The organism is Pseudomonas sp. GW821-FHT09C08 (assembly GCF_059418125.1).
In genome coordinates this window covers 1-183,047 of sequence record NZ_JBWKPG010000009.1, presented here as the reverse complement: position 1 = coordinate 183,047, position 183,047 = coordinate 1, and the positions used below count along the sequence as shown (strand labels likewise).

The 183,047-nt window shown below is 61.4% G+C and carries 162 protein-coding genes, 3 tRNA genes and 1 pseudogene; 82 read left to right on the top strand and 84 right to left on the bottom strand.

Features of this window, described 5'->3' with window-relative positions; genetic code table 11:
- Positions 1-525 precede the first annotated feature (525 nt).
- From rluB to AC07OJ_RS26560, 6 genes are all read right to left on the bottom strand, one after another.
- Complete coding sequence (gene rluB, locus AC07OJ_RS26585) at positions 526-1,749, bottom strand: 23S rRNA pseudouridine(2605) synthase RluB (protein WP_495095493.1); 1,224 nt, start codon at positions 1,747-1,749, stop codon at positions 526-528.
- Between the two features lie 144 nt (positions 1,750-1,893).
- Positions 1,894-2,085 (bottom strand): DUF1289 domain-containing protein, encoded by a 192-nt coding sequence (locus AC07OJ_RS26580; RefSeq protein ID WP_044267786.1) that lies wholly within the window; start codon positions 2,083-2,085, stop codon positions 1,894-1,896.
- 126 nt (positions 2,086-2,211) lie between these two features.
- The gene (gene scpB / locus AC07OJ_RS26575) at positions 2,212-3,186 is read right to left on the bottom strand and encodes an SMC-Scp complex subunit ScpB (protein ID WP_495095492.1); all 975 of its coding nucleotides are present in this window, start codon (positions 3,184-3,186) and stop codon (positions 2,212-2,214) included.
- Positions 3,187-3,198: 12 nt separating this feature from the next.
- A complete protein-coding gene (locus AC07OJ_RS26570) occupies positions 3,199-4,017 on the bottom strand; it encodes a segregation and condensation protein A (protein WP_057960502.1) in 819 nt (272 codons plus the stop codon).
- A complete protein-coding gene (locus AC07OJ_RS26565) occupies positions 4,018-4,647 on the bottom strand; it encodes an L-threonylcarbamoyladenylate synthase (protein ID WP_065908929.1) in 630 nt (209 codons plus the stop codon).
- A 13-nt stretch (positions 4,648-4,660) separates the two neighbouring features.
- Positions 4,661-5,524, bottom strand: a complete 864-nt coding sequence (locus AC07OJ_RS26560) for a PHP domain-containing protein (protein WP_106802762.1) — start codon at positions 5,522-5,524, stop codon at positions 4,661-4,663.
- Positions 5,525-5,611: 87 nt separating this feature from the next.
- On the opposite strand from AC07OJ_RS26560, the gene AC07OJ_RS26555 reads away from it, so the two are divergent.
- From AC07OJ_RS26555 to AC07OJ_RS26525, 7 genes are all read left to right on the top strand, one after another.
- Positions 5,612-6,208 (top strand): septation protein A, encoded by a 597-nt coding sequence (locus tag AC07OJ_RS26555; RefSeq protein WP_065908925.1) that lies wholly within the window; start codon positions 5,612-5,614, stop codon positions 6,206-6,208.
- Between the two features lies 1 nt (position 6,209).
- The gene (locus tag AC07OJ_RS26550) at positions 6,210-6,509 is read left to right on the top strand and encodes a YciI family protein (RefSeq protein ID WP_065908922.1); all 300 of its coding nucleotides are present in this window, start codon (positions 6,210-6,212) and stop codon (positions 6,507-6,509) included.
- A gap of 107 nt (positions 6,510-6,616) precedes the next feature.
- Positions 6,617-7,024, top strand: coding sequence for an SH3 domain-containing protein (locus AC07OJ_RS26545; RefSeq protein ID WP_065908920.1), 408 nt, complete (start codon positions 6,617-6,619; stop codon positions 7,022-7,024).
- A gap of 7 nt (positions 7,025-7,031) precedes the next feature.
- Positions 7,032-7,709, top strand: a complete 678-nt coding sequence (locus AC07OJ_RS26540; protein ID WP_495095491.1) for a response regulator transcription factor — start codon at positions 7,032-7,034, stop codon at positions 7,707-7,709.
- Positions 7,710-7,956: 247 nt separating this feature from the next.
- Positions 7,957-8,421, top strand: coding sequence for a Spy/CpxP family protein refolding chaperone (locus AC07OJ_RS26535; protein ID WP_065908918.1), 465 nt, complete (start codon positions 7,957-7,959; stop codon positions 8,419-8,421).
- A gap of 67 nt (positions 8,422-8,488) precedes the next feature.
- Positions 8,489-9,832, top strand: a complete 1,344-nt coding sequence (locus tag AC07OJ_RS26530; protein WP_495095490.1) for a sensor histidine kinase — start codon at positions 8,489-8,491, stop codon at positions 9,830-9,832.
- Positions 9,833-9,872: 40 nt separating this feature from the next.
- On the top strand, positions 9,873-11,222 hold the full coding sequence (locus AC07OJ_RS26525) for a CoA transferase (protein ID WP_201145785.1): 1,350 nt from the start codon (positions 9,873-9,875) through the stop codon (positions 11,220-11,222).
- A 103-nt stretch (positions 11,223-11,325) separates the two neighbouring features.
- Here AC07OJ_RS26525 and AC07OJ_RS26520 read toward each other — a convergent pair whose 3' ends face one another.
- The gene (locus AC07OJ_RS26520; protein WP_495095489.1) at positions 11,326-12,189 is read right to left on the bottom strand and encodes a DNA-3-methyladenine glycosylase family protein; all 864 of its coding nucleotides are present in this window, start codon (positions 12,187-12,189) and stop codon (positions 11,326-11,328) included.
- Positions 12,186-13,613, bottom strand: a complete 1,428-nt coding sequence (arcD, locus tag AC07OJ_RS26515) for an arginine-ornithine antiporter (protein ID WP_495095488.1) — start codon at positions 13,611-13,613, stop codon at positions 12,186-12,188. The genes AC07OJ_RS26520 and arcD (AC07OJ_RS26515) overlap by 4 nt, the downstream gene beginning before the upstream one ends.
- A gap of 446 nt (positions 13,614-14,059) precedes the next feature.
- On the opposite strand from arcD (AC07OJ_RS26515), the gene arcD (AC07OJ_RS26510) reads away from it, so the two are divergent.
- From arcD (AC07OJ_RS26510) to AC07OJ_RS26455, 12 genes are all read left to right on the top strand, one after another.
- A complete protein-coding gene (arcD, locus tag AC07OJ_RS26510; RefSeq protein WP_065908905.1) occupies positions 14,060-15,487 on the top strand; it encodes an arginine-ornithine antiporter in 1,428 nt (475 codons plus the stop codon).
- A 24-nt stretch (positions 15,488-15,511) separates the two neighbouring features.
- A complete protein-coding gene (gene arcA, locus AC07OJ_RS26505) occupies positions 15,512-16,768 on the top strand; it encodes an arginine deiminase (RefSeq protein WP_065908901.1) in 1,257 nt (418 codons plus the stop codon).
- 68 nt (positions 16,769-16,836) lie between these two features.
- Positions 16,837-17,847 (top strand): ornithine carbamoyltransferase, encoded by a 1,011-nt coding sequence (locus tag AC07OJ_RS26500; RefSeq protein WP_003220053.1) that lies wholly within the window; start codon positions 16,837-16,839, stop codon positions 17,845-17,847.
- 173 nt (positions 17,848-18,020) lie between these two features.
- Positions 18,021-18,950 carry a carbamate kinase gene (arcC, locus tag AC07OJ_RS26495; RefSeq protein ID WP_495095487.1) on the top strand — a complete coding sequence of 310 codons (930 nt, stop codon included), beginning with the start codon at positions 18,021-18,023 and terminating at the stop codon, positions 18,948-18,950.
- Positions 18,951-18,968: 18 nt separating this feature from the next.
- On the top strand, positions 18,969-19,331 hold the full coding sequence (locus tag AC07OJ_RS26490) for a DUF5064 family protein (protein ID WP_065908895.1): 363 nt from the start codon (positions 18,969-18,971) through the stop codon (positions 19,329-19,331).
- A gap of 184 nt (positions 19,332-19,515) precedes the next feature.
- Positions 19,516-21,024, top strand: coding sequence for a transcriptional regulator GcsR (gcsR, locus tag AC07OJ_RS26485; RefSeq protein WP_065908893.1), 1,509 nt, complete (start codon positions 19,516-19,518; stop codon positions 21,022-21,024).
- 387 nt (positions 21,025-21,411) lie between these two features.
- Complete coding sequence (gene gcvH, locus AC07OJ_RS26480; protein WP_065908891.1) at positions 21,412-21,795, top strand: glycine cleavage system protein GcvH; 384 nt, start codon at positions 21,412-21,414, stop codon at positions 21,793-21,795.
- Positions 21,796-21,805: 10 nt separating this feature from the next.
- The gene (gene gcvP / locus AC07OJ_RS26475) at positions 21,806-24,646 is read left to right on the top strand and encodes an aminomethyl-transferring glycine dehydrogenase (protein WP_495095486.1); all 2,841 of its coding nucleotides are present in this window, start codon (positions 21,806-21,808) and stop codon (positions 24,644-24,646) included.
- Positions 24,647-24,835: 189 nt separating this feature from the next.
- Positions 24,836-26,212 carry an L-serine ammonia-lyase gene (locus AC07OJ_RS26470; protein ID WP_065908886.1) on the top strand — a complete coding sequence of 459 codons (1,377 nt, stop codon included), beginning with the start codon at positions 24,836-24,838 and terminating at the stop codon, positions 26,210-26,212.
- A 39-nt stretch (positions 26,213-26,251) separates the two neighbouring features.
- A complete protein-coding gene (gcvT, locus tag AC07OJ_RS26465) occupies positions 26,252-27,376 on the top strand; it encodes a glycine cleavage system aminomethyltransferase GcvT (RefSeq protein WP_315414894.1) in 1,125 nt (374 codons plus the stop codon).
- 389 nt (positions 27,377-27,765) lie between these two features.
- Positions 27,766-27,978, top strand: a complete 213-nt coding sequence (locus tag AC07OJ_RS26460; protein WP_003365337.1) for a cold-shock protein — start codon at positions 27,766-27,768, stop codon at positions 27,976-27,978.
- Positions 27,979-28,072: 94 nt separating this feature from the next.
- Entirely contained in the window at positions 28,073-28,561 is a 489-nt protein-coding gene (locus AC07OJ_RS26455; RefSeq protein WP_065908882.1) for an RDD family protein, read from the top strand.
- A 131-nt stretch (positions 28,562-28,692) separates the two neighbouring features.
- Here AC07OJ_RS26455 and nadA read toward each other — a convergent pair whose 3' ends face one another.
- The 4 genes from nadA to AC07OJ_RS26435 form a co-directional block, all read right to left on the bottom strand.
- Complete coding sequence (nadA, locus tag AC07OJ_RS26450) at positions 28,693-29,751, bottom strand: quinolinate synthase NadA (protein ID WP_016973251.1); 1,059 nt, start codon at positions 29,749-29,751, stop codon at positions 28,693-28,695.
- Between the two features lie 221 nt (positions 29,752-29,972).
- The gene (locus AC07OJ_RS26445) at positions 29,973-31,544 is read right to left on the bottom strand and encodes a lactate dehydrogenase (RefSeq protein WP_495095485.1); all 1,572 of its coding nucleotides are present in this window, start codon (positions 31,542-31,544) and stop codon (positions 29,973-29,975) included.
- 128 nt (positions 31,545-31,672) lie between these two features.
- Positions 31,673-32,959 carry an OmpP1/FadL family transporter gene (locus AC07OJ_RS26440; protein WP_495095484.1) on the bottom strand — a complete coding sequence of 429 codons (1,287 nt, stop codon included), beginning with the start codon at positions 32,957-32,959 and terminating at the stop codon, positions 31,673-31,675.
- A gap of 211 nt (positions 32,960-33,170) precedes the next feature.
- Entirely contained in the window at positions 33,171-33,401 is a 231-nt protein-coding gene (locus tag AC07OJ_RS26435) for a hexameric tyrosine-coordinated heme protein (protein WP_065908878.1), read from the bottom strand.
- A gap of 75 nt (positions 33,402-33,476) precedes the next feature.
- On the opposite strand from AC07OJ_RS26435, the gene AC07OJ_RS26430 reads away from it, so the two are divergent.
- The 4 genes from AC07OJ_RS26430 (at position 33,477) to AC07OJ_RS26415 (ending at position 37,747) form a co-directional block, all read left to right on the top strand.
- Positions 33,477-33,656, top strand: coding sequence for a helix-turn-helix domain-containing protein (locus tag AC07OJ_RS26430; RefSeq protein ID WP_065908876.1), 180 nt, complete (start codon positions 33,477-33,479; stop codon positions 33,654-33,656).
- Positions 33,657-33,793: 137 nt separating this feature from the next.
- The gene (locus AC07OJ_RS26425; protein ID WP_495095483.1) at positions 33,794-34,318 is read left to right on the top strand and encodes a sigma-70 family RNA polymerase sigma factor; all 525 of its coding nucleotides are present in this window, start codon (positions 33,794-33,796) and stop codon (positions 34,316-34,318) included.
- Between the two features lie 3 nt (positions 34,319-34,321).
- Positions 34,322-35,290, top strand: coding sequence for a FecR domain-containing protein (locus tag AC07OJ_RS26420; protein ID WP_201145793.1), 969 nt, complete (start codon positions 34,322-34,324; stop codon positions 35,288-35,290).
- An 87-nt stretch (positions 35,291-35,377) separates the two neighbouring features.
- Positions 35,378-37,747, top strand: a complete 2,370-nt coding sequence (locus AC07OJ_RS26415; protein WP_495095482.1) for a TonB-dependent siderophore receptor — start codon at positions 35,378-35,380, stop codon at positions 37,745-37,747.
- Between the two features lie 137 nt (positions 37,748-37,884).
- Here AC07OJ_RS26415 and AC07OJ_RS26410 read toward each other — a convergent pair.
- The 18 genes from AC07OJ_RS26410 to AC07OJ_RS26325 form a co-directional block, all read right to left on the bottom strand.
- Positions 37,885-37,960 (bottom strand) — tRNA-Lys (locus AC07OJ_RS26410).
- A gap of 63 nt (positions 37,961-38,023) precedes the next feature.
- Entirely contained in the window at positions 38,024-38,698 is a 675-nt protein-coding gene (gene queC / locus AC07OJ_RS26405; protein ID WP_162946163.1) for a 7-cyano-7-deazaguanine synthase QueC, read from the bottom strand.
- Positions 38,699-38,714: 16 nt separating this feature from the next.
- On the bottom strand, positions 38,715-39,362 hold the full coding sequence (queE, locus tag AC07OJ_RS26400) for a 7-carboxy-7-deazaguanine synthase QueE (RefSeq protein ID WP_106802748.1): 648 nt from the start codon (positions 39,360-39,362) through the stop codon (positions 38,715-38,717).
- A 164-nt stretch (positions 39,363-39,526) separates the two neighbouring features.
- A complete protein-coding gene (ybgF, locus tag AC07OJ_RS26395; RefSeq protein ID WP_120449725.1) occupies positions 39,527-40,357 on the bottom strand; it encodes a tol-pal system protein YbgF in 831 nt (276 codons plus the stop codon).
- 6 nt (positions 40,358-40,363) lie between these two features.
- On the bottom strand, positions 40,364-40,864 hold the full coding sequence (gene pal, locus AC07OJ_RS26390) for a peptidoglycan-associated lipoprotein Pal (RefSeq protein ID WP_003209827.1): 501 nt from the start codon (positions 40,862-40,864) through the stop codon (positions 40,364-40,366).
- A gap of 55 nt (positions 40,865-40,919) precedes the next feature.
- A complete protein-coding gene (gene tolB, locus AC07OJ_RS26385) occupies positions 40,920-42,200 on the bottom strand; it encodes a Tol-Pal system beta propeller repeat protein TolB (RefSeq protein WP_065908853.1) in 1,281 nt (426 codons plus the stop codon).
- 17 nt (positions 42,201-42,217) lie between these two features.
- Positions 42,218-43,291: a cell envelope integrity protein TolA gene (gene tolA, locus AC07OJ_RS26380; protein WP_065908851.1), complete on the bottom strand. Its 1,074-nt coding sequence runs from the start codon at positions 43,289-43,291 to the stop codon at positions 42,218-42,220.
- Positions 43,291-43,743 (bottom strand): protein TolR, encoded by a 453-nt coding sequence (gene tolR / locus AC07OJ_RS26375; protein ID WP_161793227.1) that lies wholly within the window; start codon positions 43,741-43,743, stop codon positions 43,291-43,293. The genes tolA and tolR overlap by 1 nt, the downstream gene beginning before the upstream one ends.
- A 23-nt stretch (positions 43,744-43,766) precedes the next feature.
- Complete coding sequence (gene tolQ, locus AC07OJ_RS26370) at positions 43,767-44,462, bottom strand: protein TolQ (RefSeq protein WP_053135845.1); 696 nt, start codon at positions 44,460-44,462, stop codon at positions 43,767-43,769.
- 1 nt (position 44,463) lies between these two features.
- The gene (gene ybgC, locus AC07OJ_RS26365) at positions 44,464-44,919 is read right to left on the bottom strand and encodes a tol-pal system-associated acyl-CoA thioesterase (protein ID WP_065908849.1); all 456 of its coding nucleotides are present in this window, start codon (positions 44,917-44,919) and stop codon (positions 44,464-44,466) included.
- Positions 44,920-45,058: 139 nt separating this feature from the next.
- Positions 45,059-46,117 carry a Holliday junction branch migration DNA helicase RuvB gene (ruvB, locus tag AC07OJ_RS26360; RefSeq protein ID WP_065908846.1) on the bottom strand — a complete coding sequence of 353 codons (1,059 nt, stop codon included), beginning with the start codon at positions 46,115-46,117 and terminating at the stop codon, positions 45,059-45,061.
- Positions 46,118-46,729, bottom strand: coding sequence for a Holliday junction branch migration protein RuvA (ruvA, locus tag AC07OJ_RS26355; protein ID WP_495095481.1), 612 nt, complete (start codon positions 46,727-46,729; stop codon positions 46,118-46,120).
- 67 nt (positions 46,730-46,796) lie between these two features.
- Positions 46,797-47,321, bottom strand: a complete 525-nt coding sequence (ruvC, locus tag AC07OJ_RS26350; protein ID WP_065908840.1) for a crossover junction endodeoxyribonuclease RuvC — start codon at positions 47,319-47,321, stop codon at positions 46,797-46,799.
- Between the two features lie 170 nt (positions 47,322-47,491).
- Positions 47,492-48,238, bottom strand: coding sequence for a YebC/PmpR family DNA-binding transcriptional regulator (locus AC07OJ_RS26345; protein WP_065908837.1), 747 nt, complete (start codon positions 48,236-48,238; stop codon positions 47,492-47,494).
- A 135-nt stretch (positions 48,239-48,373) separates the two neighbouring features.
- A complete protein-coding gene (gene aspS / locus AC07OJ_RS26340) occupies positions 48,374-50,149 on the bottom strand; it encodes an aspartate--tRNA ligase (protein WP_056858570.1) in 1,776 nt (591 codons plus the stop codon).
- Positions 50,150-50,256: 107 nt separating this feature from the next.
- On the bottom strand, positions 50,257-50,478 hold the full coding sequence (locus AC07OJ_RS26335; RefSeq protein ID WP_048727052.1) for an FmdB family zinc ribbon protein: 222 nt from the start codon (positions 50,476-50,478) through the stop codon (positions 50,257-50,259).
- Between the two features lie 170 nt (positions 50,479-50,648).
- Positions 50,649-50,990: a ribbon-helix-helix domain-containing protein gene (locus tag AC07OJ_RS26330; protein WP_065908831.1), complete on the bottom strand. Its 342-nt coding sequence runs from the start codon at positions 50,988-50,990 to the stop codon at positions 50,649-50,651.
- Positions 50,991-51,170: 180 nt separating this feature from the next.
- Entirely contained in the window at positions 51,171-51,644 is a 474-nt protein-coding gene (locus AC07OJ_RS26325) for a Dps family protein (RefSeq protein WP_003193874.1), read from the bottom strand.
- 430 nt (positions 51,645-52,074) lie between these two features.
- On the opposite strand from AC07OJ_RS26325, the gene AC07OJ_RS26320 reads away from it, so the two are divergent.
- Complete coding sequence (locus tag AC07OJ_RS26320) at positions 52,075-52,677, top strand: cold-shock protein (RefSeq protein WP_065908829.1); 603 nt, start codon at positions 52,075-52,077, stop codon at positions 52,675-52,677.
- Positions 52,678-52,747: 70 nt separating this feature from the next.
- On the opposite strand, the gene AC07OJ_RS26315 is transcribed toward AC07OJ_RS26320, so the two are convergent.
- Both AC07OJ_RS26315 and AC07OJ_RS26310 read right to left on the bottom strand, forming a co-directional pair.
- On the bottom strand, positions 52,748-52,954 hold the full coding sequence (locus tag AC07OJ_RS26315; protein WP_015885618.1) for a SlyX family protein: 207 nt from the start codon (positions 52,952-52,954) through the stop codon (positions 52,748-52,750).
- 3 nt (positions 52,955-52,957) lie between these two features.
- Positions 52,958-53,383, bottom strand: coding sequence for an HIT domain-containing protein (locus AC07OJ_RS26310; protein ID WP_065908824.1), 426 nt, complete (start codon positions 53,381-53,383; stop codon positions 52,958-52,960).
- A 741-nt stretch (positions 53,384-54,124) separates the two neighbouring features.
- Here AC07OJ_RS26310 and AC07OJ_RS26305 point away from each other — a divergent pair.
- A complete protein-coding gene (locus AC07OJ_RS26305) occupies positions 54,125-55,423 on the top strand; it encodes an OprD family porin (protein WP_262135549.1) in 1,299 nt (432 codons plus the stop codon).
- Positions 55,424-55,610: 187 nt separating this feature from the next.
- On the opposite strand, the gene AC07OJ_RS26300 is transcribed toward AC07OJ_RS26305, so the two are convergent.
- Positions 55,611-56,453: a mechanosensitive ion channel family protein gene (locus AC07OJ_RS26300; protein WP_065908820.1), complete on the bottom strand. Its 843-nt coding sequence runs from the start codon at positions 56,451-56,453 to the stop codon at positions 55,611-55,613.
- Positions 56,454-56,587: 134 nt separating this feature from the next.
- Positions 56,588-57,073 (bottom strand): YajQ family cyclic di-GMP-binding protein, encoded by a 486-nt coding sequence (locus tag AC07OJ_RS26295; protein ID WP_003193880.1) that lies wholly within the window; start codon positions 57,071-57,073, stop codon positions 56,588-56,590.
- Positions 57,074-57,196: 123 nt separating this feature from the next.
- Here AC07OJ_RS26295 and AC07OJ_RS26290 point away from each other — a divergent pair, with 123 nt between their 5' ends.
- From AC07OJ_RS26290 to AC07OJ_RS26280, 3 genes are read left to right on the top strand one after another with little or no spacing between them, the layout of a single operon-like run.
- The gene (locus AC07OJ_RS26290; protein WP_120449727.1) at positions 57,197-58,114 is read left to right on the top strand and encodes a putative 2-dehydropantoate 2-reductase; all 918 of its coding nucleotides are present in this window, start codon (positions 57,197-57,199) and stop codon (positions 58,112-58,114) included.
- Between the two features lie 46 nt (positions 58,115-58,160).
- Complete coding sequence (locus tag AC07OJ_RS26285; RefSeq protein ID WP_495095480.1) at positions 58,161-60,197, top strand: sensor histidine kinase; 2,037 nt, start codon at positions 58,161-58,163, stop codon at positions 60,195-60,197.
- A gap of 2 nt (positions 60,198-60,199) precedes the next feature.
- Positions 60,200-60,778, top strand: coding sequence for a cob(I)yrinic acid a,c-diamide adenosyltransferase (locus tag AC07OJ_RS26280; protein WP_495095479.1), 579 nt, complete (start codon positions 60,200-60,202; stop codon positions 60,776-60,778).
- A gap of 127 nt (positions 60,779-60,905) precedes the next feature.
- Here AC07OJ_RS26280 and AC07OJ_RS26275 read toward each other — a convergent pair whose 3' ends face one another.
- From AC07OJ_RS26275 to secA, 3 genes are all read right to left on the bottom strand, one after another.
- Positions 60,906-61,850, bottom strand: a complete 945-nt coding sequence (locus tag AC07OJ_RS26275; protein ID WP_495095478.1) for a Nudix family hydrolase — start codon at positions 61,848-61,850, stop codon at positions 60,906-60,908.
- Positions 61,851-61,869: 19 nt separating this feature from the next.
- Positions 61,870-63,087 (bottom strand): bifunctional glutamate N-acetyltransferase/amino-acid acetyltransferase ArgJ, encoded by a 1,218-nt coding sequence (gene argJ / locus AC07OJ_RS26270; RefSeq protein ID WP_106802738.1) that lies wholly within the window; start codon positions 63,085-63,087, stop codon positions 61,870-61,872.
- A gap of 123 nt (positions 63,088-63,210) precedes the next feature.
- A complete protein-coding gene (gene secA / locus AC07OJ_RS26265) occupies positions 63,211-65,946 on the bottom strand; it encodes a preprotein translocase subunit SecA (protein WP_065908805.1) in 2,736 nt (911 codons plus the stop codon).
- Positions 65,947-66,251: 305 nt separating this feature from the next.
- On the opposite strand from secA, the gene AC07OJ_RS26260 reads away from it, so the two are divergent.
- Positions 66,252-66,707, top strand: a complete 456-nt coding sequence (locus tag AC07OJ_RS26260) for a DUF721 domain-containing protein (RefSeq protein WP_065908804.1) — start codon at positions 66,252-66,254, stop codon at positions 66,705-66,707.
- 4 nt (positions 66,708-66,711) lie between these two features.
- Here AC07OJ_RS26260 and AC07OJ_RS26255 read toward each other — a convergent pair whose 3' ends face one another.
- Positions 66,712-68,190 carry a helicase HerA-like domain-containing protein gene (locus AC07OJ_RS26255; protein WP_065909853.1) on the bottom strand — a complete coding sequence of 493 codons (1,479 nt, stop codon included), beginning with the start codon at positions 68,188-68,190 and terminating at the stop codon, positions 66,712-66,714.
- A 204-nt stretch (positions 68,191-68,394) separates the two neighbouring features.
- On the opposite strand from AC07OJ_RS26255, the pseudogene AC07OJ_RS26250 reads away from it, so the two are divergent.
- From AC07OJ_RS26250 to gpgF, 5 genes and pseudogenes are all read left to right on the top strand, one after another.
- Positions 68,395-69,426, top strand: a pseudogene (locus AC07OJ_RS26250) (HAMP domain-containing protein); the annotation flags it as partial.
- Between the two features lie 93 nt (positions 69,427-69,519).
- Positions 69,520-70,284 carry a methyl-accepting chemotaxis protein gene (locus AC07OJ_RS26245; protein ID WP_495095495.1) on the top strand — a complete coding sequence of 255 codons (765 nt, stop codon included), beginning with the start codon at positions 69,520-69,522 and terminating at the stop codon, positions 70,282-70,284.
- A 134-nt stretch (positions 70,285-70,418) separates the two neighbouring features.
- Entirely contained in the window at positions 70,419-71,540 is a 1,122-nt protein-coding gene (gpgS, locus tag AC07OJ_RS26240) for an N-acetylglucosaminyl phosphatidylglycerol synthase (protein WP_495095477.1), read from the top strand.
- Positions 71,533-72,276, top strand: coding sequence for an N-acetylglucosaminyl phosphatidylglycerol deacetylase (gpgD, locus tag AC07OJ_RS26235; RefSeq protein ID WP_495095476.1), 744 nt, complete (start codon positions 71,533-71,535; stop codon positions 72,274-72,276). Before gpgS ends, gpgD begins: the two co-directional genes overlap by 8 nt.
- The gene (gene gpgF / locus AC07OJ_RS26230) at positions 72,273-73,382 is read left to right on the top strand and encodes a glucosaminyl phosphatidylglycerol flippase (protein WP_495095475.1); all 1,110 of its coding nucleotides are present in this window, start codon (positions 72,273-72,275) and stop codon (positions 73,380-73,382) included. Before gpgD ends, gpgF begins: the two co-directional genes overlap by 4 nt.
- A 127-nt stretch (positions 73,383-73,509) precedes the next feature.
- Here the strand turns inward: gpgF and purU are convergent, their stop codons facing one another.
- Positions 73,510-74,358 (bottom strand): formyltetrahydrofolate deformylase, encoded by an 849-nt coding sequence (gene purU, locus AC07OJ_RS26225; RefSeq protein WP_106802733.1) that lies wholly within the window; start codon positions 74,356-74,358, stop codon positions 73,510-73,512.
- Between the two features lie 348 nt (positions 74,359-74,706).
- On the opposite strand from purU, the gene mvaT reads away from it, so the two are divergent.
- The gene (mvaT, locus tag AC07OJ_RS26220) at positions 74,707-75,081 is read left to right on the top strand and encodes a histone-like nucleoid-structuring protein MvaT (protein ID WP_005790963.1); all 375 of its coding nucleotides are present in this window, start codon (positions 74,707-74,709) and stop codon (positions 75,079-75,081) included.
- Between the two features lie 90 nt (positions 75,082-75,171).
- Here mvaT and sbcB read toward each other — a convergent pair whose 3' ends face one another.
- Positions 75,172-76,599 carry an exodeoxyribonuclease I gene (gene sbcB / locus AC07OJ_RS26215; protein ID WP_106802731.1) on the bottom strand — a complete coding sequence of 476 codons (1,428 nt, stop codon included), beginning with the start codon at positions 76,597-76,599 and terminating at the stop codon, positions 75,172-75,174.
- 167 nt (positions 76,600-76,766) lie between these two features.
- Between sbcB and AC07OJ_RS26210 the strand changes: the two genes are divergently transcribed.
- From AC07OJ_RS26210 to AC07OJ_RS26185, 6 genes are read left to right on the top strand one after another with little or no spacing between them, the layout of a single operon-like run.
- Positions 76,767-77,459: an RDD family protein gene (locus AC07OJ_RS26210; RefSeq protein WP_495095474.1), complete on the top strand. Its 693-nt coding sequence runs from the start codon at positions 76,767-76,769 to the stop codon at positions 77,457-77,459.
- Positions 77,456-78,436, top strand: coding sequence for a stage II sporulation protein M (locus AC07OJ_RS26205; protein WP_495095473.1), 981 nt, complete (start codon positions 77,456-77,458; stop codon positions 78,434-78,436). Before AC07OJ_RS26210 ends, AC07OJ_RS26205 begins: the two co-directional genes overlap by 4 nt.
- Positions 78,423-79,952: a DUF4129 domain-containing protein gene (locus tag AC07OJ_RS26200; RefSeq protein ID WP_495095472.1), complete on the top strand. Its 1,530-nt coding sequence runs from the start codon at positions 78,423-78,425 to the stop codon at positions 79,950-79,952. The genes AC07OJ_RS26205 and AC07OJ_RS26200 overlap by 14 nt, the downstream gene beginning before the upstream one ends.
- The gene (locus AC07OJ_RS26195) at positions 79,949-81,106 is read left to right on the top strand and encodes a DUF4350 domain-containing protein (RefSeq protein ID WP_495095471.1); all 1,158 of its coding nucleotides are present in this window, start codon (positions 79,949-79,951) and stop codon (positions 81,104-81,106) included. The genes AC07OJ_RS26200 and AC07OJ_RS26195 overlap by 4 nt, the downstream gene beginning before the upstream one ends.
- A complete protein-coding gene (locus tag AC07OJ_RS26190; protein WP_495095470.1) occupies positions 81,103-82,098 on the top strand; it encodes an AAA family ATPase in 996 nt (331 codons plus the stop codon). The genes AC07OJ_RS26195 and AC07OJ_RS26190 overlap by 4 nt, the downstream gene beginning before the upstream one ends.
- Before the next feature lie 7 nt (positions 82,099-82,105).
- Positions 82,106-83,437 (top strand): DUF58 domain-containing protein, encoded by a 1,332-nt coding sequence (locus tag AC07OJ_RS26185; RefSeq protein ID WP_495095469.1) that lies wholly within the window; start codon positions 82,106-82,108, stop codon positions 83,435-83,437.
- A gap of 69 nt (positions 83,438-83,506) precedes the next feature.
- Here the strand turns inward: AC07OJ_RS26185 and AC07OJ_RS26180 are convergent, their stop codons facing one another.
- Entirely contained in the window at positions 83,507-83,866 is a 360-nt protein-coding gene (locus AC07OJ_RS26180) for a PilZ domain-containing protein (RefSeq protein WP_213553325.1), read from the bottom strand.
- Positions 83,867-84,092: 226 nt separating this feature from the next.
- A complete protein-coding gene (locus tag AC07OJ_RS26175) occupies positions 84,093-84,467 on the bottom strand; it encodes a tetratricopeptide repeat protein (protein WP_065908783.1) in 375 nt (124 codons plus the stop codon).
- Between the two features lie 175 nt (positions 84,468-84,642).
- On the opposite strand from AC07OJ_RS26175, the gene pyk reads away from it, so the two are divergent.
- Positions 84,643-86,094: a pyruvate kinase gene (pyk, locus tag AC07OJ_RS26170; protein ID WP_025854788.1), complete on the top strand. Its 1,452-nt coding sequence runs from the start codon at positions 84,643-84,645 to the stop codon at positions 86,092-86,094.
- A gap of 175 nt (positions 86,095-86,269) precedes the next feature.
- Here the strand turns inward: pyk and AC07OJ_RS26165 are convergent, their stop codons facing one another.
- Together AC07OJ_RS26165 and AC07OJ_RS26160 are read right to left on the bottom strand one after the other, a co-directional pair.
- Positions 86,270-87,019: an enoyl-CoA hydratase-related protein gene (locus AC07OJ_RS26165; RefSeq protein ID WP_065908781.1), complete on the bottom strand. Its 750-nt coding sequence runs from the start codon at positions 87,017-87,019 to the stop codon at positions 86,270-86,272.
- A 30-nt stretch (positions 87,020-87,049) separates the two neighbouring features.
- On the bottom strand, positions 87,050-87,982 hold the full coding sequence (locus tag AC07OJ_RS26160; RefSeq protein ID WP_495095468.1) for an iron-sulfur-binding ferredoxin reductase: 933 nt from the start codon (positions 87,980-87,982) through the stop codon (positions 87,050-87,052).
- Positions 87,983-88,198: 216 nt separating this feature from the next.
- On the opposite strand from AC07OJ_RS26160, the gene AC07OJ_RS26155 reads away from it, so the two are divergent.
- The 5 genes from AC07OJ_RS26155 (at position 88,199) to AC07OJ_RS26135 (ending at position 95,624) form a co-directional block, all read left to right on the top strand.
- A complete protein-coding gene (locus AC07OJ_RS26155; protein ID WP_010208051.1) occupies positions 88,199-89,722 on the top strand; it encodes a fumarate hydratase in 1,524 nt (507 codons plus the stop codon).
- A 413-nt stretch (positions 89,723-90,135) separates the two neighbouring features.
- Complete coding sequence (locus AC07OJ_RS26150) at positions 90,136-91,902, top strand: sensor histidine kinase (RefSeq protein WP_065908775.1); 1,767 nt, start codon at positions 90,136-90,138, stop codon at positions 91,900-91,902.
- Positions 91,896-93,230: a sigma-54-dependent transcriptional regulator gene (locus AC07OJ_RS26145; RefSeq protein ID WP_495095467.1), complete on the top strand. Its 1,335-nt coding sequence runs from the start codon at positions 91,896-91,898 to the stop codon at positions 93,228-93,230. Before AC07OJ_RS26150 ends, AC07OJ_RS26145 begins: the two co-directional genes overlap by 7 nt.
- Before the next feature lie 259 nt (positions 93,231-93,489).
- Positions 93,490-94,809, top strand: a complete 1,320-nt coding sequence (locus AC07OJ_RS26140; protein ID WP_120449748.1) for an MFS transporter — start codon at positions 93,490-93,492, stop codon at positions 94,807-94,809.
- Between the two features lie 182 nt (positions 94,810-94,991).
- Positions 94,992-95,624 carry a flavin reductase family protein gene (locus tag AC07OJ_RS26135; RefSeq protein WP_065908770.1) on the top strand — a complete coding sequence of 211 codons (633 nt, stop codon included), beginning with the start codon at positions 94,992-94,994 and terminating at the stop codon, positions 95,622-95,624.
- A gap of 161 nt (positions 95,625-95,785) precedes the next feature.
- On the opposite strand, the gene AC07OJ_RS26130 is transcribed toward AC07OJ_RS26135, so the two are convergent.
- Entirely contained in the window at positions 95,786-96,064 is a 279-nt protein-coding gene (locus AC07OJ_RS26130; protein WP_083221491.1) for a hypothetical protein, read from the bottom strand.
- A 71-nt stretch (positions 96,065-96,135) separates the two neighbouring features.
- Positions 96,136-96,477: an antibiotic biosynthesis monooxygenase family protein gene (locus tag AC07OJ_RS26125; RefSeq protein WP_106802723.1), complete on the bottom strand. Its 342-nt coding sequence runs from the start codon at positions 96,475-96,477 to the stop codon at positions 96,136-96,138.
- Positions 96,478-96,804: 327 nt separating this feature from the next.
- Here AC07OJ_RS26125 and AC07OJ_RS26120 point away from each other — a divergent pair, with 327 nt between their 5' ends.
- Positions 96,805-97,734, top strand: coding sequence for an AraC family transcriptional regulator (locus AC07OJ_RS26120; protein WP_065908765.1), 930 nt, complete (start codon positions 96,805-96,807; stop codon positions 97,732-97,734).
- Between the two features lie 87 nt (positions 97,735-97,821).
- On the opposite strand, the gene AC07OJ_RS26115 is transcribed toward AC07OJ_RS26120, so the two are convergent.
- The 4 genes from AC07OJ_RS26115 to edd all read right to left on the bottom strand — a co-directional run bounded on the left by AC07OJ_RS26115 (position 97,822) and on the right by edd (position 102,947).
- Complete coding sequence (locus AC07OJ_RS26115; RefSeq protein ID WP_205571682.1) at positions 97,822-99,249, bottom strand: ATP-binding protein; 1,428 nt, start codon at positions 99,247-99,249, stop codon at positions 97,822-97,824.
- A gap of 31 nt (positions 99,250-99,280) precedes the next feature.
- Positions 99,281-100,015 (bottom strand): response regulator, encoded by a 735-nt coding sequence (locus AC07OJ_RS26110; RefSeq protein WP_024077192.1) that lies wholly within the window; start codon positions 100,013-100,015, stop codon positions 99,281-99,283.
- Positions 100,016-100,167: 152 nt separating this feature from the next.
- The gene (locus AC07OJ_RS26105; RefSeq protein WP_495095466.1) at positions 100,168-101,124 is read right to left on the bottom strand and encodes a glucokinase; all 957 of its coding nucleotides are present in this window, start codon (positions 101,122-101,124) and stop codon (positions 100,168-100,170) included.
- Positions 101,121-102,947, bottom strand: a complete 1,827-nt coding sequence (gene edd / locus AC07OJ_RS26100) for a phosphogluconate dehydratase (protein ID WP_065908759.1) — start codon at positions 102,945-102,947, stop codon at positions 101,121-101,123. Before edd ends, AC07OJ_RS26105 begins: the two co-directional genes overlap by 4 nt.
- A 221-nt stretch (positions 102,948-103,168) precedes the next feature.
- Between edd and gap the strand changes: the two genes are divergently transcribed.
- From gap to AC07OJ_RS26065, 7 genes are all read left to right on the top strand, one after another.
- Positions 103,169-104,170 carry a type I glyceraldehyde-3-phosphate dehydrogenase gene (gap, locus tag AC07OJ_RS26095; protein WP_106802722.1) on the top strand — a complete coding sequence of 334 codons (1,002 nt, stop codon included), beginning with the start codon at positions 103,169-103,171 and terminating at the stop codon, positions 104,168-104,170.
- Positions 104,171-104,401: 231 nt separating this feature from the next.
- On the top strand, positions 104,402-104,920 hold the full coding sequence (locus tag AC07OJ_RS26090; RefSeq protein WP_065908756.1) for an RNA polymerase sigma factor: 519 nt from the start codon (positions 104,402-104,404) through the stop codon (positions 104,918-104,920).
- A gap of 74 nt (positions 104,921-104,994) precedes the next feature.
- Entirely contained in the window at positions 104,995-105,963 is a 969-nt protein-coding gene (locus tag AC07OJ_RS26085; protein ID WP_495095465.1) for a FecR family protein, read from the top strand.
- A 117-nt stretch (positions 105,964-106,080) separates the two neighbouring features.
- Positions 106,081-108,645, top strand: a complete 2,565-nt coding sequence (locus AC07OJ_RS26080) for a TonB-dependent receptor (protein WP_065908752.1) — start codon at positions 106,081-106,083, stop codon at positions 108,643-108,645.
- 135 nt (positions 108,646-108,780) lie between these two features.
- On the top strand, positions 108,781-109,389 hold the full coding sequence (locus AC07OJ_RS26075) for a biliverdin-producing heme oxygenase (RefSeq protein WP_065908750.1): 609 nt from the start codon (positions 108,781-108,783) through the stop codon (positions 109,387-109,389).
- 115 nt (positions 109,390-109,504) lie between these two features.
- Complete coding sequence (locus AC07OJ_RS26070; RefSeq protein WP_065908749.1) at positions 109,505-109,906, top strand: YbaN family protein; 402 nt, start codon at positions 109,505-109,507, stop codon at positions 109,904-109,906.
- A 139-nt stretch (positions 109,907-110,045) separates the two neighbouring features.
- The gene (locus AC07OJ_RS26065; protein WP_065908747.1) at positions 110,046-112,184 is read left to right on the top strand and encodes a methyl-accepting chemotaxis protein; all 2,139 of its coding nucleotides are present in this window, start codon (positions 110,046-110,048) and stop codon (positions 112,182-112,184) included.
- A gap of 124 nt (positions 112,185-112,308) precedes the next feature.
- Here the strand turns inward: AC07OJ_RS26065 and AC07OJ_RS26060 are convergent, their stop codons facing one another.
- The gene (locus AC07OJ_RS26060) at positions 112,309-112,872 is read right to left on the bottom strand and encodes an NAD(P)H nitroreductase (protein WP_262135526.1); all 564 of its coding nucleotides are present in this window, start codon (positions 112,870-112,872) and stop codon (positions 112,309-112,311) included.
- 139 nt (positions 112,873-113,011) lie between these two features.
- On the opposite strand from AC07OJ_RS26060, the gene AC07OJ_RS26055 reads away from it, so the two are divergent.
- Genes AC07OJ_RS26055 through AC07OJ_RS26045 form a run of 3 tightly spaced genes read left to right on the top strand, consistent with a single transcriptional unit; the run spans position 113,012 to position 116,647 of the window.
- The gene (locus AC07OJ_RS26055; protein WP_495095464.1) at positions 113,012-114,451 is read left to right on the top strand and encodes a di-heme oxidoreductase family protein; all 1,440 of its coding nucleotides are present in this window, start codon (positions 113,012-113,014) and stop codon (positions 114,449-114,451) included.
- Positions 114,452-114,482: 31 nt separating this feature from the next.
- Positions 114,483-115,547, top strand: coding sequence for an imelysin family protein (locus AC07OJ_RS26050; RefSeq protein WP_065908742.1), 1,065 nt, complete (start codon positions 114,483-114,485; stop codon positions 115,545-115,547).
- 2 nt (positions 115,548-115,549) lie between these two features.
- Entirely contained in the window at positions 115,550-116,647 is a 1,098-nt protein-coding gene (locus AC07OJ_RS26045) for a DUF1513 domain-containing protein (protein ID WP_495095494.1), read from the top strand.
- A gap of 55 nt (positions 116,648-116,702) precedes the next feature.
- On the opposite strand, the gene AC07OJ_RS26040 is transcribed toward AC07OJ_RS26045, so the two are convergent.
- From AC07OJ_RS26040 to colR, 5 genes are all read right to left on the bottom strand, one after another.
- Positions 116,703-116,930, bottom strand: coding sequence for a hypothetical protein (locus tag AC07OJ_RS26040; protein ID WP_065908738.1), 228 nt, complete (start codon positions 116,928-116,930; stop codon positions 116,703-116,705).
- The gene (locus tag AC07OJ_RS26035) at positions 116,927-117,646 is read right to left on the bottom strand and encodes a lipopolysaccharide kinase InaA family protein (RefSeq protein WP_262135524.1); all 720 of its coding nucleotides are present in this window, start codon (positions 117,644-117,646) and stop codon (positions 116,927-116,929) included. The genes AC07OJ_RS26040 and AC07OJ_RS26035 overlap by 4 nt, the downstream gene beginning before the upstream one ends.
- A 4-nt stretch (positions 117,647-117,650) precedes the next feature.
- The gene (locus AC07OJ_RS26030; protein WP_065908735.1) at positions 117,651-118,331 is read right to left on the bottom strand and encodes a class I SAM-dependent methyltransferase; all 681 of its coding nucleotides are present in this window, start codon (positions 118,329-118,331) and stop codon (positions 117,651-117,653) included.
- A 188-nt stretch (positions 118,332-118,519) separates the two neighbouring features.
- Positions 118,520-119,800 carry a sensor histidine kinase gene (locus AC07OJ_RS26025; RefSeq protein WP_065908733.1) on the bottom strand — a complete coding sequence of 427 codons (1,281 nt, stop codon included), beginning with the start codon at positions 119,798-119,800 and terminating at the stop codon, positions 118,520-118,522.
- Positions 119,790-120,473 (bottom strand): two-component system response regulator ColR, encoded by a 684-nt coding sequence (gene colR, locus AC07OJ_RS26020; RefSeq protein WP_003175870.1) that lies wholly within the window; start codon positions 120,471-120,473, stop codon positions 119,790-119,792. The genes AC07OJ_RS26025 and colR overlap by 11 nt, the downstream gene beginning before the upstream one ends.
- Before the next feature lie 201 nt (positions 120,474-120,674).
- Here colR and AC07OJ_RS26015 point away from each other — a divergent pair, with 201 nt between their 5' ends.
- Positions 120,675-122,624: an LTA synthase family protein gene (locus AC07OJ_RS26015; RefSeq protein WP_495095463.1), complete on the top strand. Its 1,950-nt coding sequence runs from the start codon at positions 120,675-120,677 to the stop codon at positions 122,622-122,624.
- A gap of 168 nt (positions 122,625-122,792) precedes the next feature.
- Here AC07OJ_RS26015 and groL read toward each other — a convergent pair whose 3' ends face one another.
- The 5 genes from groL to AC07OJ_RS25990 all read right to left on the bottom strand — a co-directional run bounded on the left by groL (position 122,793) and on the right by AC07OJ_RS25990 (position 127,423).
- Positions 122,793-124,439 carry a chaperonin GroEL gene (gene groL / locus AC07OJ_RS26010; RefSeq protein ID WP_034109202.1) on the bottom strand — a complete coding sequence of 549 codons (1,647 nt, stop codon included), beginning with the start codon at positions 124,437-124,439 and terminating at the stop codon, positions 122,793-122,795.
- A gap of 50 nt (positions 124,440-124,489) precedes the next feature.
- Positions 124,490-124,786: a co-chaperone GroES gene (locus AC07OJ_RS26005; protein WP_003175874.1), complete on the bottom strand. Its 297-nt coding sequence runs from the start codon at positions 124,784-124,786 to the stop codon at positions 124,490-124,492.
- Positions 124,787-125,034: 248 nt separating this feature from the next.
- A complete protein-coding gene (locus tag AC07OJ_RS26000; RefSeq protein WP_016971150.1) occupies positions 125,035-125,511 on the bottom strand; it encodes an FxsA family protein in 477 nt (158 codons plus the stop codon).
- Between the two features lie 66 nt (positions 125,512-125,577).
- Complete coding sequence (locus AC07OJ_RS25995; protein ID WP_065908730.1) at positions 125,578-126,309, bottom strand: HugZ family pyridoxamine 5'-phosphate oxidase; 732 nt, start codon at positions 126,307-126,309, stop codon at positions 125,578-125,580.
- 106 nt (positions 126,310-126,415) lie between these two features.
- Positions 126,416-127,423, bottom strand: a complete 1,008-nt coding sequence (locus AC07OJ_RS25990) for a DUF481 domain-containing protein (RefSeq protein ID WP_065908728.1) — start codon at positions 127,421-127,423, stop codon at positions 126,416-126,418.
- A 192-nt stretch (positions 127,424-127,615) separates the two neighbouring features.
- Between AC07OJ_RS25990 and AC07OJ_RS25985 the strand changes: the two genes are divergently transcribed.
- The 4 genes from AC07OJ_RS25985 to AC07OJ_RS25970 all read left to right on the top strand — a co-directional run bounded on the left by AC07OJ_RS25985 (position 127,616) and on the right by AC07OJ_RS25970 (position 132,403).
- Positions 127,616-127,930, top strand: a complete 315-nt coding sequence (locus tag AC07OJ_RS25985; RefSeq protein ID WP_207200899.1) for an MGMT family protein — start codon at positions 127,616-127,618, stop codon at positions 127,928-127,930.
- A gap of 43 nt (positions 127,931-127,973) precedes the next feature.
- The gene (locus tag AC07OJ_RS25980; protein WP_065908726.1) at positions 127,974-129,506 is read left to right on the top strand and encodes an AmpG family muropeptide MFS transporter; all 1,533 of its coding nucleotides are present in this window, start codon (positions 127,974-127,976) and stop codon (positions 129,504-129,506) included.
- A 207-nt stretch (positions 129,507-129,713) separates the two neighbouring features.
- Positions 129,714-131,429, top strand: coding sequence for a proline--tRNA ligase (locus tag AC07OJ_RS25975; RefSeq protein ID WP_213553343.1), 1,716 nt, complete (start codon positions 129,714-129,716; stop codon positions 131,427-131,429).
- Positions 131,430-131,449: 20 nt separating this feature from the next.
- Positions 131,450-132,403, top strand: coding sequence for a hypothetical protein (locus AC07OJ_RS25970; RefSeq protein ID WP_065908724.1), 954 nt, complete (start codon positions 131,450-131,452; stop codon positions 132,401-132,403).
- Positions 132,404-132,445: 42 nt separating this feature from the next.
- Here the strand turns inward: AC07OJ_RS25970 and dinB are convergent, their stop codons facing one another.
- On the bottom strand, positions 132,446-133,507 hold the full coding sequence (gene dinB, locus AC07OJ_RS25965) for a DNA polymerase IV (protein WP_065908723.1): 1,062 nt from the start codon (positions 133,505-133,507) through the stop codon (positions 132,446-132,448).
- Between the two features lie 279 nt (positions 133,508-133,786).
- Between dinB and AC07OJ_RS25960 the strand changes: the two genes are divergently transcribed.
- The 4 genes from AC07OJ_RS25960 (at position 133,787) to AC07OJ_RS25945 (ending at position 138,390) form a co-directional block, all read left to right on the top strand.
- Positions 133,787-133,863, top strand: a tRNA-Met gene (locus AC07OJ_RS25960).
- A gap of 243 nt (positions 133,864-134,106) precedes the next feature.
- A tRNA-Met gene (locus tag AC07OJ_RS25955) sits at positions 134,107-134,183 on the top strand.
- Positions 134,184-134,461: 278 nt separating this feature from the next.
- A complete protein-coding gene (mprF, locus tag AC07OJ_RS25950; protein WP_065908721.1) occupies positions 134,462-137,104 on the top strand; it encodes a bifunctional lysylphosphatidylglycerol flippase/synthetase MprF in 2,643 nt (880 codons plus the stop codon).
- Complete coding sequence (locus AC07OJ_RS25945) at positions 137,104-138,390, top strand: virulence factor family protein (RefSeq protein WP_065908719.1); 1,287 nt, start codon at positions 137,104-137,106, stop codon at positions 138,388-138,390. The genes mprF and AC07OJ_RS25945 overlap by 1 nt, the downstream gene beginning before the upstream one ends.
- 150 nt (positions 138,391-138,540) lie before the next feature.
- Here the strand turns inward: AC07OJ_RS25945 and recJ are convergent, their stop codons facing one another.
- Positions 138,541-140,250 (bottom strand): single-stranded-DNA-specific exonuclease RecJ, encoded by a 1,710-nt coding sequence (gene recJ / locus AC07OJ_RS25940; RefSeq protein WP_065908717.1) that lies wholly within the window; start codon positions 140,248-140,250, stop codon positions 138,541-138,543.
- A 205-nt stretch (positions 140,251-140,455) separates the two neighbouring features.
- A complete protein-coding gene (locus tag AC07OJ_RS25935; RefSeq protein ID WP_065908711.1) occupies positions 140,456-140,998 on the bottom strand; it encodes a YaeQ family protein in 543 nt (180 codons plus the stop codon).
- A 148-nt stretch (positions 140,999-141,146) separates the two neighbouring features.
- Between AC07OJ_RS25935 and AC07OJ_RS25930 the strand changes: the two genes are divergently transcribed.
- Positions 141,147-142,346: a CaiB/BaiF CoA transferase family protein gene (locus tag AC07OJ_RS25930; RefSeq protein ID WP_065908710.1), complete on the top strand. Its 1,200-nt coding sequence runs from the start codon at positions 141,147-141,149 to the stop codon at positions 142,344-142,346.
- Positions 142,346-143,230 carry a TIGR02285 family protein gene (locus AC07OJ_RS25925; protein WP_495095462.1) on the top strand — a complete coding sequence of 295 codons (885 nt, stop codon included), beginning with the start codon at positions 142,346-142,348 and terminating at the stop codon, positions 143,228-143,230. Before AC07OJ_RS25930 ends, AC07OJ_RS25925 begins: the two co-directional genes overlap by 1 nt.
- A gap of 171 nt (positions 143,231-143,401) precedes the next feature.
- Here the strand turns inward: AC07OJ_RS25925 and AC07OJ_RS25920 are convergent, their stop codons facing one another.
- Complete coding sequence (locus AC07OJ_RS25920) at positions 143,402-143,686, bottom strand: DUF3509 domain-containing protein (RefSeq protein WP_065908708.1); 285 nt, start codon at positions 143,684-143,686, stop codon at positions 143,402-143,404.
- Between the two features lie 312 nt (positions 143,687-143,998).
- On the opposite strand from AC07OJ_RS25920, the gene AC07OJ_RS25915 reads away from it, so the two are divergent.
- A complete protein-coding gene (locus AC07OJ_RS25915) occupies positions 143,999-144,220 on the top strand; it encodes a hypothetical protein (RefSeq protein WP_106802707.1) in 222 nt (73 codons plus the stop codon).
- Between the two features lie 81 nt (positions 144,221-144,301).
- Here the strand turns inward: AC07OJ_RS25915 and thrC are convergent, their stop codons facing one another.
- The 10 genes from thrC to ffh form a co-directional block, all read right to left on the bottom strand.
- Positions 144,302-145,711, bottom strand: coding sequence for a threonine synthase (gene thrC, locus AC07OJ_RS25910; RefSeq protein WP_495095461.1), 1,410 nt, complete (start codon positions 145,709-145,711; stop codon positions 144,302-144,304).
- A gap of 61 nt (positions 145,712-145,772) precedes the next feature.
- A complete protein-coding gene (locus tag AC07OJ_RS25905; RefSeq protein ID WP_106802705.1) occupies positions 145,773-147,077 on the bottom strand; it encodes a homoserine dehydrogenase in 1,305 nt (434 codons plus the stop codon).
- A gap of 129 nt (positions 147,078-147,206) precedes the next feature.
- Positions 147,207-147,938: a thioredoxin fold domain-containing protein gene (locus AC07OJ_RS25900; RefSeq protein ID WP_064053737.1), complete on the bottom strand. Its 732-nt coding sequence runs from the start codon at positions 147,936-147,938 to the stop codon at positions 147,207-147,209.
- A gap of 141 nt (positions 147,939-148,079) precedes the next feature.
- Complete coding sequence (xerD, locus tag AC07OJ_RS25895; RefSeq protein ID WP_065908700.1) at positions 148,080-148,976, bottom strand: site-specific tyrosine recombinase XerD; 897 nt, start codon at positions 148,974-148,976, stop codon at positions 148,080-148,082.
- 144 nt (positions 148,977-149,120) lie between these two features.
- Entirely contained in the window at positions 149,121-149,534 is a 414-nt protein-coding gene (locus tag AC07OJ_RS25890; RefSeq protein WP_003193963.1) for an acyl-CoA thioesterase, read from the bottom strand.
- 82 nt (positions 149,535-149,616) lie between these two features.
- Complete coding sequence (gene rplS / locus AC07OJ_RS25885) at positions 149,617-149,967, bottom strand: 50S ribosomal protein L19 (RefSeq protein ID WP_003175895.1); 351 nt, start codon at positions 149,965-149,967, stop codon at positions 149,617-149,619.
- 45 nt (positions 149,968-150,012) lie between these two features.
- On the bottom strand, positions 150,013-150,786 hold the full coding sequence (trmD, locus tag AC07OJ_RS25880; protein ID WP_177343966.1) for a tRNA (guanosine(37)-N1)-methyltransferase TrmD: 774 nt from the start codon (positions 150,784-150,786) through the stop codon (positions 150,013-150,015).
- Positions 150,768-151,304 (bottom strand): ribosome maturation factor RimM, encoded by a 537-nt coding sequence (rimM, locus tag AC07OJ_RS25875; protein ID WP_003175898.1) that lies wholly within the window; start codon positions 151,302-151,304, stop codon positions 150,768-150,770. Before rimM ends, trmD begins: the two co-directional genes overlap by 19 nt.
- A gap of 5 nt (positions 151,305-151,309) precedes the next feature.
- Positions 151,310-151,561, bottom strand: a complete 252-nt coding sequence (gene rpsP, locus AC07OJ_RS25870; RefSeq protein WP_016971935.1) for a 30S ribosomal protein S16 — start codon at positions 151,559-151,561, stop codon at positions 151,310-151,312.
- Between the two features lie 251 nt (positions 151,562-151,812).
- Entirely contained in the window at positions 151,813-153,189 is a 1,377-nt protein-coding gene (gene ffh / locus AC07OJ_RS25865; protein ID WP_003193965.1) for a signal recognition particle protein, read from the bottom strand.
- Positions 153,190-153,423: 234 nt separating this feature from the next.
- Between ffh and AC07OJ_RS25860 the strand changes: the two genes are divergently transcribed.
- From AC07OJ_RS25860 to AC07OJ_RS25850, 3 genes are all read left to right on the top strand, one after another.
- The gene (locus tag AC07OJ_RS25860) at positions 153,424-154,236 is read left to right on the top strand and encodes a cytochrome C assembly family protein (protein WP_065908699.1); all 813 of its coding nucleotides are present in this window, start codon (positions 153,424-153,426) and stop codon (positions 154,234-154,236) included.
- A 12-nt stretch (positions 154,237-154,248) separates the two neighbouring features.
- Positions 154,249-155,487 (top strand): transporter associated domain-containing protein, encoded by a 1,239-nt coding sequence (locus AC07OJ_RS25855; protein ID WP_106802704.1) that lies wholly within the window; start codon positions 154,249-154,251, stop codon positions 155,485-155,487.
- A 367-nt stretch (positions 155,488-155,854) separates the two neighbouring features.
- Positions 155,855-157,165 carry an MFS transporter gene (locus AC07OJ_RS25850; protein WP_065908695.1) on the top strand — a complete coding sequence of 437 codons (1,311 nt, stop codon included), beginning with the start codon at positions 155,855-155,857 and terminating at the stop codon, positions 157,163-157,165.
- A gap of 127 nt (positions 157,166-157,292) precedes the next feature.
- Here AC07OJ_RS25850 and purT read toward each other — a convergent pair whose 3' ends face one another.
- From purT to AC07OJ_RS25825, 5 genes are all read right to left on the bottom strand, one after another.
- Positions 157,293-158,474: a formate-dependent phosphoribosylglycinamide formyltransferase gene (gene purT / locus AC07OJ_RS25845; RefSeq protein ID WP_078050076.1), complete on the bottom strand. Its 1,182-nt coding sequence runs from the start codon at positions 158,472-158,474 to the stop codon at positions 157,293-157,295.
- 69 nt (positions 158,475-158,543) lie between these two features.
- Entirely contained in the window at positions 158,544-159,011 is a 468-nt protein-coding gene (locus AC07OJ_RS25840) for a preQ0 transporter (protein ID WP_065908691.1), read from the bottom strand.
- A 252-nt stretch (positions 159,012-159,263) separates the two neighbouring features.
- Positions 159,264-159,479 (bottom strand): DUF1289 domain-containing protein, encoded by a 216-nt coding sequence (locus AC07OJ_RS25835; RefSeq protein WP_495095460.1) that lies wholly within the window; start codon positions 159,477-159,479, stop codon positions 159,264-159,266.
- Positions 159,476-160,000: a gamma carbonic anhydrase family protein gene (locus tag AC07OJ_RS25830; RefSeq protein ID WP_065908687.1), complete on the bottom strand. Its 525-nt coding sequence runs from the start codon at positions 159,998-160,000 to the stop codon at positions 159,476-159,478. The genes AC07OJ_RS25835 and AC07OJ_RS25830 overlap by 4 nt, the downstream gene beginning before the upstream one ends.
- A 35-nt stretch (positions 160,001-160,035) precedes the next feature.
- A complete protein-coding gene (locus AC07OJ_RS25825) occupies positions 160,036-160,638 on the bottom strand; it encodes a CoA pyrophosphatase (RefSeq protein WP_016971944.1) in 603 nt (200 codons plus the stop codon).
- A 146-nt stretch (positions 160,639-160,784) separates the two neighbouring features.
- Here AC07OJ_RS25825 and AC07OJ_RS25820 point away from each other — a divergent pair, with 146 nt between their 5' ends.
- From AC07OJ_RS25820 to nagE, 7 genes are all read left to right on the top strand, one after another.
- On the top strand, positions 160,785-161,333 hold the full coding sequence (locus AC07OJ_RS25820) for an NUDIX hydrolase (protein ID WP_065908685.1): 549 nt from the start codon (positions 160,785-160,787) through the stop codon (positions 161,331-161,333).
- Positions 161,334-161,370: 37 nt separating this feature from the next.
- Positions 161,371-161,874, top strand: coding sequence for a L,D-transpeptidase family protein (locus tag AC07OJ_RS25815; RefSeq protein ID WP_201145824.1), 504 nt, complete (start codon positions 161,371-161,373; stop codon positions 161,872-161,874).
- Positions 161,875-162,136: 262 nt separating this feature from the next.
- Positions 162,137-162,895 carry a GntR family transcriptional regulator gene (locus tag AC07OJ_RS25810; RefSeq protein ID WP_065908681.1) on the top strand — a complete coding sequence of 253 codons (759 nt, stop codon included), beginning with the start codon at positions 162,137-162,139 and terminating at the stop codon, positions 162,893-162,895.
- Between the two features lie 10 nt (positions 162,896-162,905).
- Positions 162,906-164,012 (top strand): N-acetylglucosamine-6-phosphate deacetylase, encoded by a 1,107-nt coding sequence (gene nagA, locus AC07OJ_RS25805; RefSeq protein WP_065908679.1) that lies wholly within the window; start codon positions 162,906-162,908, stop codon positions 164,010-164,012.
- The gene (locus AC07OJ_RS25800; RefSeq protein WP_495095459.1) at positions 163,993-165,015 is read left to right on the top strand and encodes an SIS domain-containing protein; all 1,023 of its coding nucleotides are present in this window, start codon (positions 163,993-163,995) and stop codon (positions 165,013-165,015) included. Before nagA ends, AC07OJ_RS25800 begins: the two co-directional genes overlap by 20 nt.
- Before the next feature lie 29 nt (positions 165,016-165,044).
- A complete protein-coding gene (gene ptsP, locus AC07OJ_RS25795) occupies positions 165,045-167,555 on the top strand; it encodes a phosphoenolpyruvate--protein phosphotransferase (protein WP_495095458.1) in 2,511 nt (836 codons plus the stop codon).
- 26 nt (positions 167,556-167,581) lie between these two features.
- Positions 167,582-169,288 carry an N-acetylglucosamine-specific PTS transporter subunit IIBC gene (gene nagE / locus AC07OJ_RS25790; protein ID WP_201145826.1) on the top strand — a complete coding sequence of 569 codons (1,707 nt, stop codon included), beginning with the start codon at positions 167,582-167,584 and terminating at the stop codon, positions 169,286-169,288.
- A 244-nt stretch (positions 169,289-169,532) separates the two neighbouring features.
- Here nagE and AC07OJ_RS25785 read toward each other — a convergent pair whose 3' ends face one another.
- Positions 169,533-169,985 (bottom strand): hypothetical protein, encoded by a 453-nt coding sequence (locus AC07OJ_RS25785; RefSeq protein WP_065908670.1) that lies wholly within the window; start codon positions 169,983-169,985, stop codon positions 169,533-169,535.
- Positions 169,969-170,607, bottom strand: a complete 639-nt coding sequence (locus AC07OJ_RS25780; protein ID WP_495095457.1) for a DUF6036 family nucleotidyltransferase — start codon at positions 170,605-170,607, stop codon at positions 169,969-169,971. Before AC07OJ_RS25780 ends, AC07OJ_RS25785 begins: the two co-directional genes overlap by 17 nt.
- A 290-nt stretch (positions 170,608-170,897) precedes the next feature.
- Between AC07OJ_RS25780 and AC07OJ_RS25775 the strand changes: the two genes are divergently transcribed.
- Positions 170,898-176,630 (top strand): membrane-targeted effector domain-containing toxin, encoded by a 5,733-nt coding sequence (locus AC07OJ_RS25775; RefSeq protein ID WP_495095456.1) that lies wholly within the window; start codon positions 170,898-170,900, stop codon positions 176,628-176,630.
- Positions 176,631-176,714: 84 nt separating this feature from the next.
- On the opposite strand, the gene AC07OJ_RS25770 is transcribed toward AC07OJ_RS25775, so the two are convergent.
- Both AC07OJ_RS25770 and purL read right to left on the bottom strand, forming a co-directional pair.
- On the bottom strand, positions 176,715-177,026 hold the full coding sequence (locus AC07OJ_RS25770) for a YqfO family protein (protein WP_003193986.1): 312 nt from the start codon (positions 177,024-177,026) through the stop codon (positions 176,715-176,717).
- Positions 177,027-177,030: 4 nt separating this feature from the next.
- Positions 177,031-180,927: a phosphoribosylformylglycinamidine synthase gene (purL, locus tag AC07OJ_RS25765; protein WP_106802697.1), complete on the bottom strand. Its 3,897-nt coding sequence runs from the start codon at positions 180,925-180,927 to the stop codon at positions 177,031-177,033.
- A 287-nt stretch (positions 180,928-181,214) separates the two neighbouring features.
- Here purL and mltF point away from each other — a divergent pair, with 287 nt between their 5' ends.
- Complete coding sequence (gene mltF / locus AC07OJ_RS25760) at positions 181,215-182,675, top strand: membrane-bound lytic murein transglycosylase MltF (RefSeq protein WP_065908659.1); 1,461 nt, start codon at positions 181,215-181,217, stop codon at positions 182,673-182,675.
- The last annotated feature ends 372 nt before the right edge of the window (positions 182,676-183,047 follow it).

The window sequence follows — 183,047 nt, the reverse complement described above, 5'->3', positions numbered from 1 at the left end:
CGGTCACCAGTCGCCAGGGAGAAGCTGGTGGCGTGAAACCTTAATCGGTGTCCAAGATTACTTGACCAGTTCAAGCCCGCTCCCACAGTGGAACTGCGCCAGACACAGGAATCAGGCCAGCCCCTCCAAAACTGTGGGAGTTGAGCCAGGCACAGCATTCAGTCCAGACACTAATCAGTGTGGGAGCTGGCTTGCCTGCGAAGGCGGTGGATCAGCTACATCATGGTTGACTGACCCACCGCCTTCTCGGGCAAGCCCGCTCCCACAGTTTTGAATGCTGTTGGGCTTGGGATTCGGGGTGCTGCATCGGCATTTGAGCGGACGGTACAACTCGGTTCCAACCTTGAAATACACCCCAAATGTGGGAGCGGGCTTGCTCGCGAATGCGGCAGACCAGCCAACTTCTCCAGCGACTGACACAGCGTTTTCGCGAGCAAGCCCACACACATTGGAACGGGTCAGCAAATCCAGACCAAAAAAAAACGCCAACCCTAGGGTTGGCGTTTGTGTGCAGCGCTTAGCGTATCACTGCGGCTTCTTGCGACCAAAACCTGGACGCTGACCCGAACCGGCCGGGGCGCCACGGCGCTTGCCGGACGGCTCGTCCGCGACCAGTTTCGGCCCGGGGCGCTTGTTTGCCACCGGCTTGGCTGGACGCTTGGTGCTGGCGTTATCCGCTGGGCGATCGGCTTCACCACGGTTGCTGCGACCGCCGCTCGGCGCTTCACCACGGGCCGGACGCGGCGCACGTGGAGCACGCTCGCCTTCCTGACGCGACGGCGCCGTCGGGCGACGCTCGCCTTCGATGTGCGGCTCACGCGAGATGCGACCGCCGGTGGCAGGCGCGTTCAGCGCAGGGCGCAAGGTGCGCGCCACGCGCTCGGTACGCGCAACAGGACGCGAGGATTTACGCTGCATACGCTCAAGCTTGTCTTTGCTCTTGGCGTTCATCTGCGGCATCGCGACCGGTGTCAGGCCGACCTCGGCGCTGAGGATGTCGACTTCGTACTGGCTCATTTCGCGCCAGCGGCCCATCGGCAGGTCGGAGTTGAGGAACACCGGACCGAAACGCACGCGCTTCAGGCGGCTGACCACCAGGCCCTGGGATTCCCACAGGCGACGCACTTCACGGTTACGGCCTTCCATCACCACGCAGTGGTACCAGTGGTTGAAACCTTCGCCGCCCGGTGCCTGCTTGATGTCGGTGAACTTGGCCGGGCCGTCTTCCAGCACCACGCCGGCCTTCAGGCGTTCGATCATCTCGTCGTCGACTTCACCGCGTACACGCACGGCGTATTCACGGTCCATCTCGTAGGACGGGTGCATCAGGCGGTTGGCCAGTTCACCGTCGGTGGTGAACATCAGCAAGCCGGTGGTGTTGATGTCCAGGCGACCGATGTTGATCCAGCGGCCTTCCTTGGGCTTGGGCATCTTGTCGAACACGGTCGGACGGCCTTCCGGGTCGTCACGGGTGCAGATCTCGCCATCGGGCTTGTTGTACATGATCACGCGGCGCACCGATTCGGCGGCCTCTTCACGCTTGATGACCTTGCCATCAATGGTGATTGCATCGTGCAGGTCGACGCGCTGGCCGAGGGTGGCCTCGACGCCGTTGACCTTGATGCGCTTCTGGGTGATCCAGGCTTCGACGTCGCGGCGCGAGCCCACGCCGATACGCGCCAGCACCTTTTGCAGTTTTTCGCCTGCTGGGCCGATTTCCTGGCTGTCGTTCTGGTCTTGGTCGTTCATCTTAAGCACCTCCCGGTGGGTCGATTCAGGCGTGGCCTGAAGAGTGTTGAAAGCGGGGCTTTGGGGCAATAGCGCGCCAAAGGGTCGCGAATCATACGCGCATGGCGCGCGTTGCGCATCAGAGACTAGTCGATTGGGCCGCCATCATTTGCTTTTCCGCCGACCGGTGGCCCCCAGCGCCAGCAGGCGCAGCTCGGCTTCGGCAAGCACCGTGCGCTTGTCGGCTTTGTCGAGTTTCTTCCAGGCACGGATCTCGCGCTTGCTGCGACCACAGCCGACACAGATGTCGTCGTTGAATTTGCAGATGCTGATGCACGGGTCTTTGGTGGAACTCATTGAAATCCTCCCAGGCACTGGTTTTCTGTGGGAGCTGGCTTGCCGGCGATGGCATCACCTCGCTATAGCAGAAAGACCGAGTCGCCTGCATCGCAGGCAAGCCAGCTCCCACATTTTGAAGCGGCGTCAGTCTTCGAACTGGCGCCGCTCGGCCTCGATGGCTTCGGCCAGCGCCTGGGCTTCGGCTTCTTCGTCGCTCAGCGACGGTTGTTCGAGGGCGGCGACGGCGGCCAGGAGCTTCTCGCGAGCTTCAGCGACACCGAGGATGTCTTCTTCGGGTTCAGGTTCGGGCTCAGCTTCTGCTTCGACTTCAGCCTCAACTTCAACGTTCACTTGGGCTTCAGCTTCAACATCAACGTCCACTTGGGCTTGCGGCTCGGCAGCCCCATCACGCAGCAAGTCGTCGAAGTCGGTCTTGATGCCCTGCTCCATGTCGTCCAGTTCCAGCAACAGGGTGTGGAAACTGGTTTCGTCCTTGGGTTCTTCCGGCTCCGCGCTGGCGTCGGCCAGTTCCTGCAGGCTCGCCGGGACCGGCGCGTCGTCGAAGTCGAGCACCGGCTCGGCTTCCATTTCGCGCAGCTCGGCCAGGGGCGGCAGGTCGTCGAGGTTCTTCAGGTTGAAGTGGTCGAGAAACACCTTGGTGGTGGCGAACATCGCCGGTTTGCCGGGCACATCGCGATAGCCGACGATGCGGATCCACTCGCGCTCCAGCAAGGTCTTGACGATATGGCTGTTGACCGCCACGCCACGCACATCCTCGATTTCGCCGCGGGTGATCGGCTGGCGATAGGCGATCAGCGCCATCGTCTCGAGCATCGCCCGTGAATAACGCTGCGGGCGCTCTTCCCACAGCCGGCCCACCCACGGGGAAAATTTCTCACGAATCTGCAGGCGATAACCCGACGCCACTTCGCGCAGCTCGAAGGCGCGGCCATCGCAGGACTTGCGCAAGATCTCCAGGGCTTTCTTGAAGACTGGCGGCTCCGGGCGCTCGGCTTCTTCGAACAGTTCGAACAGGCGCTCCAGGGATTGCGGTTTACCCGAGGCCAGGAGAAAGGCTTCCAGCAGCGGCGCCAGTTCGCGGGGTTCAGTCAGATTCATCGATTCAGCTCTTTATTCGGCTCGCGCCCGCACGTGGATAGCCGCAAAAGGCTCATTCTGGACCAGCTCGACCAAGGATTCCTTGACCAGTTCGAGGATCGCCATAAAGGTCACCACGACGCCCAGGCGCCCTTCTTCGGCAGTGAACAGCTCGACAAACGGCACAAACCCGCCGCCCTTGAGGCGTTCGAGTACATCGCTCATGCGTTCACGGGTCGACAAGGCCTCGCGGCTGACCTGGTGGCTTTCAAACATATCGCCACGGCGCAGCACCTCGGCCATGGACATCAGCAATTCTTCCAGGCTCACGTCCGGCAACAATTTGCGCGCCCGGGCCTCGGGGGCATCGAGCTTGGGCACCACCACATCGCGGCCCACGCGGCTCAAGCCGTCGATGCCTTCGGCGGCGGCCTTGAAGCGCTCGTATTCCTGCAGGCGGCGGATCAGTTCGGCGCGCGGGTCGTCCTCTTCGGCCTCGATCGTCTCCGAGCGCGGCAGCAGCATGCGCGACTTGATCTCGGCCAGCATGGCGGCCATCACCAGGTACTCGGCGGCCAACTCCAGGCGCACCGACTGCATCAACTCGACATAACCCATGTACTGACGGGTGATTTCCGCCACCGGGATGTCGAGGATGTTGATGTTCTGCTTGCGGATCAGGTACAGCAGCAAGTCCAGCGGGCCTTCGAAGGCTTCAAGGAAGACTTCCAGCGCGTCCGGCGGGATGTACAGGTCCAGCGGCATTTCCATGACCGCCTGGCCATACACCATGGCAAACGGCAGTTCCTGCTGGGCGCCCGCCTGGCTGTCGACGGTTTCCACGGCCGACATTCAGGCCTCGGCCATAAAGGGGGCCGGGTCGCCGCAACCCACGCGGATCACTTCGGGTTCGCCGTCCGCCAGGTTGATCACGGTGGAGGCCTTGCCGCCGCCGAAGCCGCCGTCGATGATCAGGTCCACCTGTTTTTCCAGGAGTTGGCGCATTTCGTACGGGTCTTCCAGGGGCTCGGCGTCGCCGGGCATGATCAGCGACACGCTCATCAGCGGCTCACCCAGCTCGGCCAACAGCGCGAGGGCGATGGGATGCTCGGGCACGCGCAGGCCGATGGTGCGTTTCTTCGGGTGCAGCAACAGGCGCGGCACTTCGCGGGTGGCGTTGAGAATAAAGGTGTAGGGCCCCGGCGTGTGGGCCTTGAGCAGGCGGAAGGTGCCGGTGTCGACCTTGGCGAACAGGCCCAACTGGGACAGGTCGCTGCAGATCAGCGCGAAATTGTGCTTGTCATCCAGCTGGCGCAGGCGTCTTACACGCTCGACCGCGCCCTTGTCGCCGATCTGGCAACCGATGGCGTAGGACGAATCGGTGGGATAGATCACCACGCCACCGGCGCGAATGATCTCCACGGCCTGTTTGATCAGGCGCGCCTGGGGGTTTTCCGGATGAATCTGGAAGAATTGACTCACGTGTTCTACCTGTTCAGACGGTGGCAATAATGGGGTCATGCTTGAATCGCCCCCACAAGAGCGGCAAGTCTTCCGGGACGGGGCGATACTCGCCGATCTCGGACCAGCCGCCTGGGCCATGAAAATCACTGCCGGCACTGACCAGCAGACCAAATTCGCGGGCAAGAATCGCCAAGCTGCCCACCTGTTCGGCGGGTTGATAGCCGTTGACCACCTCAATCGCGTGGCCGCCCGCTCCAATATAGTCGCCAATCAGCTTGCGGCGCTTGCTGCGGGTGAAATCGTAATGCCAGGGATGCGCCAGGCTGACCCAGGCCCCGGATGCCCGCAGGGTCTCGACGGTGTCCTCCAGGGTCGGCCAGTGTTGCTTGACGTCGCCCAACTTGCCGGCGCCCAGCCATTTGCGAAAGGCTTCGGCGCGGTCCTTGACGAAACCTTCGCGCACCATCCAGTCGGCAAAGTGCGGACGGGCCGGTGCATTGCCGCTGTCGCCCAGTTCCTGCTGGATGGCTCGGGCGCCGTCGAGCGCGTTGGGCATGCCCTTGAGGGCGAGTTTCCGGCTTATTTCTTCGGACCGCAGCCAGCGGCCATCGTGCAATTGGGCGATGGCCTCGACCAGGGGCGGGGCGTTTTGATCGAATCCATAGCCCAGCACATGAATGGTGGCGCCACCCCAGGTACAGGACAATTCCACCCCGTTGACCAGCTGCATGCCCAGGGCATGCGCGGTTGCGCGGGCTTCATCGAGACCTTCGAGGGTGTCGTGGTCGGTCAACGCCAGGACTCGCACGCCTTTTTCAAACGCACGCGCAACCAGTACCGCGGGCGCCAGGGCGCCGTCGGAGGCCGTGCTGTGGCAGTGCAAATCAACATTCACGGGAGTGTGTAACCTCAAGTCAGCTGGCGCTTTCGCTACCAAGGATGTTTGTTATTATGCCGCCACATCCAGCTTCTGGCTCTTACTGTGAAACAATTCATCGACTTCATCCCGCTGTTGCTGTTTTTCATCGTTTACAAACTCGACCCCAGGGTCATCGATATTGCCGGCCATGAACTGACCGTCGGGGGCATCTACAGCGCCACCGCCGTGCTGATCATCAGCTCCATCGTAGTCTACGGCGCCCTCTTCATCTCCCAGCGCAAACTGGAAAAAAGCCAATGGCTGACCCTGGTCGCCTGCCTGGTATTCGGCAGCCTGACCCTGGCCTTCCACAGCGAGACCTTCCTCAAATGGAAAGCCCCGGTGGTGAACTGGCTGTTTGCCCTGGCCTTCATCGGCAGCCACTTCATCGGTGACCGCCTGCTGATCAAGCGGATCATGGGCCATGCACTGACCCTGCCGGAGCCAGTCTGGACACGTTTGAACGTGGCCTGGATCGTGTTCTTCCTGTTCTGCGGCGCTGCCAACCTGTTCGTGGCCTTTACCTTCCAGGACTACTGGGTCGACTTCAAAGTCTTCGGCAGCCTGGGCATGACCGTGCTGTTCCTGATCGGCCAGGGTATCTACCTGTCGCGCCACCTGCATGACACCGACCCTACTACGCCAAAAACCGAGGACTGACATGCTCTACGCCATCATTGCCACCGATGTTGCCAACTCGCTGGAAAAACGCCTGTCCGTGCGCCCGGCACACCTGGAGCGCCTGAACGAGCTGCAAGCCGCAGGTCGCCTGGTACTCGCCGGCCCGCACCCGGCCGTCGACAGCAACGACCCGGGCGCCGCCGGTTTCACCGGTAGCCTGGTGGTTGCCGAGTTCGCCTCCCTGGCCGATGCACAGGCCTGGGCCAAGGCTGACCCGTATGTTGCGGCAGGCGTCTACGCCGATGTCGTGATCAAGCCATTCAAGCAAGTCCTGCCTTGACCCAGGCGTGTGTCGAACCTAATACGTGCGGCACACTCCTAATTGCTCATTATTCTCGGTAACCTGCCGACAACGTTCTGAATATTCGTGTGGAATCAGGAGTTCCGATGCGCTTACGTCAGTTGTGTCTGTTGGCAGTGGTAATGATCGGGGCTACGGCCCACGCTGAAGAAACCTCGAACACCGGCAGTTCCACGCCCCTGTCCTTGAGTGCCGGCGCCCAGATCACCGAGTTGCAGCAACGCTTGAAAGAAAGCGAACGGCTGCGTGAAGAACTGAGCAAGCAACTGCAGGGTGCGGATGCGACGCGCGAAAGCGCCCAATTGAGTCGTCTTCGCCAAGAGAACCAACGCCTGGCCCAGCAACTCAAAGAGACACAAGGCGGTGCCTTGACCCGATGGCTGACCGAGCAACAGCAATGGTTTGTCACCGGCGGGGCGGTCGCCCTGATCGCCTTGCTGTGCGGGATCTTCGCCAGTGGTGGGCACCGTCGCCGTCGACAATGGCTAAATTGAGTGAGTCATGAGCGAGCTGTTACTGATAGATGATGACCAGGAGCTCTGCGAGCTGCTGACCAGTTGGTTGAGCCAGGAAGGTTTCCAGGTGCGCGCCTGCCACGATGGCTTGAGCGCCCGCAAAGCCTTGGCCGACAGCGCCCCGGCAGCGGTGGTGCTGGACGTGATGCTGCCCGACGGCAGTGGCCTGGAGCTGCTCAAGCAACTGCGCAACGACCACCCGGAGCTGCCGGTGCTGATGCTCTCGGCCCGCGGCGAACCGCTGGATCGCATCCTCGGCCTGGAACTCGGTGCCGACGACTACCTTGCCAAGCCCTGCGACCCGCGCGAGTTGACCGCGCGCCTGCGCGCCGTGCTGCGCCGCAGCCATCCGACCGCCGTGTCCACCCAGCTGGAACTCGGCGACCTGTGCTTCAGCCCGGTGCGCGGCGTGGTCAGTATCGACGAACAGGAATTCGCCCTCACCGTTTCCGAAAGCCGCCTGCTCGAAGCCTTGCTGCGCCAGCCCGGCGAACCACTGGACAAACAGGAACTGGCGCAGATCGCGCTGGGCCGCAAGCTGACCCTTTACGATCGCAGCCTGGACATGCACGTCAGCAACCTGCGCAAAAAGATCGGCCCGCACCCGGACGGCCGGCCACGGATCGTCGCGTTGCGCAGCCGCGGCTATTACTACAGCCTCTGAATATCACGCAATCTCCTGTGGGAGCGGGCTGGCTCGCGAATGCGGTGGGTCAGCACATGCATAGGCTGGCGCATCGCATTCGCGAGCCAGCCCGCTCCCACATTTGAATACCCAAATCCCCACAGTTTTGTCAGTTCGCAACAAAACCCTCTTTACCCAAGCTTTACCCACACCTGACCGCCGCTGACCTTGATCTCCGTAATCTACTCACATCCGGACTCACCGGAATAGAGACAGGAGAATCACCATGCGCAAGACCCTTATCGCTTTGATGTTCGCCGCTGCCCTGCCGACCGTTGCCATGGCCGCCATGCCAGACGGCCCAGGCCCGATGGGTGAACCTTCCGGCCACATGATGGGTGGCCCAGGCCACGGAGGTGAACACGGTCCGCGTGGCAAAGGTGGCCCTTTCAGCCAACTGGACCTGAGCAAGGAACAGCGCCAGCAGATCGGCAAGCTGATGGGCGACCAATGGCACGCTCGCAAAGACCTGGTCAAAAAGTACCTGGACAAACTCCCGGCCGCCGACCAGAAAGCCATGCAGGATGAAATCGCCGCCGGCAAGCAGAAAACCCAGGCGGATATCCGTGCAGTCCTCAAGCCTGACCAGCAGAAGAAGTTCGACGAGATCGTCAAGAAGCAAGCCGAGCGCCGCGCCGAGTGGAAGGAATTCCAGGCCTGGAAAGCGCAACAGCCGCAAAAAGCGCAATAATGTTCTAGCTTCACTCCCCCAGCCCAGTGGCTCGCGCCGCTGGGCTTTTCCTGTTTGAGGGTTTCCTGTGCGTTCATTGTTCTGGCGCATCCTGGCCAGTTTCTGGCTGGCCATCGCCCTGGTTGCCGGGTTGTCGATCCTGCTTGGGCACATGCTCAATCAAGATGCCTGGATTCTCAGCCGCCACCCGGGCCTCAATAACCTCGCCGAAGAGTGGACTCAACTCTACGAGACCCAAGGCGAGGACGCCGCCCAGGACTTGCTGCAACAGCGCAAGCGCCAGTACCACATCGACGTGCAAGTGCTCAACGAAAGCGGCGAGCCGGTCGTGCGGGGCACCTTTCCGCGCCGCGCCGCCGCGTTCGAAGCCCGCCAGAATGACAGCCAGGACGGCCACCTGCCCTGGCGACGCCTGACCGCCGAGTACACCAGCGAAAAGACCGGCGACACCTACCTGCTGATCTATCGCATCCCCCATCCCGAGCTGGACGCCTGGCACCGCAGCAGCCTGCTGTGGCCGTTGAGCGCGTTGGCCATCGCCCTGGTGGTGCTGACCCTGTTCAGCCTGCTGGTGACGCTGTCCATCACCCGCCCCCTCAGCCGTCTGCGTGGCGCAGTGCATGACCTCGGCCAGGCCACTTACCAGCAGAACAGCCTGGCGCGCCTGGCCAACCGCCGCGATGAGTTCGGCGTGCTGGCCACTGACTTCAACCGCATGGGCGCCCGCCTGCAAAGCCTGATCGGCAGCCAGCGCCAGTTGCTGCGCGACGTCTCCCACGAGCTGCGCTCGCCGCTGGCCCGCCTGCGCATCGCCCTGGCCCTGGCCGAACGCGCCAGCCCCGAAGAACGCGAAAAACTCTGGCCGCGCCTGACCCGCGAATGCGATCGCCTGGAAGCGTTGATCAGTGAAATCCTGGTGCTGGCGCGCGTCGATGCCGATAACGCCAGCGCCGAAGACGTCGACCTCAACAGCCTGCTCAAAACCCTGCAAAAAGACGCCCAACTCAGCGCGCCGGAGCAGGTGGTGCAACTCACCACCCAACCCGACCTGCGCCTCAAAGGCTGGCCGACCATGATCGAACGCGCGGTGGACAACCTGCTGCGCAACGCGCAGCGCTTCAACCCGAAGGGCCAGCCGATCGAATTGCACGCCCATCTCCACGGCGAGCACATCCTTATCAGCGTGCGCGACCACGGCCCCGGCGTGGATGCCGAACACCTCAGCCAATTAGGCGAGCCGTTCTACCGCGCCCCTGGCCAGACCGCCCAGGGTCACGGCCTGGGCCTGGCGATTGCGCGGCGTGCGGCGGAACGCCATGGCGGCAGCCTGATCCTGGCCAATCATCCTGAGGGCGGGTTTATCGCCAGCATCGACCTGCCATTGAAGCCCGGGGTTGCCACATCGGCCTGATGATCTTCTATAGTGGCCCTTCTCTTAAGGAGGGCCTTTGATGACTGACCTGCTGACCCCCATCCAAGCCGCACTCGATCTACCGCCTACTCCATTGACCGTGACCGAGGCCGGCGCCCTGCCCTCGACCTTCGCCGTCACCGACCTGGCCAGTGCCAGTATCGGTGCCGCCGGCCAGGCCGTGGCCCAACTGGTGCTGGCAATGACCGGCCGCTTGCCCGCCGTAAGTGTGGACCGACGCCTCGCCTCCTTCTGGTTCTCGTCGTCCCTGCGTCCGGTGGGTTGGCAAACGCCACCGCTGTGGGACCCGGTGGCCGGCGACTACGCCAGCGCCGACGGATGGATTCGCCTGCACACCAATGCGCCCCACCACCGGGCCGCCGCCGAACAAGTGCTGGGCAAAGTCGCCGACCGCGCCGAAATGGCCAGCAAGGTCGCCGCATGGAACGCCGCCGAGCTGGAACAAGCGATTGTCGACGCCGGCGGCTGTGCGGCACAGATGCGTTCGTGGCAAGCCTGGCAGCAACATCCGCAAGGGCTGGCGGTGAATGCCGAGCCGCTGGTGCAGCGCCAGACCTTCGCCACCACCACCGCAAAAACCTGGACAGGCTCGGTAGCGCGCCCGCTGGCGGGTATCAAGGTGCTGGACCTGACCCGCGTATTGGCCGGTCCCGTCGCCAGTCGTTTTCTCGCTGGGCTGGGCGCCGATGTACTGCGCATCGACTCACCGACCTGGAACGAGCCGGGCGTGGTGCCGGAAATGACCCTCGGCAAACGCTGCGCGCGCCTTGACTTGAAAACGTCCGAAGGCCGGCAGGTATTCGAAGCGTTGCTCAAGGACGCCGACATCCTGTTCCACGGTTACCGTGCCGATGCCCTGGAACAGCTGGGCTATAGCGCCGCCGAGCTGCAAAGCATCGCTCCCGGCCTGATCGACGTGAGCCTCAACGCCTATGGCTGGAGCGGCCCGTGGCGCAATCGACGCGGCTTCGACAGCCTGGTGCAGATGAGCAGCGGGATTGCCGACGCGGGCATGGCCTGGAAACACGCGGATAAACCGGTGCCACTGCCGTTGCAGGCGCTCGACCATGCGACCGGCTATCTGATGGCGGCCAGCGCGATTCAAGCCTTGAGTGAGCGGTTGAAATCCGGGCGTGGCGGATCGGCGCAGTTGTCGTTGGCGCGTACGGCCAAGTTGCTGGTGGAGGCGGGTCAAGTGCCGGAACAGGTGGCGTTGCGGGCCGAGGAACCCGGCGATCAAGGGCTGGTGGTGGAACAGACCGCCTGGGGTCAGGCCCATCGGCTGCTGGCGCCGGTGACCATCAGCGGTACGCCGTTGCAGTGGGATTTGCCGGCCGGGGAATTGGGCTCGCATCGGCCGCAGTGGTAGCCTTTCGAGCGTTATCGCAGGCAGGCCAGCTTGCACAATTTGAGTGGTAGACACCCTCAAACGTGGGCGCTGGCTTGCCTGCGAAGAGGCCCTGCCCGCCCCCTCAATCCGCCCGCTGCAGCGACGTCCACAAATGCTGCGCCGCATACGCCCTCAACGGCCGCCACGCCTCGGCCCGCGCCAACAGCTGCCGCGCCGAAACCGGCCCGCCTTCCAGCGCCGCCAGCGCATTGATCAAGCCGATGTCCCCCGACGCAAACGCATCCGCCTCGCGCAGTTGGCGCATGGCGATGTACTGCGCAGTCCAGTCACCAATCCCCGGCAGCGCGACCAGCCGCGCCACCCCGTCCTTGAGGCTGGCCTTGGGCTCGAACACCAGCGGATCATCCATAAATGCCTGGGCCATGCCGGACAAGGTACGACCGCGTGCCTTGGGCATGCCCAGCGCAGCCAGGTCCGCCGCCGCCAACACCTGCGGCGTCGGGAACGCGTGGGTAATGCCGACATGCGGCGTATCCAGGGGCTGGCCATATTGTGCAACCAACTTGCCCGCAAGGCGGATCGCCGCGACTACTGTGATCTGCTGACCGAGCACCGCACGGATCGCCAATTCCAGGCCATCCCATGTGCCCGGCACCCGCAGCCCGGGCCGCGCGGCAACCAACTCCGCCATCAACGGGTCCTTCGCCAATTGCCGGTTGATCAAGGCCGGTTGGGCGTCAAGGTCAAACATCCGGCGCAAGCGCCGCTCGATCTCGGGAAACGCCGCCGGCTCGGGAAAATCGACGCTCACCTCCAGCCAATCGCCGTCACCCGGCGCGACACTGATCCAGCCGTGTCGCCCATCCACGCTGATACTGCGCCGGTACACGCCGGCCACCACCGTCTCGAGCCCGGTGATCGCCCGGGCCGACAAAAAACCCAGCATTGCCGCCCAGTCATAGGGCGGCTGATACGCCACTTTCACAACGACAACACCCCGCTGTACAGCCCGTACGCCGCCAGGCTGGCGCCGGCGATCACGCAGCTGAAGATGCCTTTTTCCACGTGGGTGAACAAGGGTTGGGCCTGCTCGCGCTTGGCCAGCGCAAACAGCACCACACCGGGCGCGTACAGCAGCGCCGACAGCAGCAGGTATTTCAAGCCACCGGCGTACAGCAGCCACACCGCGTAGCCGAGGGCGACCAGGCCTACCAGCAAATCCTTGAAACGCTGGCGCTGGGCGCCCTCATAGGTTTCGCCGCGCCCGCTCAACAACACCGCATAGGCCGCCGACCACAGGTACGGCACCAGGATCATCGAGGAAGCCAAGTAGATCAGGGTGGTGTAGGTGCTGTGGGAAAACAGCGTGATGACCAGGAAAACCTGGATCATCACATTGGTCAGCCACAGCGCATTGACCGGCACCTGGTTGGCGTTTTCCTTTTTCAGGAAGGCCGGCATGGTCTTGTCATGGGCGGTGGCGTAGAGGATTTCCGCGCACAGCAGCGCCCACGACAGCAAGGCGCCGAGCAACGACACGGCCAGGCCGATGCTGATGGCCATCGCGCCCCAGGGCCCGACGATGTGCTCCAGCACCCCGGCCAGGGACGGATTTTGCAATTGCGCCAACTGCGGCTGGCTCATGATCCCCAGGGACAACACATTCACCAGCACCAGCAGTGCCAGCACGCCGAGAAAGCCGATCACCGTGGCGCGGCCCACGTCCGCGCGTTTCTCGGCCCGCGCCGAATACACGCTGGCGCCCTCGATGCCGATAAACACGAACACGGTGACCAGCATCATGTTGCGCACCTGGTCGACCACGCTGCCGAACTGCGGGTTGCCCAGGCCCCAGATATCACGGGTGAAGATATCGGCCTTGAACGCCACGCCGGCGATCACGATAAACATCAGTAACGGCACGATCTTCGCCACCGTGGTGATCTGGTTGATGAACGCCGCCTCCTTGATCCCGCGCATCACCAGAAAATGCACGGCCCACAGCAGCACGGACGCGCAGCCGATGGCCACCGGCGTGTTGCCATGGCCAAACACCGGGAAGAAGTAGCCGAGCGTGCTGAAGAGCAACACGAAGTAACCCACGTTGCCCATCCACGCACTGATCCAGTAACCCCAGGCCGACGAGAACCCCATGTAGTCGCCGAACCCGGCCTTGGCGTAGGCATACACCCCGGAATCCAGCTCCGGCTTGCGGTTGGCGAGGGTCTGGAACACGAAGGCGAGGGTCAGCATGCCGACGGCGGTGATCGCCCAGCCGATCAATATCGCGCCGACCTCGGCGCGCGCGGCCATGTTCTGCGGCAAGGAGAAAATCCCGCCGCCGATCATCGAGCCCACCACCAGAGCAATCAGGGCGCCAAGCCGAAGTTTCTGGGCCGGTTGAGACATGAATACTCCTGGATAATTATTAAATTGAGCTGACAACCGTGCACTCAACTAATTATCTCAGCGAGTGTAGCGTTTATTAAAGACCGCGATAAAACCGCCACGCTCATAACGCAATCGCATGACAATTTATAACGTTCAGGCTTATTTAGAATTTAAATACCGCTGGCACTTAACGTTTGCCGTGCTACTTCGCCCCGCGTCGGGAAAAGTTTGCACATTCAGGAATACGGACTAGCTTCAAACGTCCATACCCCTGACTAAATGATTAACCACAACGCAGAGACCGCTCTGGAAAGCGCCTTTGCGAGGAAAAGTATTGCCCGGGCGTTTTACCCCTAAGTCATTAATTCACAATGGAATGTGCCAATGAAGTGATCTGAGTCAGCTGTTTGATTAGCGCACGGAATTATTCTGTGGTCTCTCTTCTCCTGCATTGGAGTCATGCAATGTCTGAATCTCCCGGAAAACTTCGATTGGGCGCACTGGTTGCACTCGTCGTCGGCTCAATGATTGGCGGCGGGATCTTCTCACTGCCGCAAAACATGGCCGCCAGCGCCGACGTCGGTGCGGTGTTGATCGGTTGGGTGATTACCGCCATCGGCATGCTGACCCTCGCCTTCGTGTTCCAGACCCTCGCCAACCGCAAACCTGACCTCGACGGCGGCGTGTACGCCTATGCCAAGGCCGGGTTTGGCGACTACATGGGTTTCTCGTCGGCCTGGGGTTACTGGATCAGTGCCTGGCTGGGCAACGTCGGTTACTTCGTGTTGCTGTTCAGCACCCTGGGTTACTTCTTCCCGATCTTCGGCGAAGGCAACACCCCGGCAGCGGTGATCGGTGCCTCGGTGCTGTTGTGGGCCGTGCATTTCCTGGTGCTGCGCGGGATCAAGGAAGCTGCGTTCATCAACCTGGTGACCACCGTTGCCAAGGTGGTGCCGCTGCTGCTGTTTGTGCTGATCGCGCTGTTCGCGTTCAAGCTGGAGATTTTCACCGCTGACATCTGGGGCGTGAAAAACCCTGACCTCGGCAGTGTGATGAACCAGGTGCGCAACATGATGCTGGTCACCGTGTGGGTGTTCATCGGCATCGAGGGCGCGAGCATCTTCTCGTCCCGTGCGGAAAAACGCTCCGACGTCGGCAAGGCCACGGTGATTGGTTTCATCACCGTGCTGCTGTTCCTGATGCTGGTGAACGTGCTGTCCCTGGGGATCATGACCCAACCGGAACTGGCCAAGCTGCAAAACCCGTCGATGGCCGCCGTGCTGGAACACGTGGTGGGCCACTGGGGCGCCGTGCTGATCAGCGTCGGCTTGATCATTTCCCTGCTGGGTGCGCTGCTGTCGTGGGTGCTGTTGTGTGCGGAGATCATGTTCGCCGCCGCCAAGGACCACACGATGCCGGAGTTCCTGCGTAAGGAAAACGCCAACCATGTGCCGGCCAACGCCCTGTGGCTGACCAACGCCATGGTCCAGATCTTCCTGGTGATCACGCTGTTTTCCGCCAGCACTTACCTGTCGCTGATCTACCTCGCCACCTCGATGATCCTGGTGCCATACCTATGGTCGGCCGCCTATGCGCTGTTGTTGGCGGTGCGCGGCGAGACCTACGAAAACGCCCTGCGCGAGCGCAAGAAAGACCTGTTCATCGGTGCCGTCGCGCTGATCTACGCGGTCTGGCTGCTCTACGCCGGCGGCGTCAAATACCTGCTGCTGTCCGCCCTGCTGTATGCCCCCGGCGTGATTCTGTTCGCCAAGGCCAAGCATGAGTTGGGCAAACCGATTTTCACCAATGTCGAGAAGCTGATTTTCGCCGCGGTAGTCGTTGGCGCCCTGGTGGCTGCCTATGGCCTCTACGACGGCTTCCTGACTCTGTAACTGTTGTTCACTGGAGGATCTGTAATGACCACGGAAAAAGTGAAGTACGGCGTACATTCCGAAGCCGGCAAACTGCGCAAAGTCATGGTGTGCTCCCCAGGCTTGGCCCACCAGCGGCTGACCCCCAATAACTGCGATGAACTGCTGTTCGATGACGTGCTGTGGGTTGCCCAGGCCAAGCGCGACCATTTCGACTTCGTCACCAAGATGCGCGAGCGCGACATTGATGTGCTGGAAATGCACAACCTGCTGACCGACATCGTCGCCATCCCCGAAGCGCTGGACTGGATCCTGGAGCGCAAGATCACTGCCAATACGGTGGGCCTGGGCCTGGTCGATGAAGTCAGCTCGTGGCTGCGCAGCCTGGAGCCGCGCAAAATCAGTGAGTTCCTGATCGGTGGCGTGTCGGCCGAGGACCTGCCGAGCAGCTTCGGCGGCAAGACCATCGAAATGTTCCGCGACTTCCTCGGCCACTCGAGCTTCATCCTGCCGCCGCTTCCCAACACCCAATTCACCCGTGACACCACCTGCTGGATCTACGGCGGCGTGACGCTGAACCCGATGTACTGGCCGGCGCGACGCCAGGAAACCCTGCTGGCCAGCGCTATCTACAAATTCCACCCGGAGTTCACCAACGCCGACTTCCAGATTTGGTACGGTGACCCCGACCAGGAACACGGTGCCTCCACCCTGGAAGGCGGCGACGTCATGCCGATTGGCAACGGCGTCGTGTTGATCGGCATGGGCGAGCGCTCGTCCCACCAGGCCATCGGCCAACTGGCGCGCAACCTGTTCAAAAACAAAGCCGTGGAACGCGTGATCGTTGCCGGCCTGCCGAAATCCCGTGCGGCGATGCACCTGGACACGGTGTTCAGTTTCTGCGACCGCGACCTGGTCACCATCTTCCCTGAAGTGGTCAACCAGATCGTACCGTTCACTCTGCGTCCCGATGAAAGCAAGCCGCACGGTATCGATATCCAACGCGAGAAAACCAACTTCCTCGAAACCGTCGCCGCGGCCCTCAATCTCAAGGCGCTGCGCGTGGTCGAGACCGGTGGCAACAGCTTCGCCGCCGAGCGTGAGCAATGGGACGACGGCAACAACGTGGTGGCCGTGGAGCCGGGCGTGGTGATCGGCTACGACCGCAACACCTACACCAACACCCTGCTGCGCAAGGCCGGTGTGGAAGTCATCACCATCAGCGCCGGTGAACTCGGCCGTGGCCGTGGCGGCGGCCACTGCATGACCTGCCCGATCATCCGCGACCCTATCGACTATTAATTTTTGGCCTTGGCCACTGCTTATCCGGCAGTGGCCAGGGGGATAACCGAAACCCAAGGAGATCCATCATGGCTTTTAATATGCGCAACCGCAGCCTGCTCTCGCTGATGCACCACACGACCCGCGAGCTGCACTACCTGCTGGACCTGTCCCGCGACCTCAAGCGCGCCAAATATACCGGCACCGAGCGTCCGCACCTGAAAGGCAAGAACATCGCGCTGATCTTCGAGAAAACCTCGACGCGCACCCGTTGCGCCTTCGAAGTCGCAGCCCATGACCAGGGTGCGCACGTCACCTACATCGACCCGGTGTCGTCGCAGATCGGCCACAAGGAAAGCATGAAGGACACCGCCCGCGTACTCGGGCGGATGTTCGATGCCATCGAGTACCGTGGCTTCGAACAGGAAATCGTCGAAGAGCTGGCCAAGTTCGCCGGTGTGCCGGTGTTCAACGGCCTGACCGCCGAATTCCACCCGACCCAAATGATCGCCGACACCCTGACCATGCGCGAGCACAGCGACAAGCCGCTGCATGACATCAGCTACGCCTACCTGGGCGACGCGCGCTACAACATGGGCAACTCGCTGCTGATGATCGGCGCCAAGCTGGGCATGGACGTGCGCATTGGCGCGCCGAAAGCCCTGTGGCCGCATGCTGATTTCATCAAGCAGTGCCAGGCATTCGCCGAGGAAAGCGGCGCGCGCATCACCATCACCGAAGACCCGAAAGAAGCGGTCAAGGGCGTCGACTTCATCCACACCGATATCTGGGTGTCGATGGGTGAGCCGGTGGAGGCGTGGGACGAGCGCATCGAGCAACTGCTGCCGTACCAGGTCAATGCCAAGATGATGAAAGCCTCGGGCAACCCGCGCGTGAAGTTCATGCACTGCCTGCCGGCGTTCCACAACAGTGAAACCAAGGTCGGCAAGGACATCGCCGCGCGCTATCCGAACCTGGCCAATGGCGTGGAGGTGACCGAGGAAGTGTTCGAGTCGCCGGCCAACATCGCGTTTGAGCAGGCGGAGAACCGCATGCACACCATCAAGGCGATCCTGGTGTCGGCGTTGGCGGATATCTAACCCTCAACACCGTTCCCACTATTGAAACGCGATCAAAACTGTGGGAGCGGGCTTGCTCGCGAATGCGGTGTGTCAGTCCGCACATGTATCCACTGATCCACCGCTTTCGCGAGCAAGCCCGCTCCCACTTTGGTCCTGTGTTCGCAACATAGCACTCTAGAAGGACATTGTTTATGCGCATCGTCGTAGCCCTGGGCGGCAACGCCCTGCTCCGCCGTGGTGAACCCATGACGGCGGACAACCAACGCGCCAACATCCGCATCGCCACCGAACAGATCGCCAAGATCCACCCCGGCAACGAACTGGTGATCGCCCACGGCAATGGCCCGCAGGTCGGCCTGCTGTCGTTGCAGGCGGCCGCCTACACCAGCGTTTCGCCGTACCCTCTGGACGTGCTGGGCGCCGAGACAGAAGGCATGATCGGCTACATCATCGAACAGGAACTGGGCAACCTGCTGGACTTCGAAGTGCCGTTCGCCACCCTGCTCACCCAGGTCGAAGTGGACGCCAAGGACCCGGCCTTCCAGAACCCCACCAAGCCCATCGGCCCGGTATACGCCAAGGCCGAAGCGGAAAAACTGGCCGCCGAAAAAGGCTGGGCCATCGCCCCGGACGGCGATAAATACCGCCGCGTGGTCGCCAGCCCACGCCCCAAACGCATCTTTGAAATCCGCCCGATCAAGTGGCTGCTGGAAAAAAGCGCCATCGTGATCTGCGCCGGCGGTGGCGGTATCCCGACGATGTATGGCGAAGACGGCAAGCTGCGCGGCATTGAAGCGGTGATCGACAAAGACCTGTGTTCCTCACTGCTGGCCTCGCAGCTGGATGCCGATCTGCTGGTGATCGCCACCGACGTCAACGCCGCCTTCATCGACTTCGGCAAGCCCACCCAGAAGGCCATCGGCCAGGCCCATCCTGACGCCATGGAAAAGCTCGGCTTCGCCGCCGGCTCCATGGGGCCCAAGGTGCAAGCCGCCTGCGAGTTCGCCCGCCAGACTGGCAAAACCGCAGTGATCGGTTCACTCTCGGACATCGAAGCCATCGTCCAGGGCAGCGCCGGTACGCGCATCAGCACGGCAAAACCTGGCATCACCTACCTGTGAAGTAGAGGAGAAACGCCTATGGCCACCTTTGAACCCGGTCACTTGCATGTCGAACGTCACGCGCTCAACAAGGACGACTACAGCTACAACCTGTGCATCGACTACGAGGTCAGCCAGGACCCAAAGGAAGGCAAGGGAATGCTCTTCAAGCTGCACGGTTCGGTGCAGGGCAAGGACCTCAAGGAAGAGTTCTTCCTGCCCAAGGATCAAGCGTTTGATTTTGCCCGGCATGCGATGAACATCGCGCAGAAATACGGGATGCCGAAGATCGCGGTGTTGAACGGCTCGATGCACAAGCAGTACGACTTGATGTTCGAGGATGTGCGGCATCAGCTGGATGTGAAGCCCGGGGACCCGATCAAACCTGAACACCTCGAATAGCCCGACGCCCCCGACACCCACACTCAAATGTGGGAGCGGGCTTGCTCGCGAATGCAGTGTGTCAGTCAGCAATTTTTTCACTGACGCACCGTATTCGCGAGCAAGCCCGCTCCCACATTTTTGATCTCCATCACCTGTCAGGCATACTGGCCACCCTCAGTACGCCAGAACCAACATTCGCCCCATGCGTATCCACGTCAGCTTCATCGACCGCGTCGGTATCACCCAGGAAGTCCTGGCCTTGCTCGGTGGGCGCAACCTCAACCTGGATGCCGTGGAGATGGTCCCGCCCAACGTGTACATCGATGCGCCGACCCTCAGCGCCGAGGTGCTCGAAGAGCTGCGTGACGCGCTATTCAGCGTGCATGGCGTGCAGGCAGTGACCGTGGTGGACATCCTTCCCGGCCAACGCCGCCACTTGCAACTCGACGCCCTGCTGGCGGCCATGACCGACCCGGTACTGGCGCTGGACAGCGCGGGCAAGATCCTGCTGGCCAACCCGGCGTTGATCGCGCTGTACGGTCGCGAACCGGCCGGGGAAAGCATCGCCGAGCTGTTCAATGACCCGCCGCTGCTCGACACCTTGCTGGAACACGGCTTCCGCCTGCCGCTGCGCGAGATCAGCGTCAACGGCCAGACCTTGCTGCTCGACGCCACGCCGATCACCGACGCCGGCGCCCTGCTCACCCTCTATCAGCCCAACCGCATCGGTGAACAACTGTCGGCGCTGCACCATGACCACGCCGAGGGCTTTGACGCGCTGCTGGGCGAGTCCCCGGTGATCCGTACGCTCAAGGCACGCGCACAACGGGTGGCGGCGCTGGATGCACCGCTGCTGATCCAGGGCGAAACCGGCACCGGCAAGGAGCTGGTGGCGCGGGCCTGCCACGCCATCAGCGCGCGGCACAGTGCACCGTTTTTGGCGCTGAACTGCGCGGCGCTGCCGGAGAACCTCGCCGAGAGTGAACTGTTCGGCTACGCCCCCGGCGCGTTCACCGGTGCGCAGCGCGGCGGCAAGCCGGGGCTGATGGAGCTGGCCAACCAGGGCACGGTGTTCCTGGATGAAATCGGCGAAATGTCGCCGTACCTGCAGGCCAAGCTGCTGCGTTTTCTCAATGACGGCAGCTTCCGTCGGGTCGGCGGCGACCGCGAAGTGAAGGTCAATGTGCGCATTCTCAGCGCGACCCACCGCGACCTGGAAAAGATGGTCAGCGAAGGTACCTTCCGCGAAGACCTGTTCTACCGCCTCAACGTGCTCAATGTCGAAGTGCCGCCGCTGCGCGAACGCGGCCAGGACATCCTGCTGCTGGCGCGCTACTTCATGCAGCAGGCCTGCGCGCAGATCCAGCGCCCGGTGTGTCGCCTGGCACCCGGCACTTATCCCGCGCTGCTGGGCAACCGCTGGCCGGGGAATGTGCGCCAGTTGCAGAACGTGATCTTCCGCGCCGCGGCCATCTGCGAAAGCAGCCTGGTGGATATCGGCGACCTGGACATCGCCGGCACCTCGGTCGCGCGCCAGAACGATGGTGAAGTCGACAGCCTCGAGCAGGCGGTGGAAGATTTCGAGCGCGGGTTGCTGGAGAAGCTGTATGCCAGCTATCCGTCCACGCGCCAGCTGGCCAGCCGCCTGCAAACCTCGCACACCGCCATCGCCCATCGCCTGCGCAAGTACGGCATTCCCAACAAGCCCTGACTGAACGTAGTGAACATGTGGGAGCTGGCTTGCCTGCGATAGCGGTGAGTCGGTCAACACCGCTATCGCAGGCAAGCCAGCTCCCACAGTGATTGCATTCCAACGCTAATATCAAAAGCGACTCCCACCTGTACTGAAAGCGCTACAGCGTAACGATATCGCTACAACCCTGTTTTTTGCGCGCCATGCAAGGCTTTGATCCACATAGGCTTTTTTTCTGGCGTCGCACTGTAGCGAAATCGCTACAGCCGACATTTATATCGTCATTGCCAATTTTATTAACTCATTGATTTATAAAGACTTAATGACGTTGGCCGCGATATTGCTAAGCAACTCCTCATTATTCCAATCCCGTCCACCAGACGAATCTGGCCCCGAGGAGTTTCCATGAGCGAGTTGCGTTTCACTGAAGATCACGAATGGCTGCGCGCCGAAGCCGATGGCAGCGTCACCGTGGGTATCACCGCTTTTGCGCAGAACGCGCTGGGTGATGTGGTTTTCGTGCAACTGCCGGAGCTGCAGTCCTACGACAAGGGCGCCGAAGCGTCCACCGTTGAGTCGGTCAAGGCCGCCAGCGGCGTGTACATGCCGTTGGACGGTGAAGTCCTCGAAGTGAACGACAAGCTCGACGCCAGCCCGGAATTGGTCAACGAAGACCCGATGGGCGAAGGCTGGTTCTTCCGCTTTAAACCGGCCGATGCCGAGGCGGTCGCTAAACTGTTGGATCAGGACGCGTACGACCGTCTGATCAAAGCCAACGCCCAAGCCTGAGGAGCGCGCCATGACTGTTAATTTGAGCACCGCCAACGAATTCATCGCCCGCCACATCGGCCCGCGCCAGGAAGACGAGCAGCTCATGCTGGCGAGCCTGGGCTTTGACTCCCTGGAAGCCCTGAGCGCCAGCGTGATCCCGGAAAGCATCAAGGGCACCAGCGTGCTCGGCCTGGAAGACGGCCTCAGCGAAGCCGAGGCCCTGGCCAAGATCAAGACCATCGCCGGCCAGAACCAACTGTTCAAGACCTACATCGGCCAGGGCTACTACAACTGCCACACGCCGTCGCCGATCCTGCGCAACCTGCTGGAAAACCCGGCCTGGTACACCGCCTACACCCCGTACCAGCCAGAGATTTCCCAGGGCCGCCTGGAAGCGCTGCTGAACTTCCAGACCCTGATCAGCGACCTCACCGGCCTGCCGATCGCCAACGCGTCGTTGCTCGACGAAGCCACCGCCGCCGCCGAAGCCATGACCTTCTGCAAGCGCCTGAGCAAGAACAAGGGCAGCAATGCCTTCTTCGCCTCGATCCACAGCCACCCGCAGACCCTCGACGTACTGCGCACCCGTGCCGAGCCCCTGGGCATCGACGTAGTGGTCGGCGATGAGCGCGAACTGAGCGACGTCAGCGCATTCTTTGGCGCCCTGCTGCAATACCCGGCCAGCAACGGTGATGTGTTCGACTACCGCGAGCTGACCGAACGCTTCCACGCCGCCAACGCCCTGGTGGCGGTGGCCGCCGACCTGCTGGCCCTGACCCTGCTGACCCCGCCGGGTGAGTTCGGTGCCGACGTGGCCATCGGCAGCGCACAACGCTTCGGCGTGCCGCTGGGCTTCGGCGGCCCGCACGCGGCGTACTTCTCCACCAAGGATGCGTTCAAGCGCGACATGCCGGGCCGGCTGGTCGGTGTCTCCGTCGACCGTTTCGGCAAGCCGGCACTGCGCCTGGCCATGCAGACCCGCGAGCAACATATCCGCCGCGAGAAGGCCACGAGTAACATCTGTACTGCCCAGGTGCTGCTGGCCAACATCGCCAGCATGTATGCCGTGTACCACGGCCCCAAAGGCCTGACGCAGATTGCCCAGCGCGTGCACCAGCTCACCGCGATCCTGGCCAGCGGCCTGACCGCCCTGGGCCTGAAAGTCGAGCAGGAACACTTCTTCGACACCCTGACCCTCAACACCGGCGCCCAAACCGCGGCCCTGCACGACAAGGCGCGCGCCCAGCGCATCAACCTGCGTGTGGTGGATGCCGGGCGTGTCGGCCTGTCGGTCGACGAAACCACCACCCAGGCCGATATCGAGACCCTGTGGTCGATCTTCGCCGATGGCAAGGCCCTGCCGGACTTCGCCGCCAAGGTGGAAAGCCGCCTGCCTGCCGCGCAACTGCGCCAGTCACCAATCCTCAGCCACCCGGTGTTCAACCGTTATCACTCGGAAACCGAGCTGATGCGCTACCTGCGCAAGCTGGCCGACAAGGACCTGGCCCTGGACCGCACCATGATCCCGCTGGGCTCGTGCACCATGAAGCTCAACGCCGCCAGCGAAATGATCCCGGTGACCTGGGCCGAGTTCGGTGCCCTGCACCCCTTCGCCCCAGCCTCGCAAAGCGCCGGCTACCTGCAGCTGACGTCCGAGCTGGAAGCCATGCTCTGCGCGGCCACCGGTTATGACGCAATCTCGCTGCAACCGAACGCCGGTTCCCAGGGCGAGTACGCCGGCCTGCTGGCGATTCGTGCGTATCACCAGAGCCGTGGCGAAGCACGTCGCGACATCTGCCTGATCCCGTCGTCGGCCCACGGCACCAACCCGGCTACCGCCAACATGGCCGGTATGCGCGTCGTGGTCACCGCGTGCGATGCACGTGGCAACGTCGACATCGAAGACCTGCGCGCCAAGGCCATCGAGCACCGCGAGCACCTCGCCGCGCTGATGATCACCTACCCGTCGACCCACGGCGTGTTCGAAGAAGGCATCCGCGAAATCTGCGCGATCATTCACGACAACGGCGGCCAGGTGTACATCGACGGCGCCAACATGAACGCGATGGTCGGCCTGTGCGCACCGGGCAAGTTCGGTGGCGACGTGTCCCACCTGAACCTGCACAAGACCTTCTGCATTCCACACGGCGGTGGCGGCCCGGGCGTCGGCCCGATTGGCGTCAAGTCGCACCTCACGCCATTCCTGCCGGGCCATGCGGCCATGGAACGCAAGGAGGGCGCGGTGTGCGCGGCGCCGTTCGGCAGCGCGAGCATTTTGCCGATCACCTGGATGTACATCAGCATGATGGGCGGCGCGGGCCTCAAGCGCGCTTCGCAGCTGGCGATCCTGAATGCCAACTACATTTCCCGTCGCCTGGAAGAGCACTACCCAGTGCTCTACACCGGCAGCAATGGCCTGGTGGCCCACGAGTGCATCCTCGACCTGCGCCCACTGAAGGACAGCAGCGGCATCAGCGTGGATGACGTGGCCAAGCGCCTGATCGACTTCGGCTTCCACGCGCCGACCATGTCGTTCCCGGTGGCCGGCACGCTGATGATCGAGCCGACCGAGAGCGAATCCAAGGAAGAACTGGATCGCTTCTGCAACGCGATGATCGCCATCCGCGAAGAAATCCGCGCGGTGGAAAACGGCACCCTGGACAAGGACGACAACCCGCTGAAAAACGCCCCGCACACCGCAGCGGAACTGGTCGGCGAATGGAGCCACCCATACAGCCGTGAACAAGCGGTGTACCCGGTTGCTTCGCTGATCGAAAGCAAGTACTGGCCGCCGGTTGGCCGCGTCGACAACGTGTTTGGCGATCGCAACCTGGTCTGCGCTTGCCCGTCGATCGAGAGCTACGCGTAACCCGACGGCTACAACGCGGTCTTTGTGGGAGCTGGCTTTTGTGGGAGCTGGCTTGCCTGCGATGCAAGCACCTCGGTCTACCCAGTAGGCCAAGGTGATGCTATCGCAGGCAAGCCAGCTCCCACAAAAGCCTGGCTCCCACATTGGGCCGCGTACATCCGATCAATAATAAGAAACCGGAGAACAACCATGTCCCTTAGCGTGTTCGACCTGTTCAAGATTGGCATCGGCCCCTCCAGTTCCCACACCGTCGGCCCGATGCGCGCCGCCGCCCGTTTCGTCGAAGGGCTGCGCCGTGACGACCTGCTGGGCGCCACCACCGGCATCAAGGTGGAACTCTATGGCTCTCTCGGCGCCACCGGCAAAGGCCACGGCAGCGACAAGGCCGTGTTGCTGGGCCTGGAAGGCGAACACCCGGACACCGTGAATACCGAAACCGTGGCCGCGCGCCTGGCGCAGATGCGCAGCGACGGTCGCTTGAACCTGCTCGGTGAACACAGCATCGCGTTCAACGAGAAAGAACACCTGGCGATGATTCGCAAACCCCTGGCCTACCACCCCAACGGCATGATCTTTCGTGCCTTTGATGCGGCCGGTATCCAGATTCGCAGCCGCGAGTACTATTCGGTCGGCGGCGGTTTTGTCGTGGATGAAGACGCCGCCGGCGCCGACCGGATCGTCGAAGACGCCACGCCCCTGACCTTCCCGTTCAAGCACGCCAAGGATTTGCTCGGCCATTGCACCACCTACGGGTTGTCCATCAGCCAGGTGATGCTGACCAATGAAAGCGCCTGGCGCCCGGAAGCGGAAACCCGCGCCGGCTTGCTGAAGATCTGGCAAGTGATGCAGGACTGCGTGGCCGCCGGTTGTCGCAACGAGGGGATTCTGCCCGGCGGCTTGAAGGTCAAGCGCCGCGCTGCGGCCCTGCATCGGCAACTGTGCAAGCATCCTGAATCGGCGCTGCGCGACCCGTTGTCGGTGCTGGACTGGGTCAACCTGTACGCCCTGGCAGTCAACGAAGAAAACGCCAACGGCGGGCGTGTGGTCACCGCGCCCACCAACGGTGCGGCCGGGATCGTGCCGGCGGTGCTGCATTACTACATGCGCTTTATCCCCGGCGCGAACGAGGATGGTGTGGTGCGCTTTCTGCTCACCGCCGCCGCCATCGGCATTTTGTACAAGGAAAACGCCTCGATCTCCGGCGCCGAAGTCGGCTGCCAGGGTGAAGTCGGCGTGGCCTGCTCGATGGCCGCCGGCGCGCTGTGCGAAGTGCTGGGCGGCAGCGTCTCGCAAGTCGAAAACGCCGCCGAGATCGGCATGGAACACAACCTCGGCCTGACCTGTGACCCTATCGGCGGGCTGGTGCAGGTGCCCTGCATCGAACGCAACGCCATGGGCTCGGTCAAGGCCATCAATGCGGTGCGCATGGCCTTGCGCGGTGACGGGCAACACTTCGTCTCCCTCGACAAAGTCATCCGCACCATGCGCCAGACCGGCGCCGACATGAAAAGCAAATACAAGGAAACCGCCCGTGGCGGTTTGGCGGTCAACATTATCGAGTGCTGACGCCGACAAGCGCGCCAGCACGTTTTTCAGGAGCTGAATATGTCCACCGAAACCCTGTTGAAAACCCCGTTGCATGCCCTGCACCTCGAACTGGGCGCCCGCATGGTGCCGTTCGCCGGCTACGACATGCCGGTGCAATACCCGCTCGGCGTGATGAAGGAACACCTGCACACCCGTGACCAGGCCGGGCTGTTCGACGTGTCGCACATGGGCCAGATTCGCCTCACTGGCGCCAATGCCGCCAAGGCCCTGGAGACCCTGGTCCCAGTCGACATCATCGACCTGCCGGTGGGCATGCAGCGCTACGCGATGTTCACCAACGAGCAGGGCGGCATCCTCGACGACCTGATGGTGGCCAACCTGGGTAACGACGAGCTGTTCCTAGTGGTCAACGCCGCCTGCAAGGACCAGGACCTGGCCCACCTGCGCCAGCATATCGGCGACCAGTGCAGCATCGAGCCACTGTTCGAGGCGCGCGCCCTGCTCGCCCTGCAAGGCCCGGCGGCGGTCAAGGTGCTCGCGCGCCTGGCACCGGAAGTCACCGGGATGACCTTCATGCAGTTCGCCTCCCTGCGTTTGTTGGGCGTGGACTGCTACGTCAGCCGCTCCGGCTACACCGGTGAAGACGGCTTCGAGATTTCCGTGCCCGCCGCCAGCGCCGAAAGCCTGGCCCGCAGCCTGCTGGCCGAGACCGAAGTGCAGCCGATCGGCCTGGGCGCCCGTGACTCACTGCGCCTGGAAGCCGGCCTGTGCCTCTACGGCCACGACATGAACACCGAGACCACGCCGATCGAAGCCAGCCTGCTGTGGGCGATCTCCAAGGCCCGCCGTGCCGACGGCCCGCGTGCCGGTGGTTTCCCCGGCGCCGACCGCATCTTCAGCCAGCAGCAGGCCGGAGTGAAGCGCAAACGCGTTGGCCTGCTGCCACAAGAGCGCACACCGGTGCGTGAAGGCGCCGAGATCGTCGACGAACACGGCACCGTGGTTGGCAGTGTGTGCAGCGGTGGCTTTGGCCCGACACTGGGCGGCCCGCTGGCCATGGGTTATCTGGACAGTGCATTCGTCGCGCTCGACACCCAAGTATTCGCGCTGGTGCGTGGGAAAAAAGTGCCACTTCGTGTAAGCAAAATGCCATTTGTGCCACAGCGTTACTATCGTGGCTGATTGACTGTTCCTATAAGTAACGCGGTTGCGTTAACGTGCACTAAACTGTAACGCAACCGCCATAAAACAGTGCATTGACGATAGTCATTGTTATCAGCACCGGGCTATAACAAGTGAACAACTCTATCGAATAAGTCAGATCCCAAATGTTGACCGAAGTGTCATACAGCCAAGCAAAACCAAGGGCTTGCCCGGGGCTTGTTTTTTCTCCAGTAGTTGGCGTAGAGTTTGTTCACTGTGTTTGCATGGGTCGCTTGGAACCTGGACCTGGGCAGTAGCCAAAGTTTGCTACAACCCGTTCGACGTCTCTTACTTTCCTGCAACCCAGCCCAGTACTCTTTCATGTGAAAGGGGCTGTCATTAATTTTTAGCGTCAAGGAAATAAGAAAATGGCTGAACGTCAGAGCGGTACCGTCAAGTGGTTTAACGACGAGAAAGGGTTTGGTTTTATCACTCCAGAAAGCGGTCCGGATCTGTTCGTGCATTTCCGCGCTATTCAGGGCAACGGCTTCAAGAGCCTGAAAGAAGGCCAGAAAGTGACCTTCGTTGCCGTGCAAGGCCAGAAAGGCATGCAGGCTGACGAAGTACAAGCAGAAGGCTGATCCCTGCTGCGACAAAAAGCCCCTGATGGTGACATCAGGGGCTTTTTTATGTGCGTTTGCTCGTAAAATGGCTTTTTTCCCAAGAGAGCCTGCCATGTCCAAACCCTTGCTGAGCCCCCAAGGCGAATTCCCCGCCGTTGGCCTGGGCCGTCGTCTGGCAGCGATGTTCTATGACTTTCTGTTGTGCACGGCGCTGCTGATCGTCACGGCGTTCATCTACAAGCTGGTGTGGATGGCGTTTATCGGCGAAGCCAAGATGCGCACTCTCACCGAGTCCGGCGCGCTGGATGGGGATCCGTTGCTGTCGACGATTCTGTTTTTTGTGCTGTTCGGGTTTTTTGCCAAGTTCTGGACCCATTCGGGGCAGACGCTGGGCATGCAGGTGTGGGGTGTGCGCGTGCAGAACGCCGACGGCTCACGCATCAGCCTGTGGCAGGCGCTGCTGCGCTTTGTGGTGTCGATTGCGTCGTGGTTGTGCGTGGGGCTGGGGTTTATCTGGTCGCTGTTCGACAAGCGCAAGCGCAGCTGGCATGACATCTATTCCGACACCCAACTGGTGCAGATTCCGAAGAAAAAGAAGTAATCCGCAACGACGAAAATCAAATGTGGGCGCTGGCTTGCCTGCGATGCAAGCGCCTCGGTTTATCCAGCAGACCGAGGTGATGCCATCGCAGGCAAGCCAGCTCCCACATTTTTAACCGCGCCAGCTCAAGATCAGGCGTTGCCGGCCAGTTTCAGGCGCGCGGCCTGGGTGAAGTCCAACATGCGCTTGAGCGGGCGCACGGCGTGGGGGATCACCGAAGGCTCGACGAAGATCTCGTTACTGCCCTCACGCAGGCATTGCAGGGTGCGCTCCAGCGTGTTCATCGCCATCCATGGGCAGTGCGCGCAGCTGCGGCACGCCGCGCCATTACCGGCGGTTGGCGCTTCGACAAAGACCTTGTCCGGGCACAGCTGCTGCATCTTGTAGAAGATGCCGCGATCGGTCGCCACGATAAATGTCTTGTTCGGCAAACGCTGGGCCGCCGCGATCAACTGGCTGGTGGACCCCACGGCATCAGCCAGTTCAATCACCGACGTCGGCGACTCCGGGTGCACCAGGATCGCTGCGTCCGGGTACAGCGCCTTCATGTCTTCCAATTGCTTGGACTTGAACTCTTCGTGGACGATGCAGGCACCGTCCCACAGCAACATGTCGGCTCCGGTCTGGCGCTGGATATAGGTGCCCAGGTGTTTGTCCGGGCCCCAGATAATGGTTTCGCCGTTGTCCATCAGGCTTTCGACGATTTCCAGCGCGCAGCTGGACGTCACCACCCAATCAGCACGCGCCTTGACCGCCGCCGAGGTGTTGGCATACACCACCACGGTCCGCTCAGGGTGCTGGTCGCAGAACGCCGAAAACTCATCCACCGGGCAACCGAGGTCCAGGGAGCACGTGGCTTCCAGGGTCGGCATCAGGATGCGTTTTTCCGGTGTGAGGATTTTCGCGGTCTCGCCCATGAAACGCACGCCGGCGACCAATACGGTCTTGGCCGGGTGAGCGGCGCCGAAGCGCGCCATTTCCAGGGAATCTGAGACACAGCCACCGGTTTCTTCGGCCAGGGCCTGAATCACCGGGTCGCAGTAGAAGTGGGCAACCAGCACCGCGTCCTGAGCCTTGAGCTCGGCGGCGATGGCGGCACGCAGGCTCGCCTCCTCATCGGCGCTGAGGGCTTTAGGCTGCTTGGCGTCGAGGTGGGCTTGAACCAGTAGGCGTTCGGAAATTTGCGTCATGTTCGCAAGACCTGCAGGCGCAGTTGCGCGAAAGTCGAGTGTACCACCGGCTCTGGAACCCTACGGGCGCCGCCGGACGAAGTGATTGTGTTCATCAAGCACGGGTGAAGCTGCGCAAGGCTACAGAATATCGAATGGATTCAAAAGCCTAATCTGGGGCGGGAATGACGACGCGATTCACCTCCAGCACACGAGCCGGCAAGCCGGCTCGTGCACAAGGATCAGCGAACGAGGGCGGAAGGATCGTTCTGCAGCAGAACCGAGGCCTGCATGTTGGCCAGGGCGTCCTTTAACGTGGACTCTTCCAGGGCGTCCTTGGACTTTTTGCTTTCCTTGGCCGCGTACTCCAGCAGCACCAGGTAGTCACGCTGGACAGTGGCTTCCTTCGGCACGTTGGTCTCATCCACGAGCTTGCCCATCACGTATTGCTGCGTGCGGGTGTTCTGGCTGGCCGTTTGCGCGACCGAGGCGTTGGTCAGCAGGCCATCCTTGTAGGCGATGTTGGCAGAGCTGCTGGCCTTATCCTCCACCTGTATATAGAGATAATTCTGCGAGTTTGGATCGCCGCTCAGCTCAGGCGCCTTCCCCCCCTTGAGCCCCTTGTGGAAGCTGGCGGAAAGACTCGATTGCTGATCCTGGCTCACGCTGCGGTCCAGCGCGCTTTTGCCGCCGACGCGGGTCTTCTGCGACACGTCATAGGCGAAGCTGTCGACTTCAGAGGGGCGCATCGGGTTAGACGAATCGACCGCCTGTTTGATCGACGCCTTGAAGTCGGCCAGGCCCGTCAACAAGCCCTGGTCCGTCGGGTTGCGGGTCAGCGCCTCGGGGAGGCTCGCGCCCTGTGGATAGTTGCTGTTCAGGGCGCTGAAGGCGTCCTTGAACTGGGTCATCAGCTCGGCCTTGGCGCTGCCACGTTCCTGGGCACGGTCAAACTGGGCCAGGTAGCTTTTCAGCGCCTTGGCCTGTTGCTGCGCATTGCCAAGGATCGAGGCGTTTTTCAGGTCGACGCTCAGGTTGAGCTCGCCGCTCAGGCTGCTCATGCGCGTAGTACGGCTCTGGCTGTCGGCGTGAAAGGCCAGTTTCAGGTCAGGCCCGTTCAGCGTCTTGAGCGTGGTGTTGAGGTCCACCGACGCCAATACTTTGCTGTCAAATTGGGTCAGGTTGCCCAGGTCGAGTTTCGGCGGAACAGCGGTGAGCCCATCCGCCGCAGCCTGGAAGGCACTGCCCAGTTGGCCGACCGCCTTGAGTTCGTCGGCGCTCAGAGCACCGCCTTCGACGTTGGCCTGCACACCCAGGCCATCTTTCTGGCTGGACAGGCTGAAGGTCACGGTCTTGCCGCTGGCCGTCTTGATGCTGAGGCTGACCAGGTTGTCGGCTTTGCTGTGCAGCAAAGTTTGATCCGTCTTGATCTCGCCGGCGCTGTCCGCTCGATCGGCGCTCGCGTAAAGCACGGACTGAGAAATGCCCGCGCCATTCTTGGCGAACTGCTCAACCAGGCTGGCGCCCAGGCCATTGAAGCGGTTGGCAGTGGACGGCGAATTGAAGTTGGTATTGATCGCGCGGCTGAGTGTGTCCTGGCTGTCACTTTCCCAGGCACGCACAATGTCCTGGCCCGGCAATTGCCCGCGGCGGGAATAGGTATCGGCAAGGGTGTCGGACACGACGTTGCCCAAGTTGACCACCGACGAAGGCCGTGTGCTGACAACGCTGCTCTGCGGCGGCGTGACGGGTGACGGTTCCACTGGCCGAATCGGCAGCGAATTGGCGGAACTGATAGGTAACAGCGTACTCATGACGATCCCTGTCTTCGAATGTTTACCCTCTGATTTAAGCAAAGACGCAGGATGATTGACAGGGACAGCGGGGAAATTAGTAGCAAAGAGCCACGACGTTAATCTGACTCTTTGCTGTCTGGCGCGGATTAAAAGCGGTAAGTCACTGAACCGCCGAACCCATTGGCGCTATTTTCATACTTGGCGTCGTAGGTCAGGCCCAGTGCAGGTTGGGTCTGACGAACCTTGATCGGCTCTTCCTTCAAGTAGGAATACGCCACATCGAAAGTCAGGTTGTCGACTGGCGTCCAACCGGCCCCCAGGCTGAAAACCGTGCGGTCCCCTGTAGGAATGCGCACGGAGCGGTCGGTGTTGTTAGTCGGGGTCTGGTCAACCGAGAACCCGGTGCGCAATACCAGTTGCTTGTTGACGCGATACGCCGCGCCGATCGCATGGGACCAGGTGTCGTGCCAATGCTGCTGTTCGGTGATGGAGTCCAGGCCGGCGAGCTCACTGGTGATGTCCGATACACCGGTATTGTCGACGGTGATTTTCTTCAACTGGCTCCAGCGGGTGTAGGTGCTGCCCACGTACAGGGTCCAGTCATCCGTCAGTTGGTGAGTGACCGAGAAATCCACGGACGACGGTGTGGTGACGTTGAGCTTGGCGTCATAACGCTGCGAACCGCCGTCCAACAGATCAGAGAGCACCCCCGAGGCATTGGTATGGCCACTCAGGTGGTAGACGACTTGCGAGTGGTAGGTCACGCCGACGCGGGTAGAGTCCAATGCCTGCACCAGGATACCGGCGTTGAAACCTGTCGCAGTGTCGTCACCCTTGATCTTGACCGCCTCGGTGCCCAGGCCAAACGCTGGCACTTTGGAGTCGAGTTCGCCGTTGATTTTGTTGAACGTCGGCCCGAAACCCACCGAGACCTTGTCATTGAATGCGTAGCTGACCGTCGGCTGTACGGTGATGACCTGGACCTTGCTCTTGTTGCCGAAGGCGTTGCCCTGGAAGCTGTGTTCGTAATCGGTTACCAGGCCAAACGGCGCGTAGATCCCGAGGCCGAATGCCCAGTGTTCATCGATCGGCGTGACCAGATAGCCCATCGGCACGGCAATCCCAGGGACCATATCGCCTTTGTTGGTACCCGGGTTGTCGGCACCGCCTTGGGTCGAGCTGGCATCCTTGATGTTCGTCTTGGCATCGAGGTAGGTCGCCCCGATGCTCACTTCATTCTGCTTGAGGCGGGACATGCCGGCCGGGTTGCCGAACACCGTACTGGCATCGTCGGCAGAGGAGGAACGACCGGCGTAGCCCGTGCCCATTGAACTGATGCTTTGTTCGTTGAGCGCGAAACCACCGGCGAACAGCGGGGTGGAGGCAAGTGAAACGGCGAGCGCCAAGGCGCCTTTAAGAGTTTTGTTATTCATTATTAGGACTCGAATTATGGGGCAGCGACGAGGAAGCTACCAACGTTCGAGCGAGCGGTTTATGAAGAGTTTTTCATCTGCTGGATTGTCAGACAATCCTAGGTATTTCAAAGACTTTGGTCGATTTTTCGCGTCTATTTCTGACCTCCTGACCCGAATCTGACCCGCCGGTTCCAGGCAGCCAACGCGGGCCATTGGCTGCCCGGCAATCTTATGGATTCCAGTATCTGTTCGCCGCCGCAATCGTCGCAAATTCGGTGGCTACCACCTGGCCAATGCTGATCAGCATGGCGGCGTCATTGGCGTACACATCGCGCAAGCGGCCACGTACCGCCTCGTCGGGCTGCGTGGCCTTGATGACCAGCCGGGACATCTTGATGGCGAGTTCGCGCCCTTCTTCAGGCGTCGCGGTGATCAGGGAATTGTTCGGTATCAAACTCATCAGGGTGTGCCTTTTTATAGGTTGCATGGACCGTGGATTGGCTTTCGCCACGCCACGGCCGAGGACGGTGGGTTCATGGTGCGCAACTTCACCTGCCCGGTGGGCAGCGTGGTGCGCGAGGAGCAGTGCGTGTGCCGGGCGATGGCGGGCTTCTTTTCCGAGGCGACAGGCTGCCCGGCTACAGAACAGTGCTTGCGCGAAGATCGGCTGATCTGCGAGTACTTTATCGAGCAGATACCCACAGCGTGCCCCTGAAGTCGCGGAGGGTGCAGCGCGAGCCTGCGCGCCTTTGTACCTGGCGGTTGTGAAGGCGCGCCGCCAAGGTTAATATTGAGAATAATTCCCATTAGTCCGCTCGGGTACTGAACCCGACGACGGAGTGCGCTTGCGTCATGCCCATCTCTCCAGATCTGTCCAATGTCGGCTGGCTCTACCAAGAGCATCATGGTTGGGTGCGCGCCTGGCTGAACAAGAAGCTGGGTAATTCGAGTGATGCCGCCGAGTTGGCGCATGACGTATTCGTGCGATTGCTGAGCAAGCCCAAGGCGTTTGACAGTGAAGGCCATGCACGTGCTTACCTCAGCGCCATGTCGCGGCATGTCTGCGTGGACTTCTGGCGGCGCCAACGGGTTGAACGCGCGTGGCTGGAGGTGCTGTCCAGTCGCCCAGAGCATTGCATGCCATCGGAAGAGCACCGTGCGATGGTGCTTGAGGCCCTGCAACAGGTCCAGACCATGTTGGAACGCTTGCCGTCGAAAGTAGCCGAGGCATTCCTGCTCGCGCAACTGCAGGGGTTGAGTTACCAGGCCATCGGTGAGCGACTGGGTGTCAGCGCGCGGACCGTCACCCATTACATGGCCAAGGCCATGTTTCAGTGCCTGCTGCTCGAAGCAGAACTGGACGAGGCCCTGAGCTGAATCATGCCCGTGTCCAAGCCCGATCATCACACGCTGCAGGAAGCCGCCGACTGGTTCGCCCGCCTGAGTAGCGCGCCCAACGATGCTGCGCAGCTGGAAGCCTGGCAACGTTGGTTGGCGCGCAGTGACAGTCATCAGCAGGCCTGGCGCTACGTGGAGCGGGTCAGCCAGCGCTTCGCGCCGCTGCAGGGTGATGCCGATACCGCCAGCCGCACCTTGCAATCACTGCAACATTCGCCCCGGTCCCGCCGCCAGGTGCTGCGCAGCTTGTCGATCATCAGCGGCGGGCTGCTGCTGGGAGGACTGGCCTGGCGCCATGGCGCATTGACCCAGCAACTGCTGGCCTGGCAGGCCGGCTATCGCACCGTCACCGGGCAAATCCTCGAACGCCGCCTGGCCGATGGCTCGCGTATCTGGCTCAACAGCGCCACCGCGCTGGACGTTGATATGAATAAAGGGCAACGCAGCATCCGCTTGTATCAGGGTGAGGTAATGATCGCGACCGCGGCCGACCCTCGCCCGTTTGTAGTGACGACCGCCCAGGGCAGCCTTACCCCACTGGGCACTCGATTCAGCGTGCGTGAGCAGGCATCACGCACTCAACTCAATGTGTATGAAGGGGCGGTGCAGGCGCGGTGCATCGACACGCCCCAGGTACGTGTGGCCGCGGCTGGCGAACGCCTGTGGTTCGATACGCAGCGCATCAGCGAAACAACACCGGCGCAGCTTGAACGCCAAGCCTGGACGCGCGGGGTGTTGCCGGCAGAAGACATGCCGTTGGAGGAGTTTATTCACGAATTGGCCAACTATCGCCGTGGGCACCTGGGCGTCGACCCGCGTGTCGCCCAGTTACGCGTGATGGGCACATTTCCCCTGCACGACACCGACCAGGCCCTGGCGATGCTCGAAGGCGTGTTGCCGGTTCGTATCGAACAGACCTTTGCGGGCTGGACGACGGTGAAGCCTCGCTAATTTTTTCCGACGCCACTTCCTGATTTTAATTCTCATTCGATTTAGCTAGTGACATGGCCGCGAGCCACCTCTACAAGGACCCTCAAGATGTCACTCAGCCCTCATCTTCCGCTGCATCTTTTCGCCTGCTCGGCCGCCCTCGCCCTGGCCAGCGTCAGCCCCATCGCCTGGGCCGAGGAGCAACATTACGAAATCGCCGCCGGGCCATTGGCGACCCAATTGAACCTGCTCTCAGCCCAGGCCGGTATTTACCTGGCTGCCGATGCCGCACTGACGGCCGGAAAAACCAGCCATGCCCTCAGCGGCAACTACTCCATCGAGCAGGCCTTGCAGATATTGCTGCTGAACACGGGCCTCACTGCGGTGCAGTTGGGCGGCCAACGCTACCAATTGCAGGCAGCGCCCAGCGAGGCCTCACGACTGGAGTTGAGCAGCACGACCATCTCCGGCAAGGCCCCCGGCTCGACCACTGAAGGCACCGGTTCCTACACCGCCTACTCCTCCAGCAGCTCGACCCGGCTTAACCTGACCCAGAAGCAAACCCCGCAATCGGTCACAGTGATGACCCGCCAGCGCCTGGATGACCAGAAACTCAACAACCTGACGGACGTGCTTGAAGCCAGCCCCGGCATCGCGGTGACTCGCGCGGGCCTGGGCACCGAGAATGACAGCTACTGGTCCCGGGGTTTCCAGATCCAGAACTTCGAGATTGACGGCGTGCCCACCTCCACGCGCATGGACAATTACACCCAAAGCACCGCAATGTACGACCGGGTAGAGATCGTACGCGGCGCTACCGGCCTGATCAGTGGGATGGGCAACCCCTCGGCGACTATCAACCTGATCCGTAAACGCCCGACAGCGCAAGCCCAGGTCAGCCTCACTGCAGAAGCCGGCAGTTGGGACCGCTATGGCACGGGCGTCGATGTCTCCGGCCCACTGACTGAAACCGGCACTGTTCGCGGCCGGCTGGTGGTGGACTACAAGACCGAGCAGGCCTGGATCGACCGCTTCAAGCAAGACTCGCAATTAATCTACGGCATCAGCGAGTTCGACCTCAGCGATTCAACCCTGTTGACCGCAGGCTTCAGCTACCAGAAGACCCAAGTTGATTCGCCCCTGCGCGGCGGCTACCAGACGCTGTTCAGCAACGGCGAGAAAACCCATGCCCAACGCTCGCTCAATACCGCACCGAAATGGTCCTACAACGATCACGACCAGACCAACTACTTCACCGGCATCGAGCATCAATTCGATAACGGCTGGAGCGGCAAGATCGAGTACGGCCACACTGAGAACAAGTTCGACGAGTTTTTCTCCTTTACCATCGGCAGCCTCGACCAGGCCACTGGTTCGGGTGGCACCCTGCTGCCTGTACGTTGGTCGGGCACACCACGCCAGGACAACCTGGACGCCTACCTCACCGGCCCGTTCTCGGCATTCGGCCGTGAACACGAGCTGATCACCGGCATTACCGCGACCGACTACGAAGAACACACCCCCAACTACGGGGATTGGCTACGCGACTATGGCTTCCAGGTGCCTGACTACCGCACCTGGAACGGCGACTCGCCAAAGCCGGCGACGCCGGTACTCGGCAAGGGCAGCATCCGCGAGAAGCAATATGCCGCCTACCTGACTTCACGCCTGCACATCACTGACGACTTGAGCCTGATCCTCGGCGGGCGCTTGACCGACTGGAAGCGTGACACCGACACCAACGTGTATGGTGAAGGCACCTCCTCGGTCAAGGAACGCGAAACAGGCGTCTTTATTCCCTATGCCGGCGTGGTCTACGACCTGGATGAAAATTGGGCGTTGTATGCCAGCTACACCAAGATCTTCAATCCGCAGGCGTCCTACGTGCGCGACATCAACCGCAAGGCCTTGCCGCCCCTGGAGGGCAAAGGCTATGAAGTGGGGATCAAGGGCAGCTTCTACGACGAACAGTTGAACGCCAGCCTGGCACTGTTCCAACTCGAACAGGACAACCTCGCTGTCTGGCAATCGGATACCCAGGCCTACCGCATCGAGCAAAGCGCCAAGACCCAAGGGGTCGAGCTGGAAATCAATGGTGAATTGGCCGAAGGCTGGCAGGCATCTGCCGGCTATGCCTACAGCGTCACCACCGATGCGGACGACAAACGCATCGTCACTACCCTGCCTCGGCATATGTTCAAGACGTTCACCTCATATCGCTTGCCAGGCGTGCTGGACAAAGTGACGGTGGGTGGCGGGGTCAATTGGCAGACCAAGACCGGCGAAGATTTGCACTATTACCAGCAGGGCAGCTACGCCGTGGCCAACCTGATGGCGCGTTACGACTTCTCGAAAAACCTCAGTGCCACCGTCAACCTGAACAACGTGTTCGACCGCGAGTACTACGCACGCGTTTATTCAGAAGGGATGTATGGCGCGCCGCGTAATGTCATGACCAGCCTGAAGTACAACTTCTGAGGCGTTGGCCCTCGCCTGATAGCCAGGCGAGGGCTGCTCATAAAGTGGGCTGCGAGAGAATGGATTTCTTGCGGGCAAAAAAAAACCCGGAAATCCTCACTTGCGTGGGCCTTCCGGATTTTCTAAACCGCCAAAAATGGTGGGTCGTGTGGGATTCGAACCTACGACCAATTGGTTAAAAGCCAACTGCTCTACCAACTGAGCTAACGACCCGCTGTGTGGTGGCGCGTATAATACTGATTTCTAAGGATTATTCAACACCTTATTTGAAATAAATCAGAAATAACGCGTTGGGTCCGCAATTCCGGCCGCTTGGAAGCCCTCTGCGCGCAGTCGGCAGCTGTCACACTTCCCACAAGCACGGCCGTCATCGTCTGCCTGATAGCAGGAAACAGTCAGCGAATAATCGACGCCAAGTCCTACACCAGCCTTCACAATATCGGCCTTGCTGAGGTTTTGCAGCGGCGCGAGGATACGGAACCCCTGCCCTTCTACCCCGGCTTTGGTCGCCAGGTTGGCCATGCGCTCGAACGACTCGACGAACTCTGGGCGACAGTCCGGGTAACCGGAATAATCCACCGCGTTGACGCCGATAAAGATGTCGCGGGCGTTCAGCACTTCAGCCCAACCCAGGGCCAGGGACAGGAACACGGTATTGCGTGCCGGTACATAAGTCACCGGGATGCCTTCGCTCGGTGCTTCTGGCACATCGATGCTGCTGTCGGTCAAGGCCGAGCCACCGATGCCATTGAGGTTCAGGCCGATCACCTTGTGCTCGGCAACCCCCATGTCCCGCGCGACACGCGCAGCGGCGTTCAACTCGGCGCGATGGCGCTGGCCGTAGTCAAAGCTCATGGTGTAGCAGGTGTAACCTTCAGCCTGCGCCATCGCCACCACCGTGGCGGAGTCGAGGCCGCCGGAAAGCAGGATTACCGCGCGTTTTTGATCCATGGTGTGTTCAGTCATATCAGCGTCCTGGCTCGTCGTTCCAAAGGTATTTATGCAACTGCAATTGCAGGCGCACCGGTAGATTGTCCGCAACCACCCAATCGGCGAGGTCACGCGCATTCAAGTCATGGTGGCTGGGGGAGAACAGCACCTCGCCCGCGCGACGGTCCAGGCCATACTGGATCAACTTGGAGTTCGCCCAGTCGTAATCTTCACGGGAGCAAATGACGAACTTGACCTGGTCGTTGGCCGTCAGCAGGTCGATGTTCTCATAGCGGTTGCGGTGCGCTTCCTTGGAGCCTGGGGTCTTCAGGTCGACTACGCGGCTCACGCGCGGGTCCACCGCTGAGATATCCAAGGCGCCACTGGTTTCCAGGGACACCTCGTAACCGGCATCACACAGCTGTTTGAGCAACGGGATGGCATTGGGTTGCGCCAGCGGCTCGCCGCCCGTCACGCAGACGTAGCGCGGCCGGTAACCGGCAACCTGCTCAAGGATGTCTTCGAGGGTGCGCACCGTACCGCCACTGAAGGCGTAGGCGCTGTCACAGTATTGGCAACGCAACGGGCAACCGGTCAGCCGCACAAAGACTGTGGGCAGGCCAGCGGTGCGCGTTTCACCCTGCAACGAGTAAAAAACTTCGGTGATACGTAATGTGTCTTGCATAGTCGCCACGGGCGTAACAGCTAAACAGGCTGTCCGCCTCCGTCAGGCACTTCAAGGGACCCCGCCAACGCGTAGACCCCAAAAAGCGTGTTTCATAAAAGGGCGTGGATTCTAACGAAAAAACCCGCGACAGGCGCGGGTTTCTTCTAAACGGACAGCATCGCTTACAAGCGTTGCAGATCCCGTTGCGCCAACTGGGCAGCGGAAGTCCCCGGATACTGGGCGACAACCTGCTGCAGAATGCCTTTGACCTTGTCGGTATGACCCAGGCGGCGTTCTACGTCGGCGAGTTTGTACAGCGAATCAGGCACCTTGGCGTGCTTGGGGTACAGTTGGCTGACCTTGGCAAATGCCTGGCCGGCGCCCTGCAGATCACCCTTGGCCAGGTTGACCTCACCCAACCAGTATTGGGCATTGCCCGCGTACTGGCTGTTCGGGTACTTGCGCAGGAATGCGGTAAAGGCCTGGCTGGCCTTATCGAAATCCTTGGCTTTGATCAGGTCGAAAGCGGCATCGTAATACAGCTTTTCCTTGGCCGGATCACCCGGTTCGCTGCTGGCGGCAGGGGCGGCAGCCGCGGCCCCTGCTGCTGCACCACCGGCAGCAGCGCTTGGCGCGCCACCGGTAGAAGAATTATCAGGAGTAGCGGCAGGTGTAACGCCGGCTCCTATACGTCGGTCAAGATCCTGGTAACGCTCCAGGCCTTCTTGCTTCAGCTGGTTCACCTGATTTTGCAGTACTTCAATCGTGCCTTGCTGCTGCGACAATTGATCCTGCATGCGTTGCAGCTGGTTGAACAGTTCGCCCTGTGCCGAGGGAGCGGACGTAGCCGCTCCCCCCGCATAGGCGCCGTTCGTGCCATAACCTGCTGGCGGATAGCTGCTCCCGCTATTGTTATAGCCAGAGTTGCTATCTTCCACAGGAACCGCAGCCCACACCGCAAGCGGGGCGAGGCTGAGAGCCAATACAGTTAGAGCACGACGGCACGTTCGCATGACGAATTACTTACGCAGTTCGACGCGACGGTTTTGAGCCCAGGACTGCTCGTCGTGGCCAGTAGCAACTGGACGCTCTTTACCGTAGGAAACCAGTTCCAGTTGGCCTGGAGCAACACCTTGCAGTACCAGGTAGCGCTGAACGGCTTTCGCACGACGCTCGCCCAGTGCCATGTTGTACTCACGAGTACCACGTTCGTCGGTGTTACCTTCCAGAACAACGCGAGCGCCGTTAGCTTTCAGGTCCTTCGCGTGAACGTCCAGAGCGCGCATGGCTTCTGGCTTCAGGTCCGAACTGTCGTATTCGAAGTAGAAAGTGGTGATAGCGCGCAGAGCAGCTTCTTCGCTCAGGGAGCCGTCAACTGCACCAGTGTTAGCGCCGTAACCAGCGTTTGGATCAACAGCTGCGCCTTCACCGGCATTGTCGCCGCCTTTAGACGAGCAACCAACGGCTACGGACAGAGCCAGAGCCAGAGCAGCAAACTTACCAAACTTCAGCATTTCCATCGTGAAACTCCTAATGAACCCCAGTGTGTTAAGTACTTCTTTTTGTAGCGCCGCGTCAGTTCAGGTAAGGGGACCAGGACGGTTCTCTGACTTCGCCTTGAGCGGTAGGAAGCGGGAGCCTTACGCGTCCATTAATGGACACGAGCATCAAGACTCCCCGGCCCTGCTGGCGGGTGGCGTAGATTACCATGGTGCCGTTGGGCGCAACAGTAGCTGACTCATCAAGGTTGGTATCCGTGAGGATTTTTACCGTTCCACGCTGCAAATCCTGGGCCGCAACCCGGAAATTAGTGAAACCATCCTGACGGTGAATCATCACCAACGTCTTTTCATCAGCCGAAAGCTTCGGATTGGCATTGTAGTTACCGATAAAAGTAACACGCTCTGCACCACCACCATTCACGTTCGCCTTATAGACCTGTGGCTTGCCGCCGCGGTCAGAGGTGAAGTAGATGGTTGAACCATCTTTGCCCCAGAACGGTTCGGTATTGATACCCGGGCCGCTGGTTGCGCGAGTGATCTGGCGCGAAGCCATGTTCATCACGTAGATATCCGGGTTGCCGTCCTTGGACAGCACGAACGCCAGGCGCGAACCATCCGGCGACCAGGCCGGTGCACCGTTGAGGCCTTCGAAGTTGGTGATCTGCTCACGACGGCCAGTATCAATGTGCTGGACGAAGATACGCGGACGCTTCTGCTCGAAAGACACGTAGGCGATACGCTTGCCATCCGGCGCGAAACGCGGCGACAGGATAGGCTCACGCGATTGCAGCAGGGTCACGGCGCGTGCACCGTCATAGTCCGAGCGCTGCAAAGTGTAACGAGTGTTGTCTACGGAGAAACGCTCAGCCGTGACATACAACAGGCGCGTCGAGAACGCCCCCTTGATGCCGGTGAGTTTTTCAAACGACTGGTCCGAGATGTAGTGGGCCATGTCGCGCAGCTGTTCGGCAGTCCCCGAAACGCTGCCGGTCAAGACCTGCTGCTCAGTGGCCACGTTGAACAACGTGTACTGGATCTGCAGGCGACCACCCGCCGGAACGATGTTGCCGACCATCAGGTACTGGGCGCCGACGGCTTTCCAGTCACGGAAGATGACTTCGCTGGCCTGGGTAGGCTGGCTGATCATGTTGCCTTTCGGAATCGGCGCGTAGTAACCGGAATTGCGCAGGTCATCGCTGACGATCTGGGCCATGTCGTCCGGCAGCACGCTGCCGCCCTGCCAACCGAACGGTACGACTGCGATCGGGGTGGCCCGATCGCTACCGCTGGTGACCAGGATGTTCTTTTCATCCGCCGCCGCTATCCCTGCCATACAGCAAATAACGACAAGCATTCCTCGAAGAAGGTTTCTCACAAGGCTAGATCCTCAGGTGTGAATGTCATCTTGAATGAACGATAGGGAGCGAAGTCGCTTGGTTTCATTCCCTGCATCTCGGTCAACCGGCCAATGTTCTTGACCGCGGCAACCGCCGAACTGTCGAACGAACCGTCACCACTGGACTTGGCCACGCTGACCGAAGTCACCGTACCGTCCGGCAACATGCCGATCTGCAGCACTACTGTCATGCCTTTGCGTGCCGAAGGTGGACGGGTCCAGCCTTCTGCTGCGCGTGCCCGAATCAGGTCGTCGAAACTGCCCGCGACTTCATCGCCACGCTCATCGGCCAAGGCTTGCTGACGCTGCGGCGTGTCGGAGAGCAAATCTGCCAAGGCCTGGGCCTTTTTCTCTTCGGCGGATTTACGCGCTGCTTCCTGGGCCTTTTTCTTGGTGGCATCGGCGGCAGCTTTCTTCTTCGCGTCGTCGGCGATTTTCTTCTTCGCCTCGTCTGCTTCAGCTTTTTTCTTGGCGTCTTCGGCGGCTTTCTTCTTCGCGTCTTCGACTATCTTTTTCTTGGCGTCTTCAGCGGCCTTTTTCTTGGCCTCTTCTTCGGCAGCTTTCTTCGCTTCGTCTTCGGCTTTCTTCTTGGCTATATCAGCCAATTGTTTCTCTTCGGCCTTTTTCGCGTCGGCAGCTTTCTCGGCTTTCTTGGCTTCATCAGCCTTTTTCGCCTCGTCGGCCTTCTTCGCTTCGTCAGCCTTTTTCGATTCCTCGGCCTTTTGAGCCGCCTCTTCTTTCTTTTGTTCCGCAGCAGCCTTCACCGCTTCCTGCTCGACCTTCTTCTGTTCCATCTGTTCGACTTCAGTCTGGCGCGCAGCCGACTTCTGGGCCTCACCCGCAATCTTCTGATTGGTCTGGGTGGTGGCCTGGCTTTTCGATTTCAGCTGATACAGGGTCGCCTGCACGATCGGCTTGGCTGGCGGCAGATCCGGGGTCATGGCAAAACTGACGAACAGCATGCCAAACACCAGGACGTGCAGGGCAATTGCCCAGACGCTAGGCCAGAAGAAGCTTTCCGAGGCGGACGGCTCTCGCTGTTGCTGCATCAGGGCGCCTCGGTAATCAAGCCAACGTTACCGACGCCGGCCTTCTGCAGCCCGCCCATGGCGCCCATCACAGAGCCGTAGTCGACCGACTTGTCACCCCGGATGAACACCTGGGTGTGCTTGCCGCCTTCGTTGCCAGAGCGAATGATCTTGGTCACCGCATCGGTCATCGCCGGCAGGGTCAAGGCCTTGTCTTGCTGTTTCTGAGTGTCGACTTCGCTGCCAAGGTTCCAGTAATAGGTCTTGTCAGCCTTGATCGAAATGGTCAGGACCTGTGTGTTGTTGTCTTGCGGCAAGGCTTCACTGGAAACCTTGGGCAGATCAACCTTCACGCCCTGGTTGAGCATCGGCGCGGTCACCATGAAGATGACCAGCAGCACCAGCATCACGTCGATGTAGGGCACTACGTTCATCTCGGCGACCGGCTTGCGCTTTTTGCGAGCTCGAGCGATTAAAGCCATTGGGAATTACCTGCTTATTCTTCGCTGGTGTGCACTTTACGGTGCAGGATCGCCTGGAATTCATCGGCGAAGGTGTAGTAACGGCTGATCAACGTTTCGCTGGTGGCAGCAAAGCGGTTGTAGGCGATTACTGCGGGGATAGCGGCGAACAGGCCGATCGCGGTGGCGATCAGGGCTTCGGCAATACCTGGGGCCACGGTGGCCAGGGTCGCTTGCTGGGCCTGGGCCAGGCCACGGAAGGAGTTCATGATCCCCCACACGGTACCGAACAGGCCAATGTACGGGCTGACCGAACCAACGGTGGCGAGGAACGGCAGGCTCTGCTCCAGCTTCTCTTCTTCACGGGAGATGGCCACGCGCATGGCACGGGCCACGCCTTCCATTACGGCTTCCGGATCAACACCCGGCTGCTGGCGCAGGCGCGAGAACTCCTTGAAACCGGCACGGAAGATCTGCTCCACACCCGAATCCGGGTCCGGGTTGCTGCCGGCCTGGCGGTACAGCTTGGACAGGTCGATACCCGACCAGAAGCGCTCTTCGAAGCTCTCCAGGGCACGTCGACCGGCGCGCAGCAGGTTGCTGCGCTGAAAAATCATGACCCAAGAGGTAACCGATGCGGCTACCAGGGTCAGCATGACCAGTTGAACCACAACACTGGCATTGCTGACCAGGCTCCACATGGAGGAATGGTCGACGACGGTAGGTTCCACGCTAAATCTCCTGCTTTGATTGTTTACCCGCGCCGCTCACGGCGGCAAAGGCCGCACGTAGAGTTTCGGGAATGGCCCGAGGTTTCAAACTGTTGGTGCGCACACACGCCACCAGGAACTGCCCCTCACAGAGCAGCGTTGCATCCGTTGCCCGCCTGACCTGTTGCTTGAAACGCAGGCTGGCACGGTTCAATTCGATTACTTCAGCGCTGACCAGCAGTTCATCGTCCAACCGCGCCGGCGCGTGATACCGCGCCTCGCTGGAATGCACGACGAACAACAGGTCCTCCCCTGCCAGCTCGGATTGGGCAAAGCCCAGCTCCCGTAGCCGCTCGGTTCGAGCCCGCTCCATGAACTTGAGGTAATTGACGTAATACACGATGCCGCCAGCATCGGTGTCCTCGTAATAAACGCGACAGCGATGTGCGAACGACTGATCCCCGTTTTGCGCGCGCATACTCTAGTGCTTACTCCTCAGGTTGCCAATCCGGCTGGGCAACTGTTTTTTCATCCACCGAAACATTTCCAGTGACTGAATGACGACGCCAGCCACTAGGACAGCACAAACATCGAATAAATCGACTTGCGTGAAGCTTTTAATCGTCCACTGCATCGAGGAATTCGTCTACCACAGGCATCTCACCCAATCGTGACGGAATGTTTAACCCGAAGTGCAGATACGCATGCCGCGTCACCACCCGGCCCCTTGGCGTACGCATGATGTAGCCCTGCTGGATCAGGTACGGCTCCAGCACATCCTCGATGGTGTGGCGCTCTTCACTGATGGCCGCCGCCAGGCTGTCGACCCCCACCGGGCCACCGTCGAACTTCTCGATCATGGTCAAGAGTAGACGCCGGTCCTGGTGATCGAAGCCATGCTCGTCGACATCCAGCAGGTTCAAGGCCAGGTCGGCCACGGCCTTGGTGATATGCCCCTTGGCCCGCACTTCGGCAAAGTCACGCACGCGGCGCAGCAGGCGGTTGGCGATCCGTGGCGTGCCGCGGGCCCTGCGGGCGATTTCAAACGCGCCTTCCGGGTCCAGCGGCAGGCCGAGAATGCTCGCCGAACGGCTGACAATGGTCGCCAGGTCTGCGGTGCTATAGAACTCCAGACGTTGAACAATGCCGAAACGGTCTCGCAGCGGGTTGGTCAGCATCCCGGCACGGGTGGTCGCGCCGACCAGTGTGAACGGCGGCAGGTCGAGCTTGATCGAGCGAGCTGCCGGGCCTTCGCCGATCATGATGTCAAGCTGGAAGTCCTCCATCGCGGGGTACAGCACTTCCTCGACGATCGGCGACAGCCGGTGAATCTCGTCGATGAACAGCACATCGTGGGGCTCGAGATTGGTCAGCAATGCCGCCAGATCGCCTGGGCGCTCCAGCACCGGGCCGGAGGTGGACTTGATCGACACGCCCATTTCCTGGGCGATGATGTTGGCCAGGGTGGTCTTGCCGAGCCCCGGCGGGCCGAAGATCAAGGTGTGGTCCAGGGACTCGCTGCGCCCGCGCGCAGCCTGGATGAACAGCTCCATCTGCTCGCGCACGGTGGGCTGGCCGATATAGTCGGCCAGGCTCAGGGGGCGGATGGCGCGGTCCTGGATTTCTTCACGGTCACGGGGGCCAGTGGCCGCGATCAGACGATCAGCTTCAATCACTTAAATCATTCCCTTCAGGGCGCGGCGGATCATGTCTTCACTGCTCAGGTTCTTGTCCTTGATGGCCGATACGGCCTTGCTGGCTTCCTGCGGCTTGTAGCCCAGGGAAATCAGCGCGCTGACCGCATCACTTTCGGCGCTGGCGACCTGGCCCGCCGGCATATCCGGTTGGTTCGGCACCAGGGCAAACATGCTCGGCACCACTTCCCAGGCTTTAAAGCGGTCCTTGAGCTCTACCAGCAGGCGCTCGGCCGTCTTCTTGCCGACCCCCGGGACCTTGGTCAGCGCCGAGGTGTCCTGGGCTGAAACGGCACGCATCAGCTCATCCACTTCCAGGCTCGACATCAATGCCAGGGCCAGTTTCGGCCCCACGCCATTGAGGCGAATCAGCTCGCGGAAGAAATCGCGGTCGCGCTTGCCGATGAAACCATAGAGTAGTTGCGCGTCTTCGCGTACCACCAGATGGGTGTGCAGCGTCAGCGGCTCACCGACCGACGGTAGGCGATACAGGGTGGTCATGGGCACTTCCAGCTCATACCCCAGCCCGTTTACATCCAGAATCAGGTGCGGCGGCTGTTTTTCAGCCAGGGTGCCGCGCAAGCGTCCAATCACGGTTCAGATCCTTAAAGCTTGGGGTCAGAGCATGGCCTGACCGGAAACAACGATTGCGCTGATGCTATCAGAGACGCAGGCGCCCGCCACGACTGCGTGCCGTACCGAGGCCGTGGGGCAGCAGGCTGGAACGGGTATGCGCGTGGCAAATCGCAATAGCCAGGGCGTCCGAGGCGTCGATCTGCGGCTTGGCGGTGAGCTTGAGCATGTGCATGACCATCATCTGCACCTGCTCTTTATTGGCCGCACCGGTACCCACCACGGCCTGCTTGACCTGGGTCGCGGTGTATTCGGCGATTTCCATGCCCTCCTCCGCACCGGCCACGATGGCGGCGCCCCGGGCCTGGCCGAGCTTGAGGGCCGAGTCGGCATTCTTGGCCATGAAGACCTTTTCGATGCCCATGGTCACCGGCCCATAGGTCTGGATCACTTCACGCACGCCGCGATAGACGATCTGCAAGCGCTCGGCCAGCTCGCCCGCACCGGTACGAATGCACCCCGATGCAACGTAGATGCAGCCACGTGGCGTCTGCTGCACCACGCCAAAACCGGTGATGCGCGAGCCGGGGTCGATACCTAGGATTAAAGTCATAACGCCTGCGGGTTGGATTTACAGCGGTATGTGCCAGGCACACATCGTGTGTAACAGCATAGAACCCTGTGGGCGCTGGCTTGCCTGCGATGCGCGCGCCTCGGTGTGTCAGTGGCACCGCGGTGATGCTTTCGCAGGCAACCAGCGCCTACACTGGATTGTCTTGGATCTTAAGAGAGCTGTTCGGCTACAGATTCAGGGATGTCGGCGTTGGAGTACACGTTCTGCACGTCATCCAGGTCTTCGAGCATATCCAGCAGCTTTAACACTTTCTGCGCGCCGTCCAGGTCCAGCTCGGCGCTGGTGGTCGGCAACATCACGATTTCCGCGTCGGTGCCCTTGAAGCCAGCAGCTTCCAGCGCGTTACGCACGGCATAGAAGCCAGCAAAGGAGGTGAACACGTCGATGGAGCCGTCTTCGTTGCTCACCACGTCGTCGGCATCCGCCTCCATGGCAGCCTCGATCAACGCATCTTCGTCCACACCCGGCGCGAAGGAGATCTGCCCCTTGCGCTCGAACAGGTAGGCCACCGAGCCGTCAGTGCCCAGGTTGCCGCCGCACTTGCTGAACGCATGGCGCACGGCAGCAGCAGTCCGGTTGCGGTTGTCGGTCATGCACTCGACCATGACGGCCACGCCGCCCGGGCCGTAGCCTTCGTAGGTCAGCTCGACCATGTCGTCGGTATCGGCTGCACCGGCGCCACGAGCCACCGCACGATCAATGATGTCGCGGCTCATATTGGCGCCCAGCGCCTTGTCCAGCGCCAGGCGCAGGCGCGGGTTGGAACCTGGGTCACCGCCGCCCTGGCGGGCAGCAACGGTCAGCTCGCGGATCCACTTGGTGAAGATCTTGCCTTTCTTGGCATCCTGACGCTCTTTGCGGTGCTTGATGTTCGCCCACTTGGAATGGCCAGCCATAACACAACTCCGAAATTCTGTAGAAACCTTATCAACCCCACCCCAGGTGGGATACAACCCTTGTAACGCAAAGGCGCATCCGAAGATGCGCCTTTTTAGACTGCGTAAACCTCAGTGCGCTTTCACGCAGCGGCCTTACTCAGCCTTCGGCGTCTCGCGCAGACGGATGTGCAATTCGCGCAGAGCCTTGGCATCCACCACACCTGGAGCCTGGGTCATGACGTCCGCAGCACTCTGGGTTTTCGGGAAGGCAATCACTTCACGGATCGACTGGGCGCCGGTCATCAGCATCACCAGGCGGTCCAGGCCAAAGGCCAGGCCACCGTGCGGCGGCGCGCCGTATTTCAGGGCGTCGAGCAGGAAGCCGAATTTCTCTTCCTGTTCCGCTTCGTTGATGCCCAACAGGCGGAACACCGCTTGCTGCATCTCTTTGCGGTGGATACGGATCGAACCGCCACCCAGCTCGGTGCCGTTCAACACCATGTCGTAAGCGCGCGACAACGCGCCTGCCGGGTTGGCTTCCAACTCTTCAGGCGAGCACTTCGGTGCAGTGAACGGGTGGTGCAAGGCGCTGAAGCTGCCGTCGTCGTTCTCTTCGAACATCGGGAAGTCGACAACCCACATCGGTGCCCACTTGCAGGTCAGCAGGTCCAGGTCATGGCCCAGCTTGATCCGCAGCGCGCCCAGGGCTTCGCTGACGATCTTGGCTTTGTCGGCACCGAAGAACACGATGTCACCGTCGACCGCGCCGACGCGATCGAGGATCGCGTTGAGGTTGTCCAGCGGAATGTTTTTCACGATCGGCGATTGCAGGCCGTCAACGCCATTGGCGCGCTCGTTGACCTTGATGTACGCCAGGCCCTTGGCGCCGTAGATGCCGACGAACTTGGTGTAGTCGTCGATCTGCTTGCGCGGCATGCTCGCGCCGCCAGGCACGCGCAGGGCGGCGATACGGCATTTAGGGTCGTTGGCCGGGCCGCTGAACACCTTGAAGTCGACTTCCTTGAGCTGGTCGGCCACGTCCACCAGTTCCAGCGGGATACGCAGGTCGGGCTTGTCGGAACCGTAGCGGCGCATGGCTTCTTCGAAGGTCATGTGCGGGAACTCGCCGAACTCCAGGTCCAGCACTTCCTTGAACAGGTTGCGGATCATTTGCTCGGTCAGGCCCATGATCTCTTTTTCATCGAGGAAGCTGGTCTCGATGTCGATCTGGGTGAATTCCGGCTGGCGGTCGGCGCGCAGGTCTTCGTCACGGAAGCACTTGGCGATCTGGTAGTAGCGGTCGAAGCCGGCGACCATCAGCAGTTGCTTGAACAGCTGTGGCGATTGCGGCAGGGCGAAGAACGAACCCGCGTGGGTACGGCTCGGCACCAGGTAGTCACGCGCACCTTCCGGGGTAGCCCGGGTCAGGATTGGCGTTTCGACGTCAAGGAAGCCGTTTTCGTCGAGGAAGCGGCGGATGCTGGTGGTCATGCGCGAACGCAGGCGCAGCTTCTCGGCCATTTCCGGACGACGCAGGTCCAGGAAGCGGTAGCGCAGGCGGGTTTCTTCGCCAACGTCGGAGTATTCGTTGAGTGGGAACGGCGGGGTTTCCGACTCGTTCAGCACTTCCAGCTCGTAGCCCAGCACTTCGATTGCGCCGGAGGCCATGTTCGCGTTCACGGCACCGGCCGGACGCAGGCGAACCTTGCCAGTGATCTTGACGACGTACTCGCTGCGCACGCGGTCGGCGGCGGCGAAGCTCTCGGCGCGGTCCGGGTCGAACACCACCTGGGCCAGACCATCACGATCACGGATATCGAGGAAGATCACCCCGCCGTGGTCGCGGCGACGGTGAACCCATCCGCAAAGGGTGATTTCCTGACCATCCAGGGTCTCGTTCAGTTGGCCGCAATAGTGGCTGCGCATCATGGTAGTGGTTTCACTTCTCGTAATTCGAAATTCGGTGGAGGCCTGCCTCGTCACCGTACATTTAAGCAGGGGACGGATAATGCAGGAGCCTGCGCATGGAGTTCAACTCAGTCTGCTTTGTCGCCGCCGGCCAGATTCTTCTTCGAGCCGGTCTTGAAATCAGTCTCGTACCAGCCGCTGCCGCTCAGGCGGAAGCCCGGCATGGACAACATCTTCTTGAGCTCTGGCGCCTTGCAGGCCGGGCAATCGACCAGCGGCGCGGCGCTGATCTTCTGAATGGCTTCCAACTGATGACCACAGGAAGCACATTGATAGTCGTACATGGGCATGGAGATGTCTCGGCGATCAGAACGTTACTGCGCCACGCCTGCCCCAGGGATAAAGCCCCGGCATGCGCAGCAAAGCGCGGGATTATATCTGGTAAATCGAGGCAGCGCAGCCGGCTTTCTGACCAGGGCCCTGCCCACCTCGACGGCAGGCCAGCCCCGGCGCCGGCCGATTACTCAGGGTTCGGCGTACTCACCCGGTCTTTCAAGGCGTGAACGACACACACCACCCTGACCAACCCGCTGAAGTTCTTCACCCCGCCATGGCGCAAGTGCACTTCCCGATCGACATAAGACAGCAACGCACTGACCGAGCAGGCGTTGATCCTGGCTATTTCCGCCAGGATGTTCCAATACACCTGCTCAAGTCGCAGGCAAGTGGAAAACCCATTGAGGCGCACCGACCGGGACAATGGCTTGGCCAGCCCCATATCAAACCCCTTCGCAAAGGGGTCGACCGTTATCCTGTGAAAACCACCGGTTTCCATTACTCCGTTACCCACTCCACGTGACATACACCTGACACTCCATTGCCAAACAGCAGCCCACGGGTTCTCCCATTGGGCAGTGGCCCTATAAAACAGCAGGCAGAGACAGGCAGCCAGAAGACGCGGAGTTGATCGACGTAGGACAACGCCAGGAAATGCACGGAAACAAGCGAGCGGCGCCAGGACGGCGCCACTCAAGGCCGGCGTTTATTGGTTTTCGAGCAGGGAACGCAGCATCCACGCGGTTTTTTCGTGAACCTGCATACGCTGGGTCAACAGATCGGCAGTCGGTTCATCGCTGACTTTGTCCAGCAACGGGAAGATACCGCGCGCGGTGCGCGTGACCGCTTCCTGACCCGCCACCAGTTGCTTGATCATCTCTTCGGCACTGGGCACACCTTCTTCTTCCTTGATCGAAGACAGGCGCGCGTAGATCGAATAGGCGCCCGGCGCCGGGAAGCCCAGGGCACGGATACGCTCGGCAATGGAGTCCACCGCCAGCGCCAGCTCGTTGTACTGCTCTTCGAACATCAAGTGCAGCGTACGGAACATCGGCCCCGTGACGTTCCAATGGAAGTTGTGGGTCTTCAGGTACAGTACATAGGTATCGGAAAGCAGTCGCGAAAGCCCGTCGACGATGGATTTACGATCTTCTTCACTGATACCGATATCGATTGCCATGTTTATCCCCTTCAATTGACAAGCATTCATTGATCAGGTGCAGCTCCACTCTAGCAAGAGTACCGGTGGTGCGCAGCCCGACACGCCCAGGTGAGGTGCGGCAAATCGCCCCTGCGTAACCTGCCAGCCGGTGCTGCGCAAGCCTTCGCACGCATCGGGAAAACTTCCCCGCACGCCGCTTGAAAACCCTGCACCTGTCTAGGACAAGCGTTTGACGCAGAAATGCCGTACCCCTTGCAACACCCGGAAATGCTTGATTTGAGTAGGCACAGCCTTTGCTGTTAAATAGGCGGCGTGTCGCTGCCGTTAATTTCCGCGGCAGCCGGCATAGGCTGATACCCGCGCACGTGCCCAACGCCTCCCATTGTTCAGAAGCGAACCGTGCCAGTCAGCTCTTCCTTGTGATCCGTCTTAACGTGAGTTAATCAAAATGTTGAAAATCGTCCACCTGCTAACGGGCGTTGCAGCTTTGCTGCTGTCCTTTATACCGAGCTTGCAACAGGGAAGCCCTCCCTACCTGGAACAACACGACGCTCTGTACCTGGCCTTGTTCGGCCTTCTTAACCTGACGCTGGCACCGGTGATCCCTTACTGGAACAAAGGCACTCGTCATCAACTGCAAAACCTGGTCAGCGCGCTGCTGGTTCTGACCGTTGTCGTACAAACCCTCACCCTCCTGGCACCTATGCCTGAAGTGGGCGGCCACCCGGCCATCCTGCTCAGCCTGGTGATTGCTGTGGTCGCCATCGTTCTTCACCTGGCCATCAGCTTCTACCGTTCGTCCCCGGCGGCCGCGTCGCAAACTTATGACATGACCAATCGGGATACCGGTACCGTCAAGTGGTTCAACACGTCCAAAGGCTTCGGCTTTATTTCCCGCGATTCGGGCGACGATATCTTCGTCCACTTCCGGGCTATTCGCGGTGAAGGCCATCGCGTCCTGGTGGAAGGCCAGCGCGTGGAGTTCTCCGTGATGAATCGCGATAAAGGCCTGCAAGCCGAAGACGTGATCGCTGCCCTGCCGCGTCGCTGATTCCAGCCTTCGCAGCAAAAAAAACCGCGATCCAGCGTTGACTGGATCGCGGTTTTTTATTGCCGGCTATTTAGTAGTGAGGCGGCGGCGCTTCTTCTTCCGAGGTTTCGAACTGCCCGCCCATTTCTTCCTGGCGCTTGAGCAGCGCGGTCATCTGCAACTGCAGGCGTTCGACGGCCCGCTGCTGGGTGACGAGGATGTCATTGAGGGTCTCGATGGTGTCGTCCTGGAAGGCCAGGCGGCTTTCCAGGTCGGTGACGCGGTCTTGCAGGTCCATGGTTCAGCCCTGGGTAAAGATGAAGTCGGCGGGCAACAGCTCGCGCAGGCGGGTGCGGATAGCGGCGACCTGCTCTGCAGTATAAGGCTGCGCCGGATGCTTGCCCCATACCGGCGCAGGCCAGGCGGCATCATCGCGTTTGCGCACGATCACATGCACGTGCAACTGGCTGACCACATTGCCGAGGGCGCCGATGTTCATCTTGTCGGCGTTCAAGCCCTCATTGAGCAACTGCGCCAACGCCGTGGTTTCCTGCCATAGACGCTGCTGGTCGGCGACATCCAGTTGAAACACTTCGCTGATACCGTTGATGCGTGGCACCAGGATGAACCACGGGTAGTTGGAATCATTGGACAGCAGCAGGCGGCAGAGCGGGAAGTCCCCAATGGCCAGTGTGTCTTGTTGCAGGCGTTGATCTAAGGCGAACACGCGGGCACTCCGTTTTTGCAGGTCGATTTCAGACGCCCAGCATACCTTCGAATGCTCAAGGCTTCACGGCGAATGCGGCGAGCCGCGATGCAAGTGGAGAAAAATACGCACCCTTTCGAGGCAGCCAGATATTTGAGCTACGCTAATCCGGGCCTGAGCGGGATGCACCAAAATGACCCACTTGTGCATCAAAGGGATCCGCCGATTACCCACTCATGGGGGTGAACCGGTAACGTTTTGCCCGGACCGGGTGTTTTTGTGCCTTCTCACAGGTGTTACACCAAAGCGTCAAGGCCAAACAAAACGACGTAAAAAGCCCGTGCTTATGCGGTTTTTACACGGCCGTAACGTTTTTCACGAAAAAATGACATTCGGTTACCGCTTTGTGCACGCTTGTTGCATTCACACCCACATCGTCGGCAACGGCACCCGTTTGGAAGCAGGTGTTTCGCGATAAAAACACAAGCGTTTCAATACGCATCAAGGAAGACTTCAAACTTTGAAACGGGTTTGAAAACAGTATTGAAGTTGTCAGTCCGGTTACAGGTGGACTGTGAATTTGCGACACGGAGATAGCAATTTACGACAGCCTCGTAAAGAAGCTGAAAGGATAGATGGGCAAGTATCGTCAATAGAGTCTGCGTGATATAACTTTGCGCCGACACAAAAAAGAAAGAGCCGCCCAGATAAAAATACAGGTGGGACGGCAGTACTCTTCCTAAACCAAAGGAGCAAATCACGATGCGCGTGATGAAGTGGAGCATGATCGCCCTGGCTGTTTCAGCAGGCACCTCGCAGTTCGCAATGGCCTCTTCCCAGGACGACGCCAAGGGTTTTGTTGAAGACAGCACTTTCAGCATTAATACTCGCGCGCTGTATTTCAGCCGTGACTTCCGCAACAACCCGTCGGGCCCAGACTCCCAGAGCCGCGCTGAAGAATCCGGCCTGGGCTTCAATGCCCTGTACCAATCGGGCTTCACCCAAGGCACCATCGGTGTCGGTGTTGACGTGATTGGCCTGTTGGGCGTCAAGCTCGACAGCGGCAAAGGCCGCGCAGGCACTGGTCTGTTCCCAACCGGTTCCGATGGTCGCTCGCAAGACGACTACTCCAAAGGCGGCGGCGCGGTTAAATTCCGTATCTCCGATACTGTCCTGAAAATCGGTGACCAGTACACCACAGCCCCTGTATTCGCGTCTGACGACAGCCGCTTGCTGCCAGAGCTGCCACAAGGTATCTCGATCACCAGCAACGAAATCAAGGGCCTGAAGCTGGAAGGCGGTCACTTCACTTCCAGCATCGCTCAGAACCAGACCTACCATGACAGCCTGGGCCTGACCAAAACCGACTTCGTCGGCGGCGTGTACTCTTTCACTCCTGAGTTCACCGGTAGCCTGTACTACGCGAAAACCGAAGATTACTTCCGTAAGTACTACAGCAACCTGAACTGGACTCACGCCCTGAGCAACGACCAATCGTTCGCCTTGGACTTCAACATCTACGACACCAAGAGCGAGGGCGAAGGCCTGCAACGTGCTTCCAAGGACAGCGCCCTGCCGTTCGCAGAACGCACCAAGCTCGACAACCGCGCGTTCAGCCTGCAGGGTGCGTACACCATCGGTGCACACACCTTCACCCTGGCAGCCCAGAAAGTCACCGGCGACGGCGACTACGGCTACGGCGTAGATGGCGGCGGCACTGTGTTCCTGGCCAACTCCATCGCTCGTTCCGACTTCAACGCCGAAGGCGAGAAGTCCTACCAGGCGCGTTACGACATCAACATGGCAACCTTCGGCATTCCTGGCCTGAGCTTCATGACTCGTTACGTAACCGGTAGCGGCGCCAACACCGCCACCACCTCGAACGGCAAAGAGTGGGAACGCGACATCGAAGCCAAATACGTGATCCAGAATGGTCCAGCCAAAGACCTGAGCTTGCGTCTGCGTCAAGCCACTTATCGCTCCGGCGATGGTGTGTACTACGGCTCGCCTTCGATCGACGAACTGCGTCTGATCGCGCAATACCCGCTGAACATCTTGTAATTGTCGATTTAATTACAACGATGACTTAAGGCTTCGGCCTTAAATTAAAAAAGCCGCTCCCCTGCTTTGCAAGGGAGCGGCTTTTTTATTTCAGTTCAGTTACAGCGACCAAATAACTAGCAAGCTAACTAACGAGATTACGCTGACACGTTTAACCTGACCCTTCGGCCAAGTTAAACCCGCCCTCTTACTTCGTCGGCGTTTCCTGCATCACGCGAATAACTCGCTGTGGAAACGGAATATCAATATTCGCCGCCTTCAAACGGTCGCGTGCCATTTCATTAAGCATAAACACCACGTCCCAATAATCCGCGGTCTTGGTCCAGCAACGCAGGGACACGGTGATCGAGCTGTCACCCAGGGTCGACACCACGGCCGCCGCCGCCGGATCCGCCAGTACGCGTGGATCTTTTGCCAGCTCCAGCAACACTTCACGGGCTTTCTGCAGGTCGGCGTCATAGTCCACACCCACGTCGAACACCACCTTGCGGGTTGGCTGACGGTTGGTGTTGGTGATGATGCCGTTGGACAGGATGCCGTTCGGGACGATCACCGTCTTGTTGTCGCCGGTCCGCAGCACCGTGTGGAAGATCTGGATGCTGTCGACGGTACCCGAGGTCCCTTGGGCTTCGATCCAGTCACCAATGCGGAACGGGCGGAACAACAGGATCAGCACGCCGCCGGCAAAGTTCGCCAGGCTGCCTTGCAATGCCAGGCCGATGGCCAGGGTAGCGGCACCAATCGCGGCGACGAACGAGGTGGTCGCCACGCCGATCATCGAAGCCACGCTGACAATCAGCATCACCTTCAGCGCAATGTTCGCCAGGCTGGTGATGAAGTGCTGCAAGGCCAGGTCGGCGTTACGGATGGCCAGCAAGCGCCCCACTCGGTGGGTCAGGCGGTTGATCAGCCACCAGCCGATGGCCAGGGTGATCACGGCCAGCAACACGCGGCTGCCGTATTCCATAATCATCGGGATCCAAGACTGCGAGGTCTTGATCAAGTGATCCAGTTCAGCATTCAAATCCATCTACATTCTCCTGGTTACCGGATGTTCGGCGTAGTGAGTGCCCAAAATGCAATTGAGCCCCGGAGGGCTCAAGAGTAGGCGCAGGTTCTGGGGCGTGGGACGTCAAAAACCCCCGCAGGTTCCCCAAGGGGCCATCAGTCGCGGAAGTTATTGAACTGCAGCGGCATATCGAAGGTTTTCGCACGCAAGGCAGCAATCGCCTCTTGCAAGTCATCACGCTTCTTGCCGGTAACGCGTACCTGCTCGCCCTGGATGGCGGCCTGGACTTTGAGCTTGGCATCCTTGATATGCGCAACGATCTTCTTCGCCAGCTCCTTGTCGATGCCTTCCTTGAGCACGGCTTCCTGCTTCATCAGCTTGCCGGAGGCGTAGGCGTCCTTGACTTCAAGGCACTGCACGTCGATCTTGCGCTTGACCAGGGCCAGCTTGAGGATCTCGATCATCGCTTCCAGCTGGAAATCGGCTTCAGCGGTCAGGTTGACGGTCAGTTCCTTTTCCTTGAATTCGAAGCTGCCCTTGCCTTTCAAGTCATAGCGACGGTCCAGTTCCTTGACGGCGTTCTCGACGGCGTTGGTGACTTCGTGTTTGTCCAGTTCGGATACCACGTCGAACGAAGGCATGTCATATCTCCAATATAAGGGGCGGGCTCAGTAGAGATGGAGCGCGCCCGAGCTAAAATGCCGGGGCATTATAGCGGTTCTTTCGTCCCGTTCACTGTGAGCGATCCTACGGAGCAAAAACTGATGTCGACCACCTGGCATATTCTCGGCGCCGGCAGCCTGGGCACACTCTGGGCCACCCGACTGGCGCGCGCCGGCGTGCCCGTGCGGTTGATCCTGCGTGATGAAGCACGCCTGGCGAGCTATCAGTCGAGCAATGGGCTGACCCTGGTGGAACACGGCGTAGCACATACCTACCCGGTCAGCGCAGAAACGCCCCACAGTCCGGAGCCGATTCATCGTCTGCTGGTGGCGTGCAAGGCCTACGACGCCCAGAGCGCCGTCGCACAGCTGCAGCACCGACTGGCACCCGACGCGGAGCTGATCCTGCTGCAGAACGGCCTCGGCAGCCAGGACGCGGTGGCCGCACAACTGCCCCAGGCTCGCTGTATCTTTGCCTCCAGCACCGAGGGTGCGTTCCGCGATGGCGACTGGCGCGTGGTGTTCGCAGGCCATGGCTACACCTGGCTGGGCGACGTGAGCCAGCCAACCCCGCCGCTGTGGCTGGATGACCTGCACGCTGCCGGCATCCCCCACGAATGGAGCACCGACATTCTTACGCGCCTGTGGCGCAAACTGGCGCTCAATTGCGCGATCAACCCGCTGACCGTGCTCTACCAGTGCCGCAACGGCGAACTGCAGAGCCATCAATGTGAAGTCGCAACCTTGTGCGCCGAACTCGGCGAACTGCTCGAATGCTGCGGCCAACCGGCTGCCGCGCTCGACCTGCAGCACGAAGTCGAGCGCGTGATCCAGGCCACCGCCGCGAACTACTCCTCCATGTACCAGGACGTGGCCAACGGGCGCCGTACCGAAATCAGCTTTTTGTTGGGCTATGCTTGCCAGGCGGCAACACGTCACCAGTTGAACCTGCCCCATGTGCAACAACTGCAGGTACGCCTGGTCGACCAGTTGCTTGCACGCGGATTGCCCCGCGACTGAGCCACGCGCTACCCTGCCCGCCTGTCTATCACCTGGGAAAACCCTGATGCCGCTGCGCCAGCGTCTAGAAAACCTACCGGTCGGGCAGAAACTGCTCGCCGCCTTGCTGGTGTTGCTGACCACCGTATTGCTGGTGGCCAACCTGACCTTTATCAGCGCCGCCTATTGGATCTCGCAGGAAAGCATGGCGCCCCAGGCCCTGCAGGCAATCGGCCGGCTGGTGTCCAACCCGGCCCTCGCCGCCGAAGCCCTCGAATCCCCCGCTAAAGCCGACGCGCTGCTGAATGAGCTGACCAGCTATTCGCCGTTGCGCGCCGCAGCGCTGTACGACGGAGAGGGCAACTGCCTGGCGCAGATGCAACACGGCGACCGCCTGCACCTGCCGGACAACTACCGGCATATCGAGGCCTGGCGGGTCACTGAATTTCGCAGTAACCAGATCATCACCCTGCCCCGCGCGGGCCAGCCATCAGGGCATCTGCTGCTGGTGGCCAGCAGCGAACTGCCGGTGGCCTTCTACACCGGCACGCTGACGGCCAGCCTGGGCATCCTGATTTTCAGTGTGCTGCTGTGGCTGGTCATCGCCCGGCAAATCAAACGCCTGATCACCCGGCCGATCCATGAACTGGAAGAACTCTCACGCCAGGTCACCCGCGAAGAGAACTACGCCCTGCGCGCCGGGCGCGGCAACCACGATGAAATCGGCAGCCTTGCCGAAGCCTTCAACACCATGCTGTCGCGTATCGAAGCCCGCGAGCAACAGCTCAAGCGCGCGCGCGACGACTCCCAGGCCGCCTACGATCAGGCACAGGGCCTGGCCGAAGAGACGCGCCACACCAACCGCAAGCTCGAACTGGAAGTCCAGGTTCGCAGCAAGATCGAGAAAAAGCTCACCGGCTTTCAGAATTATCTGAACAGCATCATCGACTCGATGCCGTCGGCGCTGATCGCCCTGGACGAGCAGCTCTACGTCACGCAGTGGAACCAGGAAGCCAGCGCGCTCTCCGGCACGCGCCTGGATGAAGCCTTGAACCAGCCGATCTACCTGGCCTTCCAACCGCTCAAGCCGTACCTGCCGCAGATCAAGGCCACGGTCGAACAACACACGGTGGAGCGCATCGAACGCGTCACCTGGATCAAGGACGACGAGCCCAAGCATTACGCCCTGACCTTTTACCCGCTGACCGGCGGTGCCGGGCGCGGCGTGGTGATCCGTATCGACGACATCACCCAGCGCCTGTCCCTGGAAGAAATGATGGTGCAGTCGGAGAAGATGCTTTCCGTGGGTGGCCTGGCTGCCGGCATGGCCCACGAAATCAACAATCCGCTGGGGGCAATCCTGCACAACGTGCAGAACATTCGCCGCCGGCTGTCATCCGATCTCCCCAAGAACCTGGAGCATGCCGAACAGGTGGGCATCGAGCTGGAGAGGGTCAATCGCTACCTGCAAAGTCGCGAAGTGCCACAACTGCTCGACGGCATCCAGCAAGCCGGGGCGCGGGCGGCGAAGATCGTCACCCACATGCTCAGCTTCAGCCGCCGCAGCAACCGACAAATGGCGCCTTGCGATCTACCGGCGCTGATCGACCAGGCGGTGGAAATTGCCGGCAACGACTTCGACCTGACCATCGGTTTCGACTTCAAGGGCCAGGCCATCATCCGCCAGTTCGACCCGCAACTGGGTCCGGTACCCGGCACGGCCAACGAGCTGGAGCAAGTGCTGCTCAACCTGCTGAAGAACGCCGCCCAGGCCATTCACCTGCGCGAAGACGACAGCGAGCCGGGGCGCATCATCCTGCGCACGCGCCTCAACCCGCCGTGGGCGGAGATCCAGGTCGAAGACAACGGCATCGGCATGAGCGAAAACGTGCGCAAACGGACCTTCGAGCCGTTCTTCACCACCAAGGAAATCGGCCAGGGCACCGGCCTCGGGCTGTCAGTGTCATATTTCATCATCACCAACAACCACAAGGGCCAGATGGAAGTGCATTCCACCCTCGGCCAAGGCACCTGTTTCACCCTGCGCCTGCCCTTGGCCGGCAGCCAACTGCCACCTTACGAACTAACCGAACTGGAGCACTGACCATGGGCTTTCGCCTGTCGAAGATCTACACCCGCACTGGCGACAAGGGCGAGACCGGCCTCGGCGATGGCCGCCGCGTGCCCAAGGACCACCCGCGCGTGGAGGCGATTGGCGAAGTCGATACGCTCAACAGCCAGTTGGGTTTGCTCCTCGCCAGCCTGGAAGAGCAAAGCGGCCAGCACCCGGCGCTCAAGGAGGTGATCGAGGTGCTGAGCCCGTGCCAACATCGCCTGTTTGACCTGGGCGGTGAACTGGCCATGCCGGTGTACAAGGCGCTGAATGCAGCAGAGGTGGATCGGCTGGAAGCAGCGATCGATCGCTGGAACGAGGAAGTCGGGCCGCTGGAAAACTTTATCTTGCCCGGTGGCTCGGCGTTGATCGCTCAGGCCCACGTGTGCCGCAGCCTGGCGCGCAGCGCGGAGCGGCGGTGTCAGCATCTGAATGCGATTGAGCCGCTGGAGGGGGTGGGGTTGGCGTATGTCAATCGGCTGTCGGATTTGCTGTTTGTGGCAGCCAGGATAATCGCCAAGCGCCAGGGGGTAGCCGAGATTCTGTGGCAGGCAGCGGCGAAGCCACACTGATGATTATTTAGCGCCTGGTTGGCCCTGTCGCAGGCAAGCCCGCTCCCACATTTGAATGCATTCCAGCGTTGGAATCCGATCGAATGTGGGAGCGGGCTTGCTCGCGAAGAGGCCCGTCAGAACAGCTTCAAACCTGCGGCCAGAACGCCCGAATTCCAGCCACACCCTGAGCCCCGGCTTCCCAAGCCTGTTTCCGCTCCGCAGGCCCTACCCCGCCCAGCAGAAACACCGGCTTGCTGAACCCACGGATCAACTCTGCCGCCTGCTCCCAACCCAAAGGCTGGGCATCAGGATGCGTCTGAGTCGGCTGCACGGGCGACAGCGTGACAAAATCCACGTCCATCATTTCTGCCAGCGCCAACTCTTCGGCGTTGTGGCACGAGGCTGCCAACCAGCGATCCTTCGGCAGTGGCCGCCCCTTACTGGCGTACTTGCGCAGCTGCGCCGAAGTCATGTGCCAACCGGCTGCTGGGAAATCCCCCAGCCATTCAAATGGGCCCTTGAGCATCAGTTGCGCCTTGCCCGCACACAGGCCTACCGCATCCACCGCCAGATCACGGTATTTAGGGTCGTAGCCGTTGGGTGCACGCAATTGGATCAGCTTGATGCCGCCAGCGATGGCTTTCTGGATGCCGCGCAGCAACGTCGGGGTTTCCAGCTCGCCCGGGGTGATCAGGTACTCGGCCGGCAAGCGCGCAGCAGCCACGATGGGCGCGTTCGCTGCGGGAAACTCATAGCTGAGCAAATCCCGCGGGGCCACCCACTCCAGCGGCTGCCCTTCGGCACCATGAGGCTCGCCGGTAAACGCCGAGACATCCCAGACATCCAGCAACACCTGCTTGTCCGGGTAGTCGTGCTGCACCTTGATCAGCGGCCGCGCCGCGGTGACCTGGATACCCAGCTCTTCCTGCAATTCGCGCGACAGCGCGGTGGCGACCGACTCATCGGCCTCCACCTTGCCCCCGGGAAACTCCCAGAGACCGCCCTGATGCTGGGTATCGGCACGGCGCGCGAGCAGGATCCTGCCATCGACACCGCGGATCACCGCTGCTGCTACATGCACTCGTTTCACCGCGCTTTCCTCTTTGCTATCAGGTGCGGTATTCCGCATTGATCTTCACGTACTCGTGGGACAGGTCGGTGGTCCAGATGGTTTCGCTGCACGCGCCGCGCCCCAACTCGATACGGATAGTGATTTCTTCCTGCTGCATCACCGCCGAGCCCTGGGCTTCGGTGTAGGTTTCGGCGCGGGCGCCACGGCTGGCAATGCACACGTCGCCGAGGAACACGTCGATCTTGCTCACGTCCAGGTCCGGCACGCCGGCACGGCCGACGGCGGCGAGGATCCGGCCCCAGTTCGGGTCGGAAGCGAACAGCGCAGTCTTGATCAGCGGCGAGTGGGCCACGGTGTAGCCGACATCCAGGCATTCCTGGTGGTTGCCACCGCCGTTGACTTCAACTGTCACGAACTTGGTCGCACCCTCACCGTCGCGCACGATGGCCTGGGCCACGTCCATGCACACTTCGAACACGGCCTGCTTCAGGGCAGCGAACAGCGGGCCTTCGGTAGAGGTGATTTCCGGCAGGTTGGCCTGGCCGGTGGCAATCAGCATGCAGCAGTCGTTGGTCGAGGTATCGCCATCGATGGTGATGCGGTTGAACGACTTGTTGGCGCCGTCCAGCATCAGGCGCTGCAGCACGTCGCGGGAGACTTTGGCGTCGGTGGCGATGTAGCCGAGCATGGTGGCCATGTTCGGGCGAATCATGCCTGCACCCTTGCTGATGCCGGTCACGGTGACGGTCACGCCATCGTGCACGAACTGGCGACTGGCGCCTTTTGGCAGGGTGTCGGTGGTCATGATGCCGGTCGCCGCTGCGGCCCAGTTATCCACAGACAGGTCGTCCAGCGCGGCTTGCAGGGCGCCTTCGATTTTTTCCACCGGCAGCGGCTCGCCGATCACACCGGTAGAGTACGGCAGCACCTGGCTGGCATCCACGCCGGTCAACTGAGCCAGCTTGGCGCAGGTACGTGCAGCGGCCACCAGGCCCGGCTCGCCGGTGCCGGCGTTGGCATTCCCGGTGTTGGTCAGCAGGTAACGGATCGGGCCGGCAACGCGTTGCTTGGCCAGGATCACCGGTGCAGCGCAAAAGGCGTTGAGGGTGAATACACCCGCGACAGTCGAGCCTTCGGCACAGCGCATCACCACTACATCCTTGCGCCCTGGGCGCTTGATGCCGGCCGAAGCGATACCAAGCTCAAAACCGGCAACCGGGTGCAATGTGGGCAAAGGACCAAGACCAACAGCCATGAATGCGCTCCTTAAAAATAGGTGATGTCTGTGCCGTCGCGATCGACGGTGAAATTAATGGCAAAACGCCGCGACGGCAAAAGCCGGTCGCGGCGCGAGGTGTTGCAGCGTCAGGCAAAAATCTTAGTTGATTTCGCCGTGGCAGTGTTTGAACTTCTTGCCCGAACCGCACCAGCACAGCTCATTGCGGCCCAGCTTCTGCTCGTTGCGCACCGGGGTTTGAGCCAGGGCCACATCGACCTCTTCGCCCAATACCTCAGGGGCTTCCAGGCCCGGCGCTTCGTCGTGCTGGAACTGCATGCGCGCCGCCAGTGCCTCGGCTTCCTGACGCAGGCGAGCTTCTTCCTCGATCGGGTCTTCGCGACGCACCTGAACATGGGACAGCACGCGAATCGAATCGCGCTTGATCGAATCCAGCAGCTCGGAGAACAACGTGAACGACTCGCGCTTGTACTCCTGCTTCGGGTTCTTCTGGGCGTAGCCACGCAGGTGGATACCGTGACGCAGGTGATCCATGGTCGACAGGTGGTCTTTCCACAGGTCGTCCAGCACGCGCAGAACGATTTGCTTCTCGAAGGTGCGCAGTGCTTCGGCACTCGCCTGCTCTTCTTTCTCGTTGTACGCGGCCAGCAATTCGGCCATCAGTTTTTCGCGCAGGGTTTCTTCATACAGGTGATCGTCTTCGTCGAGCCACTGCTGGACCGGCAAGTCGACACCGAAGTCGCTCTTCAACGCCGCTTCCAGGCCGGCGACATCCCACTGCTCAGGCAGCGATTGTGGCGGGATGTGTGCGCTGACGGTGGCGTTGAGCACGTCCTGGCGGAAATCGGCAATGGTCTCGCCAATGTTGTCGGCGGCCAGCAACGTGTTACGCATGTGATAGATCACTTTACGCTGTTCGTTGTTGACGTCATCGAACTCCAGCAGCTGCTTGCGAATGTCGAAGTTGCGGCCTTCAACCTTGCGCTGGGCTTTCTCGATGGCGTTGGTCACCATGCGGTGCTCGATCGCTTCACCGGACTGCATGCCCAGGGCCTTCATGAAGTTCTTCACCCGGTCCGAGGCGAAGATACGCATCAGGCTGTCTTCCAGGGACAGGTAGAAGCGGCTGGAACCGGCGTCACCCTGACGGCCGGCACGACCACGCAGCTGGTTGTCGATACGACGCGATTCGTGACGTTCGGACGCGATCACCTGCAAGCCACCGGATTCCAGCACGGCCTGGTGACGTTTCTGCCAGTCGGCCTTGATCTGGGCGATTTGCTCAGGGGTCGGGTTGTCCAGCGAGGCCACTTCCACTTCCCAGTTGCCGCCCAACAGAATGTCGGTACCACGACCGGCCATGTTGGTGGCGATGGTCAGTGCGCCTGGGCGACCGGCCTGGGCGATGATCTCGGCTTCTTTTTCGTGGAACTTCGCGTTGAGGACCTTGTGCTCGATGCCTTCCTTGTTGAGCAGGTTGGACACGTGCTCGGAAGTCTCGATGGTGGCGGTACCCACCAGGATCGGACGGCCCTGGGCCATGCCGTCCTTGATGTCGTTGATGATTGCCGCGTACTTCTCTTCGGCAGTCAGGAACACCAGGTCGTTGAAGTCTTTACGCGCCAGAGGCTTGTTCGGCGGAATGACCATGACGGCCAGGTTGTAGATCTGGTGGAACTCGAACGCTTCGGTGTCAGCCGTACCGGTCATGCCGGACAGTTTGTTGTACAGACGGAAGTAGTTCTGGAAGGTGGTGGACGCCAACGTCTGGCTTTCGGCCTGGATGTTGAGGTTTTCCTTCGCTTCGATGGCCTGGTGCAGGCCCTCGGACAGGCGACGACCCGGCATGGTACGACCGGTGTGTTCGTCGACCAGCACAACCTGGCCGTCCTGGACGATGTACTCGACGTTGCGATGGAACAGCTTGTGGGCGCGCAGGCCGGCATACACGTGGGTCAACAGGCCCAGGTTGTGTGCCGAGTACAGGCTTTCACCCTCGGCCAGCTCACCGATCTGGGTCAGCATCTCTTCGACGAACTGGTGACCGGCTTCGTTGAGTTCGACCTGGCGGGTCTTCTCGTCGATGCTGAAGTGACCTTCTTTGGTCACCACGCCTTCCACTTCCTCGATGTGCTGCTCCAGGCGCGGGATCAACTTGTTGATCTCGGTGTACAGGCGCGAGCTGTCTTCGGCCTGGCCGGAGATGATCAGTGGGGTACGTGCTTCGTCGATGAGGATGGAGTCGACTTCGTCGATCACGGCAAAGTTGAGTTCGCGCTGGAATTTTTCTTCCATGCTGAACGCCATGTTGTCGCGCAGGTAGTCGAAACCGAATTCGTTGTTGGTACCGTAGGTGATGTCGGCAGCGTAGGCGGCGCGCTTCTCTTCCGGCGGCTGGAACGGCGTTACCACGCCGACGGTCAGGCCGAGGAATTCATACAGCGGGCGCATCCAGTTGGCGTCCCGGCGAGCCAGGTAGTCGTTCACCGTCACAACGTGCACGCCCTTGCCGGACAGTGCGTTGAGGTAAACGCCCAGGGTTGCCACCAGGGTCTTGCCTTCACCGGTACGCATTTCGGCAATCATGCCTTCATGCAAGGTCATGCCGCCGATCAACTGGACGTCGAAGTGGCGCATGCCCATGACACGCTTACCGGCTTCACGGGCAACCGCAAAGGCTTCGGGAAGCAGCTTGTCGAGGGTTTCACCTTTGGCTATGCGGGCCTTGAACTCTTCGGTCTTGGCGCGCAATTGCTCGTCCGAAAGGGCAACCATCTGCTCTTCGAAGGCATTGACCAGCTGCACCGTCTTGAGCATGCGTTTGACTTCGCGCTCATTCTTGCTTCCAAAAAGTTTCTTTAACAAAGGCGCAAACATATCGGCAGGTTCTTCCACACATAGGGATGGAGGGCGCACCGTCAGTGGCCCGAGCAGCCCTCACGGCCGCATGCGAACGCGCATTCTACCCGGATTCGTGGGTGAGGAAAGTGGCGTTGTTCCCCGATGCTGGCATGGGGCTGTGAGAGGGCTTGTTTAAAATAAGGGCTTTTGGCGGAACTTCAACCCATCGGATGCAGAAGTTACCTATTGATTTGCCGGGCACGGCCCCGGCGATGCATTGCCTGGGGGCGTGCAGACGCTTTCTGCTAAGATGGCGGCTCTGTTACTTAAGGTGTCTAATCATGGCATTTCGCCCTCTTACAGCCCGCGCTCCCGGCGTGTTGCTTCGCGAAGCCAAGCCGTTGAAAGCCATCTTTGGCCACGCGCAACGCTTGGGCCATTTGCAACGCCTGCTCGAAAGCCAACTGCAACCGGCCGCACGTGAACATTGTCATGTGGCGTCCTGGCGTGAAGGCAATTTGCTTTTAATCGTCACTGACGGCCATTGGGCGACCCGTTTGCGCTATCAGCAAAAACGCCTGCAGCGTCAATTGATGGCGTTTGATGAGTTCGCCAGCCTGATGCGCATCCAGTTCAAGGTGCAACCGCCCACCGTCCAGCAAGGCGCGGTGGGGCATACCATGGATTTGTCGGCCAATGCCGCCGAAACCATTCAGGCAACGGCCGACGGCATCAGCGACCCGGGCCTGCGCGCAGCGCTTGAGCGCCTGGCCGCCCACGCCAAGCCCAAGGCCTGAGCCGTTACTTGCGCTTGCTGCCGCCCAGCAGCGAGCCCAACAACCCACGCACCAACTGCCGCCCCATCTGATTGGCGGCTTGCTGCATGGCCGATTTCAGCGCCTTGCCTGCCGTGGTCCCCAGGAACGCGCCGGCCTTGTCGGTAAAGCTCGGCTCCTCGGCGGCGGGCTTGGCCTCTTCGGTCGGCCCCAGCTCCTTGCGCGCCATCAACACTTCGTAGGCAGACTCACGGTCGATCGGCTTGTCGTAGCGCCCCAGCAGCGGTGAACTGGCGACCAGCGCGGCGCGCTCGGCCTCGCTCAGTGGTCCGATCCGCGATTGCGGCGGCGCGACCAGCACACGCTGGACGACTTCCGGCGTGCCCTTTTCCTGCAAGGTGCCCACCAAGGCCTCACCCGTGCCCAACTCCGTCAACACCGCCAAGGCATCGAATGCCGGGTTTGGCCGGAAACCCTCCGCGACGGCGCGCAGGGATTTTTGCTCTTTGGTGGTGAACGCCCGCAAGCCATGCTGGATGCGCAGGCCGAGCTGGGCCAGCACGCTGTCCGGCAGGTCGCCCGGCGACTGGGTGACAAAATACACGCCAACGCCTTTGGAACGAATCAGTCGCACGACCTGCTCCAGGCGGTCCTGCAAGGCCTTGGGCGTATCGGCGAAGAGTAAATGCGCCTCATCGAAAAACAGCGCCAGCAGCGGTTTGTCCGCATCACCGCGTTCGGGCAGTTGCTCGAACAGTTCCGCCAGCAGCCACAACAGGAACGTCGCGTACACCTTCGGCGCCTCATGCACCAGGCGGCTGGCATCCAGCAGATGAATGCGCCCGCGCCCGTCGCCCGTGGGCTGCAGGATATCTTCAAGCTGCAGCGCCGGTTCGCCGAACAACGCCTCCGCGCCCTGCTGCTCCAGCACCGCCAGGCGCCGCAACAGGGCCTGGCTGGAACCGGTGGTCATCAATGCCGCGTCTTCGCCGAGCAGTTCCGGGTGATAACGCAGGTGGTTGAGCAGTGCCTTGAGGTCCTTGAGGTCCAGCAACAACAAGCCTTCGCGGTCGGCCACTTTAAAGGCCGCGTAAAGCGCCGACTGCTGGCTGTCGGTGAGCTCCAGCAAACTGCCGAGCAGCAACGGGCCCATTTCGCTGATGGTCGTACGCAACGGATGACCGGACTGCCCGTGGATATCCCACAACGTCACCGGATAGGCCTTGGCCGTGTAATGGAGGAACGGCATCCCGGCGATCCGCTCAGCCACCTTACCCTGGGGGTTCGCCGCCGCACCCAGGCCACACAGGTCGCCTTTGATATCCGCGGCAAACACCGCCACGCCCGCGTCACTGAAAGCCTCAGCCAGGCGTTGCAACGTGACGGTCTTGCCCGTGCCGGTAGCGCCGGCGATCAGCCCGTGGCGGTTGGCCAGGCGCATGGCCTGGGCAATCGGCTGGCCAGACAGGTCTGCGCCAATGAGGAGTTGCGAGGAGTCAGGCATTTCGTCACCCATGGTTAATCTTTAGTGTCGCCAGGTCGATACAGGCAAGTGTGAGACCCACAAAGTCCAAAAATAGGTCAGATAGTTCCGACAGGGACCCTTAGCGCTACCGCAAGAAGTATCACACCTTTTTTGACGCTGCCATTTTGCGCCTCCCATAAGGACGCGCTTCGGATATTAAGACCTTAGCGGACCCTACAAGCCATGAATAAAAATCTGCGTTTCAGCCACAAAATCCTGCTTGCAGCCTCCCTTATCGTCATCGCCGCGTTCGCGGTGTTTACCCTCTACAACGACTACCTGCAGCGCAACGCCATTCGCGACAATCTCAACAATTACCTGCATGAGATGGGAAATATCACTGCCAGCAACATCCAGACCTGGCTGAACGGGCGCATCGCCCTGGTGGAAAACGCCGCACAGAACATCGCCACCAACCCCGAACCATCTGTGGTCGCCAGCCTGCTGGAGCAGAAAGCACTGACGAGCGCCTTCATGGCAACGTACGTCGGCGACAGCAAGGGCGCGTTCACCATCCGCCCCGACACCAAGATGCCGGACGGCTTCGATCCGCGCGTGCGGCCTTGGTACAAAGGTGCGCAGAGCAGCAACGGCTCGACCTTGACCGAGCCCTACATCGATGCCGCCACCGGCAAGTTGATCATTTCCGTGGCCACCCCAAGCAACCGGGGCAGCCAGAGCATCGGCGTGGTCGGCGGCGACCTGAGCCTGCAGACCCTGGTGGATAACATTGGCGCGCTGAACTTCGGCGGTACAGGCTATGCGTTCCTGGTGAGTGCCGACGGCAAGGTGCTGGTGCACCCGAACAAAGACCTGGTGATGAAAACCCTGGCCGATGTGTATCCAAAAAACACGCCGAAAATCAGCAGCGATTTCAGCGAAGTCGAGGCCAACGGCAAAGACAACATCGCGACCTTCATCCCGATCAAGGGCCTGCCCTCGGTGAACTGGTACCTGGGTATTTCGGTGGATAAAGACAAATCCTTCGCCATGCTCAGCGAATTCCGCACTTCGGCGGTGATCGCGACGATCATTGCGGTGGTGATCATCATCGCCCTGCTGGGCATGCTGATCCGCGTACTCCTGCAACCGCTGCACGTGATGACCCGCGCCATGCAGGACATTGCCGACGGCGAAGGTGACTTGACCCGCCGCCTGGCGATCCATAACAACGACGAGTTCGGCACCCTGGGTAACGCGTTCAACCGCTTCGTGGAGCGGATTCACACATCGATCCGCGAAGTGTCCTCGGCCACCGAACAGGTCAATGAAGTGGCACTGCGGGTGGTCAGCGCGTCCAACTCCTCGATGGTCAACTCCGATGAACAGGCCAACCGCACCAACAGTGTCGCCGCCGCCATCAATGAACTCGGGGCCGCCGCCCATGAAATCGCGCGCAACGCCGCACAGGCCTCCAGCCAGGCCAGCGACGCCAGGCACCTGGCCGAGGACGGCCAACAGGTGGTGGAGCGCAATATCAAGGCGATGACAGAGCTGTCGGCGATGATCAGCGCCTCCAGCGGCAACATCGAAGCGCTCAACAGCAAGACCGTGAATATCGGCCAGATTCTCGAGGTCATCACCAGCATTTCCCAGCAAACCAACCTGCTGGCCCTCAACGCGGCCATCGAAGCCGCCCGCGCAGGCGAGGCTGGCCGTGGTTTTGCGGTGGTGGCCGATGAAGTGCGCAACCTGGCGCATCGCACCCAGGAATCGGCACAGCAAGTGCAAAAAATGATCGAGGAGCTTCAAGTCGGGGCCCGCGACTCGGTCAGCACCATGAGCCAAAGCCAGCGCCACAGTAATGACAGCGTGGAAATCGCAAACCTGGCCGGTGAGCGCTTGAACAGCGTGACGCAGCGCATCGGCGAGATTGATGGCATGAACCAGTCGGTGGCCACTGCGACCGAGGAACAGACCTCGGTGGTGGAGTCGATCAATATGGACATTACCGAGATCAACACGCTTAACCAGGAGGGTGTGGAAAACCTGCACTCGACCCTGCGCGCCTGTGCCGACCTCGAACAGCAGGCGGCCAGGCTGAAGCAACTGGTTGGCAGCTTCCGGATCTGACAGAAATCCTCCAACCCCTGCAGGAGCGGGCTTGCCCGCTCCTGCGTGGTCGTTGTCTGCGACGACACACTCATCCCGATCGAACATCTATCCTTACCTCAGGTCCACGTTAAGGAGAGCAATGGATCGGAGGGATGTTCATCGTGCATATCGCTGACATAACCATGTTCTACGCCCCAGCCAGCGGCGGCGTGCGGACTTATCTGGACGCCAAGCACCGACGCTTGACGCTCAAGCCCGGCATTCGGCACAGCCTGTTGATCCCCGGCGCCCACTTAAGCGAACAGGATGGGGTGTACCAGGTACCGGCCCCCGCCCTGCCCTTCGGCAAAGGCTATCGATTCCCGCTGCGCCTGGCGCCATGGCGAAACGTCCTGCACGATCTACAGCCCGATCTGATCGAAGTCGGCGATCCCTATCTCACCGCGTGGGCCGCACTGGATGCTCGGCGCCAGCTGGATGTACCGGTCATCGGCTTTTATCACTCCGATCTGCCGTTGCTGGTCAGCAACCGCATGGGGCCGTGGTTTACCCCGAACGTTGAAGCCTATGTCAGCAAACTCTATGGGAATTTTGACCGGGTACTGGCTCCCAGCCAGGTGATGGCCGACAAACTCACCGGGCTTGGCGTGAAGAACGTCTTCGTTCAGCCGTTGGGCGTGGACCTGCGAACCTTCACACCCGAGGTCCGCGATCCCGGCTTGCGCGCCGAACTGGGGATCAGTGAAGACACGCGCCTGCTGATCTTCGCCGGGCGCGGCTCCAAGGAGAAAAATCTGCCGGTGCTGCTCAACTGCATGAAGCGCCTGGGCGATGGCTACCACCTGCTATTGGTCGGGTCTGGCATGCCCGCGAGCGTGCCGGACAACGTTACGGTGATCGACGGCTTCCGCCCGGCCGCGCATGTCGCGCGCTTGATGGCCAGCGCCGATGCGCTGCTGCATGGCGGCGATCAGGAAACCTTTGGCCTGGTCATCCTCGAAGCGATGGCCTGCGGTATCCCGGTAATCGCCGTGGCCGCCGGGGCCTTCAATGAAATTGTCGACGAGCGCTGCGGCCTGCTGTGCACGCCGAACAATCCCAAGGCGATGGCCGACGCGGTGCGCGAACTGTTCAGCGTCGACAGCCAACGCCTGGGTGCGCAGGCCCGGCGGCATGTAGAACACCATTACGCGTGGGATAAGGTGGTCGACAGCCTGCTCGGCCATTACTGCGCGGTACTCGGTACCCACAAGCCGATGCTTTGCCATGGCTGAGCGTTCGGTCTTGCTGGTATTGCACGACGTGGCGCCGCACAACTGGGTCGACTACCGCCCCTTCGTCGAAGCGGTGGACGCGCTGGGCGCGGTGCCTATCACTTGGCTGGTGGTGCCGGACTTTCATCATCAGGATGCCTTGCCCGCCGCAGGCGAGTTTCGGCGACTGCTCGACAGCCGCGTCGCCAGGGGCGATGAACTGGCGCTGCATGGCTACTCCCATAGCGACGACCAACCGTCGCCGCGCACGCCAAAAGACTGGTTCATGCGACGCCTCTATACCCACGAAGGTGAGTTTTACCAGCTGTCAGAAGCCCAAGCCCTGGAACGTCTGCATAAAGGTATCGAGGTATTTCGCGAAAACCACTGGCCCCTCCACGGCTTCGTCGCACCGGCCTGGTTGATGAGCCCAGGCACCCGTGAAGCCTTGCGCCAATTACCCCTGAGCTACACCAGTGATCCGCAACACCTGTATCGGCTGCCGGATTTCACCCCGGTGGCGGCTCCCGGCCTGGTGTGGAGTGCGCGCAGCAGCTGGCGCCGGGGCGTGTCCAAAATCCTCAGCGACCGCCGCGAGCAACGCTGGCAAAACGCCCCGGTGATTCGCCTGGGCCTGCATCCGGTGGACATGCGCCACGACTTTTCCCGCCGCTATTGGCTCGAAACGCTGCAACGCCTGCTGGACGCGGGTCGCACGCCTATGACCAAAGTGGCCTGGCTGGCTTCCCAACCATGAGCCGCTTGCTCTGGCTGTTGCTGGCGCTGATCGTCGCGCTGATTATTCCGGCGTGGCTGGGCGGCGGTGAAACCGTGGCGCGCCTGGTGCAATTCCCCTGGCAACTGTTACTGGCCATGTTCGCCATGATCGTACTGTGCTGGGTGATCAACAGCCTGCGCCTGCGCCTGCTGCTGGGTGAGCACATCGGCCAACTGAGCCGTGTGAAAAGCCTCGGTGTCGTGATGTCGACCGAGTTCGCCATGTGCGCCACCCCCGGTGGCAGTGGCGGCCCACTGACCTTGATGGCGTTGCTCGCGCGCAACGGCATACGACCAGCCCATGGCAGCGCGGTGTTTGCCATGGACCAGTTGAGCGATTTGCTGTTCTTTTTATGCGCACTGACGGGCATTGCGCTGTATGCCCTTTTCCACACCCTGAACCCGCGACTGGAATGGCTGCTGGAGCTCAGCGCTGTGTCGATGGTGGGTGGGCTGTTCTGTGGCGTATTGCTGGTGAGCTTTCACCGCCAGGCCATCCGCGTGACGGGCGCGGTCCTCAAGCAACTACGGGTGCGCCCAAAGGTTCGTCGACGCTGGGCGCGCAGGCTGTTGCGCTTCCTGGCGGCATTCACCGACACGCTGAAATTGCCGTGGTCTACGTTGATAAGCGTATTTTTTCTCACGAGCGCGCACTGGACCCTGCGCTACAGCGTGCTCTATCTGGCGTTACGCGGATTGGGCGGGGATGTGCAATGGGCCTGGAGCTTTCTGATCCAGATGCTTTCATTGACGGCCGGGCAATTCAGCCTGCTGCCTGGCGGGGCGGGGGCTGCGGAATTGACCTCCGCGGCGTTACTGGCGCCCATGGTCGGCAAATCCACCGCAGCGGCGGCAATCCTGATCTGGCGGGCCGTAACGTATTACTTTTATCTGCTGGCCGGCGGGCCGGTATTTCTACTGATGGTTGGCAAGCCTTTGCTCAAGCGTCTTTTTCAGCGGGCCCAGACGGCACGTCCGGGGTCTGCAACTGCTCCCACAACTGGGCGGCCCCAGGAAAGTCAGTACCGTCCTCCGCATCCAGCGCGTCCGGGTCATAGCGACTCAGACAGCCTTCGCCCAAGGTAGCGGGCGCCTTGGAGGTGGCTTTATCGAGTGGATCGCTCATGGTCAAAATCCTCAACGGCAGGCAAAGAAAAAGGGCCTGGGACGATTTAACGCCCAGGCCCTTCATTCTTCAATCACAACGCGTCAATCAGAACACGACGGTCTTGTTGCCGTGCACCAGCACGCGGTCTTCCAGGTGGTAGCGCAGCCCTCGGGCCAGCACCATCTTCTCGACATCGCGGCCGAAGCGCACCATGTCTTCAATGCTGTCGCTGTGGCTGACACGCACCACGTCCTGCTCGATGATCGGGCCGGCGTCCAGCTCTTCGGTGACGTAGTGGCAGGTTGCGCCGATCAGCTTGACCCCACGCAGGGAAGCCTGATGGTACGGCTTGGCACCGACGAACGATGGCAGGAAACTGTGGTGAATGTTGATCACCTTGCCAGCGTATTCGCTGCACAGTTCCGGCGGCAGGATTTGCATGTAGCGCGCCAGGACCACGACATCGGCCTCGTGCTGTTTGACCAGGCGAGACACTTCGGCGAACGCCGGCTCCTTGTCCTGCGGGTTGACCGGCACGTGGTAGTACGGGATGCCATGCCATTCGACCATGCTGCGCAGGTCGTCATGGTTGGAAATAACGCAGGCAATATCACAGTCCAACTCGTCGCTGTGCCAGCGGTGCAGCAAGTCCGCCAGGCAATGGGACTCGCGACTGGCCATCAGCACCACGCGTTTTTTCTGCTCGGTGTCGGTGATGCGCCAGGTCATCGAAAACTCTTCGGCGATCGGCGCAAAGGCCTCGCGAAAAGCCTCGAGACCAAACGGCAGCGTGTCGGCACGGATTTCGTGACGCATGAAGAACCAACCGCTGAGATTATCCGAGTGATGGCTCGCCTCGGTAATCCAGCCATTGTGGGAAGCCAGAAAGTTACTGACTTTGGCAACGATGCCGACCCGGTCCGGGCAAGCAATCACCAGCCGAAAAGTGCGCATTAGGGGAAAACTCCAGAACTTCGCAAAGGCCGCCATTCTAGCGATTGCGCAGGAAAACTGCAGTATTCGTTAACGCTTATTCTGATCGCCGGCCTGGCCCTTGCCCCTTAATCGCCTAAGGTTTTACCACCTTAATATGAATCTACTGCGTACCTTGGATTCTTCCACGGTTTGTCAGGCGATTACCTTAAGGTCTACGACCTAATAATTAACTCGATTGCGTAGGTTTGTTAAAAACATTCAACGCAATTCACATAAATGCACGCTTAAATGTTTACTTGGGCAAACCGCCTGACTATTATTAGGTCACTGTCCCTGTCAATCAGCGCTCTACATAAGGTAGTCCACATGTCTCTGATCAACGAATACCGTGCCACCGAAGAAGCTATCAAAGAGCTGCAAGCCCGTTTGAAGAACCTGTCCCAAGACGACAAACTGCAAACCGAGCTGGAATTCGAAGGCAAATTGCGCACCCTGATGGGCGAATACTCCAAATCCTTGCGTGACATCATCGCACTGCTGGATCCAGAGTCGAAAGTTAAAGCACCGCGTGGCGCCGTGAAAACTACCGGTACCAAGCGTGCTCGCAAAGTCAAACAATACAAAAACCCGCACAACGGCGAAGTGATTGAAACCAAAGGTGGCAACCACAAAACCCTGAAAGAGTGGAAAGCCAAGTGGGGCGGTGACGTGGTTGAAGGCTGGGCTACCCTGCTGGGCTAAGCTTCGCCAGGCTTGCGCCTGATCCGCGACACATTAAAAACGCCAGCTTGCTGGCGTTTTTTATTGTCTGCAGGTTCTCCATGAAACGGACTACACATTTACCCGGGCGGCCAAATCATCGGCATATTGCTGCCACTGCTCCAGCACCTCACACTGAAACGGTGTAGCACTTACAGCCAACTCCTGCCGGGCCTGCTTAAATGCTTCGAGGGTATTCGGGGCCCCGCATTCAGGGTCGGACAAACGCTGCTGACAAAAAAGTTTCCAACGTTGTTGCTCCTCGCTATTCAAGGTCTCGGGGAAGTTACGTGCACGGTAGCGAAATAATAATTCAGGCAAACGCTGATCATCAAAGGGCCACTGCTGGCGTGCTAATTGCGCAGGCTCGGCTGCCCGGACTTGTTCACATAAACGTCGATCACGATCGCCGATAAAACCGTCATAAAGCTGCTGTTCAGGGTCGGCACTCGGGGCAAAATCTTCCTCGGCATAAATGAGCGCCAACTTATCGCGCCAAAGTTCCTGTGCGTCAGTTAGCCGCAGCGCCCGTTCCTGATAAACAGTCATATCCAAGTGCAGGCGTTCTCGATCTTCAGCCCTCAGCACATTCAGGGGGGCGACCACCGGGCAACGATTGATATGCACCAACTTGAGCGGCACCGGCAATTCGCCCTCGGCAAGCTCGTCACGCCGGGTGTAGAGGCGCTGGCGCAAGGCCTGGGCATCAAGGTCCAGCAGCCCTTGGGGGTCGAGCCCAAGGTCGCAGACGATCAACGCATTGCGATTGCGCGGGTGCCAGGCCAGCGGCAGTACAACGCCCAGGTAATGACGCTCGGCGGAAAAGCGCCCGGAGATATGGACCATGGGTTGTAACAGGCGCACCTGGTCCATCACCCGCTGTTTACTGCGCAACTGGAACAACCATTCGTAGAGCTTCGGTTGTTTTTCACGCACCAGCCGCGCCAGCGCAATCGTGGCGCGCACGTCGGACAATGCGTCGTGCGCCTGGCCATGATCGATGCCGTTGGCGGCCGTCAGGCGCTCCAACTTGAGCGTGACGCGCCCCTCCTGTTGTGGCCACTCGATACCTTCCGGGCGCAGGGCGTAAGCGGTGCGAACGACGTCGATCAAATCCCAGCGGCTGTTACCGCCCTGCCACTCGCGCGCATAAGGGTCGAAAAAATTGCGATACAGGCTGTAGCGCGTCATTTCATCGTCAAACCGCAAGGTGTTGTAACCGGCACCGCAGGTCCCTGGGGCGGCCAGTTCGGCGTGTACGCGAGTCATGAAGTCCGCCTCGGCCAGGCCTTTTTCCGCGAGAATTGCCGGGGTAATGCCAGTAATCGCGCACGCGGCGGGATGTGGCAGGATATCGTCGCTGGGTTGGCAATAAAGATTGACCGGCGCGCCGATTTCGTTGAGGTCCAGGTCCGTACGGATACCGGCTACCTGAAGGGGGCGGTCATTGCGCGGGTTGATGCCGGTGGTTTCATAGTCGTACCAGAAAATGGAGGTCACGGGCTATTCCTGTACTGAAGATCGGCAAAGTCTAGGCGCTGAACCGCCTTCGAGGCCAGCACGCATTGCACTGTACAAACATCCAGCAAAACCTTGAGTGGTTGCTTCCATCGTCGACGCTGCTAGCATCCCTGTCTCTGAGCCACTCTGCACTGCCAAGGATCGCGATGCCATCAACCCCACTGGACACCCGCTACCAGATCGAGACCCCGGAGGGCATCGACCTGCCCCTGCGCCCTGCCGGCCTGGTGCCGCGTGCGCTGGCATTTGCCTTCGACCTGGGCTTGCGAGGAGTGGTCATGGGCGTCCTGCTGGTGCCATTGGCCTTGCTGGGCAACATCGGCATTGGCCTGGGTTCACTGCTGCTGTTCCTGATCAGTTGGTGGTACATGGTGCTCTTCGAAGTGCTCAACCAGGGTTGCTCACCGGGCAAACAGGTGATGGGCCTGCGCGTCGTCCAGGACGACGGCACCCCGATCGGCTGGTCCTCATCACTGATCCGCAACCTGCTGCGGTTTGTCGACATGCTGCCGTTTGGCTATTTTCTCGGCGCAATCAGTTGCCTGCAGCACCCTCACTTCAAGCGCCTCGGCGACCTGGCCGCCGGCACGCTGGTGATCTACCGCGAACAGCCACTTGCCCGCCCCCGGGTGCCTCAAGCGCCGGCATTGCGCTTGCCCTTCGCCCTGGACCTGAGCGAGCAACGGGCCATCCTTGCCTTTGCCGAACGCCAGGGAGAACTCTCCGCCGAGCGCGTTCACGAATTGGCCGCGATCCTCGCCACGCCTTTGCAGGTATCCCCGGCCCGCGCCGTCGAACAACTCAATGGCGTGGCCCGTGGCCTGTTGGGGCCCACATGAAGCAGAGCCTGTTCGAAAGCCGTCACCAGCCCCAGTGGCAAGCCTTTGCCGAACAACTGAAACAGTTGGAACAAGGCCAGGCAAAATCCAGTGACGTGGCTGACTTCCCCCATCAATACCGGCGTCTGTGCCAGCACCTGGCATTGGCCCAGGAGCGTGGCTATAGCAGCTATCTGGTGGACCCACTGCAACAACTGGCACTGCGCGGACATCAACAGCTGTACCGGCATCGCAGCCAGTTGGCGGCCAATATCCTGAGCTTCGTACTCGCCGACTTTCCGCGGCTGGTGCGGGAGCAATGGCGTTTCGTACTGGCTGCCAGCCTGCTGTTCTTCGGCAGCCTGGCGGGCATTGCCCTGCTGGTCTTGCTGTTTCCCGACCTGATCTACAGCATCGTCAGCCCCCAGCAGGTGGCCGAGATGCAAAGCATGTACGACCCCGACGCCCGCCGACTGGGTCGCGCCGCCGAACGTGCGTCCAGTGAAGACTGGATGATGTTCGGCTACTACGTGATGCATAACATCGGCATCGCGTTCCAGACGTTCGCGGCTGGCTTGCTGTTCGGCCTGGGCAGCGTGTTCTTTCTGATTTTCAACGGCCTGGTCATCGGCGCAGTCTCCGGACACCTGACCGAAATCGGCTACGGGCAGACCTTCTGGTCCTTCGTCATCGGTCATGGGGCGTTCGAGCTGACCGCTATCGCCCTTGCCGGCGCTGCCGGGCTGCAACTGGGCTGGGCACTGATCGCCCCCGGGTACCTGACCCGCGGCGAATCCTTGCGGCTCGCCGCCCATAAAAGCGTGCAGATGATGTGCGGGGTCATGGTGTTCCTACTGATCGCAGCCTTTATCGAGGCCTACTGGTCGTCCACCACTGGGATAGCCCCTTGGGTCAAGTACCTGGTGGGCGCAGCCCTGTGGCTGCTGGTGATCGCTTACCTGAGCCTTGCAGGAAGGAGCCATCATGCGCCTGAGTGATGCCAGCGTGGTGATCCGCCCACGCACCGCCTGGGAAGCCATGGACCTGGGTGCATTGATGGCCCGCGAACATCGCCAGCTACTGATGAGCAGTTGGGCGCTGATAACCCTGCCTGTGTTCGCCCTGCTCACCGCGCTGCTGTGGAACTACCCGTCTACCGCCATATTCCTGTTCTGGTGGTTCAAGCCCGCATTCGATCGCCTGCCGCTGTATATCCTGTCCAAGGCCCTGTTTGGTGAAACGCCCAGCCTCAAGCAGGCCGTTCGCCAATGGCCGCGGCTGCTCAAGGGCCAACTGCTGGCCAGCCTGACCTGGCGGCGGCTCAGCCTCAGTCGCAGCTTCGTCATGCCGGTCAGTCAACTCGAAGGCCTGGATGGCCAGGCGCGCCAGAAACGCCTGGGTGTACTGCAGCAACGTAACGCCGGTGCCGCACGCTGGCTGACCATCGTCGGGGTGCATCTGGAAATCGGCCTGTGGTTCGGCTGCATGGCGTTGTTCTACCTGTTTATCCCCCAGGACGTCGAAATGCAGTGGGACTGGCAACGCCTGGCACTGGGCTCTAGTTCGGAAGGGCTGTGGCTGACACATCTGGGCAATGCCTTCTACGCCTTGATCCTGGTGTTTTGGGAGCCCATCTACGTGGCCTGCGGATTCAGCCTCTACCTCAACCGCCGCACAGTGCTGGAAGCCTGGGACCTGGAGCTGGTGTTCCGCCGTCTTCGGCAGCGCCTGAGCAGTGCGGCCATGCTGCTCGTGCTGGTCGCCGGGCTGATACTGCTGCCTGTCAGCCCGCCCGTCATGGCCGAGACATCCCCTGCGCCAAAACCATTGAGCACCCAAGGCGCGAGTCATTCCATCCAGTCGCTGCTCGACAAGCCGCCGTTCAAAAACCCGGAAACCGTCACCCGCTACCACTTTGGCGAAGACAAACCCGTGGTTAAAAACAAGGCCCACGGCGATGGCAAGCTTCCGGCCTGGCTGCAGGCATTCCTGGATAACCTCAACAGCGACACCTTCAAGCACATCGCCCAAGGCCTGGAAGTGCTTTTATGGGGACTTTTGATCGGTGGCCTGGCCCTGCTGGCATGGCGATATCGTGACTGGCTACGCACGTTTGCCAGCCGGCGCGGGCCAGGCAAAACCAACGTGGCCAAGCCCGTACCGATACAGTTGTTCGGCCTGGCACTGGGCGCTGAGACCTTGCCCGAGGATATTGCCAGCACCGCCGAGCAACTGTGGGCGACGCGACCGAGGGACGCTCTGGGCCTTCTGTATCGCGGCCTGCTCAGCCGGTTACTGCATGACTTCAACCTGCCGCTGAAAAGCGCAGACACCGAGGGCCAGGTGCTGGAGCGTGTTCATCAGTTGCAGCAACCGCAGCTACTGGCCTTCAGCGATGAATTGACCCGGCACTGGCAAAACCTCGCCTACGGTCATCTCCTTCCGCCCACTTCGGCCCAGCAAAAACTCTGCAGTGATTGGCGCACGCTATTCAGTCCGGAGGGCCGCCCATGAACCGGCCCTTAGTGTGGGTGGCGTTACTGCTGGCCTGCCTGCTGGGGGCTGGCGGTTTTTACGCGTGGAGCAAAGCGACGCCCTACGAGGTCGTGGTGGATCGCGGCCCTTCACCCGAGGCCACGGCCAACCCCTATCTGGCAGCCGAACACTTCCTGCGCCAGCAGGGCCTGGCCGTGGAACATGCCAATAGCCTGGAGCGGCTGGCTACCCTCCCCGCCAAGGGCAACAGCCTGTTGTTACTGGGCGAACGGAGCACGATGTCGCCACGCCAGGTAGAACAACTGCTGGCGTGGGCGAAGTCCGGCGGTCATCTGTTGCTGGTGGCACAGGCCCTCTGGGATGAAGAGGCCGGCAAAAGCGGCGACCTGTTGCTTGATCGCCTGTCCATCCACCAGGCCTTGAGTGACGACCCTGAAGAACCGGCCCCTGCCCGCAAAAAGAAAGTGCCGGACCTGACCAAGCTCTATGTCGACAATGAAACCGCCCCGGCCTATTTCAGTTTCGACACCCACTTCAACCTTATCGACCCCAGGCACCTGGCACAATTTTCAGCCAATAGCGCCGGCTCAAGCCACCTGATGCAACTTGACCTCGGGCAAGGCCGCGTCACGGTGATCACCGACAGCGACCTGTGGAAAACTCCAGCAATCGGCGAGCACGACAATGCCTGGCTGCTGTGGTACCTGAATCAGGGCACGGCCGTCACCCTGCTGTTCAACAGCGACTTCGACAACTTGTTCACCCTGCTGATACGGTATTTCCCCCAAGCGTTGGTAGCCCTCATTGCCCTGATCGCATTAGGACTCTGGCACGCCGGCATGCGCCAAGGCCCGATCCAGGCACCCGCTCCCAAGGCGCGCCGACAGTTGCAGGAGCACTTGAAAGCCAGTGCCGACTTCCTGCTACGCCGCAGCGGCCAGGGCACCCTGTTGCAGGCTTTGCAGCGCGATATCCTGCGCGCCGCCCGGCGCCGCCACCCTGGCTTTGAACACCTCGACAACGCAGAACAGTGGCGGGTGCTTGAGCACCTGACGCGCCAATCCTCTCACGTCATCAGCCAGGCCCTTGGCCCACCTGCGGCGAAACGGCTTTCCAGTGCCGATTTCAGCCGACAGGTGGCGTGCCTGCAAACTCTCAGGAATGCCCTATGAGCGATTTTCCAAGCGCCACTGCCGTGAACCGCGAAGCCTTGCACCGTGCCAGCCAGCTAGCCCAGGCCCTGCGCGTCGAGCTGCGCAAGGCAGTGATTGGCCAGGACCAGGTGATCGATGATGTGCTGACCGCGCTGATTGCCGGCGGCCATGTGTTGCTCGAAGGTGTGCCGGGACTGGGTAAAACCCTGCTGGTACGTGCCCTGGCGCGTTGTTTTGACGGCGAGTTCGCACGCATCCAGTTCACCCCCGACCTGATGCCCAGCGATGTTACCGGGCACGCCGTGTACGAACAGCGCACCGAACAATTCAAGCTGCGCAAGGGACCGGTGTTCACCCACCTGCTGCTCGCTGACGAAATCAACCGCGCCCCGGCCAAGACCCAGGCAGCCCTGCTCGAAGCCATGCAGGAGCGCCAAGTTACCCTCGAAGGCGAAGCGCTGCCCATCAGCCAGCCGTTCATGGTGCTGGCGACCCAGAACCCCATCGAACAGGAAGGCACCTATCCGTTGCCGGAAGCTGAGCTGGACCGTTTCATGCTGAAGGTCCGCATGGATTATCCGGATGCGCAGCAGGAGCTGGACATGGTGCGCGAAGTAACGCGCTCGTCCCGTGCCGACATGCTGGATGTGCAGCCATTGCGCAGGGTCCTGGTGGCCGACGATGTACTGCTGTTACAGCAGATCGCCAGTGAATTGGCCCTGGATGAACAAGTTCTCGACTATGCCGTGCGCCTGGCGCGTGCCACCCGCAGTTGGCCAGGCCTCGCCATCGGTGCCGGCCCTCGGGCTTCGATTGCACTGGTCCGCGGCGCCCGCGCGCGGGCACTGCTGCGCGGTGCGGAGTTCGTCACCCCGGATGACATCAAGGGATGCGCCCTCGCAGTGCTGCGCCATCGGGTGCGTATCGCGCCCGAGTTGGACATCGACGGACTGGAGGTCGACCAGGTGCTCAAGCAACTGCTGGACCAGATCCCGGCCCCACGCCAATGACCCGCCCATGAAACCGACTCGTCTGTTACTGGCCTGGCTTGGCGTGCTGCTGGGCCTGAATATTCTGCTGGGCATCGCAGTGGCGCTGGCGCTCAAAGTGCCTGACACCCTGCACTCCATTGCATGGGGCTTGCTCCTCGCGTTGTTGCTGCTGGCCGTGCTGGACGCCCTGCGCCAGCATCGACGCCCGTCCCCCCGTGTACAACGGCAGATGCCCGGCAGCCTGGCGCTCGGCCGCTGGGGCGAGGTCCGCCTGACACTGGAGCATGCCTACGCGCAGCCGTTGACGGTACAGGTGTTCGATCATGCGCCGGACGGGTTGATGGTGGAGAACATGCCCCAGTCCATAGCACTGCGGCCGGGTGAACGCAGTGAGCTGGGGTATCGCCTTCGCCCCCTGCGGCGTGGGCACTTCAGCTTCAGCCGTTGCGAAACCCACCTGCCGAGCCCCTTCGGGTTATGGTCGACACGGCGTTTTGTCGAGGTCAGCGATGTCACCCGCGTCTATCCGGATTTCGCCCGTCTCTACGGCGCGCAGTTGCTGGGTGTGGATAACTGGCTGAGCCAACAGGGTGTGCGGCAACGCCAGCGGAGAGGGTTGGGGCTGGAGTTTCATCAACTGCGCGAGTTTCGCGAGGGCGACAGCCTGCGCCAGATCGACTGGAAGGCCACGGCACGACAACGCACGCCCATCGCCCGCGAGTATCAGGATGAGCGCGACCAGCAAATTGTATTCATGCTCGATTGCGGCCGGCGCATGCGCAGCCAGGATGACGAGCTGTCCCACTTTGACCATGCCCTCAACGCCTGCCTGCTGCTCAGCTATGTCGCCTTGCGCCAGGGCGATGCGGTGGGGCTGTGTACCTTCGCCGGCGACCAGCCGCGCTACCTGGCGCCGGTCAAGGGCAGCAGCCAGTTGAATCTGTTGCTCAACACGGTGTACGACCTGGATACCACCCGACGCACGGCCGATTACCAGGCGGCGGCCAGCCAACTGCTGGCCCGGCAAAAACGCCGCGCATTGGTGATTGTGGTTACCAACCTGCGCGATGAGGACGATGAAGCGCTACTGTCCGCCGTCAAGCGTATCAGCCGCCAGCATCGGGTGCTGGTGGCCAGTTTGCGTGAGGAAGTACTCGATCAACTGCGCCAGTCCCCGGTACAGACCCTGCCGGAAGCGTTGGCCTATAGCGGCACCGTCGATTACCTCAATACCCGCGAAGAACTGCACGAACGCTTGAGTGCCCACGGCCTGTCGGTCATCGATACCTCACCCTCACAGCTGGGAGCGTGCCTGGTGACACGCTACCTGAGCTGGAAAAAAGCCGGGGTGTTCTAGGTCCAGCTGAAAAAGGCGCACGGTCACGGCGGGGGCGATCCCTCAAACCAGGCCGACAACGCGCTATAGCTAGGCTGAGGCCTGCAAGGGATCAAAGCTGAAGTAATGCAACAAGACATTGATCAATTGCCCATATTCCTCGGGGGCCTGCTGCACACTGAACCCCGAATCATAATGCTGAGGATTGATATCTTCATGGCTCCACAAGCAGGTCGCCGTGAGGTCGATTGCATGGAAGGTATCGTCCGCCCCTGGGATTTTCAGGCGTAGCTCGAAGTCTACGCCCACCATCAAGGGCAACTGACTGATCAACATCAGCCCGTCTTCAGAGACGTTCCCTAAAAAGCCAATGGGTTTGTCGGTAAGACGGTTAAACACTTGCAGGAAGTAAGGAAGATGATGCCGCTCGATCCGTCGGTCGGTAAACATGGTGAGATCGCCATCCAGTGGCCATGATCTGGCCGCGCCAGTGATTCGGAACGAGCAGAAATCGCTCGCTCTCCCTGAAACTCGGTGTGACAACAAACACCTTTTTGGTCACTAAACAGCTGTCGAGTCCGGGCCTTGCATTCATTCGAATAGAAACTTGTACAAATGAACATTCGAAGAATAGCCCAAGACTGGCGGCAGGCCAGTCATGACATGATGAATATCATCACAACGACGCAGGACGTGGCTGGGCGGCGCTTGCGCCGGGGTAGTGCCCCAGTTGTTGCAGGGTATCCAGCCGTGCGCGAGCCCGGTACGCATACTCACTGGAAGGGTACTGATTGATGATGAATTGATAGGTCTGCACCGCATCGACGAACAGTTTCTGGCGTTCCAGGCATTGGCCGCGCAGCATCGAGACCTCCGGTTGCACATAACGCCGGGTGCGGCTTTCGCGGTCGACCTGGGATAACTCCAGGGTGACGCGCTGGCAATCGCCGACCCCGTAGGCGCGGTAGGCGTTGTTCAAATGGTGGTCCATCGACCAGCGGGTGCAGCCGACAACACTGACGGCCAGGGCAGCAACGAGCAAAATTCGCATGAGGGTTCTCCTGTCTTGTGCAGTGTATCGACCCCTCGTCGAAAATCTTCAAGGGTCTTCGTCTATTCAACCGCAGCAAAAACAAGCCGATCGTCGATAAGTAGTGCAAACGAACAATGACTACAACGAAAGAGCATAGTAGCCTTCCTCAGCGCTTGAACTCAGGAGTCTGTGCATGTCCGTCCGTCGTACCAAAATCGTCGCCACCCTTGGCCCGGCCAGCAACTCGCCGGAAGTCCTCGAACAGCTGATTCTGGCTGGTTTGGACGTTGCCCGTCTGAACTTCTCCCACGGCACCCCGGACGAGCACAAGGCTCGCGCCAAGCTGGTGCGTGACCTGGCCGCCAAGCACGGCCGCTTCGTGGCACTGCTGGGTGACCTGCAAGGCCCGAAAATCCGCATCGCCAAATTCGCCAACAAGCGTATCGAGCTGAAGATCGGTGACACCTTCACCTTCTCCACCAGCCATCCGCTGACCGAAGGCAACCAGCAAGTCGTGGGTATCGACTACCCGGACCTGGTCAAGGATTGCGGCGTCGGTGACGAACTGCTGCTGGACGACGGCCGCGTGGTCATGCGCGTCGACACTGCCACCGGCACCGAACTGATCTGCACCGTGACCATCGGCGGCCCGCTGTCCGACCACAAAGGCATCAACCGTCGTGGTGGTGGCCTGACGGCGCCGGCGCTGACTGAAAAAGACAAGGCTGACATCAAGCTCGCCGCCGAAATGGAAGTGGACTACCTCGCTGTGTCCTTCCCGCGCGACGCCGCCGACATGGAATACGCCCGCAAGCTGCGCGACGAAGCCGGCGGCACCGCCTGGCTGGTGGCGAAGATCGAACGCGCCGAAGCCGTGGCCGATGACGAAACCCTCGACGGCCTGATCAAGGCATCCGACGCCGTGATGGTGGCACGTGGTGACCTGGGCGTGGAAATCGGCGATGCCGAGCTGATCGGTATCCAGAAGAAGATCATCCTGCACGCACGCCGCCACAACAAGGCAGTGATCGTGGCGACCCAGATGATGGAGTCGATGATCCAGAACCCGATGCCAACCCGTGCCGAAGTGTCCGACGTGGCCAACGCCGTGCTCGACTACACCGACGCCGTGATGCTCTCGGCTGAAAGTGCCGCGGGTCCGTACCCGCTGGAAGCCGTCCAGGCCATGGCGCGTATCTGTGTCGGTGCCGAGAAGCACCCGACCAGCAAGACCTCCAGCCACCGCATCGGCAAAGTGTTCGAAAGCTGCGACCAGAGCATCGCCCTGGCGGCCATGTACACCGCCAACCACTTCCCGGGCGTGAAGGCGATCATCGCCTTGACCGAAAGTGGCTACACGCCGTTGATCATGTCGCGCATCCGTTCGTCGGTGCCGATCTACGCGTTCACCCCACACCGCGAAGCCCAGGCCCGCGCGGCGCTGTTCCGTGGCGTGTACACCATTCCGTTCGACCCGGCTTCGCTGGCACCGAACGAAGTCAGCCAGAAAGCTATCGACGAGCTGGTCAAGCGCGGCGTCGTAGAGCAAGGCGACTGGGTCATCCTCACCAAGGGCGACAGCTACCACACCACCGGTGGCACCAATGGCATGAAGATCCTGCACGTGGGCGACCCGCAGTACTGAGTGACACGCTGAAAAACAAAAGCCCCGCCATGTGAATGGCGGGGCTTTTTGCGTTTCAGAGTGACCGGCTGGCTGTCACGACTTCATCGCGGGCAAGGCCGGCTCCCACAGTTGACTGCACTCCGATGTGGGAGGCAGGCTTGCCCGCGATCAGGCTAGACCAATCAACCTACCTTCAGCGCCGAGTGATGAAAGCCGACAACGCCGCAATCGCCTCCGGAGATTTCAGACGCTGCACAAACAACGCCCCCTCCTCCTCGATCACCTGCCGCAACTGCTCACGATCAACACTCTTCATCAATTGCTTGGTCACCTGCACGGCTCCCGGCGCCAGGTTTTCAAAGCGCTCGGCCATTTCCCGAGCCTTGGCCAGCGCCGCTTCGCCACTGCCCAACGCTTCGGTGGCAATCCCCCACGCCGCCGCTTGTTCGCCGCTAAAGCCCTCGCCCAACAGCAACAGTTCAGCGGCTTTCGCGTGCCCCAGCAGGCGCGGCAGGATCAGGCTCGAGCCAAACTCCGGGCACAATCCAAGGTTGACGAACGGCATGCGCAACCGCGCGTCCCGGCTGATGTACACCAGGTCGCAGTGCAGCAGCAGCGTCGTACCAATACCCACCGCCGCCCCTGCCACGGCAGCGATTACCGGCTTGCGACAGTTGAGCAGGCTTTTCATGAAGTGAAACGGTGGGCTGTCGAGGTCGCTGGGCGGCTGCTCGAGGAAGTCGGCGATGTCGTTGCCAGCAGTGAAGCATTCGCTGCTGCCCTGGATGAGCACGGATCGCACATCTGCATCCGCATCCGCCTGCTCCAGCGCCTCGGCCAGCAGCGTGTACATGGCGCGGGTCAGGGCGTTTTTCTTGTCCGGGCGATTGAGCTGCAAGGTCAGCAGCCCACGTTCGCGGTGCTGCAGGATGGCATCGGTCATGGCGAATCTCGCGGCGGTAGAATTCAGCGCTCAACCACGCGGCAGGAACACGTCGGCCAGCAGTTGATTGCGCGGCAAGCCAGCCAGGAACAGACGCTTGGAAAACGCCTCGACACTGGCTGGGTGTCCGCAGAGTAAGGCCAGAGTTTGCCGCGAAACAAGCCGCAGTTGCGCCAATGCCTGGGCCGACTCAGCCGCCGTCCACAGCTCGACAGTCAGGTTGGGATGCTGCGCAGCCAGCTCCGCCAGGGGCTCGGCCAGATAATGGCTGCCGGCGTCATGAGCCAGGTGAATCACGCGGATAGCGCCCTGGTGATCCTGGCGCAGCGCCTCGCGCAACACGCCCCACAACGGTCCCAGGCCGGTGCCGGAGGCCAGCAGCCATAACGGCCGAGCCTGCCAGTCGGGATCATACTGCAGTGCCCCGCCCCGCAATTCGCCCAGTCGCAGGCCATCGCCCACCTGCAACTGCCGGGCAAGATCGCTGAACTCACCGGGCTGGCGGCAATCCAGGTGAAACTCCAGGAACGACTCCTCCTGCGGCAAGCTCGCCAGGGAATACGGGCGTGCAACGTGCCCCGCCCACAGCACCAGGTGCTGCCCGGCCCGGTAACGCAGGCCCCGCTCCGGTTGCAGGCGCAGGCGCAGCACCGTCGGGTTCAGCCAATCGATACCCACCACCTGGGCCGGCAATCCATCCCGCGTCGGGTCAAACGCTTCGACGCGCAGATCCCCGCTGACCTGGCACTGGCAAGCCAACCGCCAGCCGTCCTGGCGTTGCGCGAGGCTCAAGGCCTCGGGTTGCTGGTCCTCGACCTCGCCCTGGCAACGCACCAGGCAGGCATGGCAACTGCCGGCGCGGCAACTGTAGGGCACGGCGACACCTGCCTGGTTCAAGGCGTCCAACAGGTTGCTGCCGGCAGATACCGACCAATGGCGTTCGCCGACGTACAGTTCAGGCATATAAGGACTCAATCACAAGGGGCGCGCACAGGGAATCACGCCTGCGACAGTTTGACCATAGTCGGGTGTATCGGCCACCGCGTCGGGTTATACTGCCGCGCCTTTTTAGCGTCGCGCCTGCACCACTTTGGCGTGCCTTGGAAAGGTGAGCTCAGCCGACCGATGCAACACTGAGCCCACCTTTATTGAATGTTCCCTTATAGAGGAGCGCGACTCATGACCGTGATCAAGCAAGACGACCTGATTCAGAGCGTTGCCGACGCCCTGCAATTCATTTCCTACTACCACCCCGTTGACTTCATCCAGGCGATGCACGAGGCCTACCTGCGCGAAGAATCGCCGGCAGCCCGTGACTCCATCGCGCAGATCCTGATCAACTCGCGCATGTGCGCCACCGGCCATCGCCCGATCTGCCAGGACACCGGTATCGTTACCGTGTTCGTGCGCGTGGGCATGGACGTGCGTTGGGATGGCGCCACCATGGGCCTGGACGACATGATCAACGAAGGCGTGCGTCGCGCCTACAACCTGCCGGAAAACGTCCTGCGTGCATCGATCCTCGCCGACCCGGCTGGTGCGCGTAAAAACACCAAGGACAACACCCCGGCCGTGATCCATTACTCCATCGTCCCGGGTAACACCGTGGAAGTGGACGTGGCGGCCAAGGGCGGCGGTTCCGAGAACAAGTCGAAAATGGCCATGCTCAACCCGTCCGACTCGATCGTCGACTGGGTGCTCAAGACCGTTCCGACCATGGGCGCCGGCTGGTGCCCACCGGGCATGCTCGGCATCGGCATCGGCGGCACCGCCGAGAAAGCTGCCGTGATGGCCAAGGAAGTGTTGATGGAATCCATCGACATCCACGAGCTGAAAAAGCGCGGCCCGCAGAATCGTATCGAAGAGATGCGCCTGGAGCTGTTCGAGAAGGTCAACCAACTGGGCATCGGCGCCCAGGGCCTGGGTGGCCTGACCACCGTGCTCGACGTGAAGATCATGGACTACCCGACCCACGCCGCCTCGCTGCCGGTGTGCATGATCCCCAACTGCGCCGCCACCCGTCACGCGCACTTCGTGCTCGACGGTTCGGGCCCGGCGTCGCTGGAAGCGCCACCGTTGGACGCCTACCCGGAGATCGTCTGGGAAGCTGGCCCGTCGGCCCGTCGCGTCAACCTCGACACCCTGACCCCGGAAGAAGTGCAGAGCTGGAAGCCGGGCGAAACCGTGTTGCTCAACGGCAAGATGCTCACCGGTCGTGACGCCGCGCACAAGCGCATGGTCGAGATGCTGAACAAGGGTGAAACCCTGCCGGTGGACCTCAAGGGTCGCTTTATCTACTACGTCGGCCCGGTTGATCCGGTGCGCGAAGAAGTGGTTGGCCCGGCCGGTCCGACCACCGCCACGCGGATGGACAAGTTCACCCGTCAAATCCTCGAGCAAACCGGCCTGCTGGGCATGATCGGCAAATCCGAGCGCGGCCCGACCGCAATCGAAGCGATCAAGGACCACAAGGCCGTGTACCTGATGGCCGTGGGCGGCGCTGCTTACCTGGTGGCGCAAGCCATCAAGAAGTCGCGCGTTGTCGCCTTCGCCGAGCTGGGCATGGAAGCGATCTACGAGTTCGACGTGAAGGACATGCCGGTCACCGTTGCGGTGGACAGCAAGGGCGAATCCGTCCATATCACCGGTCCAGCTATCTGGCAGAAAAAGATCAGTGAAAGCCTGGCGGTAGAAGTGCAGTAAGCACCCTCCCGCAATAAAAAAGCGACCGCGGCCCATGGCCCGGTCGCTTTTTTATTGCCTGCTGTTTCACCTGTGGCAAGCGGGCTTGTCATGCCTGGCACGCGCATCTTGGCAACTGCGTTTATTGTGGCGAGCGGGCTTGCCCCGCGTTGGGCTGCGAAGCGGCCCCATAAAGATCACCGCATTCCTTCAGGTCAAACCGCATTGCCTGGTTTTGGGGGCCGCTTCGCAGCCCAACGCGGGGCAAGCCCGCTCACCACAAGAAGCCCGCTCACCCAAGAAGCCTGCTTACCACAAGAAGCCTGCTCGCCGCACCAGCCCACTCTCCCCATCAGCCACTACAGCCCCTCACCACAAGATCCAAGCCGCGCATGCTATGGTGCTCTCCCCTTACTGTGCCTGCTCATCATCGTATGATCGTGATCCCTCGCCCCCTGCGACTGACTTTCTACTCTTTGCTGATCATTGCCGGTGCCGTACTGGCCGCGGCCTTGGCCACCCGCCATGCCGAGCGCCAGGCCCTGGTGGATGATGCCGCCCGGGCCAATCAGCAACTGGCGCTGTACGCCAATTCGCTGCACACCCTGATCGAACGCTACCGCGCCCTGCCCGCCGTGCTGGCGCTGGACTCGGAAATGATCAACGCCTTGAAGGGCCCACTGCAAGCCACGACCCAAGACCTGCTCAACCGCAAACTGGAGCGCATCAACGGCGCGGCGCAGTCCTCAACCCTGGAGTTGATGGATCGCACCGGCCTGGCCGTGGCCGCCAGCAACTGGAACCTGCCGAGCAGTTATGTCGGGCACAACTACGCGTTTCGACCGTATTTCAGCCAAACCCTGAGCCAGGGCACCGGGCGGTTTTATGCGGTCGGCGTGACCACCGGCGTGCCGGGGTATTTTCTCTCCAGCGCGGTGCTGGATGAACACGAGCAGTTCCTCGGCGCGATGGTGGTCAAGCTGGAATTCCCCGAGCTGGAACGCGAGTGGGCGCAGGGCAATGACCTGCTGCTGGTCAGCGATGCACGCGGCATCGTGTTTATTGCCAACCAGCCGGGCTGGCGATATCGCAACCTGCGGCCGCTGTCGGCGAACGATCTTGTCGAACTCAAGGCCACTCGCCAATACGACAAGAAACACCTGCAGCCGCTGGAAACCCAGGTGCTGCAACGCTTTGACGAAAACAGCCACCTGATGCGCGTCAACGGCCCCGACGGCAATGCCAATTACATCTGGGAGTCGCTGCCGCTCAAGGCCGAGGGCTGGACCCTGCACTTGTTGCGCAAACCCCAGTTCGCCTTTGAAGACCAGCGCAACGCCGGCCTGGCCGCTGCCGGCTCCTGGCTGGCATTGGTGTTCCTGGTGCTGTTCCTCACGCAGCGCTGGCGCCTGGCCCGCTTGCGCCAGCGCAGCCGCGAAGAACTCGAACAACTGGTGGAGGAGCGCACCCAGGCCCTGCGCACCGCCCAGGACGGTTTGGTGCAATCGGCCAAATTGGCGGCGCTGGGGCAGATGTCCGCCGCCCTCGCGCATGAAATCAACCAGCCGCTGACCGCCCAGCGCATGCAGTTGGCGACCCTGCGCCTGCTGCTCGACCACGGGCGGGTGGACGATGCCTACAAGGCCCTGACCCCGCTCGACGAAATGCTCACGCGCATGGCCGCGCTCACCGGCCATCTCAAGACCTTCGCGCGCAAGAGTCCCAGCGGCCTGCGCGAGCGCTTGGACCTGGCCACGGTGGTCGACCAATCCTTGCACCTGCTCGACGCGCGGCTGCGCGACGAAGCCATCGGCGTGGTGCTGGACCTGACCCGCCCGGCCTGGGTGCGTGGCGATGCGATCCGCCTTGAACAAGTGCTCATCAACCTACTGCGCAATGCCCTTGATGCGATGGCCGACAAGCCGCGCAAACGCCTGGAAATCCGCCTGCACGCCGATCAGCAATTGTGGCAACTGACCGTCAGCGACAGCGGCGGTGGCATTGCCGAGGAGCACCTGAACAATGTGTTCGACCCGTTCTTCACCACCAAGCCGGTGGGTGACGGGCTCGGCCTCGGGCTGGCGGTGTCCTACGCGATCGTGCACGAATTGGGCGGGCGCCTGAGTGCCGGTAACCGTGGCGACGGCGCGGTGTTTACCTTGACCTTGCCCATCGCGCTGGAGACGCCGGACCTATGTTGAATGCAGTGATTGTGGTCGATGACGAAGCCAGTATTCGCACGGCCGTCGAGCAATGGCTGAGCCTGTCGGGGTTTGACGTGCAACTGTTCAGCCGTGCCGAGGAATGCCTGGCGCGGCTGCCGAAGGATTTCCCCGGGGTGATCCTCAGTGATGTGCGCATGCCCGGCCTCAGTGGCCTGGAACTGCTGGCCGAAGTGCAACGCCGCGACGCCGACCTGCCGGTCATCCTGCTGACCGGTCATGGCGACGTGCCCATGGCTGTCGAGGCCATGCGCGACGGGGCCTACGACTTCCTCGAGAAACCCTTCAGCCCCGACGCCCTGCTCAACAGCCTGCGCCGCGCGCTGGACAAGCGCGGGCTGATCCTCGAAAACCGCCGCCTGCATCAACAGGCCGATCATCGGGCGCAGTTGGAGTCCAGCCTGCTCGGTGTGTCGCGCGGCCTGCAGAATCTGCGTCGGCAAGTGCTGGACCTGGCGACGCTGCCGGTCAACGTATTGATCCGAGGCGAGACCGGCAGCGGCAAGGAGTTGGTCGCCCGTTGCCTGCATGATTTCGGCCCGCGAGCCAAGAAGCCGTTCGTGGCCCTCAACTGCGCGGCGATCCCCGAGCAGTTGTTCGAGGCCGAGCTGTTTGGCCACGAAAGCGGCGCCTTCACCGGCGCCCAGGGCAAGCGCATCGGCAAACTCGAGTACGCCCACGGCGGCACGCTGTTTCTCGATGAAATCGAAAGCATGCCCCTCGCCCAGCAGGTGAAACTGCTGCGGGTGCTGCAGGAGCAGAAGCTCGAACGGCTGGGCTCCAACCAAAGCATTCATGTGGACTTGCGCATCATCGCCGCCACCAAGCCGGATTTGCTCGAAGAAGCCCGCGCCGGACGCTTTCGCGAAGACCTGGCCTATCGGCTGAACGTCGCGCAACTGCGTCTGCCTGCGCTGCGCGAACGTCGTGAAGATATCCCGCTGCTGTTCGATCACTTCGCCCAAAGCGCTGCCGAACGCCTGGGCCGTAGCGTCGAACCCTTGAGCGGCGCGCAACTGGGACGGCTGCTCAGCCACGACTGGCCGGGCAATGTGCGCGAGCTGGCGAACTTCGCTGAACGCCAGGTGCTGGGGTTGGGCGAGCCTGAGCCGGAAGGTGTCGAGGCTGGGCAATCGCTGGCGGCGCAGCAGGAAGCGTTTGAGGCGCACTGCCTGAAAGCCGCGTTGACCCGGCACAAGGGCGATATCAAGGCGGTGCTGGCCGAGCTGCAACTGCCACGGCGCACCTTCAATGAAAAGATGCAGCGCCATGGGCTGACCCGGGAAATGTTTCTGTCGATGGATTGAGGGGCCCTTTGAGGGCCTCATCGCAGGCAAGCCAGCGCCTCCATTTTGATCTGCGAATACATTCAAGTGTGGGAGCTGGATAAGCGCCATAAGCGGATTTCCGCTCACCACTCAAAAATCATCAGCGGCTTTCCGCTCAAATAAATCCCCCACCCCTTCTAGACCGGGCCTCACCCGGCTTGGCACAGCTCCTGCTATAGCCCCGGACAGGCTGTGCTCGCGCACGCTCCATAAAAACAACTAGATGAAGGATCCTTGAATGGATAACTCCAACACCTTGCCTCTGGGGTCGGCGGCCGCGCCGGCGAAAGAACGCACCACCTCCAGCCGGATCAAATCGATTTTCAGTGGCTCCGTCGGCAACATGGTCGAGTGGTACGACTGGTACGTCTACGCCGCTTTCTCGCTGTACTTCGCAAAAACCTTCTTCCCGAAAGGCGACACGACCGCCCAACTGCTCAACACCGCCGCAATTTTCGCCGTGGGCTTCCTGATGCGCCCGATCGGCGGCTGGCTGATGGGCCTGTATGCCGACAAAGTCGGACGTAAAAAGGCGCTGATGGCATCGGTCTACCTGATGTGCTTCGGCTCGTTGCTGATTGCCCTGAGCCCGGGCTATGAAATCATCGGCATCGGTGCGCCGATCCTGCTGGTCTTTGCCCGTCTGCTGCAGGGCCTGTCGGTCGGTGGCGAATACGGTACCTCCGCCACTTACCTCAGCGAGATGGCGACCAAGGAACGTCGCGGTTTCTACTCCAGCTTCCAATACGTGACCCTGATCTCCGGCCAGCTCATCGCCCTTGGCGTGCTGATCGTGCTGCAACAGACCCTCACTACCGAGCAGCTGTACGACTGGGGCTGGCGTATCCCGTTCGCCATCGGCGCCCTGTGTGCGGTGGTCGCGCTGTACCTGCGTCGCGGCATGGAAGAAACCGAGTCGTTCACCAAGAAGGAAAAAGCCAAGGAAAGCGCAATGCGCACCTTGATGCGTCACCCCAAGGAACTGATGACCGTGGTTGGCCTGACCATGGGCGGTACCCTGGCCTTCTACACCTACACCACCTACATGCAGAAGTACCTGGTGAACACCGTCGGCATGAGCATTTCCGACTCCACCACGATTTCCGCAGCCACCCTGTTCCTGTTCATGTGCCTGCAGCCGATCATCGGCGGGCTGTCGGATAAAGTCGGCCGCCGGCCGATCCTGATTGCCTTCGGCATCCTCGGCACCCTGTTCACTGTGCCGATCCTCACCACCCTGCACACCATCCAGACCTGGTGGGGCGCGTTCTTCCTGATCATGGCGGCATTGATCATCGTGAGCGGCTACACCTCGATCAACGCAGTGGTGAAAGCCGAGCTGTTCCCGACTGAAATCCGTGCACTGGGCGTAGGCCTGCCGTATGCCCTGACCGTGTCGATCTTCGGCGGTACCGCCGAATACATTGCGCTGTGGTTCAAGAGCATCGGCATGGAAACCGGCTACTACTGGTACGTGACCGCGTGTATCGCAGTGTCGCTGGTGGTCTACGTGACCATGAAGGACACCCGCAAGCACTCGCGCATCACCACGGACTAACTGTCTGTCGCGATAAAAAATGGTGGGAGCGGGCTTGTGTGGGAGCTGGCTTGCCTGCGATAGCATCACCTCGGCGCAATTGAAAACCGAGGTGCCTGCATCGCGGGCAAACCCGGCTCCCACACAAGCCCGCTCTCACATTGGGTATGATGCACATCCCGAAATCGAGAGCAGAACAGGTCATGTCCGACGATATCCATTTCTACGAACCCGCCAACGGCCACGGCCTGCCCCATGACCCCTTCAATGCCATCGTCGGCCCACGGCCGATCGGCTGGATTTCGTCACACGACAGCGAGGGCCGCCTGAACCTGGCGCCCTACAGTTTCTTCAATGCCTTCAACTACATTCCGCCGATCATTGGGTTTTCCAGTGTCGGGCGCAAAGACAGCCTGAACAATATCGAGCAGACCGGAGAGTTTGTCTGGAACCTGGCCACTCGCCCGCTGGCCGAGCAGATGAACCAGAGTTGCGCCGCCGTATCGCCCGAGGTGAATGAGTTCGAATTGTCCGGCCTGACGCCGGTGGCGTCGAAAATCGTCGGCGTCCCCCGTGTGGGCGAAAGTCCGGTGTCGTTCGAGTGCAAGGTGACGCAGATCATCCAACTGCAGCGCGCTGATCAGCAGTTGGTACCCAGCTGGCTGGTGCTCGGCGAAGTCGTGGCGGTGCACATCGCCAAGTGGCTGCTCAAGGACGGCATCTACGACACCGCCGCTGCCGAGCCGATCTTGCGTGGCGGTGGCCCGGCGGACTACTTCCAGCTGGGGCCGGAAGCACTGTTCAAGATGTATCGCCCAGGCGCCACGCCACGCTGACTGCCAAGCAATAAAAACTGTGCCAGCGGGCTTGCGTGGGAGCTGGCTTGCCTGCGATAGCAGCACCTCGATGCCACTGGAAAACCGAGGTGCTGCTATCGCGGACAAGCCCGGCTCCCACACAAGCCCGCGCCCACATGTGGATCAGCAGCGTGCTTGAGTCAGTTGGCAGCAGAGGCCCAGCTCAGTTGACCGTCTTCGTCCACATCGACCAGGCATTCCAGCTGCAGCGTCGCTGCATCGTCGGCGTCAGAGGCGGTCTTGAACTTCTGTCCATCCAGGATCTTGTGAAACTGCGGTGCGCCCATGCCATCCAGTGCCTTGACGGCGACGGCGGCGCTGTAGCCCCCTTCGCCCGGTACTACGGCGGAAACGGCTTCGTGATGGGCAAATTGTCTACGTGCCATGTTGCAGGTCCTGGCCAATGGAAAGTTGGCCATTCTAAACCAGTGCAGTGCCTCGCCAATACGATACTTCTTGAGGAGTGCTGTTGCCGTCAGGCAAAGGGCTTTTAACCGGCGAGTTGCAGGTACTCGCCGTAGGCGTTGCCGGCAGAAGCGTCGGTGAAGGTCTGGAAGTCCATGCTGCGGACCACCATGTCGTTCAACAGCTCGGTAAAGATCACCAGCGCCGCAGAGTTGAAGTAGGCGCTCATCGCCTGCTCGCTGCTCCAGAAACCGGAGATCAACCACACATCGGGATCGACCTGGGAATGCTGCAACGAGAATTGCAGGCAACCCTGAGCCTGACGGCCCGGTTCGATCAAACTGCTCAAGCGTGCACCGAGTTCGGTGCTGTACCCGGTACGGGCACGGATAAAGGCCATATGGCTCGCGGGAATGGGGGTGGACATGTTCGACTCTCCCGTTGAGAAGTGATGCTCGGCAAGCACTGTGAGGGCGTGTTGCCACAGGATCAAAGATAACGGCGCGGGTGTGGGCGCGGTTAGTCAATTCCTGCAGGCTTATTGCACAATCCTGCGAGAAGCGTAGACAGGACGTTTGGCCGGCGGGTTTATTCCACGGGCGAGCGCCTTGTTTCATTGAGATGACGGCCCCGCTGCTTGCCTGATTCACGATGTGTCGCAGGATCAGGCAAGGATTGTGCAGAATCGACGTAACACTTATTCAAAGGCCACCGCTAAGCTGAGCCCATCAAAAAAGCATGCAGAGGACGCCTCATGTCGTCGCCCGAACATCAGCCCATGCCCCTCGATGCCGAGATGGAAAAACAACGCGCGGAGTTGGCCAGCATCGTCCACCGCCATACCTGGGAGGACGGCTCCTACGGCACGGCGATCACCTCGCTGTACCTGAACCGCCACAACACACCGCGCGACTTCACGCCGGTGCTGGTGGAACCGGCGCTGTGCATCCTTGCCAGCGGCAGCAAGGAAGTACGCCTGGCCGATGAAATCTTCGCCTACGACCCGCTCAACTACCTGGTGTTCTCGGTCGCGATGCCGGTGGCCGGCCGGATCATCGAAGCCACCCCGGAAGACCCCAACCTGTCGGTGCGCATCAATATCGACCCGGCGCAGCTCACCGCGCTGATTGCCGAGGCGGGCCCGATGGGCGTGCCTTCGCGGCCGACATCCCGTGGGATGTACGTCGACCGTATCGACACGCAACTGCTGGATGCCGTGTTGCGCCTGGCGCGTCTACTGGACACGCCGAAGGACATCGCGATGCTCGCGCCGTTGATCAATCGCGAAATTCTGTACCGATTGCTGCGTGGGCCGCAGGGCTATCGCCTGTACGAAATTGCCGTGGCCAACAGTCAGAGCCATCGCGTCAGCCAGGCGATCACGTGGCTGAACGGCAACTACGAGCAACCGCTGCGCATCGATGACCTGGCCAAGGAAGTGAACCTCAGCGTCTCGACGCTGCACCACCGTTTCAAGGCGATCACCGCGATGAGCCCGTTGCAGTACCAGAAGCAACTGCGCTTGCAGGAGGCACGCAGATTGATGATCGCCGAAGGCCTGGAAGCCTCGGCGGCGGGGTATCGCGTGGGGTATGAAAGCCCGTCGCAGTTCAGCCGCGAATACAGCCGGTTATTCGGTGCTCCGCCGCTGAGAGACCTGGCCCGGTTGCGCCAAAGCATCTGACGCCTCTGTAGGAGCCCGGCTAGCCGGCGATGGCGATCTCCCGGCCGCCAGGATTCGACAAGCCGGATTCCTACAAAGGAATCGTGTTCAATCCAGGGTTCGCGGCAGCTGCAAGGTCACCCGCAACCCGCCTTCGCGCAAATTCTGCAGACTCACTTCACCACCATGGCTATGCGCAATGTTGCGCGCAATGCCCAACCCCAGGCCGTAACCCTGCTGCTGCCCAGCGAGCCTGAAGTGCGGTTCGAAGACTTGCTCCAGGCGCTGTTCCGGCACGCCGGGGCCTTCATCGTCGACGTGCAGGATGAACTCCGCACCGTCGTCCTCGATATGCAAATGGGCGTTCTGCCCATACTTCAACGCGTTGTCGATCAGGTTGCCGATGCAGCGCTTGAGCGCCAGCGGCTTGCCCGGATAAGTCGTCAGCGCGCGCCCATGCTGGGTCACCCGGCCGTTGCCGTTGGGCGCCAGGTACGGTTCCACCAGGCAATCGAGCACGTGGTTCAGGTCCACCGGCTCGATGTTTTCGTGGATATCCGTGTCTTTCACACATTGCAGCGCGCCCTTCACCAGCAACTCCAGCTCATCCAGGTCGCGGCCGAATTTGGTTTGCAGGTTCTCGTCTTCCAGCAGTTCCACACGCAGGCGCAAGCGGGTAATGGGGGTGCGCAAGTCGTGGGAAATCGCACTGAACAGCTGGCTGCGTTCGGTCAGGTATCGGCTGATGCGCTCACGCATTGCATTGAACGCGCGCCCCACTTCCACCACTTCACTGCCGCCGCCTTCGGCCACCGGCTCCACGTCCGCGCCCAGCGACATGTCCCGCGCGGCCCGCGCCAGGCGCTTGAGCGGCCGGCTCTGCCAGTGCACCAGCAGGCCGATGAACAGCAGCAGAAAACCGCTGGTCAGCACGATAAACCACACCTGCTGCGAGGGCAGGCCTTGCTCTTCGAGGCTGGTGTAGGGTTCGGGCAACAAGGAAGCGATGTACAACCACTCGCCGGGGGCCAGTTGAATCTGTGTGACCAGCACCGGCGGGTTTACCGGCTCCAGGGTCAACGCGTAATGCGCCCAGGAGCGCGGCAGTTCATCGAGCTTCAGGCCGGCATTGAAAATGCGCAGGTCTTCGGCGCTGACAAACTCCACCGAGATATGCACGTCGGCGCCCAAAGTCTGGCGCAGCACCTCATCCACCGCTTGCAGTACCGCCTGCTTGCGCGGGGTCTGCGGCAGTATCGCCATGTCCAGCGGACGGTCATTGAGGGTCACCACGAAACGCGTGCCGCCCATGCTGCGCAATTGGTCGAGGACCAACGGCCGGTAGGCCACCGGCAATGAACGGAAATAACTCACGCTGGCGGTCATCGAATGCGCCAGGCTGCGGGCACTGGTGACCAGGCCTTCGAGCTGGGTGGCACGCAACTGCGAGACCCAGATCACGCTGGACAGCGCCTGGGCGAACAGCACCGCCAGCAACGTCAGCAGCAACATGCGCCCCAGCAGCGAGCGCGGCACCGGGAAGCGGCGGCGGCGCTCGATCAGGTGTTCAGTGGGCATTGCCGGCAACCACGCTGGCTGCCAGTTGATAACCGCTGCCGCGCACGGTGCGGATCAGCCTCGGAGGTTTTTCGGTGTCGCGCAGGCGTTGGCGCAGGCGGCTCACGGCCATGTCGACAATCCGGTCCAGCGGCATCAGGTCACGGCCACGGGTGGCATTGCCGATGGTGTCGCGGTCGAGGATCTGTTGGGGATGGTCGAGAAACAACTTGAGCAGGGCGAAGTCGGCACCGGACAGGATCACCTCTTCACCGTCAACGTGGAACAGCCGGTGGCTGATCATGTCCAGGCGCCATTCATCGAACACCAGCACGTCGCCATTGCCGCTGCGCTCCTGGCCGAATTGGCAGCGCCGCAACAGCGCCTTGATCCGCGCCTGCAGCTCGCGGGGGCTGAAGGGTTTGCCGATGTAGTCGTCGGCGCCCAGCTCCAGGCCGATCACGCGGTCGGCTTCGTCGGAACTGGCGGTGAGCATGATGATCGGCACCTGCGCCTGGCGCGGGTGCTGGCGGATCCAGCGGCAAAGGCTGAAACCGTCTTCGTCCGGCAACATCACATCAAGGATGACCAGGTCGCAGGGCGCCTCGTTCATCGCCTGGCGGAACCCGGCGCCATCCGGCACGCCACGCACCTGGAAACCGGCGCGACTGAGGTAGGTTTGCAGCAATTCGCGGATTTCCTGGTCGTCATCGACGAGGAGAATCGATTTACTGATTACGCTCACGGGGTCCTCCTTGTTGTTATGGCCAAGCTTATGTCATTTGTTGCCCTTGAGGCCCCCTTCGCGAGCAAGCCCGCTGCCACATTTGCCGGCATTCCAACGTTGGAACTCGGTCAAAGTGGGAGCGGGCTCGCTCGCGAAGGGGCCATCAGCGCCTACGCAAAAGCCTGTTCCAATGCGACTCCAGCCCCAGTCAACCCGGAATACGGCGCGGTCACCAGCCACACAGGGATGCCTTTGAAGTAGTCGCTCATGCAGCCCTTGTCGCTGAAACTCTTGGCAAAACCACTGTTGATGAAGAAGTCGGCAAACCGTGGAATCACCCCACCCACGATATACACACCACCGCGTCCACCGGTGGTCAGCACGTTGTTACCGGCGACGCGGCCCAGCCAGATACTGAACTGGTTCAACACTTCCATCGCCACTGGATCGCCCGCCAGGCCCGCCGCCGTAATGGCTTCTGGGGTATCCAGCACCGGGGTATGCCCGTCGACCGCACAGATGGCGCGGTAGACACGCGGCAAACCGCCCCCGCTCAACGCCGTCTCGGCGCTGACGTGGCCGATCTCAGAGTAGATGTGCTGCCACAGCTGGGTTTCACGCGGACTGCTCAGGGGCAGGTCAACGTGTCCACCCTCCCCCGGCAATGCCGCGTAGCGACCGGCACCGAGGTCCAGCAATGTGCCGACGCCCAGGCCGGTACCCGGCCCGATGACCACCGCCGGGCGCAACGGTTCCGGCGTGCCTTCGCAGACCACGCGGAATTCGTCGGGCTTGAGGCGGGTCATGCCCAGGGCCATGGCGGTGAAGTCATTCACCAGCAGCAGCTCATCCACCTGCAACGCCTGGCAAAACGCAGTCTTGCTCAGGCGCCAGTGGTTGTTGGTGAATTTGAATTCATCGCCACTCACCGGCCCGGCAACCGACAGGCAGACGGCACCGATGTCACCGATTTCCAAGCCTTCTTCCTTGAGGTAGGCCTTGATCGCGTCCTCAGGACTCTGGTGATCCGCCGTGGCATGCACGCGGATCGAATGCAGAGCCTGATCCCGCCACAACGCAAAACGGGCGTTGGTACCCCCGATGTCACCGACCAGCGCAAGCTTCACTTAAGCGTCTCCAAGGCAGAGGTAAAGGCGCTGGCGCCCTGCTCTGCGGAGCTTGCGGCCAAGCGCATAAATGCAAACAGCTCGCGACCGGCCCCCACGTTGTTGCCCAACAAGCCCGTGGCAGGCGCGCGCGCTGCAAATTCTTCGGCGTCCACCTTAAGCTCCAAGGTGCCCTTCACGCCATCCACGCGAATGATATCGCCATCGCGCACGCGTGCCAGTGGCCCGCCGCTCTGGGCTTCGGGGTTCACGTGGATCGCGGCGGGGATCTTACCCGACGCGCCGGACATGCGCCCGTCTGTCACCAATGCAACCTTGAAGCCACGGTCCTGCAAGACGCCGAGGAACGGGGTCATCTTGTGCAATTCCGGCATGCCGTTAGAGCGTGGGCCCTGGAAGCGCATCACCGCGACAAAGTCTTTTTCCAGCTGGCCAGCCTTGAATGCATCGGCCAGGTCCTGCTGGTCCTGGAACACCACCGCCGGTGCTTCGACGATCTGGTGCTCAAGCGCCACGGCCGAGACTTTCATCACGCCACGGCCGAGGTTGCCTTCCATCACGCGCAAGCCGCCTTCCGGGGAGAACGCACGGGCCACGGGGCGCAGGATGGTTTCGTCGAGGCTTTCGATGGGGCCTTCGCGCCAGATCAGCTCGCCGTCGACCAGGAACGGTTCCTGGGTGTAGCGGCTCAGACCTTTGCCGGCCACGGTGTTGACGTCTTCGTGGAGCAAGCCGGCTTCGAGCAGTTCGCGGATCAGGAACGACATCCCGCCCGCCGCCTGGAAGTGGTTGATGTCGGCCTTGCCGTTCGGATACACGTGGGACAGGGTCGGCACCACCTCGGAGAGGTCGGCCATGTCCTGCCAGGTGAGGATGATGCCCGCCGACATGGCGATGGCCGGCATGTGCAGGGTGTGGTTGGTCGAACCGCCGGTGGCGTTCAGTGCGACGATGGAGTTGACGATGGATTTTTCGTCGACGATCTCGCCGATGGGCGTGAAGTTGCCGTTGGCCTTGGTCAGGCGCGTGACCTGGTGCGCGGCTTCGCGGGTCAGTGCGTCACGCAGCGGCGTGTACGGGTTGACGAACGAGGCGCCCGGCAGGTGCAGGCCCATGACTTCCATCAGCAACTGGTTAGTGTTGGCGGTGCCGTAGAAGGTGCAGGTACCGGGGCTGTGGTAGGACTTCATCTCCGATTCCAGCAGCTCCTCGCGGGTGGCCTTGCCTTCGGCGTAGCGCTGGCGCACATCGGCCTTCTGCTTGTTGGAGATGCCCGACGGCATCGGGCCGCCCGGCACGAAGACCATCGGCAGGTGGCCGTAGCGCAGCGCGCCCATCATCAGGCCCGGGACGATCTTGTCGCAGATGCCCAGCATCAGCGCGGCATCGAACATGTTGTGGGACAGCGCTACCGCCGTGGACATGGCGATGACTTCGCGGCTGAGCAGGCTCAGCTCCATGCCGGGTTCGCCCTGGGTGACGCCGTCGCACATGGCCGGGGTGCCGCCGGCGAACTGACCGACCGAGCCGACTTCGCGCAGGGCTTTCTTGATTTGCTCGGGGAAATGTTCGTACGGCTGGTGCGCCGAGAGCATGTCGTTATATGACGAAACAATTGCCACGTTGGCGGCATTCATCATTCGCAGACTATTTTTATCTTCAGTGCCGCATCCGGCCACGCCGTGGGCAAAGTTGGCGCATTGCAGCTTACCGCGCATCGGGCCGTCGCTGGCCGCGCCGCGAATGAGTGCAAGGTAAGCCTCGCGGGTTGCACGACTGCGGGCGATAAGCCGTTCGGTGACCTCAATAACGCGGGGATGCATGTATAGAACTCCAGGCTAACGGATGTGGCGACCCTCGTTCCTATGCTGGTCAAACGCCCGCCGCGAAAAGGTTGGCAGGGTGTTACTTGACCACTCGGACCAGTTGATTCAGGTCACTCGTTGTAGATTGAACAAAATATTGCCACTAAAAAGGCTTGTTTTCTATTTTTATGCGAATAATCTTGTAATTCTTACAACAAATCGACGACAGGCACTTTCCAATGACTCTTCGTATCGCAATCAATGGTTTTGGCCGTATCGGCCGTAATGTCCTGCGCGCACTGTATACCCAAGGCTACCGCCAGGATTTGCAGATCGTCGCCATCAACGATCTCGGCGACAGTTCGATCAATGCCCACCTGCTCAAATACGACACCGTACATGGCACTTTCGACGCAGAGGTCGCCCACGATCAGGAAAGCCTGACCGTCAATGGCGACCGGATTGCCGTCAGTGCCATTCGCAACCCCGCCGACCTGCCGTGGGCTGCACACAAGATCGACGTAGTGTTCGAATGCACCGGCCTGTTCACCGACCGTGACAAGGCTGCCGCCCATATTACCGCCGGCGCGCGCAAGGTGATCATCTCGGCCCCCGCCAAGGGCGCAGACGCCACCGTGGTCTACGGGGTAAACCATGACATTTTGCGTCAATCCCACCAGATCATCTCCAATGCCTCCTGCACCACCAACTGCCTGGCGCCGGTCGCCCAGGTGCTGCACCGCGAGCTGGGCATCGAGAGCGGCCTGATGACCACTATCCACGCCTACACCAACGACCAGAACCTGACCGACGTCTACCACACGGACCCGTACCGCGCGCGTTCGGCCACCCAGAACATGATCCCGAGCAAGACCGGCGCCGCCGAAGCGGTCGGCCTGGTACTGCCGGAACTGGCGGGCAAGCTGACCGGCATGGCCGTGCGGGTGCCGGTGATCAACGTGTCGTTGGTCGACCTCACCGTGACGCTGAAAAAAGACGCCACTGCCGACGAGGTCAACGCACTGCTCAAGGAAGCCAGCCAGCACTCGAAAATCCTCGGCTACAACACCCTGCCGCTGGTTTCCAGTGACTTCAACCATAACCCGCTGTCGTCGATTTTCGACGCCAACCACACCAAGGTCAGTGGCAAGTTGCTGAAAGTGCTGGCCTGGTATGACAACGAGTGGGGCTTCTCCAACCGTATGCTGGATAACTGCCTGGCGCTCTGCAACGCCGAATAACCCGTTTGGCAGCTCTCCAGCATGGAAGCTCGCCTGTGTGATAGCTGGCTTATGTGGGAGCTGGCTTGCCTGCAATAGCATCACCTCGGTGCAACTGGAAAACCGAGGTGCCTGCATCGCGGGCAAACCCGGCTCCCACACGCAGGGCTCCTGGCAACACACCCAAGTGCCACTTGCCATTTGCGTTGATGATAAGCATTATCATTAACTGCAAATCGATCTGGTAGCACTGTGAGCCAATCTCGCTTCAACCACGTCTTCCTCACCCAACGGGTGATTCTGCTTCGCACGTTGCAGCGGATGGTGAATAACCACAGCACCGCCGAGGACCTCTTGCAGGAAACCTACCTGCGCGTGACCCGAGCCCTCAGCGAGCGGCCGATCGATCATCTTGAACCTTTCGTCTACCAGACCGCGCGCAACCTCGCACTCGACCACTTGCGCGCGCGTCGGATCCAGGCGCGCACGCTGCAGGAAGATGTCCCGCTGGACGTCCTGCAAAGCGTCGCCGCCCCCATCAGCACGCCCGAAGACGCGACCCAGGCCGAGCAACTGCTGGAGCACCTGAGTGTCAGCCTCGGTCAACTGAGCGCCCGCCAACAGCAGATTTTCATCCTCAGCCGCCTGCACGGCTGCAGCTACCAGGAGATTGCCGACCAATTGGAAGTGTCCTTGAGCACCGTACAAAAGGAACTGAAATTGATCATGGCCATCTGCGTAGGTGTGGCCCAAAGGCTGGATCGGCCTTAAGCTTCACCCGACAGAAATGTCACCCAAGGCTATAGGACATTTGAATAGAACGTGGCGAAGACCCGAGGAACACCGTGACGGACCCGAATAAACTGCGCCCCCATGAGCTGGCTCATGAGGTGTTGCAAGACATGGCTATGGACCAAGCCCTCGACTGGCTGATCGCCCTGCAGTGCCCGCAGCCCGGGCAACAAGCCGAATTTGAAACGTGGCTGGCCCAAGACCCTGCGCATGTTCACGCGTTTGGCAAAGCCCAGGCTGCCTGGGGCGCCGCGCCCGTGCACAGCGCCGCCGTCGCCCTCGCCGCGCCGCGCAAGCCCAGTGCCTGGCGTCGTATCCGGCCGCACTGGAAACCACTGGCCACCGCCGCCGTGCTGCTGATCGGCCTGTTCAGCTTCAGCAACCTGCCGGTGCGCCTGCAGGCCGACCACCTCACCGTGGTAGGAGAACGCCAGCGCCTGCAACTGGACGACGGCTCGAAGGTGTTGCTCAACACCAACTCGGCGTTTTCCAGCAGCATCAAGGATCATCAGCGCATCGCCCGTCTCTACCAGGGCGAAGCGTTCTTCGAAATCGTGCCCAACCATGGCCTGCCGCTGGAAATCGACGCCGGCCCCGTGCGCGCCAGCGTGCGTGATACCGCTTTCGCCGTGCGCTACCTCAACGGCGAAGCCCAGGTGCAGGTGCAGCGCGGCGACGTGGACCTGAGCAACACCTTCGACGATGCCCGCGTGCGCTTGAGCGCCGGCGAAAGCATCCGCATCGGGCCCAAGGGCTTCGGTCCACCGGCCAAGCTGGATGCCAACAAGGACCTGGCCTGGGTGCAGGGCCGGCTGATTTTCGAAAACTGCCCGATGAGCGAAGTGCTCGCCGAGCTGCGTCGCTATTACCCCGGCTGGATCGTCAACACCAACGACAAGCTCGCCAGCGTTGCCGTCACCGGCAACTACCGCCTCGACCAGCCCCTGGACGTGGTGCGCTCCCTGGCCCACATCACCTCGGCCAAACTGTCGGAATACCCGGCGCTGGTGATCCTCAACTAAATGAGAATTATTTTTACTCGATAGTCTTCGGCAGTACGTCTCGTCTTAGCCAATGCAACTGATTCCTATTTGATTCGGTTCGCAACTATAAGATTCGTACCTTCCGGAGCGCTCTCGATGTCCTCTCGTTTCAACCGCCGGCCCTCTTCGCCCGTCCTGTCCCTGCTGACTGCGGCCATCCTGCTGGCCGGCACGCCGGTCATGGCGGCCACCGCCGCTGAACCGGTGCAGCGCAGCCACGGCAATTACACCTTCAGCATCGAGCAACAGCCGCTGGTCTCGGCGCTCAACGCCTTCACCGCGGTGACCGGCTGGCAAGTCGGCCTGCCGGCGGAACTCGGCCAAGGTGTGTCGTCCCCGGGCGTGCGCGGCCCGTTGTCAGCGGAGAAAGCCCTGGACCGGCTGTTGGTGGGGACCAACCTGAGCTACCGCAAACTGGGCAGCAACAACATCGTGCTGGAAAAGCGCGCGGCGGGCGGCGCCCTCAACCTGCAACAGGTCACCATCAGCGCCACCCGGAATGAGCAGAACATCAGCAGTGTGCCGAGCACCGTGACCGTGCAGGAACGCGAAGAGCTGGACCGCCAGAACGTGAATACCATTCGTGAACTGGTGCGTTACGAACCCAACGTCTCGGTGGGCGGTGCCGGTGGCCGCTCGAGCAATTCGGGCTACAACATTCGCGGCATCGACGGCGACCGCATCCTCACCCAAGTGGACGGCGTGGAAGTGCCGGACAACTTCTTCAACGGCCCCTACGCCAAGACCCGCCGCAACTACGTCGACCCCGAAATCGTCAAGCGCGTGGAGATCCTGCGCGGCCCGGCCTCGGCCCTGTACGGCAGCAGCGCGATTGGTGGCGCGGTGAGCTACTTCACCCTCGATCCCGATGACATCATCAAGCCCGGCCAGGACGTCGGCGCCCGCCTGAAGACCGGCTACAGCTCCGCCGACGACAGCTGGCTGACTTCCGGCACCGTCGCCGGCCGCGTGCAGGACGTCGACGGTTTGCTGCACCTGAGCCAGCGCAATGGCCACGAGATGGAGTCCTACGACGGCAACAATGCCACCGGCCTGGCCCGCACCGGCGCCAACCCGGAAGACGCGCGCACGACCAACGTGCTGGCCAAGCTGGGCTGGAACTATGGTGATGACAATCGCCTCGGCCTGACGTACGAGAAGTACAAGGACGATCGCGACGTCAACCTCATGAATGCCGTGGGCGGCCCGTTCACCGGCGGACGCGGCTTCAATTTCTACCGGGCTCGTTCGGGCAACGACACCATCACCCGCGAGCGTTTTGGCATCGAAAACCGCTTCGCCCTGGACTCACCGATAGCCGATCAGATCAAGACCAGCCTCAACTACCAGATCGCCAAGACGGACCAGTCCACCGCCGAGATCTACCAGCCGTCCCGCCGAGTCCTGCGCACCCGCGAGACCCTGTACGAAGAAAAGCAATGGGTCTTCGATGCCCAGCTGGACAAGGCTTTCAGCATCGGCGAAACCGATCACCAAGTGACCTACGGCACCACCCTCAAGCAGCAGAAGGTCACCGGCTCCCGCGAAGGCGCCGCGACCTGCCTGGCTGTCGGCGGCGGTTGCACGGCCATCGGCGCACCCAGCCCGATCGCCAGCGACAGCGTGAAGAAGGCCAGTGATTTCCCGGACCCGACCATCAACACGTATTCGCTGTTCGCACAGGACCAGATCACCTGGGACAAGTGGACCTTCCTGCCCGCCGTGCGCTACGACTACACCCAACTCAAGCCCAAGTTGACTGATGAGTTCCTCAACACCGTCGACCCGACGCGGATCTACGCCCACAGTGACAAGGAAAAAACCTGGCACCGCGTCACGCCGAAATTCGGCCTGACCTATGCGCTGACCGACCAGTACACCTGGTTCGGCCAATACGCTGAAGGCTTCCGCACCCCGTCGGCCAAAGCCTTGTACGGCCGCTTTGAAAACCTGCAGCAGGGCTACACCGTCGAGCCCAACCCGAATCTCAAGCCAGAAAGCAGCAAGGGCGTAGAAACCGGGATTCGCGGCAACTTCGATTCCGGCTCGTTTGATATCGCAGTGTTCTACAACAAATACCGCGACTTCATCGACGAGGACGCCTCCGTCGCCGGCGGCACCGCACAGCAATTCGAAGCCAACAATATCAAGCACGCGACCATCAAGGGGATCGAAGCCAAAGGGCGCCTGGACCTGGACGCCTTCGGCGCACCGCAAGGCCTGTACACCCAGGGCTCGGTTGGCTACACCTATGGCCGCAACGACGACAATGGCGAACCGCTCAACAGCGTCAACCCGCTCAAGGGCGTCTTCGGCCTGGGCTATGAGCAAGCGCAATACGGGGCGCTGGTCAGCTGGACCCTGGTGAAGAAGCAGGATCGCGTCGACAGCACCACCTTCCATGCGCCCGACGGCAGCACTGGCGCGCCCTTCAAGACGCCCGGCTTTGGCATCGTCGACCTGACCGGCTTCTACAAGGTCACCAACGACGTGACCATCAACGGCGGCCTGTACAACCTGACCGACAAGAAATACTGGAACTGGGATGACGTGCGCAGCTACGACGGCGTCGGCGAAGCCGGTGTGACCGCGCCCGCCAACCTTGACCGCCTGACCCAGCCCGGTCGCAACTTTGCGATCAACGTGATCTGGGACATCTGATAACGCCCACCCTCACCTCGTCGATTTTCAGCGCCGGGGTGAGGATTTTTTACTGTGCCGCGTCTTCTTGTTCGTCTAGTTGATAACAGCTCTCTTTCAGAGCACCAAGGCGCTCCTCTTCTCAAGGACTTTTTCATGACCGCTTCCTCTACCGCAGAACGCCCGAGCCTGCGCTCCCAGCGCCTGAACCAGATCACCAACGAGCCACACACCAAGCTGGACGCACTGGTCAAGGCGCACGCGCCGTTTGAAACCCAAGCCAACTTCGCCCGCTTCGTGGTCGCGCAGTACCTGTTCCAGTCGGAACTGGTGAGCCTCTACAACGATGCCGAACTGATCAAGATCGTGCCGGACCTGGCCGAGCGCTGCCGCGCCGAAGCCGCCAAGCTGGACCTGGGCGACCTGGACACCGACGTGCCGGCGCCGGTCGCCGGTGCAGTGAAGAACCCGAGCAAGGCCGAAGCCCTGGGCTGGCTGTTCGTGTCCGAAGGCTCCAAGCTGGGCGCTGCGTTCCTGATCAAGCGCGCCGTGGGCCTGGGACTGAGCGAAACCTTCGGTGCACGCCACCTGGGTGAGCCGGCCGGCGGTCGTGCCGAAGGCTGGAAAAGCTTTACTCGTACCCTGGACGGCCTGGAATTCAGCGCCGAAGAGGAAGCCGCAGTGGAAAAAGGTGCGATCGACGCGTTTGTGCGCTTCACCGTGTTGCTGGAACAGGCGTACGCTAGCGCCCCTGAACTGGCCTGACTCGAACCCCCTCGGTAGGAACAGGCTTGCCGGCGATAGCAACTTCACGGACGCCATCGCCAGCAAGCCAGTTCCTACAGAGTAAGCAACCCTTTCCTTCTGCAAATTGCTTCCCATGACCGGCAAAACCCAATCCACCTCGAAAATCGCACAGATCCTTTTCGGCCTGCTGGCCTACGTCAGCCTGGGCATCGGATTGGTGGCGATTGTCATACCGGGCTTGCCGACCACCGAGTTCATCCTGCTCGCCGCGTGGGCCGCAACCAAAAGCTCGCCGCGCCTGAGCGCCTGGCTGGAAAACCACCGCCTGTTCGGCCCGATCCTGTTCAACTGGCGCAACGGCAAGATCATCGCGCGCCGGGCCAAGGTCAGCGCCACGGTGAGCATGCTGCTGTGCGCCATCCTGATGCTGGTGATGCTCGATCATGGTTGGCCGATCTACCTGGCCATTGCCGGGATGAGCCTGGGTAACCTGTGGATCTGGTCACGCCCTGAACGGCTTGCAGAGCCCGCGTAGCACTGGCTGTAGCCGTTTTCCTACCGCTCATCGCCTGCTTCTCATGAAATGATTTGTTACGCCGATGTTCCAGACATAGCGCTGAATGGACTTGGCCTGCACTGCGTGCCTTCCAACAAGTCCATTCGCGAGTGAGCCTATGTTCAACACCCTCTCCATCCGCCTGAAAATCGTGCTGTTGTCCGGCCTTTGCCTGTTGGGGGTGATTGCGCTGGTCGTCAGCATCAACCTCTACAACACCGCTCAGAATGATCAGTTGGTCAGCGATTCCAGCTCGCACATGCTCACCGCCAGTGTCGAACAACTGTTGCAGGCCAAGGCCGCAGAGCAAGCCGTGCAATTGCAGAAAACCTTCGGCGACAGCCTGGTCGCCGTGGTCGCCCTCGGCGACCAGGTCAAAGACCTGCGCACTCTGGCAGCCAAGCGCGACCTCGCGCCCGGCGCCTTGCGCGAAGAACTCAACCAGAGCCTGAAAACCGCCTTCGAACGCAATGACAAGGTGCTGGGTATCTGGCTGTCGTTCGAACCCAACGGGCTGGATGGCAAGGACAGCGAATTCGTCGACGACAAGGCACGCGCCTCCAACGAAAAAGGCCGTTTCTCCAGTTACTGGAGCCGCGCCGGTGGCGAAGGCTTGAACACCATCATGGTCGAGGACGACCTGACCAAGACCACCCTCAACCTCAGCGGCACGCCCTACAACATCTGGTACACCTGCCCACGCGATACCCGCCGTATTTGCCTGCTCGACCCGTACGAAGATACGGTGGCCGGCAAACCGGTGCTGATGACCACCCTTTCCCTGCCACTGCTGGTGGACGGCAAAGTCATCGGCGTGGTCGGCATCGACATCGCCCTCACCGCCCTGCAAGCGGCCACCGATGCGGCACAGAAAGACTTGTTCAACAGTGCCGCGCACCTGGAAATTCTCGCCAGCAGCGGCTTGATCGCGGCCTACAGCGGTGAACCGGCCAAAGTCGGGAAAAACCTGATCGATACCCTCGGTGCCGAGGGCAAGGAAATCGTGCAACTGCTGGCCAGTGACACCCGCATGATCCGCGCGCAGGACGACACGATTCGCGCGGTCTATCCGGTGAAGCCGATTGCCGATGCCAAGTCCTGGGGCGTCGTGATCAAGCTGCCCAAGGACGTGATGCTGGCCGACACCGTGAAGCTGCAGGCGCTGCTCGACAAGGCCCAGGCCTCGGGCACCCTGAAGGCGCTGCTGGTAGGCGCCGCCGCCGGCTTGCTGGGCCTGCTGCTGATCTGGCTGACGGCCACCGGTGTGACCCGGCCGATCAACGGCGTGGCCGCGATGCTCAAGGACATCGCCAGTGGTGACGGCGACCTCACCCAGCGCCTGGCCTACGCCAAGCACGATGAACTGGGCGAATTGGTGAACTGGTTCAACCGCTTCCTCGACAAGTTGCAACCGACCATTGCGCAGATCAAGCAAAGCATCACCGAGGCGCGTGGTACCGCCGACCAGTCCTCGGCCATCGCGCGCCAGACCAGCGAAGGCATGCAGGTGCAATTCCGCGAAATCGACCAGGTCGCCACGGCCTCCAACGAGATGAGCGCCACCGCCCATGACGTTGCCAACAGTGCATCGAATGCCGCCAGCGCGGCACGCGGTGCCGATCAGTCGGCACGTGAAGGCATGTCGATCATCGAGCAGAGCACCCGCGACATCACCACCCTCGCCGAGGAAGTCAGCAAGGCCGTGGGTGAAGTCGAAGCCCTGGCCGTCAACAGCGAGCAGATCGGTTCAGTGCTGGAAGTGATCCGCAGCATCGCCGAACAGACCAACCTGCTGGCCCTCAATGCGGCAATCGAAGCGGCCCGGGCCGGCGAAAGCGGGCGCGGCTTTGCGGTCGTCGCCGACGAAGTGCGCAACCTGGCCAAGCGTACCCAGGACTCCGTGGAGGAAATCCGCCTGGTGATCGAACGGATCCAGAGCGGCACCCGCGGCGTGGTGGCGACCATGCACTCCAGCCAGCACCAGGCCCAGAGCAATGCCGGGCAGATTCATCAGGCAGTGCAAGCCCTGGGCAAGATCAGCGATGCCGTGACGGTGATCAGCGACATGAACCTGCAGATCGCCAGCGCCGCCGAGCAACAGAGCGCCGTGGCCGAAGAGGTCAATCGCAACGTCTCGGCGATTCGCGGCGTGACCGAAACCCTCACCGGCCAGGCCACCGAGTCGGCGGCCATCAGCAGCCAACTCAATGCATTGGCCAGCCAGCAGATGAAGCTGATGGATCAGTTCAAGGTGTAAGACACACCAACGGTCAAATGTGGGAGGGGGCTTGCCCCCGATAGCGGTGTGTCAGCTACAGATAAGTAGACTGACACTCAGTCATCGGGGGCAAGCCCCCTCCCACATTTTGACCGCCTACTGCTTAGAGACCCGTCCAGGCCTGCACAAACGCCGCCACATCTTCCTTCGGCGCCGTACGCGGTGGGTTCTGCGGTGTCCCCAAATAAAGGAAGCCAATCACTTCCTCATCCGCCGTCAGCCCCAGGCCTTTGGCGACATGAGCCGAGTAGGACAGTTCACCCGTGCGCCACACCGCACCAATCCCCTGGGCATAGGCCGCCAGCAGAATACCGTGGGCCGCGCAGGCGGCTGCCAACAGTTGTTCGGACTTGGGCACCTTGAAGTGTTCCTGCAGGCGGGCAATCACCACCACCACCAGCGGCGCGCGCAACGGGCCGTTCTGGGCCTTGTCGATGACCGCTTGCGCAGCGTCGGGGTCTTGCAGGCGCGCGGCTTCGGCCAGCAGGGTGCCCATCTGCTCACGGGCGGCACCCTCTACGGTGAGGAACCGCCAAGGGCGCAGTTGACCATGGTCGGGCGCGCGCATGGCCGCGGCGAACAGCACATCACGCTGCTCCTGGGTCGGTGCCGGTTCCAGCAAACGCGGCACGGAAACACGGTTGAGCAAAGCGTCGAGAGCCTGCATTGGCCACCTCCAGAAAAAAATGTGCGGTCATTCTAGCGGGAATGAATCGGATTCGAGCAAACGATAATTGCTCTTATTCATTGCGCCCTGCCCTGTTAGACTTTGCGCCCATATTTTCAGCCTTCGTTCAGGAAACCTGATGTTCGGTTCGCTTTTTCGCCTGTCCGCAGCAGTGATGGCTTTAAGCCTGACTGCCTGCGATGACGCCCCACGTTTCACCCAGGCAGAGCCTGGTGAAGCGCGTGCCGGCGGCGCGACGACGGTGAACAAGCGCGACCAGAACGCGTTCTCCCTGCCATCGGCCAACCTGTCGCCCACGCGCCGCCTGGACTTCAGCGTCGGCAACAGCTTCTTTCGCAGCCCGTGGGTCATCGCGCCGTCCACCACCACCGCACGCGATGGCCTGGGCCCGCTGTTCAATACCAACGCCTGCCAGAACTGCCATATCAAGGACGGCCGTGGCCACCCGCCGCTGCCCGATGCGGCCAATGCGGTGTCGATGCTGGTGCGCCTGTCGATCCCTCTGTCTATCCAGGAGCAGCCGTCCTACGCCAAGCTCATCGAGCAGGTCGGCGTGGTGCCCGAGCCGGTGTATGGCGGGCAGCTGCAGGACATGGCCGTGCCGGGCGTCGCACCGGAAGGCAAGGTGCGCGTCGACTACACGCCGGTCAAGGTTACCTTCAAGGATGGCAGCGTGGTCGAGTTGCGCAAGCCGGACCTGCAGATCACCCAGCTCGGCTATGGCCCGATGCATCCGGACACACTTTTCTCCGCGCGCATCGCTCCGCCGATGATTGGCCTGGGCCTGCTCGAAGCCATCACCGACGCCGATATCCTGCGCAACACCGACCCGAAGACCGCCGACAAAGAAGCCATCGTCGGCCGCGCCAATTGGGTCTGGGACGACGCCGAACAAAAAACCGTACTCGGGCGCTTTGGCTGGAAAGCCGGGCAACCCAACCTCAATCAACAAAATGTTCACGCGTTTTCTGGTGATATGGGCCTCACCACGTCTTTGAGACCCTTTGATGACTGCACCGACACGCAAGTCGCCTGCAAACAGGCGCCCAACGGCAATGGCGCCGATGGCGAGCAGGAAGTCAGCGACAACATCCTGCGCCTGGTGCTGTTCTACACGCGCAACCTCGCCGTGCCGGCACGCCGCGACGTCAACGCGCCGCAGGTGCTGGCCGGGAAAAACCTGTTCTACCAGGCCGGCTGCCAGGGGTGTCACAAGCCATCATTCACCACGCCAGCCACGGCGGCCGAACCTGAGTTGGCCAACCAGGTGATCCGTCCCTACAGCGACCTGCTGTTGCACGACATGGGCGAAGGCCTGGCCGACAACCGCACCGAATTCAAGGCCGGTGGCCGCGACTGGCGCACCGCGCCGTTGTGGGGCATCGGCCTGACGCAGACCGTCAGTGGCCACACCCAGTTCTTGCATGACGGCCGCGCCCGCAACCTGCTCGAGGCCGTGCTGTGGCACGGCGGTGAAGCGCAAGCGGCGCAGCAGCATGTGTTGTCCTTCAATGCCGAGCAGCGCGCTGCGTTGCTGGCGTTCCTGAATTCTTTATAAGCTTCGCCCCAATTACAGAAGGGAGCTCGACATGTTTCGTCCCAAGTTGTTGTTCACCAGCCTGGCCGCCCTCGCCCTCGGCGCCTGCTCGCCCCAGGATCCACAAGCCGTGACCTCGGCGGCGATCGCCAAGCAAGTGATCCTGCCGACCTACAGCCGCTGGGTGGAAGCCGACCGCCAACTGGCCGTTAGCGCCCTGGCCTACTGCCAGGGCAAGGAAAGCCTGGAGACCGCCCGCGCCGACTTCCTCCATGCGCAAAAAGCCTGGGCCGAGTTGCAACCGCTGTTGATCGGCCCACTGGCCGAAGGCAACCGCGCCTGGCAGATCCAGTTCTGGCCGGACAAGAAGAACCTGGTGGGTCGCCAGGTCGAGCAACTGGTCATCGCCCAACCGCAGATCGACGCCGCCGCCCTGGCCAAGTCCAGTGTCGTGGTGCAAGGCCTGTCGGCTTACGAATACATCCTCTATGACGCCAAGACCGACGTCGCCGACGAAGCCCAGAAAGCCCGCTACTGCCCGCTGCTGGTGGCCATTGGCGAACGCCAGAAAGCCCTCGCCGAAGAGATCCTGGCCAGTTGGAACAGCACCGACGGCATGCTCGCGCAGATGACCAAGTTTCCGAACCAGCGCTACGCCGATTCCCACGAAGCGATTGCCGATCTGCTGCGCGTCCAGGTGACCGCCCTGGACACCCTGAAGAAAAAGCTCGGCACGCCGATGGGTCGCCAGACCAAGGGCATCCCACAGCCGTTCCAGGCCGATGCATGGCGCAGCCAGTCGTCCCTGCAAAGCCTCGAAGCCAGCCTCGCCGCCGCCCAGACCGTGTGGGTTGGCGTCGACAACAAGGGCCTGCGTGGCCTGCTGCCGTCCGAACAGAAGCCGTTGGCCGACAAGATTGACGCCGCCTATGCGGCCTCGCTGAAACTGTTCGCCAGCAACCAGCGCAGCCTCAACGAACTGTTGAACGATGACGCCGGGCGCCAGCAGCTGAACGATATCTACGACAGCCTCAACGTCGTCCACCGCCTGCACGAAGGCGAACTGGCCAAGGCGCTGGGCATCCAACTGGGCTTTAACGCCAACGACGGTGACTGATGATGCTCAGGCGACAGGCTTTGGCGGTTGGCAGCGTGCTGCTCAGTGCTCTCACGCTGGGTGGCTGGACGCTGTTCAAGCAGAAAGACAAGGGCCCGCTGCTGCTGTCGGCGCGCGATGATGCGGACGGCAACCACTATGCCGTGGGCTATCGGCTGGATGGCAAGCCGGTATTTGCCACCCAGGTCGGCCAGCGCTGCCACGACATCATCAACCACCCGACACTGCCGATTGCACTGTTTGTCGCCCGTCGCCCGGGCACCGAGAGCTACCTGATCGACCTGCGTGATGGCACGCTGCTGCAGACCATCACCTCGCATGCCAATCGCCACTTCTATGGCCACGCGGTGATTCACAAGAGCGGCGACTGGCTGTATGCCACCGAGAACGACACCTCCGACCCGGGCCGTGGCCTGCTCGGGGTGTACGCGTTCGAAGGTGAGCGGCTGGTGCACAGCGGCGAAATCTCGACGCACGGTATCGGCCCGCATCAGGTGTCGTGGATGCCCGACGGCGAGACCCTGGTGGTGGCCAATGGTGGCATTCGTACCGAAGCCGAAAGCCGCGTGGAGATGAACCTCAATGCGATGGAGCCAAGCCTGGTACTGATGCACCGCGATGGCAGCCTGATCAGCAAGGAAACCCTCGGCCAACAGATGAACAGCGTGCGCCATATGGGGATCGCCAGCGATGGCACGATCCTCACTGGCCAGCAGTTCATGGGCGCGTCCCAGGAGCGTTCCGAGCTGCTGGCGATCAAGCGTCCGGGGCAGCCGTTCGTGGCGTTCCCGGTGGCCGATGAGCAGTTGCAGGCGATGGGGCATTACACCGCCAGTGTCGCGGTGCACAGCGAATTACGCCTGGTGGCGTTGACCGCACCACGGGGCAACCGCTTCTTCATCTGGGACATGGACAGCGCCGAGCTGCGCCTGGATGGGCCGTTGCCCGACTGCGCCGGGGTCGGCGCGGTGACGGACGGGTTTGTCGTCACCTCAGGCCAGGGCCGTTGCCGTTTCTACGATTGCCGGCAGAAACAGCTGGTTGCCAAACCACTGGAATTGCCGGCGGGGCTTTGGGATAACCATCTGCACCTGATTTGAAGAAAAAAAAAAGGGCCTCGCATCGCAAGGCCCTGTTTCGGGGGTTTGAATCGTTTCAACTCTGCGGCCTCATCCCTTGAGACATCCCAAACATGAACAACAGCAACTCATGATCAGGCTTGACCGCCACACTCGCCTTGGCGACGCGCGGCAACAGGCATTGCCCGCCACCTTGCACCGCGCTGAGTACTTGTGTGCGAGGCTGTTCCCACGCTGCCAGGGCCAGGGCTGCAACGCCCATCGCCCCAACCAGGAACAGACCTCGTGCTATTTCTAGCTTCATCTGGTTAAACCCTTGATAGCGCTGCCAAACGCCGTCTCATAAAAGTAGCTGAGTTTTTCCCAGTCTGTACTGTTCCACGACGAATGGCGGCGCAGTTGCAGCATGTCATGGGAAGCCGCGCGATAAGCGGTCAGGCGCTGGCGGCATTTCTCGAAATCCAGCAGTGCCACTTCAACATTGGCCGAGTCGCCTTCACCCGTCACGCGTACGAAAATGTGCTTGATGTACAGGCAGCCATGTTGCCAGCGCCCTTTGTGCATACGCGCCAGGGTGCCAGCCAATTCCTTGAGCAGGCGCTCGTGGACCAACTCGCCATACTGTTCGCGACCACCGGCGGCGTACCAGTTTTCAATCTCGTCGAACCCTTCCAGGGCCGCCGTGACCAGCAATGCCTTCCAACGGTGCTCGGGGTCGCGACGTGCTTCGCAAAAGACCATTTCCGGCACGCGTACATCCAGCAGGCGCAGGCCCTTGAGTGCATCCCGCTCGCGAAGCACGGTGGGGCGTCCGAAGGGGTGCAGCCAGCTGCGGTAGATGTGTCCGGTCTGGCGCTTGCTGTAGAGCAAACGGCCATTGGCACTCGTTACTCGCTGCACACCACTTTCACCACCACGCCGACGATTGGGTTCCTCGACCCACTCGCCCTGCTGGCGCCAGAAATAATCGAAGCGTTCTTCGGGCGCTACATCACTGCCTGCTACGCACTCAACTGCCATCCTGTTACCTCTTGCGCAATACATACACTCGCCACATGGCGTAGAGCGGTATGAAGTCCAGGGATTCCTGAACACGAAAACCGGCCTGCTCAAACTCTGCTTCAACAGTAGCAGCCGGTAACACAAATCTGTTTTGGTAACCTTCCTGCTCACCTTTTTCGCGACGCTGTCCTTCCAGACGCTTGCGTTTCCACGCTTTGAAATTGCCATCGACCCACAGCGAAATAATCACGCTGTCGCGGGTAACGCGTTGAAACTCCCGCAGTATCGCCAGCCGATGCGCCGGGTCACCAATGTGGTGCAGCAGGCGCATACAGAAAATGCTGTCGACCGAGTTGTCCGGCAAATCAATATCAAAAGCAGAGGTCTGCAAGGGCCGTACCCGTTTCACCACATCCGCCGGCTGGGCGACCGTCGCCACCTTCAACATCGAGGCCGAATTGTCGGCACCGATGATCACGCGGTTGGGTTTTTCAGCCAGCAGCGGCCAGAAACGTCCGGCACCGCACGGCAGGTCCAGCACCAGGCCAGGCTCACCGGCCATCGCCAGCGCGCCACGGGCCAATTGCTCGTCGCGTTTGTGGGACAACCGGCGAGCCAAATTGTCCTGATGCTTGAGCAAATATTCGTGGGCGTGCTGATCGTCGTACTTTTCGGAAAATTCGAGTTTGATCGGGGTAGACATCAACGGATCTCCAGTTGCTGATGCCTACAACCTTATGCAGCGAGCTGTGATCAACAGGTCAACCCGTTGTGAAAAACTTGTCCTGTCCAATCTCATACATTTCAAGACTTTACAGACACAAGCAATAGCATGGGGCCACCTTCGCCGAAGTACGGGGTACTTCGGCAGGATAGCGGCAGGGGATGGGATCAGGGTTTGACCTGACTCAATTCGACATGAAAGCGGCAGCCATTCGGCTCCATGGTACTCAGGCTGACACTCCAGCCCTGGTTCTCGCAGATGCGCTGGACCAGCGACAGACCCAGGCCCAGGCCATCGCCGCGCTTCTCGTTGCCGCGTACAAAAGGCTCGAACATGGCTTCGCGCTTGTCTTCAGGGATGCCCACGCCGGTGTCCTCGACCACGAAGCCACTCGGCTCCAGGGTCAGGCGGATGAACCCCTGCTCGGTGTAGTGCAAGGCATTGCGCAGCAGGTTGCCCATCACCGCATGCAGGAAGGTAGCGTTGTAGCGCGTGTCCAGCGGGTTGCCGCGCTGGTAGATCAATTCCAGGCCCTTGCGCTCGATGGGTTCGCGCCAGATACCGAGCAAGTCGTCGGCGACCTGCTCCAGGCTGACCTGCGGCGACATGGTGCCATCGTCATGCTCGGCACGGGCCAGCATCAGGAAGGTCTGCACCAGTTCGCGCATTTCCTCACAAGCCCGGGCGATGCGCTCAACCTGATTGCGCCCGCGCTGATCGATGGCCGGGTTTTCCAGCAACAATTCGCAAGAACTGGCCAGCACCATCAAGGGCGTGCGCAATTCGTGACTGACATCGCTGGTAAACAACTGCTCGCGGGACAACGCCTGGCGCAGACGCCCGAGGGTGGCATCGAAGGCCACGGCCAACTCACCGACTTCATCGGCCGCGTAGTCCGGCGCCAGCGGCGGCGCTAGACCGAGTAACTGATCGCGATGTCGCACCTGGCGGGCCAGGCGCACCACCGGCGCCATCACCTTGCGAGCCAGCACCCAGCCGAGGAATACCGCCAGCGCCAGGCTGAGCACGAAGCCCACCAGCACCACCGCAAACAATACGCGCTCACGCTCTTCGAAATCGCTCTGATCCTGCAGCAACACATAGCGCCGGCCATCGACCACTTCGACCATGGCGTGGTACGACAGCGCCTCACGAAACACCTCGTGAAAGCCCGGTTCCAGATGCCGCAGGTCCTTGGGCAATTCGAAATCGCCCGGCCCGCCGCTGAAGTAAAACAGCTGGTCCGGTTCGGGTCGGTGCCGCCAATCTTCGACAGTGTCCATCAGCAACAGGCGTTGCAAGTCACCGCCGAGGCCTGCCGAAATCAACTTCTCTTCTACCAGGTGCACCGTGGCGACGATGCCCATGGCGAAGGCTCCCGCCACCAACGCGCTCATCAAGGCAAAGGCGATGATGATCCGCTGGGCAAGGCTTTGCTTAAACTCCATCTCGGCCCTCGGCCAGGCGATAGCCCACACCATGCACCGTCTGCAGCAACGGCTTGGCGAACGGCTTATCGATCACTTGGCGCAACTGGTGCACGTGGCTGCGCAGGCTGTCGCTGTCCGGGCAGTCATCGCCCCACAGCGCCTCTTCGAGGATCTCCCGGCGCAGTACATGCGGGCTCTTCTGCATCAGCACCGCGAGCAGTTTCAGGCCCACCGGGTTGAGCTTGAGCAGGCGCCCTTCGCGGGTCACTTCGAGGGTGTCGAGGTCGTAGCTCAGGTCACCCACTTGCAGGGCACGGCGACCGCCACCCTGGGCACGGCGCAGCACGGCTTCGATGCGCGCGGCCAATTCCGACAGGGCAAACGGTTTGAGCAGGTAGTCATCGGCGCCGGACTTGAAGCCCTGCAGCCGGTCATCCAACTGATCGCGGGCGGTGAGCATGATCACCGGCGTGTCGCGACGCGCGTCTTCGCGCAGGCGTTTGCACAAGGTGTAGCCATCAATGCCGGGCAGCATGATGTCGAGCACGATCAAGTCGTAATGTTCGGTGGCGGCGAGGTGCAGGCCCGACAGACCGTCCTGCGCGCAGTCGACTGTGTAGCCTTTTAGCCCCAGGTAATCCGCCAGGTTGGCCAGAATATCGCGGTTGTCTTCAACCAATAAAATTCGCATGGGCAGTGTCTCCGTACGCGGTAACGGCCGTGTTGGCTCGCGCAGCTTAAGGCCAAGTGTGGCTCAGGGATAGAGCTGAAAGGCCCGTCTATAAAGGTTTTCAACTGATTGATCGGCTGAACGAGTTTTTCACTATAGCTTCACAAACTGACCACAGTGTCAGGGCGAAGATCGCCCCCCATTGATATAAGGAACATGGATATGGGTTTTGTCAAAACAGCGCCAATGCGCTATTTGCTGTTGATAACCGGTGCCTGGTTAGTGGTATTCCTGCTCACGCGCAGCGTGCTGCTCATCGCTCACCTGGATGAAGTCGGCGGCAATCTGCTGCCGGTGTTTGGCGTGGGCCTGCTCTACGACCTGGGGTTCCTGGCCTATGCGGCACTGCCGTTGGGGCTGTATCTGCTGCTGTGCCCACCGGCCCTGTGGCGCCGCCGCGGCCACCGCTGGTTCCTGCAGGCGGTGCTCACCGTCAGCCTGTTTGCCATGCTGTTCACGTCGGCGGCCGAGTGGCTGTTCTGGGATGAGTTCGGCGTGCGCTTCAACTTCATTGCCGTCGATTACCTGGTGTATTCCGATGAGGTGTTGAACAACCTGTTGGAGTCCTATCCGATCGGCAAACTGCTGAGCCTGCTGGCGATGCTTGCGACTGTCTTCAGCGTGGTGTTGCGCAAGCCGTTCAATGCCGCAATGAACGCGCCGCTGCCTGCGCTGCGTAGCCGTGTGGTGAATGCGTTGGCGCTGCTGATTGTCGCCGGCCTCAGCCTGCAACTGATCAGCCAGGACAGCCCACGCACCCAGGGCGGCAACGCGTACAAGAACGAACTGGCGAGCAATGGCCCGTACCAGTTTTTCGCCGCTTTCCGCAACAACGAGCTGGACTATTCACAGTTCTACCAGAGCCTGCCCAACGAGGTGGTCGCCAAACAGTTGCGCGCGGAACTGAGTGAGCCCAACGCGCGCTTCATCGACCAGGACCCGCTGGATATCCGGCGCGCGATCACCAACCCTGGAACACCGCGCAAACCCAACATCGTGTTGGTGACCATCGAAAGCTTCAGCGCCAAATACATGGGCAGCAATGGCGATGGGCGCAACCTCACGCCCAACCTCGATGCATTGCGTAAACAGAGCCTGTACTTCAGTAACTTCTATGCCACCGGCACCCGTACCGACCGTGGCCTGGAGGCGATCACCCTGGCGATTCCCCCCACGCCGGGCCGCTCGATCGTCAAGCGCATTGGCCGCGAAAGCGGCTTTGCCAGCCTCGGGCAACAACTCAGTGTGATTGGCTACGACAGTGTGTTTGTCTACGGCGGGCGGGGTTACTTCGACAACATGAACGCGTTTTTCAGCGGCAACGGTTATCGGGTGGTCGACCAGAGCAGCGTGCCAGAAGCGGAAATTTCGTTTAAAAATGCCTGGGGCATGGCCGACGAAGACCTTTATCGCCAAACCCTGAAACTGGCCGATGCCGATTACACCAAGCAGCAACCGTTTTTGCTGCAACTGATGACCACCTCAAACCATCGCCCCTACACCTACCCGGATGGGCGCATCGATATCAAATCCGGCAATGGTCGTGACGGCGCGGTGAAGTACACCGACCATGCCATTGGCGAATTCCTCGAGGCGGCCCGGCAGAAGCCCTGGTTCGATAACACGATCTTTGTGTTCGTCGCCGACCATACGGCCGGCAGCGCCGGCAAGGAAGACCTGCCGATCAGCAACTACCAGATTCCGCTGTTTATCTATGCACCGAAGCTGATCGACGCCCGCGAAACCGCACAACTGGCCAGCCAGATCGACTTGGCGCCGACGCTGCTGGGGCTGATCAACCTCAGCTACGAATCAACCTTCTTCGGCCGCAACCTGTTGCAGGACAATCCGCTGCCACCGCGCGTGGTGGTCGGCAACTACCAGCACCTGGGGCTGTTTGATGGCCAGGACCTGGCAATTCTCAGTCCCCGGCTGGGTTTGCGTCGTCACTATCAAGCCTTGGCGGCGAGCCAGGAAGTCCGGGTCGGCAGTGATGATCCATTGATCCAACGGGCGATCACCTACTATCAGGCCGCCAGTTATGGGTTCAAGCAGCAATTGCTGAGCTGGAAGCCGCCGAAGCCAGCGGCGCCACAGTTGAGCGCACGCTGACCCCGTAGAAGCGGGCTGGCCCGCGATAGCAGTGTGACTGGCACACCTCTTGTCGCGGCCAAGCCCTCTGTCACCAGCAAGCATGAATCCAGACACCCCAGCCCCCATAAAAAAGCCCCGCCTGCATCACTGCAGGCGGGGCTTTTTCAGTACGGGGGTAAGGCTGGCTTACATCATGCCGCCCATGCCACCCATGCCGCCCATGTCTGGCATACCGCCGCCAGCCGAACCTTCAGCCTTCGGCTTGTCAGCAATCGCAACTTCGGTGGTCAGCAGCAGACCAGCGATCGAAGCGGCTGCCTGCAACGCGGAACGGGTCACTTTGGTTGGGTCCAGGATGCCCATTTCAACCATGTCGCCGTATTCGCTGGTTGCAGCGTTGTAACCGTAGTTACCTTTGCCGTTCTTCACTTCGTTGACCACAACACTTGGCTCGTCGCCGCTGTTGGAAGCGATCTGACGCAGTGGGGATTCAACGGCGCGACGCAGAACAGCGATACCGACGTTCTGGTCAGCATTGTCGCCTTTGAGGTCAACCAGCGCTTCCAGAGCACGGATCAGCGCAACGCCACCGCCAGGTACCACGCCTTCTTCGACGGCTGCGCGGGTTGCGTGCAGGGCGTCTTCAACGCGGGCTTTCTTCTCTTTCATTTCAACTTCGGAACCAGCGCCAACCTTGATCACTGCAACGCCGCCGGACAGCTTGGCCAGACGCTCTTGCAGTTTTTCGCGGTCGTAGTCCGAGGAAGTTTCGGCAACCTGGGCGCGGATCTGGTTGATACGCGACTGGATGTCGCCGTCAACGCCAGCACCGTCAACGATGATGGTGTTTTCCTTGGAGATGGTCACGCGCTTGGCGCTACCCAGGTTTTCCAGGGTGGCGCTTTCCAGGCTCAGGCCGATCTCTTCGGAGATAACGGTACCGCCGGTCAATACGGCGATGTCCTGCAGCATGGCCTTGCGACGGTCGCCGAAGCCTGGAGCCTTGACGGCTGCGACTTTAACGATGCCACGCATGTTGTTCACAACCAGCGTTGCCAGGGCTTCGCCTTCAACGTCTTCGGAAACAATCAGCAGTGGGCGGCCGGCTTTGGCAACGGCTTCCAGTACTGGCAGCATTTCGCGGATGTTGGAGATCTTTTTGTCGACCAGCAGGATCAGCGGGCTTTCCAGCTCGGCAACCATGGTTTCTGGCTTGTTGACGAAGTACGGGGACAGGTAGCCACGGTCGAACTGCATGCCTTCTACAACCGACAGTTCGTTTTCCAGGCCAGTGCCTTCTTCAACGGTGATCACGCCTTCTTTACCGACTTTTTCCATGGCTTCGGCAATGATGTCGCCGATGGAGCTGTCGGAGTTGGCGGAGATGGTGCCTACCTGAGCGATAGCCTTGGTGTCAGCGCATGGCTTGGACAGGTTTTTCAGCTCGGCAACAACGGCGATGGTGGCCTTGTCGATACCGCGCTTGAGGTCCATCGGGTTCATGCCGGCAGCGACGGCTTTCAGGCCTTCGTTGACGATCGACTGAGCCAGGACGGTAGCGGTGGTGGTGCCGTCGCCTGCGTCATCGTTGGCACGGGAGGCAACGTCTTTGACCAGCTGCGCGCCCATGTTTTCGAAACGGTCTTCGAGTTCGATTTCTTTGGCGACGGAAACGCCGTCCTTGGTGATGGTCGGAGCGCCGAAGCTCTTCTCGATGATCACGTTACGGCCTTTCGGGCCCAGGGTCGCTTTTACTGCGTCAGCCAGGATGTTGACACCGGTGAGCATTTTCTTACGGGCGGAATCGCCGAATTTAACTTCTTTAGCAGCCATGATCGATATTCCTTAAATACTTTGTAGTAACGGGAAAATGAGCGGGAAAATCAGTCTTCCAGAACAGCGAGAATCTCGTTCTCAGCCATTACCAGCAGGTCTTCGCCGTCGACTTTCACAGTGTTGCTGCCGGAGTAAGGACCAAATACAACCTTGTCACCGACTTTAACGGCCAGCGCACGTACATCACCGTTTTCCAGAGTCTTGCCTGGGCCTGCAGCGACGATCACACCGTGGTTGGCTTTTTCAGCAGCCGAACCTGGCAGAACGATACCGCCAGCGGTTTTCTTTTCTTCTTCGCTGCGACGGATAACGACGCGGTCGTGCAGAGGACGAAGCTTGCTCATTGTCGATCTCTCCTAATTGTGTTTTTCATCGGCCGGTATCGGTACCGGCGGGTTGTATTCCGGCTGTGCCGGTCGCGCCTCGCCAAGCAAGACGCGGAAGTCTGTCTGGTGTCGCCACCAGAAACCTTGCGGTGACCGTTACATAAGGGCGCATAAGCTTATTACAAGGGGCCGGGCAGGAAATTTTTTTGCATCTGCCCGCCTATAAATGCAACACGGCACCCGAAGGTGCCGTGGCAATGAAGCGGTTATTTACTGTCGCGGTGCTCGAACTCGCCTTCGATCACATCACCTTCGCGTCCCAGGGGTTGGCGCGGAGCCGGGCCACCACGAGGTTGCAGGTCATCGGCGAATGCGCGCTGGCGAATCGCAGCTTCTTCGGCACGCTGGCGCATCTTGCCGGCCAGCAGCTTGCGGGTGACCGGCAGCAGCATGACCAGGCCGACCACGTCGCTGATAAAGCCCGGCAGGATCAACAGGCCGCCCGCCAAAGCCATCATCAGGCCTTCGAGCATGGTCTGGGCCGGCAACTCGCCGCGGTTCAGGCTTTCACGCGCACGCAGTGCCGTGGCCAGGCCGGCGACACGCAGCACCAGAACGCCGAGCATCGAGCCGAGAATGATCAGCAGCAGCGCCGGGAAAAAGCCGATTGCACTGCTGACTTGTACGAATACGAACAGCTCCAACACCGGGAACAGCAGAAAGAGCAACAAAAAAGGGCGCATCAAATGGTTCCTCAACGCAAGAATGCCTTGCCAGTCCACCTTAGATGACGTCGCCATTTCGTGAATTCAAGCGTCAGCGCTGGCTTTTTTCGGCCAGACCTCGGCATGGGCCAATGAAACCAGGGCTTCGCGTACTTGTGTCGGCGTGTTGCAAGACGTTGCGAAAGGCAACCAGTGCAGCGATTGGCCAATACGCAGGTGCATGCCTTCGCTGTCGATACCGGCCAATTGCGCAGGCTCGAAGGTGGGCAAGCCGGTCAGGGCGACGTAGTGGGCGATGGCCTTGGTGTGATCGCTGTTCATGTGCTCGATCATGCTGCGCTCGGCCTTGCCCGCGAACGGATTGGCCAGGGTCAGCTGGTCGACCCAATGAATCGCGCCAAAGCCACCTATATAACGGTGGCGCACCGGCTTGAGCACCCAGAAGTCGAAATCGTGGGCCTTGTGATAGTTGGCCGAATCGGGGAAGTAGCGGTAATAACGCTCGGCGGCCGCCTCGATGGCTGCGCCGTCTTCGAGTTTCTCGGCCTCAGCCAGGTAAGTCAGGCGCCCCACTGCCTGCACATCGTCCGCTTCGCGCTCGCCGACCAGCAGCGAGCACTTGGGGTCTTTTTGCAGGTTATGGGTGTGCTGGGCGATGCGGCTGATCAGGATCAGCGGGCGGCCCTGCTCGTCCAGGCAATAGGGCACGACCGAACCGAAGGGAAAACCGGGCATGGCCTTGGACAATGTGGAGAGAGCCCCACGGTATTCCTTGAGCAACAGCTCTCGGGCGTTCTTGGCAACGTGCGTGCTCAACGTATGACTCCTCGGGTATGCGGCCGCCCATAGCATATGGGAATGGATCTCAACACAAGGTAATCAATATCAGCAAAGGTTGCCAAGCGGGTTTTACGCGACCGGATTACCAGGCCACGCCGAAGCCTGCGGTGTAGCGGGTCTTGCTCAGGCTGCTTTCCGAGTCGCCGCTGATAATGTCGCGCTCGGCCTTGAGGTTGAGCGAGGCCCACTCGGTGACCTTGTAGCGCAGGCCTATTTCCGAATCCAGGGAATAGGCGGCCGGCCCGGACAGCGGCTTGCCCACCTCGCCGCTGGTGAAGAACTCGACCGTCTTGCCTACCAGGTAGCGGTTGTAGTTCCACTTCATGGCCAGGGAATAGAAGTTGTCCTTGCCGCCATCCGCGTATTCATAGTCGGTGCGGTTGACCAGCGAACCGAGGGAGAACGCGCCCAATTCGTCGTCCCAGAACTGATAGCCCGGGCCGGTACCGACAGTGCGTTGACGGGACAGGTCTTCAACCTTGTCGCGCTTGTAGGTCAGGCGGCCCTGCCAGAACCAGTGCTCGGTGATGAACCGGTCGAGGTCGTATTCCAGCGCCCAGTTGTCGGTGGTGGTCACGTCGTCCTGGAACTCGCGGTTGTATTCGCCCTGCCCGGTATGGCGCCATTGGCCATGCCGTGCGGTGGTCTTGAAGTCGACGTCGTAGTCGTTGGTATCCTTATCGGCACGCTTGTAGTCCAGCGCCAAGTCGACATTGCCCTTCCACACCAGGTCTTCGATCACAGGCTTGGGCTTGATGATCTGCTGGATGCTCGCCAACTCGACGGTCTTGGGCGCTTCGCCATTGGCCAGGACCACCTTGCCATCGTCCGCCGCTTTCAGCGACTTGGCCTTCTCGCCCGTGTAGGCATCCTGCTTGACCAGCAACTCCTGATCGCTCTCCAGGGTTTTCACCTGTTTCCAGTCGACCGGAATGGCGCCTGCGTAATCGGTCTGGATCAGCAATTTGCCACCGTCGAAGACCTTGATCTTGCCGGTCAGGCGGTCACCGTTCTTCAACCAGACGGTATCGGCCAACAAGGGCGAGGAGGCGCTGAAAACAGCGAGGCACAGCAGGGTTCTGGACAACATAAGCAAGTAAGAGGCTCAAGGTTGGCGAAAAGGGGCACTTATCGTGTTAGATAGCTAGGACTGACTCAAGGATTCAGGTTGAGTTCCATGCTCATCGCCATGTTCTCAGACGTTTCTTACAGATAGACCGCCATTCCCTACGGATAGACCCCAGTGAATCCAACCGCCGAAACGCCGCAAAGCCCCGCCGAAATGCGCCGCACCGCGCTGTACCTGACATTGGCGCAGGTCCCGCCAGGTTGCGTGGTGAGTTACGGCGAGTTGGCGCACTTGGCTGGCCTGGGGCGCGCGGCGCGCTGGGTGGGGCGCACCCTGAGCCAGCTTCCCGAGGACACCAAACTGCCCTGGCATCGTGTGCTGGGTGCCGGCGGTCGGATAAGTCTGCCCGTGGGCAGTGCCTCGGGCGACGAACAACGCGCGCGTTTGCGCGATGAAGGCATCACAGTCCGCAACAATCGCGTGGATATTCAGCGCCATGGCTGGCGCCCGGTAGAGCACAGCGGTTAGAGTGCGCGCTTTGTTTCCGTGAATCTGAGGCAGACTCCAGCCCATGCCCCGTAAAACCTGGCGCGCCGCGCTCGCCGCCTATGCCAGCCCCTCGACGTTAGTCCTGTTGTTGCTCGGCTTTGCCGCCGGCTTGCCTTACATGTTGGTGTTCTCGACGCTTTCGGTGTGGTTGCGTGAGGCCGGTGTGGCCCGCGAGACCATCGGCTATGCGAGCCTGATCGGCCTGGCATACGCCTTCAAATGGGTGTGGTCGCCGCTGCTCGACCAATGGCGCCTGCCGCTGCTCGGTAAACTCGGACGTCGTCGTTCCTGGCTGGTGCTGGCCCAGTCGCTGGTGATCCTCGGATTGATCGGCATGGGGTTCTGCGACCCTCAGAAACACCTGTCCTGGCTGATCGCCATTGCGGTAATCGTGGCCTTTGCCTCGGCGACGCAAGACATCGCAGTCGACGCCTACCGCCTGGAAATCGCCGACGACAGCCGCCAGGCCGCCCTCGCTGCCAGCTATATGTCCGGCTACCGGATCGCCGCCCTGCTGGCCACGGCCGGCGCGCTGTTTTTTGCCGAAGGCTTCGGTTCCACCGGTTTCAACTATAAGCACTCGGCATGGACCGGCACCTATGTGCTGTTCGGCGTGCTGATGATCCCGGCGCTGCTGACCACCCTGTTCATGCGCGAACCCAATGTGCCATTGCGCACCCAATTGCAGGCCGGGCGCTACAGCTTCGTGCATCAACTGGTGTCGGTGTTCGTACTGATCGTGCTGCTGGTGTCGGTGCCCGCGATGTTTACCCAGCTGTACAACACCGACTTTGCCAGCGTGCTGTTCCACGGCATGAGCCTGTGGGAGCTGCTGATGGAAGACCGCGCCTTCCTGCGCGCCATCCTCTATATCACCCTTACCGCCCTGTGCCTCTCGGCCATGGGTCGGCGTGGCCTGGCGCCGGTGCTGACGCCGGTCAACGACTTTATCCTGCGTTACCGCTGGCAGGCCTTGCTGCTGCTGGGGCTGATTGCCACCTACCGGATGTCAGACACGGTGATGGGCGTGATGGCCAACGTGTTCTACATCGACCAGGGCTTCACCAAGGACCAGATCGCCGGGGTCAGCAAGATCTTCGGCCTGATCATGACCCTGCTCGGCGCCGGCATGGGCGGCCTGCTGATTGTGCGCTTCGGCATCCTGCCGATCCTGTTCATCGGCGGCGTGGCGTCGGCCGGCACCAACCTGTTGTTCGTCGCACTCGCGGACATGGGCCCGGACCTGCAGATGTTGATTTTTACCATCTCCCTGGACAACTTCAGTTCAGGGCTGGCGACGTCGGCCTTCGTGGCGTACCTGTCGAGCCTGACCAACCTGAAGTTCTCCGCCACGCAGTACGCGCTGCTCAGCTCGATCATGCTGTTGCTGCCGCGCCTGATCGGTGGGTACTCGGGGGTGATGGTGGAGAAGTTCGGGTATCACAATTTCTTCTTGATCACCTGCCTGCTGGGTGTGCCGACGCTGTTCCTGATTGCGCTGCACTGGTTTCAGGAGAATCGGCGGATTCGGTTGAATCCTCCGGCCGAGGACTGACACGACCGGTCACTGCAGGGGCTGGCTTGCCTGCGATGCGCACACCTTGGTCTACAGTGACAACGAGGTGATGCCAGCGCAGGCAAGCCAGCGCCTGCACAAAGGCTTTAACAGAAGCCTCACGACGACCTGATGCCTGTACTCCAGCAGCAAGCGCCCGTACAATCCCAAGTCATTTCAAGTCCAAGCAACCGACAACGGCCTACCATGCGTACCAGTCAATATTTGCTCGCCACACAGAAAGAAACGCCTTCCGACGCGGTCGTGATCAGCCATCAGCTGATGCTGCGCGCCGGCATGATCCGCAAACTGGCCTCTGGCCTGTACACCTGGCTGCCCATGGGCTTGAAGGTGATGCGCAAGGTCGAAGCCATCGTTCGTGAAGAAATGAACGCCGCCGGCTCTCTGGAAGTGTTGATGCCGAGCACCCAACCGGCTGAGTTGTGGCAGGAATCCGGGCGCTGGGAAGAGTACGGTCCTGAGTTGCTGCGCTTCAAGGACCGTCATGGCCGCGACTTCTGCGCCGGCCCGACCCACGAAGAAGTGATCACCGACCTGATGCGCAACGAGCTGAGCAGCTACAAGCAGCTGCCGCTGAACCTGTATCAGATCCAGACCAAATTCCGTGACGAAATCCGCCCACGCTTCGGTTTGATGCGCGGCCGCGAATTCATCATGAAGGACGCCTATTCGTTCCACGCAGACCAGGCGTCCCTGCAGGTCACCTACGACCGCATGCACCAGGCCTACTGCAACGTGTTCACGCGCCTGGGCCTGAAGTTCCGCCCGGTTGAAGCGGACAACGGCTCCATCGGCGGCGCCGGCTCCCACGAATTCCACGTGCTGGCCGAGTCGGGCGAAGACGATATCGTCTTCAGCAATGGCTCCGACTACGCGGCGAACATCGAGAAAGCCGAAGCCGTGCCACGCGAAACTTCGCGCCCTGCACCGACGCAAGAGCTGCGCCTGGTCGACACCCCGGACACCAAGACCATCGCGGCGCTGGTGGAAAAATTCAATCTGCCGATTGAAAAGACCATCAAGACCCTGATCGTGCGTGCCGAGGAAGAAGGCAAGCTGATCGCCCTGGTGATCCGTGGCGACCACGAACTCAACGAAATCAAGGCAGCCCAGCAACCTGGCGTAGCCAGCCCGCTGGTCATGGCCACCGATGCCGAACTGCGCGACGCGATTGGCGCCGGCGCCGGCTCCCTGGGCCCGCTGAACCTGCCGTTGCCGATCATCATCGACCGCTCGGTCGAGCTGATGAGCGACTTCGGTATCGGCGCGAACATCGACGACAAGCACTACTTCGGCGTGAACTGGGAGCGTGACCTGCCGGTTCCGACCGTGGCCGACCTGCGTAACGTGGTCGCCGGTGACCCAAGCCCGGACGGCAAGGGCACCCTGGAAATCAAGCGCGGCATCGAAGTCGGGCACATCTTCCAGCTGGGCAACAAGTACAGCAAGGCGATGAAGTGCGAAGTGCTGGGCGAGAACGGCAAGCCGATCACCCTGGACATGGGCTGCTACGGCATTGGCGTATCGCGCGTGGTTGCCGCTGCCATCGAGCAGAACAACGACGAGAAAGGCATCATCTGGAGCGACGCCCTGGCGCCTTTCCAGATCGCCCTGGTACCGCTGCGCTACGAAACCGAGCAAGTACGCGAGGCTACCGACAAACTGTATGCCGAACTGACCGCCGCCGGTTTTGAAGTGCTGCTGGATGACCGCGACAAGAAAACCAGCCCGGGCATCAAGTTTGCCGACATGGAACTGATTGGCATCCCACACCGGATCGTGGTCAGTGACCGCGGCCTGGCCGATGGCAATCTGGAATACAAAAGCCGGACCGAAGCCGAAGCCCAACCGTTGCCGGTGGCTGACGTGCTGTCTTTCCTCCAGGCGCGTATTCGTCGCTGAAAACCAGATCAAGAGAAGTCATGTTCAAGCGAAACACCAGAGCCCTGGGGGGCGCCGCCTTGTGCGGCGCCCTGCTGGTCAGCGGCTGCGCCAACCAGATGTCGCAACGCAGTGAGCACGAGGAGCGGGTCGAGCGTAAATTGCTCGACCATAGCCTGCAGATCGATGTCGGCGAACCCAAAGTGCTGGAGCTGCCGCAACGCCGGGTCCGCATTCACGAGCAGAAGACCTTCGAGGTCACCGAGTTCGAAGTCACCCGTCGTTACGACCGCTACACCCCCTACCAGCCCTGGCGCAAACTCTACGAGATGCCCCTGGGCGCGGTTGCCCTGGTCGCCGGCGCGGGCGCCAACGTGGTGAATATCTTCGCCCTCGGCAACCTGCCGACCAGCATGACCCACGACTGGCTGACCTACGGCGTGGACGGCCTCAACCCGTTCATGAACGTGCAATCCCATGGCCGTGCGCAACAGAACCTTGCAGGCATCGATGAAGTCCAGCGCGACAAGCGCGTGGAGTATTCGAGCCTGCCCTGGAGCGAACGCCCGGTACAAGTGACTGCCGGCAAGCAGATCCATGAGCTGACCACCGACCGTAACGGCGTGCTGCGCCTGAACCTGTTGGACAGCCCGTTTGCCGAGCAGGACCTGAACCGTGTCACGACCTTGAAGATCAGCGTGGAAGATGGCCAGGACGACGTGCATTCCGACTCGACCCTGGCGATCAGCAACACCCTGCGCGGCAAGTTGCTCGAAGCCCATGGCCTGATCTACGACGACCTGGAAGATGACGAAGTGAGCCAGTGGGTGCACCGCGTCAAACGCCTGTCGGAGCTGGGCCTGGAAGAAGAAGCCAGCGAACTGGAACAAAGCCTGATCGAACTGACACGCAATGATCCGGAGTTGCAGCAGGAGTTTCTGCAGGCGCTGACCAAGGATGCGGGGCGACTCGTCGCAGATCCGGGCGCACGCTGAACACCGCCCTGTAGGAGAACGGCTTGCCGGTCTCCTGCAGGATTAACGGGTAAACAGTTCGAGCTGTTCGTTGCCGCCGCTCAGGTCCAGCAACCGCACGCCAATCCCCAGCAACCGCACCGGCTTTGCACCGCGATTGAACGCCTGGGTCAACAGCTGTTGATAACTTTCCAGGTCCCGCCCTGCCCCGGCCTGCTCCAGGGTCGTCTGGGTAAAGTCATGAAACTTCACCTTCACAAATGGCTTGCCCGCCCGGTAGCTGCTGTCGATGCGCGCCATACGCCCGGTCAGGGTTTCCATCAGTTCGGGCAGTTTCGCCAGGCAGCTTGAAAGGTCCGGTAGATCCACATCGTAGGTGTTTTCGACACTGATCGATTGCCGTCGGCTGTCATTCTGCACCGCGCGATCATCAATCCCACGGGCCAGGCTCCACAGTCGCTCGCCAAAACTGCCGAATTCGCGCACCAACGCCAGCTTGTTCCAGTCACGCAACTGCAGGCAGTCTTCGATACCCAGGCGCGCCAGCTTGTCGGCGGTGACCTTGCCCACGCCATGCAGCTTGCTCACCGGCAATTGCGAGACAAAATCTTCGACCTGGTCCGGGGTAATCACAAACAGGCCGTTGGGCTTTTTCCAATCGCTGGCAATCTTCGCCAGGAACTTGTTCGGTGCCACGCCGGCAGACACGGTGATGTGCAATTGGTTGGACACCCGCCGACGAATATCCTGGGCGATACGCGTGGCGCTGCCGCCGAAGTGAGGGCATTCGGAAACATCCAGGTAGGCCTCGTCCAGCGACAACGGCTCGATCAGGTCGGTGTAGTCACGAAAGATCGTCTGGATTTCCTTCGAGGCTTCTTTATAGGCCTCCATGCGCGGCTTGACGATGGTCAGGTCCGGGCACAGCTTCAAGGCATGGCGGGACGACATGGCCGAGCGCACGCCGTAGGCCCGCGCCTCGTAGTTGCAGGTAGCGATCACCCCACGCCGGTCTGCCGAGCCGCCGACGGCCAGGGGCTTTTGCGCCAGGCTCGGGTCATCGCGCATCTCGATGGCGGCGTAGAAGCAATCACAGTCGACGTGGATGATTTTGCGTTGCGTCATATAAACAGAGGGTTGATTCAACGGATGGCCAGTATCGCACTCACCCCTGTATATAGCACCAGTAGTTTGAATCTTCCGCTTAAGCGGTAGGAAATTTCCCAGATGAATTTATTTTCTCAATCGAATTTCGCCTGCCGATAGAGCTGAAACCCTCGGCCAGACTGGCCCGGAGCGACCCTGCCGGCCTGAATGGAGAGCTAACCGATTGAACCACAAGCGCTTTTCTTCGATTCACAGGTTGACACACTGGCGTTCCTCTGTAGAATGCCGACACACAGACGCGGGATGGAGCAGTCTGGTAGCTCGTCGGGCTCATAACCCGAAGGTCGTCGGTTCAAATCCGGCTCCCGCAACCAAACATCAAGAAAGGCTACTCGAAAGAGTGGCCTTTTTTGTGCGCGTCAGTTTTTCATGCCTGCGATCAAATGCGCTTCACCACGAACGGCTTGGCAGTCCGACGCAGGTCAAGCCTGCTCGCCATAAAATTCGTTTTCTATCGCGAACTTAGGTGGCTTGAGCGGCTGATTCACACTTATTTGACCCGTCGGCCCATTAACGGTTGACACCTCGCCGTTGGGCTGTAGAATGCCGCCCACAGACGCGGGATGGAGCAGTCTGGTAGCTCGTCGGGCTCATAACCCGAAGGTCGTCGGTTCAAATCCGGCTCCCGCAACCAAACATCAAAAAAGGCTACTCGAAAGAGTGGCCTTTTTTGTATCCGGTGAAAAAGTTCTTCTGAAACAATGGCATGGCATCTTTCATGAAACCGTACACGGTTTGTAGAGTCCATCTCATTGCAAGCTATGCTAAGACGCAAGTACTACCCTCTACGACCAATGGCCGCAGTCGCCCCACCCGGTGATACGCGTTAATATTTGTAATTATTTTGTCCATAGGGATTGGTAACTTGGCTGGATACCTCCATCCTGTCGCGCACAATCCACGAGGTGATTGATGCGCGCCAACTCGTCTGAACCACAAGACACCGTCACAGCAGAACAACCGATCGCTCCCACCCGTTTGCGCTGGCTGGATCTGTTGAGCAAATACCGGCAACCCATCGGGTTGGCTGTCACCCTGTTGCTGTTCGCAATTGCCTTGATCGCCTGCCGACACTTGCTGCTGGAGCTGGACCTCTACGCCCTCCACGATTCGATCCTGGAAGTGCCCAGGCCCGCATTGCTCGGCGCATTTGCAGCGGCCGTCGTGGGTTTCATCATTCTGTTGGGCTATGAGTTTTCCGGCGCGCGCTACGCCGGGGTGAAACTGCCCGCCAAGACCCTGGCCCTGGGCGGCTTCACTGCGTTTGCCATCGGCAACGCCATCGGCCTGTCGATGCTCTCGGGCGGTTCGGTGCGCTACCGTTTATATGCACGTCATGGCATCGGCGCGTCGGAAGTCGCCCACATGACCGTGTTCGCCAGCCTGGCGCTGGGCTGCGCCTTGCCACCGTTGGCGGCATTGGCCACCTTGAGTAACCTGCCGGCCGCGTCGACCTATCTGCACCTGCCGCAAACCCTGCTCGGCGGCATTGCCGGCGCCGTGCTGCTGCTGTCGGCCGTGCTGTGCATCGGCATTTATCGCCGCCGCCTGCCGGAACAGCCGTACCCGGACAACCTGCTGGTGAAAGCCGGCCGTCGCACCCTGCGCCTGCCTGGCCGGCGCCTGACCTTCCTGCAACTGATCATTACCGCACTGGATGTGGCCGCTGCTGCCACCGTCCTTTATATGCTGTTGCCGGAAGCACCGCCCTTCGGGCCCTTCCTGCTGGTGTACCTGCTGGCCCTGGCTGCCGGCGTGCTCAGCCATGTACCGGGTGGCGTGGGGGTGTTCGAAGCGATCCTGCTCGCGGCCTTTGCCGACAAGCTGGGCGCCGCGCCATTGGCTGCCGCACTGCTGCTGTATCGCATGATCTATGTGGTGCTGCCGTTGCTGATCGCCTGCGTGTTCCTGCTGGTCAATGAAGCGCAGCGCCTGTTCCAGACGCAACAAAGCCTGCGGGTGGCCTCGGGCCTGGCGGCACCGGTACTGGCCGTACTGGTTTTTTTGTCCGGCGTGGTCCTGCTGTTTTCCGGCGCCACGCCGGAAATCGACTCACGCCTGGAAAACATCGGCTTCCTGATTCCTCATCGCCTGATTGATGCCTCACACTTTGGTGCCAGCCTGATCGGCGTGCTGTGCCTGCTGCTCGCCCAAGGCTTGCGTCGTCGCTTGTCAGCCGCCTGGATGCTGACCATGGTGCTGCTGCTGACGGGCGCCCTGCTCTCGCTGCTCAAAGGCTTCGACTGGGAAGAAGCCAGCTTGATGATCATGACGGCGGTGCTGCTGGCGATCTTCCGGCGCTCGTTCTACCGCGCCAGCCGCCTGACCGAACTGCCGTTCTCGCCGCTGTACCTGGTGGCCAGCGTCTGCGTGCTGGGGGCCTCGATCTGGCTGCTGCTGTTTGCCTATCAGGATGTGCCTTACAGCCACCAACTGTGGTGGCAGTTCACTCTGGATGCCAACGCCCCGCGCGGCCTGCGTTCGCTGCTCGGCGCCGCTGTCCTGCTGGTGATCGTATCGTTGACCTGGCTGCTGCGCACCGCGCGCCCGGTGATCCACCTGCCGACCCCTGACGAGCTGGAGCGTGCCACCAAGATCCTGATGGCCTCCTCGCAGCCCGACGGCGGCCTGGCGCTGACCGGTGACAAGGCGCTGCTGTTTCACCCCAACGACGAGGCTTTCCTGATGTATGCCCGTCGCGGGCGCAGCCTGGTGGCCCTGTACGACCCGATCGGCCCGACCCAGCCGCGCGCCGAAATGATCTGGCAGTTCCGCGACCTGTGCGACATCCACCACGCGCGCCCGGTGTTCTACCAGGTCCGCGCCGAGAACCTGCCGTACTACATGGACATCGGCCTGACCGCGATCAAGCTGGGTGAAGAGGCGCGTGTCGACCTCAAGCGCTTTGACCTGGAAGCCAAGGGCAAAGAGATGAAGGACCTGCGCTACACCTGGAACCGTGGCAGCCGTGACGGCCTGTCCCTGGAGATCCATGAACCCGGCACGGCCCCCATGGATGAACTCAAGGTCATCTCCGATGCCTGGCTGACCGGCAAGAACGTGCGGGAAAAAGGCTTTTCCCTGGGACGCTTCAGCGACGACTATCTCAAGCACTTTCGCATCGCGATCATTCGCTTCGAAGGGCGCCCGGTAGCCTTCGCCAACCTGCTCGAGACCTACAACCACGACCTGGCCAGTCTCGACCTGATGCGCGCCCACCCGGACGCGCCCAAGCTGACCATGGAGTTCATGATGGTCGGCCTGATTCAACATTATAAGAGTCACGGCTACGCCCGCTTCAGCCTCGGCATGGTGCCGTTGTCGGGCCTGCAACCGCGCCGGGGCGCCCCGCTGACCCAACGATTGGGCTCGATGGTGTTCCGCCGCGGCGAGCAACTGTATAACTTCCAAGGCTTGCGCCGCTTCAAAGACAAGTTCCAGCCTGACTGGGAACCCCGTTATATGGCCGTGCCCGCAGGACTCGATCCGCTGGTGGCACTGGCCGATACCGCCGCCCTGATCGCGGGCGGCTTGACTGGATTGGTGAAACGCTGATGATTCGACGCTCCTGGCGGTATGTATTGGCCTTTGTTGTGCTGCTCGCCCTGATCCTGGGTGGTGGCTATTGGTACTGGAACCGCCCTGCCCCACAGCCGACCCTGGAGCAACTGCCCCAGGCCGACGGTTCGGTCATGACCCGCGTAACCCCCGCCGGCACGGCAAAGGCCCGTGTGGCCGTGGCGGTGCTGGCCGATTCAACCCTGACCGACAGCCAACTGATCGCCCTGAGCCAGGGCGGCAAGGCGCAGATCGTCCAGGTAATCCTGCCCAAGGATGACTGCACGCTGCAGGAACAAGCGCTGCAAGGCGCCCTGGCGCAGCTCAAGGGTCCGGCGACCCTGGTCAGCGGGATCGGCCCGGGTGCCAGCCTGGCCTGGCGCTGGCTGGCGGCACAGAACGACGACAAGGCCAACGCCATCTCCGTCGGCTTCGCCATGACCCAGGAAGGCTGCAAGGACCCCCTGCCGAAAACGTCCGCACACGGCAGTTGGCTGGTGGCCTGGAACGACAACCCTGACGACGATGCGGCCAGTTTCGTACGCGACACACCGCGCGCCACTACCAGCATCAGCGACTACGACATCCATTACCCGCAAGTGCTGAACAACGAGTTGCGCAAGCAGTTGGTAGGTTCGGACAACGGCGGCCTGGCGATTCCCGTGGTGGAAGTACCAGCGGGCCAGGCCAAGGACACAGTGACGCTGTTCCTCTCCGGTGACGGCGGCTGGCGTGACCTGGACCGCGATGTGGCCGGCGAAATGGCCAAGATCGGCTACCCGGTGGTGGGCATCGACACCCTGCGCTACTACTGGCAGCACAAGACCCCGGAACAAAGCGCCAAGGACCTCACCGAGCTGATGCAGCACTACCGTCAGAAGTGGGGCACCAAGCGCTTCGTGCTGACCGGTTACTCGTTCGGCGCCGACGTGCTGCCGGCAATCTACAACCGCCTGCCGGAAAACGAGCAGCAGCGTGTGGACGCAATCATCCTGCTGGCGTTCGCCCGTACGGGCAGCTTTGAAATCGAAGTGGAAGGCTGGCTGGGCAATGCCGGCAAAGAAGCCGCGACCGGCCCGGAAATGGCCAAGCTGCCGGCGGATAAAGTGGTGTGCATCTACGGCGCCGAAGAAGTCGACGAGAGCGGCTGCACCGACAAGACTGCGGTGGGCGAGGCGGTGAAACTGCCCGGTGGGCATCACTTCGATGAGAACTACCCGGCGCTGGCTCAGCGCTTGGTGGACATCATTGTGAAGCACCAGGCCAAGGACAAAACCGAGTAGCTTCAGGCTGTACTCAGGCCCCAATGTCGGCGGGTTTATGTGGGAGCTGGCTTGCCTGCGATAGGGGCGCCGCGATGTGACGGACACATCAGGGTGATGCTATTCGCAGGCAAGCCAGCGCCCACATTTGCTTTGCAGTGTGGGCGAACGCTAGCGCGGTTCTATATGCGCGATCATCAACTGCACGGTTTCCTGCCCACGGAACTCGTTCACGTCCAGCTTGTAGGCCAATTCCACCCAACGCACTGTCGGGTTCGGCCAGACCTCACGGTCCACCCCAAACGCAATGCCATCGAGCTTCACCGAGCCGCATTCGCTCTTGAGCACCACCTTCAGGTGCCGCTCCCCCACCACGCGCTGTTCTACCAGCTGAAACACCCCATGGAACAACGGCTCGGGAAAGTGCTGCCCCCACGGCCCGGCATGCCGCAAGGCGCGCGCCAGTTCGAGGTGAAACTCTTCAACCGCCAGGGTGCCGTCGGACAGCAGGCGCCCGGTAAGGTCTTCTTCGCGCAGTTGCCGACGCACTTCAGCATCAAAGGCTTCGGCAAACAGTGGGAAATTCGCCTCGGGCAATGTCAGACCCGCCGCCATGGCGTGACCGCCGTATTTGGCGATCAGGTTGGGATGCTGGCTTGCGACCACCGCCAGGGCATCACGGATGTGGAAACCCGGCACCGAGCGCCCAGAGCCCTTGAGCAGGCCATCACCGGCGTCGGCGAAGGCGATGGTCGGGCGGAAGTAACGCTCCTTCATGCGCGACGCCAGAATCCCGATCACGCCCTGGTGCCACTCCGGGTCGAACAGGCACAACCCATAGGGCATCGACTCCACCGGCAGGTCCTTGAGCTGGGCCAGGGCCTCGCGCTGCATGCCTTGTTCGATGGATTTGCGGTCCTGGTTCATGCCGTCCAATTGCGCGGCCATTTCCCGCGCCGCCGCGAAATCAGTGGTGAGCAGGCATTCGATGCCCAGGCTCATGTCATCCAGGCGTCCGGCGGCGTTCAGGCGTGGCCCGAGGATAAAGCCGAGGTCGGTGGAGGTAATCCGCGCAGCATCGCGCTTGGCCACTTCAAGGATCGCCTTGATCCCCGGCCGCGCGCGACCGGCGCGAATACGCTCCAGGCCCTGATGCACGAGGATGCGGTTGTTGGCATCCAGGGGCACCACGTCGGCCACGCTGCCCAGGGCCACCAGGTCGAGAAGTTCGCCGATGTTCGGCTGGGGCTTGTTGTCGTACCAGCCCAGGCTGCGCAAACGCGCGCGCAGGGCCATCAGCACATAGAAGATCACGCCCACGCCGGCCAATGCCTTGCTCGGGAACTCGCAGCCCGGCTGGTTCGGGTTGACGATGGCGTCCGCCGCCGGCAATTCATCCCCCGGCAAGTGGTGGTCGGTGACCAGTACCTGCAACCCCGCCGCCTTCGCCGCCGCCACACCTTCGACGCTGGAGATGCCGTTGTCCACGGTGATCAGCAACTGCGGCTCCCGCTGCAGGGCCACCGCGACGATTTCCGGGGTCAGGCCATAGCCATATTCAAACCGGTTGGGCACCAGGTAGTCGACATGCGCCGCCCCGAGCAGACGCAAGCCAAGGGTGCCCACGGTGCTGGCGGTGGCGCCATCGGCGTCGAAGTCGCCCACGATCAGGATGCGCTGGCGCTGCTCCAATGCGGTCACCAGCAGGTCCACTGCCGCGTCGATGCCCTTGAGTTGCTGGTAGGGAATCAACCGCGCCAGGCTTTTGTCCAGTTCAGCCTCGGACTGCACCCCGCGCGCGGCGTAGAGACGCGTCAACAGCGGTGGCAATTCACCGAGAAACGGCAGGACAGCAGGCAACGGGCGAGGATCGATACGCATGGGGTGACGGAAGCTTCTCTTCTAGTACAACGGTTAAACAACAATGCTGAAAGCAACATGGATCAACTGTAGGAGCCGGCTTCTGTGGGAGCTGGCATATGTGGGAGCTGGCTTGCCTGCGATGCAGGCACCTCGGTCTTTCAGCTATACCGAGGTGATGCATTCGCGAGCAAGCCCGCTCTCACACAACCCAGCGCCCACAGGTTCAGCCGCGCTCGCCGACCAGCCACTGCAGCTGCACTTCATGCTGGCCGCGATCATCGGTCACGAAGATCGTGCCTTCGCTGATCATCACGTCCCACTTGATCACGCGCGGCATGTCCTTGGCCAGGGTCTCGAGGACGTCCTGCGGCACCGCAGCGATGTGCACGTTCTTGAGGTTGTTGGCCACGGGCACCACTTTGCCTTCCCACACACGCAAGCTGCCGTAGGCCAGCAGGCTGGTGCGCTCGGTGCGACGCGAGCACCAGGTCAGGCGGTCGGCATCCGGCTGGCCGACTTCGATCCAGTGCAGGACCCGGTCATCCAGGCTTTTTTCCCACAGGGCTGGCTCGTCTACATCTGACAGGCCACGCCCGAACGACAACTGCTCGTTGTACCAGAGGGCGTAGGCCAGCAGACGCACGGTCATGCGCTCTTCGGTTTCCGAAGGATGGCGGGCGATGGTCTGCTTGACGCTCTCGTACACCGAGCGGTCGAGGTCGGTGAGGTTGAGTTCGAATTTGTAGGTCGTGGACGGCTGGGCCATGAACGGACTTCTAGAGACAGGAAAAGGCGGCCAGTCTAACCGATGGCGAGGCCATTCAACGAATCCTGCGCTGCATCATCCTTATCCCTGGGCCGCTCGCCTATGTTAAAAGGCTTCACACCACCGCCCCGCGCAGAAAAGGATCCTCATGTCGTTTAATGCCAAACCGCTTGCCGGCCTGAAAGTCATCGAACTCGGCACCCTGATCGCCGGCCCGTTCGCCTCACGCATCTGCGCCGAATTCGGTGCCGAGGTGATCAAGGTGGAATCGCCGGATGGCGGCGACCCGCTGCGCAAGTGGCGCAAGCTGTATGAAGGCACGTCGCTGTGGTGGTTTGTGCAGGCGCGCAACAAGAAGTCGCTGACGCTGAACCTCAAGCACCCGGACGGCCTGGCGATCCTGAAGCAGCTGCTGGCCGATGCCGACATCCTGATCGAGAATTTTCGCCCCGGCGTGCTGGAAAAACTCGGCCTGGGCTGGGAAACCCTGCATGCGCTCAACCCCAAGCTGGTCATGGTGCGTCTCTCGGGCTTTGGCCAGACCGGACCGATGAAGGACCAGCCGGGTTTCGGCGCGGTGGGCGAATCCATGGGCGGGCTGCGCTACATCACCGGTTTCGAGGACCGCCCACCGGTGCGCACCGGGATCTCCATCGGCGACTCCATCGCTGCGCTGTGGGCCGTGATCGGAGCGCTGATGGCGCTGCGTCATCGCGAAGTCAACGGCGGCCTGGGCCAGGTGGTCGACGTGGCGCTGTACGAAGCCATCTTCGCGATGATGGAAAGCATGATCCCCGAGTTCGACGTGTTCGGCTTTATTCGCGAACGTACCGGCAACATCATGCCCGGCATCACCCCATCGTCGATCCACACCAGCGCGGACGGCAAGCACGTGCAGATTGGCGCCAACGGCGATGCGATCTTCAAGCGCTTCATGTCGGCCATCGGTCGCGAAGACCTGGCCAACGATCCTGCACTTGCCAGCAACGACGGGCGGGACAGCCGCCGCGACGAGCTGTATGGCGTGATCGACCGCTGGGTCAACGCGCTGCCCCTGGAGCAGGTGGTGGAGCAGTTGAATCAGGCCGAGGTACCCGCCAGCCGTATCTACAGTGCCGAAGACATGCTCGGCGACCCGCAATTCCTGGCCCGGGAGATGTTCCTCAAGGCCCAGCTCCCGGGCGGCAAGGACTTCAAGATGCCCGGGATCGTGCCCAAGCTGTCGGACACGCCGGGCAGTTGCGAATGGGTAGGGCCACAGTTGGGCGAACACAACGGCGTAGTGCTGGGTGAGTTGGGATACGACGCCGCTGCCATCGTCCGCTTGCGTGAGGAAGGCGCAATCTAATGGCGTCCCGGTGCAAACGCTGGCTCTTGAAACTGGGCGTCGCCACCCTGATGGCCGGCGGCTGGCTCTCGTCAGCGCGGGCCGAAGACACGCTGATCTGGCTGCTGCGCGATTTGCCGCCGCTGACCATTTTCGAAGGACCGAGCAAAGGCCAGGGCGCATTGGACCAGTTGCTGCCAATCCTGGCCGTGCGTCTGCCGGAGTATCGTCACCAGGTGCTGCACGTCAACCGCGCGCGCGGCACGCAAATGTTGCGCGAACCCTCGTTCACCTGTGACCCCTCGTTGCTGTGGACACCGGAGCGGGCCAAGTACGTGGTGTTTTCTCGCCAGGCGTTTGCAGTGCCCAGCAACGGCGTGACGATCCGGCGCAGCCAGCAGGACGCCATGGCGTCGTTTATCGTAGACGGCCAGTTCGACCTGCAAGCATTTCTCGATGCTCACAGGACGCGGGTGGGCGCCACGGCGGAGCGCAGCTACGGGCCAGTCATCGATGAGCAACTCAAACACGTCGACGCGCACAAACTCGCCCTCCACTACGGCAACGACGCCCTCGGCAGCTTGTTGCAAATGCAGCGCCTCGGACGGTTGGAGGCGGTATTGGGTTATTGGCCGGAAATCCGCTATCACGCACTGCAACAGGGGATTGCGTCCAACGACCTGAGTTTCTATCCGATCAAAGGCACAGCGCCCTACCAACGTACGCATATCGCGTGCTCGGATACGCCCCAGGGGCGCCAGGCCATCGAACGGATCGATCAGGTGCTGCTCGACATCCCTCAGGAACGCGTGCAGCAGTCCTACGCCGCGTGGCTGGATCCGCTCATGCGCGAGCAGTACCTGCGCGACAACCCACGGTTTTTCCAGGATTCACCCGTGCCGTGACAAATCGCGGGCAAAAAGAAACCCCGAAGAGTGGGGAGACACTTCGGGGTTAAACGTGGCCTTACAAAGACCAGTACAACAAGACACAAACACCGGAGCACAATGTTTGCTCTTGCTGTTACAAAATCTGACAGGCCCTGCAGTCGGAAGTTTCCGCGTATAAACAATTCTTCATGCGACAGCAGCGCTGCGGGTCTGGGCAGCATTGCGCAAGGCCGCGATAACCGAGGGCTCCAGACGCCCTTCGGCGATCTTGAGGTCGCGCAGCAGGCAATCCACAACATCCACCAGCACGCGTTTATCCATCAATTGCGCCTGGTCGACTTCACGCTCGACCACAATCGCGCCAGCAGGGTTTTTCACCGTCACCAGGCATTCGCCCTGCACGCCAGAGGTGGTCAGCGTAACCAGATAAGGGCTCAGTGCTTCTTCGAGCAATAGGCTGATACTTTCCATCTCGATCACCACTCAATAGTTCGGGAACAATCGTTTCAACGGGAGCTGCATCTATCCTAAGTGACTGGTTGTGACGTAGGAAAGTTCGCTTTTTCGTCTTTATGGGGCCGTCAGGGAGTGACGAGGACCAGCATGCGCCAGCAACATGACAACGAAAAAACGGCGGCACATAAGTGCTTACGCAATGGGCTGCCGTTTTGGGGTTCGCCGGGCGCGCAGGTCGGGGGTGAATCCTATACTCGGTGAGCGCTGGTCACTCTGCCACGCGGGTAAAAGCGCATGTAAAGGCCCTTATTGCGAAGGATGAAGACGATGATGGAAAACAATGAACAGCAGGCAGCAATGGAGAGAATGCATGCCGATGTCCGGCGCATCTATGCCGAAATATCACGCATGCAGGCTGAGCAAGACAAGCTCAAATCAGAATCCCTGAAGATAAACTGCGAGACTTTCTGGTACCCAATGGGTGTCGCCATGGCAGTCGTTGCGACGATCGCGTCGATCACCGGAGCGGCGATTAAATTACTTATATAGCCAGCACGCTGTCGGGCCTGCCATAAAAAACGCCGCTGACCCAAGGATGGGAAAGCGGCGTTTTTGTCTGCGCAGTTCGCCTTACAAAGGCTTGCCGCGATTGCCATGCTGACTGACAAACGCCTGCACAGCCTTCAGGTCATTGGCCAATACGGTGCAACGCTCTTCACGCTCGAACAGGTTAGCCAAGTGCTCCGGCAGCTCCAGCGCCTTGCCGACACCCGCCTTTTCCACCGCTTCGGGGAATTTGACCGGGTGCGCAGTGCCGAGGATCACCATCGGGATGTCCAGGCTGCGACGGCATTCGCGGGCGGCCCTCACGCCGATGGCGGTGTGCGGGTCAAGCACCTCGCCGGTCTGGGCGTAGACTTCGGCGATGGTCTCGCAGGTTTGTTCATCATCCACGGCCAGGGAGTCGAACAGCTTGCGGGTTTCGGTCCAGCGCTCTTGCTCGACGCTGAAACCGCCACCTTGCTTGAAGCTGTTCATCAACTCGGCCAGGGCCGCGCCATTGCGACCGTGCATATCGAACAGCAAGCGTTCGAAGTTCGACGAAACCATGATGTCCATGGACGGCGACAGAGTCGCGTGCAGGGTTTCCTTGACGTACTGGTTGCCGCTCATGAAGCGGTGCAGGATGTCGTTGCGGTTGGTGGCGACGATCAACTGGTTGATCGGCAGGCCCATGTTGCGGGCCAGGTAGCCGGCGAAGATATCGCCGAAGTTGCCGGTCGGCACCGAGAACGACACCGAGCGCGCCGGGCCGCCGAGCTGCAGGGCAGCGTGGAAGTAGTAGACGATCTGGGCCATGATCCGCGCCCAGTTGATCGAGTTCACGGCGACCAGGCGCGTGCCCTTGAGGAAGCTTTGGTCGGCGAAGCTGTTCTTGACCATTTCCTGGCAGTCATCGAAGTTGCCTTCGATGGCGATGTTGTGGATGTTCTCACCGAAGATGGTGGTCATCTGCCGGCGCTGTACTTCCGACACACGCTTGTGCGGGTGCAGGATGAAGATGTCGACGTTTTCGCAGTGCTTGCAACCTTCGATGGCGGCCGAGCCGGTATCACCAGAGGTAGCGCCGATGATCACCACGCGCTCGCCACGCTTCTCCAGCACGTAGTCCAGCAGGCGACCGAGCAGCTGCAGGGCGAAGTCCTTGAACGCCAGGGTCGGGCCGTGGAACAGCTCCAGCACCCACTCGTTGCCGTTCAGTTGACGCAACGGCGCGATGGCGCTGTGGGAAAACACGCCGTAGGTCTCTTCCAGGATCTTCTTGAAGTCGGCATCCGGAATGCTGCCGGTGACGAACGGGCGCATCACCCGGAACGCCAGCTCGTGGTACGGCAGGCCGGCCCACGAAGCGATTTCTTCCTGGGTGAAGCGTGGCAGGTTTTCCGGCACGTACAGGCCGCCGTCGGTGGCAAGGCCTGCCAGCAGGACGTCTTCGAAATTCAGGGCCGGTGCCTGGCCGCGGGTGCTGATGTAACGCATAGGGGCAAACCTTCGGTTTGGGCTGCAAGCTTCAAGTGACAAGCTGGCGCTTGCAGCTGAATTAATTTAGATGTTCGACGCGAATACGAACGACCGGCCCAACCACGCCCTGAAGAGCTTCGAGAGCCCGGATGGCATCGTTGATGTGCTGCTCGAGCACGCGGTGGGTCAGCAGGATCATCGGCACCAGGCCATCCTGTTCCTCGACTTCCTTCTGCATGATCGACTCGATGTTGATACCGCGCTCCGACAGGATGCTGGCCACCTGGGCCAACACACCCGGATGATCCTTGGCCTGGATCCGCAGGTAGTAGGCGCTTTCGCACGCCTCGATCGGCAGGATCGGATGGGCCGACAGCGAATCCGGCTGGAAGGCCAGGTGCGGCACGCGGTTTTCCGGGTCGCTGGTCATGGCGCGAACCACGTCCACCAGGTCGGCGATCACCGACGAAGCGGTTGGCTCCATGCCGGCACCGGCACCGTAGAACAGCGTCGAACCGGCGGCGTCACCGTTGACCATCACGGCGTTCATCACGCCATTGACGTTGGCGATCAGGCGGTCAGCCGGGATCAGCGTCGGGTGCACACGCAGCTCGATACCGGCCGGAGTGCTGCGCGCCACGCCCAGGTGCTTGATGCGATAGCCCAGGGCTTCGGCGTAGTTCACGTCGGCAGTCGTCAGCTGGGTGATGCCTTCGGTGTAGGCCTTGTCGAACTGCAGCGGGATACCAAAGGCGATGGACGCCAGGATGGTCAGCTTGTGCGCCGCGTCGATACCTTCCACGTCAAAGGTCGGGTCGGCTTCGGCATAACCCAGGGCCTGGGCCTCGGCAAGCACGTCTTCGAAGGTACGGCCCTTCTCGCGCATCTCGGTCAGGATGAAGTTGCCAGTGCCATTGATGATGCCGGCCACCCAGTTGATGCGGTTGGCGGACAGGCCTTCACGGATCGCCTTGATCACCGGGATGCCACCGGCCACGGCGGCTTCGAACGCCACGATCACGCCCTTCTCGCGCGCCTTGGCGAAGATCTCGTTGCCGTGCACGGCGATCAGCGCCTTGTTGGCGGTGACCACATGCTTGCCGTTCTCTATGGCCTTGAGCACCAGCTCGCGGGCCACGGTGTAGCCGCCTACCAGCTCGATGACGATATCGATTTCAGGGTTGGTGGCCACGGCGAAGACATCGTTGGTAATCGCAATACCGGTCGTTTGGAACTGAGGCTTTGGCGAACGCGTGGCAATTTGCGCCACTTCAATCCCGCGACCTGCACGGCGGGAAATTTCCTCAGCGTTACGCTGAAGTACGTTAAAGGTGCCGCCACCGACGGTCCCTAACCCACAGATGCCTACTTTGACCGGTTTCACTGAAGAACTCCCCATGAAACGGCCGACGCTAGGTCGGCCGTGGAAAACAGCCGCACAACTGCGGCTTTCAATTAACGACCCGTCGACTGGTCGAAGGGCCTTGCTCGTCAAAGGTTCGACGATGCAGGTTTATTTGGCACTCAGCGCCAGTTTGGCAACTTGTGGCGCCGGCTGGTAGCCCGGAATTACCTGGCCGTCTGCCAAAACGATGGCCGGTGTACCGTTCACGCCAATGGACTGGCCAAGAGCGAACTGCTTGGAAACCGGGTTGGCGCATTTGGCCGCCTTGATTTCCTTGCCATCGACCATCTTGTCCATGGCCGCTTTCTTGTCGGCCGAGCACCACACGGCTTGCAGCTGCTCGTCACCCGGCGAGCCGAGGCCCTGGCGCGGGAACGCTACATAGCGCACTTCCACACCAAGCTTGTTCAGCGCCGGCACTTCGGCGTGCAGCTTGTGGCAGTAAGGGCACGTGGTGTCGGTGAACACGGTGATGTGGGTCTTGGTCTCGCCGATGGCCGGGTAAACCACGGTTTCAGCCACCGGAATGCCGTTGATCAGCTTGGACACGCCCAGGCGCTCGGCCTTCTCGGTCAGGTTGACCGGCTTGCCGTCCTTCAACTGGAACAGGTAGCCCTGGACGATGTACTGGCCGTCGGCGCTGGCGTACAGCACACGGCTGCCCTTGAGCTTGACTTCGTACAGGCCGGCCATCGGGCTGGCGCTGATGCTTTCGATCGGGGTGTCGAGCTGCAGGTTGGCCAGGCTCTTGCGAATCGTTTGCTCGGCAGCGTCATCGGCGACAACAAAAGTGGAAACCAACGCAATGGCTGCGGCGGCAATAATCTGGGTCAAGCGCATGGGAACTCCTGAAGGCAGATGCAGGGACGGGAGCAGAACACCGATATGGAAACTCGGGCTGTGGCCGTCCCCTTTGCTAACCGGCAAAGCCTACCACAGTTGGGCCGCAGGGCAGCCCGTGGCAGGATAAATTGGCGGTTTTCAACCGCGCGGATGGTGCTTGGCGTGCATATCCTGCAAGCGTGCACGCGCCACGTGGGTGTAGATCTGGGTGGTGGACAGGTCACTGTGCCCGAGCAACATTTGCACCACGCGCAAATCCGCGCCGTGATTGAGCAAATGCGTGGCGAACGCATGGCGCAGGGTGTGCGGCGAAAGCGCCTTGCCGATCCCGGCCACCTTGGCCTGGTGCTTGATGCGGTGCCAGAAGGTCTGGCGGGTCATCTGCTCGCCCCGCTGGCTGGGAAACAGCACATCGCTGGGGCGCCCGCCAAGCAATTCACTGCGCCCATCGCGCATGTAGCGCTCGACCCACACGATCGCCTCTTCGCCCATCGGCACCAGCCGCTCCTTGCTGCCCTTGCCCATCACGCGCAGCACGCCCTGGCGCAGGTTGACCTGCTCCAGGGTCAGGCTGATCAACTCGGTCACCCGCAGGCCGCAGGCGTACAGCACCTCCAGCATGGCGCGGTCGCGCTGGCCGATGGCTTCGCTCAAGTCGGGAGCGGCGAGCAAGGCATCCACGTCCGCTTCCGACAGGGACTTGGGCAATGGCCTGCCGAGCTGTGGCATATCGATTTGCAGGGTCGGGTCGACGGCAATCAGTTTTTCCCGCAGCAAATAACGATAAAAGCCACGCACGCCGGAAAGAAATCGCGCGGTGGAGCGCGGCTTGTAGTTCTGCTCAAGGCGCCAGGCCAGGTGATCGAGGATCAGCTCGCGGCCGGCGTTGATCAGTTCGAGGTTTTTGTCCTGCAGCCAGCCATTGAACAGCGCGAGATCGCTGCGATAAGCCTGGCGCGTGTTGTCGGACAGGCCTTTTTCCAGCCACAGGGCGTCGAGGAAGCGGTCAATGAGGGGGTGGTCAATGGCGGGCATGAGGGCTCGGACGCTGAAAAAGTAGGTAGATGCTACCCTAGCTGCGCGCTCTGTAGGAGCCGGCTTGCCGGCGATGAGGCCCGCAACGGCACCGCAGTCCTTGAGGCCGCCAGTGCCGGCACGCCGGCTCCTACGGGGAATATTTCAGTCCACGAAACCTGGAAGTACCGGCACCGGGCGCTTGTCGGCGTCAATCGCCACAAAGCTGAACACGCCCTGGATCGCCTTCTCACGGCCATCGGCACTCATGCTCTCGACGAACACTTCGACTTCAACCTTGAGGCTGGTGTTGCCGACTTTGATCACGCGGCCGATCAGCTCAACGATGGAGCCGGCCGGGATGGCGTGATTGAAGTCGATGCGGTCGGTGGAAACCGTGACCAGCGGCAGGCGGCAGAAGCGCGTCGCGGTGATGAACGAGACTTCATCCATCCAGGCCAGGGCGGTGCCGCCGAACAGCGTGTTGTGGTGGTTGGTGGTCGGCGGGAACACGGCCTTGGTCACGTGGGTGACGGACAGGTCGGTGCGGCGCTGGATTTCTTCAAGGCGAGTGGTCATGGAAAAGTACCGGCAGATGGACAAATTTCAGGCACAAAAAAGCAGCCCGTAGGCTGCTTTTTTCTGCATCGGGAAGCTGGACTTAAGCCAGTTTTTCCTTGATGCGAGCTGCTTTACCGGACAGGTCACGCAGGTAGTACAGCTTGGCTTTACGTACGTCACCGCGACGCTTGACGGCCATGCTGTCGATTTGCGGGCTGTAGGTCTGGAAAGTACGCTCTACGCCAACACCGTTGGAGATTTTACGAACAGTGAAAGCACTGTTCACACCACGGTTACGCTTGGCGATTACCACGCCTTCGAACGCTTGCAGACGCGAACGGTCGCCTTCCTTCACTTTCACCTGAACGACAATGGTGTCGCCCGGGGCAAAGGTAGGGATCTCTTTGGTCATCTGCTCTGCTTCGAGTGCAAGGATGATTTTGTTAGTCATGCTGTGCTCCTAAGGTAAGTCAATGGACCTACCATCGATACGTTGTTAACTATCGTCCCGCGCGAGGATGTATTCCTCGAGCAGCTTCTTCTCTTCTCCAGAAAGCGAGCGGCTTTCCAGAAGATCGGCGCGTCGTTCATAGGTCCGACCAAGGGACTGCTGTAAACGCCAACGCCGGATGTGTGCGTGATTGCCACTTAGCAATACGTCGGGAACACGCTGATCCGCATACACCTCCGGTCGGGTGTAGTGCGGGCAATCCAGCAAACCATCCGTGAAGGAATCTTCCTCCGCGGAGTCCGCATGCCCTAAAGCTCCAGGCAGCAGTCGTGTAACCGCATCTATCAGGACCATCGCCGGCAGCTCGCCGCCAGACAGGACATAGTCCCCAATCGACCACTCTTCATCGACATGAGCTTCAATAAACCGCTCGTCAATGCCTTCATAGCGACCGGCAATCAGGATCAGTGCTTCCTCATTCGCCAGTTCGCGTACCGCAGCCTGTTTCAGCTGGCGGCCTTGAGGGGACAGGTAAATTACCTTCGCCTTCTCCCCGGCAGCTGCCTTGGCCTCAACCAACGCGTCTTCCAAGGGCTTGATCTTCATCACCATGCCCGGGCCACCGCCAAATGGGCGATCGTCCACAGTGTGATGTCGATCCGTCGTGTAGTCTCGCGGGTTCCAACAGGTAAGCTGCAACAGCCCCTGTTTCACCGCCCGACTGGTGATGCCGTACTCGCTGATGGCGGAAAACATCTCGGGAAACAAACTGATCACTTCAATGCGCAAATTAGCCACGCTTAGAAGTCCGCGTCCCATTCCACCTTCATCTCGCCCGCTGCCAGGTCGACGGCCAACACGCATTGCTCGGTATACGGCAACAGGCGTTCGCGATCATCCAGGCTGCCAGCGCAAGGCTTGACCACCATTACATCATTGGCGCCGGTTTCCAGAAGATGATCGATTTTCCCGAGCAATTGCCCCAGTTGATCGATGACCTTCAGACCTTCCAGCTGGTACCAGTAGTACTCGCCGTCGGTCAATTCAGGGAACAGGTTGCGCGGCACGCAGATCTCATAACCAGCCAGAAGACGAGCTTCTTCACGATCATCAAGACCCTTGAGCTTTGCGACCAGGAACTTGTCGCTCCCGCGTCCACTGACCAGCTCGACCTGTTTCACACTCCCTTCGCGCTTGAGCGTCCAGGTTTTGTACTGAAGCAGGTTTTCAGTCGGATCAGTAAAGGAATACACCTTCACTTCGCCGCGAACGCCATGAACCGAATAAATCTTGCCGATAACGATCAAATCATCAGCAACAGCTGGCGTCGCGTTCATATTGCTCAGGCTGCGGCCTTAGCCGAGTCCTTCAACAACTTGGCAACACGCTCAGAAGGCTGTGCACCAACGCTGAGCCAGTAGGCTACGCGCTCTTGGTTCACGGACAGGCGGACTTCTTGACCACGAGCGATCGGGTTGTAGAAGCCAACTTGTTCCTTGTGAGAGCCGTCACGTGGGTTGCGGCTGTCAGTTACGGTCAAGTGGTAAAACGGGCGCTTTTTGGAGCCGCCAAGGGCAAGACGGATTGTTAGCATGTGAACATCGTTCCTGTAGTCGGTGCTGCAAATCTAAATGCACAGCGGGCATAGGTGCCCGAAAGGCCGCATATTCTAAGGAATATCCGGACTTTTGCAAATGTCTTTTTCTGGCGCCTATCAGCGTGCCACTCAGATCTGCTATAGAGCCGTCGGTTAAAACGGCGAGTCAGCATCCGCCAATGGCGGGTTTGCTGGAGATCCCACATCCCTGTGGGTCGGAGCAGGAGCTGGGCTCCCGCGCGAATTCTTTACATCTTTGGCATGCCGCCGCCGGGCAACATACCGCCCATGCCGCGCATCATCTTGGCCATTCCGCCTTTCGCGGAGAATTTCTTCATCATCTTCTGCATCTGCTTGTGCTGCTTGATCAAGCGACCGATGTCCTGCACCTGGGTGCCGGAGCCCATGGCGATCCGACGCTTGCGCGAACCGCTGATCAGCTCAGGGTCGCGGCGCTCGGCCGGGGTCATGGAGTTGATGATGGCTTCCATCTGCTTGAACTGCTTTTCTGCCGCACCCTGGGCATTGCCCATTTGCGCCAGGTTCACGCCGCCGATGTTCGGCAGTTTGTCCATCAGGCCGCCGAGGCCGCCCATGTTCTTCATTTGTTGCAGCTGGTCGCGGAAGTCTTCGAGGTCGAAGCCCTTGCCCTTCTTCAGCTTTTTGGCCAGTTTGTCGGCCTTGTCCTTGTCGAGCGTGGCTTCGGCCTGTTCGATCAGGCTGAGCACGTCACCCATGCCGAGGATGCGCGAGGCGATACGCTCAGGGTGGAACGGCTCGAGCGCTTCGCTCTTCTCGCCCATACCGATGAACTTGATCGGCTTGCCGGTGATGGCGCGCACCGACAGCGCGGCACCGCCACGCGCGTCGCCGTCGACCTTGGTCAGGATCACGCCGGTCAGCGGCAGTGCGTCGCCAAAGGCCTTGGCGGTGTTGGCCGCGTCCTGGCCGGTCATGGCGTCGACCACGAACAGCGTCTCGACCGGGTTGATCGCGGCATGCAGCGCCTTGATCTCGCCCATCATCTCTTCATCGATGTGCAGGCGACCGGCGGTATCGACGATGACCACGTCGATGAACTTCAGCTTGGCTTCTTTAATTGCCGCGTTGGCAATGTCGACCGGCTTCTGGCTCAGGTCGGACGGGAAGAAGGTCACGCCCACTTCGCCTGCGAGCATTTCCAGCTGCTTGATGGCCGCCGGACGGTACACGTCGGCCGACACCACCATCACCGACTTTTTCTTGCGCTCTTTAAGGAAGCGCGCCAGCTTGCCGGCGGTGGTGGTTTTACCCGCACCCTGCAGACCGGCCATCAATACGACGGCCGGCGGCACGGCGCTGAGGTTCAGGTCTTCGTTGGCCGCGCCCATCAGGCTTTCGAGTTCGGCCTGGACAATCTTCACGAAGGCCTGGCCCGGCGTCAGGCTGCGGGACACTTCGGTGCCGACCGCACGTTCCTTGACCGAGTTGACGAAGTCCTTCACCACCGGCAAGGCCACGTCGGCTTCCAGCAACGCCATGCGCACTTCACGCAGGGTGTCTTTAATATTGTCCTCGGTCAGCTTGGCCTTGCCGGTAACGTGGCGCAGCGTCTGCGAGAGACGGTCAGTCAGGTTTTCAAACATGCGCGATCCTTTCAGGCCCTATTCATCGAAATGCATTGGTAGACCGAGGTAATGGCAGCCCAGGCTGTGGTAAATCGCTATTAAAAACAGCGCTCGGCGAGCCTGCGGCGTGGGCAGGTCGCGGATTATAGCGAAGACTGCGTCCATGCACACCCGCTGTCTGGCCCGGGAGTCTTTCGTGGAACGCAGGTGTATGCCAAACTCAGCGCCTTTCGGGCTTGTCTATCAGGATTTATGGTCCCCTTGTCACCCAGTTTGCTACCCAGCCTCGCCGCCGCCCTCTTGTATGCCGCTGCGACCCTCTATCAGGGCACTCGCCTCGCCCAAGGCACCAAGGCCGACAAACGCCTGCTGGTCGGCCTGGGCGTCCTTGCCCTGCTGGCCCATGCCGCGAGCCTGTTCACCCACCTGATGACGCCGGTCGGCCTGGGCCTAGATTTTTTCAGCGCCGCCAGCCTGATCGCTGCTGCGGTGATCGCGCTGACCTTGATGGCCTGCTATCGGATCCCCGTCGAAAACCTGCTGGTGCTGTTATTCCCGCTGGGCGTGCTGACTGTGCTGCTGGCGCAATTCGCCCCCACCGGCACTGTGCAGGTGATCGATGAAGAACCGGGCATCCTCGCGCATATCCTGCTGTCGATCCTCGCCTACGGCATGTTCACCATTGCGGTGTTCCAGGCCCTGCTCCTGCTGCTGCAGGACCACCAGCTCAAGCACAAGCACCCGTCCGGGCTGATCAAGAACTTCCCGCCGCTGCAGACCATGGAAAGCCTGTTGTTCGGCTTTCTCTGGGCTGGCTGGACGCTGCTGTCGCTGTCGCTGATTTCCGGCTGGCTGTTCGTCGAAAACCTGTTCGCCCAGCACCTGGTGCACAAGACCCTGCTGGCGTGCCTGGCCTGGGTGGTGTTCAGCGTGTTGCTGTGGGGCCGCAACCGCCTCGGCTGGCGTGGGCACAAAGCGATTCGCTGGACCCTGGCCGGTTTCTGCCTGCTGATGCTGGCCTATTTCGGCAGCAAGCTGGTCCGCGAATACATCCTGCATATCTGACGGGCTGCAATCATGGACAACTTGCCCCTGGAGCCGATGTTCGCGGTAATCGCCCTGCTGGTGTTATGGGCGGCGCTGTTTACCGCCATCGAAGCCGCGCAACAGCACCTGCTGGCCCTGCGCCCCGGCACACGCCAGGGTGACAAGGCCGCCGCCCGCCTGAGTTTCCCCCGTCATAGCCTGATCCTGTGCAACAGCCTGTGCCGCGCTGCCGTGGTGATTCTGTGCACCCTGCTGGCGATCTATGCCTGGGCACAGAACGGCCCGTGGCTCGGCTGGCTGATCTCCTGCGCCCTGTTGCTGATCCTCGCCGACTACCTGCCGCGCGCGCTCGCCACCCGCCATCCGCAAGCGGTGCTGGGCTTTGGCAACACGCTGCTGGGCATACCGTTGAAAATCCTCTATCCGCTGGCCTGGCTGCTCAATGGCATCAGCCTGTTGCTGCTGCGCCCGTTCGCGCGCAAGACCGGCGTGGTGAAAAAAAGCGACGAACCGCTGCCCGACCACGACGACGAGCCGGAACCGGACGCCGACGAAAGCCGTACCCCCGGCATGCCAGGCATCCACGCCCTGGACAACATTACCGTCAATGACATCCTGGTGCCGCGCAGCGAAGTGGACGGCATCAACCTGGATGACTCGATCGAAGCCATCATCGAACAACTGCGCACTTCGCAGCGCACCCGCCTGCCGGTGTTCCACAGTGATATCAACCAGGTCGAAGCGGTGCTCAATACTCGGCAGATCCAGCACCTGCTGCCCGACGCCAGCCTGACCAAGGAAGCCCTGCTCGCCGCCTGCCACGAGCCCTACTTCGTCCCTGAAAGCACGCCGCTGCAGCTGCAACTGCTGAACTTCCACAAACAGCAGCGACGCCTGGGCATGGTCGTGGATGAATACGGCGAAGTGCTGGGGATCGTCACCCTGGAAGATATCCTTGAAGAAATCGTCGGCGAATTCGAAAGCGATCAGGCCGCAGACAACCCGCACATCGAAGCGCAGCCCGATGGCCGCTACATCATCGACGGCGCCGCCTCGATCCGCGAGCTGAACAAGAGCCTGGGCTGGCACCTGCCCAGCGATGGCCCCAAGACCCTCAACGGCCTGGTGACCGAAGCCCTGGAGACCATCCCGGATTGCGCGGTGTGCCTGAAAATCGGGCGCTACCGCCTGGAAATCCTCGAGACCGAGGACAACCGTGTGAGCAAAGTGCTGATCTGGCACACCAGCCGCGTGCCCGTCGCCGCCTAGCTTTTCGGCACTGCGCATTCCAATGTGGGAGCGGGCTTGCTCGCGAAAGCGGTGGATCAGTCAGCCCATCTTTAACTGACCCACCGCTTTCGCGAGCAAGCCCGCTCCCACACTTGATTTGCAGCGTTTGATAGATCGTGACTGAGCCTCTTGTTGGATCCGCAAACCCCTTCCTATAATCGGTGCGGCTTACCCAAGCCCTGCCCGACCGCGTGCTACCCGCACACAGCGCGTCCAGGCACCGTTCTATCGTGTCTGACCGGTGTTCGCTCCCATCCCGAGCCGCCCCGCGCACTGCCCTGATCCATGGGTGTTCGACCAATAATAATCCGCGTCCAAACGCGCAATGACCATCAGGGATACTTCAATGAGCACCGCCTATAACGAGGCCGCAACCGCCGCCCCGACCAACTCGACCGCCCGCGTCGCTACCGCGAGCATCGTCGGCACGGCCATCGAGTTCTACGATTTCTATATTTACGCCACCGCCGCCGCGCTGGTGATCGGCCCGGTATTCTTTCCGCAGAGCTCCGGCACCGCGCAGATGCTGGCGTCGTTCCTGACCTTCGGCATTGCCTTCATCGCCCGCCCGCTGGGCTCGGCGCTGTTCGGGCACTTTGGCGACCGTATCGGGCGCAAATCCACGCTGGTTGCCTCGCTTCTGCTCATGGGCGTGTGCACCACGTTGATCGGCTTGCTGCCCGGCTATGACAGCATCGGCGCCTGGGCACCGATCCTGTTGTGTGTGCTGCGTTTCGGCCAGGGCCTGGGGCTCGGCGGGGAATGGGGCGGTGCGGCGTTGCTGGCGACTGAAAACGCACCGAAGGGCAAGCGCGCCTGGTTCGGCATGTTTCCGCAACTGGGCCCGTCGATTGGGTTTCTCGCGGCCAACGGCTTGTTCCTGATCCTGGCCATGAACCTCAGCGACGAGCAGTTCCGCAGTTGGGGCTGGCGGATCCCGTTCATCCTCAGCGCCGCGCTGGTGATGGTTGGCCTGTACGCGCGCCTGAAGCTGCATGAAACCCCGGTATTCGCCAATGCCGTCGCCAAGGAAGCGCCGGTGAAAGTGCCGTTGGTGGAACTGTTCAGCCAGCACTGGCTGCCGGTCCTGCTGGGCGCCGCCTCGATGGTGGTGTGCTATGCGCTGTTCTACATCACCACGGCGTTTTCCCTCAGCTACGGCGTATCCACCCTGGGCTACAGCCGCGAGACGTTCCTGGGCCTGCTGTGTTTTGCCGTGCTGTTCATGGGCCTGGCCACACCGTTGGCAGCCTTGGCCAGTGACCGCTACGGACGCAAGCCGGTGCTGATCGTCGGCGCGATCCTGGCGATTCTGTCGGGCTTTACCATGGAGCCGCTGCTCACCCACGGCTCGACCTGGGCGGTTGCGCTGTTCCTGGCGTTGGAGCTGTTCCTGATGGGTGTGACCTTCGCCCCGATGGGCGCGATGCTGCCGGAATTGTTCCCGACGCGCGTGCGTTATACCGGCGCTTCGGCGGCGTACAACCTGGGTGGGATTGTCGGAGCGTCGGCCGCACCGTTCTTCGCGACCAAGCTGGTGGCGATGGGTGGGCTGAGTTATGTCGGTGGGTATGTGTCGGCGGCAGCGTTGCTCAGCCTGATTGCTGTGCTGTGCCTGAAAGAGACGCGTCACAATGATTTGAACAAGGTCGCCTGATGACGATCATTCCCACGCTCTGCGTGGGAATGTATCCGCTGACGCCCTGCGTCATGCCCTTAAGAGCGCACGCGGGGCTTCCAGCGCGGCGTTCCCACGCAGAGCGCGGGAACGGCTCAGCGTGGGATTACAGCTCTACAACAACAGCCTTGGAAGCACGGGTAGCTTTAGCCCGGGCCGCCTCAATCGACTCATCCCGCGCCAACGCCACGCCCATGCGGCGCTGGCCATTCACTTCCGGCTTGCCAAACAGACGCAACGCCGTGTCCGGCTCGCTCAAGGCTGCGCCCAGGTTGGCAAATGCCGTCTGGGTCGATTGTCCTTCCACCAGGATCACTGCCGACGCCGAAGGGCCGAACTGACGGATCAATGGAATCGGCAGGCCAAGAATGGCGCGCGCGTGCAGGGCGAACTGCGACAGGTCCTGGGAAATCAGGGTCACCAGGCCAGTGTCATGCGGGCGCGGCGAAACTTCGCTGAACCACACCTGGTCGCCCTTGATGAACAATTCCACGCCAAACAGACCACGGCCACCCAGCGCCTCGGTCACGGCTTTGGCAACCCGCTCGGATTCCGCCAGGGCAATCGGGCTCATGGCTTGTGGCTGCCAGGATTCCTGGTAGTCGCCCTTCTCCTGACGGTGACCGACCGGCGCGCAGAAGGTGGTGCCACCGACGTGACGCACGGTCAGCAGAGTGATTTCGTAGTCGAAGTCGATAAAGCCCTCGATGATCACCCGGCCTTTACCGGCACGCCCGCCTTCCTGGGCGTAGTCCCAGGCTTTCTGCACGTCGTCGACGCTGCGCAGCAGGCTCTGGCCCTTGCCCGACGAACTCATCACCGGCTTGACCACGCACGGGAAGCCCAGGTCCTGGACGGCCTTGCTGTAGTCTTCGAACGTGTCGGCGAAGTGATACGGCGAGGTCGGCAGGTCCAGCTCTTCGGCGGCCAGGCGACGGATGCCTTCGCGGTTCATGGTCAGCGAGGTGGCCCGTGCGGTCGGGATCACGGTGAAGCCTTCGGCCTCCAATTCCACCAGGGTGGCGGTGGCAATGGCTTCGATTTCCGGCACGATGAAGTGCGGTTTTTCCGCTTCGATCACCGCACGCAGGGCCGCGCCGTCGAGCATGTTGATCACGTGGCTGCGATGCGCCACCTGCATGGCCGGCGCGTTGGCGTAGCGATCCACGGCAATCACTTCAACGCCCAGGCGTTGCAGTTCGATTACCACTTCCTTGCCCAGCTCACCGCAGCCACACAGCAAAACGCGGGTCGCGGTTGGCGACAATGGAGTTCCGATTCGGGTCATCTCAGGTCCTCAGGGGAGCGGATCATTTGGAGAAAGGCCGGCATTTTACATGAACTGTAAAAATTGGCCTCAGTTGGCGACGGCCCGCTTGCGCACACGCCAGGCCATGATCAACCACACCGCCGTGACTCCGGCGAACTTCGACACCAGCGCGGTGCCTGCCACGGCGGGTGTGAGCGCGCCGATCAGGCCGAAGAAGATAAACGTATCGAGGGGAATGCTCAGCGCCGAACTTATCCACAGGCGGTCATGCAGCGGGCGCTTGGTGATGCTGAATACCAGCCAGTCGATGCACTCCGACACCGCGAACGCCGTGGCGCTGGCCAGGGCGATGGAGGGATCGGAAGTGATATACGACAGTACCAGCGCCGCCAGCATGGCGATGATCGCACCATGGCCGAAGCGGGTTTGCACCATGTCACGCAGGACAAACACCAGGCCACCCCAGGCCGACCAGATGACGTCCAGGTGTGGGGCGGTGGAGAAGGCGAAGTTGATCAGCACGACGCTGCTGATGTAGGCGATCAGGAAGAACATGGGGCGCGGGACCTGTAAATAATGCGCACAGGGTAATGCACCACACCCTTTGTGGCGAGCGGGCTTGCCCCGCGTTGGGGTGCGCAGCAGCCCTGAAACCTGCACCGCGGTTCGTCTGATGCAACGCGGCGCGCCTATTGGGGCTGCTGCGCAGCCCAACGCGGGGCAAGCCCGCTCGCCACAAGAAGCTCGCTCACCACAAGAAGCTCGCTCGTCACAACAGCCCACAGCGCAGAGGCCACCGCAAACACTTCAGCCGCCGGACTGCCCCGGGAGCATCCACACCAACCCACTCGCCTTCGCCCGCTCATGGCACAACCCCAGCACCACCCGGCGCTCGGCGTTGTCCATGCGGCTCCAGCGCGTGATTTCATCCACGGTGCGCTGGCAGCCGGTGCAGATGTCGTCGTCATCCAGCGCGCAAATGCTCACGCACGGCGAGGCGACGGGGCGTTCTGTCGGGTTCATGCGTCCTGCTCGGCCAGGTCTCGCGCGTAACGCTGCGCGTTATGCACATAGTGCGCGGCGCTGGCTTCGAGCATGCGCTTCTGGGCGTCGGTGAGTTCACGCACCACCTTGCCCGGCGAGCCCATCACCAGCGAGCCATCGGGAATTTCCTTGCCTTCGCCGATCAGCGAATTGGCGCCGATGATGCAGTGCTTGCCGATCTTGGCGCCGTTGAGGATCACCGCATTGATGCCGATCAGGCTGTAGTCGTCGACGGTGCAGCCGTGCAGCATGGCGTTATGGCCAATGGTCACGCCGGTGCCCAGGGTCAACGGGTAGCCCATGTCGGTGTGCATCACGCTGCCGTCCTGCACGTTGCTGTTCTTGCCGATCAGGATCAGTTCGTTGTCGCCACGCAATACCGCGTTGAACCAGACGTTGGCGCCCTCCTCCAGCTTGACCTTGCCCACCAGCGTGGCATTCGGAGCCACCCAGCTGTGTGGGTGCGTCTCGACGCGGGCATCGCCCAGGCGGTATTTCATGGTGTGTCCTCACGGCTGGCCATTCAAGCGATGGCTTAGATATTGATGAAGCTCTTGGGTGGCTGGTGCAGGCTGATCTTGGCGTCGTCATAGAGCAGATTGATCAGCTCCACGATCATGATCGCCGTCAGCCCCCAGATCTTGTATTCGCCGAACCGATAGCTGGGCACATACCAACTGCGGCCCTGGTAATCGATTCTGTGGGTATGTTCGCGCGGGTCCTGTCGGAAAAAGTCCAACGGCACGCTGAAAACGGCAGCAATCTCGGCATCGTTGGCCAGGTATTCAACGTAATCGGGGATAACCCCGACATAGGGCGTGACCCGAATGCCATGCAGGGAAATCAGCGGGCTCAGCGGGCCGATCACCTCGACCAGACCGGGCGGCAGGCCGATTTCTTCTTCGGCTTCACGCAGGGCGGTGAAGATCAGGTCCGGGTCTTCGGGGTCGCGACGCCCGCCGGGAAAGGCCACTTCGCCACCGTGGGTCGACAGGCCGCTGGCGCGCAGGGTCAGGATCAGCTCAGGTTCGTCACTGCGGGTAATCGGCACCAGCACGGCAGCCTCGGGGAAACGCCCGTCAGTCTCCAGCGTATGGGGTGTGTGATTGCTTACCCGGCGAAGTAGCTCGTCCAGCATGAGTCATCTCGGTCTGTTGGCTACCTTGCATCATGCACCAAAGCGTGCGGGTGCCCAACCCCAAAACCCGCGCGGTGTCGCTAAACGACAACTTGCAGGGCCCTGCCGGCCACGCCAAGATAGACGCACTTTCCAGGAACCCCAGCATGAACTTCTGCAGCCAGTGCGGTAAACCGGTTACCCAACGCATTCCCGAAGGCGACGCACGCCTACGTTTTGTGTGTGATCACTGCTCGACCATTCACTACCAGAACCCCAATATCGTCGCCGGCACCGTACCGGTGTGGGGCGATAAGGTGCTGCTGTGCCGCCGCGCCATCGAACCGCGCCTGGGGTACTGGACCCTGCCGGCCGGCTTCATGGAAAACGGCGAGACCGTGGAACAGGCGGCCATGCGCGAAACCCTCGAAGAAGCCTGCGCCCGTGTGCGCAACCTGAGCATCTACACGCTGATCGACGTGCCGCACATCAGCCAGGTGCATATCTTCTACCGCGCCGAACTGGTTGACCTGGACTTCGCCGCCGGCCCCGAAAGCCTTGAAGTGCAGTTGTTCGACGAAGCCGACATCCCTTGGTCCGAGCTGGCTTTCCGCACGGTCGGGCGTACCTTAGAATGCTTTTTCGCTGACCGCCGCCAACAGGCGTTCCCGGTGCGCAGCGAGTCTGTGCCACCGCTGTCAAAGCCCGCCCAATAACCATCCGGCAGATCGTCGCCCAAGGGATACCGTTTCAATGCGTTGGTTGCTTGCTCTGATCTGCCTGTCGTTCGCTACGCTGTGCTGCGCCTCCACCCTGGAAACCCTGGGCGGCAAACCTGTCGAAAAAGTCCTGGTGCTCAAATCCGCCCATCAGTTGCAACTGATCAACGACGGCAAGCCCCTCAAGACCTACCGCATCTCGCTCGGCAAAAACCCCAAGGGCACCAAGTTGTTCGAAGGCGACCGCCGCACGCCCGAAGGCTTCTACTGGATCGACTGGCGCAAGACCAGCGACCGCTTCAACCTGGCCATGCACATTTCCTACCCCAATATCAGCGACTCGGCCCGCGCCCGCCGCGAGGGCGTGAAACCCGGCAGCATGATCATGATCCACGGCACGCCCGACAGCGAAGACTACCCCGAGCAGTGGTTCCACACCCTGGACTGGACAGACGGCTGCATCGGCATGCGCAACGTCGACATGCGCGAAGTCTGGAACCTGGTCAAGGACGGCACCATGATCGAGATTCGGCCGTAATCCTCGACCGCCGGTAAAATAATTCGAAAATAATTCCTGCCCTGCGCAGCCCCTGCCGGTGAATACCAGTTCACCGCGCGGGCTGTGCACTTCTGCGCGCCCTAAAGACCTCTCTAATACCACTTGATACCACGCACCCTTAAGGCGCCCTGAAACCGGCGCTTGCACCGTTTTGGCAGCATTGACATGGTATTTAAGTGGTATTAGCTTCCGGCCAATACCGGGCGACAACACTCCAATAACCGCATCGGAAACCTTAACGATGAACCCCATCCTTACGCTGCGTCCCGACGACAAACAATCCACGCCGCTGTACCTGCAACTGGCGCGCAACCTGGAAGCGGCGATTCACGCCGGCCAGTGGAAATCCGAGCAGGCGTTGCCCTCGGAGCGTGCCCTCAGCGAGCAGTTGAGCATTTCGCGGGTCACCGCCCGCAAGGCGCTGGAAGTGCTGTTTACCCAAGGCCTGATTCGCCGCAGCCAGGGCTCCGGCACGTTTATCACGCCACGCCTGGAACAGCCGCTGTCGCGCCTGTCGGGCTTCAGCGAGATGTTGCGCCTCAAGGGGTTTGTGCCCACCTCACAGTGGCTGGAGCGCGACATCACCCCGCCGACCCACGAAGAACTGATCCGCCTGGGCCTGTCGCCGACCGACAAGGTCGCGCGGCTCAAACGCCTGCGCAAGGCCGATGATACGGTCATGGCAATCGAAATGACGGCAATGCCCGCCTCCGTGCTGCCGCAGCCGCAGGCCATCGGCAACTCGTTGTACGAATACCTCGAAGGCATCGGCAAACCCGTCGTCCGCGCCTTGCAACACATCCAGGCGATCAACGCCTCGGACGAGTTCGCCAAGCTGGTGGGCATCGCCCCCGGCACCGCCATGCTGCTGATGACCCGGGTCGGCTACACCGCCGACAACACGCCGATCGAAATCACCGACACCTACTGCCGCAATGACTACTACGACTTTGTCGCAGAGCTGCGCCGCTATGACTTTGCCGCCGAGCTGCGGCCTTAGAGAACTGCCCATGTCCGAAGACAATATCCTCACGCCCCACGGCTGGATGCGCGGCCGCCTGGTGCACGAGCACGGCAAGGTCACCGCCATTGAAGGCGTGCCTTGCGATCCTGCCGACAACGAACTGCCCTACCTGCTGCCGGGCTTTATCGACCTGCATGTGCACGGCGGTGGCGGCAAGGACATCATGGAAGGTGCCGACGCCTTCGAGACCATCACCCGCACCCACGTGCGCTTTGGCACCACCTCGCTGCTGGCCACCACCATGACCGCACCGGTGGATGAAATCTCCAGCGTGCTCGGCCAGCTCGGCACCTTCTGCGAGCAGCGTCCTACAGGCAGCGCCCGTGTCCTCGGTGTGCACCTGGAAGGGCCCTACATCAATCCCGGAAAACTCGGCGCACAACCCAACTTCGCCCACACCGCATTGATGGAAGAAGTGGAAGCCTACCTGCGCCTGGCGCCGATCCGGGTGATCACCATCGCCCCGGAAATCGCCGGGCATGACGGCCTGATCCGTGCCCTCAGCCAACGCGGGGTGCGCATGCAGATCGGCCACACGCTGGGCAGCTACGAAGAAGGCGTCGCCGCCCTCGCCGCCGGCGCCACCAGTTTCACGCATCTGTATAACGCCATGAGCCCGCTGCATCACCGCGAGCCGGGCATCGTCGGCGCCGCGCTGGCACACGCGCAATATGCCGAACTGATCCCGGACTTGCTGCACGTGCACCCCGGTGCCATGCGCGTCGCCCTGCGTTCGATCCCATGCCTGTACTGCGTCACCGATTCCACCGCCGCCGCCGGCATGCCCGATGGCGAATACAAGCTGGGCAGCCACACCGTGACCAAGTGCCTGGGCGGCGTACGCCTGGCCGACGGCACCCTGGCCGGGAGCACCCTGACCATGGACCAGGCGCTGCGCAACCTGGTGAAGATCGGCCTGCCTATCAGCGAAGCCTCACAACGCCTGTCGCAATTTCCTGCGGACTACCTGGGCCTGGAAGAACGCGGCCGCCTGCAACCCGGCAGCTTCGCCGACTGCGTACGCCTGGACCGCTCCCTGCACCTCACCGACGTCATGGTCGAAGGAGAAACCATTGTCTTCAAAAATGCTTGAAGAGGCCCTGGCCTCCCGCGATGCCGTTGCGGCGCAACTGCAACGCCTGGACCCGCTGCTGGAAGAAATCGCCGGCCGCCTGCGTCGCCAGCCGCCGCAAGTGGCGATGACCATCGCGCGCGGCAGTTCGGACCACGCCGCCAGTTACTTCGCCTACCTGGCCATGCAGCACGTGGGCATCCCGGTGGCATCGTTGCCGATGTCGGTGGTGACCCTGTTGCAGGCGCCCTTGAAAGTCAGCGGCCAGGTGGCGTTCGGCTTCTCGCAATCGGGGCAAAGTCCGGACCTGGTCAACAGCCTGCGCCTGCTGCGCAAGCGGGGAGCCTTGAGCATTTCGCTGGTGAACGCCGCAGACTCGCCGCTGGAGGCTGCTTGTGAATTCCACGTGCCGCTGTGCGCCGGGCCGGAACTGAGTGTCGCCGCGACCAAAAGCTTTATCGCCACCCTCAGCGCCAGCGCGCAGTTGATTGGCCACTGGAACCAGGAAGCCGATTTGCTCCAGGCCTGCCGCGCCCTGCCCGAAGGCCTGAGCGAAGCCGCCGGGCAGGATTGGCGCCCCGCCATCGACGCCCTGCGCGACTGCCAGCAATTGATGGTGATCGGCCGTGGCGCCGGGTTTGCCATCGCGCAGGAGGCCGCGCTCAAGCTCAAGGAAACCTCGGCGATCCAGGCCGAAGCCTTCAGCAGCGCCGAAGTGCGCCACGGGCCGATGGCCTTGATCGATGAAGACTACCCCTTGCTGGTATTCGCCCCACGCGGCGCCGAGCAGGCCGGCCTGTTGAGCCTGGCCGCCGACATGCGCCAGCGCGGCGCCCGCGTGCTATTGGCCGCACCGGACGATATCGCCGAGCGTGACCTGACCTTGAGCCGCGCCGAACACCCGAGCCTGGACCCGATCCTGGCGATCCAGAGCTTTTACGTGATGGCCGCCGGCCTGGCTGAAGCGCGGGGCATGGACCCGGACCAGCCGCGTCACCTGAGCAAAGTTACCCGCACTCACTGAGTCGCGTTTTCCTGATGAGTACCGTGCCCATGTCCTACAACAATAATGAATTGACCCTTAGCGCCCCACTCAGTGGCCCGCTGCTGACCCTGGGCAACGTTCCCGACGAAGTGTTCGCCAGCGGCGCCATGGGCGACGGTATCGCCATCGATCCGCTCAACGATTGCCTGCACGCACCCTGCGATGGCGAGATCATTCATGTCGCCCGCACCGGGCACGCGCTGACGATCCGCGCGCAAAACGGTGCCGAGTTGCTGATGCACGTGGGCATCGACACCGTGGAACTCAACGGCGAAGGTTTTGCCTTGCTGGTCAAGCAAGGGGCACGGGTCAGCAGTGACCAGGCGCTGGTGCAGTTCGACCTGGACCGCATTGCGCGCCAGTGCAAGAGCCTGGTCAGCTTGATTATCCTGACCAATGGCGAGCGCTTCGAATTGCGTCCGGTGGCCGCGCAAAGCGTCAAAGTCGGTGAACCGTTGCTGCACGTGATACCGCGCTCAACCGCGCCGGGCCAAACCGCTGTGGATAACTCATTGACTGAAGCCAGCGCGAGCGTGCGCATCACCCATCGCGGCGGCCTGCACGCACGGCCGGCGGCGCTGATCCGCAAAACCGCCGAGGGCTTCAGCAGCCAGGCGCAGTTGCATTTCGGCGCCAAGTCGGCCGCCTGCAACAGCCTGATCGGCGTGCTGGGCCTGGGGGTCGGCGAAGGCGACGAGGTGCGCGTGACGTGCCGCGGCAAAGACGCCGAGGCCGCGTTGCAGGCGCTGGTCGCGGCGCTGTCAGTCGCGGTCAAGGAGGCCCCCCCGGCGCCGCTCGTCGCGGCGCCACGGCGGGCGAATACCGAAGCCGGTGTATTGCAAGGCGTATGCGCGGCACCCGGGCTGGTCTGTGGCCCACTGTTCCGCCTGGCGGGTATCGAGCTGCCGGCAGACCTCGGCCAGCATCGCGCCGACGAACAACTGCAACGCCTGGACGCGGCCCTGGAGCAGGTGCGCGGCGAAATCCGCAAGACCCTGGACCACGCCCGGCAACGCCAGGCCGTCGAGGAAGAAGAGATCTTCGCCGCCCACCTCGCCCTGCTGGAAGACCCGACCCTGCTGGAAGCCGCCACCGCAGCCATCGAACAGGGCAGCGCCGCCACCCATGCCTGGCGTGATGCAATCCAGGCGCAATGCGCAGTGTTGCTGGCCTTGGGCAAACCGCTGTTCGCCGAGCGCGCCAATGACCTGCGCGACCTGCAGCAGCGGGTCCTGCGCGCGCTGCTCGGCGAAGCCTGGCACGTCGAATTACCCGCCGGGGCGATTGTCAGCGCGCACGAACTGACGCCGTCGGACTTGCTGCAACTGAGCGCACAAAACGCGGCCGGCATCTGCATGGCCGAAGGTGGCGCCACCTCCCACGTGGCGATCCTTGCGCGGGGCAAAGGCCTGCCGTGTGTGGTCGCGTTGGGCGCAGAAGTGCTCGATGTGCCGCAAGGCCAGCGCGTGGTGCTCGACGCCGGCAACGGTCGCCTGGAACTGGCGCCCAGCGAAGCGCGCCACGCCGAAGTGCACCAGATTCGCGACGTGCAGCAACGCCGTCGCCAGCAGCAACAGGCCCAGGCCGGGCAACCGGCGCACACCCTCGACGGCGTGAGCATCGAGGTAGCGGCCAATGTCGCCTCCAGCGCCGAGGCCCAACTGGCCTTTGCGAACGGCGCCGACGGCGTCGGCCTGCTGCGCACCGAATTCCTCTTCGTCGACCGCCGCACTGCGCCGGATGAACAGGAGCAGCGCCAGGCCTATCAAGCCGTGCTGGATGCGATGGGCGACAAGTCGGTGATCATCCGCACCATCGACGTCGGCGGTGACAAGCAGCTCGACTACCTGCCGCTGCCTGTCGAGGCCAACCCGGTGCTGGGCCTGCGCGGGATTCGCATGGCCCAGCTACGCCCGGAATTGCTCGACCAGCAGCTGCGCGCGTTGCTGCAAGTCAGCCCGCTGGAGCGCTGCCGCATCCTGCTGCCGATGGTCAGCGAGGTCGACGAACTGCTGCAGATCCGCCAGCGCCTGGATGAGCTGTGCGCTGAGCTGGAACTGACCCAACGCCCGGAGCTGGGGGTCATGATCGAAGTGCCCGCCGCCGCGCTGATGGCCGAGCAGTTGGCCAAGCATGCGGACTTTCTGTCCATCGGCACCAATGACCTGTCCCAGTACACCCTGGCCATGGACCGCGACCACGCCGGCCTCGCCGCGCGGGTCGATGCCTTGCACCCGGCCTTGCTGCGGTTGATCCACCAGACGTGCGTTGGCGCCGCCAAGCATGGGCGTTGGGTTGGGGTGTGTGGCGCCCTGGCATCCGACCCGCTGGCGACGCCGGTCCTGGTCGGCCTGGGGGTCAGCGAGCTGTCGGTGAGCGCGCCGCAAATCGGAGAAATCAAGGACCGTGTCCGTCAACTGGACGCGGCGCAATGCCGGCAACTGAGCCAAGGGCTGCTCGACCTGAGCAGTGCCAGGGCGGTTCGCCAAGCCTGTCAACACCACTGGCCGCTGAGCTGACAACAACAAGAAAAAGGAGACCCGCCATGTACCAATTATTCATCGAAGGGCTGCAACGCCTGGGCCGCGCGCTGATGCTGCCCATCGCCATCTTGCCGATTGCCGGCCTGCTGCTGCGCCTGGGTGACACCGACCTGTTGAACATCGCCGTCATGCACGATGCCGGGCAGGCAATCTTCGCCAACCTGGCGCTGATCTTCGCCATCGGCATCGCCGTGGGCTTTGCCCGCGACAACAACGGCACCGCCGGGCTGGCCGGAGCCATTGGCTACCTGGTGATGGTCTCCACGCTCAAGGTGATGGACTCGACCATCAACATGGGCATGCTCGCCGGTATCGCCAGCGGGCTAATGGCCGGTGCGCTGTATAACCGCTTCAAGGACATCAAGCTGCCGGAGTACCTGGCGTTCTTCGGCGGGCGACGGTTCGTGCCGATTGTCACCGGGTTTTCGGCGGTGGCCCTGGGAGTGATCTTTGGCCTGATCTGGCCGCCGATCCAGCACGGCATCAACAGCTTCGGCGTGCTGCTGATGGAAAGCGGCAGCTTCGGCGCGTTTGTGTTTGGCGTGTTCAACCGCCTGCTGATCGTCACCGGCCTGCACCATATCCTCAACAACATGGCGTGGTTTGTGTTCGGCAGCTTTACCGACCCGGTGACCGGCGCGGTGGTCACCGGCGACCTGACCCGCTACTTTGCCGGCGACCCCAAAGGCGGCCAGTTCATGACCGGCATGTTCCCGGTGATGCTGTTCGGCCTACCTGCCGCGTGCCTGGCGATGTACCGCAACGCCCTGCCGGAGCGGCGCAAAGTGATGGGCGGGATTTTCCTGTCGATGGCGCTGACCTCGTTCCTCACCGGCGTGACCGAGCCGATTGAATTCGCCTTCATGTTCCTGGCGCCGTTCCTGTACCTGATTCACGCATTGCTCACCGGCCTGTCGATGGCGCTGACCAATATGTTGAATATCCACCTGGGCTTCACGTTCTCCGGTGGGTTTATCGACATGGTGCTGGGCTGGGGCAAATCCACCAATGGCTGGCTGGTGGTCCCGGTTGGCCTGGCATATGCCGCGATCTACTACAGCGTCTTCAGTTACTGCATCCGCCGCTTCAACCTGAAAACGCCGGGCCGCGAGGATATCCAGGTGGCGCAGGCTGAAGCGATGACTGACAACCAGCGCGCCACGGCTTATATCCAGGCCTTGGGCGGCGCGGCGAACCTGCTCAGCGTGGGCGCCTGCACCACGCGCCTGCGGTTGGACATGGTCGACCGCAACAAAGCCGTGGATGCCGAGTTGAAAGCCCTGGGGGCGATGGCCGTCGTGCGGCCTGGCAATGGGGGCAGCCTGCAAGTGGTGGTCGGGCCACTGGCTGACAGCATTGCCGATGAAATTCGGCTGGCCATGCCATCGTTTGTGGCCAGCGCACCGGTGGCAGGGGCACCTGTGGATAAGTCTGTCGCCGTGAATGTGCAGGAAGCCGAGCAATGGCTGAGCGCACTCGGCGGTCGCGCGAATGTGCGCCAGCTGGAAGCGGTGGCGATGACCCGGCTGCGGGTGGAACTGGGCGATGATTCGGGGTTGTCCGAAGCTCAACTGACGGCGCTCGGGTGCCAGGGGGTGAGCCAGCTGGACAGCGGTGTGTGGCACCTGCTGATTGGCGACAAGGCGTCGGGCTTGAGCGAGGCGCTTGAACGGTTGGTCAATGCCCGCGAGGTCGGCGCCAAGGTATAGCGCAGCGGTGGCAGTGCGGGCCATTCGCGGGCAAGCCGGTCCCACAGTTGATAGGTGCCCGACCAGGCAATGCGGTCGGAGCGGGCTTGCAGTCGCGGTCGCTGAATGTGCAGCGACTGCAGAAGATTGGTGAGGCGGGCTCCGACGGACAACCCGAAAGGTTCGTGGAAAATCTCCGAAAACTGGAGATATCACAGACGGCAAAAACCCGACTTAAGTCGGGTTCTTTGATAGCGATTCATGCCTAAGCAGATACCGAACGTTGCTCGGCTTCGTAATGGCGGGTCTGAAAAGGCATTAACGCTTGAGCCTTCAATCCCAGCCCTTCACTCAAACCCCACGACACCGCCAACTCATCGCGGCGACTGCCAAGCGCAACAGTACCCTGCCGTTTTACCTCTTGTTTGGACGCAGCAGCCTGAAAAAGCTCAAGCACCTTCAGCACTTCGACTACCCGACTGTCTGTCGCACACGAAAAGCGCGTGAAACGCTCCAGCAAATAACCTGCGCGACGAAGCTCCACCTCACTGGAGTGTACTTCCAGAAACGCCTTTACCTCTCCCACAAGACTAGTGTCTGAATACCAAACCGCTTTTGCCGCGCAGACAAGGGCACTGTCATCAGCCTGATTCAGCGGACTTTTGACCAGCATATCCAAGGCATCGGAGAGGACAGGACCGTTAATAGGCTTCATCAACTTCAGTTTCCAGGTAATCGTGCAAGATATTGGTCAGTACAGAGGCAGGTGGTTCCTTGTTGCCAACATACATATCAATTGCCTGCAATGCCAGCCGACGGAACTCAGTGGTCACAATGAACCCAGCCCTGAGCAGGGCCATGATGTCGCCTACATCCTGATCAGTAGCTCGACCCAGCTTGGAGATCGCAATGTCGATAGGTGCAGCAATATGCAGATGCAGTACAGACTCAGCAGTAAACTCTGCCAGGGGAATACTTCGCTCCCAATAATCCTCGTGAAGAGGACCAAAGCCAGTGTTGTATTGAAGGTCGTAATTGAGCTCCATGACACGGCCAGACTGCTCGTCGAAAAATTGCTCTGGAAACTCTGCCAGTAACGTCTGCAGGCGCAACTTGTGGTGAATATTCGTGCAATAAATCTCCGCATCAACGTCCGTGGATACACGGTGGTGGGTATATAGGTGGACAGCACAGCCACCGAACACGATGACCTTGACTGCTCCTGGCTTTGCTCCCTCAAGGATCAATTCCACTTCAATGGATTTGAACATTGAAATCAGTGCTTGTCCGAGTGAGCTACTCGTATTGAGGCGCGGAGCGACAACATAAGGAGTTTCCATTTCTTGAATCTCAAGCCAGTGCAACACTGCTGAACGGGCCTTGAACTCAAATCCCGATCACTGAATGGTCAGTGACCAACAAAGGCTATTCAGCAGAGTTCCGAGGGACAACCCGAAAGGTTTGTGGGAAATCTCCGAGACTCGCTGTGTTCAACCCGCCGCGCTATCCATGAACGCCGGGCAAGTCACCAGGATGTGTCGGCACCTGCCTGCGCTAGTTATCTACCGCCTGGTCAACTGCTCGCCTGCGCATGCTGAGGGTTCTTACCCCCAGCATGGAGAGCGTGCCTGTGAGCACCACACCCAAGACCTTTGAAGGCATCAAGGGCCACCTCAACCAGATCGGGCATCACCTGCTCCAGGTCGAGTCGCCGTTAGTCCCCGAACACACGCCGTCCGCAGCCCTGGCTTATCTGGAGCGCGTCAATCGGATCCTGACGAATTACCGCCAGCAATTCCTGGCCAAGAGCCGGCCCCTCTATCAAGGACTGACGTCAAGCAATCTGCCCACCCAAGTGACGGCGCTCAAGACCACACTGAACGCTCACCTGCTGCACCTCGATCGCTATGAGCAAATCGATGGCAAGCCCCTTAAATCCTTCATGACGTTTGACGCCGGGTACACGGCGCTGGCCAACGAAACCGCGCTGAGTGCCGAGGACCGCCTGCTGCATCCGCAGCAACGGGCCATGCTTGAGCGTGTGCCGCTGGGTATCACGTTGCGCCCAGGCTTGTATGCGTTGAGCTTCAGCTACCAGCAACGCACCGTCGAACTGGCGGGCGCCTTTGTGCTGACGGAAAAATCCAGCCCGCAGGTCGCCGACCTGACATCTGCGCCGCCGGTGGGCGAAGTGATGCTGTACACCCCTGCGCGCGGCATTGAGTGCTTCGGCTCACTGGCGCAGTTGAACAGCCAATGGCTGCAGGCGATGGACGATGCCGAGCAACGGCGCACCTTCATGCACCTGCTGCCCGCGCGCTATGGCGATATCACGCCGGGAGCGATCTGGCCGCTGGCGCTGACGCCGATCAGTGACAAACCGCTGTTTGAACATACCTACGACGCGCTGATCGACAAGCGCACCCAGGACATCGAGCGCGCCTTGAGCCTGGAGGACAACCCGACGCACGACGCCGCCCAACTGACCGATGCACTGGACCGTGCCATCACCGCAGCGTTACCGGACTTCAACGCACGCCTGGGCTGGCGCGCCCGACAGCTACTGGAGCGCTACCTGCGCCAGAGCGCGCCGGATTGGTATCGCAGCGCCAGCGACACCCGCCGCGCCACGCTCGCCACCCATCTGGCAAGTTACAACGAGGCCCGCGAGCAGCTGCTCGACCTGCTGGGCCCGGTCACCGCACCTGAAGACCTGGCGCGCTACCAATGGCTCGAACGCTTGAGCGATGAACTGGACATCCACGACCTGGCGCCACAGGACCTGATGATCAGCACCCGGCGCTACGTCGATCCCATCGGCGAATATGAACACGAGCGCAGCCTGATCGACCTGGCCCTGCGCGGGCTGCAAACCGGCGACGCGCTGGCGGGCTCGGACTTCCTCACCAAAACCACCCTGACCTACCAGGATGCCCCCCTGTCCAAGGCCTACCGGGACCTGACACCTGCCTGGCTGGTAGAGACGCTGGGCACGTTGCAACCGCGTATCGAGTTCGCCGACCTGCAACAACAGATGCATGCCAAACCGGCCGTCAGCCAGGCGATCGAACGGATGCTCGACCAACGCATCAACGCACTGGCGTACACCGCCGTGTTGCAGGGGCATCTCAGTGACGAGGACTACGGGCTGATCACCGACCTGCGCCAGGGCAACGCCCCCCACCTCAGCGCCGCCACGCTGTCGCTGCACGAAGCGCAGTTGCAGGACCTGTGGGTGTTGCGCAAAACCGACGCCAGCGGCGCTGTAATCCGCCTGCTGCTGTGCACGCCGCAAGCGCCTCGAGACCAGCAGTTCCTGGTGTTCAACAGTGAGGGCGAGTGCCGAAGCCATATTCTTGGCTGGAGCCTGGACAACGGCACGCGGCATCCGCCAGGCACGCTCACCGACTACCTGATCAAGCGGGTTGCGCTGCGTTTTCGCGCAGCAATGACACACGTATTGACCAGCATGAGCATCGAGCCAGGTGCGCATGAATCCATAGAAATCAGCTTCGGCCACATCGGCAGCCACGCCGCGTGCCTCAAGGCCATGGCGGCGCATGTGCTGGCCACACGGGTCGATGACTATGAATTCAGCACCCCGAACTGGTTCCGCTCCACCAGCATCGACACCCGCCAGAAGCTATTGAAGCTGGTGGAAGACGGCGAAGGCGCGCTGCTCACCTATAACGAGTTTCCGCTGTCTGACGCGAAGTTCCCAAGCTTCAATGATTATCTGCATGAACAGGCCAGACAGCGCCTGAACCTGCTGTTGGGACGTAAGGGCAACGATGTGGACCCCGACACCGTGTGGGCCTTCTCGCCCCCGGCATTGATAGGCTCATCGACCCCTGCGCCCATGACCTACACGCAGCTGTACCGCGACGGTTACGCCGATGGCGTAGGTTTTCTCGACGAGAAATTCTCCCGCTCAGCGCGGTTCAGAGGCCCGAAGGATGTTGACCTGAGCCCGATCACGGGGCCCACGGGCGCGCTCACGGTGGCGCGCTCGGTGACGGGCACCTGGGTCGGCCAACGCTACATCAACAAGGTCAAGGCCCAACTGCTGAACGTCGGCAGTGCGGACTATGACCTGCGACGCAATGCGACCCTGGCCATCACTCAGCGCCAGATGCAGAACGCCGGCCTTGAATGCCGCCTGCAGGGGGAGATCGCCGGAAGTGATTGGGCATGGCTGGAGCGCAGTATCGCCAGCATGGGCGAGACCGCCCCCGCCACGCGCACCACTTATGCGATCCATCGCCTGCTGCTGGATGGCGAATGGGTAATGGGAAATTTCCTCTTCAGCCATGCCGGTTTCCCGACAGTGCTCTACACCCCCAATGCACCGGATGGCATCAGCTTTCGCGAGGCTCGGCAGTTCAACTACCTGCTGAAAAAAATCCCCGCCATGCTCGGTTACTTCACCCAGCGGGTGGGTACCCAATCCCAGGTCAGGGTGCGTGCCTTCCTGGATGCCGCCAAGGCACAGCTGCCCGAGGGACTGAACCGCACCGACATCAGCCCGCCACGCTATGATTCGACCCGCGAGCAAACACCGCTGCAGGATCTGCGCCGGGCCCTGTATGACATGCCGCTGCAGCGCAAGATCGACGACATTGAAGGTACCACGAACAACCGCACCCGAATGGTCACCGGCATTCTGTGGACCTGCGTGGAGTGGGTCACCGCCATCGCCACTGCGCCGTTCCCGACTCTCAGCCTGAGCCTGGGCATGCTGTTGGCATTCAAGGACGGCATGCTGGCCCTGCACGCTTATCAGCAGGGTGACAACGAAGCGGCCGTGGAGCACTTGATCGGTTACGTGCTCAACAGCGCCGGCGCAGCATTCACCGACCTGCGCCCGGCGCTGGTCTCGCTCAAGCAGCTTGCACGTCCGGGCTTACGCCAAGTCGCCAAAAGCAGCGCGTTGTCGAGCGAGCGGTTGAACCTGGTCGAGCCGCTGCAACCCAAGCCGCCGGCGCCGCAGAACATGCAACCCGTGCTGTTTGACGGTGAAGCCCTGTGGGCGAAAAACACCCCGGACCCGATCGGGCGCTATTTGCTCTACCGGCTCGACCCGGCCACCGGCAAGCTGGTTTCCACCACCCGCGTGGCAGCCCCTGACGCGCAAGGCGTGTGGCGCCGTACCGGGGTCGCCGGTGGCGCGCCCAAATATGAAAGGCTACCCGACACACCGCAGCAGCTCACACCCTATGAGATGCCGGCAAAGTACGCGAGCAAACTGGAGCCGGTCCTCAACCCGCAGGTGCGCGAAGGGATGATGCGTTGGTCTGAATGGAATTTCGACTCGCCGAACGTGGTTCTGGGCAGTGCTGCGGTGGAACTCAAACCCCTGCGCACCACGTACCTGCAACAGGCCGAACGCCTGGCCACGGACGCCGAGGATTTTTTCAAGAACCTCGTCCCGCTGCCCGTTCGCGCTGATCCACCGGCGATCGACGCCAGCATGCCGTTCTCGCAACTGCTCGCCAGCGACGCCTTCAGCGCCAACAAGAACCTGGTGATCGGCGCGATACCCGGCTCCATCGCCAGCAAACAACTGCTGATCACCCAGATGGACACCTTGATCAGCAAAGGCTTCAAACACCTCTACATCGAGTACCTGCCCACCGATGTCTTCCGCTCGAAACTGCAGAAGCTCAACAGCGGCAAATCCTGGCTACACATCGAAAAGCATTTAAAGGCTGTGGATAAAGCCTTGGGCTTTGCCGAAAACGCCGAGTATTCCTACGTCAGCCTGGTGCGCAAGGCTCAGGAAAAGGGCATGAAGGTCAACGCCCTGGACGCCTCCACGTCTTACCTGCTGGACGATGCCCTGCTGATGGGCGACACCCCACCGACTCTGCCACGCAGCAACAGTGTGAGGAATTTCTACTCCCACAAGGCCATTGAGGCCGATGCGCTCAACGAGCTGGATGAGCGCTGGATAGCCTTGGTGGATCATTCCCGCGTGCGCACGTTCGAGGGCACCCCAGGCCTGGCAGACCTGCAGGACGCCGTCGCACTGCGCGTGGTGGATGTGGCCGCGGATCAGCCTGTCGGCGTGTGGCTCGACGCGCCGGGCGCCATTGCCGGTGACTCGCTGGCCAAGGGCGATTACCGCCTGACCCTGCAGACCCCGTACACAGCGCCCAAGGCTGCAGCGGCGTCCAGCGCGGTGGCGGATGCGATGACGCATTACAGCGACTACGACATTGCCCCCGCACTACATGGCAGCATCACCCGCCAGGCCGAGGTGCCGCATGGGCTCAATCCCATCTATGTTCCGCAGAATCCGGCCCATCACGAAGCGTTCCAGGCCTTCAAGGACGCCAGGCATCGCTTGAGTACAGATGCAAAAAACTACCTGGACACCCACGTACCGCCAACCCGGCCAGATCCCGCCATCCTGGCTTCGCCCAAGCCTGCGGAGGCGTTCCTGGACAACCTGCGCCAGAGCGACTTCGCAGGGCTCGTAATCGGTGAGGGTCAAACTGCACGATCCAGCAAGCGGTGGCTGCGCGAGTCGATGGGGAAACTCAAGACGCTGGGATTCAAGACGCTTTACGTGGAGCACCTGCTGACCGATATGCATCAGGCCCAGCTGGATCTGTTCTTGACCACGCAACGGCTTCCGGACGACCTCAAGCGCTACCTCAAACAACTGGATCGGGGTTACATGCCCAATTACAAAGGCAGCGACACCTATACCGAGGTTGTCCAGGCGGCGGCCAGGCACGGCCTGCGCATCCGCGCCCTGGACTGCATCGCCAGTTACAACATCAAGGGGCTGGCGGAGAAAGACCTGGCCCGCAACCAGATGTTCAGCTACTTCGCCTCCAAGGTCATCGCGGCCGACCAGGCGGCGCACGGGCCTCACAAATGGGTCGCCTTCGTTGGCAGCACTCACACCAACATGAACCTGGGCGTTCCGGGCCTGGCTGAACTGCAAGGCGCGGTCAGCCTGCATGTCAGGGATACGGCCCCGGCATTGGCCAAGAACATACGTCCGGGTGGCTGGGAGACCCTGCACGAGGGCATTAGCCCGAGGGCCTTGCGCGGCGATTTCATACTCGACGCCGGCGTTACCGGAACCCAGGCTCCAGCCCCCTTTGTGCCTGCGGACAGGTCGCGCTTGAACCGACCCGGCTTGTACCTGATCGAACGCCCGTCGCCGTCACAGAGCAACCTGGTGCATCACTCCCGCAGCGGGGAGATCGTCTCGACACCGATCAAGATCGATAAGGATGGGCTGTTTTATGTCGACCGCTGGGCGCAGATGCAAGGCCAGCGCTTCAGCCACGAAAAGATATTGATCGACGCGTTGCATGTTGAAGTGAGGTTAGTCCCCGCACCGTAAAGTGTCAGCTGCGGCTGGATGACAGCCCACAAAAAACCCGCTGGCCAACCTGGCCCAGCGGGTTTCTTGATGACAGCTTGCGGGTCAGAAATCCGCCAACTGCCACACTTCATAAGCCGGTGTTTCATAGGGGTGGCTGAGTTTCAGCGCGGCCACAACAGCCACAATCAGCTCATCCGCCACCACCAGCTCAACCTTCCATTCCTCAACCACTTCCACCTGGCCGACTTGCCCGATAAACGGCTGGCTGCCGTCCAACGCGCGAAATTGGCCCTGGCCCAGCACTTGCCAGGCGCAGCTGTCGTAGTCGCCGATGCGCCCGCCGCCGGCTGCGAAGACGGCGGTTTTCACCGTCTCTACATGGCTGTCGGGCACAAAGAAGGCAAGCTTGTACACCGCCTTAGTTCACCCACACGCGCGCGTTGCGGAACATGCGCATCCAGGCGCCGTCTTCGTTCCACTCTTCCGGGCGCCACGAGTTCTGCACGGCACGGAACACACGCTCAGGGTGCGGCATCATGATGGTCACGCGACCGTCACGGCTGGTGAGACCGGTGATCCCGCGCGGCGAGCCGTTCGGGTTGGCCGGGTAGGTCTCGGTGACCTTGCCGTGGTTGTCGACGAAACGCATGGCCACGCAACCGGACAGGTCGGCTTCGAGCAAGGCTTCTTCGCTTTCGAACTCGGCATGACCTTCACCGTGGGCGATGGCGATTGGCATACGCGAACCGGCCATGCCTTGCAGGAAGATCGAGTTGGATTCCTGCACCTGCACCATCGCAACACGGGCTTCGAACTGCTCGGAACGGTTACGCACGAAGTGCGGCCAGAACTCGCTGCCCGGGATCAGCTCGTGGAGGTTGGACATCATCTGGCAACCGTTGCACACACCCAGGGTGAAGCTGTCGTTGCGTTCGAAGAAGCCCTGGAAGGCGTCGCGGGCACGGCTGTTGAACAGGGCCGACTTGGCCCAGCCTTCGCCGGCACCCAGCACGTCGCCGTAGGAGAAACCGCCGCAGGCCACCAGGCCTTTGAACTCGTTGAGGTCAACGCGACCGGCGAGGATATCGCTCATGTGCACGTCGATCGCATTGAAGCCGGCACGGTCGAACGCGGCCGCCATTTCCACCTGGCCGTTGACGCCCTGCTCACGCAGTACGGCAACTTGTGGGCGAATACCTTTCTTGATGTACGGCGCGGCGATGTCCTGGTTGACGTCGAAGCTGAGCTTGGTGCTCAGGCCCGGGTTGTCTTCTTCCAGGATCACGTCGAATTCCTGCTCGGCGCAGTCGGCGTTATCGCGCAGGCGTTGGATCTGGTAGCTGGTCTCGGACCACTGGCGTTGCAGCAAGCGGCGCTGGCCGGCAAACACGGTGTCGCCATTGAACGAGATGTTGATCTCGCCGTTGTTGATCGGCTGGCCGATCACCGCCACGCAGTCGTCCAGGCCAGCGGCGCTGAACTGTGCGAGTACGTCCGGGGTTGCGTCCTGGCGCACCTGGATCACCGCACCCAACTCTTCGTTGAACAGGATGCCGTTGATTTCGGCAGCATCCTCGGCAACGCTGTCGAGCACGATGTTCAGGCCGCAGTGACCGGCAAACGCCATCTCGACAACGCTGGTCAGCAGGCCGCCGTCGGAACGGTCGTGGTAAGCCAGCAGGTGGCCATCGGCGTTGAGGCCCTGGATCACGGCGAAGAAGGCCTTGAGGTCTTCGGCATCGTCGACGTCCGGCGCCTGCTTGCCGAGCTTGCCGTGGGTTTGTGCGAGGATCGAGGCGCCCATGCGGTTCTGGCCACGGCCGAGGTCGATCAGGATCAGGTCGGTGGTGCCCTTGTCCATGCGCAGTTGCGGGGTCAGGGTCTGGCGAATGTCGGTGACCGGGGCGAAACCGGTGACGATCAGCGACAGCGGCGAGGTGACGCTCTTGTCCACGCCTTCATCGTTCCAACGGGTGGCCATGGACATCGAGTCCTTGCCCACCGGGATGGTGATGCCCAGCTCAGGGCACAGCTCCATGCCGACCGCTTTTACGGTGTCGTAAAGACGCGCGTCTTCACCCGGGTGACCAGCAGCGGACATCCAGTTGGCCGACAATTTGATGTCGGAGAGCTTGCCGATGCGCGAGGCTGCGATGTTGGTGAGGGTTTCACCAATGGCCATGCGGCCCGACGCCGGGGCGTCCAGCAGGGCCAGCGGCGTACGCTCGCCCATGGCCATGGCTTCGCCGGTATAGACGTCGAAACTGGTGGCGGTGACGGCAACGTCGGCCACGGGAACCTGCCACGGGCCGACCATTTGGTCACGGGCCACCAGGCCGGTGATGGTGCGGTCGCCGATGGTGATCAGGAAGCTTTTGCTCGCCACGGCCGGGTGGTGCAGCACGCGTTCGATGCTGTCGGCCAGGTCGAGGGTGCTTGGGTCGAAATCATCGCCCAGCTCGGCTTCACGTACCGCCGAACGGTGCATGCGCGGGGCCTTGCCCAGCAGCACTTCGAGCGGCATGTCGACCGGGCTGTTGCCGAAGTGGCTGTCGGTGACGGTCAGTTGCGGCTCGGCAGTGGCTTCGCCGACCACGGCAAACGGGCAGCGCTCACGTTCGCAGATGGCCTGGAAGCGTGCGAAGTCTTCAGCGCCGACGGCCAGCACGTAGCGTTCCTGGGATTCGTTGCTCCAGATTTCGTGCGGGGCCATGCCCGGCTCGTCGTTTGGAATGTTGCGCAGTTCGAAACGGCCGCCGCGGTCGCCATCGTTGACCAGTTCCGGGAAGGCGTTGGACAAACCGCCGGCGCCGACGTCATGGATGAAGCTGATCGGGTTCTTGTCACCCAACTGCCAGCAACGGTCGATGACTTCCTGGCAGCGACGTTCCATCTCAGGGTTTTCGCGCTGCACGGAAGCAAAATCCAGGTCTGCCGAGCTGGTGCCGGTGGCCATGGAGGAAGCGGCGCCGCCGCCCAGGCCGATCAGCATCGCCGGGCCGCCGAGCACGATCAGCTTGGAGCCGACCAGGATCTCGCCTTTCTTGACGTGTTCTTCACGGATGTTGCCCATGCCGCCGGCCAACATGATCGGCTTGTGGTAGCCGCGCACTTCATCGCCACGCGGGGTGGTGATGGATTGTTCGAAGGTACGGAAGTAACCGGTCAGCGCCGGACGCCCGAATTCGTTGTTGAACGCGGCGCCGCCCAGCGGGCCTTCGATCATGATGTCCAGCGCGGTAACGATGCGCTCAGGCTTGCCGTACGGCACTTCCCACGGCTGTTCGAAGCCCGGGATCTGCAGGTTGGACACGGTGAAGCCGGTCAGGCCAGCCTTGGGCTTGGCGCCACGGCCGGTTGCACCTTCGTCACGGATCTCGCCGCCGGAACCGGTGGCTGCGCCCGGGAACGGGGCAATCGCGGTCGGGTGGTTGTGGGTTTCAACCTTCATCAGGATGTGCACCGGCTCTTGCACCGCGCCGTACTGGCGGGTCTCAGGGTCCGGGAAGAAACGGCCGGCAACGGAGCCGACGATCACCGAGGCGTTGTCCTTGTAAGCCGACAGAACGCCTTCGCTGTGCATCACGTAGGTGTTCTTGATCATGCCGAACAGGCTTTTTTCCTGGCTCTCGCCGTCGATATCCCAACTGGCGTTGAAGATCTTGTGACGGCAATGCTCGGAGTTGGCCTGGGCGAACATCATCAGTTCGATGTCGTGCGGGTTGCGCTTCAAGCCGTTGAAGGCGTTGACCAGGTAGTCGATCTCGTCTTCGGCCAGGGCCAGGCCGAGTTCGGTGTTGGCCTTCTCGAGGGCGGCGCGGCCACCGCCAAGCACGTCAATCGCGGTCAGCGGCTTGGGCTCGGCGTGGCTGAACAGACCGGCGGCCTGTTCCAGCTGGCTGACGATGATCTGGGTCATGCGGTCGTGCAGGCTGCTGGCGATCAGCTCGGCCTCGGCATCGCTGAACTGCCCGGCTACATAGAAGGCAATACCGCGTTCCAGGCGCTGGATTTTCTCCAGGCCGCAGTTGCGGGCGATGTCGCTGGCCTTGCTCGACCAGGGCGAGATGGTGCCGAACCGTGGCAGAACCAGGAACAAGCGGCCGGTCGGCTCTTGAACGGGAACGCTGGGGCCGTACTTCAGAAGGCGTGCGAGCACTTGCTGTTCGTCGGCGGTCAAGACGCCGGTAACGTCGGCGAAGTGAGCAAATTCAGCATACAAGCCTGTAACAGCTGGAACCTTCTGGCTCAGTTGCTCAAGGAGTTTGCTGTGGCGAAAGGCAGAAAGGGCAGGAGCGCCGCGCAGGATCAACATCTTCGGGACAGCCTCGGGAAGGGGGTGTGCTTTGAGGCCGTGCATTCTAGCGTAAACCATCGCCAACGGCACCCGAAACGGCACCAGTGGCCGCTGCCGGACGTCAGTTGGCACGGTTTGCACGGTATCGGGGCGTTTTCCCGGGTATTCGGAGCAGTTATTTTAACCGTCACAATCGGCTGCCAGGCCACGTTTCTGCGGGCTGCAGCACAGTTTTGCCGGCGCTAGCAGACAAGTCCCATGCTGTCGAGATATGGCGCCGTGGGCCGTTTGCGTATACTGCGCAGATGTTCTCCCCTACTGCTTTGCGCCCGCGATGCGCCAAATGGCTCATCGCAACCGGACTCTTCCTGATGCTCAGCGCCTGTGTTGATAAACCCAGCACGCTCGAGCGAATCAAGGAGGATGGCGTATTGCGGGTGATCACCCGGAACAGCCCGGCGACTTATTTCCAGGACCGCAACGGTGAAACCGGTTTCGAATACGAACTGGTCAAGCGCTTTGCCGATGACCTGGGCGTGAAACTGGAGATCGAGACCGCCGACAACCTCGATGACCTGTTCGGCCAGTTGGGCAAGCCCAACGGTCCGGTGCTCGCCGCCGCCGGCCTGGTCAGCAGCGAGCAGCGCCAGCAGCAGGTGCGTTTCTCCCACCCTTACCTGGAAGTCACCCCGCAGATCATCTACCGCAACGGCCAGTCACGCCCGACCAACGCGGCGGACCTGGTGGGCAAGAAGATCATGGTGCTCAAGGGCAGCACCCACGCCGAACAACTGGCGGAGCTGAAAAAGCAGAATCCTGCGATTGAATACGAAGAATCCGACGCCGTTGAAGTAGTCGACCTGCTGCGCATGGTCGACGAGGGGCAAATCGACCTGACCCTGGTGGACTCCAACGAAGTCGCGATGAACCAGGTGTACTTCCCCAATGTGCGCGTGGCATTCGACCTCGGCAATGCCAGCAACCAGAGCTGGGCCGTGGCCGCCGGCGACGACAACAGCCTGCTCAACGAGATCAACAGCTACCTGGACAAGGTCGAGAAGAACGGCACCCTGCAGCGCTTGAAAGACCGCTATTACGGGCACGTCGATGTACTCGGCTATGTCGGCGCCTACACCTTCGCCCAGCATTTGCAGCAGCGCCTGCCCAAGTACGAAAAGCACTTTCGCACCTACGCCAAGGAAGAAAAGGTCGACTGGCGCCTGTTGGCTGCCATTGGCTATCAGGAATCCCTGTGGCAACCGGCGGTCACCTCCAAGACCGGCGTGCGCGGCCTGATGATGCTGACCCAGAACACCGCCCAGGCGATGGGCGTGTCCAACCGCCTGGACGCCAAGCAAAGCATCATGGGCGGCGCCAAGTACCTGGCCAAGATCAAGGATGAGCTGGACGACAGCATCGCCGAGCCGGATCGCACCTGGTTCGCCCTCGCCGCCTATAACGTCGGCACCGGGCACCTGGACGACGCGCGCCTGCTGGCGAAGAAAGAAGGCCTGAACCCGAACAAGTGGCTGGACGTGAAGAAAATGCTGCCGCGCCTGGCGCAGAAGCAGTGGTACAGCAAGACCCGCTACGGCTACGCCCGGGGCGGCGAGCCGGTGCACTTCGTGGCGAACATCCGGCGCTACTACGACATCCTCACCTGGGTTACCCAGCCGCAGCTGGAAGGCAACCAGGTGGTCGAAGGCAACCTGCATGTACCGGGCGTCGACAAGACCAAGCCGCCGGAAGACACCCCGCAGCTGTAAGCCACTCCCCCAAACACCACAAAAAACAATGTGGGAGCGGGCTTGCTCGCGAAAGCGGTGTGTCAGTCGCTGAAGGTAGTGGCTGACCCACCGCTATCGCAGGCAAGCCAGCTCCCACATTTTGCAATGTATTCCAAGGTTGGAACCGGGTTGATCAGACCGCTCAAATGCCGGTGCGGCGCCCCGAATCACAAGCCCGAACAACGATCAAAACTGTGGGAGCTGGCTTGCCCGCGAAAGCGGTGTGCCAGTCACTGAAGGTAGCGGCTGACCCACCGCTATCGCAGGCAAGCCCGCTCCCACATTTTGCAATGTATTCCAAGGTTGGAACCGGGTTGATCAGACCGCTCAAATGCCGGTGCGGCGCCCCGA

Excerpts from the sequence above, each read along its gene's own strand:
- AC07OJ_RS26540 (WP_495095491.1), top strand. The coding sequence starts at position 7,032 with ATGAGCGAGCTGTTACTGATAGATGATGACCAGGAGCTCTGCGAGCTG.
- AC07OJ_RS26125 (WP_106802723.1), bottom strand. The coding sequence starts at position 96,477 with ATGTCCACCCCCATTCCCGCGAGCCATATGGCCTTTATCCGTGCCCGT.
- AC07OJ_RS26150 (WP_065908775.1), top strand. The coding sequence starts at position 90,136 with ATGATCGTGATCCCTCGCCCCCTGCGACTGACTTTCTACTCTTTGCTG.
- AC07OJ_RS25830 (WP_065908687.1), bottom strand. The coding sequence starts at position 160,000 with ATGAAATACCGCCTGGGCGATGCCCGCGTCGAGACGCACCCACACAGC.
- gcsR (WP_065908893.1), top strand. The coding sequence starts at position 19,516 with ATGCGTATCCACGTCAGCTTCATCGACCGCGTCGGTATCACCCAGGAA.
- edd (WP_065908759.1), bottom strand. The coding sequence starts at position 102,947 with ATGCATCCCCGCGTTATTGAGGTCACCGAACGGCTTATCGCCCGCAGT.
- AC07OJ_RS26445 (WP_495095485.1), bottom strand. The coding sequence starts at position 31,544 with ATGAGTACGCTGTTACCTATCAGTTCCGCCAATTCGCTGCCGATTCGG.
- AC07OJ_RS25990 (WP_065908728.1), bottom strand. The coding sequence starts at position 127,423 with ATGTTGTCCAGAACCCTGCTGTGCCTCGCTGTTTTCAGCGCCTCCTCG.
- AC07OJ_RS25855 (WP_106802704.1), top strand. The coding sequence starts at position 154,249 with ATGGACAACTTGCCCCTGGAGCCGATGTTCGCGGTAATCGCCCTGCTG.
- mvaT (WP_005790963.1), top strand. The coding sequence starts at position 74,707 with ATGTCTCTGATCAACGAATACCGTGCCACCGAAGAAGCTATCAAAGAG.
- AC07OJ_RS25945 (WP_065908719.1), top strand. The coding sequence starts at position 137,104 with ATGATTCGACGCTCCTGGCGGTATGTATTGGCCTTTGTTGTGCTGCTC.
- groL (WP_034109202.1), bottom strand. The coding sequence starts at position 124,439 with ATGGCTGCTAAAGAAGTTAAATTCGGCGATTCCGCCCGTAAGAAAATG.
- AC07OJ_RS26330 (WP_065908831.1), bottom strand. The coding sequence starts at position 50,990 with ATGTCACGTGGAGTGGGTAACGGAGTAATGGAAACCGGTGGTTTTCAC.
- AC07OJ_RS26260 (WP_065908804.1), top strand. The coding sequence starts at position 66,252 with ATGGCATTTCGCCCTCTTACAGCCCGCGCTCCCGGCGTGTTGCTTCGC.
- gpgS (WP_495095477.1), top strand. The coding sequence starts at position 70,419 with ATGTTCATCGTGCATATCGCTGACATAACCATGTTCTACGCCCCAGCC.
- AC07OJ_RS26005 (WP_003175874.1), bottom strand. The coding sequence starts at position 124,786 with ATGAGCAAGCTTCGTCCTCTGCACGACCGCGTCGTTATCCGTCGCAGC.
- purL (WP_106802697.1), bottom strand. The coding sequence starts at position 180,927 with ATGTTGATCCTGCGCGGCGCTCCTGCCCTTTCTGCCTTTCGCCACAGC.
- AC07OJ_RS25810 (WP_065908681.1), top strand. The coding sequence starts at position 162,137 with ATGAACCCCATCCTTACGCTGCGTCCCGACGACAAACAATCCACGCCG.
- AC07OJ_RS26065 (WP_065908747.1), top strand. The coding sequence starts at position 110,046 with ATGTTCAACACCCTCTCCATCCGCCTGAAAATCGTGCTGTTGTCCGGC.
- AC07OJ_RS26420 (WP_201145793.1), top strand. The coding sequence starts at position 34,322 with ATGCCCGTGTCCAAGCCCGATCATCACACGCTGCAGGAAGCCGCCGAC.
- AC07OJ_RS26550 (WP_065908922.1), top strand. The coding sequence starts at position 6,210 with ATGCTCTACGCCATCATTGCCACCGATGTTGCCAACTCGCTGGAAAAA.
- AC07OJ_RS26300 (WP_065908820.1), bottom strand. The coding sequence starts at position 56,453 with ATGGATTTGAATGCTGAACTGGATCACTTGATCAAGACCTCGCAGTCT.
- ptsP (WP_495095458.1), top strand. The coding sequence starts at position 165,045 with ATGTCCTACAACAATAATGAATTGACCCTTAGCGCCCCACTCAGTGGC.
- AC07OJ_RS26535 (WP_065908918.1), top strand. The coding sequence starts at position 7,957 with ATGCGCAAGACCCTTATCGCTTTGATGTTCGCCGCTGCCCTGCCGACC.
- AC07OJ_RS26050 (WP_065908742.1), top strand. The coding sequence starts at position 114,483 with ATGTTTCGTCCCAAGTTGTTGTTCACCAGCCTGGCCGCCCTCGCCCTC.
- AC07OJ_RS26200 (WP_495095472.1), top strand. The coding sequence starts at position 78,423 with ATGCGCCTGAGTGATGCCAGCGTGGTGATCCGCCCACGCACCGCCTGG.
- AC07OJ_RS26035 (WP_262135524.1), bottom strand. The coding sequence starts at position 117,646 with ATGGCAGTTGAGTGCGTAGCAGGCAGTGATGTAGCGCCCGAAGAACGC.
- AC07OJ_RS26345 (WP_065908837.1), bottom strand. The coding sequence starts at position 48,238 with ATGGCTGGCCATTCCAAGTGGGCGAACATCAAGCACCGCAAAGAGCGT.
- pal (WP_003209827.1), bottom strand. The coding sequence starts at position 40,864 with ATGGAAATGCTGAAGTTTGGTAAGTTTGCTGCTCTGGCTCTGGCTCTG.
- scpB (WP_495095492.1), bottom strand. The coding sequence starts at position 3,186 with ATGAATCTGACTGAACCCCGCGAACTGGCGCCGCTGCTGGAAGCCTTT.
- AC07OJ_RS25915 (WP_106802707.1), top strand. The coding sequence starts at position 143,999 with ATGATGGAAAACAATGAACAGCAGGCAGCAATGGAGAGAATGCATGCC.
- AC07OJ_RS26180 (WP_213553325.1), bottom strand. The coding sequence starts at position 83,866 with ATGTTTACCGACCGACGGATCGAGCGGCATCATCTTCCTTACTTCCTG.
- nagE (WP_201145826.1), top strand. The coding sequence starts at position 167,582 with ATGTACCAATTATTCATCGAAGGGCTGCAACGCCTGGGCCGCGCGCTG.
- argJ (WP_106802738.1), bottom strand. The coding sequence starts at position 63,087 with ATGGCTGTTGGTCTTGGTCCTTTGCCCACATTGCACCCGGTTGCCGGT.
- gap (WP_106802722.1), top strand. The coding sequence starts at position 103,169 with ATGACTCTTCGTATCGCAATCAATGGTTTTGGCCGTATCGGCCGTAAT.
- trmD (WP_177343966.1), bottom strand. The coding sequence starts at position 150,786 with ATGGGACGCGGACTTCTAAGCGTGGCTAATTTGCGCATTGAAGTGATC.
- AC07OJ_RS26245 (WP_495095495.1), top strand. The coding sequence starts at position 69,520 with ATGGTCAACTCCGATGAACAGGCCAACCGCACCAACAGTGTCGCCGCC.
- AC07OJ_RS26130 (WP_083221491.1), bottom strand. The coding sequence starts at position 96,064 with ATGGCCAACTTTCCATTGGCCAGGACCTGCAACATGGCACGTAGACAA.
- AC07OJ_RS25840 (WP_065908691.1), bottom strand. The coding sequence starts at position 159,011 with ATGTTCTTCCTGATCGCCTACATCAGCAGCGTCGTGCTGATCAACTTC.
- gcvT (WP_315414894.1), top strand. The coding sequence starts at position 26,252 with ATGTCCACCGAAACCCTGTTGAAAACCCCGTTGCATGCCCTGCACCTC.
- AC07OJ_RS26080 (WP_065908752.1), top strand. The coding sequence starts at position 106,081 with ATGTCCTCTCGTTTCAACCGCCGGCCCTCTTCGCCCGTCCTGTCCCTG.
- AC07OJ_RS25825 (WP_016971944.1), bottom strand. The coding sequence starts at position 160,638 with ATGCTGGACGAGCTACTTCGCCGGGTAAGCAATCACACACCCCATACG.
- gpgD (WP_495095476.1), top strand. The coding sequence starts at position 71,533 with ATGGCTGAGCGTTCGGTCTTGCTGGTATTGCACGACGTGGCGCCGCAC.
- AC07OJ_RS26025 (WP_065908733.1), bottom strand. The coding sequence starts at position 119,800 with ATGGAGTTTAAGCAAAGCCTTGCCCAGCGGATCATCATCGCCTTTGCC.
- ybgF (WP_120449725.1), bottom strand. The coding sequence starts at position 40,357 with ATGCGAACGTGCCGTCGTGCTCTAACTGTATTGGCTCTCAGCCTCGCC.
- AC07OJ_RS25815 (WP_201145824.1), top strand. The coding sequence starts at position 161,371 with ATGCGTTGGTTGCTTGCTCTGATCTGCCTGTCGTTCGCTACGCTGTGC.
- AC07OJ_RS26190 (WP_495095470.1), top strand. The coding sequence starts at position 81,103 with ATGAGCGATTTTCCAAGCGCCACTGCCGTGAACCGCGAAGCCTTGCAC.
- gcvP (WP_495095486.1), top strand. The coding sequence starts at position 21,806 with ATGACTGTTAATTTGAGCACCGCCAACGAATTCATCGCCCGCCACATC.
- AC07OJ_RS26435 (WP_065908878.1), bottom strand. The coding sequence starts at position 33,401 with ATGAGTTTGATACCGAACAATTCCCTGATCACCGCGACGCCTGAAGAA.
- AC07OJ_RS26295 (WP_003193880.1), bottom strand. The coding sequence starts at position 57,073 with ATGCCTTCGTTCGACGTGGTATCCGAACTGGACAAACACGAAGTCACC.
- AC07OJ_RS25780 (WP_495095457.1), bottom strand. The coding sequence starts at position 170,607 with ATGGAAACTCCTTATGTTGTCGCTCCGCGCCTCAATACGAGTAGCTCA.
- gcvH (WP_065908891.1), top strand. The coding sequence starts at position 21,412 with ATGAGCGAGTTGCGTTTCACTGAAGATCACGAATGGCTGCGCGCCGAA.
- AC07OJ_RS26185 (WP_495095469.1), top strand. The coding sequence starts at position 82,106 with ATGAAACCGACTCGTCTGTTACTGGCCTGGCTTGGCGTGCTGCTGGGC.
- recJ (WP_065908717.1), bottom strand. The coding sequence starts at position 140,250 with ATGCGTATCGATCCTCGCCCGTTGCCTGCTGTCCTGCCGTTTCTCGGT.
- AC07OJ_RS26120 (WP_065908765.1), top strand. The coding sequence starts at position 96,805 with ATGTCGTCGCCCGAACATCAGCCCATGCCCCTCGATGCCGAGATGGAA.
- AC07OJ_RS25850 (WP_065908695.1), top strand. The coding sequence starts at position 155,855 with ATGAGCACCGCCTATAACGAGGCCGCAACCGCCGCCCCGACCAACTCG.
- AC07OJ_RS26335 (WP_048727052.1), bottom strand. The coding sequence starts at position 50,478 with ATGCCCATGTACGACTATCAATGTGCTTCCTGTGGTCATCAGTTGGAA.
- xerD (WP_065908700.1), bottom strand. The coding sequence starts at position 148,976 with ATGCCCGCCATTGACCACCCCCTCATTGACCGCTTCCTCGACGCCCTG.
- AC07OJ_RS26460 (WP_003365337.1), top strand. The coding sequence starts at position 27,766 with ATGGCTGAACGTCAGAGCGGTACCGTCAAGTGGTTTAACGACGAGAAA.
- AC07OJ_RS26545 (WP_065908920.1), top strand. The coding sequence starts at position 6,617 with ATGCGCTTACGTCAGTTGTGTCTGTTGGCAGTGGTAATGATCGGGGCT.
- AC07OJ_RS26140 (WP_120449748.1), top strand. The coding sequence starts at position 93,490 with ATGGATAACTCCAACACCTTGCCTCTGGGGTCGGCGGCCGCGCCGGCG.
- AC07OJ_RS26285 (WP_495095480.1), top strand. The coding sequence starts at position 58,161 with ATGCCGCTGCGCCAGCGTCTAGAAAACCTACCGGTCGGGCAGAAACTG.
- AC07OJ_RS25975 (WP_213553343.1), top strand. The coding sequence starts at position 129,714 with ATGCGTACCAGTCAATATTTGCTCGCCACACAGAAAGAAACGCCTTCC.
- AC07OJ_RS25900 (WP_064053737.1), bottom strand. The coding sequence starts at position 147,938 with ATGCGCTTGACCCAGATTATTGCCGCCGCAGCCATTGCGTTGGTTTCC.
- AC07OJ_RS26135 (WP_065908770.1), top strand. The coding sequence starts at position 94,992 with ATGTCCGACGATATCCATTTCTACGAACCCGCCAACGGCCACGGCCTG.
- AC07OJ_RS26175 (WP_065908783.1), bottom strand. The coding sequence starts at position 84,467 with ATGCGAATTTTGCTCGTTGCTGCCCTGGCCGTCAGTGTTGTCGGCTGC.
- AC07OJ_RS26305 (WP_262135549.1), top strand. The coding sequence starts at position 54,125 with ATGCGCGTGATGAAGTGGAGCATGATCGCCCTGGCTGTTTCAGCAGGC.
- arcC (WP_495095487.1), top strand. The coding sequence starts at position 18,021 with ATGCGCATCGTCGTAGCCCTGGGCGGCAACGCCCTGCTCCGCCGTGGT.
- AC07OJ_RS25970 (WP_065908724.1), top strand. The coding sequence starts at position 131,450 with ATGTTCAAGCGAAACACCAGAGCCCTGGGGGGCGCCGCCTTGTGCGGC.
- ybgC (WP_065908849.1), bottom strand. The coding sequence starts at position 44,919 with ATGCGCGCGCAAAACGGGGATCAGTCGTTCGCACATCGCTGTCGCGTT.
- arcD (WP_495095488.1), bottom strand. The coding sequence starts at position 13,613 with ATGTCTCAACCGGCCCAGAAACTTCGGCTTGGCGCCCTGATTGCTCTG.
- AC07OJ_RS26255 (WP_065909853.1), bottom strand. The coding sequence starts at position 68,190 with ATGCCTGACTCCTCGCAACTCCTCATTGGCGCAGACCTGTCTGGCCAG.
- ffh (WP_003193965.1), bottom strand. The coding sequence starts at position 153,189 with ATGTTTGAAAACCTGACTGACCGTCTCTCGCAGACGCTGCGCCACGTT.
- colR (WP_003175870.1), bottom strand. The coding sequence starts at position 120,473 with ATGCGAATTTTATTGGTTGAAGACAACCGCGATATTCTGGCCAACCTG.
- AC07OJ_RS26160 (WP_495095468.1), bottom strand. The coding sequence starts at position 87,982 with ATGCCTGAACTGTACGTCGGCGAACGCCATTGGTCGGTATCTGCCGGC.
- nagA (WP_065908679.1), top strand. The coding sequence starts at position 162,906 with ATGTCCGAAGACAATATCCTCACGCCCCACGGCTGGATGCGCGGCCGC.
- AC07OJ_RS26280 (WP_495095479.1), top strand. The coding sequence starts at position 60,200 with ATGGGCTTTCGCCTGTCGAAGATCTACACCCGCACTGGCGACAAGGGC.
- AC07OJ_RS26030 (WP_065908735.1), bottom strand. The coding sequence starts at position 118,331 with ATGTCTACCCCGATCAAACTCGAATTTTCCGAAAAGTACGACGATCAG.
- mprF (WP_065908721.1), top strand. The coding sequence starts at position 134,462 with ATGCGCGCCAACTCGTCTGAACCACAAGACACCGTCACAGCAGAACAA.
- AC07OJ_RS26315 (WP_015885618.1), bottom strand. The coding sequence starts at position 52,954 with ATGGACCTGCAAGACCGCGTCACCGACCTGGAAAGCCGCCTGGCCTTC.
- rimM (WP_003175898.1), bottom strand. The coding sequence starts at position 151,304 with ATGAACGCGACGCCAGCTGTTGCTGATGATTTGATCGTTATCGGCAAG.
- pyk (WP_025854788.1), top strand. The coding sequence starts at position 84,643 with ATGTCCGTCCGTCGTACCAAAATCGTCGCCACCCTTGGCCCGGCCAGC.
- AC07OJ_RS26155 (WP_010208051.1), top strand. The coding sequence starts at position 88,199 with ATGACCGTGATCAAGCAAGACGACCTGATTCAGAGCGTTGCCGACGCC.
- rluB (WP_495095493.1), bottom strand. The coding sequence starts at position 1,749 with ATGAACGACCAAGACCAGAACGACAGCCAGGAAATCGGCCCAGCAGGC.
- queC (WP_162946163.1), bottom strand. The coding sequence starts at position 38,698 with ATGGATCAAAAACGCGCGGTAATCCTGCTTTCCGGCGGCCTCGACTCC.
- AC07OJ_RS25985 (WP_207200899.1), top strand. The coding sequence starts at position 127,616 with ATGCGCCGCACCGCGCTGTACCTGACATTGGCGCAGGTCCCGCCAGGT.
- AC07OJ_RS26015 (WP_495095463.1), top strand. The coding sequence starts at position 120,675 with ATGGGTTTTGTCAAAACAGCGCCAATGCGCTATTTGCTGTTGATAACC.
- AC07OJ_RS26060 (WP_262135526.1), bottom strand. The coding sequence starts at position 112,872 with ATGCAGGCTCTCGACGCTTTGCTCAACCGTGTTTCCGTGCCGCGTTTG.
- purT (WP_078050076.1), bottom strand. The coding sequence starts at position 158,474 with ATGACCCGAATCGGAACTCCATTGTCGCCAACCGCGACCCGCGTTTTG.
- AC07OJ_RS26325 (WP_003193874.1), bottom strand. The coding sequence starts at position 51,644 with ATGGCAATCGATATCGGTATCAGTGAAGAAGATCGTAAATCCATCGTC.
- AC07OJ_RS26415 (WP_495095482.1), top strand. The coding sequence starts at position 35,378 with ATGTCACTCAGCCCTCATCTTCCGCTGCATCTTTTCGCCTGCTCGGCC.
- AC07OJ_RS26210 (WP_495095474.1), top strand. The coding sequence starts at position 76,767 with ATGCCATCAACCCCACTGGACACCCGCTACCAGATCGAGACCCCGGAG.
- thrC (WP_495095461.1), bottom strand. The coding sequence starts at position 145,711 with ATGCGTTACATCAGCACCCGCGGCCAGGCACCGGCCCTGAATTTCGAA.
- AC07OJ_RS26490 (WP_065908895.1), top strand. The coding sequence starts at position 18,969 with ATGGCCACCTTTGAACCCGGTCACTTGCATGTCGAACGTCACGCGCTC.
- AC07OJ_RS26205 (WP_495095473.1), top strand. The coding sequence starts at position 77,456 with ATGAAGCAGAGCCTGTTCGAAAGCCGTCACCAGCCCCAGTGGCAAGCC.
- AC07OJ_RS26195 (WP_495095471.1), top strand. The coding sequence starts at position 79,949 with ATGAACCGGCCCTTAGTGTGGGTGGCGTTACTGCTGGCCTGCCTGCTG.
- AC07OJ_RS25860 (WP_065908699.1), top strand. The coding sequence starts at position 153,424 with ATGGTCCCCTTGTCACCCAGTTTGCTACCCAGCCTCGCCGCCGCCCTC.
- AC07OJ_RS25935 (WP_065908711.1), bottom strand. The coding sequence starts at position 140,998 with ATGGCCCAGCCGTCCACGACCTACAAATTCGAACTCAACCTCACCGAC.
- arcA (WP_065908901.1), top strand. The coding sequence starts at position 15,512 with ATGACCACGGAAAAAGTGAAGTACGGCGTACATTCCGAAGCCGGCAAA.
- AC07OJ_RS26430 (WP_065908876.1), top strand. The coding sequence starts at position 33,477 with ATGGTGCGCAACTTCACCTGCCCGGTGGGCAGCGTGGTGCGCGAGGAG.
- AC07OJ_RS26580 (WP_044267786.1), bottom strand. The coding sequence starts at position 2,085 with ATGAGTTCCACCAAAGACCCGTGCATCAGCATCTGCAAATTCAACGAC.
- AC07OJ_RS26470 (WP_065908886.1), top strand. The coding sequence starts at position 24,836 with ATGTCCCTTAGCGTGTTCGACCTGTTCAAGATTGGCATCGGCCCCTCC.
- rplS (WP_003175895.1), bottom strand. The coding sequence starts at position 149,967 with ATGACTAACAAAATCATCCTTGCACTCGAAGCAGAGCAGATGACCAAA.
- mltF (WP_065908659.1), top strand. The coding sequence starts at position 181,215 with ATGTTCTCCCCTACTGCTTTGCGCCCGCGATGCGCCAAATGGCTCATC.
- AC07OJ_RS25930 (WP_065908710.1), top strand. The coding sequence starts at position 141,147 with ATGTCGTTTAATGCCAAACCGCTTGCCGGCCTGAAAGTCATCGAACTC.
- arcD (WP_065908905.1), top strand. The coding sequence starts at position 14,060 with ATGTCTGAATCTCCCGGAAAACTTCGATTGGGCGCACTGGTTGCACTC.
- tolB (WP_065908853.1), bottom strand. The coding sequence starts at position 42,200 with ATGCTTGTCGTTATTTGCTGTATGGCAGGGATAGCGGCGGCGGATGAA.
- AC07OJ_RS25820 (WP_065908685.1), top strand. The coding sequence starts at position 160,785 with ATGAACTTCTGCAGCCAGTGCGGTAAACCGGTTACCCAACGCATTCCC.
- AC07OJ_RS25925 (WP_495095462.1), top strand. The coding sequence starts at position 142,346 with ATGGCGTCCCGGTGCAAACGCTGGCTCTTGAAACTGGGCGTCGCCACC.
- AC07OJ_RS26145 (WP_495095467.1), top strand. The coding sequence starts at position 91,896 with ATGTTGAATGCAGTGATTGTGGTCGATGACGAAGCCAGTATTCGCACG.
- AC07OJ_RS25980 (WP_065908726.1), top strand. The coding sequence starts at position 127,974 with ATGCCCCGTAAAACCTGGCGCGCCGCGCTCGCCGCCTATGCCAGCCCC.
- AC07OJ_RS25920 (WP_065908708.1), bottom strand. The coding sequence starts at position 143,686 with ATGGAAAGTATCAGCCTATTGCTCGAAGAAGCACTGAGCCCTTATCTG.
- nadA (WP_016973251.1), bottom strand. The coding sequence starts at position 29,751 with ATGACGCAAATTTCCGAACGCCTACTGGTTCAAGCCCACCTCGACGCC.
- gpgF (WP_495095475.1), top strand. The coding sequence starts at position 72,273 with ATGAGCCGCTTGCTCTGGCTGTTGCTGGCGCTGATCGTCGCGCTGATT.
- AC07OJ_RS26055 (WP_495095464.1), top strand. The coding sequence starts at position 113,012 with ATGTTCGGTTCGCTTTTTCGCCTGTCCGCAGCAGTGATGGCTTTAAGC.
- rpsP (WP_016971935.1), bottom strand. The coding sequence starts at position 151,561 with ATGCTAACAATCCGTCTTGCCCTTGGCGGCTCCAAAAAGCGCCCGTTT.
- ruvC (WP_065908840.1), bottom strand. The coding sequence starts at position 47,321 with ATGACTTTAATCCTAGGTATCGACCCCGGCTCGCGCATCACCGGTTTT.
- AC07OJ_RS25890 (WP_003193963.1), bottom strand. The coding sequence starts at position 149,534 with ATGACCACTCGCCTTGAAGAAATCCAGCGCCGCACCGACCTGTCCGTC.
- AC07OJ_RS26440 (WP_495095484.1), bottom strand. The coding sequence starts at position 32,959 with ATGAATAACAAAACTCTTAAAGGCGCCTTGGCGCTCGCCGTTTCACTT.
- tolA (WP_065908851.1), bottom strand. The coding sequence starts at position 43,291 with ATGCAGCAACAGCGAGAGCCGTCCGCCTCGGAAAGCTTCTTCTGGCCT.
- AC07OJ_RS26425 (WP_495095483.1), top strand. The coding sequence starts at position 33,794 with ATGCCCATCTCTCCAGATCTGTCCAATGTCGGCTGGCTCTACCAAGAG.
- AC07OJ_RS26525 (WP_201145785.1), top strand. The coding sequence starts at position 9,873 with ATGACTGACCTGCTGACCCCCATCCAAGCCGCACTCGATCTACCGCCT.
- AC07OJ_RS26290 (WP_120449727.1), top strand. The coding sequence starts at position 57,197 with ATGTCGACCACCTGGCATATTCTCGGCGCCGGCAGCCTGGGCACACTC.
- queE (WP_106802748.1), bottom strand. The coding sequence starts at position 39,362 with ATGCAAGACACATTACGTATCACCGAAGTTTTTTACTCGTTGCAGGGT.
- purU (WP_106802733.1), bottom strand. The coding sequence starts at position 74,358 with ATGCGCACTTTTCGGCTGGTGATTGCTTGCCCGGACCGGGTCGGCATC.
- AC07OJ_RS26040 (WP_065908738.1), bottom strand. The coding sequence starts at position 116,930 with ATGAAGCTAGAAATAGCACGAGGTCTGTTCCTGGTTGGGGCGATGGGC.
- AC07OJ_RS26070 (WP_065908749.1), top strand. The coding sequence starts at position 109,505 with ATGACCGGCAAAACCCAATCCACCTCGAAAATCGCACAGATCCTTTTC.
- AC07OJ_RS25835 (WP_495095460.1), bottom strand. The coding sequence starts at position 159,479 with ATGAACCCGACAGAACGCCCCGTCGCCTCGCCGTGCGTGAGCATTTGC.
- aspS (WP_056858570.1), bottom strand. The coding sequence starts at position 50,149 with ATGATGCGCAGCCACTATTGCGGCCAACTGAACGAGACCCTGGATGGT.
- AC07OJ_RS26000 (WP_016971150.1), bottom strand. The coding sequence starts at position 125,511 with ATGCGCCCTTTTTTGTTGCTCTTTCTGCTGTTCCCGGTGTTGGAGCTG.
- dinB (WP_065908723.1), bottom strand. The coding sequence starts at position 133,507 with ATGACGCAACGCAAAATCATCCACGTCGACTGTGATTGCTTCTACGCC.
- AC07OJ_RS26075 (WP_065908750.1), top strand. The coding sequence starts at position 108,781 with ATGACCGCTTCCTCTACCGCAGAACGCCCGAGCCTGCGCTCCCAGCGC.
- AC07OJ_RS26455 (WP_065908882.1), top strand. The coding sequence starts at position 28,073 with ATGTCCAAACCCTTGCTGAGCCCCCAAGGCGAATTCCCCGCCGTTGGC.
- AC07OJ_RS26045 (WP_495095494.1), top strand. The coding sequence starts at position 115,550 with ATGCTCAGGCGACAGGCTTTGGCGGTTGGCAGCGTGCTGCTCAGTGCT.
- AC07OJ_RS26165 (WP_065908781.1), bottom strand. The coding sequence starts at position 87,019 with ATGACCGATGCCATCCTGCAGCACCGCGAACGTGGGCTGCTGACCTTG.
- secA (WP_065908805.1), bottom strand. The coding sequence starts at position 65,946 with ATGTTTGCGCCTTTGTTAAAGAAACTTTTTGGAAGCAAGAATGAGCGC.
- AC07OJ_RS26570 (WP_057960502.1), bottom strand. The coding sequence starts at position 4,017 with ATGTCGGCCGTGGAAACCGTCGACAGCCAGGCGGGCGCCCAGCAGGAA.
- AC07OJ_RS26500 (WP_003220053.1), top strand. The coding sequence starts at position 16,837 with ATGGCTTTTAATATGCGCAACCGCAGCCTGCTCTCGCTGATGCACCAC.
- AC07OJ_RS26320 (WP_065908829.1), top strand. The coding sequence starts at position 52,075 with ATGTTGAAAATCGTCCACCTGCTAACGGGCGTTGCAGCTTTGCTGCTG.